This window comes from Kocuria oceani, from assembly GCF_029524215.1.
In the GTDB taxonomy this organism is placed as follows: Bacteria; Actinomycetota; Actinomycetes; order Actinomycetales; family Micrococcaceae; genus Kocuria; species Kocuria oceani.
Genome location: NZ_JARAMH010000007.1, coordinates 1 through 227,831, shown reverse-complemented (window position 1 = coordinate 227,831; position 227,831 = coordinate 1). Strand labels below are relative to the sequence as shown.

204 protein-coding genes, 3 tRNA genes, 1 pseudogene and 1 riboswitch (1 of these 209 running past the window's edge) are annotated in these 227,831 nt (G+C 73.6%); of the genes and pseudogenes, 61 read left to right on the top strand and 147 right to left on the bottom strand.

Annotation, left to right across the window (positions count from 1 at the left end):
* Both ybeY and PU704_RS10195 read right to left on the bottom strand, forming a co-directional pair.
* A protein-coding gene (gene ybeY, locus PU704_RS10200) for an rRNA maturation RNase YbeY (RefSeq protein WP_277551251.1) crosses the window boundary here: on the bottom strand, window positions 1-458 show its 5' portion. 49 nt of this gene lie to the left of the window's left edge; the window shows 458 of its 507 coding nt (coding positions 1-458); it begins with the start codon at window positions 456-458; the stop codon falls past the left edge of the window.
* Complete coding sequence (locus tag PU704_RS10195) at window positions 458-1,543, bottom strand: PhoH family protein (protein WP_277551250.1); 1,086 nt, start codon at window positions 1,541-1,543, stop codon at window positions 458-460. Before PU704_RS10195 ends, ybeY begins: the two co-directional genes overlap by 1 nt.
* Window positions 1,544-1,869: 326 nt before the next feature.
* Between PU704_RS10195 and PU704_RS10190 the strand changes: the two genes are divergently transcribed.
* On the top strand, window positions 1,870-2,835 hold the full coding sequence (locus PU704_RS10190) for a GerMN domain-containing protein (RefSeq protein WP_277551249.1): 966 nt from the start codon (window positions 1,870-1,872) through the stop codon (window positions 2,833-2,835).
* Between the two features lie 36 nt (window positions 2,836-2,871).
* On the opposite strand, the gene PU704_RS10185 is transcribed toward PU704_RS10190, so the two are convergent.
* The 3 genes from PU704_RS10185 to hrcA all read right to left on the bottom strand — a co-directional run bounded on the left by PU704_RS10185 (window position 2,872) and on the right by hrcA (window position 5,884).
* On the bottom strand, window positions 2,872-3,660 hold the full coding sequence (locus PU704_RS10185; RefSeq protein WP_277551248.1) for a 16S rRNA (uracil(1498)-N(3))-methyltransferase: 789 nt from the start codon (window positions 3,658-3,660) through the stop codon (window positions 2,872-2,874).
* Window positions 3,657-4,805, bottom strand: a complete 1,149-nt coding sequence (gene dnaJ, locus PU704_RS10180; RefSeq protein ID WP_047802641.1) for a molecular chaperone DnaJ — start codon at window positions 4,803-4,805, stop codon at window positions 3,657-3,659. Before dnaJ ends, PU704_RS10185 begins: the two co-directional genes overlap by 4 nt.
* A 71-nt stretch (window positions 4,806-4,876) precedes the next feature.
* Window positions 4,877-5,884 carry a heat-inducible transcriptional repressor HrcA gene (gene hrcA, locus PU704_RS10175; RefSeq protein ID WP_277551247.1) on the bottom strand — a complete coding sequence of 336 codons (1,008 nt, stop codon included), beginning with the start codon at window positions 5,882-5,884 and terminating at the stop codon, window positions 4,877-4,879.
* Between the two features lie 175 nt (window positions 5,885-6,059).
* On the opposite strand from hrcA, the gene PU704_RS10170 reads away from it, so the two are divergent.
* Window positions 6,060-6,923: a DUF3097 domain-containing protein gene (locus tag PU704_RS10170; RefSeq protein ID WP_277551246.1), complete on the top strand. Its 864-nt coding sequence runs from the start codon at window positions 6,060-6,062 to the stop codon at window positions 6,921-6,923.
* A 146-nt stretch (window positions 6,924-7,069) separates the two neighbouring features.
* Entirely contained in the window at window positions 7,070-7,534 is a 465-nt protein-coding gene (locus PU704_RS10165; protein WP_047802638.1) for a DUF4870 domain-containing protein, read from the top strand.
* Between the two features lie 35 nt (window positions 7,535-7,569).
* On the opposite strand, the gene hemW is transcribed toward PU704_RS10165, so the two are convergent.
* Window positions 7,570-8,814, bottom strand: a complete 1,245-nt coding sequence (gene hemW / locus PU704_RS10160) for a radical SAM family heme chaperone HemW (protein ID WP_277551245.1) — start codon at window positions 8,812-8,814, stop codon at window positions 7,570-7,572.
* Window positions 8,814-10,670, bottom strand: a complete 1,857-nt coding sequence (lepA, locus tag PU704_RS10155) for a translation elongation factor 4 (protein ID WP_277551244.1) — start codon at window positions 10,668-10,670, stop codon at window positions 8,814-8,816. Before lepA ends, hemW begins: the two co-directional genes overlap by 1 nt.
* 193 nt (window positions 10,671-10,863) lie before the next feature.
* Here lepA and PU704_RS10150 point away from each other — a divergent pair, with 193 nt between their 5' ends.
* Window positions 10,864-11,385: a type II toxin-antitoxin system PemK/MazF family toxin gene (locus tag PU704_RS10150; RefSeq protein ID WP_277551243.1), complete on the top strand. Its 522-nt coding sequence runs from the start codon at window positions 10,864-10,866 to the stop codon at window positions 11,383-11,385.
* Between the two features lie 202 nt (window positions 11,386-11,587).
* Complete coding sequence (gene rpsT, locus PU704_RS10145) at window positions 11,588-11,848, top strand: 30S ribosomal protein S20 (protein ID WP_047802634.1); 261 nt, start codon at window positions 11,588-11,590, stop codon at window positions 11,846-11,848.
* Window positions 11,849-11,962: 114 nt separating this feature from the next.
* Here rpsT and holA read toward each other — a convergent pair whose 3' ends face one another.
* Window positions 11,963-12,964 (bottom strand): DNA polymerase III subunit delta, encoded by a 1,002-nt coding sequence (holA, locus tag PU704_RS10140; protein WP_277551242.1) that lies wholly within the window; start codon window positions 12,962-12,964, stop codon window positions 11,963-11,965.
* A gap of 168 nt (window positions 12,965-13,132) precedes the next feature.
* On the opposite strand from holA, the gene PU704_RS10135 reads away from it, so the two are divergent.
* The gene (locus tag PU704_RS10135) at window positions 13,133-13,927 is read left to right on the top strand and encodes an SDR family oxidoreductase (protein ID WP_277551241.1); all 795 of its coding nucleotides are present in this window, start codon (window positions 13,133-13,135) and stop codon (window positions 13,925-13,927) included.
* 57 nt (window positions 13,928-13,984) lie between these two features.
* Here the strand turns inward: PU704_RS10135 and PU704_RS10130 are convergent, their stop codons facing one another.
* The 3 genes from PU704_RS10130 to leuS all read right to left on the bottom strand — a co-directional run bounded on the left by PU704_RS10130 (window position 13,985) and on the right by leuS (window position 20,368).
* On the bottom strand, window positions 13,985-16,609 hold the full coding sequence (locus PU704_RS10130) for a ComEC/Rec2 family competence protein (RefSeq protein ID WP_277551240.1): 2,625 nt from the start codon (window positions 16,607-16,609) through the stop codon (window positions 13,985-13,987).
* On the bottom strand, window positions 16,606-17,637 hold the full coding sequence (locus tag PU704_RS10125) for a ComEA family DNA-binding protein (RefSeq protein WP_277551239.1): 1,032 nt from the start codon (window positions 17,635-17,637) through the stop codon (window positions 16,606-16,608). Before PU704_RS10125 ends, PU704_RS10130 begins: the two co-directional genes overlap by 4 nt.
* A gap of 238 nt (window positions 17,638-17,875) precedes the next feature.
* Window positions 17,876-20,368, bottom strand: coding sequence for a leucine--tRNA ligase (gene leuS, locus PU704_RS10120; protein ID WP_277551237.1), 2,493 nt, complete (start codon window positions 20,366-20,368; stop codon window positions 17,876-17,878).
* 233 nt (window positions 20,369-20,601) lie between these two features.
* On the opposite strand from leuS, the gene PU704_RS10115 reads away from it, so the two are divergent.
* Together PU704_RS10115 and PU704_RS10110 are read left to right on the top strand one after the other, a co-directional pair.
* The gene (locus PU704_RS10115) at window positions 20,602-21,678 is read left to right on the top strand and encodes an alpha/beta fold hydrolase (protein WP_277551236.1); all 1,077 of its coding nucleotides are present in this window, start codon (window positions 20,602-20,604) and stop codon (window positions 21,676-21,678) included.
* The gene (locus PU704_RS10110; RefSeq protein ID WP_277551235.1) at window positions 21,675-22,790 is read left to right on the top strand and encodes a glycosyltransferase; all 1,116 of its coding nucleotides are present in this window, start codon (window positions 21,675-21,677) and stop codon (window positions 22,788-22,790) included. The genes PU704_RS10115 and PU704_RS10110 overlap by 4 nt, the downstream gene beginning before the upstream one ends.
* Window positions 22,791-22,812: 22 nt before the next feature.
* On the opposite strand, the gene PU704_RS10105 is transcribed toward PU704_RS10110, so the two are convergent.
* Window positions 22,813-24,294 carry a glutamate-cysteine ligase family protein gene (locus tag PU704_RS10105; protein ID WP_277551234.1) on the bottom strand — a complete coding sequence of 494 codons (1,482 nt, stop codon included), beginning with the start codon at window positions 24,292-24,294 and terminating at the stop codon, window positions 22,813-22,815.
* Between the two features lie 114 nt (window positions 24,295-24,408).
* On the opposite strand from PU704_RS10105, the gene PU704_RS10100 reads away from it, so the two are divergent.
* On the top strand, window positions 24,409-25,806 hold the full coding sequence (locus PU704_RS10100; protein ID WP_277551233.1) for a class I adenylate-forming enzyme family protein: 1,398 nt from the start codon (window positions 24,409-24,411) through the stop codon (window positions 25,804-25,806).
* On the top strand, window positions 25,787-26,971 hold the full coding sequence (locus tag PU704_RS10095; RefSeq protein ID WP_277551232.1) for a thiolase family protein: 1,185 nt from the start codon (window positions 25,787-25,789) through the stop codon (window positions 26,969-26,971). The genes PU704_RS10100 and PU704_RS10095 overlap by 20 nt, the downstream gene beginning before the upstream one ends.
* Window positions 26,972-27,070: 99 nt before the next feature.
* Here the strand turns inward: PU704_RS10095 and PU704_RS10090 are convergent, their stop codons facing one another.
* The 30 genes from PU704_RS10090 to PU704_RS09945 all read right to left on the bottom strand — a co-directional run bounded on the left by PU704_RS10090 (window position 27,071) and on the right by PU704_RS09945 (window position 60,588).
* Window positions 27,071-29,185: a primosomal protein N' gene (locus tag PU704_RS10090; RefSeq protein ID WP_277551231.1), complete on the bottom strand. Its 2,115-nt coding sequence runs from the start codon at window positions 29,183-29,185 to the stop codon at window positions 27,071-27,073.
* A 2-nt stretch (window positions 29,186-29,187) separates the two neighbouring features.
* Complete coding sequence (gene metK, locus PU704_RS10085; protein ID WP_047803298.1) at window positions 29,188-30,393, bottom strand: methionine adenosyltransferase; 1,206 nt, start codon at window positions 30,391-30,393, stop codon at window positions 29,188-29,190.
* A gap of 79 nt (window positions 30,394-30,472) precedes the next feature.
* Window positions 30,473-31,699, bottom strand: a complete 1,227-nt coding sequence (gene coaBC, locus PU704_RS10080) for a bifunctional phosphopantothenoylcysteine decarboxylase/phosphopantothenate--cysteine ligase CoaBC (protein ID WP_277551230.1) — start codon at window positions 31,697-31,699, stop codon at window positions 30,473-30,475.
* A gap of 34 nt (window positions 31,700-31,733) precedes the next feature.
* Window positions 31,734-32,273: a DNA-directed RNA polymerase subunit omega gene (rpoZ, locus tag PU704_RS10075; protein ID WP_277551229.1), complete on the bottom strand. Its 540-nt coding sequence runs from the start codon at window positions 32,271-32,273 to the stop codon at window positions 31,734-31,736.
* A 29-nt stretch (window positions 32,274-32,302) separates the two neighbouring features.
* The gene (gmk, locus tag PU704_RS10070) at window positions 32,303-32,896 is read right to left on the bottom strand and encodes a guanylate kinase (protein ID WP_047803300.1); all 594 of its coding nucleotides are present in this window, start codon (window positions 32,894-32,896) and stop codon (window positions 32,303-32,305) included.
* A gap of 94 nt (window positions 32,897-32,990) precedes the next feature.
* On the bottom strand, window positions 32,991-33,305 hold the full coding sequence (gene mihF / locus PU704_RS10065) for an integration host factor, actinobacterial type (protein WP_047803301.1): 315 nt from the start codon (window positions 33,303-33,305) through the stop codon (window positions 32,991-32,993).
* Between the two features lie 208 nt (window positions 33,306-33,513).
* Window positions 33,514-34,440, bottom strand: coding sequence for an orotidine-5'-phosphate decarboxylase (pyrF, locus tag PU704_RS10060; RefSeq protein ID WP_277551228.1), 927 nt, complete (start codon window positions 34,438-34,440; stop codon window positions 33,514-33,516).
* On the bottom strand, window positions 34,433-37,753 hold the full coding sequence (carB, locus tag PU704_RS10055) for a carbamoyl-phosphate synthase large subunit (protein WP_277551227.1): 3,321 nt from the start codon (window positions 37,751-37,753) through the stop codon (window positions 34,433-34,435). The genes pyrF and carB overlap by 8 nt, the downstream gene beginning before the upstream one ends.
* A 1-nt stretch (window position 37,754) precedes the next feature.
* The gene (carA, locus tag PU704_RS10050; RefSeq protein ID WP_277551226.1) at window positions 37,755-39,002 is read right to left on the bottom strand and encodes a glutamine-hydrolyzing carbamoyl-phosphate synthase small subunit; all 1,248 of its coding nucleotides are present in this window, start codon (window positions 39,000-39,002) and stop codon (window positions 37,755-37,757) included.
* Window positions 39,003-39,068: 66 nt separating this feature from the next.
* Window positions 39,069-39,572 (bottom strand): PH-like domain-containing protein, encoded by a 504-nt coding sequence (locus tag PU704_RS10045; protein WP_277551225.1) that lies wholly within the window; start codon window positions 39,570-39,572, stop codon window positions 39,069-39,071.
* 56 nt (window positions 39,573-39,628) lie between these two features.
* Window positions 39,629-40,936, bottom strand: coding sequence for a dihydroorotase (locus tag PU704_RS10040; protein ID WP_277551224.1), 1,308 nt, complete (start codon window positions 40,934-40,936; stop codon window positions 39,629-39,631).
* A complete protein-coding gene (locus PU704_RS10035) occupies window positions 40,933-41,940 on the bottom strand; it encodes an aspartate carbamoyltransferase catalytic subunit (RefSeq protein WP_277551223.1) in 1,008 nt (335 codons plus the stop codon). Before PU704_RS10035 ends, PU704_RS10040 begins: the two co-directional genes overlap by 4 nt.
* Window positions 41,937-42,560, bottom strand: coding sequence for a bifunctional pyr operon transcriptional regulator/uracil phosphoribosyltransferase PyrR (gene pyrR, locus PU704_RS10030; protein ID WP_277551222.1), 624 nt, complete (start codon window positions 42,558-42,560; stop codon window positions 41,937-41,939). Before pyrR ends, PU704_RS10035 begins: the two co-directional genes overlap by 4 nt.
* Window positions 42,561-42,738: 178 nt before the next feature.
* On the bottom strand, window positions 42,739-43,527 hold the full coding sequence (locus tag PU704_RS10025; protein ID WP_277551221.1) for an ABC transporter permease: 789 nt from the start codon (window positions 43,525-43,527) through the stop codon (window positions 42,739-42,741).
* Window positions 43,517-44,449 carry an ABC transporter ATP-binding protein gene (locus PU704_RS10020; RefSeq protein ID WP_277551220.1) on the bottom strand — a complete coding sequence of 311 codons (933 nt, stop codon included), beginning with the start codon at window positions 44,447-44,449 and terminating at the stop codon, window positions 43,517-43,519. Before PU704_RS10020 ends, PU704_RS10025 begins: the two co-directional genes overlap by 11 nt.
* Window positions 44,450-44,584: 135 nt before the next feature.
* Window positions 44,585-44,995: a transcription antitermination factor NusB gene (gene nusB, locus PU704_RS10015; RefSeq protein ID WP_047803310.1), complete on the bottom strand. Its 411-nt coding sequence runs from the start codon at window positions 44,993-44,995 to the stop codon at window positions 44,585-44,587.
* On the bottom strand, window positions 44,992-45,555 hold the full coding sequence (efp, locus tag PU704_RS10010) for an elongation factor P (protein ID WP_047803311.1): 564 nt from the start codon (window positions 45,553-45,555) through the stop codon (window positions 44,992-44,994). Before efp ends, nusB begins: the two co-directional genes overlap by 4 nt.
* Window positions 45,556-45,756: 201 nt before the next feature.
* Window positions 45,757-46,872 carry a 3-dehydroquinate synthase gene (aroB, locus tag PU704_RS10005; protein WP_277551219.1) on the bottom strand — a complete coding sequence of 372 codons (1,116 nt, stop codon included), beginning with the start codon at window positions 46,870-46,872 and terminating at the stop codon, window positions 45,757-45,759.
* Window positions 46,869-47,510: a shikimate kinase gene (locus tag PU704_RS10000; RefSeq protein ID WP_277551218.1), complete on the bottom strand. Its 642-nt coding sequence runs from the start codon at window positions 47,508-47,510 to the stop codon at window positions 46,869-46,871. Before PU704_RS10000 ends, aroB begins: the two co-directional genes overlap by 4 nt.
* The gene (gene aroC / locus PU704_RS09995; RefSeq protein ID WP_277551217.1) at window positions 47,507-48,835 is read right to left on the bottom strand and encodes a chorismate synthase; all 1,329 of its coding nucleotides are present in this window, start codon (window positions 48,833-48,835) and stop codon (window positions 47,507-47,509) included. Before aroC ends, PU704_RS10000 begins: the two co-directional genes overlap by 4 nt.
* Before the next feature lie 67 nt (window positions 48,836-48,902).
* A complete protein-coding gene (locus PU704_RS09990; protein WP_277551216.1) occupies window positions 48,903-49,817 on the bottom strand; it encodes a shikimate dehydrogenase in 915 nt (304 codons plus the stop codon).
* Window positions 49,787-51,013, bottom strand: coding sequence for an endolytic transglycosylase MltG (gene mltG, locus PU704_RS09985; RefSeq protein WP_277551215.1), 1,227 nt, complete (start codon window positions 51,011-51,013; stop codon window positions 49,787-49,789). Before mltG ends, PU704_RS09990 begins: the two co-directional genes overlap by 31 nt.
* Window positions 51,010-51,696: a Holliday junction resolvase RuvX gene (gene ruvX, locus PU704_RS09980; RefSeq protein ID WP_277551214.1), complete on the bottom strand. Its 687-nt coding sequence runs from the start codon at window positions 51,694-51,696 to the stop codon at window positions 51,010-51,012. Before ruvX ends, mltG begins: the two co-directional genes overlap by 4 nt.
* Window positions 51,693-54,389: an alanine--tRNA ligase gene (gene alaS, locus PU704_RS09975; RefSeq protein WP_277551213.1), complete on the bottom strand. Its 2,697-nt coding sequence runs from the start codon at window positions 54,387-54,389 to the stop codon at window positions 51,693-51,695. Before alaS ends, ruvX begins: the two co-directional genes overlap by 4 nt.
* Window positions 54,389-54,772 carry a hypothetical protein gene (locus PU704_RS09970; RefSeq protein WP_277551212.1) on the bottom strand — a complete coding sequence of 128 codons (384 nt, stop codon included), beginning with the start codon at window positions 54,770-54,772 and terminating at the stop codon, window positions 54,389-54,391. The genes alaS and PU704_RS09970 overlap by 1 nt, the downstream gene beginning before the upstream one ends.
* The gene (locus PU704_RS09965) at window positions 54,769-55,209 is read right to left on the bottom strand and encodes a DUF948 domain-containing protein (protein ID WP_277551211.1); all 441 of its coding nucleotides are present in this window, start codon (window positions 55,207-55,209) and stop codon (window positions 54,769-54,771) included. The genes PU704_RS09970 and PU704_RS09965 overlap by 4 nt, the downstream gene beginning before the upstream one ends.
* 193 nt (window positions 55,210-55,402) lie before the next feature.
* A complete protein-coding gene (gene rpsD / locus PU704_RS09960) occupies window positions 55,403-56,035 on the bottom strand; it encodes a 30S ribosomal protein S4 (RefSeq protein ID WP_047803317.1) in 633 nt (210 codons plus the stop codon).
* A gap of 336 nt (window positions 56,036-56,371) precedes the next feature.
* Window positions 56,372-57,895, bottom strand: coding sequence for a glycerol kinase GlpK (gene glpK, locus PU704_RS09955; RefSeq protein ID WP_255396265.1), 1,524 nt, complete (start codon window positions 57,893-57,895; stop codon window positions 56,372-56,374).
* 57 nt (window positions 57,896-57,952) lie between these two features.
* A complete protein-coding gene (locus PU704_RS09950) occupies window positions 57,953-58,747 on the bottom strand; it encodes an MIP/aquaporin family protein (protein ID WP_277551265.1) in 795 nt (264 codons plus the stop codon).
* A gap of 92 nt (window positions 58,748-58,839) precedes the next feature.
* Window positions 58,840-60,588 (bottom strand): glycerol-3-phosphate dehydrogenase/oxidase, encoded by a 1,749-nt coding sequence (locus PU704_RS09945; RefSeq protein WP_277551210.1) that lies wholly within the window; start codon window positions 60,586-60,588, stop codon window positions 58,840-58,842.
* Between the two features lie 116 nt (window positions 60,589-60,704).
* Between PU704_RS09945 and PU704_RS09940 the strand changes: the two genes are divergently transcribed.
* Window positions 60,705-61,661 (top strand): sugar-binding transcriptional regulator, encoded by a 957-nt coding sequence (locus tag PU704_RS09940; RefSeq protein WP_075872497.1) that lies wholly within the window; start codon window positions 60,705-60,707, stop codon window positions 61,659-61,661.
* 18 nt (window positions 61,662-61,679) lie between these two features.
* Here the strand turns inward: PU704_RS09940 and PU704_RS09935 are convergent, their stop codons facing one another.
* Window positions 61,680-63,122, bottom strand: coding sequence for a replication-associated recombination protein A (locus PU704_RS09935; RefSeq protein ID WP_277551209.1), 1,443 nt, complete (start codon window positions 63,120-63,122; stop codon window positions 61,680-61,682).
* 68 nt (window positions 63,123-63,190) lie between these two features.
* On the bottom strand, window positions 63,191-63,643 hold the full coding sequence (gene dtd, locus PU704_RS09930; RefSeq protein ID WP_277551208.1) for a D-aminoacyl-tRNA deacylase: 453 nt from the start codon (window positions 63,641-63,643) through the stop codon (window positions 63,191-63,193).
* Window positions 63,644-63,693: 50 nt separating this feature from the next.
* On the opposite strand from dtd, the gene PU704_RS09925 reads away from it, so the two are divergent.
* The 4 genes from PU704_RS09925 to PU704_RS09910 all read left to right on the top strand — a co-directional run bounded on the left by PU704_RS09925 (window position 63,694) and on the right by PU704_RS09910 (window position 67,392).
* Window positions 63,694-64,305 (top strand): phosphatase PAP2 family protein, encoded by a 612-nt coding sequence (locus PU704_RS09925; protein WP_277551207.1) that lies wholly within the window; start codon window positions 63,694-63,696, stop codon window positions 64,303-64,305.
* Window positions 64,306-64,460: 155 nt separating this feature from the next.
* A complete protein-coding gene (locus tag PU704_RS09920) occupies window positions 64,461-64,871 on the top strand; it encodes a hypothetical protein (protein WP_277551206.1) in 411 nt (136 codons plus the stop codon).
* Window positions 64,871-66,109, top strand: a complete 1,239-nt coding sequence (locus tag PU704_RS09915; protein WP_047803323.1) for a glutathionylspermidine synthase family protein — start codon at window positions 64,871-64,873, stop codon at window positions 66,107-66,109. Before PU704_RS09920 ends, PU704_RS09915 begins: the two co-directional genes overlap by 1 nt.
* A complete protein-coding gene (locus PU704_RS09910) occupies window positions 66,106-67,392 on the top strand; it encodes an amino acid permease (protein WP_277551205.1) in 1,287 nt (428 codons plus the stop codon). Before PU704_RS09915 ends, PU704_RS09910 begins: the two co-directional genes overlap by 4 nt.
* 244 nt (window positions 67,393-67,636) lie before the next feature.
* Here PU704_RS09910 and PU704_RS09905 read toward each other — a convergent pair whose 3' ends face one another.
* Together PU704_RS09905 and aspS are read right to left on the bottom strand one after the other, a co-directional pair.
* Entirely contained in the window at window positions 67,637-68,263 is a 627-nt protein-coding gene (locus PU704_RS09905; RefSeq protein WP_277551204.1) for a maleylpyruvate isomerase family mycothiol-dependent enzyme, read from the bottom strand.
* Window positions 68,264-68,360: 97 nt separating this feature from the next.
* Window positions 68,361-70,271 carry an aspartate--tRNA ligase gene (gene aspS / locus PU704_RS09900; RefSeq protein ID WP_277551203.1) on the bottom strand — a complete coding sequence of 637 codons (1,911 nt, stop codon included), beginning with the start codon at window positions 70,269-70,271 and terminating at the stop codon, window positions 68,361-68,363.
* A gap of 144 nt (window positions 70,272-70,415) precedes the next feature.
* Here aspS and PU704_RS09895 point away from each other — a divergent pair, with 144 nt between their 5' ends.
* On the top strand, window positions 70,416-71,699 hold the full coding sequence (locus PU704_RS09895) for an APC family permease (protein ID WP_277551202.1): 1,284 nt from the start codon (window positions 70,416-70,418) through the stop codon (window positions 71,697-71,699).
* 71 nt (window positions 71,700-71,770) lie between these two features.
* Here the strand turns inward: PU704_RS09895 and hisS are convergent, their stop codons facing one another.
* A complete protein-coding gene (gene hisS, locus PU704_RS09890; protein ID WP_277551200.1) occupies window positions 71,771-73,123 on the bottom strand; it encodes a histidine--tRNA ligase in 1,353 nt (450 codons plus the stop codon).
* Between the two features lie 368 nt (window positions 73,124-73,491).
* Here hisS and PU704_RS09885 point away from each other — a divergent pair, with 368 nt between their 5' ends.
* Together PU704_RS09885 and PU704_RS09880 are read left to right on the top strand one after the other, a co-directional pair.
* Window positions 73,492-74,985: a DUF349 domain-containing protein gene (locus tag PU704_RS09885; protein ID WP_380113235.1), complete on the top strand. Its 1,494-nt coding sequence runs from the start codon at window positions 73,492-73,494 to the stop codon at window positions 74,983-74,985.
* A 189-nt stretch (window positions 74,986-75,174) separates the two neighbouring features.
* Window positions 75,175-75,771, top strand: a complete 597-nt coding sequence (locus tag PU704_RS09880; RefSeq protein WP_277551199.1) for a type IV toxin-antitoxin system AbiEi family antitoxin — start codon at window positions 75,175-75,177, stop codon at window positions 75,769-75,771.
* Between the two features lie 29 nt (window positions 75,772-75,800).
* On the opposite strand, the gene PU704_RS09875 is transcribed toward PU704_RS09880, so the two are convergent.
* The 10 genes from PU704_RS09875 to PU704_RS09830 all read right to left on the bottom strand — a co-directional run bounded on the left by PU704_RS09875 (window position 75,801) and on the right by PU704_RS09830 (window position 87,360).
* Entirely contained in the window at window positions 75,801-78,125 is a 2,325-nt protein-coding gene (locus PU704_RS09875; RefSeq protein WP_062736845.1) for a RelA/SpoT family protein, read from the bottom strand.
* Window positions 78,126-78,327: 202 nt separating this feature from the next.
* The gene (gene secF, locus PU704_RS09870; protein ID WP_277551198.1) at window positions 78,328-79,347 is read right to left on the bottom strand and encodes a protein translocase subunit SecF; all 1,020 of its coding nucleotides are present in this window, start codon (window positions 79,345-79,347) and stop codon (window positions 78,328-78,330) included.
* Complete coding sequence (secD, locus tag PU704_RS09865; protein WP_277551197.1) at window positions 79,347-81,170, bottom strand: protein translocase subunit SecD; 1,824 nt, start codon at window positions 81,168-81,170, stop codon at window positions 79,347-79,349. Before secD ends, secF begins: the two co-directional genes overlap by 1 nt.
* A 90-nt stretch (window positions 81,171-81,260) precedes the next feature.
* Entirely contained in the window at window positions 81,261-81,710 is a 450-nt protein-coding gene (gene yajC, locus PU704_RS09860; RefSeq protein ID WP_047802676.1) for a preprotein translocase subunit YajC, read from the bottom strand.
* 100 nt (window positions 81,711-81,810) lie between these two features.
* Window positions 81,811-82,932, bottom strand: coding sequence for a Holliday junction branch migration DNA helicase RuvB (gene ruvB, locus PU704_RS09855; protein WP_047802677.1), 1,122 nt, complete (start codon window positions 82,930-82,932; stop codon window positions 81,811-81,813).
* Window positions 82,933-82,934: 2 nt separating this feature from the next.
* On the bottom strand, window positions 82,935-83,576 hold the full coding sequence (gene ruvA / locus PU704_RS09850; RefSeq protein ID WP_277551196.1) for a Holliday junction branch migration protein RuvA: 642 nt from the start codon (window positions 83,574-83,576) through the stop codon (window positions 82,935-82,937).
* A gap of 97 nt (window positions 83,577-83,673) precedes the next feature.
* Window positions 83,674-84,270, bottom strand: a complete 597-nt coding sequence (gene ruvC / locus PU704_RS09845; RefSeq protein ID WP_277551195.1) for a crossover junction endodeoxyribonuclease RuvC — start codon at window positions 84,268-84,270, stop codon at window positions 83,674-83,676.
* 26 nt (window positions 84,271-84,296) lie between these two features.
* Window positions 84,297-85,058 (bottom strand): YebC/PmpR family DNA-binding transcriptional regulator, encoded by a 762-nt coding sequence (locus tag PU704_RS09840; RefSeq protein ID WP_277551194.1) that lies wholly within the window; start codon window positions 85,056-85,058, stop codon window positions 84,297-84,299.
* 260 nt (window positions 85,059-85,318) lie between these two features.
* The gene (locus PU704_RS09835) at window positions 85,319-86,041 is read right to left on the bottom strand and encodes a type 1 glutamine amidotransferase (protein WP_047802681.1); all 723 of its coding nucleotides are present in this window, start codon (window positions 86,039-86,041) and stop codon (window positions 85,319-85,321) included.
* 11 nt (window positions 86,042-86,052) lie between these two features.
* Window positions 86,053-87,360 carry a Mur ligase family protein gene (locus PU704_RS09830; RefSeq protein WP_277551193.1) on the bottom strand — a complete coding sequence of 436 codons (1,308 nt, stop codon included), beginning with the start codon at window positions 87,358-87,360 and terminating at the stop codon, window positions 86,053-86,055.
* 307 nt (window positions 87,361-87,667) lie between these two features.
* Here PU704_RS09830 and PU704_RS09825 point away from each other — a divergent pair, with 307 nt between their 5' ends.
* From PU704_RS09825 to PU704_RS09815, 3 genes are all read left to right on the top strand, one after another.
* Window positions 87,668-88,387 (top strand): GAF and ANTAR domain-containing protein, encoded by a 720-nt coding sequence (locus tag PU704_RS09825; RefSeq protein WP_277551192.1) that lies wholly within the window; start codon window positions 87,668-87,670, stop codon window positions 88,385-88,387.
* Window positions 88,387-88,683, top strand: coding sequence for a hypothetical protein (locus PU704_RS09820; protein WP_277551191.1), 297 nt, complete (start codon window positions 88,387-88,389; stop codon window positions 88,681-88,683). Before PU704_RS09825 ends, PU704_RS09820 begins: the two co-directional genes overlap by 1 nt.
* Before the next feature lie 73 nt (window positions 88,684-88,756).
* Entirely contained in the window at window positions 88,757-90,865 is a 2,109-nt protein-coding gene (locus PU704_RS09815; protein WP_277551190.1) for a M3 family metallopeptidase, read from the top strand.
* An 82-nt stretch (window positions 90,866-90,947) separates the two neighbouring features.
* Here PU704_RS09815 and PU704_RS09810 read toward each other — a convergent pair whose 3' ends face one another.
* The 7 genes from PU704_RS09810 to PU704_RS09780 all read right to left on the bottom strand — a co-directional run bounded on the left by PU704_RS09810 (window position 90,948) and on the right by PU704_RS09780 (window position 100,756).
* Entirely contained in the window at window positions 90,948-91,526 is a 579-nt protein-coding gene (locus tag PU704_RS09810) for an HIT family protein (RefSeq protein WP_277551189.1), read from the bottom strand.
* A complete protein-coding gene (gene thrS, locus PU704_RS09805; RefSeq protein WP_277551188.1) occupies window positions 91,523-93,640 on the bottom strand; it encodes a threonine--tRNA ligase in 2,118 nt (705 codons plus the stop codon). The genes PU704_RS09810 and thrS overlap by 4 nt, the downstream gene beginning before the upstream one ends.
* 196 nt (window positions 93,641-93,836) lie before the next feature.
* A complete protein-coding gene (locus PU704_RS09800; protein WP_277551187.1) occupies window positions 93,837-94,808 on the bottom strand; it encodes a PRC and DUF2382 domain-containing protein in 972 nt (323 codons plus the stop codon).
* Window positions 94,809-95,012: 204 nt separating this feature from the next.
* Window positions 95,013-98,381: a DNA polymerase III subunit alpha gene (locus PU704_RS09795; protein ID WP_277551186.1), complete on the bottom strand. Its 3,369-nt coding sequence runs from the start codon at window positions 98,379-98,381 to the stop codon at window positions 95,013-95,015.
* 54 nt (window positions 98,382-98,435) lie between these two features.
* Window positions 98,436-99,404, bottom strand: a complete 969-nt coding sequence (locus PU704_RS09790; protein WP_277551185.1) for a TIGR03885 family FMN-dependent LLM class oxidoreductase — start codon at window positions 99,402-99,404, stop codon at window positions 98,436-98,438.
* Window positions 99,405-99,483: 79 nt separating this feature from the next.
* On the bottom strand, window positions 99,484-100,323 hold the full coding sequence (locus PU704_RS09785) for a fumarylacetoacetate hydrolase family protein (RefSeq protein WP_277551184.1): 840 nt from the start codon (window positions 100,321-100,323) through the stop codon (window positions 99,484-99,486).
* Window positions 100,324-100,432: 109 nt separating this feature from the next.
* A complete protein-coding gene (locus tag PU704_RS09780; protein WP_047802385.1) occupies window positions 100,433-100,756 on the bottom strand; it encodes a DUF6504 family protein in 324 nt (107 codons plus the stop codon).
* A 363-nt stretch (window positions 100,757-101,119) separates the two neighbouring features.
* Between PU704_RS09780 and PU704_RS09775 the strand changes: the two genes are divergently transcribed.
* On the top strand, window positions 101,120-101,635 hold the full coding sequence (locus PU704_RS09775; protein ID WP_277551183.1) for a GNAT family N-acetyltransferase: 516 nt from the start codon (window positions 101,120-101,122) through the stop codon (window positions 101,633-101,635).
* Window positions 101,636-101,653: 18 nt separating this feature from the next.
* Here PU704_RS09775 and PU704_RS09770 read toward each other — a convergent pair whose 3' ends face one another.
* From PU704_RS09770 to PU704_RS09735, 8 genes are all read right to left on the bottom strand, one after another.
* A complete protein-coding gene (locus PU704_RS09770) occupies window positions 101,654-102,046 on the bottom strand; it encodes a pyridoxamine 5'-phosphate oxidase family protein (protein WP_338130227.1) in 393 nt (130 codons plus the stop codon).
* A 23-nt stretch (window positions 102,047-102,069) separates the two neighbouring features.
* On the bottom strand, window positions 102,070-102,906 hold the full coding sequence (locus PU704_RS09765; RefSeq protein WP_277551181.1) for an SOS response-associated peptidase: 837 nt from the start codon (window positions 102,904-102,906) through the stop codon (window positions 102,070-102,072).
* 38 nt (window positions 102,907-102,944) lie between these two features.
* The gene (locus PU704_RS09760; RefSeq protein WP_047802382.1) at window positions 102,945-103,661 is read right to left on the bottom strand and encodes a lipoate--protein ligase family protein; all 717 of its coding nucleotides are present in this window, start codon (window positions 103,659-103,661) and stop codon (window positions 102,945-102,947) included.
* Window positions 103,662-103,685: 24 nt separating this feature from the next.
* A complete protein-coding gene (locus PU704_RS09755) occupies window positions 103,686-104,255 on the bottom strand; it encodes a nucleosidase (RefSeq protein ID WP_277551180.1) in 570 nt (189 codons plus the stop codon).
* A 275-nt stretch (window positions 104,256-104,530) separates the two neighbouring features.
* A complete protein-coding gene (locus PU704_RS09750; RefSeq protein ID WP_277551179.1) occupies window positions 104,531-105,538 on the bottom strand; it encodes an MsnO8 family LLM class oxidoreductase in 1,008 nt (335 codons plus the stop codon).
* Between the two features lie 49 nt (window positions 105,539-105,587).
* Window positions 105,588-106,061, bottom strand: a complete 474-nt coding sequence (gene sufU / locus PU704_RS09745) for a Fe-S cluster assembly sulfur transfer protein SufU (RefSeq protein ID WP_277551178.1) — start codon at window positions 106,059-106,061, stop codon at window positions 105,588-105,590.
* 84 nt (window positions 106,062-106,145) lie between these two features.
* Window positions 106,146-107,429 (bottom strand): aminotransferase class V-fold PLP-dependent enzyme, encoded by a 1,284-nt coding sequence (locus PU704_RS09740; RefSeq protein ID WP_277551177.1) that lies wholly within the window; start codon window positions 107,427-107,429, stop codon window positions 106,146-106,148.
* A 42-nt stretch (window positions 107,430-107,471) separates the two neighbouring features.
* A complete protein-coding gene (locus tag PU704_RS09735) occupies window positions 107,472-107,708 on the bottom strand; it encodes a hypothetical protein (protein ID WP_047804634.1) in 237 nt (78 codons plus the stop codon).
* A gap of 356 nt (window positions 107,709-108,064) precedes the next feature.
* Here PU704_RS09735 and PU704_RS09730 point away from each other — a divergent pair, with 356 nt between their 5' ends.
* Complete coding sequence (locus PU704_RS09730) at window positions 108,065-108,337, top strand: hypothetical protein (RefSeq protein ID WP_277551176.1); 273 nt, start codon at window positions 108,065-108,067, stop codon at window positions 108,335-108,337.
* An 88-nt stretch (window positions 108,338-108,425) separates the two neighbouring features.
* Complete coding sequence (locus PU704_RS09725) at window positions 108,426-109,466, top strand: Gfo/Idh/MocA family protein (RefSeq protein ID WP_277551175.1); 1,041 nt, start codon at window positions 108,426-108,428, stop codon at window positions 109,464-109,466.
* A gap of 58 nt (window positions 109,467-109,524) precedes the next feature.
* Here the strand turns inward: PU704_RS09725 and PU704_RS09720 are convergent, their stop codons facing one another.
* From PU704_RS09720 to PU704_RS09710, 3 genes are all read right to left on the bottom strand, one after another.
* Window positions 109,525-110,073, bottom strand: coding sequence for a ferritin (locus PU704_RS09720; protein ID WP_277551174.1), 549 nt, complete (start codon window positions 110,071-110,073; stop codon window positions 109,525-109,527).
* A 150-nt stretch (window positions 110,074-110,223) separates the two neighbouring features.
* Complete coding sequence (locus tag PU704_RS09715; RefSeq protein WP_277551173.1) at window positions 110,224-111,762, bottom strand: FAD-dependent monooxygenase; 1,539 nt, start codon at window positions 111,760-111,762, stop codon at window positions 110,224-110,226.
* Window positions 111,763-112,020: 258 nt separating this feature from the next.
* Window positions 112,021-112,773, bottom strand: coding sequence for an SDR family oxidoreductase (locus PU704_RS09710; RefSeq protein ID WP_277551172.1), 753 nt, complete (start codon window positions 112,771-112,773; stop codon window positions 112,021-112,023).
* A 173-nt stretch (window positions 112,774-112,946) separates the two neighbouring features.
* Between PU704_RS09710 and PU704_RS09705 the strand changes: the two genes are divergently transcribed.
* Both PU704_RS09705 and PU704_RS09700 read left to right on the top strand, forming a co-directional pair.
* Complete coding sequence (locus PU704_RS09705; RefSeq protein WP_277551171.1) at window positions 112,947-113,354, top strand: YciI family protein; 408 nt, start codon at window positions 112,947-112,949, stop codon at window positions 113,352-113,354.
* 6 nt (window positions 113,355-113,360) lie between these two features.
* Window positions 113,361-114,506, top strand: coding sequence for an RNA polymerase sigma factor (locus PU704_RS09700; protein ID WP_277551170.1), 1,146 nt, complete (start codon window positions 113,361-113,363; stop codon window positions 114,504-114,506).
* Window positions 114,507-114,653: 147 nt separating this feature from the next.
* On the opposite strand, the gene PU704_RS09695 is transcribed toward PU704_RS09700, so the two are convergent.
* The 6 genes from PU704_RS09695 to PU704_RS09670 all read right to left on the bottom strand — a co-directional run bounded on the left by PU704_RS09695 (window position 114,654) and on the right by PU704_RS09670 (window position 120,722).
* Window positions 114,654-116,063, bottom strand: coding sequence for a phenylacetate--CoA ligase family protein (locus tag PU704_RS09695; protein ID WP_277551169.1), 1,410 nt, complete (start codon window positions 116,061-116,063; stop codon window positions 114,654-114,656).
* Between the two features lie 135 nt (window positions 116,064-116,198).
* Complete coding sequence (locus PU704_RS09690) at window positions 116,199-117,101, bottom strand: SDR family oxidoreductase (protein ID WP_277551168.1); 903 nt, start codon at window positions 117,099-117,101, stop codon at window positions 116,199-116,201.
* A gap of 212 nt (window positions 117,102-117,313) precedes the next feature.
* The gene (locus PU704_RS09685; RefSeq protein WP_277551167.1) at window positions 117,314-118,213 is read right to left on the bottom strand and encodes a dihydrodipicolinate synthase family protein; all 900 of its coding nucleotides are present in this window, start codon (window positions 118,211-118,213) and stop codon (window positions 117,314-117,316) included.
* A gap of 195 nt (window positions 118,214-118,408) precedes the next feature.
* The gene (locus PU704_RS09680; protein ID WP_277551166.1) at window positions 118,409-119,323 is read right to left on the bottom strand and encodes an EamA family transporter; all 915 of its coding nucleotides are present in this window, start codon (window positions 119,321-119,323) and stop codon (window positions 118,409-118,411) included.
* 60 nt (window positions 119,324-119,383) lie between these two features.
* Window positions 119,384-120,124 carry a B3/B4 domain-containing protein gene (locus PU704_RS09675; protein ID WP_277551165.1) on the bottom strand — a complete coding sequence of 247 codons (741 nt, stop codon included), beginning with the start codon at window positions 120,122-120,124 and terminating at the stop codon, window positions 119,384-119,386.
* Window positions 120,117-120,722 carry a helix-turn-helix domain-containing protein gene (locus tag PU704_RS09670; RefSeq protein WP_277551164.1) on the bottom strand — a complete coding sequence of 202 codons (606 nt, stop codon included), beginning with the start codon at window positions 120,720-120,722 and terminating at the stop codon, window positions 120,117-120,119. Before PU704_RS09670 ends, PU704_RS09675 begins: the two co-directional genes overlap by 8 nt.
* 290 nt (window positions 120,723-121,012) lie before the next feature.
* Between PU704_RS09670 and PU704_RS09665 the strand changes: the two genes are divergently transcribed.
* The gene (locus PU704_RS09665; RefSeq protein ID WP_277551163.1) at window positions 121,013-121,777 is read left to right on the top strand and encodes a VldE C-terminal domain-containing protein; all 765 of its coding nucleotides are present in this window, start codon (window positions 121,013-121,015) and stop codon (window positions 121,775-121,777) included.
* Between the two features lie 85 nt (window positions 121,778-121,862).
* Here the strand turns inward: PU704_RS09665 and PU704_RS09660 are convergent, their stop codons facing one another.
* The 3 genes from PU704_RS09660 to PU704_RS09650 all read right to left on the bottom strand — a co-directional run bounded on the left by PU704_RS09660 (window position 121,863) and on the right by PU704_RS09650 (window position 123,475).
* Complete coding sequence (locus tag PU704_RS09660) at window positions 121,863-122,438, bottom strand: GNAT family N-acetyltransferase (protein ID WP_277551162.1); 576 nt, start codon at window positions 122,436-122,438, stop codon at window positions 121,863-121,865.
* Window positions 122,439-122,506: 68 nt separating this feature from the next.
* Window positions 122,507-122,692, bottom strand: a complete 186-nt coding sequence (locus tag PU704_RS09655; RefSeq protein ID WP_075870968.1) for a hypothetical protein — start codon at window positions 122,690-122,692, stop codon at window positions 122,507-122,509.
* Between the two features lie 201 nt (window positions 122,693-122,893).
* A complete protein-coding gene (locus tag PU704_RS09650; RefSeq protein ID WP_277551161.1) occupies window positions 122,894-123,475 on the bottom strand; it encodes a cysteine hydrolase family protein in 582 nt (193 codons plus the stop codon).
* Window positions 123,476-123,603: 128 nt separating this feature from the next.
* Here PU704_RS09650 and PU704_RS09645 point away from each other — a divergent pair, with 128 nt between their 5' ends.
* Window positions 123,604-124,176: an MOSC domain-containing protein gene (locus PU704_RS09645; RefSeq protein ID WP_047804649.1), complete on the top strand. Its 573-nt coding sequence runs from the start codon at window positions 123,604-123,606 to the stop codon at window positions 124,174-124,176.
* Window positions 124,177-124,327: 151 nt separating this feature from the next.
* Here PU704_RS09645 and PU704_RS09640 read toward each other — a convergent pair whose 3' ends face one another.
* Window positions 124,328-125,017 (bottom strand): hypothetical protein, encoded by a 690-nt coding sequence (locus tag PU704_RS09640; RefSeq protein WP_277551160.1) that lies wholly within the window; start codon window positions 125,015-125,017, stop codon window positions 124,328-124,330.
* A gap of 482 nt (window positions 125,018-125,499) precedes the next feature.
* On the opposite strand from PU704_RS09640, the gene PU704_RS09635 reads away from it, so the two are divergent.
* The 3 genes from PU704_RS09635 (at window position 125,500) to PU704_RS09625 (ending at window position 127,154) form a co-directional block, all read left to right on the top strand.
* Window positions 125,500-125,928 carry an Hsp20/alpha crystallin family protein gene (locus tag PU704_RS09635; protein WP_047804650.1) on the top strand — a complete coding sequence of 143 codons (429 nt, stop codon included), beginning with the start codon at window positions 125,500-125,502 and terminating at the stop codon, window positions 125,926-125,928.
* A gap of 214 nt (window positions 125,929-126,142) precedes the next feature.
* Window positions 126,143-126,598, top strand: a complete 456-nt coding sequence (locus PU704_RS09630; protein ID WP_277551159.1) for a universal stress protein — start codon at window positions 126,143-126,145, stop codon at window positions 126,596-126,598.
* Window positions 126,599-126,701: 103 nt separating this feature from the next.
* The gene (locus PU704_RS09625) at window positions 126,702-127,154 is read left to right on the top strand and encodes a GNAT family N-acetyltransferase (RefSeq protein WP_047804652.1); all 453 of its coding nucleotides are present in this window, start codon (window positions 126,702-126,704) and stop codon (window positions 127,152-127,154) included.
* 88 nt (window positions 127,155-127,242) lie between these two features.
* Here PU704_RS09625 and PU704_RS09620 read toward each other — a convergent pair whose 3' ends face one another.
* From PU704_RS09620 to yczE, 3 genes are all read right to left on the bottom strand, one after another.
* Window positions 127,243-127,713 carry a hypothetical protein gene (locus tag PU704_RS09620; protein ID WP_277551158.1) on the bottom strand — a complete coding sequence of 157 codons (471 nt, stop codon included), beginning with the start codon at window positions 127,711-127,713 and terminating at the stop codon, window positions 127,243-127,245.
* Window positions 127,714-127,878: 165 nt separating this feature from the next.
* Entirely contained in the window at window positions 127,879-129,048 is a 1,170-nt protein-coding gene (locus PU704_RS09615; protein ID WP_277551157.1) for a mannitol-1-phosphate 5-dehydrogenase, read from the bottom strand.
* Window positions 129,049-129,216: 168 nt separating this feature from the next.
* Entirely contained in the window at window positions 129,217-129,849 is a 633-nt protein-coding gene (gene yczE / locus PU704_RS09610) for a membrane protein YczE (protein WP_277551156.1), read from the bottom strand.
* A 61-nt stretch (window positions 129,850-129,910) separates the two neighbouring features.
* Between yczE and yczR the strand changes: the two genes are divergently transcribed.
* A complete protein-coding gene (yczR, locus tag PU704_RS09605; RefSeq protein ID WP_277551155.1) occupies window positions 129,911-131,335 on the top strand; it encodes a MocR-like transcription factor YczR in 1,425 nt (474 codons plus the stop codon).
* Window positions 131,336-131,455: 120 nt separating this feature from the next.
* Here the strand turns inward: yczR and PU704_RS09600 are convergent, their stop codons facing one another.
* Entirely contained in the window at window positions 131,456-131,650 is a 195-nt protein-coding gene (locus PU704_RS09600; RefSeq protein WP_047804657.1) for a hypothetical protein, read from the bottom strand.
* 255 nt (window positions 131,651-131,905) lie between these two features.
* On the bottom strand, window positions 131,906-133,099 hold the full coding sequence (locus tag PU704_RS09595) for a nucleotide disphospho-sugar-binding domain-containing protein (protein WP_277551263.1): 1,194 nt from the start codon (window positions 133,097-133,099) through the stop codon (window positions 131,906-131,908).
* 181 nt (window positions 133,100-133,280) lie between these two features.
* On the opposite strand from PU704_RS09595, the gene PU704_RS09590 reads away from it, so the two are divergent.
* Complete coding sequence (locus tag PU704_RS09590; RefSeq protein ID WP_277551154.1) at window positions 133,281-134,147, top strand: UbiA family prenyltransferase; 867 nt, start codon at window positions 133,281-133,283, stop codon at window positions 134,145-134,147.
* On the top strand, window positions 134,144-135,589 hold the full coding sequence (locus PU704_RS09585) for a phytoene desaturase family protein (RefSeq protein WP_277551153.1): 1,446 nt from the start codon (window positions 134,144-134,146) through the stop codon (window positions 135,587-135,589). The genes PU704_RS09590 and PU704_RS09585 overlap by 4 nt, the downstream gene beginning before the upstream one ends.
* 61 nt (window positions 135,590-135,650) lie before the next feature.
* On the opposite strand, the gene PU704_RS09580 is transcribed toward PU704_RS09585, so the two are convergent.
* Window positions 135,651-137,114, bottom strand: coding sequence for a protein adenylyltransferase SelO (locus PU704_RS09580; RefSeq protein WP_277551152.1), 1,464 nt, complete (start codon window positions 137,112-137,114; stop codon window positions 135,651-135,653).
* A 319-nt stretch (window positions 137,115-137,433) separates the two neighbouring features.
* A complete protein-coding gene (locus tag PU704_RS09575; protein ID WP_277551151.1) occupies window positions 137,434-138,279 on the bottom strand; it encodes a hypothetical protein in 846 nt (281 codons plus the stop codon).
* Between the two features lie 480 nt (window positions 138,280-138,759).
* Here PU704_RS09575 and PU704_RS09570 point away from each other — a divergent pair, with 480 nt between their 5' ends.
* Window positions 138,760-140,463, top strand: coding sequence for a ribonuclease J (locus tag PU704_RS09570; protein ID WP_380113206.1), 1,704 nt, complete (start codon window positions 138,760-138,762; stop codon window positions 140,461-140,463).
* A 442-nt stretch (window positions 140,464-140,905) separates the two neighbouring features.
* Complete coding sequence (locus PU704_RS09565; RefSeq protein WP_277551150.1) at window positions 140,906-143,005, top strand: acyltransferase family protein; 2,100 nt, start codon at window positions 140,906-140,908, stop codon at window positions 143,003-143,005.
* A 43-nt stretch (window positions 143,006-143,048) separates the two neighbouring features.
* Here the strand turns inward: PU704_RS09565 and PU704_RS09560 are convergent, their stop codons facing one another.
* On the bottom strand, window positions 143,049-144,272 hold the full coding sequence (locus PU704_RS09560) for a glycosyltransferase 87 family protein (protein ID WP_277551149.1): 1,224 nt from the start codon (window positions 144,270-144,272) through the stop codon (window positions 143,049-143,051).
* 64 nt (window positions 144,273-144,336) lie between these two features.
* Entirely contained in the window at window positions 144,337-145,644 is a 1,308-nt protein-coding gene (locus PU704_RS09555; protein ID WP_277551148.1) for a glycosyltransferase 87 family protein, read from the bottom strand.
* Between the two features lie 285 nt (window positions 145,645-145,929).
* Between PU704_RS09555 and mptB the strand changes: the two genes are divergently transcribed.
* Window positions 145,930-147,510 (top strand): polyprenol phosphomannose-dependent alpha 1,6 mannosyltransferase MptB, encoded by a 1,581-nt coding sequence (gene mptB / locus PU704_RS09550; RefSeq protein ID WP_277551147.1) that lies wholly within the window; start codon window positions 145,930-145,932, stop codon window positions 147,508-147,510.
* A gap of 178 nt (window positions 147,511-147,688) precedes the next feature.
* Window positions 147,689-149,335, top strand: a complete 1,647-nt coding sequence (locus tag PU704_RS09545; RefSeq protein WP_277551146.1) for a peptide chain release factor 3 — start codon at window positions 147,689-147,691, stop codon at window positions 149,333-149,335.
* Window positions 149,336-149,402: 67 nt separating this feature from the next.
* Here the strand turns inward: PU704_RS09545 and PU704_RS09540 are convergent, their stop codons facing one another.
* On the bottom strand, window positions 149,403-149,918 hold the full coding sequence (locus PU704_RS09540) for a hypothetical protein (RefSeq protein WP_277551145.1): 516 nt from the start codon (window positions 149,916-149,918) through the stop codon (window positions 149,403-149,405).
* A gap of 154 nt (window positions 149,919-150,072) precedes the next feature.
* Between PU704_RS09540 and PU704_RS09535 the strand changes: the two genes are divergently transcribed.
* The 3 genes from PU704_RS09535 (at window position 150,073) to PU704_RS09525 (ending at window position 151,819) form a co-directional block, all read left to right on the top strand.
* Window positions 150,073-150,630 carry a dihydrofolate reductase family protein gene (locus tag PU704_RS09535; protein WP_277551144.1) on the top strand — a complete coding sequence of 186 codons (558 nt, stop codon included), beginning with the start codon at window positions 150,073-150,075 and terminating at the stop codon, window positions 150,628-150,630.
* Between the two features lie 189 nt (window positions 150,631-150,819).
* On the top strand, window positions 150,820-151,410 hold the full coding sequence (locus tag PU704_RS09530; protein ID WP_277551143.1) for a rhodanese-like domain-containing protein: 591 nt from the start codon (window positions 150,820-150,822) through the stop codon (window positions 151,408-151,410).
* A 109-nt stretch (window positions 151,411-151,519) separates the two neighbouring features.
* Window positions 151,520-151,819, top strand: coding sequence for a rhodanese-like domain-containing protein (locus PU704_RS09525; RefSeq protein ID WP_277551142.1), 300 nt, complete (start codon window positions 151,520-151,522; stop codon window positions 151,817-151,819).
* Between the two features lie 723 nt (window positions 151,820-152,542).
* On the opposite strand, the gene PU704_RS09520 is transcribed toward PU704_RS09525, so the two are convergent.
* Window positions 152,543-153,949, bottom strand: coding sequence for an MBL fold metallo-hydrolase (locus PU704_RS09520; RefSeq protein ID WP_277551141.1), 1,407 nt, complete (start codon window positions 153,947-153,949; stop codon window positions 152,543-152,545).
* A 655-nt stretch (window positions 153,950-154,604) separates the two neighbouring features.
* Here PU704_RS09520 and PU704_RS09515 point away from each other — a divergent pair.
* A complete protein-coding gene (locus tag PU704_RS09515) occupies window positions 154,605-155,552 on the top strand; it encodes a helix-turn-helix transcriptional regulator (RefSeq protein ID WP_277551140.1) in 948 nt (315 codons plus the stop codon).
* Between the two features lie 18 nt (window positions 155,553-155,570).
* On the opposite strand, the pseudogene PU704_RS09510 reads toward PU704_RS09515, so the two are convergent.
* Window positions 155,571-157,084 (bottom strand): annotated as a pseudogene (locus PU704_RS09510) (MFS transporter).
* A 1,047-nt stretch (window positions 157,085-158,131) separates the two neighbouring features.
* Here PU704_RS09510 and PU704_RS09505 point away from each other — a divergent pair.
* Window positions 158,132-159,493 carry an HNH endonuclease signature motif containing protein gene (locus tag PU704_RS09505; RefSeq protein WP_277551139.1) on the top strand — a complete coding sequence of 454 codons (1,362 nt, stop codon included), beginning with the start codon at window positions 158,132-158,134 and terminating at the stop codon, window positions 159,491-159,493.
* A gap of 193 nt (window positions 159,494-159,686) precedes the next feature.
* Window positions 159,687-160,361: a dihydrofolate reductase family protein gene (locus PU704_RS09500; RefSeq protein WP_277551138.1), complete on the top strand. Its 675-nt coding sequence runs from the start codon at window positions 159,687-159,689 to the stop codon at window positions 160,359-160,361.
* 228 nt (window positions 160,362-160,589) lie between these two features.
* Here the strand turns inward: PU704_RS09500 and PU704_RS09495 are convergent, their stop codons facing one another.
* The 24 genes from PU704_RS09495 to PU704_RS09380 form a co-directional block, all read right to left on the bottom strand.
* On the bottom strand, window positions 160,590-161,075 hold the full coding sequence (locus PU704_RS09495) for a potassium channel family protein (RefSeq protein ID WP_277551137.1): 486 nt from the start codon (window positions 161,073-161,075) through the stop codon (window positions 160,590-160,592).
* A gap of 598 nt (window positions 161,076-161,673) precedes the next feature.
* A complete protein-coding gene (locus tag PU704_RS09490; RefSeq protein WP_277551136.1) occupies window positions 161,674-162,987 on the bottom strand; it encodes a DUF2252 domain-containing protein in 1,314 nt (437 codons plus the stop codon).
* Between the two features lie 287 nt (window positions 162,988-163,274).
* On the bottom strand, window positions 163,275-164,273 hold the full coding sequence (gene nrdF, locus PU704_RS09485) for a class 1b ribonucleoside-diphosphate reductase subunit beta (RefSeq protein ID WP_062734489.1): 999 nt from the start codon (window positions 164,271-164,273) through the stop codon (window positions 163,275-163,277).
* A gap of 88 nt (window positions 164,274-164,361) precedes the next feature.
* Entirely contained in the window at window positions 164,362-166,521 is a 2,160-nt protein-coding gene (gene nrdE / locus PU704_RS09480; protein ID WP_277551135.1) for a class 1b ribonucleoside-diphosphate reductase subunit alpha, read from the bottom strand.
* Window positions 166,518-167,012, bottom strand: a complete 495-nt coding sequence (gene nrdI, locus PU704_RS09475; protein ID WP_277551134.1) for a class Ib ribonucleoside-diphosphate reductase assembly flavoprotein NrdI — start codon at window positions 167,010-167,012, stop codon at window positions 166,518-166,520. Before nrdI ends, nrdE begins: the two co-directional genes overlap by 4 nt.
* A 92-nt stretch (window positions 167,013-167,104) precedes the next feature.
* Window positions 167,105-167,341 (bottom strand): glutaredoxin-like protein NrdH, encoded by a 237-nt coding sequence (gene nrdH, locus PU704_RS09470; protein WP_047804163.1) that lies wholly within the window; start codon window positions 167,339-167,341, stop codon window positions 167,105-167,107.
* A gap of 299 nt (window positions 167,342-167,640) precedes the next feature.
* Window positions 167,641-169,113 carry an aldehyde dehydrogenase family protein gene (locus tag PU704_RS09465; protein ID WP_277551133.1) on the bottom strand — a complete coding sequence of 491 codons (1,473 nt, stop codon included), beginning with the start codon at window positions 169,111-169,113 and terminating at the stop codon, window positions 167,641-167,643.
* A gap of 58 nt (window positions 169,114-169,171) precedes the next feature.
* Window positions 169,172-170,242 carry an App1 family protein gene (locus tag PU704_RS09460; RefSeq protein ID WP_047804165.1) on the bottom strand — a complete coding sequence of 357 codons (1,071 nt, stop codon included), beginning with the start codon at window positions 170,240-170,242 and terminating at the stop codon, window positions 169,172-169,174.
* A 116-nt stretch (window positions 170,243-170,358) separates the two neighbouring features.
* Window positions 170,359-171,576: a formaldehyde dehydrogenase, glutathione-independent gene (gene fdhA, locus PU704_RS09455; RefSeq protein ID WP_047804178.1), complete on the bottom strand. Its 1,218-nt coding sequence runs from the start codon at window positions 171,574-171,576 to the stop codon at window positions 170,359-170,361.
* A 285-nt stretch (window positions 171,577-171,861) separates the two neighbouring features.
* A tRNA-Ala gene (locus PU704_RS09450) sits at window positions 171,862-171,937 on the bottom strand.
* A gap of 115 nt (window positions 171,938-172,052) precedes the next feature.
* Entirely contained in the window at window positions 172,053-172,475 is a 423-nt protein-coding gene (gene rsfS, locus PU704_RS09445; RefSeq protein WP_277551132.1) for a ribosome silencing factor, read from the bottom strand.
* A 91-nt stretch (window positions 172,476-172,566) separates the two neighbouring features.
* Window positions 172,567-173,454 (bottom strand): hypothetical protein, encoded by an 888-nt coding sequence (locus tag PU704_RS09440; RefSeq protein ID WP_277551131.1) that lies wholly within the window; start codon window positions 173,452-173,454, stop codon window positions 172,567-172,569.
* Complete coding sequence (gene nadD / locus PU704_RS09435; protein WP_380113250.1) at window positions 173,454-174,080, bottom strand: nicotinate-nucleotide adenylyltransferase; 627 nt, start codon at window positions 174,078-174,080, stop codon at window positions 173,454-173,456. The genes PU704_RS09440 and nadD overlap by 1 nt, the downstream gene beginning before the upstream one ends.
* Window positions 174,081-174,201: 121 nt before the next feature.
* Window positions 174,202-174,450 carry a hypothetical protein gene (locus tag PU704_RS09430; RefSeq protein ID WP_047804168.1) on the bottom strand — a complete coding sequence of 83 codons (249 nt, stop codon included), beginning with the start codon at window positions 174,448-174,450 and terminating at the stop codon, window positions 174,202-174,204.
* 120 nt (window positions 174,451-174,570) lie between these two features.
* Window positions 174,571-175,929 (bottom strand): glutamate-5-semialdehyde dehydrogenase, encoded by a 1,359-nt coding sequence (locus PU704_RS09425; RefSeq protein ID WP_277551130.1) that lies wholly within the window; start codon window positions 175,927-175,929, stop codon window positions 174,571-174,573.
* Window positions 175,926-177,179: a glutamate 5-kinase gene (proB, locus tag PU704_RS09420; RefSeq protein ID WP_203225638.1), complete on the bottom strand. Its 1,254-nt coding sequence runs from the start codon at window positions 177,177-177,179 to the stop codon at window positions 175,926-175,928. Before proB ends, PU704_RS09425 begins: the two co-directional genes overlap by 4 nt.
* A 206-nt stretch (window positions 177,180-177,385) precedes the next feature.
* Complete coding sequence (gene obgE / locus PU704_RS09415) at window positions 177,386-178,951, bottom strand: GTPase ObgE (RefSeq protein WP_047804169.1); 1,566 nt, start codon at window positions 178,949-178,951, stop codon at window positions 177,386-177,388.
* Window positions 178,952-179,105: 154 nt separating this feature from the next.
* A complete protein-coding gene (rpmA, locus tag PU704_RS09410; protein WP_017834601.1) occupies window positions 179,106-179,363 on the bottom strand; it encodes a 50S ribosomal protein L27 in 258 nt (85 codons plus the stop codon).
* A gap of 61 nt (window positions 179,364-179,424) precedes the next feature.
* The gene (gene rplU, locus PU704_RS09405; RefSeq protein ID WP_047804170.1) at window positions 179,425-179,736 is read right to left on the bottom strand and encodes a 50S ribosomal protein L21; all 312 of its coding nucleotides are present in this window, start codon (window positions 179,734-179,736) and stop codon (window positions 179,425-179,427) included.
* 220 nt (window positions 179,737-179,956) lie between these two features.
* Window positions 179,957-181,477 carry a bifunctional hydroxymethylpyrimidine kinase/phosphomethylpyrimidine kinase gene (locus tag PU704_RS09400; RefSeq protein WP_277551129.1) on the bottom strand — a complete coding sequence of 507 codons (1,521 nt, stop codon included), beginning with the start codon at window positions 181,475-181,477 and terminating at the stop codon, window positions 179,957-179,959.
* Entirely contained in the window at window positions 181,474-182,154 is a 681-nt protein-coding gene (gene thiE / locus PU704_RS09395; protein WP_277551128.1) for a thiamine phosphate synthase, read from the bottom strand. Before thiE ends, PU704_RS09400 begins: the two co-directional genes overlap by 4 nt.
* Window positions 182,151-183,023, bottom strand: a complete 873-nt coding sequence (gene thiM, locus PU704_RS09390) for a hydroxyethylthiazole kinase (RefSeq protein WP_277551127.1) — start codon at window positions 183,021-183,023, stop codon at window positions 182,151-182,153. The genes thiE and thiM overlap by 4 nt, the downstream gene beginning before the upstream one ends.
* Window positions 183,015-183,108: riboswitch (TPP riboswitch) on the bottom strand. It overlaps the preceding gene by 9 nt.
* Before the next feature lie 95 nt (window positions 183,109-183,203).
* A complete protein-coding gene (locus PU704_RS09385; protein WP_277551126.1) occupies window positions 183,204-183,938 on the bottom strand; it encodes a nuclear transport factor 2 family protein in 735 nt (244 codons plus the stop codon).
* Window positions 183,939-184,189: 251 nt separating this feature from the next.
* Window positions 184,190-187,678, bottom strand: a complete 3,489-nt coding sequence (locus PU704_RS09380) for an Rne/Rng family ribonuclease (protein ID WP_277551125.1) — start codon at window positions 187,676-187,678, stop codon at window positions 184,190-184,192.
* 416 nt (window positions 187,679-188,094) lie between these two features.
* On the opposite strand from PU704_RS09380, the gene PU704_RS09375 reads away from it, so the two are divergent.
* The gene (locus PU704_RS09375; RefSeq protein WP_047803370.1) at window positions 188,095-188,727 is read left to right on the top strand and encodes a vitamin K epoxide reductase family protein; all 633 of its coding nucleotides are present in this window, start codon (window positions 188,095-188,097) and stop codon (window positions 188,725-188,727) included.
* 147 nt (window positions 188,728-188,874) lie between these two features.
* Here the strand turns inward: PU704_RS09375 and ndk are convergent, their stop codons facing one another.
* The 4 genes from ndk to ileS all read right to left on the bottom strand — a co-directional run bounded on the left by ndk (window position 188,875) and on the right by ileS (window position 194,608).
* Complete coding sequence (ndk, locus tag PU704_RS09370; RefSeq protein ID WP_047802265.1) at window positions 188,875-189,291, bottom strand: nucleoside-diphosphate kinase; 417 nt, start codon at window positions 189,289-189,291, stop codon at window positions 188,875-188,877.
* Between the two features lie 43 nt (window positions 189,292-189,334).
* Window positions 189,335-189,778, bottom strand: coding sequence for a DUF4233 domain-containing protein (locus PU704_RS09365; RefSeq protein WP_277551124.1), 444 nt, complete (start codon window positions 189,776-189,778; stop codon window positions 189,335-189,337).
* Between the two features lie 103 nt (window positions 189,779-189,881).
* Entirely contained in the window at window positions 189,882-191,255 is a 1,374-nt protein-coding gene (locus tag PU704_RS09360; protein WP_277551123.1) for a bifunctional folylpolyglutamate synthase/dihydrofolate synthase, read from the bottom strand.
* Complete coding sequence (gene ileS, locus PU704_RS09355; protein WP_277551122.1) at window positions 191,252-194,608, bottom strand: isoleucine--tRNA ligase; 3,357 nt, start codon at window positions 194,606-194,608, stop codon at window positions 191,252-191,254. Before ileS ends, PU704_RS09360 begins: the two co-directional genes overlap by 4 nt.
* Window positions 194,609-194,948: 340 nt before the next feature.
* Here ileS and valS point away from each other — a divergent pair, with 340 nt between their 5' ends.
* The gene (gene valS / locus PU704_RS09350) at window positions 194,949-197,585 is read left to right on the top strand and encodes a valine--tRNA ligase (protein ID WP_277551121.1); all 2,637 of its coding nucleotides are present in this window, start codon (window positions 194,949-194,951) and stop codon (window positions 197,583-197,585) included.
* Between the two features lie 96 nt (window positions 197,586-197,681).
* On the opposite strand, the gene PU704_RS09345 is transcribed toward valS, so the two are convergent.
* The 6 genes from PU704_RS09345 to PU704_RS09320 all read right to left on the bottom strand — a co-directional run bounded on the left by PU704_RS09345 (window position 197,682) and on the right by PU704_RS09320 (window position 202,995).
* Window positions 197,682-198,278 (bottom strand): mycothiol-dependent nitroreductase Rv2466c family protein, encoded by a 597-nt coding sequence (locus PU704_RS09345; RefSeq protein ID WP_277551120.1) that lies wholly within the window; start codon window positions 198,276-198,278, stop codon window positions 197,682-197,684.
* 67 nt (window positions 198,279-198,345) lie between these two features.
* A complete protein-coding gene (clpX, locus tag PU704_RS09340; RefSeq protein ID WP_277551119.1) occupies window positions 198,346-199,641 on the bottom strand; it encodes an ATP-dependent Clp protease ATP-binding subunit ClpX in 1,296 nt (431 codons plus the stop codon).
* 142 nt (window positions 199,642-199,783) lie between these two features.
* Window positions 199,784-200,461 (bottom strand): ATP-dependent Clp protease proteolytic subunit, encoded by a 678-nt coding sequence (locus PU704_RS09335; protein ID WP_047804602.1) that lies wholly within the window; start codon window positions 200,459-200,461, stop codon window positions 199,784-199,786.
* A gap of 61 nt (window positions 200,462-200,522) precedes the next feature.
* Complete coding sequence (locus PU704_RS09330) at window positions 200,523-201,188, bottom strand: ATP-dependent Clp protease proteolytic subunit (protein WP_047804601.1); 666 nt, start codon at window positions 201,186-201,188, stop codon at window positions 200,523-200,525.
* A gap of 189 nt (window positions 201,189-201,377) precedes the next feature.
* On the bottom strand, window positions 201,378-202,814 hold the full coding sequence (gene tig, locus PU704_RS09325; protein WP_277551118.1) for a trigger factor: 1,437 nt from the start codon (window positions 202,812-202,814) through the stop codon (window positions 201,378-201,380).
* A 108-nt stretch (window positions 202,815-202,922) separates the two neighbouring features.
* Window positions 202,923-202,995: transfer RNA gene (locus tag PU704_RS09320), tRNA-Pro, on the bottom strand.
* Between the two features lie 215 nt (window positions 202,996-203,210).
* On the opposite strand from PU704_RS09320, the gene PU704_RS09315 reads away from it, so the two are divergent.
* Window positions 203,211-203,281 (top strand) — tRNA-Gly (locus PU704_RS09315).
* A gap of 112 nt (window positions 203,282-203,393) precedes the next feature.
* On the opposite strand, the gene PU704_RS09310 is transcribed toward PU704_RS09315, so the two are convergent.
* The 3 genes from PU704_RS09310 to PU704_RS09300 form a co-directional block, all read right to left on the bottom strand.
* The gene (locus tag PU704_RS09310; protein WP_277551117.1) at window positions 203,394-204,035 is read right to left on the bottom strand and encodes a class I SAM-dependent methyltransferase; all 642 of its coding nucleotides are present in this window, start codon (window positions 204,033-204,035) and stop codon (window positions 203,394-203,396) included.
* Between the two features lie 105 nt (window positions 204,036-204,140).
* A complete protein-coding gene (locus PU704_RS09305) occupies window positions 204,141-205,031 on the bottom strand; it encodes an Fpg/Nei family DNA glycosylase (protein WP_277551116.1) in 891 nt (296 codons plus the stop codon).
* A complete protein-coding gene (locus tag PU704_RS09300; RefSeq protein WP_277551115.1) occupies window positions 205,032-205,553 on the bottom strand; it encodes a ribose-5-phosphate isomerase in 522 nt (173 codons plus the stop codon).
* 215 nt (window positions 205,554-205,768) lie between these two features.
* Here PU704_RS09300 and pepN point away from each other — a divergent pair, with 215 nt between their 5' ends.
* Entirely contained in the window at window positions 205,769-208,336 is a 2,568-nt protein-coding gene (gene pepN / locus PU704_RS09295) for an aminopeptidase N (RefSeq protein WP_277551114.1), read from the top strand.
* 143 nt (window positions 208,337-208,479) lie between these two features.
* Complete coding sequence (locus PU704_RS09290) at window positions 208,480-208,899, top strand: globin (RefSeq protein WP_047804609.1); 420 nt, start codon at window positions 208,480-208,482, stop codon at window positions 208,897-208,899.
* A 22-nt stretch (window positions 208,900-208,921) separates the two neighbouring features.
* Here the strand turns inward: PU704_RS09290 and PU704_RS09285 are convergent, their stop codons facing one another.
* Both PU704_RS09285 and PU704_RS09280 read right to left on the bottom strand, forming a co-directional pair.
* A complete protein-coding gene (locus tag PU704_RS09285) occupies window positions 208,922-209,590 on the bottom strand; it encodes a DUF8185 domain-containing protein (protein WP_277551113.1) in 669 nt (222 codons plus the stop codon).
* Complete coding sequence (locus PU704_RS09280; RefSeq protein WP_047804608.1) at window positions 209,587-210,081, bottom strand: acyl-CoA thioesterase; 495 nt, start codon at window positions 210,079-210,081, stop codon at window positions 209,587-209,589. The genes PU704_RS09285 and PU704_RS09280 overlap by 4 nt, the downstream gene beginning before the upstream one ends.
* 107 nt (window positions 210,082-210,188) lie before the next feature.
* Between PU704_RS09280 and PU704_RS09275 the strand changes: the two genes are divergently transcribed.
* A complete protein-coding gene (locus PU704_RS09275) occupies window positions 210,189-211,079 on the top strand; it encodes an acyl-CoA thioesterase (RefSeq protein ID WP_277551112.1) in 891 nt (296 codons plus the stop codon).
* A gap of 120 nt (window positions 211,080-211,199) precedes the next feature.
* Here PU704_RS09275 and ettA read toward each other — a convergent pair whose 3' ends face one another.
* The 6 genes from ettA to PU704_RS09245 all read right to left on the bottom strand — a co-directional run bounded on the left by ettA (window position 211,200) and on the right by PU704_RS09245 (window position 215,952).
* The gene (ettA, locus tag PU704_RS09270) at window positions 211,200-212,882 is read right to left on the bottom strand and encodes an energy-dependent translational throttle protein EttA (protein ID WP_277551111.1); all 1,683 of its coding nucleotides are present in this window, start codon (window positions 212,880-212,882) and stop codon (window positions 211,200-211,202) included.
* A gap of 109 nt (window positions 212,883-212,991) precedes the next feature.
* Window positions 212,992-213,564, bottom strand: coding sequence for a single-stranded DNA-binding protein (locus tag PU704_RS09265; RefSeq protein WP_277551110.1), 573 nt, complete (start codon window positions 213,562-213,564; stop codon window positions 212,992-212,994).
* A 320-nt stretch (window positions 213,565-213,884) separates the two neighbouring features.
* Complete coding sequence (locus PU704_RS09260) at window positions 213,885-214,019, bottom strand: hypothetical protein (protein ID WP_277551109.1); 135 nt, start codon at window positions 214,017-214,019, stop codon at window positions 213,885-213,887.
* Between the two features lie 325 nt (window positions 214,020-214,344).
* A complete protein-coding gene (locus PU704_RS09255; protein ID WP_047804588.1) occupies window positions 214,345-214,575 on the bottom strand; it encodes a hypothetical protein in 231 nt (76 codons plus the stop codon).
* 339 nt (window positions 214,576-214,914) lie between these two features.
* The gene (locus tag PU704_RS09250; RefSeq protein ID WP_277551108.1) at window positions 214,915-215,454 is read right to left on the bottom strand and encodes an acyltransferase family protein; all 540 of its coding nucleotides are present in this window, start codon (window positions 215,452-215,454) and stop codon (window positions 214,915-214,917) included.
* A gap of 57 nt (window positions 215,455-215,511) precedes the next feature.
* Window positions 215,512-215,952 (bottom strand): acyltransferase family protein, encoded by a 441-nt coding sequence (locus tag PU704_RS09245; protein WP_277551107.1) that lies wholly within the window; start codon window positions 215,950-215,952, stop codon window positions 215,512-215,514.
* A 741-nt stretch (window positions 215,953-216,693) separates the two neighbouring features.
* On the opposite strand from PU704_RS09245, the gene PU704_RS09240 reads away from it, so the two are divergent.
* The gene (locus tag PU704_RS09240) at window positions 216,694-216,855 is read left to right on the top strand and encodes a hypothetical protein (protein WP_158041197.1); all 162 of its coding nucleotides are present in this window, start codon (window positions 216,694-216,696) and stop codon (window positions 216,853-216,855) included.
* Window positions 216,856-217,306: 451 nt separating this feature from the next.
* On the opposite strand, the gene PU704_RS09235 is transcribed toward PU704_RS09240, so the two are convergent.
* From PU704_RS09235 to PU704_RS09220, 4 genes are all read right to left on the bottom strand, one after another.
* A complete protein-coding gene (locus PU704_RS09235; RefSeq protein ID WP_277551106.1) occupies window positions 217,307-217,660 on the bottom strand; it encodes an ImmA/IrrE family metallo-endopeptidase in 354 nt (117 codons plus the stop codon).
* A 110-nt stretch (window positions 217,661-217,770) separates the two neighbouring features.
* Window positions 217,771-218,166, bottom strand: a complete 396-nt coding sequence (locus PU704_RS09230; protein ID WP_277551105.1) for a hypothetical protein — start codon at window positions 218,164-218,166, stop codon at window positions 217,771-217,773.
* A 129-nt stretch (window positions 218,167-218,295) separates the two neighbouring features.
* Window positions 218,296-219,285, bottom strand: a complete 990-nt coding sequence (locus PU704_RS09225) for a hypothetical protein (RefSeq protein WP_277551104.1) — start codon at window positions 219,283-219,285, stop codon at window positions 218,296-218,298.
* Between the two features lie 40 nt (window positions 219,286-219,325).
* On the bottom strand, window positions 219,326-219,505 hold the full coding sequence (locus PU704_RS09220) for a hypothetical protein (RefSeq protein ID WP_277551103.1): 180 nt from the start codon (window positions 219,503-219,505) through the stop codon (window positions 219,326-219,328).
* An 852-nt stretch (window positions 219,506-220,357) separates the two neighbouring features.
* On the opposite strand from PU704_RS09220, the gene PU704_RS09215 reads away from it, so the two are divergent.
* From PU704_RS09215 to PU704_RS09180, 8 genes are all read left to right on the top strand, one after another.
* Window positions 220,358-220,630 carry a helix-turn-helix transcriptional regulator gene (locus tag PU704_RS09215; RefSeq protein WP_277551102.1) on the top strand — a complete coding sequence of 91 codons (273 nt, stop codon included), beginning with the start codon at window positions 220,358-220,360 and terminating at the stop codon, window positions 220,628-220,630.
* Window positions 220,627-220,935, top strand: a complete 309-nt coding sequence (locus PU704_RS09210) for a MerR family transcriptional regulator (RefSeq protein WP_277551101.1) — start codon at window positions 220,627-220,629, stop codon at window positions 220,933-220,935. Before PU704_RS09215 ends, PU704_RS09210 begins: the two co-directional genes overlap by 4 nt.
* 73 nt (window positions 220,936-221,008) lie before the next feature.
* Window positions 221,009-221,599 (top strand): helix-turn-helix domain-containing protein, encoded by a 591-nt coding sequence (locus tag PU704_RS09205; protein WP_277551100.1) that lies wholly within the window; start codon window positions 221,009-221,011, stop codon window positions 221,597-221,599.
* Window positions 221,600-221,623: 24 nt separating this feature from the next.
* Window positions 221,624-221,803 (top strand): hypothetical protein, encoded by a 180-nt coding sequence (locus PU704_RS09200; protein ID WP_277551099.1) that lies wholly within the window; start codon window positions 221,624-221,626, stop codon window positions 221,801-221,803.
* A complete protein-coding gene (locus PU704_RS09195; RefSeq protein WP_277551098.1) occupies window positions 221,796-222,269 on the top strand; it encodes a hypothetical protein in 474 nt (157 codons plus the stop codon). Before PU704_RS09200 ends, PU704_RS09195 begins: the two co-directional genes overlap by 8 nt.
* 7 nt (window positions 222,270-222,276) lie before the next feature.
* A complete protein-coding gene (locus PU704_RS09190) occupies window positions 222,277-223,560 on the top strand; it encodes a hypothetical protein (RefSeq protein WP_277551097.1) in 1,284 nt (427 codons plus the stop codon).
* Complete coding sequence (locus tag PU704_RS09185) at window positions 223,557-223,844, top strand: hypothetical protein (protein WP_277551096.1); 288 nt, start codon at window positions 223,557-223,559, stop codon at window positions 223,842-223,844. The genes PU704_RS09190 and PU704_RS09185 overlap by 4 nt, the downstream gene beginning before the upstream one ends.
* Window positions 223,841-224,461 carry a hypothetical protein gene (locus PU704_RS09180; RefSeq protein WP_277551095.1) on the top strand — a complete coding sequence of 207 codons (621 nt, stop codon included), beginning with the start codon at window positions 223,841-223,843 and terminating at the stop codon, window positions 224,459-224,461. Before PU704_RS09185 ends, PU704_RS09180 begins: the two co-directional genes overlap by 4 nt.
* Before the next feature lie 256 nt (window positions 224,462-224,717).
* Here PU704_RS09180 and PU704_RS09175 read toward each other — a convergent pair whose 3' ends face one another.
* Window positions 224,718-225,617, bottom strand: coding sequence for a calcium-binding protein (locus tag PU704_RS09175; RefSeq protein WP_277551094.1), 900 nt, complete (start codon window positions 225,615-225,617; stop codon window positions 224,718-224,720).
* Between the two features lie 599 nt (window positions 225,618-226,216).
* On the opposite strand from PU704_RS09175, the gene PU704_RS20140 reads away from it, so the two are divergent.
* Both PU704_RS20140 and PU704_RS09165 read left to right on the top strand, forming a co-directional pair.
* The gene (locus tag PU704_RS20140; protein WP_465261028.1) at window positions 226,217-226,687 is read left to right on the top strand and encodes a phage terminase small subunit; all 471 of its coding nucleotides are present in this window, start codon (window positions 226,217-226,219) and stop codon (window positions 226,685-226,687) included.
* A 286-nt stretch (window positions 226,688-226,973) separates the two neighbouring features.
* Window positions 226,974-227,594 (top strand): SGNH hydrolase domain-containing protein, encoded by a 621-nt coding sequence (locus tag PU704_RS09165; protein WP_338130226.1) that lies wholly within the window; start codon window positions 226,974-226,976, stop codon window positions 227,592-227,594.
* Window positions 227,595-227,831 lie beyond the last annotated feature (237 nt).

Below are 227,831 nucleotides of genomic sequence, written 5' to 3'. Positions count from 1 at the left end.
AGGTCCCGCTGCAGGGCGAACATGACGCGCCGCTCGTCGGGCTCGGCGTGGTCGTGGCCCAGCAGGTGCAGGATCCCGTGGGTGGTGAGCAGGCACAGCTCGTCCGCGACCGAGTGCCCGGCGGCCTCGGCCTGGCGGCGGGCCACCGGCGGGCACAGCACGATGTCGCCCAGCGTCCCCTCCGCGGGCCGCTCGGCGGTGCCGGGGCGCAGCTCGTCCATGGGGAAGGAGAGCACGTCCGTGGCGCCGGGCAGGTCCATCCACTCGACGTGCAGGCGCGCCATCTCCTCCTCGCCGACGACGGCGATCGACAGCTCGGCGTCGGGGTGCACGTGCAGGCGCCCCAGGACGTGCTCGGCGAGCCGGCCCAGCAGCTCGGCGTCGACGGCGGCCCAGGCCGCACGGTCCGCGGCCGGCACCTCCTCGGGGTCGGCGTGGAGGTCGAACTCGACGGCCATCAGGCGCGCTCCCCGTCCTCGGGGGCGGCGCCGCTCTCGGCGGCCCGCGCCGCCCGCGTGCTCTCCTTGCGCTCCCGGCGCTCGTTGCGCCGCCGGTTCGTGGTGTCGAAGACGTCGTAGGCGCTGACGATGCGGCTCACCAGTTCGTGGCGCACGACGTCCTCCGCGGTCATCTCGGTGAACGCGACGTCCTGGACACCGCCGAGCACGTGCTGCACCTGGCGCAGCCCGGACGAGGTGCTGCCGGGCAGGTCCACCTGGGTGACGTCGCCGGTGATCACCATCTTCGAGCCGAAGCCCAGGCGGGTGAGGAACATCTTCATCTGCTCGGGCGTGGTGTTCTGCGCCTCGTCGAGGATGATGAACGCGTCGTTGAGGGTCCGCCCGCGCATGTACGCCAGGGGTGCCACCTCGATCGTCCCCGCCTCCATGAGCCGCGGGATGGACTCCGGGTCCATCATGTCGTGCAGCGCGTCGTAGAGCGGGCGCAGGTACGGGTCGATCTTCTCGCTCAGCGTCCCCGGCAGGTAGCCGAGGCGCTCCCCCGCCTCCACGGCCGGGCGCGTGAGGATGATCCGGGAGACCTCCTTGGCCTGCAGCGCCTGCACGGCCTTGGCCATGGCGAGGTAGGTCTTGCCCGTGCCGGCCGGACCGATGCCGAACACGACGGTGTGCTCGTCGATCGCGTCGACGTAGGACTTCTGGTGCAGGGTCTTGGGCCGGATCTTGCGGCCCCGGCCGGAGAGGATGTTCTGGGTCAGCGCTCCGCTGGGCCGGACGGAGAGGTCCCGGCCGATGAGCTCGAGCAGCTGCGTGATCACCTGGGGGGTGATCGCGGTCTCGCGTCCGGCGAGGACCTTCAGCTCGTCGAAGAGCGTCGCGACGATCTGCACGGGGCCGGTCGGACACTCGATGCCGAGCTCCAGCTCCCGCGGGCGGGTCGAGAGGCCGGGGAAGGCCGCCTCGACCTGGCGCAGGGTGTCGTCCCCGGAGCCGAGGCAGCGGACCATGGTCTCGCGGTCGGGAAAGGTGATGACGGTGCGGGCCGTCAGTGGGTGCGTGGTGCCGGGCAGCGTCTCAGTCATGGGTGCGGCCCGTGGGGCCGTGCTCTCGCTCTCTCGATGGGTGCTGTGCTTGCGGTGCGGGTGCCGGTGCGGGCACCGCGGTACGGCGGCGGGCGCCCCGCGGGGCAGGCCCTGCTACCAGAGTACCGCGCGGCTCCGGCGCCCGGGCCCGCCCGGGCGGACATTCCGATTTGGTATCGGTCACGGTGCAGCGGCCGTTGCGGGCGTGGGGCCCCGGGACGCTGTGCTGGAATGGTCGGGTCCTCCGGCAGGGGGACGGGTGCGGGCCCCGGCCGGCCGCACCGGCATCCCCACCGACCCGGAGAGACGAGGTGTGCGTCCCCCCCATGGCCACTGACCTGTTCCGGTCCCCCGCCCGCCGCGCCCGCCGCCGCGCGGTCGCCCTGTCCGCGGCCTGCGTCGTCGTGCTCGCGGGGTGCGCCCCGGGGCCCGGGGCGGCGCCCCACGGCGTCGTTCCCGCCTCGAGCGCTGCGCCCGCCTCCGCGCCGGCCTCCGCTGCCGCTGCCGCGCCCGGCGCGGCGGGCAGCGGCGCCGCGGGCAGCAGCAGCGCGGTCGCCACCACGAAGGTCCCGGTGTACTGGGCGGGGGCGGCCGACGGGGAGCAGCGGCTGTTCCGCGAGTTCCGGGACGCCACCGAGGGCCCGGCGGCCGTGGACCCCATCGCGGCCGCGGCCGCGCTGCTGACCACCGCCGCGCCCCGGGAGCCGGGCTACCGCACCCTTTGGTCCCCGGTGGACCAGGTGGGAAGCTCCACCTCGCCGGACGGCACGATCACCGTCGACCTGCCCGCCGAGGCCTTCCGCGCCGGCCTGGACGAGCAGGACGCGCACCTCGCGCTCCAGCAGCTCGCCCACACCGTGACGGCCACGGCGAGCAGCACGGGGCTGCTGCCGCAGAACGCGGAGCCGGAGGTGGTGGTGCTCGTGGACGGGAGGGCCCGGGAGGAGGTCTTCGGATCCGTCCGGCTCGACCAGCCCCTGCGCCCGGACGGGAACCTGGAGGCGCCCCTGTGGCTGCTGGACCCCCGGGAGGGCCCGCACCCCGAGGGCACCGTCGAGATCTCCGGCCGGGCCCTGGAGGGCGTGGACGACGTCCGGTGGGCGGTCCTCGACGAGGACGGCGCGACGGTCGCCGGCGGGTCGGTGAGCACCACCGTGCGGGACGACGGGACGGTCGGGTTCCGCACCGAGGTCGAGCTGACCCCCGGCCGGTACGGGGTGACGGTCACGGGCCGGGACGCCGAGGGCGGGACCGTGCGCGACGACGGCGCCGTGGAGGTCGTCGCGCGCTGAGGGCCGGGGGCGTGGGCGGGGCCGCCGGGCCGGGGCTCAGCCCGGTGTGCCGTCCCACCGGCCCAGCGCGGCACTGAGCACGGCCAGGGCGACCGGGCCGGCCGTGGAGCTGCGCAGCACCTCGGGCCCCAGCCGCAGCGTCCGCGCCCCGGCGCCGGCCAGGGCCTCGAGCTCGCCCGGGGCGATGCCGCCCTCCGGGCCGACGACGAGCACGATCTGCTCCGCCGCCTCCCAGGGCCGGTGCGGTCCGCCGAGCAGTCCCGCCAGGGACTCGCGGGCCTGCTCGTGCAGCACGACCCCCGCCGTGCCGGGCCGCCCCAGCAGCGCCGTGAGCTCCCGGGTGGTGCTCAGGGGCAGCACCTCGGGCCAGCGGGCCCGGCGGGACTGCTTGGCGGCGGCCGCCACGGTGTGCACCCACTTGTCGTGGCTCTTGGCCGCCCGCTCCTTCTTCCACCGCACGATGGAGCGCTCCGCCTGCCACGGCACCACCGCGTCGACGCCGAGCTCGGTGGCCGTCTCGACGGCGAGGAGGTCGCGCTCTCCCTTGGCGAGGGCCTGGGCGAGCACCAGCTGCGGCCGGCGGACCGGGTCCGCGCTCACCGCGGCCAGGCGCACGTCCATGCTGTCCCTGCTGTCCGTCCCGGCGGCGCACAGCTCCCCGGTCGCCCGGGCGCCCGCGCCGTCGACCAGCTCGAGGCGCTCCCCGGGGCCGAGACGGCGCACCGTGACGGCGTGGCGGGCCTCCGGCCCGGTGACGGTGAGCACCGCGCCCGGGCCGAGCCCCTCGAGCCGGCCGGGCTCCACCTTGAAGACCGGCAGGCTCACAGGTCGAAGCGGTCCTTGAGCCGCGAGAAGAAGCCGCCGGAGCCGGCGGGGCTGTCGAGCGTGGTGCCGGTGGCCTGCTCCTCCCCGCGCAGCCGGGAGAGCTGCTCCAGCAGCTCGCGCTGCTCGTCGTCGAGCCCCGTGGGCGTCTCGACCTCGAGGTGGACGAAGAGTTCGCCGCGGCCGCCGCCGCGCAGCCGCGTGGCGCCGAGGTCGTGCAGGGTGACCGTGTGGCCGGTCTGGGTGCCCGGGGTCACCGGCACCTCGCGCTCCCCATCGAAGGTCTCGAGGGTCACGGTGGTGCCCAGGGCCGCGGAGGTCATGGGCACGCGCACCCTGGCGTGCAGGTCGTCGCCCTGCCGCTCGAAGGTCGGGTCCGGATCGACCTTGAGCTCGACGTAGAGGTCCCCGTTGGGACCGCCGGCCGTGCCGGCCTCGCCCTGGCCGGAGAGGCGGATCCGGTTGCCCGAGGAGACCCCGGCCGGGATCTTGACGGTCAGCGGGCGGCGGTCGCGCACGCGGCCCTCGCCGTAGCACTCGTGGCAGGGGTGCTTGATGACCGTGCCGAAGCCGTCACAGGTGGCGCAGGGGGCGGCGGTCACCACGGTCCCGAGGATGGACTGCACCTGGCGCTGCACCTGGCCGGCGCCGTGGCAGACCTCGCAGGTCTCCGGGCGGGTGCCCTCCTGGCAGCAGCTGCCGTTGCAGGTGGGGCAGACCACCGCGGTGTCCACGGTGATCTTCTTCTCGGTGCCGAAGACCGCGTCCTTGAGGGACACGCGCACGTTGATCAGCGCGTCCTGGCCCTGGCGGGTGCGGGAGGCGGGCCCGCGCCGGCCCGCCCCGGAGCCGCCGGCGCCCTGGAAGAAGGTGTCGAAGATGTCCTGGAAGCCGAAGCCGGTGCCCGGGAACCCGCCGCCGAAGCCGGTGTCGGTGCCGTTCTCGTTGCCGGTGGCGTCGTACACCCGCCGCTTCTCGGGGTCGGCGAGGACGTCGTTGGCGTGGGAGACGCGCTTGAACTCCTCCGCGGCCTCGGGACTCGGGTTGACGTCCGGGTGCAGCCGGCGGGCCTTCTTCCGGTAGGCTTTCTTGATCTCTTCCTGGCTGGCGTCGCGGGACACACCCAGGGTCTCGTAGTGATTGCTCACCGTGGTCCGTTCTGTCGAGAGGTCTGGTGGGAGTTCTGGTGCAGGGCCCCGGCACCGGGGCCCGCGGGGGCTCAGCCCCCGAGGATACGGGAGAGGTAGCGGGCGACGGCGCGCACGGCCGCCATCGTGGACGGGTAGTCCATGCGCATGGGGCCCACGACCCCGACCTTGGACTGGGGCCCGTAGCCGGTGGCGACGACCGCCGCCTCGGACAGGGGCCCCGCGGCGTTCTCCGCGCCGATGCGCACGGCCACGCCGCGGGCGTCCTGCTCCATCTCGGAGAGCAGCCGGAGCATGACGACCTGCTCCTCGAGCGCCTCCAGGACGGGGCCGATGCTCAGGTGGAAGTCCCCGGTGGCGCGGGCGAGGTTGGCGGTGCCGGCCATGACCATGCGGTGCTCGGCCCCGCCCGCGGCCAGGGCCCCGACGACCTCGGCCACCGTCTCGGCGGCCGGGCGCAGCGCGGGCGCCATGTCGGCGGTCATGGTCACGAGCGCCGCGGGCACCGCGGCCAGGGAACGGCCGACGGCCGCGGCCAGCACCCGGGTGCGCAGCTCGAGCAGCTGCGTCTCCTCCAGGGGGGCGGGCAGCACCGCCACGCGCTGCGCGACCCGTCCGTTGGTGGGGATGAGCACCACGAGCACCCGGCCCGCGCCGAGGTCGACGACCTCCACGTGGCGCACCGTCACCCCGGACGCGTTCGGGTACTGCACGACCGCCACCTGGTGGGTGAGCTGGGCGAGCAGGCGCACGGTGCGCTCCATGACGTCGTCGAGGTCCGCGGCGTCGTCGAGCAGGCTCTGGATGGCCCGGCGCTCCGGGCCGGACAGCGGCTTGACGGCCGCGATCTGGTCCACGAACGTCCGGTAGCCCTTGTCGGTGGGGATCCGGCCGGAGCTCGTGTGGGGGGCCGTGATCAGGCCCTCTTCCTCGAGCGCGGCCATGTCGTTGCGCACGGTGGCCGAGGAGACACCGAGCCGGTGCCGCTCCACGAGGGCCTTGGAGCCCACGGGCTCCTGGAAGTGCACGTAGTCCTCCACGATGGCCTGCAGGATCTGCAGTCGTCTCGGATGGTTCACGTCGCTCCTCCCCGTCGTCTCCTCGGCACCCGGGCCGCCTGGCACTCGGGCGGCCACAGTGCCAGCGCGATCCAGTGTAGCCCCCGTGTCCGACCCCACGGTCCCGCCCGCCCGGTTTGGTACGCTTCCGGCTGATCCGCGCCGGACGGGCGGGACCGCGACCGGGAGGACGAGCATGAGCGACTACGGCTGGGGGCCGCGCAGCCTCGACGACGCGGGCCTGGCCCGGCGGAAGCCGGTCTCCGCGGAGGTGCCGGTCGCCCCCGGGCTGCTCCTGGAGGACGTCACCACCGGCTGGGTCGGGGCGGTCGTGTCCCTGGAGACGATCGGCGGGATGCGGGTCATGGGCCTGGAGGACCGCCGCGGCCGGGTCAAGGCGTTCCCGCTCGGGCCGGGCTTCCTGCTGGAGGGCGAGCCCGTCGTCGTCGTGGAGCCCCGCCGGGCCCCGGCGGCGAAGCGGCCCGGGCGCACCCGCTCCGGCTCCGTGGCCGTGGAGGGGCTGCGCGCAAGCACCGCCAAGGCCTCCCGCGTCTGGGTCGAGGGCTACCACGACGCCGAGCTCGTGGCCAAGGTCTGGGGCCACGACCTGGCCGTCGAGGGCATCGTCGTGGAGCCGCTGCACGGCGTCGACGACCTGCCGGCGGCGGTGCAGGAGTTCGGCCCGGGCCCGGGCCGGCGGCTGGGCATCCTCGTGGACCACCTCGTGCCCGGCTCCAAGGAGTCCCGGATCGCCGAGCGGACGATGCGCCTGCCCGGGGCGGGCGGCAACGTGCTGGTGCTGGGCCACCCGTACGTGGACATCTGGCAGGCGGTCCGGCCCCCGGTCCTCGGCATCGAGGCCTGGCCCGAGGTCCCACGGGGCACCGACTGGAAGACCGGCACCGCCGCGGCCCTCGGCTGGCCGCACCGCACGCCCGGGGACCTCGGGCGGGCGTGGCAGCACATCCTCTCCCGGGTGGACAGCTACGCCGACCTCGAGCCCGCCCTCCTGGGGCGGGTCGAGGAGCTCATCGACTTCCTTACCGCCCCGGGAGCCTGAGCCCCCGGGCCGGCGCGACCGCCATCACGTCACACTGGCACACGTGCGCGGGCGAACCCCGTGCAACTTCCGAACCGGCCGGTAGAATCGAGCCACGCCATCCGCCGACCGCAGCCGCGCCGCGGTCCCACCCCCGAAGGACTTCCGTGCCCGTGCAGACCGACCCCCGATCGAGCCACGAGAACGCCGAGGCCCCGTTCGAGGGCCTCTCCCCCGTGGCGCAGCCGCTCACCGTCGCCGAGGACCACCAGTGGGCGACCCTGGCGCACTTCGCCGGGGTGGTCGGCTTCGTGCCCTCGTTCCTCATCCACCGCGTCTTCCGCCGCCGGGGGAGGTTCACCGAGCAGGAGTCGCGGGAGGCGATGAACTTCACCCTGCTGCCCACGCTCGTGGTGGTCGCCGGCGTGCTGCTCGCCCCCGTCCCGTTCGTCGGCTGGTTCTTCGCGCTCGCCGCCGCCGCGGCCTGGCTGCTGCTGGCCCTCGGCTCCCTGGCCGGCGGGATCCGGGTCAACCACGGGGAGCCCTACCTCTACCGGTTCAACACCCGTCTGTACGACCGCCTCGCCGAGAAGCTGCGCGAGCGGTCGCGGGAGCGCGCCGCCCGCCGCTGAGGCACCCGCCGCCGGGTCCGGCGGGCGTCGCACGGTCAGCCCAGCAGGCGCCGCACCACGGCGTCGCCCAGGAGCCGGCCCCGCAGGGTCAGCACCAGCGTCCCGCGCAGCGCCGGCCCGGGCTGCACGAGCCCGTCGGCGATGAGCCCGGCCACCGCCGCACGCCCGGCGTCGTCCAAGGCCGCCACGGGCAGGCCGTCCCGGATCCGCGCCTCGAGCATCACGCGCTCGAGGTGGCGGGTGTCCGCGTCGAGGATCTCCCGCCCGGCCGCGGGCGACTCCCCGGCCCGCACCCGGTTCGTGTAGGGCACCGGGTGCTTGAGGTTCCACCAGCGCGTGCCGCCCACGTGCGAGTGGGCCCCGGGGCCGATCCCCCACCAGTCCTGGTTGTGCCAGTACGCGAGGTTGTGCCGGCTGCGGTGGGCCCGGGCGCCGGCGCCGCGGGCGGGCCGGGACCAGTTGCTCACCTCGTACCACTCGTAGCCGGCCTCCCCCAGGATCCGGTCGGCCAGCTCGTACTTGTCGGCCTGGTCGTCCTCGTCGACCGGCGGGACCTCCCCGCGCCGCATCCGGGCGGCCAGCCGGGTGCCGTCCTCGATGATCAGGGAATAGGCCGAGACGTGGTCGGGCTCGTAGCCCACGGCGGTGCGCAGCGAGTGCTCCCAGTCGGCCAGGGTCTCCCCGGGGGTGCCGTAGATCAGGTCCACGCTCACGCCCAGTCCCGCCTCGCGCGCCCAGGCGACCGCCCGCGGCACGTTGTCGGGGTCGTGGGTGCGGTCCAGGACGGCGAGCACGTGCGGGGCCGCGGACTGCATGCCGAAGGACACCCGGGTCACCCCGGCCTCCGCGAGGACCCGCAGGGACCGCGGGGTCACCGAGTCCGGGTTGGCCTCCGTGGTGACCTCGGCGCCCTCGGCGAGGCCGAAGCTCCCCCGGGCCTGCCCCAGGACGGCGGCGAGGTCCTCCGCGGGCAGCAGCGTGGGGGTGCCGCCGCCGAAGAACACGCTGTGCAGGGGCCGGGCGGCCACGCCGGAGTCCTGCAGCACCCGGCGGGCCCACCGGACCTCCGCCGCGGCGTCGGCGGCGTAGGCGTCCTGGGACACCCCGTCACCGAGCTCCACGGCCGTGTAGGTGTTGAAGTCGCAGTAGCCGCAGCGGACCGCGCAGAACGGCACGTGCACGTAGAGACTGAGCGTGCGGTCCGCGGAGCCCTCGGCGGCGGAGGCCGGCAGCCGCCCGTCGAGCGGTGCGGGCAGGCCCTCGGGCTGGGCGGGGGCCACTACTTCTTCTTGTCCTTCGCCCCGGCCTCGTCGGAGGACAGCGCCGCCACGAACGCCTCCTGGGGGACCTCCACCCGGCCCACCATCTTCATCCGCTTCTTGCCCTCCTTCTGCTTCTCCAGCAGCTTGCGCTTGCGGGAGATGTCGCCGCCGTAGCACTTGGAGAGCACGTCCTTGCGGATGGCGCGGATGTTCTCGCGCGCGATCACCCGGGAGCCGATGGCGGCCTGGATGGGGACCTCGAACTGCTGGCGCGGAATGAGCTCGCGCAGCTTGCCGGTCATCATCACCCCGTAGGAGTAGGCCTTGTCCCGGTGGGTGATCGCGCTGAACGCGTCGACCGGCTCGCCCTGCAGGAGGATGTCCACCTTGACGAGGTCGGCGGCCTCCTCGCCCTCGGCCTTCCAATCCAGGGACGCGTAGCCCTTGGTGCGGGACTTCAGCTGGTCGAAGAAGTCGAAGACGATCTCGGCCAGCGGCAGCCGGTAGCGCAGCTCGACCCGGTCCTCGGAGAGGTAGTCCATGCCCTTGAGCTGCCCGCGCTTGGACTGGCACAGCTCCATGATGGCGCCGATGAACTCCGAGGGCGCCAGCACCGTGGCGGCGACCATCGGCTCGCGGATCTCGGCGATCTTCCCCTCCGGGAACTCGGAGGGGTTCGTGACGACGCGCTCGGAGCGGTCCTCCAGGGTGACGTTGTAGCTCACGGACGGGGCGGTGGAGATCAGGTCGAGGTTGAACTCCCGCTCCAGGCGCTCCCGGACGATCTCCAGGTGCAGCAGGCCCAGGAACCCGCAGCGGAAGCCGAAGCCCAGGGCCGCGGAGTTCTCCGGCTCGTAGACCAGCGCGGCGTCGTTGAGCTGCAGCTTGTCCAGGGCGTCGCGCAGCACCGGGTAGTCGGAGCCGTCGATCGGGAACAGCCCCGAGAAGACCATCGGCTTGGGGTCCTCGTAGCCGCCCAGGTTCTCGGCCGCCGGGCGCTGGTGGTTGGTCACGGTGTCGCCCACGCGGGACTGGCGCACGTCCTTGACGCCGGTGATCAGGTAGCCCACCTCCCCCACGCCCAGGCCCTCGGTGGGCTTCGGCTCGGGGGAGATCACGCCGATCTCCAGCAGCTCGTGCTGGGCGCCGGTGGACATCATCCGGATCCGCTCCCGCGGGGTGAGCCTGCCGTCGACCACCCGGACGTAGGTGACCACGCCGCGGTAGGTGTCGTAGACGGAGTCGAAGATCATCGACCGCGACGGGGCGTCGGCCCGGCCCTCGGGGTGCGGGATCTCCTGGACGATCCGGTCCAGGAGCGCCTCCACGCCCTCCCCGGTCTTGCCGGAGACCCGCAGCACGTCGTCGGGCTCCACGCCGATGAGGTTGCCCAGCTCCTGGGCGTACTTCTCCGGCTGGGCCGCGGGCAGGTCGATCTTGTTCAGCACCGGGATGATCGTGAGGTCGTTCTCCATGGCCAGGTACAGGTTGGCCAGGGTCTGGGCCTCGATGCCCTGGGCGGCGTCCACCAGCAGCAGCGCGCCCTCACAGGCGGCCAGGGACCGGGAGACCTCGTAGGTGAAGTCGACGTGGCCGGGGGTGTCGATCATGTTCAGGGCGAAGTCCCGGCCGTCCACGTTCCAGGGCATCCGCACGGCCTGGGACTTGATCGTGATCCCGCGCTCGCGCTCGATGTCCATCCGGTCCAGGTACTGCGCCTTCATCTCCCGCGGCGTCACCACGCCCGTGGCCTGCAGCATGCGGTCCGCCAGCGTGGACTTGCCGTGGTCGATGTGGGCGATGATGCAGAAGTTGCGCAGGATCGACGGGTCGGTCGAGGCGGGAACCGGGGGGTTGACGGCCAGCGGTGACACGGGCGGTCCTTTCTCCGGGAGGTCGTCGCTTCCGGCAGGTCCTGGGGCTACCGGCGGGTGGATCGCGCCGGGGGATTCAGCTGTCCAGTTTCCCACGTTTGCCGGTGGGGGGCCATTTCGTCCCGCGCCGCGCCCCGTCCACGACGGCGACGACCTCCGCCCGCCGGTCGGGCCCGTGACTAGAGTGGGGCGCATGAGGCTGAACCTGGGCGCCCTGGGGCGGCTCGCCGCCCGCGCCGTGGACGTCTACCACCGTGCTGCGAGGCCCCGCCCCACCGCGCGGCCGCGGGCCGGCGAGGGCCGGCCCGCGGGGCTGTCCCGCCCCTACCCGGGCGACTGGACCGGACCGGTCCGCCCCGTCTACCGCCCCCTCTCGGACGGCCAGGCCGACCCCGGGGAGATCGTGTGGACGTGGGTGCCCTTCGAGGAGGACCACCGCCGCGGCAAGGACCGGCCGGTGCTGGTCGTGGACCGCGCCGGGGACGACCTGCTGTGCCTGATGCTCACCTCCCGGGACCGCACCGACGGACTCGACCCGGACCCCGACTACGTGGACGTCGGTGCGGGACCGTGGGACCCCCGGGGCCGCCCCTCGGAGGTCAAGCTCGACCGCGTGGTGCGGGTGCTGCCCGCGGACGTGCGCCGGGAGGGCGCGGTCCTGCCCGAGGACCTGTTCGACCGGGTGGCCGCACGGCTCGTCCGGCGGCGCGGCTGAGCCCGCGGACCCCGGCCGGGCGCGTGTCGTCGTCGCCCGACGGGCGGGTGCGGTCTGCTAGACTGTCCTGCTGTGTGTCCGCGCTGGTCGTCGGGCACTGCAGGGCGGTCGCCACACGGGCGTCCCCACTCCCACTCAGTCACATGGCCGGCCTGTTTGCCCTCACTGACCGTATTCCGCACCCATCGCCAAGGAGTCACACGTGGCCAACATCAAGTCCCAGAAGAAGCGCAACCTCACGAACGAGAAGGCGCGCCTGCGCAACAACGCGTACAAGTCCGAGCTGAAGACCCTCGTCCGCCGCGTCGACGAGGCCGTCAGCGCCTCGGACAAGGAGACCGCCCAGGACGCGCTGCGCGTCGTCTCCCGCAAGCTCGACAAGGCCGTCAGCAAGGGCGTGCTGCACAAGAACAACGCGGCCAACAAGAAGTCCGGTCTGGCCAAGCTGGTCGCCAAGATCTGATCCGCGGTCCCGCGACCGCCGCACCGGAGGCCCCGTCCCGCGCAGGGACGGGGCCTCCGTCGTGCCCGGGCGGCCACCGGGGACCCGTCACCGGGCGCGGCCGCCGCCGGCGGCTCAGCGGCGCCCGGACAGCGCGATCGTGGTGATCGCCCGCTCCACGGCGTAGGCCGGGTCCCGCCCCTCCCCCTTCACCTGGGCGTCGGCCTCGGCCAGCGCCCGCAGGGCGCGCACCAGGTCCTCCTCGGAGAAGCGGCGCGCCTCCTCCTGTGCCCGCTCGACCTGCCACGGGGCGGCGCCGACCCGCTGCGCGAGCTGGCCGGCGCCTCCGCGGGTGCCGTGCACCTGCGCGATCGTGCGCAGTTTCGCGGCCAGCGCCCCCACCATGGGCACGGGGTCCACGCCGGTGTCCAGGGCCTGGCGCCAGAGCTTGAGGGCGTTCTCCGCGCGGCCGGCCAGGGCGGCGTCGGCCACCTTGAACGCGGTGGCCTCGACCCGGCCGCCGTAGTACTTCTCGACGTCGTCGAAGGTGATGCTCTCCGGCCCGTCCGAGAGCAGCTGCGCGCACGCGGCGGCGAGCTCCGCCGTGCTGCTGCCGACCGCCGCCGCCAGGGCCCGGGCGGCGTCCGGCTCGATCCGGCGGCGGTGGGTGCGGAACTCCGTGACGATGAACTCGGACTTGTCGCGGTCGTTCTTCAGGGGCTTGCACTCCACCACGGCGGCGCCGGCGGCCTTGAGCGCGTCGAGCAGCTTCTTGCCGCGGTTGCCGCCGCTGTGCTCCCACAGCACGACGACCTCCGGGTCCGGGGCCTGGACGTAGGCGAGGCCGTCGGCCAGGCAGTCGTCGTTCATGGCCGCGAGGTTGGAGACGTGGATCAGCTTGGCGTCGTCGAACAGGGACGGGCTGGCCAGGGCGGCGAGCTGGCCGGGGGCGTAGGCGGCGGCGTCGACCGTGGAGAGCTCCACGGGACCGCGGCTGTCCTTGAGGAGGTCACGGACCCGGTCGCGGGCGCGGGCGGCGAGGTAGTCCTCCGGGCCGGTGAGCAGGACGAGCGGGGCCGGTTCGACGTCGCGCCAGGTGGGGCCGGCGGCGGGTGCGGGGCGCCGTGCTGGGGTCATGGCCGCGTCCTCCTGTGCTGGCGGCCGGACGGCCGCGGGTGGGGTCGCCCCCAGTTTCTCACGGGGCCGGGACACCGGAGGTTCGACGGCGACCCGGTGGTGACCCGGCCTCGGCCGACATCGCGCCGCGGTCCCCGATCGGCCCCGCGGCTCGCTAGCGTGGGGTCCATGACGCAGAACACGAGCACCGAAGAGCACAGCACCGGCACGCACACCGGGAAGGTCGCGGTCGTCACCGGGGCCTCGACCGGGATCGGGGAGGCCACCGCCCGCCGGCTCCGCGCCGCCGGCTGGACCGTCTACGCGGTGGCCCGCCGCGCCGAGCGCCTGGAGGCCCTGGCCCGGGAGACCGGGGCCGTGCCGGCCCCGTGCGACATCACCGTCGACGCCGAGGTGGAGGCCCTGCGGGAGCAGGTGCTCGCCGAGCAGGGTCGGGTGGACGCGCTGCTGAACATCTCCGGCGGGGCCCGCGGCACGGACCGGGTGGCCGACGCGAGCACGGAGGACTGGGCCTGGATGTACGAGGTCAACGTCCTGGGCACGATGCGGATCACCCGGGCGTTCCTGCCGGCGCTGCGGGGCAACGGCGAGGGCACGGTGCTGAACCTCACCTCCCTGGCCGCCCACCGGGCCTACGAGGGCGGGGCGGGCTACAACGCGGCGAAGTTCGCCGAGCGGGCCATGACGGAGGCGCTGCGCCTGGAGGAGGCCGAGCACAACGTGCGCGTGGTGGAGATCGCCCCGGGCCTGGTGCACACGGAGGAGTTCTCCCTCAACCGACTGGGCGGGGACCAGGAGGCCGCGGAGGCGGTGTACGCAGGCGTCGAGAGGCCCCTGACCGCGGCGGACGTGGCCGAGGTCTGCGCCTTCGCCGTGGAGCTGCCCCACCACGTGGACCTGGACACCGTCACCATCAAGCCGGTGGCCCAGGCCGCACCGCACAAGGTGATCCGCGCCGGCTGACGCCGCCCGGCGCCCCGGGGCAGGGAGGGCCCGGGAGGGGACCGGGCGTCCCCCGCGCTAGCCGCCGACGGGCAGCGCGCGCAGCCGGGCGCCCTCCCGCAGCAGGCGCACGCTGCCGTGCTGGTCGGTGCGCACGAGCGGCACCCCGGCGTCCCGGAGGTGGCCCAGGATCTGCGGGTGCGGGTGTCCGTAGTCGTTGTCCCGGCCCACCGAGACCACTGCCAGCGCCGGGGTGGCCGCGTCGATGATCGCGGTCCCGCCGTTGCGGGCGCCGTGGTGGGAGATCTTGAGCACGTCCACGTCCAGCTGCGCCCCGGCGGAGCGCAGCAGGGACCGGGCTCCCTGCTCCTCGAGGTCGCCGGCGAGCAGCCAGGACGTCGCGCTCCCGTCCGCCCCGGTGAGCTCGGCGCGCAGCACCAGGGAGGCGTTGTTCTCCTCGGCGGAGGACGCGCCGCCCCAACGGCGCGGGGCGGCCGGTGGGGCGAGGACGGTCAGGCGCAGGCCTCCCACGGTGCGGGTCTGCCCGGGTGGGGGGCGGTGGGCCGCCACGCCGGGCAGCTCCTCCCCCAGTTCCGGCGGCGGGTCGGGGTCGGCGGTGCCGTACCAGACCTCCGCCGCACCCCCGAGCCGCGCCACGGCGGCCAGTCCCCCGGTGTGGTCGGCGTGGGCGTGGGTGAGGACCAGCAGGTCGAGGTGCTCCACCCCGCTGTCCTCCAGGCACCGCTGGAGCGCCCGCGGGTCCGGGCCCGTGTCGACCAGCACGGCCCGCCCGGGGGCCGTCCGCAGCAGCACGGCGTCGCCCTGCCCCACGTCGCACAGCACCGCCTCCCACGGGGGTGCCGGGCGGCGGGCGTCCGTGAGGGCGCGCAGGGCCAGCACGGCCAGCAGGAGCAGCAGCAGCGCCGCCGTCGCCGTGCGCCGCCGGCGCCGCCGGCGGTCGCGGTCCCGCCAGTGCTGCTCCGGCACCGCCGGAGGCGCCGGTCCCCCGCGCAGGGCGCCCGCCACGGGCCGGGGGCGGCGCCGCCGCACGTCCACCAGGTGCACGGCCCCCACGGCAGCCGCGCTCGCCGCGGCCATCAGCACGGCTCCGGGGACGCCGTCCGGCCACGGGGCCAGGGCGCCGGGGGCCGCGGCCAGGGTGCGGGCGGTCCCGGCGATCAGCAGCGTGCCCCAGCCGCCCACCGTGAGCGGCAGGAGGGCCGCGGTCTCCCCCGCCGGCAGGTGCAGCGCCAGCAGCCCCGCGAGCCCGCACACGGTCACCGCCGGCACGACCGGGGCGGCGACGACGTTGGCGACCAGGGCGTAGACGGGCACGGCGGGCTGCAGCAGCACGAGCACCGGCGCGCACCACAGCTGGGCCGTGGCCGGGACCGCGACCGTGAGCGCCAGCGCGTCCGGCATCCACCGGCCGAGCCACCGGGTCAGCGGCCGGGCGGTGACGACGATCCCCGCGGTGGCCAGCACGGACAGGACGAAGCCGTACTCGGCGGCGAGGGCCGGGTGCAGCACGACGAGGACGAGCACAGCGCCGGAGAGGGTGGCGAGGGACACGGCGGTGCGCCCGGTCAGCAGACCGAGCGCGGCCAGCCCGCCCATGGTCGCGGCGCGCAGCACGGAGGGGTCGGGTCCCACGAGGAGCACGAAGGCGCCCAGGGCTCCGAGGCCGGTGAGCAGGCAGGTGCGGCGGCGGGCGCCGAGGACCAGCGCGGCGTGGCCGGCCAGGACCGTGACGAGCGCGCAGTTGGACCCCGAGACGGCGGTCAGGTGGGTGAGCCCGGTGTCCTGCATCGCCTGCTCCAGCTCCTCGCCGAGCCCGGAGCGCTCGCCGAAGGTCATGCCGGGGAGCAGCCCGGCGGCGTCGGGGCCGAGCGCCGCGGTGCTGAGCACGAAGCGTTCCCGCACCCGGTCCCGCGCCGTGGGCGGGGCCGCCGGGAGGACGGTGGGCGGGGCGGCGGCGCGCAGGGTCGGGGGCCCGGGGGCCGGGTCGCCGGCCGCCACGAGCGCCGCGGTGATCCGCCGGCCGGGAGTCAGCGCGGACCAGGCGGGGCCGTCGGCGAAGACGGTGACCGTGGCCTCGGCGGGACCGGTGCGGCCGCGGTGGGTGAGTTCGTGCAGGACGAGCTCGAGCACCACGCCGGTGCGGTCCTCCCCGGCGGGACCTGCCGCGGGGGCGGTCCACGGGCGGGGTCCCTCGGCCACGTCGGCGGTCACGACCAGGGTCCCTCCGCCGGCCAGGGCCTCGCCCAGGGCGCCGGAGGTGCCGGTGTGCCGGTCGGCGGAGGCGCTGAGCAGCACGGCGGTCATCGCCAGGGCGCTGAGCGCGAAGCTCGACCAGGGCGGCCCGTGCGGCGCCCGGTCCGGCCGGACGGTCGGCGGGACACGGACCCCGCTCCGGCCGAGACCGCCCCGGACGAGATGGGTGCGGACGAGATTGGTCCGGGCGAGATTGGTCCGGGCGAGGACGGTCCGGAGGAGGACTGCGGCCAGGACCAGCGCGGCGAGGTACCCGCCCGCCGCGGCCGCGGTGCCCGCCGGGGTGAGGTGGGTGCCGAGCAGGCCGGTGAGCCAGGCGCCCACGGCGGCGGGGACGAGCCGGAGGTCCCACGTGCGGCCCGGAGCACGGGCGTCGCGGTGCTCCTGGTGCTCCAGGGCGCGCGCCCAGCGGGCGGCGGGGCCCCTCACACGGTCACCAGCGGGAGCAGGGCCTCCAGCAGGGTGGGGCCGATGCCGGGCACGGCGTCGAGATCGGTGGTCGCGGCGAAGCCGCCGTGCTGGTCGCGGAATTCCACGATCCGTCCGGCCAGCACCGGACCGACCCGGGGCAGGGCCTCCAGCTCCGCGGCGGTGGCGGTGTTGAGGTCCAGGGTGCCGCCGGGGGCCGAGGCGCCGGAGCCGCCGGCCGCGGCGGCGCCCGTCGCGCCCGCGACCGGGGCCGGGGGCTGCACCGGGGTGTCCGCCGGGGGCACCGCGCCCTCGTCCGGGACGAGCACCTGCTGGCCGTCGGTCAGCGGCGCGGCGAGGTTCACCGAGTCCGCCGCGGCGTCCGTGAGCCCGCCCGCGGCCTCGACCGCGTCCACCACCCGGGCCCCGGGCGCGAGCTCCACGACACCGGGCCGGGCCACCTCCCCGGCGACGTGCACGCGCAGGGATCCGTCACTCCCGGGGGCCGTGGAGGCCGCCGGCCCCGCTCTTCCTCCGGGGGCGCCGCCGGCCACCGGAGCGGGACTGCCCGTGGACGGCGTGGGATCCCCGGAGACCCCGATCTCGGCGAGGGCGAGCTCCCCGCCCGCGCCGGCGTCCTCCCCGGGGGCTCCGGGGCCGAGGACCGCCCACCCGAGCCCGGCCACCGCGGCGGCGGCGAGCACGAGCAGGGACCGCGGGACCCGGGTCCGCGCGGCGGTCTCCCAGCGGTGGGCCGGGTCCGGCCGGGCGGTCGCGTCCGCACCGCGCCGGCGGGGCTCCGACATGTCCCCGCCGGCGCCGGTTCCTCGTCCGCCGTCGGTGCCGGCCCCGGCGTCCGGGTCCGCGCGCGTCGCGGCCCCGTCGTCCGGACCGGGCCCCGGCGCGGGGCGCGCGCCGGCCCCGGTCTCGGCGAGGAGCGCGGCCAGCCGCTCGGCGGGCAGGCTGGGCAGGCCCGGGTGCCCGGAGGAGGTCGGGTCGGGCGGGGCGGAGGGTGCGCGGTCTCGTCCGCGGGACACGGTGCCGGTCATGGCTCCAGCCCACCCCGGACGGAGGGACCGCGGGGCCGGTCGTGGGCTCGGTGGGGACCGCCCGCGGCAGGCCCGCGCCTGGGGAGGGCGGGTGCCGGGTCAGCGCCGGCCGCGGACCGCGCGGCAACCGGGCCGCGCCGCGGGGCGCTGCACGACCGCGGCGCGGGCGGGCGGCGCCCCGGCGTCGTCGGTCACGTCCGCGACCCGCCGGCCGCGGTCTGACCCGACGGGGGCCGGGTCAGGCGACGATGTTCACCAGCTTGGGCGCGCGCACGATCACCTTGCGGATCTCGGCGTCGCCCAGCTGCCGGCGGATCGTCTCCGAGGCCAGGGCGAGCTCGCGCAGCGCGTCCTCGGCGATGTCCGCGGGGACCTCGAGCCGGTCCCGGACCTTGCCCTTGATCTGCACCACGGCGGTCACGGTGTCGTCCACCAGCAGGGCCGGGTCGACCTCGGGCCAGCCGGCCACGACGACGGAGCCCTCGTGGCCCAGGGTGTGCCACATGTCCTCGGCGGTGTACGGGGCCACGAGCGAGAGGACCACCGCGACGGCCTCGACGGCCTCCCGCACGGCCGGGTCGGCCGGGCCGCAGCCGGAGTCGATGGCCTTGCGGACCACGTTGACCAGCTCCATGGTCTTGGCCACGACCACGTTGAACTTCCCCGCGTCCAGCAGCTGCGCGGCGTCGTCCACGGCCCGGTGGGCGGCGCGGCGCACGCCCTGGTCCCCGGAGGCCGGGTCGGCGCCGGGCGCGCTCGTCACGTCCTGGGCCAGGCGCCAGGCCCGGGCCAGGAACTTCTGTGAGCCCTGCGGGGACACGTCCGCCCAGTCCACGTCGTCCTCGGGCGGGGAGGCGAAGACCATGGTCAGCCGCACGGCGTCGACGCCGAACTCGTCCAGCTGCTCCCCCAGGTCCACGCCGTTGCCCAGGGACTTGGACATCGCCTTGCCCCCGTTGAGCACCTGCCCCTGGTTCAGCAGCGCCTTGAACGGCTCGGTGAAGTCCACCAGCCCGAGGTCGTGCAGGACCTTGGTGAAGAACCGGGAGTAGAGCAGGTGCAGGATCGCGTGCTCCACCCCGCCCACGTACTGGTCCACGGGCAGCCACCTGCGGGTCTGCTCGAGGTCGAACGCGGCGTTCTCGTCGTTGGGGGACGCGAAGCGCAGGTAGTACCAGGAGGAGTCCACGAACGTGTCCATGGTGTCGGTGTCGCGCAGGGCCGGCCCTCCGCAGGCGGGGCACTCGACGTTGACCCAGTCCTCGGCCGCGGCCAGCGGGGAGCGGCCCTTGGGCGCGAGCTGCTCGCCGCGCAGGTCGTCGGGCAGGCGCACGGGCAGCTGCTCCTCGGGCACGGGCACCTCCCCGCAGGCCGGGCAGTGCACGATCGGGATGGGGGCGCCCCAGAAGCGCTGCCGGGACAGCAGCCAGTCGCGCAGCCGGAAGTTGACCTGCCGGTTGCCGGTGCCGGCGGCCTCCACGATGGAGATGGCCCGCTCGATGGCCTGCGCCTTCTCCAGCCCGTCCAGCTCGCCGGAGTTGATCAGGGTGCCCTCGCCCGTGGTGGCGATCCCGGTCACGGCCGGGTCCTCCTCGCCGGTGTCCAGGACCGCGCGCACGGGCAGGTCGAAGGTGCGGGCGAAGTCGAGGTCGCGCTGGTCGTGGGCGGGCACGGCCATGATCGCGCCGGTGCCGTAGTCGGCGAGCACGTAGTCGGCGGCCCACACGGGCAGCTTCGCCCCGGTCAGCGGGTTCACCGCGTGGCGGCCCAGGAACACGCCGGTCTTCTGCCGGTCGGTGGCCTGGCGCTCGATGTCGGACAGCGCCTTGACCTGCTCGCGGTAGGAGGCCAGCTCCTCGGCGTGCTCCGGGGCGACGATCTCTCCGGCCAGCTCGGCGTCGGCGGCGACCACGAAGAACGTGGCGCCGTGGAGGGTGTCGGGGCGGGTCGTGAACACGGTGACCTCGCGGTCGGACCCGTCCTCGCCGGCGCCCTCGATGGCGAAGCGCACGTGGGCGCCCTCGGAGCGGCCGATCCAGTTCCGCTGCATGGCCAGCACCCGCTCGGGCCAGTGGCCCTCGAGCGCGGCCATGTCGTCGAGCAGGCGGTCCGCGTAGTCGGTGATCTTGAAGTACCACTGGTTCAGGGCCTTCTTCGTCACCGGGGTGCCGCAGCGCTCGCACGCGCCGTTGACGACCTGCTCGTTGGCCAGCACCGTCTGGTCCTTGGGGCACCAGTTGACCGGGGAGTTCTTCCGGTAGGCCAGGCCCTTGGCGTGGAACTGCAGGAACAGCCACTGCGTCCACCGGTAGTACTCGGGGTCGGAGGTGTGGATCTCCCGGGTCCAGTCCGCGCTGATGGCGTAGCGCTGGAACGAGGCCTTCTGCGTCTCGATGTTGGCGTAGGTCCACTCCGCCGGGTGCGCGTCGCGCTTGATGGCGGCGTTCTCGGCCGGCAGCCCGAAGGAGTCCCAGCCGATCGGGTGCAGCACGTCGTAGCCGCGCTGGCGCCAGTACCGGGCCACGACGTCGCCCATGGCGAACGCCTCGGCGTGGCCCATGTGCAGGTCCCCCGAGGGGTACGGGAACATGTCGAGCACGTAGCGCCGTTCCCGGGAGCCGTCGTCGAGCGGCTCGTAGACCTTCTGCTCCGCCCAGAACGACGGCCACGCCGCCTCGATGGCGCGGAAGTCGTATCCGGTGCTCTCGGTCGTGTGCTGCTGTTCGGTCACGGTCCTCGCCTTCGCGGTGGTGGACCGCCGCCGGCCAGGGAGCGGGCGGCGGGCGGTCGCGTGGGCGCACCCGGGCATCACAGGGACCCGGCGGTGCGCCGACGGTGGTGGAATCCGTCCCATCCTAGCCCAGCGGCCCCCGCGCCCGGCCCGCGAGCGCCGGGGCGCAGCCGCTAGCATCGACAGCGGGCCGGGGCGCACCGGGTGCTCGCGGGCCTCTCAGGGAGGACATCATGGCGGCAGGGACCGGCGCGCGGGACGCGGGGCCGGGCGAGGGGGTGCCGGGCAGTGCGGTGGAGACCCCGTACGCGGAGCGGCGCAGCCTGGTGCTGGACGGGCACAAGGTGCGCTACTGGTTCTACGACGTCGACCGGGCGCCCAAACCGCTGCTGGTGATGGTGCACGGGTTCCGGGGGGACCACCACGGGCTGCAGCTGCTGGCCGACCGGCTGCGCTCGCGGTACCACGTGGTGGTGCCGGACCTGCCGGGGTTCGGGCGTTCGGAGCGCTTCCCGGACCGGCGTCACGACGTGGCGGGGTACGTGGACTTCCTGCGCCGTTTCGTGGAGGAGCTCACCGTCGGGACGGTGCGCGAGGGCGGAGGCCGGCGCGGCATCGTGGTGCTGGGGCACTCGTTCGGGTCGGTGGTGGCCGCCCACTTCGCCGCGGCGCACCCGGGGATGGTGGAGCGGCTGGTGCTGGTCAACCCGATCTGTGAGCCGGCGCTGGAGGGCGGGCAGGCGCTGCTGAGCCGGCTGACCGTGGGCTACTACCGGCTGGGCCGGGTGCTGCCGCGGCGGCTGGGGCGGCGGCTGCTGTCGAGCTGGTGGATGACGGATGCGATGACGTCGGTGATGACCACGTCGCGGGATCCGCGGGTGCGCGGCTACGTGCGCCATCAGCACCGGGCGTACTTCTCGGCGTTCGCGGACCGGGACGTGCTGCTGGAGGCCTACGAGGCGTCGGTCTCGCACACGGTGGCGGAGGTGGCGATGCAGCTGGGGATGCCGACGCTGCTGGTGGTGGGGGCGGAGGACCCGCTGGGCTCCGTGGCGGCGCAGCGGCGGATGGCCTCGTGGGTGCCCCGGCACCGGTTGGAGGTGCTGGAGGGCGTGGGGCACCTGATCCACTACGAGGCGCCGGCGCGCACGGCGGAGCTGGTCCACGAGTTCCTGACCTCCCCGGCCCCGGAGCCGGTGGAGCTGCACGAGCAGCTGCCCGCGGCCGACCTCGCGGGCCCGGACACGGGGCCGTCCACCGCGCCGTTCACGGGGCTGCAGCGGATCGTGCGGCGGGGGCGGAGCCGGTGAGGCTGCTGATGGACGCCCGCTACACGCGGATCGGGCGGCACGACGGGATCAGCCGCTACGGGGCCGGGCTGATCGAGGCGATGGCCGGGCTGGCCGGGAGCACGCCGGACTTGGAGCTGGCGGTGCTGGTGAGCGATCCGCGGCAGCTGGGCATGCTGCCGGAGGTCCCGCACGTGCGGGGGCCCTCCCCGGTCTCGGCGTCGGAGGCCGCCACGGCGCTGGTGCTCAACCGGTACGCGCCGGACGTCGTGTTCTCCCCCATGCAGACCATGGGCTCGGCGGGACGGCGGCACGGGCTCATCCTGACCCTGCACGACCTGATCTACTACGACCACCCCACCCCGCCCGGAGACCTGCCCGCGGCGGTGCGCGCGGGCTGGCGGGCCTACCACCGGGCGTGGTGGCCGCAGCGGGTGCTGCTGGACCGCGCCGACGCCGTGGTCACCGTCTCGCGGACCACCCGGGAGCTCATGGCCGCCCACCGGCTCACCCGGCGCCCGGTGCACGTGGTGCCCAACGCCGCCCCGCCCGGTGCGGTGCTGCCCCCGGAGCAGGCCCTGGCGCGGCTGCCGCGGCGGGGGCGGCTGCTGCTGTACATGGGCTCGTTCCTGCCCTACAAGAACGTGGAGACCCTGGTGCGCGCGGCGGGGCGGCTGCCCGGGTACGAGCTGCACCTGCTCTCGCGCATCTCCCCCGCCCGGCGGGCGCAGCTGGAGGCCCTGGTCCCGGCGGGGGCGCGCGTGGTGTTCCACGACGGGGTGGACGACACCGAGTACGCCGCCCTGCTGGGGCGGGCGGCGGCGCTGCTGACGGCGTCGCGGGCCGAGGGCTACGGGCTGCCCGTGGTCGAGGCGATGGCGGCCGGGACGCCGGTGGTGTGCAGCGACCTGCCGATCTTCCGGGAGGTCGCCGGGGAGGCCGCCGCCTACGCCGCCCCCGACGACGACGCCTGCTTCGCCGCGGCGGTCCGGGCGCTGGAGGACCCGGCCCGGGCCCGGGCGCAGGCGCTGGCGGGGCTGGAGCGGGCCCGGGCGTGGTCCTGGGCGGACTCGGCCCGGGAGTTGCTGGCCGTGGCCCGGGGCGTGCACGAGCGGCGCTCGACCCGCCGGTGAGCGGGTCCCGCCGCGGCCGGGCTCAGGGCAGCGGCCAGGTGTGCACGGGCTCGTTGCGGGCCATGTGCCGGGCGTAGCGGGCGAGCATGCCGCGCAGCGCGGTGGGCCGGTCGGCGCCCTGGGCCTCGAGGCGCTGGACCGCCTGCGTCTGCCAGGTGGCCCCGTTGACCCCGGCCACGCACCGGGCCTCGATGATGCCGAGGTAGCGCTCCCGGACCTCCGGGGCCACGCCCCACTCCTCCAGGCCCTGGTGCGCCAGGGGCAGCAGGTGGCGCAGCACGAGCTCGTCGACGCACAGCTCGCCGGCGCCGGGCCAGTACAGGCGGGCGTCGATCCCGTCCCGCGCCGCGCGCTCGAAGTTCTCCGCGCAGGCGGCGAAGCTCATCCGTGTCCACACCGGGCGTTCCTGCCGGGCCAGGACGCGCACCGCGCCGTAGTAGAACGCGGCGTTGGCCAGCACGTCGGCGATCGTGGGTCCCGCCGGCAGCACCCGGTTCTCCACCCGCAGGTGCGGCACGCCGCCGACGACGTCGTAGATCGGGCGGTTCCACCGGTAGATCGTCCCGTTGTGCAGCCGCAGCTCGGCCAGGCGCGGGGCCCGTCCCGCGGCCAGCTCGGCGGCCGGGTCCTCGTCGGAGCAGTCGGCCAGCAGCGCCGGGAAGTAGCGGACGTTCTCCTCGAACAGGTCGAAGATCGAGGTGATCCAGCGCTCGCCGAAGAACACCCGTGGCCGCACCCCCTGGTTCTTCAGCTCGATCGGCCGGGTGTCGGTGGACTGCTGGAACAGCGCGATCCGGGTCTCCGCGTGCAGGCGCCGGCCGAAGAAGTAGGGGCTGTTGGCCGCGAGCGCGACCTGCACGGCGGACAGCGCCTGGGCGGCGTTCCAGTGGGCGGCGAAGCCGGTGGGGGCGACCTGCAGGTGCAGCTGGACGCTGGTGCACGCCGACTCGGGGGCGATGGAGTCGCAGTAGGCGTCGACCCGCTCCCCGTCCGGTCCCTCGAGGTCCAGGCGGATGTCCTCCCCGCGGGCCACGAAGATGGAGTCGTTGAGCGCGCTGTAGCGGTTGTTGGCGCTGATCCACTCCCGCTCGTAGTGCTCGGGCCGGAGCGTCGGGAGGATCCCGATGGCCATGATCCGCGAGCCGGTCTCCCGGGCGCGGGCGTCGGCGGCGTTGAGCGAGGCGCGCAGCTCCTCCTCGAGCTCGAGCGCGGCGCGCCCGGGCAGCGGGCGCGGGGGGACGTTGAGCTCGATGTTGTACTGGGCGAGCTCGGTCTGGTAGCCGGGGTCGGCGATGGCGGCGAGGACCTCGGCGTTGTGGAAGGAGGGCTCGAAGTGCTCGTCGACGAGGTTCAGCTCGATCTCCAGCCCCGTCATGGGGCGGTCGAACTCGAAGGAGCTGCGGTGCAGCATGAGCTCGAAGACGTCGAGGTCCTGCCGCACCTTCTCCCGGTAGCGCTGGCGCTCCTCGCGCGTGTAGCTGCGGGAACGGACCTCTTCTCCCACGGTGACCTCCCCGGACGACGGCGGCGGCACTGCCGCTCGGTCCCACCCCACCACACCGGAGGGCGCAGGCCAAGACCTCCGGGACCGTGACGGACCGGGCCCTAGGATGAGGGGATGCCGTTCCTGGACCGTGTGTCGCGCTGGGCCCGGCAGCGCCCGGACGAGCCCGCCGTGGTGTGCGGCCCCGAGCAGCTGAGCTGGGGGCGGCTGCGCGCCCGGGCTGCGGCGCTGGCCGCCTCGGGCGAGCCCACGGGCCTCCTGCGGCAGGGCAACGGCGTGGACTTCGCCGTCCGGTGGGCGGCCGGGGTGGCCGAGGAGCGGGTGTGCGCCGTGCTGGACCCCCTCGGCCCCCGGCAGCGGGCCGAGGCGGTGCGGCGGCGCCTGGCGGCCCGGCTGCCCGCGGCTCCCGTCCCGGCGCGGCTGCGTGACGGGGACCCGGACTCCGCCTTCCTGATCGGCCTGACCTCGGGCACCACCGCCGTGCCCAAGGCCTTCAGCCGCAGCCGGCGCTCCTGGCAGCGCTCCTTCGAGGCCTCCACCGGCTGCTTCGGCCTGTGTCCCGGGGACCGCGTGCTGGCCCCGGGACCGCTGTCGGCGAGCCTGAACCTCTATACCCTCTCCGAGTGCCTCTGGGCCGGGGTCGCCTTCCACACCCTGCCGCGCCTCGACGTCGCCGCCGCCCACGCCGAGATCACCGGCCGGGGCGTCACCCGCCTGGTCGGGGTGCCCGCCGTGCTGCGGATCCTCGCGGAGCGCGGCCTCGCCGCCGGCGCCGACGCCGCCGGGCTCATCGCGGTCGTGAGCGCCGGGCAGGCCCTGGACGGGCGCACGCTGGACGCGGTGCGCCGCTGGGCCCCCCGGGCGACCGTCTGGGAGTACTACGGCGCCGCCGAGCTCGGCTTCGTCGCCGCCCGCCGGCACGGCCCCGGGGAGCCCGCCGTGCCGACCGGCACCGGGGTGGGCCCCGCCTTTCCGGGGGTGGCGCTGGCCGTCCTCGACGACGCCGGCCGTCCGGTGCCGGAGGGGGTGCCCGGTACCGTGTGCGTGCGCTCGGAGCTGGTCTGCGACGGCTACCTGTGGGGCGACGACGGTCAGGCCTTCGGCGAGCTGGGCGGCATGGCCACGGTGCGGGACCAGGGCGTCCTGCGCGGCGGGCAGCTGCACGTGCTGGGCCGGCTCTCGGACATGGTCGTCACCGGCGGGCACAACGTCTACCCGCAGGAGGTCGAGGCGGCCCTGGCCGCGGTGCCCGGAGTGGCCGAGGCGGTGGTGACCGGGGTGCCGGACGGCTCCCGCGGGCAGCGGGTGGTGGCCGGCATCGTCCCCGGCCCCGGCGGGGTGCGCCCGGGCCGGCTCCGGGAGGCCGCGGCGGCGCGGCTGGCCCCGCCCCAGCGCCCCCGGCACTACGTCGAGCTCGGCGGGCTCCCCCTCACCGGCCACGGCAAGCTCAGCCGCCGGCTGCTGCGAGACTGGGTCGTCGACGGAGACCACCGTGTCCGGCCGCTCGGCTGAGCCCGCCGCCGGGGTGGCCGATCCCCTGTTGCTGCTGGGCCGGCGCACGCCCCTGGCCCGCGCCGGGACCCTGCTGGACGGGGTGCCCGTCCACCGGCTCCTGGCCCCGGTGCTGCGCCGCCTCGTGGAGGACTCCGGAGTGGACCCCCGGCAGCTCTCCGACGTCGTGGTCGGCAACGCCGTGGGCGCCGGCGGCAATCTCGCCCGGCTCGCCGCCCTCGAGGCCGGTCTGCCCCTGTCCGTGCCGGGGCTGACCGTGGACCGGCAGTGCGGCTCCGGGCTGGACGCCGTGGTGCTGGCCTGCCGGCTCGCCCGGGCGGGTGCCGGACGGGCCTTCCTGGCCGGCGGGGCCGAGAGCATCAGCACCGCGCCCCTGCGCGGACGGCGGCAGGTGGACGGCCACGTGGAGTTCTACCGCCGGGCCCGCTTCGCCCCCGAGCACCTGGGCGACCCCGACATGGGACCGGCGGCGGAGACGGTCGCCGGGGAGCACGGGATCGGCCGGGCCCGGCAGGACGCCTACGCCCTGCGCAGCCACCGGCGGGCGCTCGCCGCCGCGGGCGCGGGGGTGTTCGACGACGAGCTGGTCGCGGTGACCGGCCCGCGCGGGAGCGTGCACGCCGACAACGGCCCGCGGCCGCGGCTGGACGCGGCCCTGCTGGCCCGCTTTCCCGCCGCCTTCGCCCGCGGCGGGACCGTGACGGCCGGCAACTCCTGCGCCGACGCGGACGGGGCGGCCGCCGCCCTGGTCGCCCTCCCGGCCACGGCGCGGGAGCTGGGCCTGCGCACCGGGCTCGCCTTCCGCGGCGCGGCGACCGTGGGGGTGGACCCGGCCCGGCTCGGGCTCGGCGCGGCCGTGGCCGCCGGGGAGCTGCTGGGCGCCCAGCACGTGCCCGCCGACCGGCTGGCCGCCGTGGAGTTCAACGAGGCCTTCGCCGGGCAGGTGCTGGCCTGCACCGACCTGCTCGGCGTGGACGAGGACGTGCTCAACGCCGACGGCGGCGCCCTGGCCCTCGGGCACGCCTACGGGGCCTCCGGGGCGGTGTCCGTGGTCCGTCTGCTCGCGCGGGCCCGCGACCTGCCGGAGGGCAGCCTGCTGCTGGCGATGATCAGCTCCGCCGGGGGCATCGGCACCGCCGCGCTGTTCGAGAAGCGCTCGCTGTGACCGGGCCCGCCCGGGGCGTGCCCGAAGGACCCGTGCGGGGACGGGCCCGCCGCGCGTCGGGCCGGCGCCGGTGCAGGGCAGCGCTCGCGCGGGACAGCGCTAGAGCAGGTCGGTGACGTCGCAGCGCACGTGCACCGGCGGGTGCTTGCGCAGCGCGGAGGCCTGGGCGCGGGCCGCCCGCAGCCGCCGGGTCACCTCCCCGGCCACGCCGTAGCCGAAGAACAGCAGCGCCCGGTGCGGGGCCGGCTCCCCGTCCGGACCCGCCACGTGGTCCTCCAGCGGGGTGGGCCCGATCACCCGCACCGCGGCCGGCAGCTCGAGGTCGGCCAGGAACGCCGCGACCGCCGCCGCGGGCCCGGTCAGCGCCGCCGAGCGCACCGCGGGCGGCAGCCCGAGGGCCTGGCGCTCCACGAGCTCCCGCTCGGCGTGGCCGGCCGGGTCCCAGCGCACGAGCGCCCCCACGGCGCTCTCGTGCTCGGCGGTGACCACCACGACCCCGCCGTCCCGTGCCCGGCGGACCAGCGCCGCGGCGTTGAACCACCGGCGCAGCGTCTGCTCCGCCGCGCGCAGGGCCGGGCGCATGAGCATCTGGTTGCCGTCCAGCAGCAGCGCCGCCGCGTAGCCGCCCTCCGCCACCGGCTCCGCCCCCGGGGTGGCCACCACCAGGGCCGGGCTGCCGGGGACCTCCGCGCGCACCGCCTCCCCGGAGGACGCGACGACCGGCACCTGGGGAAAGGCCCGCCCCAGCTCCTCGGCCGTGCGCAGCGCCCCGACGGTGACCAGGCGCATCCGCCGGGACCCGCACGCGGCGCAGGCCCAGGAGTGCGCCGAGCGCCCGCACCAGCCGCAGCGGGGCACCCCGCGCCGGGACACCACCCCGAGGGGGCCGTCGCAGGCGGTGCACCGGGCCGGCTCCCGGCACCGCTCGCAGGCCAGGTGGGGGGCGTAGCCGGCGCGGGCCACCTGCACCAGGACCGGGCCCCGCTCCAGCCCCTCCCGGGCCGCCCGGTAGGCCGTCTCGGGCAGCCGGGCGCGGGAGGCCAGCGGGTCCCGGGCGGCGTGGAAGGAGTCGGCGGTCGAGACGATCCGCGGCATGTGCACCCGCAGCACCTCCCGCGCCGGGGTCAGCCGCCGGGCCCAGCCGGAGACGACGAGCCGCTGGGCCTCGGGGCTGACCGCGTGCCCGGCGAACAGCGCCCCGCACCCGCTGCGCCCGGCCCGCAGCAGCAGCACGTCGCGCACGTGCTGGTAGGGCGCGCGCTGCTCCACGAGGTTCTCGTCGCCGTCGTCGAAGCAGGCCACGAGCCCGAGGTCGTCCACGGGCGCGTAGGCGGCCGAGCGGGTGCCCAGGACCACCCGGACCTGGCCGGTGGCCGCGGCGAGGAACGCCCGGTAGCGCGGGGTGGGCCCGTCCTCGGCGTGCAGGCGCACCAGGTGCTCGGCGCCGATCTCGTCCACCACCGAGCGCTCCAGCCGGGCCAGCGCCTTCTGGTCGGCCACGACCGCCACCGCCCCGCGCCCGGCCCGCCAGGCGGCACCGATCGCGGCGGCCAGCACGTCCGTCCAGTCGTGGGCGGGATGGGCGGGCAGCACCTCGGCGACGGCGCGCGGGGCACCGCCGGCGCCGAGCTCGGCCAGGAACTCCGGCCCGCCCGCGTAGTCCGCCAGGGCGGCGTCGTGGGAGGGTCCGGGCACGTGCGGGGACAGGCCGGTCGAGTGCCCCGGCGCCTCGGCCAGGCGCTGCTCGACCTCCTTCTCCACCCGGGCGACCCGCGGCGGGACCGCCAGCCGCACGACGTCGGCGGTGGTGCCGGCCGCGCGCGCGGCGATGTCCTCGGCGAGCAGGGCGATCTCCGGGGTCAGCACGGGCAGCGGGGACAGCACCCGGCGCAGCGGCTGGATCCGGGCCATCACCTCCGAGTCGGCGGCCCGCTCGAGCACGTAGCCGGTCAGCTCCTGGCCCGCGAAGCCGACCTTGACCCGGGCACCGGGCACCGCCGTGTCCGCCAGCTCGGCGGGCACGGCGTAGTCGAAGGCCCGGTCCAGGTGCGGGACGTGGGTGTCCAGCAGCACCCGGGCCACGGGGTCGGGCTCGGCCAGCAGCGCCGCGCCCACGCCCTTGGTGTCCGGCCGCGGCGGGCGCGGCGGGAAGCCCGAGAGGAGCGACAGCTGCCGCGGGGCCTCCGCGGCGGCCTCGGCGTCCTCCCGGGTCATGCTCAGAGCCCGGCGGCCGACCGGAGGTCCGCGACGCGGTCGGTGCGCTCCCAGGTGAACTCGGGCTCGGTGCGGCCGAAGTGCCCGTGCGCGGCGGTGCGCGCGTAGATCGGGCGCTTGAGGTCCAGGTCCTCGATGATCGCCAGGGGGCGCAGGTCGAAGACCTCGTGCACGGCCCGTTCGATCCGCAGCGGGTCCACGTGCGCGGTGCCGAAGGTCTCCACGTAGAGCCCGACCGGGGCGGCGCGCCCGATCGCGTAGGCCACCTGCACCTCCACGCGGTCGGCGAGACCGGCGGCCACGACGTTCTTGGCGACCCAGCGCATCGCGTAGGCCGCGGAGCGGTCGACCTTGGAGGGGTCCTTGCCCGAGAAGGCCCCACCGCCGTGGCGGGCCATCCCCCCGTAGGTGTCCACGATGATCTTGCGCCCGGTCAGCCCGGCGTCGCCCACCGGCCCGCCGCGCACGAAGTTGCCGGCCGGGTTGATGATCAGCTGGGTCGCGGACAGGTCCAGGCCGGTCTCCTCGAGCACGGGGCCGATCACGCACTGGCGCAGGTCCGAGGCCAGCTGGTCGAGGTCGTAGCCCTCCACGTGCTGGGCGGAGACCACCACGGTGTCCACGGCGACCGGGCGGTGGCCGTCGTAGCCGAGGGTGACCTGGGTCTTGCCGTCCGGGCGCAGCCCGGGCAGCACCGCGGTCTTGCGGACCCGGGTGAGCTGCTCGGAGAGGCGGTGGGCGATGAAGATCGGCGCCGGCATCAGCACCTCGGTCTCGTCGGAGGCGTAGCCGAACATGATGCCCTGGTCCCCGGCGCCCTGGGCGTCCCGGGCGTCGCGGGCGGTGCCCTCACGGACCTCGAGGGACTGGAACACGCCCTCGTAGATCTCCGGGGACTGCTCGCCCACGCTGATCGACACCCCGCAGAACTCTCCGTCGAAGCCGTGCACCGAGGAGTTGTAGCCGATGTCCAGCAGCGTCTTGCGCACCACGTTGGGGATCTCGACGTAGCCCCGGGTCTTGACCTCCCCGGCCACGTGGACCAGCCCGGTGGTCACCATCGTCTCGACCGCCACGGAGGACTCGGGGTCCTGGCGCAGCAGGTCGTCGAGGATCGAGTCGCTGATCTGGTCGCAGATCTTGTCGGGGTGGCCCTCCGTGACGGACTCGGAGGTGAACAGTCTCAGGTGCTGGGTCGTCTCGCTCACGGGAGACCACACTACCGTCCGCCCCGGACGGCGGAACGCGCCCGCCCTGCCGCACCGGGCGCGGCAGGGCGGGCCGGGGTCAGCCGCGGACGCCGGCCAGGTCCTGCGCGATCCGCTGCACGAGAGCGCGGGCGACCTCGTCCTTGGGGCCCTCGAGCACCTGCTCCGGGCCGCCGGCGGCGCTGAGCACCGTGAGGGAGGTGGTGTCCTGGCCGAAGACCAGGTTCTCGCCCACGTGGTTGACGGCCAGCAGGTCGCAGCCCTTGCGTGCGAGCTTCCGGCGCCCGAACGTCAGCGGGTCGGTCTCGGCGTCGCCGGTCTCGGCGGCGAAGCCCACGAGCAGCTGGCGGCGCCGGGCGGTGTTGCGCAGGTCCACGAGCTCGCGCAGGACGTCGGGATTGCGCACCAGCTGGAGCACCGGGTCGGTGCCGTCCTCGGCCTTCTTCAGTTTCGCGTCGGCCACCCGGGCCGGGCGGTAGTCGGCCACCGCGGCGGCCATCACCACCACGTCGGCCCGCGCGGCCGCCCGCACGCACGCCCGGCGCAGCTGCTCGGCGGTGCCGGCGTGGACGACCTCCACCCCGGCCGGGACCGGGGTCTCGAGGTGGGCGGCCACCAGGGTGACCTCCGCCCCGGCGTCGCGGGCGGCGGCGGCGATCGCCACGCCCTGCTTGCCGGAGGAGCGGTTGCCGAGGAAGCGGACCGGGTCCAGCGGCTCGCGGGTGCCGCCGGCGCTGACCAGGACCCGGGCGCCCGCCAGCGGCCCGTCGGGCGTCGGCCCGCCCCGGACCAGGCGCAGGGCGGCGGCGTGGATGTCCTCCGGCTCGGGCAGCCGGCCGGGCCCGGAGTCGGGGCCGGTCAGGCGGCCCACGGCGGGCTCCAGGACGGTGTGCCCGTGGCCGCGCAGGGTGGTCACGTTGGCCTGGACGGCGGGGTTCAGCCACATCTCGGTGTGCATCGCCGGGGCGAAGAGCACCGGGGCGCGGGTGGCCAGCAGCGTGGTGGTGAGCAGGTCGTCGGCCAGTCCGTGCGCCGCGCGCGCGAGCAGGTCGGCGGTGGCGGGGGCGACGACGACGAGGTCGGCGCTCTGCCCCTGGTGGACGTGGTTGACCTCGTCCACCCGCTCGAACACCCCCGTGCTGACGCGCTGGCCGGACAGGGCCTCCCAGGTGGGGGCGCCCACGAAGCGCAGCGCGGACTCGGTGGGCACGGGCACGACCGTGTGGCCGTCCTCGGTGAACAGCCGCAGCAGCAGCGCGGCCTTGTAGGCGGCGATGCCCCCGCCGATGCCGAGGACGACCTTCACGCCGTGCCGCCCCGCCGGACGGGCCGGGGGCGGCTCACAGGTCCTGGAGGTCCCCGGGCTCCCGCCCCGGCTCCTCCGGGGCGGCGTCGGCGGCGTCACCGGCCCCGTTGACCGGGTTGTCCTCGCCGCTGCCGGGCAGGTCGCCCAGCGGCTCGAGCGGGGTGCTGGACTCGCCCGCGGAGAAGTCCACGGTCGCCTCGTCGGAGAACGCCGCACCGGCGGAGAAGTCGTCCTCCGTGCCCTGGGCGAAGAAGTCGGCGCCGAAGACGTCGGCGGCGAGGTCCGCCTCCGTGGTGAGCTGGCCGTTCTCGGCGAACCCGGCGTGCTCCACCGGGCGGCCCTCGATGAGGCCCGCGTCGATCTCCCGGAAGGAGATGGACAGCGGCTTCTCGTTGAGCTGCGTGTCGACGAGCGGACCGACGTACTCGAACAGCCCCTCGTGCAGCTGCGAGTAGTAGGCATTGATCTGCCGGGCACGCCGGGCGCCGAAGATCACGAGCCCGTACTTGGAGTCGGACTTCTTCAGCAGGGCGTCGATCGGCGGGTTGATGATGCCTTCGGTGTGGGTAGACAAGCTCTTGCTCCAAACGCGGTGGACGGGTATCAGGATGCCTGCTCGGGGTCGGCCCCCATGAGCTGCACGAGTTCGGCGGCGGCCCGCTCGACGCTGTCGTTGACGACGGTGTGATCGAACTCCGGCTCTGCCGCGAGCTCCAGTTTAGCGGTTTCGAGCCGGACCCGCTGTTCCTCGGGCGTCTCGGTGCCCCGGCCGACCAGCCGGGCGACCATCTCGTCCCAGCTGGGCGGGGCCAGGAAGACGAAGTTGGCCTCCGGCATGGTGCCGCGGATCTGCCGCGCGCCCTGCAGATCGATCTCCAGCAGCACGCAGCGCCCGCCCGCCAGCGCCTGCTCCACGGTGGAGCGCAGTGTGCCGTAGCGGTGGGAGTTGTGCACCACCGCCCACTCGAGCAGCTGCCCGTCCCGGGCCAGGGCGTCGAACTGCTCGTCGGAGACGAAGAAGTAGTGCACCCCGTCGACCTCTCCCGGGCGCGGGGCGCGGGTGGTCGCCGACACGGACAGCCACACCTGCGGATAGTGGTCCCGGACGTAGGTCGAGACCGTGCCCTTGCCGACGGCCGTGGGTCCGGCGAGCACGGTCAGGGACGGGCGCGCGGGGCGGGGCGCGTCGGGAGTCACGGGAAACCTCCTGGGAACGGGGTGGGGAACACCCCAATCTACCGGATCGCGCCCGTCCCCCGGCGCCCGCTCCCCCGGCGCCCGGCGGGCGGGCTCAGCGGTCGAGGTACTCGATGAGCGCCTTGCGCTGGTGCACGCCGAGCCCGCGCAGCCGCCGCGTGCGGGCGATGCCGATCTCCTCCATGATGGCGGCCGAGCGGACCTTCCCGATCCCCGGGGTGGCCTCGAGCAGGTCGGAGACCTTCAGCCGGCTCACGGCCTCCTCCTGGTCGGCCCGTTCGAGGATCTGGGCCACCGTCATCCGGCGCTCGCGCAGGCCCTTCTTCACGTCGGCGCGCGCCGTCCGTGCCTGGGTGGCCTTCTCCCGCGCGGCGGCTCGCTCGTCGTCGGTCAGCGGACGCAGTGCCATGTGGTTCCTCCTCGTCGCCACGGACTGCAGCCTCCGTCCCGCAGCAGGACGGCCAGCCCGTTTGCTAAAGAAACTACATGATTAACAATCCATCGCAAGGCGACACGACCGTGGCGTGACCAGGGGTGTCGTCCCCGGCCGCCCTCGCCGGAGGGCCGTCAGCGCACCGCCGGCACAACGCCGGGACCGGCGGGGGCACCGCCGCCGCTCAGCCCAGGGCCGCCGCCAGCTCCGCCGCGGAGCGCTCCACGGCCTCCCGCAGGGCGGGCACGGCCGGGCCGCGGCGCAGGATCGCCCGGCTCGAGGTGGCCAGCACCTGCCCGGCGGCGGCACCGAACACGGCCGGGAGGTCCTCGGCGCGGGCGCCCTGGGCCCCGTAGCCGGGGGCCAGCAGCGGCCCGCGGACCCCGGCCAGGTCGATGCCCAGCGCCGCCAGGGCGTCGCCGACCGTGGCGCCCACCACCAGCCCGCACGGGCCCAGGCCGGTGCGGCCCGCCGCGGCGGCGCCGGCGGGGGCAGGGCCCTCGGCGCCGCCGAGCACCCGGGCGTTCTCCGCCGCGGCCGCCGAGCACACGGCCCGGGCCACCGAATCGGCGCCTCCGACGTGCTGCACCGAGCGGCCCTCGGGGTTGGAGGTGAGCGCGAGCACGAACGTGCCGCGGCCCGTGCGCGCGGCCAGGTCCAGGGCCGGGCGCAGCGACTCGAAGCCGAGGTAGGGGCTCAGGGTCACGGCGTCCGCGGCGAGCGGGGACCCCTCCGCCAGCCACGCGGCGGCGTAGGCCTCCATCGTGGAGCCGATGTCGCCGCGCTTGGCGTCGGCCACCGTGAGCAGGTCCGCGGCGCGGGCCCCGGCCAGCAGCTCCTCGAGCACGGCGATGCCCGCGGCCCCGTAGGACTCGTACAGGGCCACCTGCGGCTTCACGGCCGCGGCCCGCCCGGCGGCGGCCTCGAGCACCGTCAGGGAGAAGCGGCGCAGCCCCTCCGCGGTGCGGGGCAGCCCCCACGCGTCGAGCAGCCCCGGGTGCGGGTCGATGCCCACGCACAGCGGACCGTGGGCGTCCATCGCCCGGGCCAGCCGCGCCCCGAAGGGGGCGCGGCCGGGCGCCGGGAGCGGTGCGCCGGGGCGCTCAGGCACCGACGACCTCGGGCTGGGCCGGGGCGGTGAGGGCGTGCAGCCGCTGCTCGTGCTCCTGCAGGCTGGTGACGTCCCACGTGTAGGACCGCAGCGCGGTGACCGCCTGCAGGGCGGCCCCGAGCACGGAGACGGTCGTCATCAGCGGCACGCCCACGCTCGTGGCCGCCGCCCGGATCTCGTAGCCGTCGCCGCGGGCGGCGCCGCCGGCGGGGGTGTTGAAGATCAGGTCGATCTCCCCGTCGCCGATGAGGTCCACGATGGTCCGCTCCCCGGGGGCCGTCTCGCTGATCTTGCGGACCACGGTGGACTCGATGCCGTTGCGCCGCAGCACCTGCGCCGTGCCGCTGGTGGCCAGGATCTCGAAGCCGAGGTCGCGGAACATCCGCACGTAGGCGATCGAGGAGCGCTTGTCCTTGTTCGCCACGGAGACGAACATCCGCCCCGACGTCGGCAGGGACACGTTCGCCGCGGCCTGGGCCTTGGCGAAGGCCGTGTCGAAGTACTTGTCCAGTCCCATGACCTCGCCGGTGGAGCGCATCTCCGGGCCGAGCAGGGAGTCCACCACGGCGCCCTCGGCGGTGCGGAACCGGGCGAAGGGCAGCACGGCCTCCTTCACGGCCACCGGCGCGGAGGCCGGCAGGGTGGACCCGTCCAGCCGCTCCGGCAGGTGCCCCTGGGTGCGCAGCTCGGCGATGGTCGTGCCGGTGCCGATCAGGGCGGCGGCCTTGGCCAGCTGCACGCCCGTGGCCTTGGAGACGAACGGGACCGTGCGCGAGGCGCGCGGGTTGGCCTCGATGACGTAGAGGACGTCGGAGGCCACGGCGAACTGGATGTTGATCAGCCCGCGCACGCCCACGCCCCGGGCGATGGCCAGCGTGGCCTCGCGCACCCGCGCGACGACGTCCGGGCCCAGCGTGATCGAGGGCAGGGTGCACGCGGAGTCCCCGGAGTGGATCCCGGCCTCCTCGATGTGCTCCATGACGCCGCCCACGTAGAGCTCCTCGCCGTCGTAGAGGGCGTCCACGTCGATCTCGATCGCGTCCTCGAGGAACTTGTCGATCAGCGCCGGCCGGGAGGAGGAGACCTCCGTGGCGTTCTGCAGGTACCGGGCCAGGGCCGGCTCGTCGTAGACGATCTCCATGCCGCGCCCGCCGAGCACGTAGGAGGGGCGCACGAGCACCGGGTAGCCGATCTCGTCGGCGATCCGCTTGGCGTCCTCGAAGGTCGAGGCGGTGCCGTTCTTGGGCTGGCGCAGCCCGGCCTCCCCGAGCACCCGGGCGAACTCGCCGCGGTCCTCGGCCAGGTCGATGGCCTCCGGGGTGGTGCCCAGGACCGGCACGCCCGCGGCCTTGAGCTGGGCGGCCAGCTTCAGCGGGGTCTGCCCGCCCAACTGCACGAACACCCCGAGCAGTCCGCCGGTGCGCCGCTCGGTCTCCACGACCTCCATGACGTCCTCGAAGGTCAGCGGCTCGAAGTACAGCCGGGTGGAGACGTCGTAGTCGGTGGAGACGGTCTCGGGGTTGCAGTTGACCATGACCGTCTCGTGGCCGGCGGCGCGCAGGGCCATCGAGGCGTGCACGCAGGAGTAGTCGAACTCGATGCCCTGCCCGATCCGGTTCGGGCCCGAGCCCAGGATCATGATCGAGGGCTGCTCGTGCCGGCCGACCTCCGACTCCTCGTCGTAGGAGGAGTAGTGGTACGGGGTGAAGGCCTCGAACTCCGCCGCGCAGGTGTCCACGGTCTTGAACACCGGGCGGATGCCCAGGGCGTGGCGCACCCCGCGGACCACGGCCTCGTCCAGGTGGGCCAGCTCGCCGATCTGCTCGTCGGAGAAGCCGTGCCGCTTGGCCAGGCGCAGGGTGCGCTCGCTCAGGTCGCCGTCCTCGACCACCGCGGCGGCGACCTCGTTGAGCAGCACCAGCTGGTCGAGGAACCACGGGTCGATGCCCGTGGCCTCGTAGAGCCGCTCCACGGACGCCCCGGCGAGCAGGGCCTGCTGGACCTGCCGGATCCGCTCCGTGGTCGGGGTGCGGGCGGCCTCGACCAGGCGGTCCAGGGCCGCGTCGTCGAGCTCGGGGGGCACGAAGGAGAAGGAGGAGCCCTTCTGCTCCAGGGAGCGCATGGCCTTCTGCAGGGCCTCGGTGAAGTTGCGCCCGATCGCCATGGCCTCCCCCACCGACTTCATGGTGGTCGTCAGCGTGGGGTCCGCCGCGGGGAACTTCTCGAACGCGAAGCGCGGGACCTTCACGACGACGTAGTCCAGCGTCGGCTCGAAGGACGCCGGGGTCTTGCGGGTGATGTCGTTGGGGATCTCGTCCAGGGTGTAGCCCAGCGACAGCTTCGTGGCGATCTTGGCGATCGGGAAGCCGGTGGCCTTGGAGGCCAGGGCGGAGGAGCGGGAGACCCGCGGGTTCATCTCGATGACCACCACGCGGCCGGTGTCCGGCTCGATCGCGAACTGGATGTTGCACCCGCCGGTGTCCACCCCGACCTCGCGGATCACGGCGATCGCGATGTCGCGCAGGTTCTGGTACTCGCGGTCGGTCAGCGTCATGGCCGGGGCCACGGTGATGGAGTCGCCGGTGTGCACGCCCACCGGGTCGAAGTTCTCGATGGAGCACACGACCACGACGTTGTCGTGCTTGTCGCGCATCATCTCCAGCTCGTACTCCTTCCAGCCGAGGATGGACTCCTCCAGGAGCACCTCGGAGGTCGGGCTGTACTGGATGCCGGCGCCGGCGATGCGGTGCAGGTCCTCCTCGTCGTAGGCCATGCCCGAGCCGAGCCCGCCCATGGTGAAGGACGGGCGCACGACCATGGGGTAGCCGAGCTCGTCGGCCGCGGCGAGGGCCTCGGCCATGGAGTGCACGATGATCGAGCGGGCGGACTCGGCGCCGCAGCGCTCCACGACGCCCTTGAACTTCTCGCGGTCCTCGCCGAGGTTGATCGCCTCGACGTTGGCGCCGATCAGCTCGACCCCGTACTTCTCGAGCACGCCGTTGGCGTCGAGGGCGATCGCGGTGTTCAGCGCGGTCTGCCCGCCGAGGGTGGGCAGCAGCGCGTCCGGGCGCTCCTTGGCGATGATCTTCTCGACCACCTCCGGGGTGATGGGCTCCACGTAGGTCGCGTCGGCGAACTCGGGGTCGGTCATGATGGTCGCCGGGTTGGAGTTGACGAGGATGACCCGCAGCCCCTCCTCCCGGAGCACCCGCAGCGCCTGCGTGCCCGAGTAGTCGAACTCCGCGGCCTGGCCGATGACGATCGGCCCCGAGCCGATGACCAGAACGCTGGTGAGATCTGTCCTGCGCGGCATGTCAGTGCTGCCCTTCCGTGCTGGCGTCCCGGTCCGGGCGCGCGCCCTGCGCGCCGCCGGGGACGGCGTTGTCGATGGTCGGGTCGGCGCGGCCGTCCCGGTGGCTGTCCATGAGCTCGATGAACCGGCCGAAGAGGTAGGAGGCGTCGTGCGGGCCGGCGGCGGCCTCGGGGTGGTACTGCACCGAGAACGCCGGCAGGTCGCGGCAGTTGAGGCCCTCGACCACGTCGTCGTTGAGGCACACGTGGCTGACCTCCACGTCTCCGAACTCCTCCAGCGGCGCGGTGACCGGGCCGTCGAGCGGGGCGTCCACGGCGAAGCCGTGGTTGTGCGCGGTGATCTCCACGCGCCCGGTCCGGCGGTCGAGCACCGGCTGGTTGATCCCGCGGTGGCCGAAGACGAGCTTGTAGGTGCCGAAGCCCAGGGCCCGGCCCAGCAGCTGGTTGCCGAAGCAGATGCCGAAGAACGGGATCCCGGCGCGCAGCACCTGGCGCAGGGTCTCCACCTGCCGCTCGGCGGTGGCCGGGTCGCCGGGGCCGTTGGAGAAGAACACCCCGCGCGGGCCCAGGGCCCGGATCTGCTCGAAGGTCGTGTCCGCCGGCACCACGTGCACGCGCACGCCGCGCTCGGCGAACCGGTGCGGGGTCATGGACTTGATGCCGAGGTCCACGGCCACGAGCTCGTGCCGGACCTCTCCCTGCCAGCCGTGCTCGGCGGGCTCCACCACGTAGGACTCGGCCACCGAGACGGTCTCGGCGAGCCGGCGGCCCTCCATCCGCTCGGCCGCGGCCACCGCGGCCACGAGCTCCGGCTCGGGCCGGAGGGCGGCGTCCCCGGAGAAGATGCCGCCGCGCATCGCGCCGCGGTCGCGCAGGTGCCGGGTGATCGCCCGGGTGTCGACGTCCTGGATGCCTACGACGCCCTGGTCGCGCAGCTGCTCGTCGAGGGAGCCCTCGGAGCGCCAGTTGGACGGGCGGCGGGCGGCGTCGCGCACCACGTAGCCGGACACCCAGATCCGGCGGGACTCGGCGTCGGCGGCGTTGACGCCGGTGTTGCCGATGTGCGGGGCGGTCTGCACGACCAGCTGGCCGGCGTAGGAGGGGTCGGTGATGGTCTCCTGGTAGCCGGTCATGCCGGTGGAGAAGACCGCCTCGCCGAGGGCGGTGCCGAGGGCGCCGTAGGCGCGGCCGCGGAAGACGCGGCCGTCCTCCAGCACCAGCACGGCGGGTTCGGTGGTGATCGAGCTCAAGGTCGTCCTCACGTTCGTGTCTGCGGGTCGGGAAGTGTCGGGCGGCTGCGGGCAGCCGCGGGGTGGTCAGGAGCGCGCTGCGGGGGCGATCGCCTCCACCTCGGCGAGCAGGCGCCGCTTGTCCTCGGCGCGCTGGGTGCGGAAGCCGGTGTCCACCACGGTGCCGCCCAGGGACCAGGTCAGCACGGCCAGTCCGTCCTTCTCGACGAACTTCCCGACCATGCCGGAGGAGGTGCCCACGGCCACGACGTCGGCCGCCGGGACGAACAGCGGGGCCGCGCCCTGCCGCTCGAAGAGCACCCCCTCGTCCAGCACGAGGGCCCGCGCCCGGGCGCGCACGCCCAGCCCGTGGGCGGCGATGCGCTCGAGCGGGGCGCCGGTCTCGGTGGTGGCCACGTACATGCCCGGCACGGCCAGCCGGGGCTCGCGCTCCTCGGCGCCGGCCGGCGGGGCCGGCGGCGCCGGGATCCCGGCCTGGCGCCGCACGCGCCCGGCCCAGCCCCGGCGGATCAGGGCGAAGAGCAGGGCGAGCAGGAGCAGCGTGCCGAGCACGGTGGTGAGCTGGTCCATGGGGCGGGGGCCTCCGGGCGTGGTCAGGGGTGGTCAGGGGCGGGGGGTGCGGTGGCTCAGGCGCGCGGTGAGGGGCTGTTCAGCGCGCCGTCCAGGACCGTGGGGTGGCCGCGGAAGAAGGTGGCGCGCACCGCGCCGGGCAGCTCCATCCCGCGGTACGGGCTGTTGCGGCCCTTCGAGGCGTGCCGGGCCGGGTCGACCACGGTGGTCGCCGCCGGGTCCCACAGCACGATGTTCGCCGGCTCGCCCTCCGCGAGGGGCCGGCCCTGACCGGCCAGGCGCCCGATCCGGGCCGGGGTCGCGGAGGTGATCCGGGCGACGTCGCGCCAGGTCAGCAGGCCGGTGTCCACGAGGGTGTGCTGCACCACCGACAGGGCGGTCTCCAGCCCGGTCATGCCGTTGGCCGCGCACGACCACTCGCACTCCTTGTCCTCGGCCGGGTGCGGGGCGTGGTCGGTGCCGATGACGTCGATGGTGCCGTCGGCCACGGCCGCCCGCAGCGCGTGCACGTCCTCGTCGGTGCGCAGCGGCGGGTTGACCTTGAAGACGGGGTCGAAGCTGCGGACCCGCTCGTCGGTGAGCAGCAGGTGGTGGGGAGTGGCCTCGGCGGTGACGTCGATGCCGCGCTGCTTGGCCCAGCGCACGATGTCCACCGAGCCCCGGGTGGAGAGGTGGCAGATGTGCACCCGGGAGCCCACGTGCTCGGCGAGCAGCACGTCGCGGGCGATGATCGCCTCCTCGGCCACCGCCGGCCAGCCGGTCAGCCCCAGCTCGGCGGAGACGGCGCCCTCGTTCATCTGGGCGCCCTCCGTGAGCCGCGGCTCCTGGGCGTGCTGGGCGACGACGCCGTCGAAGCCCTTGACGTACTCCAGGGCCCGGCGCATCAGCACCGGGTCGTGCACGCACATGCCGTCGTCGGAGAAGACCCGCACCGCGGCGCGGGAGTCGGCCATCGCCTTGATCTCCGACAGCCGCTCGCCCTGCAGGCCCACGGTCACCGCCCCGACCGGGCGGACGTCCACCCAGCCGGCGGCCCGGCCCAGCTCGTGGACCTGCTCGACGACCCCGGCGGTGTCGGCCACGGGGTCGGAGTTGGCCATGGCGAACACCGCGGTGTAGCCCCCCAGCGCGGCGGCCCGGGTGCCCGTCTGCACCGTCTCGGCGTCCTCGCGGCCGGGCTCGCGCAGGTGGGTGTGGATGTCCACGAGCCCGGGCAGGGCCACCAGCCCGGTCCCGTCGACGATCTGCGCGCCCTCCGGGGCGGCCTGGCCGGGCGCCACGCGCCGGATCAGGCCGTCCTCCACGAGGAGGTCGGCCGGCTGCTCGCCGTACGGCCGGGCGCCCTGGATGAGGTACGAGGTCATGGGATGAGAACTCCTGGGGATGCGGGGGTGGAGGGGGCGCCGAGGTCGTCGCCGGCCAGCAGCAGGTAGAGCACCGACATCCGCACGGAGACGCCGTTGCGGACCTGGTCCAGGACCGTGGAGCGCGGGGAGTCGGCGGCGGCGGAGGAGATCTCCAGGCCCCGGTTCATCGGCCCCGGGTGCATGATCGCCGTGGGCGCCCCGGCGGCGTCCAGGGCCGCGACGCGCTCGGGGGTCAGGCCCCACTCGCGGGCGTACTCCTGGGCGGTGGGGAAGAAGGCGGCGTGCATCCGCTCGCGCTGCACGCGCAGCATCATCACCGCGTCCGGGGCCGGGTCCAGCGCCTGGTCCAGGGAGTACACGACCTCGCACGGCCAGTCGGTGATGCCCACCGGCAGCAGCGTGGGCGGGGCCACGAAGGTGACCCGGGCACCGAGGGTCGTGAACAGCCAGAGGTCGGAGCGGGCGACGCGGGAGTGCAGGACGTCGCCGACGATCACCACGTGCATGCCCTCGAGGTCGAGCCCGCGGGTGCTCTCCCGGCCCTCGGTGCGGGCCCGGTGCTGGCGCAGCGTCATGGCGTCGAGCAGGGCCTGGGTGGGGTGCTCGTGCGTCCCGTCGCCGGCGTTGACCACCGCGGCGTCGATCCAGCCGGACTCGGCCAGCTGCTGCGGGGAGCCCGAGGCCGAGTGCCGGATGACCACCGCGTCGGCGCTCATCGCCGCCAGCGTCTGGGCGGTGTCCTTCAGCGACTCGCCCTTGGAGACGGAGGAGCCCTTGGCGGAGAAGTTGATGACGTCCGCGGAGAGCCGCTTGGCGGCCGTCTCGAAGGAGATCCGGGTGCGGGTCGAGTCCTCGAAGAAGAGGTTGACCACGGTGCGCCCGCGCAGGGCCGGCAGCTTCTTCACCGACCGGTGGCCCACTTCGGCCATCTGGTCGGCGGTGTCGAGGACGGTCAGGGCGGCGGCGTGGGAGAGGTCCCGGGTGGACAGCAGGTGCCTCATGCGCGGACCGCCGGCACGGGGGTCTCGATGACCACGCAGTCGGCGTGCTCGGCCGGCCGCGGGTCGGGGTCGGTCTCGGCCAGGCGGACCCGGACCTTCTCCTGGGAGGAGGTGGGCAGGTTCTTGCCCACGTGGTCGGCACGGATGGGCAGCTCCCGGTGGCCGCGGTCCACCAGCACGGCGAGGCGGACCACGCGGGGCCGGCCGACGTCGACGAGGGCGTCGAGGGCGGCGCGCACGGTGCGCCCGGAGTAGAGCACGTCGTCGACGAGCACCACGGTGCGCCCGTCGATGCCCTGCACCGGGATGCGGGTGGGCTGCGGGGCGCGGGCGGGGTTCTTGCGCAGGTCGTCGCGGAACATCGTCACGTCGAGCTGGCCGAGGCTCGCGGCGGCGTCGAAGCCGGGGTCGGTCGCGGCGATCTTGGCGGCGATCCGCTGGGCCAGCGGATAGCCGCGGCGCGGGATGCCGAGCAGGACGAGGTCCGAGCTGCCCTTGTTGGCCTCGAGGATCTCGTGGGCGATGCGCGTGAGCGCGCGGTCGATGTCGGCTGCCGAGAGGATGACGCGCGCGGGTGCGGATCCCTTCGAGGGACCGTCCGCGGAGATGTCGTCGATCATGGGTGCCGCCTCCTTCCCCGCCTCACAGGACGGACTTAAAGGTTGCTTGCTCGCCCCAAACTAGCACAGCGCACCGGAGCCCGCGGGCCGTCCGCCCCTGCTCACCGCACCTGACGTGGGCAGTCTCACAGGCGGCGCCGCGCCCCCGGAGCTCCGTCCCGAGGCCCCGGGCCCGGTGCTACCGGTGGTCGGCCCGTTCCCACCAGAGCGCGGTGGCGGCGGCCGAGCCGAGGGCCACGAGCACCACGCCCAGGACCCCGGCCCAGCCGACGCCGGACCGGCCGGGCCCGGCCGCCCCGGAGAGCAGGGCCGGCACCGCCCACGGGAACCACCCGCCGTGGCCCACGGCCGCGAGCACCTGGGCCAGCAGGACGGTCAGGAACAGCACGCCGACGGCGGGCAGGTAGCCGCGCCCCACGCTGGCGGCCAGGCCGTAGCCGGCCGCCAGCCCGGCGGTCATCAGGCCGGCGCCCAGCACCGTCCCGGCGCCGCGGGCGGCCGTCGCCGCGGACCAGCCGGGCAGCCCGAGCAGCGCGCCCAGCCCGAGCACGAGGCCGACGAGGAGCAGCGTGAGCAGCGCGCACCAGACGAGGCCCAGCAGCAGCTTGGCCAGCACCACGGCCGTGCGGGAGGTGGGCACGGCCAGCAGGTCGGTGACGGTCCGGTCGGAGAACTCCCGGCCGAAGAGCCAGATGGCCGCGGTGCCGAAGATCAGCAGCCCGCCCACGGCGACCGTCTGGGCGGCCAGGGAGAAGTACCCGGGCCAGTCGGCGGTGCCGCCCGACAGCTGGGCCTTGGCCCCGAGCAGCCCCAGGGTCCGGGCCCGGTCCGGGTCCTGGAGCACGAACATGAAGAAGGCGCCGACCAGCCCGGCCAGGACCGTGGCGCCCGCGGTGACCCAGGGCACCCGGGAGCGGCGCAGCTTGAGGGCCTCCGCGTGCACGGCGGCGGCCAGGTCACCGCGCACGGGGTGCCTCCCCGGCTCCGGGCGCCTGCACCAGGCGCAGGAAGTGGCTCTCGAGGTCCTCCCGGACCTCCGCGAGCCCGGTGAGGGCCACCCCGGCGTGCACGAGCGCGGCCGCCACGTCCTCAGGCAGGCGCGTCGCCCGGTCCCCGGCGAGCACGACGACCCCGGCCCGGCGGCGGGCGGGGAAGCCCGCCGCGGTCAGCACCTCCACGGCCCGGTCGTCGTCGCGCGTGGTGAGCTCCAGGTGGCGGTCCACCCGCTCGGGCAGGGAGCGGGTGGGGAACTCCTCCACCAGCCGGCCCCGGTGCAGCACCCCGACCCGGGTGGCCAGGCGGGCGACCTCGCCCAGCAGGTGGCTGGAGAGCAGGACCGTGGTCCCGTGCTCGCGGGCCAGGTCCGTCAGGAGGGTGCGGACCTCCACCACTCCGGCCGGGTCCAGGCCGTTGACCGGCTCGTCGAGCACCAGCACGGACGGACGGTGCAGCACCGCCCGGGCCAGGGCCAGTCGCTGCCGGTTGCCCTGGGAGAGGTCGCGGGCGCGTCGGTCGGCGTGCTCGCCGAGGCCGAAGAGCTCCACCGCGTCCCCGACCGCGTGCGGGTCGCGCACCCGGTGCAGGCGCCGGGCGACCTCCAGGTTCTCCCGCACGGTCAGCTCCGGGTAGGCGGTGGCCGCCTCCACCAGGTAGCCCACCTCCGCCCGGGCGGAGCGCTCGCGGGGACCGCGGCCCAGGACGGTGACCGAACCGGCACCGGGGCGGACCATGCCCAGGACCATCCGCATCAGCGTGGTCTTCCCGGCGCCGTTGAGCCCCAGCAGCGCGTAGATCTCCCCCGCCCGCACCTCGAGGTCGACCCCCTGCACGGCCGGCACGGGACCGTAGTGCTTCGACACGCCCCGCAGCCGGAGCGCCGGAGCCGTCATGGCAGCCTCCCGTGCTCGTCCTGCCAGGATCCTAGCGCGCCCGGGGCGAGCCGGTGAGGGCCCGCGACGACGGGCACCCCGCCCGGCCCGGGTCCCGGGCGGGGCGGGGTGCCGGCCGGCGGCGGGGCCGGGGACTCAGCCGAGCAGGGTCGGCTTCATCTTCTGCAGCCGGCCGAGCAGGCCGTTGACGAAGCGCGGGGAGTCGTCCCCGCCGAGGTCCTTGGCCAGGCTCACGGACTCGGCCACGGCGACGCCGTCGGGAACGTCGTCGTTGAACAGCAGCTCCCAGGCCCCCACGCGCAGGACGTTGCGGTCCACGGCGGGCATCCGCTCCAGCGTCCAGCCCTGGGAGTAGGTCTCGAGGTACTCGTCGAGCTCGCCGCGGCGCATGGTCACCCCGAGCACCAGCTCCTCGGCGTACGGGGAGACGAGTGCGTCGCTGTGCAGCCGGCGCCGCTCCATGACCTCACGGGCGTCCTCGCCGCGCTGCTCGGCCTCGAAGAGGATCTCCACGGCGCGGCGGCGCGCCTTGCCCCGGGCGCTCACTCGTTGACGCGGCCCAGGTAGTCACCCGTGCGGGTGTCGACCTTGACCTTCGTGCCCTGCTCGAGGAACAGGGGCACCTGGATCTGGTAGCCGGTCTCCACGGTGGCGGGCTTGGTGCCGCCGGTGGAGCGGTCGCCCTGCAGGCCCGGCTCGGTGTAGGTGATCTCCAGCACCACGGACGCGGGCAGCTCGATGTACAGCGGGGCGCCCTCGTGCATGGCGATCGTCGCGTTGAGGTTCTCGAGCATGAAGTTGGCGGCGTCGCCGACGACCTCACCGGGGACGGTGATCTGGTCGTAGGTCTTGTTGTCCATGAAGACGTAGTCGGCGCCGTCCTGGTACAGGTACTGGTACTCGCTGCGGTCCACGGTGGCGGTCTCGATCTTGGCGCCGGCGTTGAAGGTCTTGTCGACCACCTTGCCCGAGGTGATGTTGCGCATCTTCGTGCGCACGAACGCCCCGCCCTTGCCCGGCTTGACGTGCTGGAACTCGATGACGTTCCACAGGTTGCCCTCGAGCTTGAGCACGGTGCCGTTCTTGATGTCGTTGGTGGTAGCCACAGGTTCTCTCTCTGGTCGGTCCGCGTCGGTCGGTCCGCGTCGGTCGGTGCGCGTCGTTCTGTCTGCGCCGGTCGGTCGGCGCCGGTCGGTCTTCGTGGTGCTGTCCGCCCCGGCCGTCCGCGCGGGTGGGTCCGCGCCGCTCCGTCGGCGCGGGCGGCAGGTCGGTGGGTCCGGGGGCGTCGCCCCGGACCGCCGACCAGTCTAGCTGGGCGCGCCCTCGGCGATCTCCTGGTAGGTCGCGAAGAGGATCGCCTGGTCCGGGACCTCGAGGATCCGCGGCCGGGCCACGGCGTCCAGCACCACGAACCGGAGCAGGCTGCCCCGGGTCTTCTTGTCCCGCTTCATGACCTCCAGCAGCCGCGGCCACTGGTCCCACCGGTAGGTGGTGGGCAGGCCCAGGGCGGCCAGGACGCTGCGGTGGCGCTCGACGACGTCGTCGGCGAGGGTGCCGGCGGTCCGGGCGAGCTCGGCGGCGAAGACCATGCCGACCGCCACGGCGGCGCCGTGGCGCCACTGGTAGCGCTCGTTGTGCTCGATGGCGTGGCCGAGGGTGTGCCCGTAGTTGAGCATCTCGCGTCGTCCGGCCTCGCGCAGGTCCCCGGAGACGACCTCCGCCTTGACCCGGATCGCGCGCTCCACGAGCTCGCGGACCACCGCGGACTGCCCGTCGCGCACCGCCTCCGGGTTCGCCTCGATCAGCTCCAGGATCCGCTCGTCGGCGATGAAGCCGCACTTGACCACCTCGGCCATGCCGGTGAGCAGCTCGTTCTCCGGCAGCGTCCGGAGCGTGTCGAGGTCGCACAGCACGGCCGCGGGCGGGTGGAAGGCCCCCACGAGGTTCTTGCCCTCGGCGGTGTTGATGCCGGTCTTGCCCCCGACGGCGGCGTCGACCATGCCCAGCAGGGTCGTGGGCACGTGCACCACGCGCACGCCGCGCAGCCAGGTGGCGGCCACGAAGCCGGCGAGGTCGGAGACCGCTCCCCCGCCCACGGACACGATCGCGTCGGAGCGGGTGAAGTCGTTCTGCCCCAGGACCTGCCAGCAGAAGGACGCGACCTGGATGTGCTTGCCCTCCTCGGCGTCGGGGATCTCGGCGGTGAAGGCCTGGTATCCCTGGGCGCGCAGCTCCTCCATCACCACGTCGCCGGTGCTGCGCAGCGCCCGCGGGTGGATGACCAGCACCCGCTGGACGCGGTCCCCCAGCACCCGCGGGACCTGTCCGAGCAGGCCGTGGCCCACGAGGACGTCGTAGTCGTCGGCCGGGCCGGTGCCGGTGACGGGAATGGTGGTGACGGTGCCGGGAGCGGGCTCGCTCATGCCTGGGCCTCCTGGTCGGTCGCGGGTCGGTCGGTCGCGGGCCGGTGGCCCGCGGGGGCGCCCCGGTCGGTGCGCTGGGCGCGCAGCCGGACGAGGGCCTCCTCGAGGTCGGCGCCGATCTCGGCGACGGGGCGGTTGCGGGTCCCGTCGAGCCGGATGTCGGCCAGCTCCTCGTAGCAGGCCCGCCGGGACTCGTAGAGCTCCTGCCAGCGCCGCTGCGGGTCGGGCCGGAGCATGGGCCGGGTGCGGTTGCCGCTGATCCGGGACAGCACGGTCTCGGCGTCGACCTCGAGGTACGCGACGAGCTCGTGGCGCAGCATCTCCCGCACCGACGGGGTCATGGGGGCGCCGCCGCCCACGGAGAAGATCGCGTTGGCGTGGTCGGGGTCGCGCAGGACCTCGGCCACGGTGTCCGCCTCGAGGTCGCGGAAGTACTTCTCGCCGTGCTCGCTGAAGATCGTCGAGATCACCCCGTGGCGGGAGACGATCAGCTGGTCCGCGTCCACGAAGTCGTAGCCGTAGAAATTGGACATGTGCAGGGCCAGGAAGGACTTGCCGGCGGCCATCGGCCCGATCAGGACCACGGGCCGCTGCGGCACGGGGGCGGCGTCGACCGGGGCGGGGAACTGCGGGTTCACGCGCGGCCTCCCTCGGCGCCCGCAGCAGGCTCGGCGGGGGTCTCGGCGGGGCTCTCCGCCGGGGCCACCAGGGGGTCGCCCATGTGGTCCCCGGCGGCCGCGGCCACGTCGTCGTCGAGGACGCCGAGCTCCCCCGCGGAGGCGAGGGACGCCGGGATCGCCGCGAGGTAGGCGTCCTGGTTGCGGACCAGCTCGGCGACGGAGTCCCCGCCGAACTTCTCCGTCACGGCGTCGGCGAGGACGAGGGCGACCATCGCCTCGGCCACGACGCCGGCGGCGGGCACGGCACAGACGTCGGAGCGCTGGTGGTGGGCGCGGGCCGCCTCGCCGGTGGCGACGTCGACGGTGCGCAGGGCCTTGGGGACGGTGGCGATGGGCTTCATGGCCGCCCGCACCCGCAGCACGTCGCCGATCGACATGCCGCCCTCGATCCCGCCCGCCCGGTTGCTCACCCGGCGCACGAGGCCGTCGTCGCCGCGGGCGATCTCGTCGTGGGCCGCGGAGCCGGGCCGCGCGGCGGTCAGGAAGCCGTCCCCGACCTCCACGCCCTTGATGGCCTGGATGCCCATGAGCGCCCCGGCCAGGCGCGAGTCCAGCCGGCGGTCCCAGTGCACGTACGAGCCCAGTCCCGGCGGCAGGCCGTAGGCGAGGACCTCCACGACCCCGCCGAGGGTCTCGCCCTGCTTGTGCGCGGCGTCCACGGCGGCCACCATCGCCTCCGCGGTGGCGGAATCGTGGCAGCGCAGCGGATCGGCGTCCAGGGCGGGCACGTCCGCGGGCAGCGGGCGGGGGGCGTCCACCGGGGCGCTCACCGCACCGACCGCGGTCGTGTGGGAGACGAGACGCACCCCGAGGGCCTCGAGCAGCTTCGCGGCCACCGCACCCAGGGCCACCCGGGTGGCGGTCTCGCGGGCGCTGGCCCGCTCCAGGACGGGGCGGGCCTCGTCGAAGCCGTACTTCTGCATCCCGGTGAGGTCGGCGTGACCGGGACGGGGCCGGGTCAGGGGGGCGTTGCGGGCCCGCCCGTCCAGCACCTCCGGGTCCACCGGGTCGGCCGACATGACGTCGCGCCACTTGGGCCACTCGGTGTTGGCGATCTCGATCGCCACCGGCCCGCCCTGGGTCACGCCGTGGCGCACCCCGGCCAGCAGGCGCACCTCGTCCTGCTCGAACTTCATCCGGGCCCCGCGCCCGTAGCCGAGCCGGCGCCGGGCCAGGGCGTCGCGGATGTCCTGGCTGGTCAGGGGCACCCCCGCCGGCACACCCTCGATGATCCCGACGAGCGCCTCGCCGTGGGACTCGCCGGCCGTGAGCCAACGCAACATAGCAACTCTTTTCCGTTCGTGGTCTCGGCGGCGGACGGCGCCCGGGGGCGCGCCCTGCCGCCAGGGGTCAGGAGGCCGGCGGGGGCGGGACGTCGCGGACGGGCCGGCCCACCGCCGTGCACAGCGCCGCGACCACGTCCTGCTCGCGGGGCAGGGGCGTGCCCGGGCCGCGGCCGGTGAACAGGCGGATCTGGTCCACCGCCTGGAAGATCAGCATATCGATCCCCGGGGCCACCGCTCCCCCGGCCTGCGCCCAGGTCCGTGCGATCGCCGACGGCCACGGGTCGTAGGCGGCGTCCAGGAGGACGCCCGTGGTGACCGGGGACAGCCGGGCCGCGTCCCCGGCGAGCTCGTCCGCCCCGTGCGGGGGCAGGGTGGAGACGACGACGTCGTAGCCGGGCAGGGCGGCGGGAGCCTCGTCCCACGCCCGCAGCCGCACCGGCAGCCCGAGCCGGCGCCCGGCCTCCACCGCGCGCCCGGCCCGGGCGGCGGAGCGCACGAAGACGTCGACGGCGCGGGCGCCCAGGCGGCCGGCGGCGGCCACGGCGGCCGTGGCCGTCCCGCCCCCGCCGAGCACCGCGGCCCGGGGCGCCGCGGGCACGGGCCCGGCGGCGCGCACCGCGCCCACGATCCCGGCGACGTCCGTGTTGTGCCCCAGCACCGTGCCGTCGGGGCGGAAGACCAGCGTGTTGACCGCGCCGACGGCGGCGCCCAGCTCCGTGAGCTCGTCGGCGCACGCGGCGGCCGCGGACTTCAGGGGCATCGTCACCGACAGCCCGCGCCAGGCGGGGTCGCCCCGGCGGGCGTCGACGAACGCCGGCAGCTGCTCCTCGACGAGGTCGTGGGCGTCGTAGTCGACGTCCTCGCCGAGCACCGCGTACGCGGCCCGGTGCAGGTCCGGGGAGCGCGAGTGCCCGATGGGGTGGCCCACCACGGCGGCGCGGGCGGGGCTCACCCGCACCGGCCCTCGTTCTCGCTGCACCACTGGTTGTACTCCTCGACGTTCTCCAGGTGCTCGGCGTAGGTCTCGGCGAACTTGGTCTCGCCCGTGTCGAGGTCGACGGTCACCCAGAAGTAGTAGCCGGTCTCCTCGGGGTCGGCGGCCGCCTTGATCGCGGCGTCCCCCGGGGAGCCGATCGGCCCGATCGGCAGCCCCGGGTTGGCGAAGGTGTTGTACCGGTTCGACTCGTCGCGGCGCTCCTCCTCGGAGAAGTCGTAGCTCTTGCGGCCGAGGCCGTAGGTCACGGAGGCGTCGGACTGGATGAACCCGGAGGTCTCCCCGTCGGGGTTCTGCAGCCGGTTCTCGATGGCCCCGGCCACGACGTCGTAGTGCTCGGGCTGGACCTCGAACTCGATGATCGAGCCGATGGTGAGCACCTCGAAGATCTCGTCCTCGTCGGTGATCCCGTTGTCCTCGAGCGTCGCCCGGGTGCGGTCGACCATGGCCCGCAGGACCTCCTCGGCGGTGGCGTCGAGCGGGAACCGGTACTCGCCCGGGTGCAGCCAGCCCTCGAGGGTCGGGAAGCGGGCGGGGATGCCGAAGGTCTCGGTGTCCTCCGCGTAGGCCTCGAACTCCTCGACCGGGATGCCGGTGGACTCGCTGAGGACGCCGAAGACGTCGGACATGCGCTGGGTCTGGTCGATGGCCGCGTAGTGGGTGGCCTCGTCCTCCTCCATGAGCGCGCCCACGGCGGCCTCCGAGCTCATCTCGGTGCGCAGCTCGTACTCGCCCGGCTGGATGAACTCCCCGGAGTGCTCCTCCTGGAAGTTCTCCACGAAGGTCTCGGCGTCGGCGACGATGCCCTGCTGCTCGAGGGCCACGGCGACCTGGCCGGTGGTGGCGCCCTCGCTCACCGAGAAGGTCACCGGGTCCTCGCCGTCCCCGCGGTAGTCGCGCACCTCGAACCAGCCGAAGGTGGAGGCCAGCACGGACACGGTGATCAGCCCGGCCAGCAGGAACAGGGCGATGGCGGTGGTCAGGGAGACCCGGCCGCGGCGGCGCCGGCGCTCGACCTGCTCGGGGGTCAGCTCCTCGTGCTCGAAGACGCCGCGCAGGCCTGTGGAGGGCTCCCGCGACGACGGGGCGTCCAACAGGCTGCCCAGGCCGCCCGAGCCGGAGGACTCGCGGGCGGTCTCGGGGCGGCGGGGCGCCGACTGGTCGTACGGGTCGTCGCTCACGAATGCTCTCCGTCCGGATCGGTGGTCGTCAACGGTTCCGTCCGCGCCCGGTCGGGCGGTCCGGCGGTGTCCTCGGCGGTGCCCCGGAAGTGGGCGGGGCCGTGCCCGGGATGCTCCGCGACGGGACCGTCCGCGTCGAGGTCTCCACCATTATGCGCGAGATCTCCCGTCGGGGCGGCCCGCACGGGGCCGGGTCCGGCCGGATCCACCGGCGTGCCGGGCTCCGCGCCGGTGGACCGGGCCCGGTCCACGGCGCTCTGCAGGATGGTGGCGGCGGCCACCTGGTCGACCTTGTCCTTGTGCTCCCGGCGCGAGACCCCGGCCTCGAGCAGGGCCCGGTGGGCGTCCACGGTGCTCAGCCGCTCGTCGACCAGCCGCACCGGCACCTCCCAGCCCTTGGCCCGCAGGCGCCGCACGAGCGCGGCGGCGTAGTCGCGGGCCATCGCGGTCGAGGCGTTCTCCCCGCCGTCCAGGCTGCGCGGCAGGCCCACGTAGACGCCCACGGCGCCGTGCTCCTGCACCAGCCCGGCCAGGAGCTTCACGTCGAAGCCCTTCCGGGGGTCCCGCTGCAGCGTGGTGAGCGGGGTCGCGAGGATGCCGTCGGGGTCGCTGAGGGCGACCCCGACGCGGACCAGGCCGACGTCGACCCCGATCCTGCGGCCCCGCACGTAGTCGTCGCTCACGCGGCGGCGCCGCCTGTCGCGCGGGCGACCTCGGCCAGCACCGCGTCGAGCGCCGCCCCGATCCGGGAGGCGTCCTGCCCGCCGCCCTGGGCGATGTCGTCCTTGCCGCCGCCGCCGCCGCCGAGGACCTGCGCGGCGGTGCGCACCAGACGACCGGCCTTGACCCCGGCCTCGCGGGCGCCCTCCGTGGTGGCGACCAGGACCAGCGGGCGGCCCTTGGCCACACCGGCCACCGCGACGACCGCGGCGGTCTGGCCGAGCCGGCCGCGCAGGTCCAGGGCGAGGGCGCGGACGTCGTCGGCGCCGGCCACCTCACCGGCGTCGTGCACGAGCGCGGTGACCGGGCCGATCCGCCGGGCGTCGTCCAGCAGCGCGCCGGCCTGGGCCTGGAGCTTCTCGCGGCGCAGGCCGGCGAGCTCCTTCTCCGCGGACTTGAGCTTGTCGAGGGTGGCGGCGAGCCGCTCGGGCAGCTCGGCGGAGCTCTGCACCTTCAGCATGTCGGTGAGCTGGTGCACGAGGGTGCGCTCGGCGGCGAGGTGCCGGAAGGAGTCCAGCCCCACCAGCGCCTCCACGCGGCGGTTGCCGGAGCCCACCGACTGCTCGGTGAGCAGGGTGAGCGAGCCGATCTGGGCGGTGGCGCCCACGTGGGTGCCGCCGCAGAGCTCGCGCGACCACGGCCCGTTCATCTCGACCACCCGCACGCGGTCCCCGTACTTCTCGCCGAACAGGGACGTGGCGCCCATGGCCTTGGCCTCGGCGAGGCCCATCTCCTGCGTCACGACCTCGTAGTTCTCGTGGATCGCGGCGTTGGAGACCTCCTCGATCTCCTGGCGCTGGGCCTCCTGCAGGCCCTCGCCCCAGGCGAAGTCGAAGCGCAGGTAGCCCTCCTTGTTGAAGGACCCGCGCTGCACGGCCTCCGGGCCGAGGATGTCGTGCAGGGCCGCGTGGACGATGTGCGTGCCGGAGTGGGCGGCCTCGGCGGCGCGCCGCCGGGCCACGTCCACCTGCGCGAGCACCGTGCTGCCGGAGACCACCTCGCCCTCGCGCACGACGGCCTTGTGCACGGACAGGCCCTTGACCGGCTGCTGCACGTCGGTGACCTCGAGGACGAACCCGTCGCCGGTGATCGTGCCCCGGTCGGCGGCCTGGCCGCCCGCCTCCGCGTAGAACGGGGTCTCGTCGAGGACGACCTCGACGGCGTCCCCCGCCGAGGCGGCGGGCACGGTCACCCCGTCCTGCAGGAGGGCCCGCAGGACCGTCTCGCCGCGCAGCCGGTCGTAGCCGGTGAAGACCGAGCCGCCCTCGTCCACCAGCCGGCGGAACACCGAGAGGTCGGCGTGGGCGCCCTTCTTGGCGCGCGCGTCCTGCTGGGCGCGGCGCCGCTGCTCCTCCATGAGCCCGCGGAAGGCGGTCTCGTCGACGGCGACCCCGGCCTCGGCGGCCATCTCGAGGGTCAGGTCGATCGGGAAGCCGTAGGTGTCGTGCAGGGCGAAGGCCTCGGCCCCGGAGACCGCCTGGCCCTGGCGCCTGGCCCCGGCCACGGCCTCGTTCAGGCGCGTGGTGCCGGACTCGATGGTCTTCAGGAACGCCTTCTCCTCGGCGTAGGCGATCCGGGAGATGCGCTCGAAGTCCTCGCCCACGTAGGGGTACACCCCCTGCATGGCGTCCCGGGAGGCGGGCAGCAGCACGGGCAGGCAGGGCTCGGTGACGCCCATCAGGCGCATCGCGCGGATCGCCCGGCGCAGCAGGCGGCGCAGGATGTAGCCGCGGCCCTCGTTGGACGGGGTGACGCCGTCGGCGATGAGCATCAGGGAGGACCGGACGTGGTCGGCGACCACGCGCATCCGCACGTCGTCCTCGTAGCCCTCCTCCCCCGGCTTCTCGGAGCCGCGGTACTGCTTCCCGGACAGCTCGGCCGCCTTGTCCAGCACGGGCCGGACCTGGTCGGTCTCGTAGAAGTTCTCCACGCCCTGCAGCAGCATGGCCAGGCGCTCGACGCCCAGCCCGGTGTCGATGTTCTGCTCCGGCAGGTCGCCGAGGATCTCGTAGTCCTTGCCGGAGCCCTCGCCGCGCTGGTACTGCATGAACACGAGGTTCCAGATCTCGATGTAGCGGTCGTCGTCGACCGCCGGGCCGCCCTCCCGGCCGTAGCGGGGGCCGCGGTCGTAGAAGATCTCGGAGTCCGGGCCCGCGGGGCCGGGCTGGCCGGTGTCCCAGTAGTTCTCGTCGCGGCCCATCCGCTGGATCCGCTCGGCGGGCACGCCCACGGTGTCCTTCCACAGGGCGTAGGACTCCTCGTCGCCCTCGTAGACGGTCACCCACAGCCGCTCCGGGTCGAGGCCGAAGCCGCCCTTCTCGAGCGGGCCGGTGAGCAGCTCCCACGCCATGGGGATGGCGCGCTCCTTGAAGTAGTCGCCGAAGGAGAAGTTGCCGGCCATCTGGAAGAACGTGCCGTGGCGGGCGGTCTTGCCGACCTCGTCGATGTCGAGGGTGCGGATGCACTTCTGGATGGAGGTGGCCCGCCGGTAGGGGGCCGTCTCCTGACCGAGGAAGTACGGGATGAACGGCACCATGCCGGCGATCGTGAACATGGCACCGGGCTGGCTGGAGATCAGCGAGGCGGAGGGCACCACGGTGTGGCCCTGGCCTTCGAAGTAGTCCAGCCAGCGCTTGGTGATTTCCTGAGACAGCATTACCGGTGCTTTCCTTCGCGGTGGGTCGAGGGGGGTGTCGGGGGGTCGGTGGGCTCCTCCGGGGCGCGGCCCTCCTGCGGGGCCGCGGTGCCGTCGAGCACGCGCGGGGCCGCCGTGCCGCCGGTCAGGCGGGAGGATCCGGTCCCGGGGGCGCGCACGCCGAAGGACTCGCGCAGCTCGGCCTCCCGCTCGTCCATCCCCGCCCGGACGGTGGCGGCGAAGCGGTAGAGCCGGGAGCGCCAGTCGCCGGCCCGCGGGGTGCGTCCCGGCCCGGCTGCTCCGGGCACCGAGAGGTCCCGGCCCGGGGTGCGGGGGATCCGCGTGGCGGCGGCGCCCAGCAGGCCGCCGGCGGCCACGAGGGCGATCTTGCCCCAGAAGCTCATGGCCGGTCCTCCCCCGTGCCCGCGGTGCCCGCGGCGCGGCCGGGCCCCTCGGCGGGGCCGAAGCGCTCGGCCCGGTGGGAGCCCGGGGCGGCGGCGTCACCGGTGAACGCGCGGCGGACCCCGTGGGAGAACGCCGCGACCTTGATCAGCGGCTGCCCCACGGTGGAGGCCACCAGGGAGGACAGCGCCGAGACGTTCGCGGAGGCGTCGGAGACGTTGGTCGTGATGCCGTCGACCTTCTCGAGCTGGGAGTTCGTGGTCGACACGGTGCGGGTGACCTCGTCGATCAGCGGGACGGTCTCGTTGTTGAGCGAGCGGATCGTCAGCCGCAGCTCGTCGAAGACCCTGCCGAGCTTGAGGATCGGCACGGCCAGCAGGAGCACCAGCACGGCGAACACCCCCGCGGCGAGCAGTCCTGCGATTTCTCCACCGGTCATGGGGCGGCGCGCTCCTTGCTGGTCGGGTCCGTGGGGGACGGGGCGGCGGGACCGCCCCGGGCGTTCGGCACGGGCACCGGTGCGGTGCCCGGGGATCAACTGTACCCAACGGAAGAGCCCGCGGCGCTGGCGCCGCGGGCTCTCCGCCGGTGAGGCCCTGTCCCGGCCGTGCCGGGACAGGAGCCCGCAGGGATCAGGCCATGCGGGCGTAGTACTCCACCACGAGCTGCTCCTCGCAGGTCACGGGGACCTCGGCGCGCTTGGGCTTGCGCACCAGCTTGGCCTGCAGCTTCTCGATCGACACGTCGAGGTAGCCCGGGGTGTCGGGCAGCACGGCCTGGTGCGCGCCGGCGGCGGCGACCTGGAAGGGCGCCATCTTCTCCGACTTGGGGTGCACGTGGATGAGCTGGCCCTCCTTCACGCTGTAGGAGGGGCGGTCCACCCGCTGGCCGTCCACCATGATGTGGCGGTGCACGACCATCTGGCGGGCCTGGGCCATGGTCCGGGCGAAGCCGGAGCGCAGCACCAGGGCGTCGAGGCGGGACTCCAGCAGGGCGACCAGGTTCTCACCGGTCTGCCCCTCCTGGCGCTTGGCCTCCACGTAGGCGATGTGCATCTGCTTCTCGCGGATGTTGTACTGCGCGCGGAGACGCTGCTTCTCGCGCAGACGGACGGCGTAGTCCGAGTCGGCCTTGCGGCGGGCACGGCCGTGCTCACCGGGGCCGTAGGGACGGCGCTCGAAGTACTTCTCGGCCTTCGGGGTCAGGGCGATCCCGAGGGCGCGGGACTTGCGCACCTGACGGCGCGCACGCGTGTTGTTAGCCACGTTTACCTTTCACAATGCGGTGCTCTCCCCCGCCCGGGGTGCGGTGCGGGGGCAGCCTGTTCTGGTCGGTCCGGCCTCCGAGGACGGGATCGGTCCCGCCGGAGAGGTGAGGATCAGCCGCAATCCTCCGGTCCTACAAGCGCCGTGGCTGCGCGCCGCGCACCGTGGTTGAGGCGGTGCGCCGGACGTGCGGGAGCACGGGCCTTGCCGGCCGACGGTCCAGTATAGCGTGCACGGGCCCGCGGCGCGCCCCCGGGGGACGTGGCGGGGACGTGGCGGGGCGCCACCCGGACGTGCCGGGTGGCGCCCCGCGGTGGGCCCGCCGTGGCGGAGGGGTCAGTCGACGTCCTCGTCCACCCAGTCGAAGGTCTTGGTCACGGCCTTCTGCCAGTTGCGGAACAGCCGTCCCCGCTCGGCGTCGTCCACCTGCGGCTCCCAGCGCTTGTCCTCGGCCCAGTTCGCGGTGACCTCCTCCGTCCCGGACCAGAAGCCCACGGCGATGCCGGCGGCGTAGGCGGCGCCGAGGGCCGTGGTCTCGGTGACCTGCGGGCGGATCACGGGCACCCCGAGCTGGTCCGCCTGGAACTGCATGAGCAGTTCGTTGGCGGTCATCCCGCCGTCCACCTTGAGCTCGGTGATGTCCACCCCGGCGTCGGCGTTCATGGCCTCGACCACCTCGCGGGACTGGTAGGCCGTGGCCTCCAGGGCGGCCCGGGCGATGTGGCCCTTGTTCACGTAGCGGGTCAGGCCCACGAGGGCGCCGCGGGCGTCCGAGCGCCAGTACGGGGCGAAGAGCCCGCTGAAGGCCGGGACGAAGTAGGCCCCGCCGTTGTCCTCGACCGACGCGGCCAGGGACTCGACCTGGGGCGCGGAGGAGATGATCCCCAGGTTGTCGCGCAGCCACTGGACCAGGGACCCGGTCACCGCGATCGAGCCCTCCAGGGCGTAGACGGCGTCCTGGTCGCCGATCTTGTAGCACACGGTGCTCAGCAGGCCGTTCTGGGAGTGCACCACCTCGGTGCCCACGTTCATCAGCACGAAGCTGCCCGTGCCGTAGGTGTTCTTGCCCATGCCCTTCTCGAAGCAGGCCTGCCCGAACATCGCGGCCTGCTGGTCGCCCAGGATGCCGGCGATGGGCACGTCCTTGAGGAAGCCGCGGGTGCGGCCCTTGCCGTAGACCTCGGAGGAGGAGCGGATCTGGGGCAGCATCGACATGGGGATGCCCATGTCGGCGCAGATCTCCTCGTTCCAGTCGAGGGTCTCCAGGTTCATCAGCATGGTGCGCGAGGCGTTGGTCACGTCGGTGACGTGCACCCCGCCGTCCACGCCGCCGGTCATGTTCCACACCAGCCACGCGTCGGTGTTGCCCATCAGCAGGTCCCCGCGCTCGGCGCGCTCCCGGGCACCGTCCACGTTGTCCAGGATCCACTTGACCTTCGGGCCGGAGAAGTAGCTGGCCAGCGGCAGCCCCACCCGGTCCTTGTAGCGGTCGGGGCCGGCGTCGCCGCCGAGCTCCTCGACGATCTTCTGGGTCCGGGTGTCCTGCCAGACGATGGCGTTGTAGACGGGCTCGCCGGTGGTGCGGTCCCAGACCACCGTGGTCTCGCGCTGGTTGGTGATGCCCACGGCGGCCAGGTCCCGGGCGCCGATCTCGGCGGAGGCCTCGGCGTCGGCGACGACCTTGCGGACGTTGCGCCAGATCTCCATCGCGTCGTGCTCCACCCAGCCGGCGCGCGGGAAGATCTGCTCGTGCTCGAGCTGGCCGGTGCTGACGATGGCGCCCCGGTGGTCGAAGATGATCGCCCGGGTGCTGGTGGTGCCCTGGTCGATGGCCATGACGTGCTGTGGTTCGGTGCTCACGGGTAGTACCTCACTTCGTTGTGGTGTGCTGCGGGTCGGACGGGTGGGGTGGCCGGATCAGGCCGGCGGGTTCGAGTAGAGCTGGTAGAAGCCGCCGGCGAGCAGGGCGCCGAGGATCGGCCCGAGGACCGGCACCCAGGCGTAGGCCCAGTCGCTGCCGCCCTTGCCGCGGATGGGCAGGAGGGCGTGGGCGATGCGCGGGCCGAGGTCACGGGCGGGGTTGATGGCGTAGCCCGTGGGCCCGCCGAGGCTGGCGCCGATGCCGACCACGAGCAGGGCCACGGCCAGGGGGCCGAGCTGGGACGGGGTGTTGCCGAAGAGCAGGATCACCGCGACCAGGACGAAGGTGCCGATGATCTCGGTGACCAGGTTCCAGCCGTAGGAGCGCACCGCCGGGCCGGTGGAGAACACGGCGAGCTTGGTCTCCCCGAGCACCTCCTCCTCGATGACCTCGTCGAAGTGCTTCTTGTAGGCCAGGAACGCGAGGACGGCGCCCAGGACGGCGCCGAGGAGCTCGCCGGCGAAGTAGACGAGCGTGCTGACCAGGGTGATGGCCACGCCGGGGGCGTACTCCTCGGCGCCGCTGGCCCACAGGCCCACGGTCACGGCGGGGTTGATGTGGGCGCCGGACTGGTAGGCCACGAACACACCGGCGAACACGGCCAGGCCCCAGCCGAAGTTGATCATCAGGAACCCGCCGCCGAGGCCCTTGGTCCTCGGCAGCACGGCGTTGGCGACGACACCGCAGCCGAGCAGCAGCAGCATCGCGGTGCCGGCGACCTCGGACCAGAACACGGTGGAGAGCGGGATGGGAACGGTTGGCACCACGGTCTGGGCCAGGACGTTGGACATGGACAGCACTGCGACTCCTCGGTGGGTGCGGACGGACCGGGCCGCCCGTCGGGCGGGCCGGGGGTGGAGAGGTGGTGGCTGGTGGGACGGTCTCAGCCGCCGGACGGGCGGACGAGGTCGAGCACGTCGGGTGCGGCGGCCCGGGCCGCGGCGGCCGCGGCCTCGTCGGGGGCGGCCGCGGCCGCGTCCTCCGCCTGGCAGCGGGCCCGGTAGGCCTCGACCTCCGCCGCGCGCCGGCGCCCGTCCCAGCCGAGGGCCTCGGCGGCGAGGTCGGCGATCTCCTCGACCGCGTCCAGCCCGTGGCGCGCCTGCTCCCAGGTGAGCCGGGTGCGGGTGTCGTAGAGGTCCTCCAGGTGCAGCGCGCCCTCGTGGGTGCAGGCGTGGACGATCTCCGCCCGCAGGTAGGCCGGGGCGCCCTCCAGGGGGCGGCCCAGGTCGGGGCGGTCCTCCACGAGCTCGGTGATCTCGGTGATCGCCGACCCGTAGCGGCCGAGCAGGTGCTGCACCCGCTCCTCGTTCCAGTCGTAGCGTGCGCCCAGTGCCGCGGCCTGGCGGCTCAGCGCCAGGTACCCCTCCGCGCCCAGCAGCGGGGTGCGGTCGGTGACCGAGGGCACGGCCTCGGCCCGCTCCTTCCCCAGGGCGAGATCCACGGCGTCCTCGGCCATCACCCGATAGGTGGTGAGCTTGCCGCCGGCGATGGTGATCATGCCGGGGGCGACCTCGGTGACGGTGTGCTCGCGGGAGATCTTCGTGGACTGCGCGTCCCCGTCGCCCTTCTTCGTGCCCGGCTGCAGCAGCGGCCGCAGCCCGGCGTAGGTGCCGATGACGTCCTCGCGGGTGAGCGGCCGGTCCAGGACCACGTTGGCGTGGTCGATGACGTAGTCGATGTCCTCCGCGGTGGCCACCGGGTTCACGAGGTCCTGGTGGTAGGGGGTGTCGGTCGTGCCGATGATCCAGTACCGCGCCCACGGGATGATGAACAGCACGGACTTCTCCGTCTGCAGGATCAGCCCGCTCTCGCCGCGGATCCGCTCGCGCGGCACGATGATGTGGATGCCCTTGGAGGCGAGCACCTTCAGCCCGCCCTCGGCGTGGGCCAGGTCCTGGGTCTGCTCCGTCCACACCCCGGTGGCGGCGATCACGGTCTTGGCCCGGACCGTGCGCCGCTCGCCCGTCTCGAGGTCCTGGAGGGTGGCCCCGACCACGCGCCCGGACTCGTCCTTCGGGAAGTCCACCGCCCGGGTGCGGTTGGCGGCCAGCGCGCCGTAGCGCACGGCGGTGCGCACGATGGTCAGGACGAGGCGGGCGTCGTCCACCTGCCCGTCCCAGTACTTCACCGCGCCGACCATGGACCCGGGCTTGACGTCGGGAAAGACCCGCTGGACGCCCTTGAAGCCGTAGTGCCGCTGGTAGGGCAGCGTCGCGACCTTGGCGCCGATGTGGGCGAGGGCGTCGTAGAGGCCGATGCCGGCCGTCACGTAGGGCCGTTCCCAGAACCGGTGGGTCAGCGGGTACAGGAAGGGCACGGGCTTCACGAGGTGGGGTGCGAGGAAGTCCAGCAGCAGCTCGCGCTCCCGCAGCGCCTCGGAGACGAGCTTGAAGTCGAGCTGCTGGAGATAGCGCAGTCCGCCGTGGACGAGCTTGGAGGACCACTGGGACGTGCCGCCGGACCAGTCCTGGGCCTCGACGATGCCGGTGCGCAGGCCGCGGGTGACGGCGTCGAGGGCGATGCCGGCGCCGGTGATGCCGCCGCCGACGACGAGGACGTCCAGCTCGGGGCCGTCCGCGAACTCGGCGAGCGCGTGGTCCCGCGCGGCGGGGGACAGGGTGGGATGGGCCATGGTGGAGAGCCTTTCGGGCAGGTCGTGGAATGGCGCTGTGGTCTGACTCACACTCTGCGGGGAAGTGCACCTATGCTCAAATGGAATGAACGGACGTGCAGGGAAGGGACGTAACAGTGCACGGTGATGCCGAGCTCCACCACGCGGCGGAGCTGTACTACGTGCAGGGCATGACGATGGAGGCGGTCGCGGACCGTTTCGGCGTCTCCCGCCCCACGGTCTCGCGGATGCTGCAGGCGGCGCGGGACCGGGGCATCGTGCGGATCAGCCTCTCCGCTCCCCCGGATGCGGGGCACGACCTGTCCCACCGGCTGCGGGAGGCCTTCGGGGTCACGGTGCACGTGACCGGCACCCCGCGGGGGGCCACGGACCCGCAGCGGCTCGAGTCGGTGGCGCGCTCGGCCGCGGGGATGCTCGGGGAGTGGTTCGGGGATGGGATGACCCTGGCGGTCGCGTGGGGCACGACGACCTCCGCGATCGCCGGCCACCTGCACCCCAAGACGACGCGCGACACCCTCGTGGTGCAGATGAACGGCGCGTTCAGCGCCCGCTCCCCGGGGGCGGCGCAGTCCTCGGCGCTGCTGGGCCGGATGTCGACCGCGTTCGGGGCCGCGCTGCTGCCCTTCCCCACCCCGGCGTTCTTCGACAACGTCCAGACCCGCACGCTGATGTGGCAGGAGTCCTCGGTGCGCCGGGTCCTGGCGGCGCGCAACGGCGCGGACCTGGCGGTGTTCAGCGTGGGGGCGTTCCGGGGGCCGATGATCTCCCAGGTGTACAGCAACGGCTACCTCTCGGACGAGGACTTCCGGGAGCTGGCGGCGCAGCGGGTGGTCGGGGACGTGTGCACGGTCTTCCTGCGCGAGGACGGGTCCTACGCCGACCTGGACCTCAACCGCCGGGCGAGCGGGCCCACGCCGATGGAGCTGCGGCGGATCCCGCGCCGGCTGTGCGTGGTGGCCGGGGACCACAAGGTGCCGGGCGTGGTGGGGGCCCTGCGGGCCGGGGTGGTCACGGACCTGGTGATCGACGAGCGCACGGCGGCCTCGGTGGTGCGCCACCTGTTCGGCCGGTGACGTGGGCCCGGTGGGCGGTCACCGGCCCCGGACGATGCCGCGCAGCACCTCCAGCTGCTGGGCGATCTGGCGCTCCCGCCCCCGGTCGACGGGCCGGTAGTAGTCGGTGCCGACGAGCTCGTCGGGCGGGTACTGCTGGGCGGCCACGCCGTTGGGCTCGTCGTGGGAGTACACGTAGTCCCGGCCGTGGCCGAGCTGTCCGGCTCCCGGGTAGTGGGCGTCGCGCAGGTGCAGAGGCACCGGCCCGGCCCGGCCCGCGCGGACATCGGCGACCGCCTCGTTGAGCGCGGTGTAGGCGGCGTTGGACTTCGGGGCCGTGGCGAGGTGGGCGACGGCCTGGGCCAGCGGGATCCGTCCCTCCGGCATGCCGATGAGCTGGACGGCGTCGGCGGCGGCCACCGCGGTCTGCAGCGCGGTGGGGTCGGCGGTGCCGATGTCCTCCGAGGCGGAGATGATGAGCCGGCGGGCGATGAACCGCGGGTCCTCCCCGGCCTCGAGCATCCGGGCGAGGTAGTGCATCGCGGCGTCCACGTCGGAGCCGCGGATCGACTTGATGAAGGCGCTCACCACGTCGTAGTGCTGGTCCCCGTTCTTGTCGTAGCGCACGGCGGCCCGGTCCAGGGCCTCCTCCGCGTGCTCGCGGGTGATCACGGGAACCGCGGCGCCTCCGTCCGCGGGCTCCCGGTCCGGCTCGGGGCCCGGTTCCCGGTCCAGCTCCGAGAAGGCCACGCCGGCGGCGGCCTCCAAGGAGGTCAGGGCCTTGCGGGCGTCCCCGCCGCACAGGTCCAGCAGGTGCTCGCGCGCCTCCGCGGACAGCTCCACCTTCCCGTCGAGCCCCCGGGGGTCGGCGACGGCGCGCTCCAGCAGCCCGGCGATGTCGGCCCGCTGCAGCGGCTGCAGGGTCAGCAGCAGCGAGCGCGAGAGCAGCGGGGAGATCACGGAGAACGACGGGTTCTCCGTGGTGGCCGCCACCAGCACCACCCACTGGTTCTCCACCCCGGGCAGCAGGGCGTCCTGCTGGGCCTTGGTGAAGCGGTGGATCTCGTCCAGGAACAGCACCGTGGTGCGCCCGTGCAGGTCCCGGTCGGTCAGCGCCTCGTCCATCACCCGGCGCACGTCCTTGACGCCGGCGGTGATCGCGGACAGCTCCACGAACTTGCGGGACACCCCGCGGGCGATCACGTGGGCCAGGGTGGTCTTGCCGGTGCCCGGGGGGCCCCAGAGGATGATCGACGACGGTCCGGCCGGGCCGCGGTCCTCCCCCGCCAGCACCCGCAGCGGGGACCCGGGGCGGAGCAGGTGCTGCTGGCCGACGATCTCGTCGAGGCTGCGCGGGCGCATCCGCACCGCCAGCGGGGAGCGGCCGCGGGGCCGCCGTGCCCGGCCGGGCGGGGCCTCCTCGTGGGGCCCGCTCGCGCCGGAGCCGGTGGGGTCGAGGTCGTCGAAGAGGGAGCCGGTCACGCCGTCCAGACTAGCCCTCGGCCCGGTCCCCGGTCCCGGCCCGTGGCGGGCCGGCGGTCCGGCCGCGCTCAGGCCCGCCGCGGCCGGTCCAGCTCGGCGCTGTCCAGGACCAGGGTGACCGGGCCGTCGTTGACGAGCTCCACCTGCATCCGGGCCCCGAAGCGGCCGGTCTCCACGTGCGCGCCGAGCTCGCGCAGCGCGTGCACGTAGGCGTCGAAGAGCGGCTCCGAGACCGCTCCGGGCGCGGCGGCCGACCACGAGGGGCGCCGGCCCCGGCGGGCGTCGCCGTAGAGGGTGAACTGGCTGATCGCCAGCACCGGGCCTTTGAGCTCCGCGCAGGAGCGCTCGCCCTCCAGCAGCCGCAGGTGCCAGGTGCGCTCGGCCAGCCGCGCCGCGGTGGCGGCGTCGTCGTCGTGGGTGACGCCCACCAGGGCGACCAGCCCGGGCTCCTCGAGCCGGCCCACCACCGTGCCCTCGACGGTCACGGCGGCCCGGGTCACCCGTTGCAGAACGATGCGCATGGGTCCAGTCCACCACAGGGGCGGGGCGGGGTCCCGGCCACCCTCGTGCCATGACGTCCCCCGCGGCCCCGGCACCCGTGCGGGCGCGGCCCGCCGCCCTGGTGGCGGAGGTGTTCGCGCCGGCCCCGCTGGTGCTGTGCCTCCTGGTGCTCGCCGGGTGGCGGTCCGCCGGGTGGACGGGGGTGCTGTGGGGGCTCGGGACGGCGGTGCTCGTGGCGTCGCTGCCGATGCTCGTGCTGCGCGTCCTCGCCCGCCGCGGGATGGTGGACGGGCACGTCGTGCGCTCGCGGGCGCAGCGGCTGCCCGTCTACGCCGCCACGGGCGTGCTCACCGCCCTGGTGCTGGCGGCCGAGCTGCGGCTGGGGGCCCCGGTGCTCGTGCCGGTGACCACCGCGTTCGTCCTGCTGGGCCTGCTCGTGCTGCTGGCCCTGACGCTGCGCTGGAAGGTTTCCGCCCACGTGGCGATGGCCGCGTGCTGGGCCGTGGGCCTCGGCGCCCTGACCGCCCCGTGGGCCGTGCCGCTCGCGGCCCCGGTCCTGGTCCTGGTGGCCCTGTCCCGGGTGCGCACGGGCGACCACACCCCGGGGCAGACGGTGGCCGGGGCGCTGATCGGCGTGCTGATCGGCCTGGCCGACACCGCCGCCGTGATCTCGCCGGGATGAGCCGGCGCCCCGGACCGGCGCCGCGCCCGGCCCCGCACCGCCGCCCGCACCGGCGGCTGCGGCGCGGCCGCGCGACAGCGGGGCCCCCCGTGCCCGAGGATGGGAGGGCGGACGGCTCCCGGCCGCCCCGACGACCCGAGACCCGAGGACCCGCCGTGTCACCACGCCCCACGACCCGCATCATGAGCGCCGCCTCGATCGGCGCCCTCGTCGTCACGCTCACCGGCTGCGGCGAGGACGCGCAGGAGGTCGACGCCGACTACGCCCAGATCTGCGTGCAGCAGGACCCGGAGACGGGCGAGGAGATGCGCGTGGACGACGACGAGTGCGACGACGCCGGGCGCCCGCGCGGCTCGTTCGTGCCCATGTTCCTGTTCCTCAACGCCGGCCGCTCCCTCACCGTGCCGCCGGTGGGCTCCCCGGTGCCCCCCTCCTCCGGCTTCACGACCGCCCGCCCGCCGGCCTCCGCCACCGTGGCCCGGGGCTTCGCCCCGTCCGGGACCTCCGTGGGCCGGTCCGGGGTGTCGAAGGGCTTCGGCGGCTCCACGAGCGGCTGGGGCTCCTGATGCGGCGCGTCGACGGGCTCCCGCCCCGGCCCGGGTGGGAGCGGACCGTGCACGAGGAGGGCCTCACCTACGCCCTCACCGAGCGCCCGGACGGCACCCGGTTCTCCTACTGGAACGAGACGGCCGCCTACGTCCTGTCCCCGGACGAGGTGGCCGAGCTGGAGGCGGCCACCGACGAGCTCTACCGGATGACGATGGAGGCCGCCCGCTACATGGCCACCGGCGCGCTGGGCACCCTCGGGCTCTCCGAGGCCGCGTTCGAGCTCGCCCAGCACTCCCTGAGCCTGCGCGAGCCCTCGGTCTACGGCCGCTTCGACCTGGCCTGGGACGGCACGGGCCCGGCGAAGATGCTCGAGTTCAACGGCGACACCCCCACCGGCCTGGTGGAGGGCGCAGTGTGCCAGTGGTCGCGTATGGAGGCGCTGCACCCCGGACTCGGCGAGGACCACGCGGAGTTCGACCAGCTCAACGGCCTGTGGCCGATGCTCGTCCAGCGCTGGCGGCAGCGGCTGCCGTCGTCCGCGACGAAGACCCTGCACGTGGCCTACACCCGGGCGGAGGAGAGCGGGGAGGACGCCGCGAACGCGGCGGTGCTCGCCGCGACCGCCGCGGAGGCCGGCTACCGCACGGTGCTGCTGCCCGTGGAGGACGTGCGCTTCGACACCCGCTCGAACTCCTGGGTGCACGCCTCCGGGGACGTCGACGACCCCACGGTGGTCTCCGGCATCGAGGAGCTCTTCGCCCTGCACCCGTGGGAGGTGATGGTCGACGACGAGCCGGGCGGCTTCGTGCTGCACGACCCGCTGCTGATGCACCACTGGTACGAGCCCGCCTGGAAGATGTTCTGCTCCACCAAGCTGCTGCTCGTGGCGCTGTGGCGGTGCTTCCCCGACCACCCCCTGCTGCTGCCCGCCTACACGGACGGGCCGAACGGCCTGGCGGAGTGGGTGCGCAAGCCCATCTTCGGCCGCGAGGGCGACGGGATCGAGATCCGCGCCCGGGACGTGCACGTGCGCTCCCCGCGCCCCCACGACTCCCCGATGGACGTGTGGCAGGCCTACGTGCCGCTGCGGAACTTCCCCGGCTCGGACGGGGCGCCCAACCACCCCGTGGTGGGCTCCTGGGTGGTCGGCGACGACGGCGCCGCCGGCATCGGCATCCGCGAGTCCGACGGCCCGCTCACCGACTACTGGTGCCGCTTCGTGCCCAACATCATCGACAAGAAGGGCCTGCTGTGACCGCCCACCTGCTCCCCCGGTCCATCTCCACGGCCACCTCCGCCGTGATCGGCGCGACCTCGATCGCCCCGCTCTACTCCGTGGTGGTCACGCTCGGGCTCATGCACGCCCTGGTGGGCCGGTGGACCCCGGTGGTGCTGGTGGCCGCGGTGGTCCCGATGGCGGTCGTCTCCGTCTGCTTCGCCCGGCTGGACGAGCTCTACGAGGACCAGGGCACCGTCTACCGCTGGGCCCGGGAGGCCTACGGGGCGTTCGTGGGCTTCCTGGGCGGGTGGGGGCTGTGGCTCTCCGCGACCCTCGTGCTCGCCTCCCTGGCGTGGGTCACGGCCGACTCGGCGTTCTTCGCCCTGGGCGCCGAGCCCGGCCCGTGGGCCGTCACCGCGGTGGCGGCGGCGCTCATGGCGGTCTTCGCGGCGATCTCCTCGACCGGGATCCGCGTCTCCGCGGCGGTGCAGGCCGTCTTCGCCACCCTGCAGCTGGCCGGGGTGGGGCTGCTGGTGTGGGCCACGCGCACGGCCCCCGTCGTCGAGGGCGCGGCCGAGGCCGGGGGCGAGTGGAGCGGGTTCTACACCGCTGTCCTGGCCGGCGGGGAGCTCACGGCGGGCAACGTGGCCGCCGCCCTGCTCCTGGCCCTGTTCCTGTACTGGGGCTGGGACTCGACGTTCTCCCTCACCGAGGAGTCCACCACCCAGCGCGCGCCGCGCGTCTCGGCGTGGATCGCGCTGACGGTGGTCGCCGCCGTCTACGCCGTCATCGGCTGGTCCTACGTGCCCGGGGCCTCGGTGGGCTCACCGCTGCTGGCCGGGCTCGTGGCGGTCTCGGCGGCCGCCTCGATCGGGACGACCATGATCCCCACCTCGCGCGGGCTGATGTCGATGGCGCGCGGTGGGCACCTGCCCCGGCGGTTCCTGTCCCTGTCCTTCGCGACGTGGACCACCGCGGCCGTGGCCGCGGCCTGGATGACGTTCTCGGGCCGGCTCTTCGACGACACGGTCGGGGTGATCTCGGTGCTCGTGGCGCTGTACTACGGGCTGGCCTGCGCGGCCACCGCCAAGCTCGCGCGCACGGCGGGCGCCCGCCTCCTCGGGGCGGCCGGGGCCGCGCTGATGGCCGTGGCCCTGGTGCTGACGGGCCTGGAGTACGTGCTCTCGGCCGCCTGGGTGTGGGCCGGCGCGGTCCTCGTGCTGCTGGTGGTGCCGCTGTGGTTCCTGCTGGGCCGTGGCCGCGAGCCGCTGCCCGGTGCGCACGAGCGCGCCCCGCACCTGGAGAGCCTGCGCAACTGACCGGGGCGCCGGGAGCAGCACGGGGCTGCGAGCAGCGGGGCTCGCGGCAGCAGCGCGCCCACAGCGCCGGAAGGCACGCCGCGGGACGGAGTTCGCGGCGGCAGTGCGCCCACGGCGGCGAGGGGCGGGCAGCAGCACGGCACTCGCCGGGCGACGGGCGTGCAGCTACAGGGCGCCGGCAGCGGGCCGGGTCGCACAGCGGCACGGGACGCACAACGGACGTGCGCTCAGCCCAGCACCGGGCTCAGGGCAGCACGGTGAAGCCCTGCGGCAGCCCCTCTCGGCCCGTGAGGGCCAGCAGCACCTCGGGCAGCCGTCCGGCCGGTGCCGCGATCTCGATCGCGGTGTGCCCGGCGTCGGCCAGCACGGCCTCCGGGGGCCGGCGGTCCAGGCCGCAGGCGGCGGCGACATCGAGGCCGTGGACGGCCAGCTCGAAGGTGCGCGTGGGGAGGTAGACGCCCAGCCGCGTACCGCCGACCAGGGTGCGGATCACCGGGTCCTCCTCGACGGGCACCCGGGCCAGCGCCCGGCGGGCCCGCTCCAGGGACGCCCGGACCGTGGCCCCCGGGTGCCGGCCCAGCTCCTGGCCGGCCGCCGTGCCGCGGGCGGCCACCGCCGCGGGATCCGTGGCGGCGGCGGACAGGGCGTAGTACTGCCCGGTGGTGGTGCACACCGCCTCCTCCGCCGGCGTGCCCAGGTAGTCGGCGAGGGTGACGAGGGCCCGGTGGGTGTGGCCCACGAGGGCGCGGACGTCCCAGGAGCCCAGCGCGGGGCGGGTCCAGTGGTGCGGCCGCAGCTCCTCGACGAGCTCGGCGAACCACGCCCCGGCCTCGAGGAAGGCGGCGCGGGCGGCGGCAGGGTCTCGGGTCACGGCATCCCCCTGGATCGCGGCGGCCGGGACCGGACCGCACGGCGAGGGCCGGGCCCCGTCCGGAAGGACGGGGCCCGGCCCTCCGGTGAGCCGTAGCCTACTGCGCGGGCGTGGCCGCGGCCCCGAACCCGCCGCCGGTGGCCTGCTCCGTGACGTCCTGTGCGGCGCGGACGTCCTCGCCCTGCCGCGTTCCGGACGCCCGGCCGTCGGCCTGCTTGCCCTCGGCCTGCTTGCCCTGGGACGCGGCCTTGGGCTCGGGCCTGGCGTCGACCCCGGCCTCCTTGCGCTGCTGCGGGGTGATCGGCGCCGGGGCGGCCGTCAGCGGGTCGTAGCCGTTGCCGGTCTTCGGGAACGCGATGACCTCGCGGATGGAGTCGGTCCCGGCCAGCAGGGCGACCACGCGGTCCCAGCCGAAGGCGATGCCGCCGTGCGGGGGCGCGCCGTACTTGAAGCCCTCGAGCAGGAAGCCGAACTTCTCGTCGGCCTCCTCCTGGCCGATGCCCATGACCTCGAAGACCCGCCGCTGGACGTCCTGCTGGTGGATGCGGATGGAGCCGCCGCCGATCTCGTTGCCGTTGCACACGATGTCGTAGGCGTAGGCCAGGGCGTGCTCGGGGTCCTGGTCGAAGGTGTCCAGGAACTCGGGCTTGGGCGAGGTGAACGCGTGGTGCACGGCGGTCCACTGGCCCGCGCCCACGGCGACGTCGCCGGACTCCACGGCCTCGGCGGCCGACTCGAACAGGGGCGCGTCCACGACCCACACGAACGCCCAGGCGTCCTCGTCGATCAGCCCGGTGCGGTGGCCGATCTCCACGCGCGCCGCACCCAGCAGGGCGCGGGAGGACTTCTTCTCACCGGCCGCGAAGAAGATGCAGTCCCCGGGCTGCGCGCCGGTCGCGGCGGGCAGGCCCTCGCGTTCGGCCTCGGTGATGTTCTTGGCCACGGGACCGCTCAGCGTGCCGTCCTCCCCGACCAGCACGTAGGCCAGGCCCTTGGCGCCGCGCTGCTTGGCCCACTCCTGCCACGCGTCCAGGGTGCGGCGCGGCTGGGAGGCCCCGCCGGGCATGACCACGGCACCCACGTAGGGGGCCTTGAACACGCGGAAGGTGGTGTCCTGGAAGTAGTCGGTGAGCTCGGTGAGCTCGAGGCCGAAGCGCAGGTCCGGCTTGTCGGAGCCGTACTTCGCCATCGCCTCGGCGTAGGTCATCCGGCGGATCGGGGTGGGGATCTCCACCCCGATGAGCTTCCACAGGGCGGCCACGATGCGCTCGCCCAGGGCGATGACGTCGTCCTGCTCCACGAAGGAGGCCTCGATGTCGAGCTGGGTGAACTCCGGCTGGCGGTCGGCGCGGAAGTCCTCGTCCCGGTAGCAGCGGGCGATCTGGTAGTACTTCTCGATCCCGCCGACCTGCAGCAGCTGCTTGAACAGCTGCGGGGACTGCGGCAGGGCGTACCAGGAGCCGGGGGCCAGGCGGGCCGGCACCAGGAAGTCGCGGGCGCCCTCGGGGGTGGAGCGGGTCAGCGTGGGGGTCTCGACCTCCGTGAACCCGTCCTCGTGCAGCAGCTCCCGGGCCACCCGGTTGGCGTCGGAGCGCAGCCGCATGATGCGGGCCGGCTCGGGCCGGCGCAGGTCCAGGTAGCGGTGCCGCAGGCGGGCGTCCTCGCCGACCTCCACGTGCTCGTCGATCTGGAAGGGCAGCGCGGCCGCGGTGTTGAGCACGGTCACGGTCTCGGCGATGACCTCGACCTCGCCGGTGGCCAGGGCCGGGTTCTCGTTGCCCTCCGGGCGGCGCTCCACGGTGCCGGTGATCCGGAGTACGAACTCGTTGCGCAGGTGGTGGAAGTCCGCCTCGTCGCGCACCACGATCTGCGCGACCCCGGAGGCGTCGCGCAGGTCCAGGAAGGCCACCCCTCCGTGGTCGCGGCGCCGGCCGACCCAGCCGGCCAGCGTGACGGTCTCTCCGATGTGCTCGGCGCGCAGCTCGCCGAGGTTGTGTGTGCGCAGCACTCAAAAACCCTTCGTTGTTCGGGAGGTCCGGACGGGGCCGCGCGGATCGCGCGTTTCCCGGGGGTTCACCCGGTGCCCCTACTCTCGTTCGGGAACGAGTTTACAGCCCCCCCTCCGGACCCCGGGACGACGACAGGACCACCCATGAGCAGCGCCCCCGGCCAGCCGGCCCTCGCCCGCCGTCTGGGCACCTTCGACGCCACCGTGATCGGGGTGGGCTCCATGGTCGGGGCGGGGGTGTTCGTGGCGTTCGCCCCGGCCGCCGCCCACGCCGGGCCGTGGCTGCCCGCGGCGCTGCTGCTCGCGGCGGTGGTCGCCTGGTGCAACGCGACGTCCACCGCCCAGCTGGCCGCCGTGCACCCGGCCTCGGGCGGGACCTACCTCTACGCGAACCGGCAGCTCGGCCCGTGGCCGGGCTTCGTGGCCGGGTGGGGCTTCGTCACCGGCAAGACCGCCTCCGCGGCGGCCATGTCGCTGACCTTCGGCCTGTACACCGCCGAGCTGCTGGGGGCCGGCGACGCCGGGGCGCGGCTGCTCGCCGTCGTCGCCGTCCTGGGCCTGACGGCGGTGGACCTCGGCGGGGTGAGCCGCACCGCCCGGCTGACGAAGCTGCTGGTCGTCCCCGTACTGGCCGTGCTGCTGGCCGTGGTGGTGCTGCTCCACACCGTCCCGGGCCCGGCGGCCGGCGCGGTGCCCGGGTGGGAGGGCAGCGGATGGGGCGTGCTGCCCGCGGCGGGGACCCTCTTCTTCGCCTTCGCCGGCTACGCCCGCGTGGCCACCCTCGGCGAGGAGGTCCGCGACCCGGCCCGGACCATCCCCCGGGCGGTGCTCGGCGCCCTGGCGCTCACCCTGCTGCTCTACGCGGCGCTGGGGCTGGGCCTGCTCCGGTTCCTCGGGGCGGACCGGCTCGCGGCGGCGACCGCGCCGCTGCTCACGGTGGTCGAGCGCGCGGGATGGTCCGCCGGGACCACGGCCGCCGGCGCCGTGCTGGTCACCGTCGCCGCGGCCCTGGCCACGCTGGGGGCGCTGCTGGCCCTGGTCGCCGGGATCTCACGGACGGTGCTGGCCATGGCCCGGCAGCGGGACCTGCCCGGCCGGCTGGGCGCGGTCTCCCAGCGGCACCGGGCGCCGTGGGCCGCGGAGCTGGCCGTGGCCGGGGTCGTGGTGGTGCTCGTGCTGGCCGGGGACGTGCGCACCGTGATCGGGTTCTCCAGCTTCGGGGTGCTCGTCTACTACGCCCTGGCCAACCTCTCCGCCCTCACGCTGACCGAGCGTCCCGGCTGGGCGCCGCGGGCCGTCAACGCCCTGGGCCTGGCCGGCTGCCTGCTGCTGGCCTTCACGCTCCCGGCGGCCTCGGTGCTGACGATGCTGGGCGTGTTCGCGGTCGGCCTGGCCGGCCGCGCCGTGGCCCTGTCCCGGCGGCGCTGAGCCGGACCCGCACGCCCGCCGCCGCGGCCCGCAGCCGGGGTCGCGGGGGCTCGGCGGGCGGACCGGAACGGTCAGGCTCCGGCGGGGCGCACCACGGGGCGCAGGTCCTCGGCCGGCGGGGTCCAGGCGGCGGGGTCGGCGCGGACCTGCTCGCCGGAGCGGATGTCCTTGACCTCGTGGGCGAGGGACCCGTCCTCGGCCCGGACCGTGAACCACACGTAGGGGATGCCGCGGCGCTCGGCGTAGCGGATCTGCTTGCCGAACTTCGCGGCGCTGGCCGAGACCTCGCACGCGATGCCGCGGGCGCGCAGCTGCCCGGCGACGTCCTGGGCCTGCGACCAGGACTCCTCGTCCACGAGCGAGACCAGGACCGCGGTGGGGACCTTCCGGGAGGCCTCGGCCATGCCCTGGGCGAGGATGCGGGAGACCAGGCGGGTGACGCCCACGGACAGGCCCACGCCGGGATAGGTCTTCTTGCCCGTGGACGCCAGGGACTCGTAGCGCCCGCCGGAGCACACGGAGCCCAGCTGCTCGTGGCCCACCAGCACGGTCTCGTAGACGGTGCCCGTGTAGTAGTCCAGGCCGCGGGCGATGGACAGGTCGGCCACCACCGTCCCGGGGGCCCGGCGGGAGGCCTCGCCCACCACCTCGGCGAGCTCCTGCAGTCCCTCCTCGAGCAGCTGGGTGTTCACCCCGAGCGCGCGGACCTGCTCCACGAAGGACGTGTCCTCGGTCCGGATGGACGCCAGCTGCAGCGCGGCCCGGGCCTGCTCGGGGGACGCCCCGAGCTCGTCGCAGAGGGCCTGGGCGACCTTCTCGGGGCCGATCTTCTCGAGCTTGTCGATGTTGCGCAGCACGCCGGCCGTGTCCTGCAGGCCGATGCCGCGGTAGAACCCCTCCGCCAGCTTGCGGTTGTTGACCCGCAGCACGAACGGCGGGATCGGCAGCTTCGCCAGCGCGTCGATCATCACCAGCGCCAGCTCCACGTCGTAGCGGAACGGCAGGGCGCCGTCGCCGACCACGTCGATGTCCGCCTGGGTGAACTCGCGGGCGCGGCCCTCCTGCGGGCGCTCGCCGCGCCAGACCTTCTGCATCTGGTAGCGGCGGAAGGGGAAGGTGAGGTGCCCGCCGTTCTCGACCACGTACCGGGCGAAGGGCACGGTGAGGTCGAAGTGCAGGGCCAGCCGGGCGTCGTCCTTCTCGGGGGCCTCCTCGTCCTCCTGCAGGCGCGAGACGACGTAGACCTCCTTGTCGATCTCGCCCTTGCGCAGCAGCTGCTCGACCGTCTCCACCGCCCGGGTCTCGATCGAGGAGAAGCCGTGCAGCTCGAAGGTCTCCCGCAGCACGTCCAGGACGTGCAGCTCGACCAGACGCTCCTCCGGAAGCCATTCGGGGAAACCGGACAGGGACGTCTTGCGGGCCATGGGGAGGTGCTCCTCGGGTGGGACGGTGGTGGGCGGGCGGACCGTGCGGGCGGATCGGGCCGGTCGGTTCCGCCCTCATCCTAGAGAGCCGCCCCCGCCCGGCCCAAAGCCCGGCCCGAAGCACGGCACGGAGCACGGCACGGAGCACGGCACGGAGCACGGCACGGAGCACCGCCCGAAGCAGGGCACGGCGCCCCGGCCCTCGCCCGCCCCGGACCGGGCGCCACGGCGGGTCCCGGGACGGGCTCGCGGGCCGCCGTGGGGAGGGCGCGGCCTCGGTAGTATGGACAGGACGATTGTCCGAAGCCGGGCGACGGCGCCGGATCCGATCCTGGTGCCGGTCCGGCGAGAGCGAAAGAGTTGTAGCGGTGACAGAACGTCTCGAATCCGACGACCAGCCCACCCCCCGCCCCGTTCCCGGCCCCGGAGCCGCGCCGAAGCCCGGCGTGCCGAAGCCCGGCACCGCGAAGACCGGCGCCCCGAAGCCCGGTGCGCCCCGCCCCGCGGTCCCGGCGGCTCCCGCCCCCGGCCCGGCGGCCGTCCAGCCGGGCGCCGCGCAGCCCGTGGCGGCCCCGCCGGCGGCGGCTCCCGCGCTGGCCTCGCCGGAGTCCGTGGCCCGGGCCCGCGCCTTCGGGCGGGTGACCGAGGACGGGCACGTCTACGTCGTCGTGGACGGCGAGGAAGTGCTGTGCGGGCAGTTCCCCGACGCCACGGAGGACGAGGCGCTGGGCTACTTCGCCCGCAAGTACGACGACGTCGAGGCGCAGGTCGCCCTGCTCGAGCAGCGGGTGTCCGCCGGCGCCCCCTCGGCGGACATGCTGACCACCCTCGACCACCTCGCCGAGCAGGTGGGCCAGCGCAACATGCTCGGGGACATCCGCGGCCTCGAGGGACGGCTCGAGGCCCTGCGCCCGGCGATCCGCGAGCTCGAGGCGTCCGAGCGGGCCGCCCACGAGGCCCAGCGGGCCCAGAACGTCGCCGCGCGCGAGGCGATCGTCGCGGAGGCGGAGCAGATCGCCGCCCAGGACCCGCAGCGCACCCAGTGGAAGCAGTCCTCCGCCCGGATGGCCGAGCTGTTCGACCAGTGGAAGGCCCACCAGAAGTCCGGGATCCGGCTGGGCCGGGCCGCGGAGGACGCGCTGTGGAAGCGGTTCCGCACCGCCCGCACCACCTTCGACCGCCACCGCCGCGCGTTCTTCTCCCAGCTCGACGCCGACAACGCCGAGGCCAAGAAGGCCAAGGAGGCCCTCATCGCCGAGGCCGAGGCCCTCTCGGGCTCCACCGACTGGGGCGCCACGGCCGCGGAGTACCGCCGGCTCATGGACCGGTGGAAGGAGTCCAAGCGGGCGTCGAAGAAGGACGACGACGCCCTGTGGGCCCGCTTCCGCGCCGCCCAGGACAGGTTCTTCGAGGCCCGCAAGGCCGACAACGACCGGATCGACGAGGAGTTCGAGGGCAACCTGGCGGTGAAGGAGCAGCTGCTCGCCGAGGCCAAGGCCCTGCTGCCCGTCACGGACCTCAAGGCCGCCAAGCGCACCCTCGGCGACATCCTGGACCGCTGGGAGCAGGCCGGGAAGGTCCCGCGCGCCCACATGCGCCGGGTGGAGGCCGAGCTGCGCACCGTCGAGGACGCCGTGCGCCAGGCCGAGGACGAGAAGTGGCAGCGCTCCAACCCCGAGACGAAGGCCCGCTCCAACTCGATGCTCAGCCAGCTCGAGACGAAGATCGAGGACCAGGAGGCCGCCCTGGCCAAGGCGCAGGCCACCGGGGACACCCGGCGCGCGGCCAAGCTGGAGGGCGAGCTCGCCACCAGCCGGCAGTGGCTGGAGACCCTGCGCCGCTCCTCGGCCGACCTGCGCTGACACCACCGGCGCCGTCCCGCCGACGCTTGACCGGTACCGCCGAACCGCTACTGCCGAACCACCCGGATCGGCCGGGCCGCAACGGCCCGCGCCGGTCGTCGGCGGCGCCCGGGAGGCCCCGGGCCCGTGCTGTCCACAGCACCGGCCCGGGGCCTTCCCCGTGCCCGGCCCGTGGACGATGCTGGCCCCATGCACGACCCGCCCTGGACCCCGGACACGCTGCTGCTGCCGGACCGGCCCTTCTCCCGCGCCGAGCTCTCCGCCCTCGTCGCCGACGGGGTGCTCGTGCCCGTGGTGCTGGAGGCCCACGTGCTGCGCGGGCGCCCGGTGACACGGGCGGTGAAGCTCGCGGCCCTCGAGGCGCAGCTGCCCCCGCACCTGCTGGGCCGCGGGGTGCTCGGGCGGCTCTCGGCCGCGTGGTTCTACGACTGCGCCCCGCGCCCCACCGTGCTCCCGGTGCTGCTGGACAAGCTGCGGCGCACCACGATGTCCCCGGTGCCGGACGGGATGGCGCTGCACCAGGTCACCCTGGGGGGCTACGACGTGCACGACTCCGGCCCCGTGCGGGTCACCACACCGCTGCGCACGGCCGTGGACCTCGCCCTGCACGTTCCCGAGCATGAGGGGCTGGCGGCCCTGGAGCGGCTGATGCACGCACCGCACCTGCACTGCCCGCCGCCGCTGGTGCAGGCCGCGCTCGAGAGCTTCGAGCGCATGCCCGGACGGCAGGCGGCGCTGCTGCGGGTGCGCCGCGCCGCCCGGGAGATCGGCCGGCCCGTGCCGTGACCCGGCGCCGCGGGCGCCCGGCCGCCGGGTCAGCGGGAGGACGGCTCCGAGATGGGCCGGTTGCCGGAGGTGCGGTAGACGTCGTAGACCCCGTCGATCCGGCGGACCTGGTTGAGCACGTGGTCCAGGTAGCGCGGGTCGCCCATCTCGAAGGCGAACCGGGAGATGGCCAGCCGGGCCTTGGAGGTGTGCACCGAGGCGGCGAGGATGTTGACGTGGTTCTCCGAGAGCACCCGGGTGACGTCCGAGAGCAGGGACTTCCGGTCGAGGGCCTCCACCTGGATCTCCACCAGGAACACGCTGGACTGCGTCGGGGCCCACTCCACCTCGACCACCCGCTCGGTGGAGGTCAGCGCCAGCATGTTGACGCAGTCCTTGCGGTGCACCGAGATGCCGGCGCCCCGGGTGACGAAGCCCATGATCTCGTCCGGCGGCACCGGGGTGCAGCAGCGGGCGAGCTTGACGTAGACGTCCGTGGCGCCCTTGACCACGACCCCGGAGTCGGACACGCGCGGGCGCACCGGCTGGGTGGCGATGGTCGTCTCCGCGAAGTCCTCCTCCGCGCCGTCGGCCCCGCCCAGGTTGCCGACGATCTTCTCCACCACGTCCTGGGCGCTGACCACGTCGGAGCCGATCGCCTCGTAGAGCGAGCTGATGTCGGTGCGGTGGAAGTCCTGGGCCACCGCCAGCAGGGACTCCTGGGTGAGGGTGCGCTGCAGCGGCAGGTGGTGCTTGCGCAGGGCGCGGGTGAGGGCGTCCTTGCCCTTCTCGATGGCCTCCTCGCGGCGCTCCTTGGAGAACCACTGCCGGATCTTGTTGCGGGCCCGCGGGGACTTCACGAACTTCAGCCAGTCCTGGGAGGGCCCGGCGTGCTCGGACTTGGAGGTGAGCACCTCCACCCAGTCCCCGTGCTGCAGCTCCGAGGACAGCGGCACGAGCTTGCCGTTGACCCGGGCGCCGATGGTCTTGTGGCCCACCTCGGTGTGCACCGCGTACGCGAAGTCCACCGGCGTGGAGCCCGCCGGCAGGGCCATGACCTCGCCCTTGGGCGTGAAGACGTACACCTCGGAGGTGTTGATCTGGTAGCGCAGCGAGTCGAGGAACTCGGAGGAGTCCTGCGTCTCCTCCTGCCAGGAGACCAGGGAGCTCAGCCACGCGAGGTCCCCCTCCTGCGCCTTGGGCGTGGCGGAGTTCGCCTGGTTGGCCTGGTCCTTGTACTTCCAGTGCGCGGCCACGCCGTACTCCGCGCGCCGGTGCATCTCGTGGGTGCGGATCTGGATCTCCACCGGCCGCCCGTCCGGGCCGATCACCGTGGTGTGCAGGGACTGGTACATGTTGAACTTCGGCATGGCGATGTAGTCCTTGAACCGCCCCGGCAGCGGCCGCCACCGCGCGTGCAGGGCGCCCAGCGCCGCGTAGCACTCCCGCACCGTGTTCACGAGCACCCGGACCGCCTGCAGGTCCTGGATCTCGTCGAAGTCCTTCCCGCGCACGATCATCTTCTGGTAGATCGAGTAGTAGTGCTTGGGCCGGCCCGTGATGGTCGCCTCGATCCCCGCCTCGGAGAGGTCCAGGGCGATCCGCTCCCGGATCTTGGCCAGGGAGCGCTCGCGCTGGGGCTGGCGCTCCCCCACCATCCGCACGATCTCCTCGTAGACCTTGGGGTAGAGCGCCGCGAAGGCCAGGTCCTCGAGCTCCCACTTGATGGTGTTCATGCCCAGCCGGTGCGCCAGCGGGGCGAAGATCTCCAGGGTCTCCCGCGCCTTCTTCGAGGAGGAGGACTGGGAGACGAAACGCCACGTGCGGGCGTTGTGCAGCCGGTCGGCGAGCTTGATGACGAGCACGCGGATGTCCTTGGCCATCGCCACGATCATCTTGCGCACCGTCTCGGCCTGCGCGGCGTCCCCGTACTGGACCTTGTCCAGCTTCGTCACGCCGTCGACGAGCGCGGCCACCTCGTCCCCGAACTCCGCGCGCAGCTGCTCGAGCGTGTAGTCGGTGTCCTCGACCGTGTCGTGCAGCAGCGCGGCGACCAGGGTGGCCCCCGTCATGCCCAGCTCGGCGAGGATCGTGGTCACGGCCACGGGGTGGGTGATGTAGGGGTCCCCGCTCTTGCGCTTCTGCCCCTCGTGGCACTTCTCCGCGACCTTGAACGCGCGCGCCAGGACCTCGATGTCCTCCTCCGGGTGGGTGGCGCGCACGGTGTGCAGCAGCGGCTCCAGGATCGGCGAGTGGTCCATCGGTCGGCCGGAGAGGTAGGACAGGCTCGAGCGGGTGCGGTCGCTGCGGCCCGGGAACACGGCCCGGCCCTGCAGCGGCCGGGAGGCGGGCACGACGTAGTGCGTGCCGGCCATGTCCGAACGGCGCGGCGGTGTCGGGGCGGTGCCCTGACCGGCGGGGACGCCCCCGTCGTCGGACGAGCTCATGGCCGTAGCTCCCTTCCCATCGATGCGACCGGGGCGGCGGCCGTGCGGCCGCCGCCCCGGTCGTCGAGCTGACGTGTGCTGCTGTGCGGCGGGTCGCGGCTGCGCGGTCCGCCCTGCGGTGGACCCCAGTCTAGTGCGCCGGGACCTCCTGGGCGGCACGTTCGGCCGGGGCGCCCGCCCGGGCCTCCTGCTCGCGCACGTCCGCGTCCCGGGAGCGCAGCAGGGCGTACATCGGCGAGGCCACGAATAGGGTCGCGACGGTGCCCACGATGATGCCGACGAACAGCGACAGCGACAGGTCCTTGAGGGTGCCCGCGCCGAGCACGAGCCAGCCGATGAACAGGATCGAGCCCACGGGCAGGATGCCCACCACGGAGGTGTTGATCGAGCGCACCAGGGTCTGGTTCACGGCGAGGTTCACCTGGTCGGAGAACCGCCGCCCGGCCCGTTCGGGCGGGGCCGTGCCGTCGAGCAGGCCCTCGGTGTTCTCCCGGACCTTGTCGAAGACCACCACGGAGTCGTAGAGGGAGTAGCTGAGCACCGTGAGGAAGCCGATCACCGCGGAGGGCGTGACCTCGAAGCCCACGAGGGAGTAGACCCCGGCGGTGATCGCGACGGACGCGATCATGCCCGCGATCGCCGAGACGGACATCTTCCAGGTGCGGAAGTACAGGGCCATCAGCACGGTCGCCAGCACCACGAACGCCACGAGCCCCTGCAGCGCCTGCCGGGTCACGCCGGCGCCCCACGTGGGCCCGACGAACGTGGAGGTCACCTCGTCCTCGCTCACGCCGTAGGCCTCGACCAGGGCGTCCTTGACCGCGAGGGTCTCGTCGTCGTCGAGCTGCTCGGTCTGCACCCGGATCGTGCCGGGGGCGATGTTGGTGACCTCGACCTCCGCGGCGTCCGAGGACTCCGCGACGGCCTCGCGGCCGGTCTCCACCTGGGGGTCGGCCACCGCGGAGACGGTGAACTCGGAGCCGCCGGTGAAGTCGATGCCGAGGTTGAACCCGCCCTTGACCACGGGCACCAGCAGGGACAGCCCCACCAGGGCGGCGGCGATCGTCAGCCACAGCTTCGCCCGCCCCACGAAGGGGTAGGAGGTGCGCCCGCTGTGCAGGGCGTTGCCGAAATCAGCGAACCGGGACATCAGGCGTTCTCCTCGGGGGTGCGGGCCGACGACGACGACGCGCCGACCGGGGCGTCCTGCGGTGCGGGCTCGCCGGGCCGGTCCGGCGAGACCCCCTCCGCCGCGCGGCGGCGCCGTTCGGCGATGGTCAGCCCGTCACCGGTCCCCGGCTCCCGCAGCCGCCCGGCGCCGCGGTACAGGGGCACCGCGTCCAGGGCCTCCGGGTTCAGCCCGGAGTGCCTGCCGCCGCCGCCGAAGTAGCGGGTGCGCGCGAGCAGCACCATCACGGGGTGGGTGAACAGGAAGACCACGAGCAGGTCCGCGATCGCGGTCAGCCCGAGGGTGAACGCGAAGCCGCGCACGTTGCCCACCGCCACGAGGTACAGCACGACGGCGGCCAGCAGGTTCACGGCCTTCGACGCGAGCACGGTCTGCCGGGCCCGCCGCCAGCCGTGGTCGACCGCCGCGGGGATGGAGCGGCCGCTGCGGATCTCGTCGCGGATGCGCTCGAAGTAGACGATGAAGGAGTCGGCGGTCTGGCCGATCGCCACGATCAGGCCCGCGACACCGGCCAGGGAGAGCCGGTAGTTCGCCGACCAGCCCAGCAGGGTGATGGCCAGCCAGGTGAGCACGCCCGCGACCACGAGCGAGCTGATGGTCACGAGCCCCAGCAGCCGGTACTGGAAGAGGGAGTACACGCACACCAGCACCAGGCCGATGATCCCGGCGACGATGCCCATCCGCAGCTGGTCGGCGCCCAGGGTGGCGGAGATCTGCTGCTCGGACTGGATCTGGAAGCTCATCGGCAGCGCCCCGTACTTCAGCTGCTCGGCGAGGAAGCGGGCCTGCTCCTCGGTGAAGCTGCCCGTGATCTGCGCCTGCCCGTCCGAGATCACCGCGTTCATCTGCGGGGCGGAGACCACCTGGCCGTCCAGCAGGATGGCGAACTGGCCGCGGGGGTCCTCGGGGGTGGACTGGCCGATGCCGTAGAGGCGCTCCGAGAGCTGCCGGAAGCGCTCCGTGGCGTCCGGGCCGAACTGCAGGTTCACGGCGAACTGGTTCAGGGACACCCCCTGGGAGTTCTGCGCGGTCCCGTAGGAGGCGTCCTCGATCCCGGTGCCCTGGATCTCCACCGGGCCCAGGAGGTACTTGGTCCCGGTCTCGGGCTCGCAGGCGACCACGGGCGCGTCGGCGTCCTGGGCCTCGCGCTCCTCGGGGGACTGCGGTGCGGTGCAGTCCGCCTCCTCGAACTGCCGGTACAGCTCCGGGGTGATCCAGTTGGGGTCGGAGGAGTCGGCGGGCTCCGCGGCGGGCTCGGGCAGCTCGTCCTCGGGCACGCGCTGGTCCTCGGGCACGGGCTCGGCGGCCGCGGTGGTGAGCACGGGACGGAAGTTCATCTGCGCCGAGGTCTGGATCAGCTCACGGGTCTCGGCCGAGGGCACCCCGGGCATGGAGACCACGATGGTGCTGCCGGACTGGGTGGCGATCTCGGCCTCGGCCACGCCGGAGCCGTCCACGCGCTGGCGGATGATCTCCACGGCCTGGTCCAGCTGCTCGGGGGTGACCTCCTGGCCGGCCTCCTCGCCCTGCAGGGACGGGGAGAGGATCATCTGGGTGCCGCCCTCGAGGTCGAGGGCGAGCTTGGGCCCCCACCCGGTGCGGTCGGTGCCCGCGCCCCAGGCGAGCAGCCCGCCCAGCAGCGCCAGCAGCACGAGCAGCCCGATCAGGGAGCGGCGGGCGCCCGAGAGGGCGGCCCGCACGCCGGAGCGCGCCGGCGCGGTGCTCCCCCCGCCCCGCCCGGGGGCGGGGGGAGCACCGGAGGTCTTGCGTGTGGTCAGTGCCATGGTCTTCCTTACGCACCACGGCCCGGTCGTGCCGGGCCTGCTCATGGGAACGGGCCGACCAGCGGTCGGCCCGTCGCCCCGAAGGGGGGATCAGTCGTTGCGCGGTCCGGGATCGCGCCGGGAGTCGTCGTCCAGCGGGTCGACCGGGCTGGAGCCGGTGCCGTCGGTGTCGCGCACCTCCGGCTCGGCCGCCGCCGCGGTGCCGGCGGCGGGGGCCGCCTCCTCGACGACGGTGGTGACGGTCTGCAGGTGCACGGTCACCTCGGTGCCCGGGGCGATCTCCAGGACGACCTTGTTCGCGTCCCGGTCGATCGAGCGCACGGTGCCGTAGAGGCCGTAGTTCGTCATGACCTCGGTGCCCGGGGCCATGGCCGCCTGCTTCTCCTTGACCTGGGCCATCGCCTTCTTCTGCCGGCGCATGGGCAGCCAGACCAGCAGCACCAGGGCCACGAGCATGAACGGCAGCAGCCAGGAGGTGCCGCCTCCGGTGGGCTGGGCGGCCTGGGCGGAGAGGGACTGGGTGAGGAGGAGCGAGCTCACGGACTTCCGTTCGATCGGTGGTGGGTGTCCGTCCCATGGTAGGTGATGGAGCCCGGAGCGTCCTGGACATCCACCGGCGGATCCGCGCGGCGGCCGCCGGTCAGTCCTCGAACAGGGGCGGGGCGTCCTCGCCCGCGGACGGGCTCGCCGCTGCGCCGAAGGCGGCCCGCAGCCCGGGGTCCTGGAACGCCGCGTGCTCCGGGACGGCCAGGCCCAGGTGGTCCCAGGCCGCCGCCATGGCGATCCGTCCCCGGGGCGTGCGCCCGAGCAGGCCCTCGCGGACCAGGTAGGGCTCGGCGACGGTCTCGACCGTCTCGGTCTCCTCCCCCACCGCGATCGCCAGCGTGGACAGGCCCACCGGCCCCCCGCCGAACTTCGTCACGAGCGCCTCGAGCACCGACCGGTCCAGGCGGTCGAGGCCGCGGGCGTCCACCTCGTACATGTCCAGGGCCGCGGAGGAGGTGCGGGCGTCGATCCGGTCGATGCCGTGCACGAGCGCCCAGTCCCGCACCCGGCGCAGCAGCCGGTTGGCGATGCGGGGGGTGCCCCGGGACCGGGATGCCACCTCGGCGAAGCCCTCGGCGGTCATCGCCAGGTCCATCAGCCCGGCCGAGCGCCGCAGCACGAGCTCGAGCTCCTCCACGGAGTAGAACTCCAGGTGGCCGGTGAAGCCGAAGCGGTCGCGCAGGGGGCCGGGCAGCAGGCCCGCCCGCGTGGTGGCGCCCACCAGGGTGAAGGGCGGCAGGTCCAGCGGGATGGAGGTGGCGCCGGCGCCCTTGCCGACCACGATGTCCACCCGGAAGTCCTCCATGGCCATGTACAGCATCTCCTCGGCGGGCCGGGACATGCGGTGGATCTCGTCGAGGAACAGCACCTCCCCCTCGGTGAGGGAGGACAGGATCGCCGCGAGGTCGCCGGCGTGCTGGATGGCCGGGCCGGAGGAGATCCGCAGGGGCGCGCCCATCTCCTCGGCGATGATCATCGCGAGGGTCGTCTTGCCCAGCCCGGGCGGGCCCGAGAGCAGGACGTGGTCGGCGGAGCGGCCCCGCAGCCGGGAGGCCTCCAGCACCAGGGACAGCTGCTGGCGCACCCGCTTCTGCCCCACGAACTCGTCCAGGTTGGCCGGGCGCAGGGCCGACTCGAGCTGCTTCTCGTCGGGCTCGTCGACCGGGGAGACGAGCCGGTCGCGGGCGTTCACGGCGGCGCCGTCCTCGCGGGCCATGCTCAGGCCCCCCGCTCCGCGCCGGCGCGGGCGCCGGCCTTGGCGGCGCCGAGCCACGCGAGCACGGTGCGCAGGATGGCGGGCACGTCCCCGGACGCGATCAGCTCCTCGCGGCCGGCGAGGGCGTCGGCGACGCCGCGGGCGGCGTCCTTCTCGTTCCAGCCCAGCCCCACGAGGGCCTCCAGCACCTGCTCCCGCCAGGGCTCCACGGGCGCGGCGGCGGCCGGGGCGGGGCGGTCGGGGACGATCAGCTTGTCGGCCAGCTCCAGCACGATCCGGCGGGCGCCCTTGGGGCCGATGCCGGGCACGGCCGTGAACGCCTTGGCGTCCCCCTGGGCGATGGCACGGTGGACGTCGTCCGGGCCGAGCACGGAGAGCACCGCCAGGGCGGTGCGGGGGCCGACGCCGCTGACCCCGAGCATGATCTCGAAGACCTCGCGCTCGGCGGGGCTGCGGAAGCCGAAGAGCAGCGGGGACTCGTCCTTGCGCGCCACGTACGCCGTGTCGAGCCGGACCTCTCCCCCGATCCGCAGCCCGGACAGCGTCTCGGGGGTCGCCTGGACCTGGACGCCGAAGCCGCTCACCGCCACGACGGCGGTGGTGAGGCCGACGTGCTCGACCTGTCCCGTGATGGACGCGATCACCGCGCGCCTCCTTCCCGTGCCCCGGCGGGACCGGGAACGGTTGCTCGAACAAATCTACGAATGACGACTCGCCGCCACTCTAGCAGGGGCCGCCGACTCAGCCGCGCCCGCCCCGGCGGGCCCGCGCCTCCGCCTCGGCCCAGGCGCGCTGGGCGGGGGTCATCCCGGAGCGCGCGGCGGCGAGGGGACGGGCCCCCTGGTGCGTCTCGGTCCGGGCCGTCGCGTCCACGCCCGTGCCGCCACCGCGCCAGCCGTGGCAGATGGCGATGGCCAGGGCGTCGGCGGCGTCGGCGGGCCGGGGCGTCTCCTCGAGCCGCAGGATCCGCACCACCATGCGGGCCACCGAGGCCTTGTCGGCCCTCCCCTCGCCGGTGACGGCGGCCTTGACCTCGGACGGGGTGTGCCAGGCCACCGGCACCCCGTGGCGGGCCGCCGAGGCGATGACGGCCCCCGAGGCGTGGGCGGTGCCGATCACCGTGTTCACGCTGGTCTGGGCGAACACCCGCTCCAGGGCCAGGGCGTCGGGACGGTAGCGCTCGATCCACCGTTCGGCGGCCTCCCAGATCCGCAGCACACGCACGTCGAGCGGGTCGGCGGCGTCCGTGCCGGCCACGCCGACGTCCACCAGGGACGCGGTGCGGTTGCCGGCCATCTCGATCAGGCCGAACCCGCACCGCGTCAGTCCGGGGTCCACCCCGAGGATCCGCTGCGTGGCCGTGGTCAGTCCTCGGCGTCGAGCTGGGCGAGGACCTCGGCGGGGATGTCCGCGTTGGAGTAGACGTTCTGCACGTCGTCGAGCTCCTCGACGGCCTCCACCAGGCGCAGGAACTTCCGGGCGCCCTCGGCGTCCAGCTCGACGAGCATGCTCGGACGGAACTGCGGGTCGTCGTTGTTGTACTCGAGCCCGGCCTCGTCGAGGGCGGCGCGGATCGCGGGCAGGTCGGTGGCCTCGGAGACGACCTCGAAGACCTCCTCCTGCTCCACGACCTCGTCGGCGCCCGCGTCCAGGACGGCCATGAGGACGTCGTCCTCCGTGAGCCCGTCGGCGCGGGTGACCTCCACGACGCCCTTGCGCTCGAAGAGGAAGGCCACGGACCCGGAGTCGGCCATCGTGCCGCCGTTGCGGGTCACCGCCACGCGCACCTCGGAGGCGGCGCGGTTCTTGTTGTCCGTGAGGCACTCGATGTACAGGGCCGTGCCCTGCGGGCCGCGGGCCTCGTAGAGGATCTCGGTGTAGTCGACGACCTCGCCGGTCAGCCCGGCGCCGCGCTTGATCGCCCGGTCGATGTTCGCCACCGGCACCGAGTTCTTCTTGGCCTTGGACACGGCGAGGTCCAGGGCCGGGTTGCCCGCGGTGTCGGCCCCCCCCATGCGCGCGGCCACCTCGATGCCCTTGATGTACTTGGCGAAGGCCTTGGCGCGCTTGGCGTCGATCGCGGCCTTCTTGTGCTTGGTCGTGGCCCACTTGGAGTGACCTGACATGCATTCCTCCTCGGAAGTCGTGACGGGACGTCGTGCTCGGGGTCTCGGAAGCCGCCGGTTGCCGTCCCGGAGCGGTCCGTCCGGGCGGCGGGCCGGACGGACCGGAAAAGTCCTGCTCCATCCTACCGGGTGCGGCGCCGTCCGCTCCCGGCGGCCTGCGGAAACCGGTCTGCGGAAACGGGCTTGCCGTGACCGACCTGCCGTAACGGGCCGGCGCGAACGGTCCGCCCGGACGGTGCGGACCGTGCCGGGCGGACGGATCAGCGGGGACGGGCCACGGCGACCGCCCGGGCGCGCTCGGCGAGCGTGTCGTCCAGCGGCTCGGCGTCGAAGCTCCCGAACCGGCGCTCCACCGCGGCCCGGATGAGGTGGTCGGCCACGGCGGGGTTCTTCGGCAGCATCGACCCGTGCAGGTAGGAGGCCACCACGTGGTGCACGCGCGCGCCCTCGGTGCCGTCCTCGCCGTTGTTGCCGGCACCCTTGCGCACCGTGCCGAGCGGGGCCTGTCCGGGGCCCAGCCGGGTGATCCCCGAGTGGTTCTCGTAGCCGACCACGGTGCCGAACTCCGGGGACTCCAGGACGATGTTGCCGATCAGGCGCGTCGGCCCGCCCACCGTGGTGAGGTCCAGGATCCCGATCCCGGGCAGGGTCTCCCCGGCGCCGGTGCGGAACTCGTGGCCGAAGAGCTGGTAGAGCCCGCAGATCGCCAGCATCGGGACGCCGTCGGCGGCCATCGCGCGCAGCTCCGGGGCGATCCGCTGCAGGTCCTCCTGGACGCGGAACTGCCCGGAGTCCTGCCCGCCGCCGCCCACGAGCAGGTCGGCGTCGGCGGGGAAGGGGTCCCCGGGGTCGTGGTCGGACAGCCGCACGGCGTAGCCGTACTTCTCCAGCCGGCGCTTGAGCGTCAGGGTGTTGCCCCAGTCGCCGTAGATGTTCATGTCCCGGGGGTAGAGCTGGACGAGGTGGACGGTGCGGTCGGTCATGGGGGCTCCGCTCAGATCTCGGCGACCTCGGCCACGCGGGACAGCTCCCGGCGCAGCTCGAGCATGGACGTGTAGGTGCAGAAGACGCGCATGGGCCGGTCGCCGGCGGCGGCCACGAAGCGCCGCAGCGCGTCGCCGAGGTCGGGGACGACGTCGTGCACGGGGACCTCGTCGTAGTCCAGGCGCAGCGCCATGTCCCAGGCGCGGGTGCCGCCGACGACGTCCACCCCGGCCTCGCGCAGGGAGTGGAAGTCGACGTCCCACAGCCAGGACACGTCCCGGCCGTCGGCGTACTCGTCGTTGATCGTGACCATGGTGGCGTAGTCGCCGGGGCGGGCCGAGGCCAGGGACAGGCGGAACCCGGAGGGGTTCTTCACGAGCAGCAGCTGGAGCGGCCGGCCGTCGACGTGGATGGTCTCGCCGCGCCCGAACGCCGGGGTGACGCGGGAGAGCTCGTCCACCAGTGCGGAGCGGTCGGCCTCCGGTCCGGCGACGGCGAGCACGAGCGCCAGGGCCGCGGCCGCGTTGTAGATGTTGTAGACGCCGTAGAGCTCCACGGTGGCCTCGACGTCATCGCCGCCCACCGTGAGCTGCACCCGGTTCGCCGCGAAGGAGGTCAGCTCCACCTCGGCGGCCGGGCGCGGGGCGAGCTCGCGCTCGTGGTCCTCCTCGGCCTCGGGCCCGCCGGCGGAGCGCATGTCGTCGTCGGAGGGGAACATCCGGCGCAGCTCCGGCGCGAGGCCGAACCAGCGCACGTCGGTGCCGTCCGGGACGTGCTCGGCCAGCGACACGATCCGGGGGTCCTCGCGGTTGAGCACCACGGTGCCCGTGGTGGCCGCGGCGATCTGGGCGAGCATCCGGCGGGTCGTGTCGATCTCCCCGAAGCGGTCGAGCTGGTCGCGCATGACGTTGAGCAGCAGGGCGTGGCGGGGCCGGACCTGCTTGACGAAGTGCACCGCGTGGGCCTCGTCGAGCTCGAGCACGGCGATGTCGGCGTCGAGCCGGCCGGTGAGGCTCATCTCCCCCAGCAGCGCCGCCGCCACGCCCCGCACGAAGTTGGAGCCGGTGCGGTTCGTGAAGACCTTGTACCCCTGCGAGCGCAGCAGCTGGACGGCCATCTTGGTGGTGGTGGTCTTGCCGTTGGTGCCGCTGACGACCACGACCCCGTGCGGCAGCCGCCCGAGCTGCTCGGCCACGAACCCGGGGTGCAGCTTCTCCATCACGAGGCCGGGGAAGGCGGAGCCTCCTCCGCGCAGGGTCGTCAGGTACCGGATGCCTTGGCCGAGCAGGCGCACGTGGGGTCGGGACATGCGCTCCATCCTAGGGCGTGCGGGCGGCCCGCCCGTGGCGCGGCGGCTCGTCGCGGCGCCCTGCGGGGTCGTGAGCCGGTCCCGGCCGCCGAGCCCGTCCGGCCGCCACTCCGAACTCCGTCGCGGCCCGAGGGCTCCTCGTCCGGTGTCGAGCAGGCGGCGGCGGGCACCGGCGGGCGATCGGGTGCGCCCGGTGGGACGTGCGCGTACGCTGGATGCACCTAGACCGGAGCCGGTGGCCGCGGGGGTTCCCCGGGGCCTCGGTCGGAGCCTGCGAACAGAGCCTGCGAACAGAGCCAGTGGACGGAGGGAACGGGTGGAGACCGACAGTCCCATGGTCGAGCTGAGCATGGTCTTCGCCCGGCTGAGCGGCATGCTCCTGAGCGAGGACGGCGCCGCCGGGGCGGCGCGGCGGCTCGCGGAGGCGGCGTGCGTGCTCGTCGACGAGGCGACGGGAGCGGGGGTCTCGCTCCTGGACGAGGCCGGCCGGCGGAGGACGACCGGCTCCACCGGCGGGTCCGTGGACGCGGCCGACGCCCTGCAGTACGAGCTCGGGGAGGGGCCCTGCCTCAGCGCCTGGGCCACCGGGGCGGCCCAGCGGGTCGAGGACACCACCGAGGACCGGCGCTGGCCGGCCTGGTCCGCGGCCGCCGCCGGGGCGGGGATCCGCTCGGTGCTCAGCGTGCCGCTGGTGCGGCAGGAGCACGCCCTGGGGGCGATGAAGGTCTACGCCGCCGCCCCGCACGTCTTCTCCGCCCGGGAGGAGCAGGTGCTGGGCCTGCTGGCCGAGGCCGCGGCCGTGCTGCTGGGCTCGGCCCTGGCGCCGGACGCGCCGAACCGGCTCAGCGCCTCGCTCCGGGCCGCCCTGGCCGACCGCCGGGCCGTCGACCTCGCCACCGGGATGCTGATGGAGCGCCACGGCACGGACGCGCAGGGCGCCCGCGCCACCCTGCTGCACGCCTCCAGGGCCCTGGGCCTGCCCCTGACCCGGGTCGCCTCCCGGGTGCTCGAGCGCGCCCCGGACCCCCAGCTCTGATGGGTGCGCCCGTGGACGACGACGGCGCCGCGCAGCAGGCCCGCCTGCTGCGCCTGGCCGTGGAGGACGCCGGGATCGGTCTGGGCCGGCTGTGGATGGACTACTTCAGCCTCGGCGGCGACGCCGGCACGGTCGAGGTCGACGCCTACCTGCACGAGTGCCTGGGGCTGCCGCCCTTCCAGCGCGACCTCCTGGCCCACGTGGCCAACGGGCTGCTGCGGCCGGGGGCGCCGCGGGCCCCGTACTCCGTGGACCTGCCCGGCGCCCCCCGGGACCCGGGCGCGCTCCCGGACTGACCGGGGACGGCGCCGCCCCGGTAGGGTGTTCCAGCGAACGTGCCCACCCATCGAGTCCGACAGGGACTGAGCCTTGGACAACCCCCTCCTGCGCCCCAGCGAGCTGCCCTACGAGCTGCCGGACTTCCGGAGCATCCGGGAGGAGCACTTCCTGCCGGCCTTCGAGGCGGCGATGGCCCAGGACCTGGAGTGCGTGCGGGCGGTCGTGGCCGACCCCGCGCCGCCCACGTTCGCGAACACCGTCGAGGCCCTCGAGCGCGGAGGGCTGGCCCTGGACCGGGTCGAATCGGTCTTCTTCACCCTCACCGCCGCGCACAACACCGCCGGCGTCCAGCGGATCTACCAGGAGCTCGCGCCGCGGCTGGCCGAGCACAAGGCGGACTTCACGCTCAACAAGGAGCTCTACGCCCGGGTCCGGCGGGTGGACCGCACGGACCTGCAGCCCTGGCAGCTGCGGGCGCTGGACGAGTACGTCTCCTGGTTCCAGACCTCCGGGGCGGAGCTGGGTCTGGACGACCAGCAGCGGCTGCGGGAGGTCAACGACGAGCTCTCCGCGCTGAGCATCCGCTACGGCAACGACCTGCTCCGGGAGGTCAACGCCTCCGCCGTCGTGGTGGACGACCCGAAAGCGCTGGACGGCATGGACCCCGCGGACATCGAGGCCGCCGCCTCCGCGGCCGCCGAGAACGGCCACCGGGGACGCTACCTGCTCACGCCCGCGCTGTTCACCGTCCAGCCGGTGCTGTCGGTGCTCACGGACCGTGCGCTGCGCCGGCGGATCCACCTGGCCGCCGTCCACCGGGGCACCGGCGGGCTCGACGGCGAGGGCTCGCAGAGCCGCACGGACCTGCGCCCCCTGGCCGCGCGGATCGCCCGGCTGCGCGCGGAGCAGGCGCGGCTGCTGGGCTACCGCAGCCACGGCGACCACGTCATGGCGGGCAGCACGGCTCCCTCCCCCGAGGCGGTGCAGGAGATGCTCGAGCGGATCACCGGGCCCGCGGTGCGCAACGCGCTCGAGGAGCGCGCCGAGCTGGAGCGGCTCGCGGGCCACCCGATCGAGGCGTGGGACTGGCCGTTCTGGGCCGAGCGGCTGCGCCGGGAGCGCTATCACGTGGACGCCTCCGCGCTGCGGGAGTACTTCGAGCTGGAGTCGGTGCTCGAGCACGGGATCTTCCGCACCGCCCGTGAGCTCTACGGGCTGGTCTTCACCGAGCGCCCCGATCTGCCCGGCTACCTGCCGCAGGTGCGGGTGTGGGAGGTCACCGACGAGCACGGGGAGGAGGTGGGCCTGTTCCTGGGCGACTGGTTCACCCGGCCCACCAAGCAGGGCGGGGCCTGGATGGGCTCGCTCGTGCACCAGAACCGGCTCACCGGGCAGCGGCCCGTCGTCGTGAACAACGCGAACTTCACCCGCCCGCCCGCCGGTCGCCCGAAGCTGCTGACCCTGGACGAGGTGGTCACGGTCTTCCACGAGTTCGGCCACGCCCTGCACGGGCTGCTCTCGGACGTGCACCTGCCCTCGTTCTCCGGCACGAAGGTGCCCCGCGACTTCGTCGAGTACCCCTCGCAGGTCCACGAGATGTGGGTGCTGCACCCGGACGTCGCCCCGCACTACGCCCGGCACCACCGCACCGGGGAGCCGGTCCCGGAGGCCACCCTGGCCGCCCTCCGGCAGGCCGCCGCGCACGGGCAGGGCTTCCGGACCGTGGAGTACCTGGCCTCGACCTGGCTGGACCTCGCCTGGCACGGGATCGAGGACCCGTCCCGGCTGCCCGACCCGCGCAGCGTGGAGCAGGAGGCCCTGGAGCGGGCCGGGATCGACGTGCCCGGCATCGCCCCGCGCTACCGGACCGGGTACTTCAAGCACATCTTCGCCGGTGGCTACTCCGCCGGGTACTACGCCTACATCTGGTCCGAGATCCTCGACGCGGACACCGCCCGGTGGTTCACCGCCCACGGCGGGCTCACCCGGGAGAACGGCCGCCGCTTCGCGGAGGAGGTGCTCTCCCGCGGCAACGAGACGGCGCCCCTCGAGGCGGTGGAGGCGCTGCTGGGCCGGCGCCCGCACCTCGGCGCCCTGCTGCAGCGGCGCGGGCTGCTGCCCCGCGAGGAGTTCGTGCACCGGCGGCGGGGCGCCCCGGCCCCGGAGGCCGGGGGCCCGGACCGGGGGGACCGGGCCTGAGCAGCCCGCGGCCGAGCGCCACGGCCCCGCCGGGTGCCCGGAGCGGGCCGGGCACCCGGCGGGGCCGTGGCCCGCTCCGGGGTCAGGCCTCCGGCCAGGCGTCGGCGATGTCCTGACGGGTGTCCCCGAGGGTCTGCATGATCGCCTTGGTCCCCGCGAGCACGGGCATGAAGTTCGCGTCCCCGTTCCAGCGCGGCACCACGTGCTGGTGCAGGTGCCCGGAGAGCGACCCGCCCGCCGCGGCCCCCAGGTTGATCCCCACGTTGAAGGCGTGCGGGGAGGCCACCCGCCGGATCGTCGACACGGCGGTGCGGGTCAGGTCCGTGAGCTCGCGCAGCTCCTCCTCCCCCAGCTCCGTCAGGTCGGCCACGTGCCGGTACGGGCAGACCATGAGGTGCCCGGGGTTGTACGGGAAGAGGTTGAGGATCACGAAGCAGTGCTCGCCGCGGTGGACGATGAGGGACTCCTCGTCCGCGCGGTCCGGGCCGTGGCAGAACGGGCACCCGGGGTCCTCCCGCACGGACGGGTCCTCCCCGCGCACGTAGGCGAGCCGGTGCGGGGTCCACAGCCGCTGGAAGCTGTCGGGCACCCCCGGGATCTCGAACTCGTCCTGGCGGATCCAGTGGTGCGGAGGCCCGCCCTCGGGCGCCCGGCCGGTCACTGCCCGACCCCGGCCGTCTCCGCGGCGGCGTGGGGGTCCTCGGGCAGGGCGGCCGTCGGCTCCTCGTTCACCCGGCGCTGGACGTGCGCCACGATCCGTTCGACGGCCTCGCCGACCGGGACGCCGTTGTCCTGGGAGCCGTCGCGGAACCGGAAGGACACGGCGTTCGCCTCGGCGTCCTCCCCGCCGGCGATGAGCACGAACGGCACCTTCTCCTTGGAGGCGGTGCGGATCTTCTTGGGGAACCGGTCCGAGCCGGCGTCGAGCTCCACGCGCACCCCGCGGGCCCGGAGGGTGTCCACCACGCCCTGCAGGTAGTCGTTGAACGCCTCGGCCACCGGGATCGCCACCACCTGGACGGGGGCCAGCCACGCCGGGAACGCCCCGGCGTAGTGCTCCACGAGCACGCCCATGAAGCGCTCCACGGAGCCGAACAGCGCGCGGTGGATCATCACCGGGCGCTGCCGTGTGCCGTCCGCGGCCTGGTACTCGAGGTCGAAGCGCTCCGGGAGGTTGAAGTCCAGCTGGATGGTGGACATCTGCCAGGTCCGCCCGATCGCGTCCTTGGCCTGGACCGAGATCTTCGGGCCGTAGAAGGCCGCTCCCCCGGGGTCCGGCACCAGGGTCAGCCCGGACTCCGCCGCGACCTCGGCCAGGGTCGCCGTGGCCTCCTCCCACAGCTCGTCCGAGCCCACGAACTTCTCCGGGTCCTTGGTGGAGAGCTCCAGGTAGAAGTCGTCGAGCCCGTAGTCCTTGAGCAGGTCGAGGACGAACGTGAGGGTGGTGGTCAGCTCCGCCTTCATCTGCTCACGGGTGCAGTAGATGTGGGCGTCGTCCTGGGTCATGCCCCGCACCCGGGTCAGGCCGTGCACCACGCCGGACTTCTCGTAGCGGTAGACCTGACCGAACTCGAACAGCCGCAGGGGCAGCTCCCGGTAGGACCGGCCGCGCGAGCGGAAGATGAGGTTGTGCATGGGGCAGTTCATGGGCTTGAGGTAGTAGTCCTGCCCCTGCTTGGTCAGCTGGCCGGTCTCGGCGTCGCGCTCCTCGTCCACGTGCATGGCCGGGAACATCCCCTCCCGGTACCAGTCCAGGTGCCCCGAGACCTCGTAGAGGTGGCCCTTGGTGATGTGCGGGGTGTAGACGAACTCGTAGCCGGCCTCGGTGTGGCGGCTGCGGGAGTAGTCCTCCATGGTCTTGCGGATGATCCCGCCCTTCGGGTGGAACACCGGCAGGCCGGAGCCCAGCTCGTCCGGGAAGGAGAACAGGTCCATCTCCACGCCGAGCCGGCGGTGGTCGCGCCGCTCGGCCTCGGCGAGGCGGTCCTTGTAGGCCTTCAGGTCCTCCTTGGACGGCCACGCCGTGCCGTAGATGCGCTGCAGCTGCTTGTTCTTCTCGGAGCCGCGCCAGTAGGCGGCGGCCGAGCGCATGAGGGCGTAGCCGTTGCCGATCAGCTTGGTGTCCGGCAGGTGCGGGCCGCGGCACAGGTCCTTCCAGACCGTCTCCCCGGTCTTGCGGTCCACGTTGTCGTAGATCGTCAGCTCGCCGGCGCCGACCTCCACGGACGCGCCCTCGGCGGCGGCGTCCACGTCCCCGCCCGAGCCGGGGCCCTGGGACAGGCCGATCAGTTCGAGCTTGTACGGCTCGTCCGCCATCTCGGCCCGGGCCTCCTGCTCGCTCACGGCGCGGCGGCGGAAGGACTGCGTGGAGTTGACGATCCGCTGCATCCGCTTCTCGATGGCCTTGAGGTCCTCGGGGGTGAACGCCTGCTCGACGTCGAAGTCGAAGTAGAAGCCGTCGGTGATGTACGGGCCGATGCCGAGCTTCGCGTCCTCGTGCAGCTGCTGCACGGCCTGGGCCATCACGTGGGCCGTGGAGTGGCGCAGCACCTCGAGTCCCTCCGGCTCCGAGATCAGCACCCGCTCCACGGCGTCGCCGTCGGCGAGCTCGGTGGCGAGGTCCCGCAGCACACCGTTGACGCGGGCGACCACCACGGAGCGCTCCTCGCGGTACAGCTCCGCGGCGGAGGTGCCGGTCCCCACCGTGCGCTGCTCGCCGTCGACGGTGATCGTGAGGGGTGCGGACTCGGGCTGGTGCTCCGGCGCGGTGGTCATGGGGAGGGGTCTCCTTCGGTCGGCAACGGCACGCACCCGTACGGGGGGCACGCGGCAGCGGCACCGGCGGGCGGCGCGCACTGCATCGATGGTACCCGTCCGGTGCGGTGCCGACCGCGACCGGGACCTGACCGACCGCGACGACGACGGGCCCCCGTCACCTCGCGGTGACGGGGGCCCGGGACGATCGGTGCGATCAGATGCGGTCGCGGCGATCGCGGTCGGTGAGGCCGGTGCCGCGCTCGGCGTCGGTCTCGACCTCGACCTGCTCCTTGCGGACGTCGGCGTCGACGCGCTCGGTGTCGCGGACGGTCTCCTTCTCGATCCCGACCTTCTCGACGCCCACGGTCTCCTTGGCGACGACGGGGCGCTCCTCGTGGAGGGTCACCTCGACGTCCTCCTCACCGATGGTGCCGGTGGTGGCCTCGGTGCCGCTGAGCGGAGTGCGCTCGACCCGGACCTCCTCGCGCTCGACGGGGACGTCGACGGTCTCGTGCTCGGTCACCACGTACTTGCGCAGGCGGGCGCGGCCGGTCTCCCGCTCCTCCTTGCCGACGTGCAGCCGCTCCTCGTGACGGACCACACCGTTGTCGTCGCGGTCGGTCAGGTCCCGGTCGCGGTCGGTGAGGTCGCGGTCGGTGACGTTGCGGTCCACGTCGGCGATCCCGGCGGTGCTGTTGCGGTCGGTGGCGTCGCGGTCGACCTCGGCGTAGCCGGCGGTGCCTCCGCCGGGCACGGCGTTGCGGTCGGTGTCGAGCGTGTCGTCGGCGTCACGGCCGGTGGTGCCGGTGGTGCCGGTGCCGGTGTAGTCGGTCGTGGCGTAGTCCGTCCGGGTGTCGCGGTCGCCGCCGGTGCCGGAGTAGTTCATCTTGTAGTAGCGGTAGATCTCCTCCTCCTCGGCCGGGGAGAGGTGCTGGTCCGCGTCCACGTGCGGAGCGTCCTTGACGACACCCTTGGCGTAGGGGAGCACGAGGCGGTCGCCGTCCTGCCGGGCGCCCTCGACCGGGACGAAGCTCTCCTTGGTGCCGAACAGACCGGTGTTGACGGTCACGAAGGTGACGTCCTCGGTGTTGTCGTCCAGGAAGACCTGCTCGACCTTGCCGATCTTGTCGCCGTCCGAGTCGTAGGCGGTGGCCGAGAGCAGTGCGTTGACGTCGTACGTAGCCATGAGAACTCCTTCTCTTGATCTGCTGGAGAACGGGCACCCGGGAGGGGCCCGCCGCGGACGAATCCCGCCGGGGGGCGGGGTGCAGCTCGTCCGCTGTTATTAGTAACCATACTGGCTATCAGCCCGCTGGCCAATGGATTCTCCCAGAGTGAAACTGCTGGATCCGCGTCGGCCTCCGGCGGATGATGCCCCCGCCCGGCCCGCTCACCGGGCGGGGGCGCGGGCCGGCGGGCGGACCGGGGCGCGGACGGCCGCCGGGGTCGCCGGGTCGGCGAGGTCCCAGGCCTGCTCCGCGCTGAGACTGATCCCGCGGGGGCCCGTGCGCCGGATGCGCCCGCGCACCAGCAGCAGCCGCGTGCCGAACAGGTGCTGCCCCGAGCGCTCCTGGGCGTCGGGGAAGAAGGCGCAGTCCACCGCGCCCGTGCCGTCGTCGAGACTGACGAAGACCACCCGTCGGCCGCTGCGCATGGGCGGGGTCATGGTCGAGACCCGCACCCCCGCCACGAGCACCTCGGAGCGGTTGCGCAGCTCCAGCAGCCGCTCGGCGGGCACGACCCCCAGCTCCCGCAGCAGGGGCGCCCAGCTGTCCAGGAGGTGCGCCGAGACGTCGACCGCGAGCAGGTCCAGCTCGGTGCGCACCTTCTCCTCGACGGTGGGCTCGGGCCGCTCCGCGGGCAGGCCCCGCAGCTCCAGGTCCCCCAGGTCCAGGGCCAGCTGCCCCTGGACCTCCCGGCTCCCGGGGTCCCGGGGCGGGCGGGCGCTGTCCGCCCGGACGCGCAGGGCGTGCACCAGGTCGGCGCGGGAGGCGGTCCCCCCGGAGCGGCGCAGCAGGCCGTCGAAGGCGCCGACGGCGGCGAGGCGCTCGAGGGTGCGCCGGGCGGGGCGGGCCCGCTGCCGCAGGTCCGCGAGGGAGGCGTAGGGCTGCCCGGCCACGATCCGGCGCACCTCGGCCTGCGAGACCCCGTGGATGCCCGTCAGGGCCAGGCGCACCCCCAGCCGCCCGGGGTCCTCCGTCAGCCGCTCCACCCGGTAGTGCTCGTCGGAGCGGTTGACGTCCACCGGCAGGACGGGGATGCCCATCCGCCGCGCCTCCCCCACGAGCAGGCGCTTGGGGTACATCCCGGGGTCGTGCTCCCAGAGCCCGGCCAGGAACGCCTCCGGGTGGTGGGCCTTCAGCCACGCGGACTGGTAGGTGGGCACCGCGAAGGCCGCCCCGTGGGCCTTGCAGAAGCCGAACGAGCCGAAGGCCGCCAGGATCCCCCACACCCGGTCCACGACGTCCAGCGGGTACTCCCGCTCCCGGGCCCGCTCCCGGAAGTACGTCTCCACCTCGAGCTGCCGGTCGGAGCCGAGCCGGCGGCGCAGCTCGTCGGCCCGGGCGAGACCGCAGCCGGTGAAGGCGTGAAGGATGCGCAGGACCTGCTCGTGGAAGACGGTCACCCCGTGGGTCTCCGCGAGGATCGGGTCGAGGCGCGGGTGGACGGAGACGGGCCGCGACCAGCCGTGGCGGTGCTCCAGATAGGGCCGGACCATGTCCGAGTGCATGGGGCCGGGACGGAAGAGGGAGATGTCCACGATGAGGTCGCCGAAGCTCGTCGGCGCCATCTTGCCGATGAGCTCGCGCTGGCCCGGGGACTCGATCTGGAAGCAGCCCAGGGTGTGGGTCGAGCGGATGAGCTCGAACGTGGCCTCGTCGTCGACGGGGACGGACTCCAGGTCCAGGCGGGGCCGTCCTGGGTGGATGCGGGCCACCTCCTCGACGGCGTGGGCGAGGGCGGACTGCATCCGCACGCCGAGGACGTCGAGCTTGAGCATGCCCATGGGGTCCATGTCGTGCTTGTCGAACTGACTCATCGGCATCCCGGCCCCGCCGGTCTGCACCGGGGTGCGGTCCAGGAGGGAGCGGTCCCCCAGGATCACCCCGCACGGGTGCATGGAGATGTGCCGGGGCAGGCGGTCCAGGCGCTCGGTGAGGTCCACGAGCAGGTCCAGCTGCTTCTCCCGGGACACCTGCTCGGCGAAATCCCGCAGCTCCGGCTGGCGGGCGAGGGTCTCGCGCAGGGTCGAGGCCGGCAGGTGCCACAGCTGCTTGGCCACCGTGTCCACGGTCTCGGGGTCCAGCCCGAGCGCCAGCCCCGCGTCCCGGACGGCGCCGCGGGCCCGGTAGGCGTTCTGCATGCTCATGAGGCTCACCCGCTCCGCGCCGAAGCGGTCGAAGATCTCCCGGTAGACGCGGTGGCGCTGGGCGGACTCGACGTCGATGTCGATGTCCGGCAGGGTCGAGCGGTCGGGCGAGAGGAAGCGCTCGAAGAGCAGGTCGTGCTCCAGGGGGTCCACCTGGGAGACGTCGAGCAGGTAGTTGACGAGCGAGGAGACCCCGGAGCCGCGGGCGGCGTGCCGGACGCCCATCGCCCCGATCATCGCGGAGACCTCGGCCACGGTGAGGAAGTAGGAGGCGAAGCCCAGCTCCCCGATCACCCCCAGCTCCCGGTCCAGCCGGGACCGCACCGCCGGGCTCGCCCGGCGGCCCGGGTAGCGCCGCGCCAGCCCGTCCTCGCAGCGGGCACGCAGCTCCGCGGGCGCCGGGCGCCGCAGGCCCAGCACGGAGGCCTCGGGCACCACCGGGCGGCCCCACCCGCAGTCGGCCACCGGGTCCAGGCGGCTGCGGTCGGCGATCCGCTGGGTGCCCGCCAGCAGGGCCGTGGCGCCCGCGGTCCCGAGGTCGGCGGCCCGGGCGATCTCCGCGGCCAGCGAGCGCATCTGCCGGGTGGACTTGAGCCAGCCCTGGCCGTTGGGCTGCAGCGGCTCCGCCGGGGGCGCCCGGCGGTCGGCGGCGCCCCCGCTGCCGGGCGGACCGGCCCGGCCGAGGGCCTCGAGCGGGGTGAGGGCGCGGGCGGCGTCGAGGACGTCTGCGGTCGCCGCCTCGGCGGGGGTGGCGTAGCGCACCGCGTTGGTCAGCACGGGGGTCAGCCCCGCCTCGGCGGCGGCGCGCAGCAGCCGGGCCGCGTGGGAGGTGCTGCACGCGGTGCCGGGGGCGGCCAGGTGGGTGACCACCTCCACGGCGAGCGCCTCCGCCGGCAGCCGGGCCCGCCAGCGGGCCAGGGCGGCGCGGCCGGCGCGGTAGCGGCGGGCGACGAGCGCCTGACCGACGTCGGAGGCCGGCCCGAGCAGCACGGTCAGCAGGGGGCCGGTGCGCCCGGGGCGGACGGCGTGGGCGGCGATCTGGTCCGGGTCCACCCCGGCCGGGACGCCGCCGGCGTGGGCGGCGGAGACGAGCCGGCACAGGGCGGCGTAGCCGGCGCCGGCGGTCCCGCCGGCGGCGAGGACCAGCACGCGGCCGAGGACGCGCTCGCGTCCGGGGCCGTACAGGGCGAGGTCGGCGCCCAGGACGGGGTCGATGCCGTGCTCCCGGCACGCGTCCAGGTGCTTGACCGCGCCGTAGAGGCCGTCCCGGTCGGTGCAGGCGAGCATCTCCGCGCCGTCCGCGGCGGCCGCGGCGACGAGGGCGGAGGGCCGGCTCACCCCGTAGTGGGCGCTGAAGGCGGTGGCGACGTGCAGGTGCGGAAAGCTCACACCGGTATTCGAATATGTGTTCGAACTTAAGTCAATTGCAAACGCCGGGGCGGGTCACGCCGCGGCGAACTGGGGCAGCACGGCGTCCCCGAAGGCGTCGAGGAAGGCCGCCTGCTCCTGCCCCACGTGGTGCAGGTGGATCTCGTCGAAGCCGAGCTCGGCGTACTCGTGCAGCCACTGCGCGTGCCGGCCGAGGTCGGCGGAGACGTTGACCGCCCCGGCGATCTGCTCGTGCCCGACGTCCTGCTGGACCGCCTTGCGCTGGTAGTCCTGCGGGGAGGCGAGCTCGGCCATGGTGACGGGGTCGAAGACGTTGGTGCGCCACTGCTCGAAGGCGATGGCCCGGGCCTGCTCCGGGGAGGGCGCCCAGCTCAGGTGCACCTGCAGCGCGGCCCGCCCGGTGCCGCCGGCCTCGCGCCAGGTCCCGAGCATCCGCCGCAGGTCCTCGAGGGGCTGGTTGACGGTGATGAACCCGTCGGCCACGGGGGCGAAGCGGCGGACGGTGGCCGGGGTGAGGGCGGCCACCAGCAGCGGCGGCGCGACCTCCGGGGGGTCCCAGACCCGGGCACGGTCGGCGTGCAGCGGTGCGCGGTGGCTGACCTCCTCCCCGGCGTGCAGACGGCGGACGACGTCGAAGCTCGCCTCGAGGAACTGCTGGCGCTGCTCCTTTCCCGGCCACTCGGGGCTGACCGGGCGCTCGTTGAGCCGCTGCCCGCTGCCCAGGGCGGCCCAGAGCCGGCCGGGGAACATGCGGGCGAGCGTGGCCGTGGCCTGGGCGGTGACCACGGGATGGTAGCGCCGGCCCGGGGCGTGCACGAACCCGAACGGCAGGGCCGTGGTGGCCAGCGCCGCGCCCAGCCAGGACAGGGCGAAGCCGGAGTGGCCCTGGCGCGGGGACCACGGCTCCAGGTGGTCGGAGCACATGGCGGCGCCGAAGCCGGCCTGCTCGGCGTGCCGGACGTCGCGCAGCAGCTGCTCGGGCGGGATCTGCTCGTGGGAGGCGTGGAAGCCGATGGTCGCCATGGGGCCCTCCGGTCGGGGTCGGGTCGGGATGGGTGCCGTCGGCCGGCCCGGTCGGCCGGGCCGGGTCGGGAGGCCCGGGTCAGGAGGTCCGGACCAGGAGCTCCTCGGCGGGGGTGCAGACGTTGCGCAGCTGCCCGATGCCCTCGATCTCGGTGACGACCTCCTGGCCGTCGCGCAGCCAGATCCGGCGGGGCTTCTTGGCCAGACCCACCCCGGCGGGGGTGCCGCAGGCCACGAGATCCCCGGGCTCGAGGGTCAGGAACCGGCTGAGGTACTCGACCAGCGCCACGGCGGAGAAGATCATCCGGTCGGTGCGGGAGTCCTGGTGGAGCACGCCGTCGACGCTGCAGCGCACGGCCAGCCCCGCCTCGGGGTCGACCTCGTCCGGGGTCACGACCACGGGCCCCACCGGGGTGGTGCGGTCGAAGTTCTTGCCCTGGAACCATTCGGAGGTCCGGCCCTGCCAGTCCCGCACGGAGATGTCGTTCATGATCGTGTACCCGGCGATGGCGGCGCGGGCCTGCTCCGGCGTGGCGTGGCGCAGGGGCGAGCCGATCACCGCGGTCAGCTCGGCCTCCCAGTCGATCTTCTCGGACTCCTCCGGCATGGCGATGGGGTCGGCGGGGCCGATGAGCGCGGTGGCGTACTTCGCGAAGATCGTGGGGTGCTCCGGGATCTCCTGGCCCACCTCCTCCGCGTGGTCGTAGTAGTTGAGCCCCGCGCACAGGATCTTGCCGGGGCGCAGCACGGGCGTCGCCAGCTCCTCCGGGGCGGGCGCGGGACCCGGCTCCCCGGCCCGCCGCAGGTCGCCCCCGGCGAGGAGGGCCCCGACGTCGGGGACGGGCAGGTAGACGGTCTCCCCCGCCTCCTGGCGGAAGGCCTGGGTGGTGCCGTTCCGTCGCACGGTGCCGAGTCTCACGGGTGCCGCCTTTCTGTGCCGCGGATGCTGCGCCTCCGGGCTCCCCCGCGCGCGGCGGGCGGGCCCTGCCCTCCGATCCTATGCGCCCGCGGCGCGGTGGCCGGCGCCCCTAGGCACAGCGCACCACCTGGGCACCCGAGGCGCTGGTGGCCGCCAGCAGCCGCCAGCGACCGGTGTCGAGGGTGTGGACGAGCTCGAGGGTCAGCAGCTCCGAGCGGACGGTGAGCTGGACCTGGACCCGCCACATCTGCTGGTCCACCGCCCCGATCCCGCGGTCCTTGGGCAGCCGGGCGTCCTCGGCCCACCACGCCCGGCGCTCGTACCAGCGCACGGGGTCCTGCGCCACCCGGTAGCCCCGTCCGCGCCAGCGCACGGTCACCGGCACGCCGCCGGCGTCGCAGTCCACCTCGACGCCCTCCGTCAGAAAGCCCACGACGGCCCCTCCCCTCCTCGGTCCCGGCGCCCGCCGTGCGGCGCGCCCTGTCCCCTGGAAGCTAGAACACCTGTACGACAGGCTAACCCTCGGCATGGTCCCGACGGAACACGTGTTCCCCATCGGTGACCGCGTCCGCACGGGCCGGCCGCCGCCCTGCTCCGCACCCGGGGAGCGCCGGGGCAGCACCGAGGGAGCACCGGGGGAGCCACCGGGGAAGCCACCGGGGAAGCATGGACAAGACCAGCGAAATGGATACGCTGAAAGCACGGAGGGCTTGCCCCGCGAGACCCCCCGGGTCGTCCCCTGTCCCCTCGCCCGACCCACGCCGGATCACCCGGCGCCGACATCACGGAGGCCTCCATGACCGGAACCATCACGCTGATCGCCCACACGGCGGAGAACACCAGGACTCCTGCCGTCTCCCTGCGTCCGGCCACCCCGGAGGACGCCGAGAGCCTCGCCCAGCTCTACTACTCCTCCTACGAGCAGGGCGGGGTCTCCAGCCTCGAGGAGGCGCGCACGGTGATCCGGGGCGTCTTCGACGGCGAGTACGGGCCCTTCCTGCCCGAGGCCTCGCCGGTGGTGGTGGACGACGACGGGACCGTCGTGGCCGCGGCCCTGGTCCTGGCCCGGCGCGTCGGCGAGGACCTGCCCGACACCCCCTACATCTTCGAGCTGTTCACGGCGGCCTCCCGCCGCCGGCAGGGCCTGGCCGAGCAGCTGGTGCGCTGCGCCATGAGCACCCTCTACGACAACGGCTACGACCAGGTGAGCCTGCGCATCGCGGAGGACAACGCGGCGGCGCTCGCGCTGTACCTGACGCTCGACTTCAACCGCTGGGTCCCCGAGACGGACTACGAGACGGACTACGTCTGAGCCGCGGCGGGGCCGGGCTCACAGGGTGAGGTCCTCCCGGACCGGGGGGTCGGCCGCGACGTCCACGAAACGGGCCCAGTGCAGGCGCACGGCCACGAGCCGGGTGCTGTCCTTGCCCGTGGCGCCCGGGTGACGGGACTCCAGCAGCTCGCCGGCGTCCTGCGCCGCAGGGCCCTCGAGCACCGCGGCGCGCCCCTCGAGCTGGAACTCCTGGCCGTCCCCCGAGACCACCACGAGGGAGACCCGGGGGTCGGCCCGCAGGTTCGCGTACTTGCGGCTGCGCTCGTTCGTGCCGAAGACCAGCCGCCCGTCCTCGTGGGCCGTGAGGTTGATCCACGCGGACTCGGGGCAGCCGGTGCCGCTGTTGGTCGCCACGACCCCGCCGCCGTGGGTCCGCACGAAGTCGCGGATCCGGCGGAGGGCCTCCCCGGCGCTCAGAACAGGCTCCGCTGCGGGAGGACGAGCTCCGGGGAGTTGTTGCGCACGTTGCCGACGGCCGGGTCCACCGGGTCCAGCACCCACCGGGCGGCCGTCCGGTGCGCCTCGGCCCGGACCAGGTCCACCAGCTGCGGGGCGTCGTCCTCCCCCGGGCGCAGCCAGTCGTCGACGTGCTCGGGGGCCAGCGGGATCGGCATCCGGTCGTGCAGCTCGTGCAGCTCGCCCAGCACGGGGTGCTCGGCGGAGGGCTCCGGGGAGTCGGTGGTGAGGATCGAGCAGGACAGCAACCACGTGCTGCCCCCGCCGTCCCGGCCGGGCTGCAGGGCCGCCGAGTGCAGCTCCGCGCCCTCGGGCACCCGCCACCACTCGTAGATCCCGGCGAACCAGATGGTCTCCTCCGGGTCGGCCGGGTGGACGTAGTAGGGCTGCTTGCGCCCGCCCTTGCCGGGGCCCGGCTCGCGCTTCCACTCGTAGTAGCCGTTGGCGGGGACCGCGCACCGGCGGGCGCGGACCGCCTTGCGGAAGGACGGCTTCTCCAGGACGGTCTCCGACCGGGCGTTGAACATCTTCGACCCGACCGCGGGGTCCTTGGCCCAGCCCGGGACCAGTCCCCAGCGGGCCACGTGCAGCTCGCGCACCAGCTCCCCGCCGTCGACCCGGCCGTCCCCGCCCGCCAGGCGCTCCAGGACGATCGGCACGTCGGTGGTCGGGGCGGTGTTCCAGTTGGCCCGCAGCCGCTCGGAGTCGGCCGCGCCGAGGCTCTCGTCCGGGACGGCCCCGGTCTCGGCCACGAGGTCGCCCACGGCCCGGGCGATGACGTAGCGTCCGCACATCTGCTGCCTCCTCGGTCTGCCCGGCCCGCGGCCGGGGCTCAGTCGGTGAGCGGCCCGTACCCCAGGTACTCGGAGTACATGCCGTACACCTTGCGGATCCCGCGCTCGACGTCGGCCACGGTGGTGCCCGGGCGCAGGTCGTCCACGGCCCCCGCGGTCGCGGGGTCCCACTCCAGGTCCAGGGCGGCGTAGACGTCGGTGAGCACCGAGCGGATGGGCTCGGACTGCTCGACCACCAGCACGGTGCTGAAGTACCAGGCGCCCGCGACCACCCGCTGGGCGGTGCCGGCCAGCTTCACCTTCCGGCCCGGGGCCGACGACGACGCCGGGTGCGTCCCGTGCACGCTGTGCTCCCCGGCGCAGTACTCGCCGGGGATCTCCCCGACGTCGGCCTCGACCTCGAGCTCCTCCAGGGCCGCCACGAGCATGTCCCCGAACAGGCGGTAGCGGTCCTGGATGCCCGTGGTCGGGTCCTCGGCCGCCTCCAGGTGGTCCACGATCAGGCACCCGCCGTGGTAGGCCGCCGCGCGTCCGCCCACCCGCCGGACCAGGGGCTCGAAGCCGCTCTCCCGGGCGGCCCGGGCGGCGTCGGCGAAGCCCGGGCGCAGCTCGTCCCGGCGGCCGAAGGCGACCGTGGGCGCCGGTTCGTAGAGCCGCAGCACGGGACCGCTGCGGCGGACGTCGGCGAGGAGGGTCATGGCGCTCTCGTAGTCCTGCTGGGCGCCCAGGGACTCGCGCTGGCGGAGTAGTTTCATGCTGGGCCCCAGTCTAGTCGCGGGTCAGCGCGCGGCGATGCCGCTGGCGCGGAACCACTGCCCCAGGGCCACCGCACTGACCTCGACCTTCTCGGCCCACGCGAGCGCGGCCTCGTCGGCGGCGTCGGAGACGTGCTTGACCATCCGCAGCCGCACGCCCAGGTGCCGGCAGGCCACCGCGATCGCCCAGCCCTCCATGTCCACGAGGTCGGCCCGGGCGGCCAGGGCGTCCCGGGCGGGCCCGCCGGCCACGAACGAGTCCCCGGTGGCGAGGACCGGGCCTTCGCCGCCGAGCTCGATGACGTTGTCCACGGGGATCCCGGCCGCGCGCAGCAGCTGCTCGTCCACGTCCCGGTTGATGATCCGCGAGGGCTCGTGCACCCCGTGCAGCCCGTCCCGCAGCGCTCCGGCGCTGCCGATGTTGAGCACCGTCAGCTCCGCCCGCCGCGCGGGGTCCGGGCAGCGGGTGAGCACCGCCTCGGTGGTGTGCACCGCCGCCGCCGACATCCCGACGCCGGTCAGGACCAGGTCGATGTCGTCCGGGAAGTACTTGGTCTCCAGCGGGTGGGCGGCGAGCACGAGCAGTTTCTGCACCCGCCCACTCTATCCGCCCCCCACGCGCCCTCGCCCGCCCTGGCATGCCCCCCCCACGTACCCACGTGCCCCCGCGCACCCCGCCGCCGGTACCGGGTCCCCCCTCCCCACCGGTCCGCACCGCCGAGTCCCCCATGTCCTCGCAGATCCCCCCGTCCGATCGGGGGGATCTGCGAGGACATGGGGGATTCGGCGCAACGGGATGGACCACCAGGGGGTCCGGCGGGGCAGGGCGCCGGATCCGGGCGGGGCGCCGGGGGTCGGCGCCGGGGCGTTCAGTGCGGGCGGGGGGCGAACAGCGCGGCGAGCCGGCGGTCGGAGTCCGCCTGGGCCGCGAGGTCGTGCGCGCCGCCGGTCACCAGCAGCTCGTCCGCCCCGGTCCGGGCGACCAGCTGCTCCAGGCCCGCCCGGACCTCCGGGGCCGTGCCGTGCACCGAGGCCGCCAGGGACTCCTCCACCAGGCGCCGCTCCCGGTCCGGGAGCACCTCCGGGTCCGCCGGTCCCGCCGGTTCCAGGGGCGGGAACTCACCCCGCGTCCGGGAGGCGGCCAGCGCTCGGGCCTCGGGCAGGAGCAGCCGCCGCGCGGCCTCCCGGGTGCCCGCCACCGCGACGTTCGCCGAGACCACCACGTGCGGTTCCGGCCACCACGACGACGGGCGGAACCGCTCGCGGTAGCGCTCCAGCACCGCGGCGGCGCCCTCGGGGCCCGGTCGGAACAGGGCAGGACCGCCGAGCACCACGGCGAGCCCGGCCCGCGCCGCGACGTCCACCCCGGCGCCGGTGGCCAGCACGAAGACCGGCGTCGCGGCGTGGTCGCGCGGGCGGGCGGTCACGGGGGCGGTGCCGGAGAGGTGGGCGAGCAGCTCGGCGAGGTCGTCCCCGAAGCGGGCCGCGGCCTCCTTGCCCGTGCGCAGGGCGTCCCGGACCGCGCCGGTGAACCCGAGCGAGCGGCCCACCCCGAGGTCGATCCTGCCGGGGTGCAGGGCCTGGAGGGTGGCGGTCTGCTCGGCGACCACGAGCGGCTGGTGGTTGGGCAGCATGATCCCGCCCGAGCCGATCCTGATGCGGCGGGTGCGGGCCGCGGCCGCGGCCATCAGCACCGCCGGCGCGGAGCCCGCGATGCCGGGCACCCCGTGGTGCTCGGCCACCCAGAACCGGTGGTAGCCCAGCTCCTCCGCCCGCTGCGCCCGGTCCAGGACGCGGGCGAGCGCCTCCGCCTCCGTGGACCCGCGCCGGGTGGCGGCGCGGTCGAGCAGGGACAGGGCGATGTCGGAGAGGGGCATGTCCGGCTCAACCGCCGCGGCGGAGGAGGCATTCCGGGACCGCCGCGGCTCAGCCGGTCCGGCCCACGGCCTCCTCGGCGGCGACCCAGCCGAGCATCGCGCACTTGACCCGGGCCGCGAACCGGGACACCCCGGCGAAGGCGGCGGCGTCGCCCAGCAGCTCCTCGTCGGGCTCCACGGTGCCGCGCGAGCGCAGCAGCTCCCGGAACGCCCCGATCAGCCCGAGCAGCTCGGACCGCGTCAGGCCCGGGGCGGTCTCGGCCAGCACGGAGGCCGCGGCCATGGAGATCGAGCAGCCCTCGCCCTCCCAGCTGATCCGCTGCACCACCGGCTCCGCGTCCTCAGCGCCCGGGGGCGCCGGTGCCAGTTCGGCCCGCACGGTGATCTCGTCGCCGCACGTGGGGTTGTACTGGTGCGACTCGGCCACGGCGTGGCCGGGGGTCGGTGCGGCCAGGCCCTTCCCGGAGCGCCGCTTGGCGTGGTCCAGGATCACCTCCTGATACAGCCCGTCCAGCGCGCTCATCGTCGTCTCCTCGGTCGGTCCGGTGCGGTGCGCCCGGGGTGGGTGCTCACAGTGTGGGGGCGCACGGTGCGGATGCGCACGGGATCAGCCTGCCACGCCGAAGTAAGCCCGCACTCCGGCCAGCTCGTCCAGGAACCGGTCCACGTCCTCGGTGGTGGTGTAGAGGTAGCCGCTGGCCCGGGTGGTCGCGGTCAGCCCCAGCGCCCGGTGCAGCGGCTGGGCGCAGTGGTGGCCCACCCGCACGGCCACCCCCGCGACGTCGAGGACCTGCCCGACATCGTGGGCGTGCACCCCGGCCACGTCCACCGCGGCCAGCCCCACCCGGTCCGCCCCCGGGGGCGGACCGATCAGCCGGACCCCCTCCAGTTGGGCGAGTCCGGCGGCCAGCCGCTGCCCCAGCTCCCGCTCGTGGGCCGCGATCCGGCCCATCCCCACGCCCTGCAGATACTCCACCGCCGCGGCCAGGGCCACGGCCTGACTGATGCGCTGGGTGCCGGCCTCGAAGCGGATCGGCGCCGGCAGGTAGGAGGCACCCTCCATCGTGACCCGGGTGATCATCGACCCACCGGTGAGGAACGGCGGCATCGCGTCCAGCAGCTCCGCCCGCCCCCACAGCGCCCCGATGCCGGTGGGCCCGAGCATCTTGTGCCCGGAGAACACCGCGAAGTCCACCCCCAGGGCGGGCAGGTCCATCGGCAGGTGCGGGACCGACTGGCAGGCGTCCAGCACGCTCAGCGCCCCGGCCTCCCGGGCCAGGCCCACGAGGTCCGCGACGTCGGTGACGGCGCCGGTGACGTTGGAGACGTGGCTGAAGGCCACCACCCGGGTCCGCTCCCCGATCACCTGCCGGGCGGCCTCGTGGTCGAGCATCCCGGACCCGTCGACCGGGATCCAGCGCAGGCTCGCCCCGGTGCGGGCGGCCAGCTCCTGCCACGGGATGAGGTTGGCGTGGTGCTCGGCCTCGGTGGTCACGATCTCGTCCCCCGGCCCGAGCCGGAAGCGGGCGGCGGCCTCGCCGCCGCGCCCGGCGGCGGCGTTGGAGAAGGAGTAGGCGAGCAGGTTGATCGCCTCCGTGGCGTTGGAGGTCCACACCAGCTCGGCCTCGGTGGCCCCCACGAACCCGGCCACGACCCGGCGGGCCTCCTCGTAGGCGTCGGTGGCCTCCACCGCCAGGGCGTGCGCGCCGCGGTGCACCGCCGCGTTGCGGTGCAGGTAGAATTCCCGCTCGGCGTCCAGCACGGCCAGCGGCTTCTGCGAGGTGGCCCCGGAGTCCAGGTAGGTCCCCGGGTCCCCCGTCAGCAGCGGGAAGTCCTCCCGGATGGCGCGCACCTCGGCGTCGGTCAGCGGCTGCACGTCGTTTCCGTCCATGGTCCGACACTCTACGGCCCGGGCCGGCGGCGGTCCCGGCCGCTAGGGTCGGCGGGGCCGGAGATAGGTGCGGCCGCTGGCGTCCTTCTCCACCACGTACTCCTGCTGCAGGTCCTGGTACCACTGTCGGGTCTGCTCGCTGGGCTGGTCCTGACCCCGCAGGTCCCGGCGGCTGCGCGCGGCAGGTCCGTAGAACCGCATGGCGAGGTCGTCGAAGCGGCGGAACAGGCTGCGCCGGGGCGGGCCCGGCTCGTCGTCGGGGGTCTGCTGGTCGGTCATGGTGTCCTTCTCGGGGATTCGGTCCGCGGTGCCGGCAGGTCACCGGCGGCGTCGGCTGGGTCCGCTCGCCGTCGTGCGGCCCCACCGGCGACGACGGGCGGCCGCGGCGGGTCCGCGCACTGGGACGGGAGCAGGACCGTGCGAGGCGGCGGAGCACAGGACCATGATCGCTCCCCCGGCCACCGGGGGCAAAGGCGGTGCCCGGCCAGGACGGGAACCGGCGGCGCCAGGGCGGCCGGTTCGGGGTCCGCGCCGGGACCACCGCGTGGTGCCGATGACCGCCCCGGCTGCGGCTGCCCCCTCCCGCGGGCCGCCGGCCGGGACTACGCTGGGCGGAACTGCTCGAGAGGTGCAGGATGGACGACCGGACGATCGCCAGGACCCAGGCCCGGATGATCCGCGCCGCGATCAGCGACGCAGGCCTGGGTGTGCGCGAGCTGTGGGGGGAGTACCGCCGCAGCGGCGGGGAGGTCGACGAGCTGGAGGTCGACGCCTACCTGCACCATGCCCTGCACCTGGTGCCCCGGCACCGGGACAGCCTCGCGCGGGTCACCAACCGCATGGTGCCCGGCGCCCGGGTGCCCTGCTCCCGGGACCTGCGCCCGATCGACGGCATGTCCGAGACGTGACCCGGCCACGGCGGGGCGCCGCCGGTCCGATGCCGTGACGGATGCCGGTCCGATGCCGGTCCGATGCCGTGACGGCTATCGTGACGGCATGGCCCCACACCACACTGGACGGACGCTGACTGCCGGACTGATCGGATACGGCATGGCCGGTCGGCAGTTCCACACGCCGCTGCTGCGGGAGGCCGGCTGCCGGGTCACCGACGTCGTCACGACCGACCCCGGCCGTCGCGCCGAGGCCGACACCGACTGGCCCGGGGTGTCGGTGCACCCGGACCTCACCGCGCTGCTGGATGCCTCCCGCCCGGACGTGCTGGTCGTCGCCTCGCCGACGGGCCGGCACGTCGAGCACGCGCTGGCCGGTCTGGACGCCGGGATCCCCGTGGTCGTCGACAAGCCGCTGGCCCTCGACCACGCCGGCGCCGCCGCCGTCGCCGCGCGGGCCGAGACCACCGGCACGCCGCTGACCGTCTTCCAGAACCGCCGCTGGGACGCCGAGCAGTTGACCCTCGCCCGGGTGCTGGCCGAGGGCCGGCTCGGGGACGTGCACCGGTTCGAGCGCCGCTGGGAGCGCTGGCGCCCGGTGCCCAAGAACCGGTGGCGGGAGAACGCGGTCGGTGCGGGCGGCGGGCTGCTGCTCGATCTGGGCCCGCACCTCGTGGACGCCGCAATGCAGCTCTTCGGTCCCGTGACCGGGGTCCGGGCCGAGCTGCGCGCCCTGACCACGCCCACGGAGGACGACGTCTTCCTGGCCCTGGACCACGCCTCGGGCACGGTCAGCCACCTGTGGGCCGCGAGCCTGGTGGGCGCCCCGGGGCCGCGGACCCGGGTGCTCGGCTCGGCGGGCGCCTTCCTGGTGCCCGGCCACGAGGACAGCCCCGGGCCCTTCGACGTCCTGGACCCCGGGGCCGGGACGACCGGCTGGCTGGTCCGCGGCACCGAGCGCACCCCCGTGCCCACCGCCACCGGCGGGCCCGCCGACTTCTACCGGGACGTGGCCCGGTGGATCCTCGACGGCGGGCCCGCCCCGGTGGACCCCGCCGACGCCGTCGCCACGGCCGCGGTGCTCGACGCCGCCCGCCGCAGCGCCGCCACAGGCTCCCGGGAGGCCCCCGCGACCTCCGGCCGGTGAGGGACGGCCGGTGAGGGACGGCCGGTGAGGGACGGCCGGGAGACGCGGTGCGGGCCGGTCAGACCGCCCCGCCGGCCGCCTCCGGGGTGCCGGAGCCGTGGCCGCCGCCGTGCCCGTGGCCGCCGTCCCCGACGTGCTCGCGCGCCAGGTAGTTCTCGATGTCGAAGAGATTGTCCGCCCGGGCGGCGATGTTCACCAGCGTGGTCATCGACGCCACCTCCTCCACCTGCTCCTGGAGGAACCAGAGCATGAACTGTTCCCCCAGGGGGTCCCCCTCGGCCCGGGCGGCGGCGAACAGCGCCTTGATCTGCTCGGTCACCTCCTGCTCCTGGGACAGCGCCAGGGCCAGGGGCTCGCGCACATCACTGAAGTCGTTGCGCACCTCCCCGACCCCGGGGATGGCCAGGGGCAGGTTCCGGTCCAGGATGTACTGGACGATCATCATGGCGTGGTTGCGCTCCTCCAGAGACTGCCGGTAGAAGTGCCGGGCCAGCTGGGGCAGGTCCTGGCCGTCGAACCAGACGGCCACGGCGACGTACTGGTGGGAGGCGGCGAACTCGTGGCCGACCTGACGGGTCAGCAGCTGGGTGAAGGACTCGGGGGCCATCGGACGCTCCTGGGGTCTCGGCGTCCCGGGCGGAGATCGACGCCGCGCGCCGGCCCGCGCAGGCGTCGCCGACCGGGGCCGGGGCTGTGCGCGTGACGGCCGGACGGCACCGGAGGGCCACGGCGCGGCACCCCGGTGAGGATGCCGATTCTAGTCCTCCGGCACCATCCGGCGGCAGAGCGGGCGGGGCTCCGGCGCGACCGTCCCGGCCGCCTCGCCGCGAGCCCCGGCAGGGGGTCCGCACCAGGTGGTGAGCGCCTCCTCGAGCCCGGACCGGGTCCCCTCCCCCACCCAGGCCACATGGCCGTCCGGCCGGATCAGCACGGCCGTGGGCGCCGGGACGGTGCCGAGCGCCGGCAGCTCCCAGGGGCCGGCGCACTCGGCGTGCACCCGTCGGACGCGGTCCGCCCAGGGGCGGACGTCGACGCCGTCCGGCGCCTGCCCGGCGAGCTCGAGCAGCACCGGCCGGGCCTCGTGCAGGAGGCCGAACACCCGCAGGGGCCCGTCCGCCGTGCGGAGGTCGAGGTCCGGCATGCGCCGCCCGAGCAGCGGGTGCCCCGGCACGAGGTCGTAGCGGATGTCCAGCCCGGACATCATCGCGGCGAACCGGCGGCGCGGTTCCTCCATGCCCAGCAGCTCGGCGACGGTCCCGCCCACGGCCCGGAGGCGCTCGTCGGGCCGGCGGAGGGCGACCTGGGCCATCGTGTGGCGCAGCACGCGGGCGGCAACGGGGTGCCGCTCGGCGTGGTAGGTGTCCAGGAGGTGCTCCGGAGAAGTCCGCCGGAGCACCTGGGCCAGCTTCCAGCCCAGGTTCACCGCGTCCTGCACACCGGTGTTGAGGCCCTGGCCGCCGTCCGGGGCGTGGACGTGGGCGGCGTCGCCCGCCAGCAGGACCCGCCCCTCCCGGTAGGACGCCGCCTGCCGGGTGGTGTCGGTGAACCGGGTCAGCCAGGTGGGGCTGTGCACCCCGTAGTCGGTCCCGTACACCGCCACGAGCGCGTCGCGGAGCTCGCGCAGGGTGGGCTCGCGGCCGGGCCCGACGTGGCGCTCGGTCACCATGATCCCCACCTGCCCTCCCTCCGTCCGGCGGAAGGCGTGCTTGCCGAGGGCGTCCTGGTGGATGCCCCACTCCGGCTCCTCGTCCGTCTCGGCCTCGGCGAGCAGACTGCTGGTCGTGGCGTCCCAGCCCGGGAAGGCGATGCCGGCGGTCTTGCGGACCCGGCTGCGCCCGCCGTCGCACCCGACGACGTACTGGCCCCGCCACCGCCGGCCGTCGGACAGGTCGACGTCGACCCCGGCGCCGTCCTGGACGGCGCCCGTCACGTCGTGGCCGTAGTGGACCGGCACCCCCAGCTCGCCGGCCCGGTCGGCGAGAAGGCGCTCGATGTGGTTCTGCCACAGCGCGAGCCCGTAGGGATGGCGGGTGGGGAAGTCGCTGATGTCCAGGGGCACGCCGGCGTATCCCGCGACCTGGGCGGTCGCTCCCCGGGACAGGAACCGGTCGGCGAGCCCCCGCTGGTCGAGCACCTCGATGGTGCGCGCGTGCAACCCGCCGGCGCGCGCGCCGACGAGGTCCTGGCCCGGACGCCGTTCCAGGACGGCGACGTCGACCTCCGCCAGCGCCAGCTCGCCCGCCAGCATCAGGCCCGTCGGCCCCGCGCCGACGATCACCACCGCGTGCTCGTGCATCCGCTCCCCCTCGGTCCGCCGGCACCGGGTCCGCCCCGGTCCCGGTCTGTGATTCTGCGACGCCGCGGGGGGCTTGCGGCAAGCCCCCCGCGGCGTCGTACGGTGGAGGTGAGGGGAGGCCCCCTCCCCGCCGGTGCGCGCGCCACGGCCCCGCGCTGCGCAGCCCCCGGCACGTGTCCCGGCCGGACCCGCACCCTCCCCCGGCCGTCCCGGGCGACCGCCCGGGGCACACCGCCGCCCACGTCTCCGCGGGACCGGTCACGGGCCCGGGTGCGCCCGTCCCGCGGTGAGCCACTGCTCGAAGGTCTGCTCGCCGTGCTGGGACCCGGGCCGGGCCAGCAGGGTGCCGTCGCGCAGCGCGCGGCCGAACCGGCCGGGGACCGGCAGCTCCAGGACCCGGCCGCGGACGCCGGTGGCGGCGGCCCACCGCCGGCTCAGTTCGGCCATCCGCTCCTCGCGTGGACCGGCGAGGTCCGGCACCCGGCCGGCCGGACCGGCCTCGGCGAGCGCCACCAGCCGTGCGGCGACCTCCCGCGCCGCGATCGGCTGGGAGCGCATGGCCGGCACGAGCGCGACCGGGCCCAGCCGCATCCGCTCGTGGACCTGCCCGGCGAACTCGTGGAACTGGGTGGCCCGCAGCAGGGTCCACGGCACCTCGCCGGCCTGCACCAGGCGCTCCTGCGCCGCCTTGCCCGCGTAGTAGCCGTACGGGGCGTCGTCGAGGCCCACGATCGACAGCACCAGGTGGTGCCCCACACCTGCCGCCCGTTCGGCGGCGAGGAGGTGCCGGGTCACCTCGGTGAAGAACCGGGTCGCGCTGCGGCCGCTGGTGGTGCGGATGGAGGTCACGTCGACGACGGCCTGCACCCCGGCCAGGTCCAGGCCCGCCCCGGTGCTCAGGTCCACCCCCTGCGACCTGGCCAGCACGACGACCTCGTGCCCGCGCCCGCGGGCGGTCTCCACCACGTGACGGCCCACGACCCCGGTGCCCCCGGCCACGGCGATCCTCATGACGCCCCTCCTCGCGCTCGTTCTCCTCGTGCTCGTCGTCATCCTCGTCCACGCCCGCGGTGCCCACGGCATTCGACGGAACATGTCGCGCCGGGATGTCGAGATCCTGCGCGCGGCTCCGTCCTGGGGGTGAGCACGGCCACAATGGGCCGTACCGCACAGAGGAGCTCACGATGGCCAAGTACCTGTTGCTCAAGCACTACCGGGGCGCTCCGGCGCCGGTCAACGACGTGCCGATGGACCGGTGGACGCCGGAGGAGATCGCGGCGCACGTGCAGTACATGAACGACTTCGCCGCTCGGCTGGAGAGCACCGGCGAGTTCGTCGACGCGCAGGCGCTGTCCCCCGACGGCATGTTCGTCCGCTACGGCGGCGAGGGCCGGCCGCCGGTCACCGACGGCCCGTTCGCGGAGACCAAGGACCTGATCGCCGGGTGGATGGTGATCGACGTCGAGAACCGGGAACGGGCGGTGGAGCTGGCCGGTGAGCTGTCCGCGGCCCCGGGGGCGGGCGGGAAGCCGATCCACGAGTGGCTCGAGGTGCGCCCGTTCCTGGCCGCGCCCCCGACCGTCACGGAGTGACGCGCGGTGGACGAGGACCTGCTGCGGGCCCTCACCCCCACCGTGACGGGCGTCCTCGTCCGCCGTGGAGCCGACTTCGCGGCGGCCGAGGACGCCGTGCAGGACGCCCTGGTCGAGGCGGTGCGCGTGTGGCCGCGCGATCCGCCGCGGGACCCGCAGGGCTGGCTGGTCACCGTGGCCTGGCGCAAGTTCCTCGACGCCGTCCGGGCCGACACCGCGCGGCGGCGGCGCGAGGAGCGTGCCGAGGCGGATCCCCCGCCCGGCCCGGCCCGGGCGGTCGACGACACGCTCCAGCTGTACTTCCTGTGCGCGCACCCCTCCCTGACCCCGGCCTCGGCCGTCGCGCTCACGCTGCGCGCGGTCGGCGGCCTGAGCACCCGGCAGATCGCCCGGGCCTACCTGGTGCCCGAGGCGACCATGGCCCAGCGGATCAGCCGGGCCAAGCGGACCGTCTCGGGTGTGCGGTTCGACCAGCCCGGCGACCTCGCCACGGTGCTGCGCGTGCTGTACCTGGTCTTCAACGAGGGCTACTCCGGTGACGTCGACCTCGCCGCCGAGGCGATCCGGCTCACCCGCCGGCTCCGGGCCCGGACCGAGCACGAGGAGGTGGCGGGACTGCTCGCGCTCATGCTGCTCCACCACGCGCGCCGCCCGGCGCGGACCCGCCCGGACGGCAGCCTCGTGCCCCTGGCCGAGCAGGACCGCCGCCGGTGGGACGCCCGCCTGATCGCCGAGGGCGTCGAGGTCCTCCAGGCGGCCCTCGCCCGGGACCGGCTGGGTGAGTTCCAGGCCCAGGCCGCCGTCGCCGCGCTGCATGCCGACGCCCGCACGCCCGAGGAGACCGACTGGGTGCAGATCGTCGAGTGGTACGACGAGCTGCTGCGCCTCACCGACAGCCCCGTGGCCCGCCTCAACCGGGCCGTGGCGGTCTGCGAGGCCCGGGGCCCGCGGGCCGGGCTGGACGCCCTGGCGGGACTCGACCCCGGGCTGCCCCGCCGCACCGCCGCGGCGGCCTATCTGCACGAGCGTGCCGGTGACACGGGGACCGCGGCACGGCTCTACGCCGACGCCGCCCGGCTGGCGTCCAGCCTCCCCGAACGCGACCACCTGACGCGGCAGGCCGCACGGCTCCACGCGCAGCTGCGCGGCTGAGCGGTCCGTCCGCACCGGCGCGGAGGCTCCGGATCGCGGGACCGAGCTCCTGGACTCCGCCGGATCCGCCGCTCCTGGCGCCCCGCCGATGCGCCGGCCGGCTCGTGGGCCGGCGCACCGGAGGGACGCCTCGCCCCGCCGATCCGGTCAGGATGCGGGCAGCGGGACCACGGTGCGGTACTTGCCGCCGGGGCCCTGCTGCGGAGCCTCGGCCGCCCGCTGCACGGTGACGTGGGCCAGCCCCAGATCGCCGAGCAGGCCGGTGATCCCGCTCAGCACGGCCGTCCAGACCTGCTCCGGGTCCGCCCCCGCGGCGGGATGCAGCCGCACCCGCAGACCGGTGGGGCCGGTCTGGACGACCTGGAACAGCTCCACCCCGGGGACGCGGTCGACGACGGTGCCCAGCGCCAGCGGAGGGACCGCCACCCGGCCAGGGCCGTCGGAAGGAAAGGTGAGGACGTCCGAGGCCCTCCCCTGCACGTGCAGCGCCGGGGCCGGGTTCCCGCAGGCGCACGGCTCGGGCTTGACCAGCACACGGTCGCCCACGTCGTAGCGGATGATCGGCAGGACCCGGTTGGCCAGGTTCGTCAGGAGCACCGTGTGCGAGACCGTCCCGGGCGGGACGGGGCGGTGCTCGGCGTCCACCGGCTCGAGGATCATCCAGTCCCCGATCAGGTGCAGCCAGCCCTGGGCGCAACTGGAGGCGGCGTAGCCGGACTCGGTGCAGCCGTAGACCTCCCGCACGGGCGCGGCGAAGGCCCGCTCGAGCCGGATGCGCTCCTCCGGGGGCAGGCCCTCGGCGGTGCTGAGCACGAGCACCGGTCGCAGTCGCAGCCGCCCGGCCCGCTGCTCGGAGGCCAGCAGCCGCAGCACGCTGGCGTAGGCCCCGAACAGCAGCGGGTCGAAGGCGTTGAGCTCGGCCACCAGCTCGGGCAGCGGCCGGTGGACCGGGAGGATCCGCAGCCGGCGGCGGCGCCGTGGCCGCTCCCGCAGCTCCCGGGTACTGGTGGCCACGGCCAGGAAGTGCCCGCCGGTGGCCACGACCGCGGCGAATCGTCCCCCGCGGAGCACCAGGCGCACCACCTCCCGGGCCGGCAGCCAGTCCGCGCTCAGCCGGGCCATCAGCCCCGAGGCCACCGCCCGGTACCGGTCGTCGAGCACGAAGACGACCCGGGTGCCGGTGGTGCCGGCGGTGGTGGCCACCAGGTACTTCCCGGCGAACCGCTCCCCGATCCGGGCGGGGTCCGCCACGAACTCCTCGACCGCCGCGCGCGTCACCGCCGGATCCGTGACCACCTCGTCGAAGGCAGCCATCAGCGCCCGTTTGTCCGTCACCGGCAGCGCGGTGACGTCCTCGATCCGCTCCGGCAGCCCGTGGTAGAGCCGCCGGTAGTACGGGGAGTTCGTCCGCGCGAAGACCACCAGCTCCGCCAGCCGCTCCTGCTGCCGGCTCCGGACCGCCTCCGGGCCCTTCCGGTGGGTCCGGCGTGCGTCCCACCACACCCCGACCGCCCGGCCACCCCGGTCACCGGTGACGCGTTCCCCTCGTGGCCCCATGGAACGACTCTAGGAACCCCGCGCCGGGGGCGACAGAGCCTCCGCGCAGGTGACTGAATCGGTCCTCGGCCCCGGGCGCGGGCCGTGCACCCGGGCGGAGTCGCGCGGAGGGGCGCGCGGTCCGGGTCCCGGCGATCAGGTCAGGCCCATGCCCCCGTCGGTGGTGATGACCTGCCCGACGACCCAAACGCCCTGGTCGGTGGCCAGCCACCCGATCAGCCGCGCCGGATCCGCCGGGCGCCCCCAGCGGCCGAACGGGGTGGCTTCGCGCCACGCGTCGATCTCCTCCAGGGGCCGGTCGGTGCTGCCCGGGTCGAGGTAGCCGGTGTTGACCGGCCCCGGGTTGACGGTGTTCAGCACGATGCCGAGCTCCAGCAGCTCCGCGGCCACCGTGGGGGTCGCCCCGGCCAGGGCGGCCTTGCTGAGGGCGTAGGCGACCTCACCGCGCATCGGCCCCTCGCCCTGGCCCGAGGTCATCCAGAACACCCGTCCCGCGGTCCGTCCGTCGACCGGTCCGCCGCCCCGGAGACGGTCCCCGGGGCGGGCCGGTGCGTCCCGCGCGGTCGTGGTGGTGCGGTGGTGGGCGAGGTGACGGTGGGCGAAGTGGCGGGTGAGCAGCAGCGTGGAGCGGGTGTTGGTGTCCCAGAACGCGTCCAGGATCTCAGCGGTCATGTCCAGGACGGACCCGTCCCCTCCGCTGCGGGCGTGGTTGCAGACCAGGATGTCCAGCCGGCCGGTCAGGGCCCACGCCTGCTCCACGAGCTGCTCCACGGCGTCCGCGTCGCGCAGGTCCGCGGAGGCGTCGCCGGCCGTCGCCCCCTCGACCAGGGCCTCCCGGACGCCGGCGCGGACCGCGTCCAGGTCGTCTCCGCCCCAGGGCTGGTCCGCGTCGTGCGGGCCGTAGTGGTGGAAGAACACGCTCGCTCCCAGGGAGGCGAGCTCGGCGGCCACCGCGTAGCCGATGCCGCGGCGGCGGGAGACCCCGGTGACGAGGGCGGTCCTGCCCTGCAGGGGGCGTCCGGGCGTCGGGTGGGGCATCGGTGGTGCTCCTGACGTGCTGGGGGATGCGGCGGTCACGGGGCAGGCGCTCACCCGGTCCTCATGCGGGGAACCTACCAGGTGGTCCCTGCCGTGGCTGGACCGCGGCGCACGGTCGTCGTCACGGGATGGTCGGCACGGAGATGGCTGCACGGAGATGTCGGCACGAGGTCGTCGGCACGGGGTCCGCCGGGCCGCGGGCAGGACCGGCGTCAGCGCTGCCGGGCGAGGCCGAGGTCGCCGAGGACGCGGGCGAGGAGGGCGCGCTGCGCGTCGTCCAGTCCGCGGAGGGGCAGCGGCAGGCACGCGCCGGGCACCAGTCCCTCCTGCTCGGCGATCGCGGCCACGACCCGCAGGCTCCCGTGCTCGGCGAACAGCCGCCACAGCGGTGCCAGCCGCTCGGACTCGGCCGCGGCCTCGGCGGCTCGTCCCTGCCGTGCGGCCCGGGTGATGCTCAGCGCCGGGACCGGCAGCGTCCCGGCGAGGACCGAGTACCAGGCATCGCAGCCGGCGACCAGGCCGGTGGCCGCCGTGGCGTCCCCGGAGACCCCGATGCGCACGTGCTCGGGGACGACCTCGCGGATCGCGCGCACCCGCGCCCGTGCGGCCCGGGGGTCGGCGGGCACACCGGGGATCTTGATCGAGGCGATCCGGGGCAGTTCCGCGATGCGCCCGTAGAGCTCGGTGCTGAGGGTGACATGGGTGGTGCCCGGGTTGTCGTAGACGATCACCGGCACCGAGGAGTGGGCGGTGACGGTGTCGAAGAGCCCGACCACGTCGTCGTCGGTCAGGGGCTGATAGCTCATCGGCGCCAGCAGCACCGCGGAGGCCCCGGCCTGCTGGGCGTGCTCGAGGTGGGTGAGGACCTGGGAGGTGCGCAGCGCTCCGATGCCGACGAACACCGGGACGGTCCCCGCGTGCTCGACCGCCAGCCGGGCGACCCGGCGGCGCTCCTCGGTGCTCAGGTAGGCGTAGGAGCCGGTGGAGCCCAGCGCGGTGATGGAGTCGACCCGCGCCGCCGCCAGCCGCTGCACCAGGCCGGTGAAAGCGGGCTCGTCCACGGCGTCGTCCGCCAGCGGGGTGAGGGGGAAGGCGCTCAAGCCGGTGAACATCGTGGTTCCTCCTGTGCTGGTCGGCGGGCCGGTCGGCGTGCCGCTGGACGTGCCGGGTGACGTGGTCCTGGACTGTCCGGCCGACGCGGTCCGGCACGCGGGAGGGCGCGGCCGGTGGCATGCCGGGACGGGGCGGCGGCGCCACCGGTGCGCGGTGCACCGGCGGGCGCGGCAGCGGCGAGGGACGGGGGTGCCCTACCCGATGGGGTCGAGGGCGGGCAGGTCGGCGGTGGGCCCGGAGGTCCGCGGGCGGCGCCGGCCACCGCGCTGGGCGGCCGCGCCGGCGAGGACGACGAGCAGGATGCCGGCGGTCTGCACGCGGGAGGGATGCTGGTGGAGCACGAGCAGCCCCAGGAGCACGCCGAAGGCCGGCTCGACGGCCATCAGGGTGCCGAAGGCGGTGGGCGTCATCCGGCGCAGCGCGAGCATCTCCAGGGCGAACGGCAGGACGGGGAGCAGCAGGGCGAGCCCGGCCGCGGCGGCGAGCACGCCGGGGGTGAGGTGCCCGGCGGCTTGCGGGACGCCGAGGACCGCTGCTGTCACCGCGGCGACGGGCACGGTCATCGACAGCGCGCCGATGCCGGTGAAGCGGTCACCGATCCGCTGGGTGAGCAGGATGTAGAACCCCCACCCGACGGCGGCCAGCCCGGCGAACCCGATGCCGGCGAGGTCGATCCGGCCGTGCCACGGCTCGGTCAGCAGCACCACCCCGGACAGCGCCAGGGCGGGCCAGGCGAGAGCCCGGAGACTGTGGGAGCGCACGGCGGCCACGGTCAGCGGGCCGAGGAACTCGATCGCCACGGCGGTGCCCAGCGGGATGCGCTCGATCGCGGCGAGGAAGCCGGTGGTCATCACCCCGGTGGTGAGGCCCAGGCCCAGCAGCGCCGGCACGTCGGACCGGCGCACGGACCGCAGCGGCGGGCGGGCCAGGAGCAGGAAGATCAGCGCTCCCGCGCTGAGCCGCAGCCAGGCGGTCCCGGCCGGGCCGACCGTGCCGATCAGGTCCACGGACAGGGCCGAGCCCAGCTGGATCGAGAGCATCGCGGCCACGGCCAGCCCCCACGGGGGCACGGCGGTGGTGGGAGCGGTGGAGGGGGCGGGACCAGTCATGGCCGGTCCCACCGGGATCCCCGGCGACCGGGGGCGGGTGCCCCGGAGCGGTGGGTCATGTCAGTCTCCTTGCGCGGACGTCGGGCCGGCGGTGAGCAGGCGGTGGGTGATCTGCACCTCGGGGCCGAGCCGGCCCAGGCGGGTGGCCAGGTCCTCGACCGCGGCGTGCAGGGCCGCGTCGGTCAGCGGCGCCAGTGCGTCGAGGACGAACAGGGCGGTGGTGGTGTCCTCGGTCAGGCCGGTGCGGCGTCCCTGGCGCCAGTTCCAGCGCCGGCAGGTCACGCCGGCGTCGTCGCACCACACCACCTCTCCGGGCTGGGGGTGCTCGGTCACCGGTGCGCCGGCCGCGACCGTGTCGAACGGCTCGGCACCGGTGGCGCGGACCAGGCGCGGAGCGCCGCGGTAGCGGGAGAGGTCCTCACCGCCGAGCGGGATCTGGTGCAGCACCGAGACCGCGTTGTAGAGGTCCGTGAGCCGGTTGACCCGCGGCAGCCCGGTGGCGGCCCGGCGCAGCAGGGCCTCCAGGCTGTTGCGGGTGCGCTGCGGTTTCGCCCCGAACGCCCGGTAGGCCTCCCGCCAGGCGGCCACGTGCGGCAGCTGCTCCACCGGCCGGCCGCCCAGCGCCCGGCGGGCGGCGGCCTCGGCCTCCTGCAGCAGCGCCTCACCGGTCTCGTCGCTCGGACCCGGGACGATCCCGTCGACGGCCAGCAGCGCGGCCCGGTAGTCCGGTCGCAGCGCGAACACCTCCGCCTCGACCCGGGCCTCGTCGAGCAGCCGTTCCAGTGTGCTCGGCTCAGTCATGAGAACCCTCCTGGCGGTGTCCCGAGCCTACGCCCGGTTCGAAGACGGTCAGGGAGAAGCGCGCCGGCCCGTCCCCGGGGTTGGCGTAGGCATGGGCCACGTCGCCGGGAAAGGTGAGCGCATCGCCGGTGTCGAGGGTGACGGACCGGTCGGCGATCTCGACGGTGAGCGTGCCCTGCTGGACCTGCAGGAGCTCCTCGGTGCCCGGGGCGTGGGCCTCACTCGCGTGCCGGTCACCGGGGCCCAGGGTCCAGTCCCACAGCTCCACCACGTCCGGGGGCGCGGTGCCGGCCACCAGGACCCCCCGGCCGCCGGAGTCCCCGGTCCACAGGACCGCGCCCTCCCCGTGCCGGGTGACCTTCACCGGCCTGGGCTGCGGCGGCTCCACCAGCGCCGGCAGCCCGATGCCGAGGGCGTCGCTGATCCGCAGCAGGGTGCCCACGCTGGGGTTGGCCGCGCCCTGCTCCACGTTGACCACCATCCGGCGGCTGACCCCGGCGGCCTCGGCCAGCTGGTCCAGCGTCCAGTGCCGGTGCTGCCGCTCCTGTCTCACGCGGGTGCCGATGGCCGCCGCCAGGGTCGTCGTGCTCTCGTCCATGAGTGCACCATAATGCACGGACAGTGCATTATGGAAATTCCCGGTCCCCGCCCGGGTGCTGTCCCCGTTCCTCTGCTCTGCTATAGCTGGAAGCCCGGGAGGACCGGAGGAATCACCAGCAGGACGAACAACAGACCGAGCAGCAGACCGAGCAGAAGCAGGTGCGACATCACCGTCACGATCACCGCAGCCGGCGCCGGAGGCGTCGGCCCCGCCCCGACCCCCGGACCGGTCGGCGCACGCACGAGCACGGGGACGGCGCTCGTGCCGGCGCCCCGTCCGCGCCGACGATGAGTCCGGACGGGACGCCCGGGGGGCGTCGCCGGCCTCTCCGACTCGTCCTGAGCCTGCTGCTGCTGGGGTCGCTCGCGGGCGCGCTGGTGCTGGTCGGGCCGAACCTGCTGAGCGGTCTGCGCGCGGGCGACGACTGGACGCGCTGGGGCCCGGAGTGCACGGTCGAGACCGCGGACGGGGAGGTGGAGCTCACCCGTGAGGAGGCGAAGCGGGCCACGACGGCGGTGGCGCTCGCCGCCCGCGGGCAGGCCGTGGACACCGCCGGGCTCGACGAGACGGTGCTGCAGCGGCTGGCCGACGGGCCGCCCGAGGACGCCGGCGCGAGCCTGGCCTGCCGGGGCCCGGCCGACGGCGGGCTGCCCGAGCAGCAGCTGACCGGGACCGGTCTGACGCCCCGCGCCGAGCGGCTGCGCGCGGCGATGACCGAGGTGTTCGGCGAGCAGAGCCTGGGCGGGTTCGCCCCGGGCGGCGTGGATCGGGGGCACGGCGAGGAGTCGACGCACTACGACGGGCGCGCCGTCGACGTCTTCTTCCGGCCGGTGACCGAGGAGAACCGGCGGGCGGGGTGGGTGCTGGCCCACTGGCTGGTCGCGCACGCCGAGGACCTGGACGTCCAGTACGTCATCTTCGACGACCGGTTCTGGAGCGCGCACAGCGCCCGCGGGCGCTGGCAGGACTACGACGCCCCCGAGCCCGCCAACGAGATCCTGCGCCACCTGGACCACGTGCACGTGGACGTGCTGCGGGGTGGCGCCGGCTGAGCGGCCCGCTGCGACCCACGGGCGGCCCATGGGGCGGCGACGAGGAGCCGGTGTGCCCTGGTGCGGTCGACCGGCCGGGCGCGCCCTACCGGGACGGGACGGAAGGCGCCGGCACCGGTGACCCAGGGTGTCCGGCAGCGAAGATGCGGCAGCGCCGGCCCTCGGCCAGCACCTCGTCGACGAGTTCCAGTCCCGCCTTCTCGAGCACCCGTTGTGAGGCCAGGTTCTCCGCGAACGTCTCGGCCCACACCGGCAGACCACAGTCCTGGGCGATGCCGACGAGCTCGGTGGCCACCTCGGTCGCCAGACCACGCCCACACATCTCCGGTCGCAGCGCGTAGCCGATCCACAGCTGCCAGCCCCCTTCCCCGGGCGCCGGCTGGAGGCGCAGCATCGCATCTCCGAGGCAGCGGCCGTCGACCACGATCGCCACGCCGCGCACGACCCGCCCGGACCCCGGGTCGCGTCCCGCCGGACGGGCGTCGATGCGGTCCCGGACCTCGTCGCGCGACAAGGGGGCATGGCCCAGGTGCTCGGTGACGTGCGGATCGCCCCGGTAGGCGAGCATCGCCTCGAGGTCGGAGACCCGCACCGGGCGCAGCAGGCACCGGTCCGTGCGCCGGGGCCACGCTCCGGCGCACGGGTCAGGCGGACCGGTCATGGCCCCGGGCGCCCGCGGCGGTGGGGCGCCCGGGACCTCGGGTCTCCCGCCCGGGGCGCCGTGGGACCTCACGGGCGTGGCCGATCCCGTTCCCGCCGGCCCGGCCCCGGTGACCGCGCCCCGTACTCGTTCACCAGCAGCGTTCCTCCCGCCGCGGGGACGAGGTACAGCGCCGGCAGCCACTCGGTCACGGCGAAGAGGCCCAGTGCGAGCAGCAGGACGACCAGTGCGACGATCCGGACCCTGTGGTGCATGACATCACTCCCCTCGAGTCCGTGGAGCGTAGCACCGGGACCCGCGGCCGCACGCGGGCCGACGGGACAGGAGCGCGCACGCCTCCCGTCCCGGCGTCGGTCCTCCGCGCCGGGGGGGTGCCGACGGTGCGCGGGGCCGGTGCGGCCCGCGGAGCGGGCCGGCCGGGCCTGCGGCCCTCCCGCCGGCCCGCTCGTCCCTCGTCATCGGGACGGGCTGGTGAGCTGCGCCGTGGTAGCCACGGTGGCGAACTCCCCGTGCAGGTTGACCGCGGTGATCCGGGCCAGGTCGGCCGCGGGCACGGTCACGCCGTCCGGTCCCGTGCGGTCGAAGGTGTGGGTGGCATCCAGGGCGAAGTGGACCCGGTAGCCGAGGTTGCCCCCGACCCGGGCCGTGGTCTCGCAGCAGTGGTTGGTCGTGATGCCGCAGACGACCAGCTCCGGGACGCCGTGGGCCTGCAGCCAGGCGTGCAGGTCGGGGCTGCCGTGGAAGCTGGAGTTGACGCTCTTGCGCACCAGCAGGTCCGGGGTGCCGGTGAGGATGTCCTTGAAGGCGTTGCCGGGGCGGTCCGGGTGCAGCGGTGAGGTCGGGGTCGTGGAGTCGTGCCGGACGAACACCACGGGACGGCCGCCCTCCTGCCAGTGGGCCAGCAGGGCCGCGATGTTCGCCTCGCACGACGCGTTGTCCCGCCGGCCCCAGTACGCGGCGTCGTCGAAACCCCGCTGGACGTCGACGACGACCAGGGCGGCGCGCGGGCCCGGGGCACCGGGCGTGGAGTCGGTCACGCTCGTGACGATACACCGGGCGACTCGGGGCCGGGAGCCCCTCGGCGGTCCCCCTGCGGCAGCGCCCACGGAGGGCCTCGCCGCCGGGCCGCATGACGACGCGCGCAGCCGGTGAGAGGCTGGAGCCCATGACGACGACCCACCGCTACGACGTGGAGATCCTCCACCTGCTCGTTTCCCCCGGCCACGCCTACTTCGGCCGGGCCCGGGACGGCGCCGCGGACGTCCCGACGACGGACGCGGACCGCGCCGAGCTGGTGACCGGCAAGGGCATCGTCGGCGACCGGTTCTTCGGCAAGGCCGCGCACATGGACGCGGCCGTCACCCTGCTCGCCGTCGAGGCGCTCGAGGCCATCGCGGCCGACCTCGGCGCCGACCCCTTCGACCCTCTGCTCGCCCGGCGCAACGTGGTCCTGCGCGGAGCCGAGCTGGCCCCGCTGCTCGGGCAGGAGTTCGCCCTGGAGTCGCGCGGTGAGCTCGTCCGGCTGCGAGCCGGGCGGCCCGCTCACCCCTGCGCGTGGATGGACCGCATGCTCGCCCCCGGGGCGCACGCCGCGATGCGCGGGCGGGGAGGTCTGCGCTGCCGGCCGCTCTCGGACGGAGTCCTGCACCGTGGGCCGGCCGTGCTGCACAGCCCGGTGCCCCTGGACCCGGAGCGGGCCGGGGACGCGGTCCGGCTGCGCCCGGCCCGGCTGCCCTGACCGAGCACGCCACGGGGCCCCGCCGGTGCGGGAGGGGCGTGCGGGGCAGAGCGCCCGGGACGCGGCACGCTCGGCCCACCGCGCAGCGGGTCTGCGGCACCGGCCGCGAGCGCCCGTCCTCGGCTCCGCGCCGGGTGGGGCCCCGGCCCGCTCACCGGTCGCGGGCCGCGTTCGAGGTGCTGCCGGGGCCGGGCGCCGGCCCGTGCTCGGGCGTGTCGTGCCGGCGCCGGAGGGCCTGCACGATGAGGTAGCCGCCGGCCGCGATGAGCGCCAGCGGCCACAGGTAGGACACCGCGGACAGCAGCACGGTGGCCTCCAGGGCGATCAGTGCCGCGAGGAGGGCGAGGGCGGCGGCGGGGATCCACGCCCAGCGGTTGCGGGCCGCGCCGGTCGGCAGCACGGCCACGAGCGCGAACGTGACGGCCAGCCCCACGAAGAACAGCACTCCGCCGGCCTGTTCCTCCTGGGCGGCGGCGGTGAGCAGGGCCTGCAGCGCCAGGGTGATCAGCACACCGGCCGGGATGAGGGCCCACCACCGGCGGTGGTCGCGCAGGTAGACGGCGGCGAATCCGGCGCCGCCGCCGCCGAGGAACAGGGCGCCGCCCCACTGCTGACTGCCGGGCACACCGGCCTCGTCGAGCAGCACGAGCAGGCCGAGACCGAGCAGGGTGCCCGCGGGGATCGCCGCCCACCACTTGGACGGGTCCGTGCCGTACAGGACGGCGAACGCGGCGCCGGCCGCGAGGAAGAGCAGTCCCCACAGCACGCCGACGGCTCCCATGAGGCCGGTCGCCTCCAGGAGCAGCAGCACCCCGGCGACCAGCAGCAGGGTCCCCAGCACGATCGTCGCGGTCCTCCGTGGCACGGCCACCACCCCCTGGACCCAGGGTAGGCCGCCGCGACCGGGGCCGGTCCGGCGCGGCGGCCGATGGGCGCAACAAGTCGTCGCACCCGGGAGAACCCCCGGGTGGGCGACGGACGGCAGCGGCGCCGGCGCGGTCCGGGGCCGGCGCGGCGACCGGCACGTGCGCCCCCCCCTGGACGACGTCGACGCCGGCCGCCGCGACGACATCGTCGGCTCCGGACCCTCGGCACGGACGTTCAGCCCCTTGAGCGCGTCCGCGGCGGCTCTGCGCAGCGCCGGTGCTTCCCGGGCGGCGTCACGATCGGGACATGTCGGCCCCGGACCTTACCGCACCGGCACAGGGTGCCTACGGTGGAAATGCCCGCGTGCAGCGCACGGTCCCGGGGATCCGGGCGCCGGCACCGGGGGCGTCGGCCACGGGGGCCGGCGCCGGTCAGTTCACGATGAGGAGTCTGGTCATGGCTGGATTGATGCGCAGGGAGGCCTTCGACGTGCTCGAGCCCCTCCGTCGTCTCATGGAGGGGGACCTGGAGACCACGTGGCCGCGCGTGGAGGAGTTCCAGGACGGCAACACCATGGTGATCCGGGCGGAGCTGCCCGGGATCGACCCGGACAAGGACGTCGAGCTCACGGTCGTCAACGACACCCTGCACCTGCGGGCCACCCGCCAGGAGAGGACCGAGCACAAGGACAAGGGCAGCTACCGCTCCGAGTTCCACTACGGCTCCTTCTCCCGCGCCCTGCCCCTGCCCAAGGGCTGCCGGGAGGAGGACATCACCGCCGCCTACACCGACGGGGTGCTCGAGGTCCGGGCCCCGATGCGCGAGCCCGGTGAGCAGGCCACCAAGAAGATCCCGGTGACCCGCCGGGAATCCGGCTCCGCCTAGGGTCACCGCGCGCGGCGGCGGGTCCACCGGTGTGCGATCCGCCGCCCCACCGCGGCCCGACCACGGCCCGACCACGGCCCGACCACGGCCCGACCGCGGCCCGACCGCGGCCCAGGCCACGGTGCACCGCACCGCCTCGAGCCCGGCGTCCCGGGGACGGGGCGACCCCATCCACCCTTCCCCGGCAGCGCCGGCCCCGCACAGAAGGAGCGCCATGAGCGACACCCCGATCGAGACCCCCACCGGCGACCGCATCATCGTGGGCGTCGACGGCTCGGACCACTCCAAGGAGGCGCTGCGGGAAGCGGCCCGGCTGGCGCAGGCCTTCGACGCCCCTCTGGAGGTGATCGCGTGCTGGCAGGATCCGGCCCTGTACGCGACCTCCTACGGATACATCCCCGAACTCGATCCCGAAGCGTTCCAGGCCGACGCCCGGCGCATGCTCCAGGACACCCTCCAGGAGGTGTTCGGCCAGACCCGCCCCGCCCGGCTGAGCACCCGGCTGCTGCGCGGACGCCCCGCCGAGCTGCTCGTCGAGGAGAGCAGGAGCGCCCGGATGCTGGTGGTCGGGGCGCGCGGCGTCGGCGGGGTGCTCGGCATGATCCTGGGCTCGGTCAGCTCCGCGCTGGTCTCCCACGCGCACTGCCCGGTCCTGGTCGTGCGCCGGTAGGCGACGTGCTCTGCACCCGACGGTCAGGCCGTGCGTCCGGCGGCGGGTCCGCGGGAGGCGCTCCGGCCGGTGGCCCCGCCGATCCGCCGGACGGCACGCCCCCGTGACCGAGGAGGTCCCCGCCGTCTCCGTCCGCCGGGCCCGGGCCACCGACGTCCCCGCCGTGGTGGCCCTGCTCGGGCAGCTCGGCTACGCCCCCGAGGCGCGGTGGGTGCGCGCCTGGGTGTGCACCGGCGGGCCCGACGACCGGTGTCTGGTGGCGGAGGCGGCCGGACGGGTGGTCGGCCTGGCGCACCTGCACCGGGTGCCGTTCCTGACCGAGAGCGCCTACCGGGCCCGGCTCACCGCACTCGTGGTCGACGAGCCCGCCCGGTCCCAGGGCGTGGGCGCGCTCCTGCTGGCCGCGGCCGAGCGGACGGCGCGGGACATGGGCGCCACCGCGCTGGAGCTGTCGACCTCGAACCGGCGGCGGCGGGCCCACCGGTTCTACGAGCGCCACGGCTACGCCCAGCCGTCACGGCACTACCGCAAGGCCGTGCCTCCGGACGGCCCCTGAGCCGGCGGGCGCGCTCCCCGTGGCCGTCCCCTCCTGGCGGCCTGCGGCGGGATGGCGGCCTGCGGCTCCCGTGGTCGCCGCGGGCGCCTCAGGCGGATGGCCACGGGGAGGCGGGGCCGGGCTCCCTGCCCCCCTGGTGGACATGGGCGGCCATGGTCACCACGGTGATGAGCTGGGCGGTGATGACCGCGGAGGCCCAGCCGCCCCCGGCGGCGACGAGGTGGACGGCCACGGGCACGACGAGGAGCAGCGGAAGGGCACGGACCACCAGCAGCCGGCCCCGCCCGCCCGGGGCCTCGGGAACGTCCTCGCCGACCGGAGCCGTCCGGTCCGTGCGCCCGAAAGGCCCGTCCGCGGCGACGAGGTCGGCCCAGCGGCGCCGGCGACGCGCATGGTGGAGCATGCCGGCCAGCACCGCGGGATACATCGCGGCCACGACCCCCGAGACGAAGAGCAGCACCAGTCCGTCGTCGCCCCCGGCGCGCAGGCCGACGACGAACCCGAGGCCCAGAGGCAGCAGCCAGAGCCCGAGGAGCAGCTTGTCGACGCCGGTCAGCACGTGGTCCTCCCCCGGTCGGACGTGCTCGATGACCGCATCCTCCCACCCCGGGCACCGCCGTGTCTGACCCCTCATCCGGGGGCGCGGGCCCACCGGGGCACCCGGCAGGGACGGGCGTCCCGGACCGGGGTCCGGGACGCCCGTCCCGCGCGGTGCCCGGCGGTCTCAGTCCCGCCGGGACGCCCGGGCGGCGGCGACGACGCCCACGACGTCCTCGAAGAGCGGGTGACCGGGCTCGAGGCCGGTCAGCCGCCCGGCCAGGTTCTCGTCCGGGTCCGGTCCGCCCAGCAGCTGCGCGAGCTCGGCGGCCTCCGGGTCGTCCGGGGCGTCGAAGCGCAGGGCCGCGCCCATGGCGGCCAGCAGGGCGGCGGTGCCCAGTCCGCGCTCGGCCAGCTCCGCGGCCGGCCCGGTGAACCGCTCGTGCCGGCTCAGCTTGCGCAGCGGGGCCCGGCCCACCCGGTCCACGGTGTCCGGCAGCTCGGCGTTGGCGAAGCGGGTGAGGATCTTCTGCACGTAGGCCTCCTGCTCCGCGGGGTCGAAGCCGTGCTTGGCCACCAGCAGCGCCTTGGTCTCCTGCAGGACCGCCTCGACCTTGGCCCGGATCTGCGGATCGGCCAGCGCGTCCGAGAGCTTGCGCTTCCCGGCGGCGCGCCCGAAGTAGGCGGCGGCCGCGTGGCCGGTGTTCACGGTGAACAGCTTGCGCTCGATGTAGGGGCCCAGTGCCTCCACCCAGGTCACCCCGGGGATCTCCGGGACGGTGTCGCCGAACGGTCCCCGCTCGATCGCCCACTCGAGGTAGGGCTCCACCCGCACGTCCAGGCCCGCCCCTGGTTCCTGGTTCGGCACGATGCGGTCCACCGCGGTGTTGGCGAAGACAGCCCGGGCGTCGACCGCCGCGTCGTCGAGGCCCTGGTCCCGGGCAGCGGCCCGGACCTCCCGCTCCAGGATGTCGGTGGCGTTGATCGCGTTCTCACAGGCCATCACCGCCACCCGGGACGCCCCGGCCGGGCGGGCGGCCAGGCCCTTGGCGATGGCCGGGGCCACGAACCGCAGGATGTTCGGGCCCACGGCCGTGGTCACCACGTCCGCTCGGGCCAGCTCCTGGACCAGTCGGTCCTCGTCCGTGGCGGAGTTGACCGCCCGGTAGCCCTCGACGACGTGGTCGCGGCCGCCCTCGCCGGCCTCGTGCACCGTGTAGCTGGGGGTCGAGGCCAGCGCGTCGATCAGCGGCGCCGCCACGTCCGCGAAGACCACCTCGTAGCCCGCTTCGTGGAGCAGCAGCCCCACGAAACCCCGTCCGATGTTGCCTGCACCGAAGTGCACTGCCGTGCTCATGGGTTCACCTTCCCGAAGACGTCCATCACCTGGCCCACGGTACGCGCCGCCGGCGGGCAGGACACCTGTGCGCGCCACCGGACACCGTGCCGGCGGCGCCGGGACGCCGCAGCCGAGGACGCCGAGGGCGCCGAGGGCGCAGAGCGGCGAGCAGGGCACGGAGCGGCATCAGCCGTGAACTCGCGGCACGGTCCTCTCCCGGGGCGCGGGCACGGTGCGGGGACCGGCGGGAAGGTCCAGCAGCGGCAGCAGGCGGTGGACGAGCGGGCCGATGGCGAGCGCGTGGACGACGGTGCCCACGCCCACGCTGCCCCCCAGCGCCCAGCCCGTGGCCAGGACGCAGAGCTCGATGGCCGTGCGCACCCGCCGGACGGAGCCGCCGGTGCGCGCCACCAGCCCGGTCATCAGGCCGTCGCGGGGGCCGGGGCCGAAGCGGGCCCCGATGTAGGCGGCGGTGGCCGCCCCATTGAGCAGCACACCGCCCGCGAGCAGCCCCACTCGGGCAGGGATCCCGGTGACGTGCGGGAGCACGAGGAGGGCTGCGTCGACGACCAGGCCGATGACCACGATGTTGCTGATCGTCCCGGGACCCGGCCGCTGCCGCAGCGGCACCCAGAGCAGGAGCACCAGCGCGCCGGTGGCGACGACCACCGCCCCGAAGCTCCAGCCGAGCCGCTCGGCCACGCCCTGGTGGAAGACGTCCCAGGGATCCAGGCCGAGGTCGGCACGGAGCATCATGGCGAGCGAGAAACCGTACGCCACGAGGCCGGTGTACAACTGGACGAGTCTGCGCCTCAACATGTTTCCAGTCTTCGCTTGACTGGCATTGCTTCCTATAGCCAGTGGGTGAACACTGGTTCTCGTGACCCCCAGGATCAGCGCCCGTGCCCTGGCCCCGATGCTCCCGGCCCCGTCCGGCCGCGGACCCGCCTATCGAGAGCTGGCGGACCACCTGCGCCTGCTCGTGCTGGACGGACGAGTGCCGCTGGGCGTGGCGCTGCCCGGGGAGCGGGAGCTGGCGGCCGCCCTCGGCCTGAGCCGGACCACCGTCACCGGGGCCTACCGGCTGCTGCGGGAGGGCGGCTGTCTCACCGGCCGGCAGGGCGCGCGCAGCACCACGGCCCTGCCCGGCAGGAGCGGAACGAGCACACCGGGCCCGGAGGCACCGGACGGAGTGCTGGACCTCGCCTACGCGGCGCTGCCGGCCGCGCCGCAGGCCGTGCACGCCGCCTACGCCGCGGCTCTCCAGGACCTGCCGGCGCACCTGCCGAGCCACGGGTACTCCCCGGCCGGGGTGGGCGTGCTGCGCGAGGCCGTCGCCGAGACGTACACGGCCCGGGGCCTGCCGACCACGGCGGAGCAGATCCTCGTCACCTCCGGGGCGCAGCACGCCCTGCACCTCGTGCTCCGACTGGTCACCGCGGCGGGCGACCGCGTCGTCGTCGACCACCCCTCCTATCCCCACGCCCTCGATGCCGTGCGGGAGGCGCGCTGCCGTCCCGTGCCCGTGGCCCTCGGGAGCACCGGGTGGGACGTCGCGGGCTACCGCGCCGCGCTCCGGCAGACCGCGCCGACCATGGCCTACGTGATCCCGGACTTCCACAACCCCACGGGTCGGTGCATGACCGGTCAGGAGCGCGCCGCGATCGTGCGCGCCGCGCGCGAGTCCCGGACCACGCTGGTCGTGGACGAGACCCTCGTCGACCTGCACCTCGACGGACCGCCCCCGCCTCCGGCTGCGGTCCACCACCCGGACGTCATCTCGATCGGCTCGACGAGCAAGTCCTACTGGGCAGGTCTGCGCATCGGGTGGGTCCGTGCGACACCCGGGACGGTCGCCCGGCTCGCGGCGGCCCGACCGAGCGTGGACATGGGCTCGCCGATCGTCGAGCAGCTGGCGACGGCGGCGCTGCTGCGGGACCCGGACGTGCTCCCGGCCCGCCGGGAGCAGCTGCGCGTCCAGCGGACGGCGCTGGTCGCCCTCCTCGGCGAGCACCTGCCCGGCTGGCGGTTCGAGGTGCCCCCGGGGGGACTCTCCCTGTGGGCCGAGCTGCCGGAACCGGTCAGCAGCGCGCTGGCCGCGCTCGCGCCGCGCCACGGGCTGCGCCTGGCGGCCGGGCCCCGCTTCGGCGTCGACGGGACCTTCGAACGGTTCCTGCGCCTGCCCTTCACCCTGCCCGTCGCGGACCTGGAACGGACCGTGTCCGGCCTGGCCCGTGCCGACGCCGCGCTCGGCAGCGCGTCGCTGGACCCCGTCGGCTCCACGACCTCCGCGCAGCTGGCCTGACGCCCGCTCCCGGCCGGCCCGTCCGGGAGCACCGGGCAGCACGCGACACGGGGCGTCACATGCGCCGCCGCCGATCCCCGGACCGAACGCGCCGGACCCGTCGCCGGCTCCCGCGGCGGGTCATCCGGTGCCGGCCCACCGGGACCGCACCGCGTGCGGGCGGGGCAGCGCACTCCAGACGGAGCCGAGGGCCATGCCCACGAGCCACAGGCACGGGAACCACCACTGCCATCCGCCCAGGTGCAGGGAGAACCCCACGACGAGGACGATCGTCAGCAGCAGGTTCATGAACAGCAGCGTCATCTGGTTCGGCATGGCGGTCCCCCTCCGCTCGGCGTCGTTCCCCGGCATCGTGGCACGGCCCGACCGGGCCCGTCTGACCCCTCTTCCGGGGGCAGGGCGGGTGACCGAGCCGGAAGGACGGGGCGGGCCGGACAGACAGCAGGCTCCGGACGAGCAGGCCGTTCCGGACGATCGGGAGGGCACTGCACGCCGGACGGGCAGGCCGGGCAGGACGGGCACTGTGCACCGAACGGGGCGTGCGCGCCGGACGAGCCGGGGCGGGGCGGCTCAGAGGCCGGTGAGGACGTCCAGCGCGGTCCGCAGCCCCCGCTCCTGCCGCATGGCGTGTCCCAGCCGCGCGGCCCGCTCGCCCCGGGCCAGGGCCTCGCCCAGCGCCGGGACCAGCGTCTCCGCCGTCAGCCTCCGGCGGGGCACGGGGGCCGACGCGATCCCCAGGCGGTGGAGCTGCCCGGCCCAGAACGGCTGGTCGGCGAGGAAGGGCACGACCACGGAGGGAACGCCCTCGCGGGCCACGGTGTGCACCGTTCCGGCCCCGCCGTGGTGGACCGCCGCGGCGGCCCCCCGGAGCACGGGGCCCAGCGGCGCGGACGGCACGACCAGCACGTCCTCCCCGGGGTGGTCCTCCGGCAGGACCAGGCCGCCCCATCCGCTGAGCAGCAGGGTGCGCAGGCCGTGGGCGCGCGCCCCGGCCACGACCGCACGGGCCCGGGCCTGCGCGTCGCCCGCCCGCATGGACCCGAAGGTCGCCACCAGGTACGGTCCGCCGCGCACGAACCGGTCCACCACGGGCTCCGTCGCAGGCTCCAGCGCCTCGTCGTGCCACGCTCCGGTCAGGTGGATCGCGGCCGACCAGTCGGCGGGCCGCGGCAGCAGGTGCGGGCTGGCCCCGATCAGCGTGGCCCGGGAGGGCGAGCGGGGCGAGGGGGCCCGGCCGCCGGGCAGCGCCGCGCAGGCACCCTCGACGTCGGCGCGGAACAGACGCGCCGCGCCGCGCGGCACCGCGTAGGTGGCCCGGTTGAACCGCCCGAGGTCCGCGCTGACCGTGGGCCCGCCCGGGGCGGAGAACTCGCGGGTGGGCGTGGCCACGGGCACGAACTCGGTCAGCACCCGCGGGACGCCCAGGGCGTCGGCCACGGCGGGGGCGGTGAGGATCAGCGGGTGGTGCACGACCAGGTCGGGGCCGAAGGCCAGCGTCTCCCGCACCGCGGCCGAGAGCATCCGCCGCATGCCGGGGCGCACCTCGGTGCGGTAGTGGCGCAGCGCCGCGCGCGGGGAGAGCCCGTCGGTGCGCAGCAGACGGTGGAAGTCCACCCCGAGACGCACGGTGTCGAGCCCGGACAGGTCGGCGCCGGACCGGTCCGGCACCCCCAGCCGGACCTCGTGCCCCCGGGCGGCGGCGTACCGGGCCAGGGCTGCGAACGGCTCGACGTCGCCGCGGGTTCCGGAGGTCAGGAGCATCATGCGCACGACCACCAGTCTGCCCGGCCGCACGGCCGGGCACGAACCGCCGTGGGCGCCGCCCCGGCCGCCCTCCGGGCCGGGCGCCCCGCCCGACCGCGGAAGTTCCCCGGTTCCCGCGGCCCCGTAGAGTGGAGGGCGCCCGGGCCTCCCGGGTGTCCGTCGTCCGAGGAGGACCACCACCGTGCCAGCAGCAGGCCCCGCTCCCGCCCTCCGGCGGATGGTGCACATCTCACGGCCGGTGCTCTGGATCAACACGCTGGGCCCGGGCGTGCTGGGCATGTGGCTCACCGGCTCGCTGCTGCGGTGGGAGGCCGTGCCGCTGCTGCTGTGGCTGACCCTGCCGTTCAATCTGCTGATCTACGGCGTCAACGACATCTTCGACCAGGACACCGACGCCCTGAACCCGCGCAAGGGGTCGCTGGAGGGCGCCCGGATCAGGGCCTCCGAGGTGCGCACGATCTGGGTGTCGGTGCTCGCCGCCAACCTGCCGTTCGCCCTCTGGTTCGCCCTCGCCCTCCCCCCGGCGGCGCTGGGCTGGATCGGGCTGTACGTGCTGGTGTTCGTGTTCTACTCGGCCCCGCCGCTGCGCTTCAAGGCGCGGCCCTTCCTCGACTCCCTGAGCAACGCCGCCTACGCCCTCCCCCTGGTCGTCCTGGCCTACGCGCTCGGCGACACCCCCGTGTGGCCGGCGGCGCTGGGCCTGATGGCCTGGAGCGTGGCCAAGCACGCGTTCGACGCCGTCCAGGACATCGAGGAGGACCGCGCGGTGGGCATCACCACGACGGCGGTCCGGCTCGGCGCGCGCGGCACCGGGTGGTGGAGCGGCGCGTGGTGGGCCGTGTCCGTGCTGGGCTTCGCGCTCGTCAGCGTTCCGGTGGCGGTGGTCAACGCGCTCATCGCAGGGTGGCTCGTGGTCTCCCTGCTGCGGGCCCCGGCCCCGGACACCGGCCACCGGCTCTACCGGCACTCCATCGCGTTCCCCTACGTCGCCGGCACCGTGGCCGGGGTGCAGCTGGCGGGCGCGCTGATCCTGGGACGGTACCCGTGAGCCGCGTCGTCGTGGTCGGCGGCGGCATCGGCGGTCTGACCGCCGCCGCCCTGCTGGGCCACGCCGGCCACCGGGTCACCGTGCTGGAGGCCGCCGACCACCTCGGCGGCAAGAGCCGGCGCATCGAACAGGCCGGGCAGCGGTTGGACACCGGGCCCTCGCTGGTCACGTTCCCGGGAGTGTGGCAGGAGCTGCTCGGGCGCCTGGACACCCTGCGCGGCGCGGGCACCGGTGCCCGCGCCGGGGAGCCCGACGCCGCGGCGGTGGCCCGTCTGGAGCTGGAGCGGCTGCCCGACGTCGGGACGTACTACTACCGCGGCACCCGCAGCGAGCTGCCCGTGCCGCCGGGCCACCCCTGGCACGCGGCCTGGGCCCGTTTCGAGGCCGAGCACGGCGGTCTCGGCCCGGACGTCACCCGGTTGCTCACCACTGCTCCCCTGGACCGCAGCTCCTACCCCGCGTTGGCCGCGCTCGGCCGGCTCTACGGGCCGCGCCTGACCACCCGCAGCTACCTCGACGGCCTCGACTGGATGCCGGAGGGCCTGCGCGAGGTGATCGCCATCCACACCCTCAACGCCGGCGTCAGCCCCTCGCGCACCCCGGCCCTCTACGCGAGCATGCCCGCGGTGATGGCCCGGGACGGGGTGTGGATCCCCCGCGGCGGGGTGTACGAGCTGGTCGAGGCCCTGGAGCGGCTGGCCCGGCGGGCCGGCGTGGAGATCCGCACCGGGGAGCCGGTCACCGCCGTCGCACGACGGCGGGTCGAGACCGCCCGCGGCACCTACCGGGCCGACGCCGTGGTCAGCGGGGTCGACGCCCACCGCCTGGGCGGCCTCCTCGCCGGGGGCGCCCCCCGGCGCCCGCGCCGGCTCAGCTGCTCGGCGATCGCGATCTACGCCGTCCTCGACGCCGCGCTCCCCGAGGGCACGCCCCGGCACGGAGTCATCCTGCCGGACCGCCCGGCGGAGCTCTACGCCAGCCTGGAGGCCGGGGAGGAGCCCGCGCAGACCATGGCCTTCGCGAACTACTACCCGGCCCACGGCGTCTACCCGAACAGCTCCCCCACCCTGGCCCTGCTCCTGACCGCCCCCGCCAACGGGAGGTCCTACACCCTCGACGACCTCTTCGTGGCCCGCGAGCTCGACCGCGCGGCCCGGGTGCTGGGGCTGCGGGCCCCGCTGCGGGAGCACTTCCGCCGCACGGAGATCCTCGACCCGGCGTTCTTCGCGGTGCACGGATCGGCGCAGGGGGCGCTCTACGGCGCGGTCCGTCCGTCGTGGCAGAGCGGGCCCCTGCACATCCCGTCCCACCGGAGCCTGCTGCGGCCGTGGCTGTGGCGGGTGGGGGCCTCCGTCCATCCGGGCGGCGGGCTGCCGGCCGTCCTGGGCGGGGCGATGATCTCGACGGAGAAGCTGCTGCAGCACCTGGGGCCGGCGGCCTGAGCCGAGCGCCCGGCGGCGACGGTCGCTCGGCTGCGACGGTCGCTCGGGCCGGGGCCCGGCCTCAGGTCCCGCAGAACGTGGTGTACGGCCCGAAGTCCTCCGCCGCGGGGGCGGCGTAGCGCTCCAGGCCCGGCCGCTCGTCGTACGGGGCGGTCACCGCTTCCAGGAGCCGTCCCAGCGGGTCGAGATCGCCGTCCGCGGCCGCTGCGAGCGCCTCCTCGACGAGGTGGTTCCGCGGGATGTAGACCGGGTTGGTCCGGTCCATGATCTCGGGGTCCGGGTTCTGGGCCCGCCAGCGCTCGGCCCAGCGGTCGAAGGCCTGCAGATCGAGCACCAGGTCCCGGGCGGGCCGGGCGTCGCCGCGGGCGGCCGCGCCGAGGTTGCGGAAGAAGGACGTGTGGTCCACGTGGTTGGCCCGGAGCAGGGCGAACAGGTCGTCGGCAAGCGCGGAGACGACGTCGTCGCCGAGCTCCTGGGGCAGACCGAGCTTGGCGCGCAGGCCGGCCGTCCAGGCGGCGCTGTACTGCCCGGCGAACGCCCCGAGCGACGTCTCCGCCAGACCCACCGCACGGTCCTGGTCCTCGTCGAAGAGGGGCAGCATGGCCTCGGCGAGCCGCGCGAGGTTCCACTCCGCCGCGACCGGCTGGTTGCGGTAGGCGTAGCGTCCGCGCTCGTCGATCGAGCTGTAGACCGTGGCCGGGTCGAAGGCGTCCATGAACGCGCACGGCCCGTAGTCGATGGTCTCGCCCGAGATGGTCATGTTGTCGGTGTTCATCACCCCGTGGACGAAGCCCACCAGCATCCACTGCGCGACCAGGGACGCCTGGGCGGCCACGACGGCGTCGAAGAGGGCGAGATGCGGGTGCTCGGCCGATGCCCCTTCGGGGTAGTGCCGGTCGACGGCGTGGTCGGCGAGGCGGCGCAGCAGCCCGGGATCGCCGGTGGCCCGGGCGTACTGGAAGCTGCCGACCCGCAGGTGGCTGCCGGCCACCCGGGCCAGCACGGCCCCCGGCAGCAGGCGCTCCCGACGCACCCGGCGTCCTGTCGCCACGACGGCGAGGGCACGTGTCGTGGGGACGCCCAGGGCGTGCATCGCCTCGCTGACGACGTACTCGCGGAGCATCGGCCCGACCGCGGCGAGGCCGTCGCCGCCGCGCGCGAACGGTGTGCGGCCGGAGCCCTTCAGGTGCAGGTCGCGCAGGCGGCCCCCGGCGTCGGCGATCTCGCCCAGCAGCAGGGCGCGGCCGTCGCCCAGGCGCGGGTTGAAGGAGCCGAACTGGTGCCCGGAGTAGGCCTGCGCCACCGGGGTGGCGTCGCCGGGAACGGCGTTGCCGACCAGCAGACGCACGCCTGCCGGGCTCTCCAGCGCGGCAGGGTCGAATCCCAGCTCGACGGCGAGGGGCTCGTTGAGCACGAGCAGCCGGGGGTCGGGGACCTCCTCGGCACGCCAGGGCACGGCCAGCTCGCCGAGCTCACGGGCGAAGCGCCCCTCGAAGGTGACGGTCGACAGCGGTGTGATAGTCACCTCGTCAACGATACAGGGACCGGCGGACAACGGGGGCTGCGGTCCCGCCCGCGGTCGCGGGGGGCGGTCACCCGGGCAGTGGCCTCGGGGCCCCCCGGCCCCGACGCCACCTCCGGCTCGAGCAGGTCGCCCTGGAGCACGCCGCCCCCGAGGCCACCCCGGCCTCCGGCGATTCCCAGGCCCGCGGTCCGAGCCGCACACCACCGTACTGCTCAGTAGCCTTAGGTGCACCTTCGACGTGGACGCGGAATCGTGATAGTGACGCGACCACGAACCCTGCGCCGGCGAGCCACGCCGCGCCCGCCCGCGGGCGGCACGGTCACCGGTCGAGCGCGGCCAGCCCGTCCGCCACGAGGGCGGGGATGTCGTAGTCGGCGTGCGCCCCGGCGGTGGTGATGCGCCGGGCCCGCTCGTAGCCGGCGTCCTGGTACGCGGCCTCGGCCTGCGCGGCGGCCGCCCGGGCCGACCAGGACCCGGCGTCGGTCGCGTAGGCACCGTCCCGGTCGCCGACGACCCAGGTCAGCGCCAGGTCCTCGGTGGCCGGAGTGGCCCCGCCGACCGGCTGCCCGTAGGTGCCGCCGCCGATGAGCGCGGCCCCGGACCCGTCCGGCAACCAGTGCGCGCCCCCGCGCAGCAGGTGGCGGGAGAGGAACTCCGCGCCTCCGGCGTAGCCGGCCACCAGCACCCCGGCGTCGGTGGTGGGGGTGATGTCGGTCGTGGCGAACTGGCGCACGGCCTCGGCGACGGCGCCGGTGTTCCCGGCCCGCCAGCTGCGGGTGCCGTGGGGAGCCTCCACGAACACGAAGGCCCGGTTGGTGTCCGCGGCGACCCGGGCCATGCGCGTGGCGAAGCGCCCGGTCGGCTGCTCGGCACGGGCGGTGCCGTCCCCGTCGAAGAAGAACACCGCCCCGGCCGGACGGTCCCAGTCCACGCCCTCGGCGTAGTAGTGGTAGGTCAGCGAGATGCCGTTGTCCGCGCGGAACACCCGGTCGGCACCGCTGACGGGGTGCCAGCCGGTCGAGCTGGTGGTCACGGCCTGCGCCGGAGCCGCTGCGAGCAGCAGTCCGCCGGCGAGCACAGCACCGGCGGCCGGGCGCAGGAACCACCACCAGCGGCGGGCCTGCCGGCTCGTGGTCGCGGTCCCGGTCGGGAAGAGCGTGTGCACTGGGCGTTCCTGTTCTCGTGACGGTCCCAGGAGATCGGCACGGGGCGATCCGACCGGCACACGGCACCCGTGCTGCTCCCGGGAGGGATCGGTCGGCTCCGGCCCATGAGGACGTCCGCCCGCGCTGCCCCGGGACTCATGGATGTCATTGCATGTACGGCCGGGAGCCTCTCGGGGCGAAATGGCCTGTGACAAGCGCAAACACCGCGAGCGCCGGGTGCCCGGAGACCTCGGGCGAAGGGATCTCCCCGCCCCGCAGTTCCCCGCCCAGGCAGTTCCCTCGGCCGGCGGTTCCCCACCCTCGCGCGGGATCCGGGCAGCGCCGGCGCCGGCCTCCGGCTGCCGCCCGCGCCCGGGAACTTTCCCACCACGTTAGAGTTGACCCAGACTTCGCGGGGCCGTTCCACCCCGCACGCGAGCCGTGCTCCGCGCGAGCCGGCCGCACCACCGTGCCCGAACCCACCAAGAAAGCGTGAACCGTTGACCAACACCTCCCGTTCCTCCCGCTCCTCCCGCAAGCCCAAGTCCCCGCCGCCGCTGCCCGCCGGAGGCCTGCGGGTGACCCCGCTGGGGGGCCTGGGCGAGATCGGGCGGAACATGACCGTGTTCGAGCACGCCGGCAAGCTGCTCGTCGTCGACTGCGGGGTGCTGTTCCCCGAGGAGCACCAGCCGGGCATCGACGTCATCCTGCCCGACTTCACCTCCATCCGGCACCGGCTGGGCGACATCGTGGGGATCGTGCTCACGCACGGGCACGAGGACCACATCGGTGGCGTGCCGTACCTGCTCAAGGAGCGCCCGGACATCCCGCTGATCGGCTCCGAGCTGACCCTGGCGTTCATCACCTCCAAGCTCACCGAGCACCGGATCACCCCCAAGACGGTGCACGTGGAGGCCGGGGACAAGCACCGGGCGGGCCCCTTCGAGTGCGAGTTCGTCGCGGTCAACCACTCGATCCCGGACAGCCTCGCCGTGGCCATCCGCACCGACGCCGGGCTGGTGCTGCACACCGGGGACTTCCGGATGGACCAGTTCCCGCTGGACGACCGGATCACCGACCTGCGCCACTTCGCCCGGCTGGGCGACGAGGGCGTGGACCTGTTCCTCACCGACTCCACCAACGCCGAGGTCCCCGGCTTCACCACCTCGGAGCAGGAGCTGACCCCGGCGATCGACCACGTCTTCGCCACCGCGCCCAAGCGCATCATCGTCTCCAGCTTCGCCTCCCACGTCCACCGGATCCAGCAGGTCCTCGACGCCGCCCACGCCCACGGGCGCAAGGTCGCCTTCGTCGGCCGGTCCATGGTGAAGAACATGGGCATCGCCACCGAGCTGGGCTACCTGAAGATCCCGCGCGGGCTGGTGGTCGACTTCAAGAAGCTGCGCTCCATGCCCGACGCGAAGGTCACCCTGGTGTGCACCGGCTCCCAGGGGGAGCCGTTGGCCGCGCTGTCGCGGATGGCCAACGAGACCCACCAGATCCAGCTCAACCCCGGGGACACGGTGCTGATGGCCAGCTCGCTGATCCCGGGCAACGAGAACGCGATCTACGGGATCATCAACAAGCTCACCGACCTCGGCGTGAAGGTCGTGCACAAGGGCAACGCCAAGGTGCACGTCTCCGGCCATGCCTCCGCCGGGGAGCTGGTGTACTGCTACAACATCGTCAAGCCCACCCACGTGATGCCCGTGCACGGGGAGTCCAAGCACCTGCACGCCAACGCCGAGCTGGCGATCCGCACCGGCGTGGACCCGGCCAACGTGCTCATCGGCAAGGACGGCAGCACCATCGACCTCGTCGAGGGCCGGGCCCGGATCTCCGGGCAGGTGGAGGCCGGGCTGGTCTACGTCGACGGCCACACGGTGGGCAAGGTCACCGAGGAGACCCTCGTGGAGCGGCGCCTGCTGCAGGAGGGCGGGGTGGTCACCGTCGTGGCCATCGTGGACGCCGACACCAACGCGCTCACCGAGCCACTGGAGTTCATCGCGAAGGGCTTCGTCCACGACGAGCACATCTTCGACAAGGCCGCCGAGAAGGTCGAGCACGCCCTGGCCCGCCCGACCACCACGAAGCTGGAGGACCTCGACGAGCTCGAGTCGCTGATCGGCGACACCGTGGCCCGTCACCTGGAGCGCGCCTACCGCCGGGCCCCGCTGGTCACCGCCGTGGTCATCGACGCCTGATCCCCGTCCCTCGGGCCTCCCCGGCGGGCTCTCCGCCCCGGGGAGGCCCACCGGGTCGTGCACCCGATGTCGGAGCGGGTACCGTGGAGGAGCACGTCGGAGGGCGGTCCGCCTCCTGCCCGGACAGGGCGGGCCCACCCCCGCTTCCCGCGGCCTCCGATCGGCGGTCGACGACGCCGGTGTACCGCCGGGCCTGCTCGCCCGTTTCGGCGGCTCCGCCTGTGGGCCCCCTGCCTCGCAGCGGTCCCGTGCCCGGTGACCGCACGTCCGGGGAGCACCCCGGCTCCGACCGCCCCGGACGCCGGGTGCCGGCCCACCCCGTGGGCGCTCTTTCCACCCGGGCGGGCCGCGGCCCCGGAGACGGCGGTGCGGGTCTCCTCGCCCCCGCAGGCCCGGCGCCGGACGCCGACCCTGCCATCGACCCCGACAGGCACCACCTCCCATGACGCACCCGACCACGACCACCGCCCCGGCCGCGCCCGCTCCGGCGGGTGCCCACGTGCCCGGCCGCCGTCCCGACATCCAGGGGCTGCGCGGAGTGGCCGTGCTGCTGGTCGTGGCCTTCCACCTGTGGACGGACCGGGTCTCCGGCGGAGTCGACGTTTTCTTCGTCCTGTCCGCGTTCCTGCTCACGGGCACGTTCGCGCGACGGGTGGAGCGCGGGAGGCCCCTGGCGGTGCGCGAGTACTGGGTGCGCACCTTCGCGCGGCTCATCGGGCCGATGGCGGTCATGCTGCTGGCCGTGCTCGCCGCGGTGCTGGCCCTCTTCCCGCCCAGCCGGTGGGAGGAGCTGCTCTCCCACGTGTGGGGCTCGTTGTCCTACGTGCAGAACTGGGTGCTGGCCGGCCAGTCCGTGGACTACTACGCCGGCAACACCGCGGCCACCACCCCGCTGCAGCACGTGTGGTCGCTGTCGGTCCAGGGCCAGGTCTTCTTGCTCTGGCCGCTGCTGCTGGCCGGTTGCGCGCTCGTCGCCCGGTGGGCGGGGCTGCGCTTCCGCACGGTGTCCCTGGCCGTGTTCGCCCTGGTGTTCGCCGGCTCCTTCGCGTGGTCCCTGGCGCAGACGGCCGGCGCGCCGGCCTGGGCCTACTTCAGCACCGTCACCCGGCTGTGGGAGTTCGCTCTCGGCTCCCTGGCCGCCCTGGCGCTCCTCCGCCCGTCCCGCCCGCAGGCCGGGTCGCGGAGAAGCGTCCCGGACGCCGTGCGCCGGCCGGTGGGCGTGGCGCTGGGCTGGGCCGGGCTGGCCGCGATCGTGGCCACCCCCTTCCTCATCGGTGCCGACACCCGCTTCCCCGGCACCGCGGCCCTGGCCCCCACCGTGGGCGCGGCCGCGGTGCTGGTCGGCGGCGCGCTGGCCCCCGACGCGCCGCTGGGCGCGGGGCGCGCGCTCACGGCCCGCCCGCTGCTCTTCTTCGGCGACCGGGCCTACGGGATCTACCTGTGGCACTGGCCGCTGCTGATCATCTACCTGCTGGTCACCGCCCGCGAGGACGTTCCCGCCGTCGACGGTCTCGGCGTTCTCGCCGCCTCCGTGCTCCTGACCCGGGCCACCGCGCCGCTGCTGGCCGGCTGGAGGGCCCTGCCGGGGATCCGCGCCGGGCACGGCCTCCGCCTGACCGCCACCGCCCTGCTCGTGGCGGTTCCCCTGACCGGCGCCCACCAGTACACGGTCCAGCGCGACCCCACCGCCGGGGTGGAGCGCACCGCGCAGAACTACCCCGGGGCCGCGGTGCTGCGCGGGGACGTCACCGAGGCCCCGGACGTGCCGATCATCCCCACGGGCGCCGAGCGCGAGCACGAGTGGGGCGACACCGGCGGAGCGTGTCCGCCCGAGGACACGCCCGAGTCCCTCGAGGGCCTGGGCCACTGCCGGGTGATCGCACCCGACGACGGAGCCGCCCCCGCACGCACCGTCGTGGTGATCGGGGACTCCCACGCCCAGCAGCTGCTCACCCCGATCCACCGGGCGGCCGACGCCCAGGGCTGGACGGTGATCTCCTACCTGCGCATGGCCTGCCGCTACGCGGGCGGCGCCCAGCCGGCCGACGCAGAGTGCGGCGAGTTCAACGCCGCCGCCGGCGAGGCCGCCCTGGCGGCCGACCCGGACGCCGTCGTCACGATCGGCACCCGGTCCCTGCCCGAGGCCCCGCACGAGATGCTCGTCGACGGCTACGAGGACGGGGTGCGCCCGTTCCTGGACGCCGGGATCCCGGTGCTGGGCTTCCGCGACAACCCGCGCTTCCCCTTCAGCATGTTCGCCTGCGTGGAGACCTACGGACCCGACCACCACCGCTGCAACCCGCCCCGCTCCGAGTCACTGCTGCCCGAGAACCCGCTGGAGGAGGTCGCCGCCCGGCACGAGGACCTGCACAGCATCGACCTCACCGACCGGCTGTGCACCGACACCGTCTGCCCGGGCGTGATCGGCAACATCCAGGTCTACATGGACCTCGACCACGTCACCTCCACCTACGGCGAGACCCTCGCCCCCGACGTGGAGTCCCGGATGCTCGAGGCCCTGAACTGGCCGGACCGGCGGTAGCCCCCGGGTCCGGCCGGGCGGTGCCCGGAGCCGGTCCGCGGGCTCAGGCGTCGACGGTCCGGGGCGCGGAGCGGGTGGCGCTGCCCAGCTCCACGGTGCGCCGCACGGACCACCACAGCAGGAGGACGAGGAGCGCGTTGCGCACGGTGAGGACGGCCGCCATCACCGGGTGCGCGTGGATGAGCGGGGTGTAGAAGAGCGGGTAGATCACGAACGTGGCCACCGCGATCCCCATCAGCAGCGCCGCCGGGGCCCTCCACCGCCGGCGGTCGTGCACCAGGCCGACCACGACGACCGGGGCGAGCCAGATCATGAACTGCGGGGACCCGACCTTGTTGAAGACGATGAACACGGTGGTCATCATCAGCGCCCCCTCGTAGAGGAGCTCCTCCCGCTCGGCCCCGCGCCGGAGCGCACGGACCAGCAGGGCCGACCCCGCGAGGACGGCCAGCACGAGCAGGGGCTGCATGAGGAACGCGGTGACCTCGGCACCGGGCCCGTAGACCTCGGTGGAGTTGATGGCCACGTTGTCGGCCATCCGCGCCCCGGCCACGTCGAGGACGCTCAACCAGACCCACGGGGTGGAGAACGTGGCCTCCAGCTGCATGCCGCGTTCCCCCTGGTTGACCAGGAAGTCCGCGATGCGTGCGATGCCGCCGGAGAGATACGTGCCCAGCACCACCGCCGCGGTCACCACCACCCCGGCGGCCAGGACCCGGAGCCGCTGCCGGCAGGCGATGACCAGGGCGAGCAGGACGGCCGCCGGCCAGACCTTGATCCAGGTGGCGATGCTCAGCAGCACCGAGCCGAGCACCGGACGCCCGGCCGCACAGAGCAGTCCGATGAGCACGATCGGGGCCGCGACGCCCTCCACCCGGGCGAAGCCGAGATAGCCCAGGAAGACGGTGAAGACCAGCCACCACCACGCCGGGAGGACGCTGCGCGCACGCCACGGACCACGGGTGAGACAGGCCAGTGCCACGGCGTCGAGCACCGTGATGATGAGCGTCCACACCAGCAGATAGGGGCCGGGCCCGGCGATCCCGGCCAGGTGGATCGGGATCTGCGCCAGCACCGGGTACACCCACGGGCTGATGCCGTCCGCGCCACCGGTCGGGTCGTACCCGGCCATGGCCCACCGGCGGTACTGCTCGGTGTCGCTGAAGGCGTCGCCGTGGACGACGAACGACATCATCCAGCCCAGGAAGTAGAGGTGGACGACGGCGAAGCCCCACCACACGCTGGACGGGCGGGCGAACCAGGCCACGGCGCGGGCGGGCAGGACGGTGTCGCGCAGACCGGTCAGCCGGTCCCGGAAGGCGGCGGAGATCTCAGGACTCCTTGGTGGTGAGCACGGTGGTCGGCCGCGTCGAGCCGAGCCGGTACAGGCGGCGTCCCGACCACCACAGCAGCACCACGAGCATGGCATTGCGCAGGGTCAGCACCAGGGCCATCCGCGGGTCGTTGTGGCTGAGCTCGTAGTAGAACAGCGGGTAGACGAAGAACGTGGCCACGGCGATGACGATCAGCATCGCCGCCGGCACCCGCCACACCGCCCGGTGGTGGGTCAGCCCCACGGCCACGGCCGGAGCGAGCCACACCATGAACTGCGGCGAACCGACCTTGTTGAACACGATGAAGGCGGTCACCATGGTCAGCGAGCCGGCCAGCAGCAGCTCGGTGCGGTCGACGGCGCCGGACTGCTCACCGCGGCGCAGCCCCCGGGCGATCAGGACGGTGACCACGGCGGCGGCCAGCAGCAGCAGGGGCTGCATCAGCACGGCCATGGTCTCCGTCCCGGGGCCGTCCACCTGCATGGAGTTGATCTCGGTGTTCATGTACATCCGGGACTCGCCCACCCCCAGCACGGACAGCCACAGCCACGGGGTGGTGAACGTGGCCTCGAGCTGCATGCCCCGGTCCCCCTGCTGGGTGAGGAAGTCGAGGAGCCTCGGCAGCTTCCCCATGGCGGCGGCGATCCCGGCCGCGGCCGCGCTGACCAGCAGGCCCGCGACGACGACCTGCACCCGCTGGCGCACCACCGTGACCAGGGCGAGCACCACGGCGGCCGGCCAGACCTTCATCCAGGTGGCAACGCTGAGCAGGACCGAGGCGACGACCGGGTGCGCCGCGCCGTAGACCAGGGCGACGAGCACCAGCGGGGCCGTGAGCCCGTCGACACGGGCGAAGCCCAGCCAGCCCATCAGGAAGACGAAGCCCAGCCACCACCACGCGGCCGGGACGGCCCGGCGGTCGCGCCCCCAGTCCGTCAGCTTCCCCACGGCCCAGCCGTTGAGCACGGTGATCATGAGTACCCACAGGAAGAAGAACGGTCCCGGACCGGCCGCTCCGGCCACCGCGATCGGCAGCAGGGCCAGCACCGGATAGACCCAGGGGCTCGGTTCGGCGCCCAGGTTCTGTTCGTCGAAGCCGGCCTGTGCCCACGCACGATAGATGTAGGTGTCGCTGAAGGCTCCGCCGAGCAGGGACGTCACCAGGGCGTACACCAGGAACACCAGGTGCACGGCCAGGAAGCCGGTGAGCAGTCCGCGCGGGGAGTTCGCCCAGAGCTGCCACCGCTGGGGCAGCAGGCGGTCTCGGAACCGGGTGAGCAGGCTGAAGGTCTTGTCCGTGGACATGGGGCGATCCTCGTCAGGGGCTGAGCGACAGGGCAGCGGGCCGTCCCGGCGAGCCGTCACCGGGACCGTTGCGCGGCTCCCCCATGCTACGTGCCCGGGCGGCGGCGGGCGGACACCCGCGCCCCCGGACACCCCCGGGCCCGGCCGGCGCCCCGGTGCGGGGACCACGGCGCCCCCCGCGGTCCCCGGGCCCAGGAGTCCGTGACTGCTAGGATCGGGCTCCCGGAGAGCATCCGGCACACCTGTCCGCCCAGCAATGGCACACCTAGGGGATCAGCACACGTCATGACGGCAGGTGGTTCGCATCGGGGGGCACCGGAGAACCGTCATGAGCAGGCCGAGGAGGCCGCGGCAGCACAGCCCCGGCCGGGGCCGGCCTCCCCGCGGCCACCGCGAGCGCACGTCGCCGTCCTGCAGGGGTTCGTCGGCTCCGTGCTGATGTTCGTCGGATCGATCGGCACCGGGTGGATCGCGAGCGGTTCCCCCATGGTCCGCAATCCCCTGGTCATCGCGCTGCGCGTCGAGGGGTGGGGCGTGTACTGCTCCACCGTGCTGCTGACCGTCGGCGCGATGCTGCTGGTGCGCTCCTGGCTCCGCCTCGGGCAGAGACTCCAGGGCTGGCCCGCCGGCGCCCACCGCACCGTCCTGCTGGCGGTGTGCGCCTGGTCGCTGCCCCTGCTGTTCGCCGTGCCGATCTACTCCCGGGACGTCTATGCCTACATCGGCCAGGGGCGGCTCATGCTGGCCGACCAGAATCCCTACACGACCGGCATCTCCACCCTGGAGAACTGGTTCATGCTGGGCGCCGATCCGGCCTGGGCGGAGGCCCGCACTCCCTACGGACCGTACTTCCTGTGGGCGGCGCGGGCGGTCGTGGCCCTCACCGGCGCCCAGCCGGACCTCTCGGTCCTGATCTTCCGCCTCCTGGCCTGCGCCGGCGTCCTCCTCTGCGTGGTCTATGTGCCCCGGCTGGCGCAGCTGCACGGGGTGGACCCGGCTCGCGCCCTGTGGATCGCCGTGGCCAATCCCCTGTTCCTCATCAGCTTCGTGGCCAGCGCGCACAACGACGCCCTGATGCTCGGGCTGGCCGTGGCGGGAACGTACGCCGCGGCCACGGGCCGGCCGATCGCCGGGGTCCTGCTGGTGACAGCCTCGATCGCCATCAAGCCCATCACCATCCTGCTGCTGCCGTTCATCGGGCTGCTGTGGGCGGGACCGAAGGCGTCCTGGGGACGGAAGTTCGGCCTCTGGGCCGCGACGGCGGCCCTGAGCTTCGGCGTGCTGCTGCTGAGCGGGCTCCCCTACCAACTGGGCACCGGGTGGGTCTGGGCGCTGGTGGATCCGACCCCGGGCTTCACCGGCTACTCACCGTCCGGGTTCCTGAGCCAGCGGGTCGACCACCTCGCGGACGCGGTGGGCCTGCCGGGCGCCCAGCTGGCCTCGGCGCTGCGCAGCGCGCTGCAGTACACCGCCATCGGGCTGGTGCTGCTCCTGATGTTCCGCGGCGACGACCGGCAGCTGGTCCGCAGGCTGGGCCTGGCCTTCGCGGCCGTGGTGCTGCTCTCGCCGATCATCCAGCCCTGGTACATCCTGTGGTTCCTGCCGTTCCTCGCCGCGACCGGCATCAAGGACAACTGGCAGATCCGCTCGCTGTACATCGTGATCACCTTCTTCGTCATCTTCGGCGCCCAGGACCAGCTCTCCGTGTGGCCGTTCATGGAGCTGCCGGTCGACGCGTCGACGATCGCGTTCGTGACAGCGCTGGCGTTCACCGCCTATCTGATCCTCCTGGACCCCCACACCCGGCACCTGCTGGTCCGCGGAGGCCCGGTGCGCTGGCTCGCCCGCCGGCGCCCCCGTCGCTGAGATCTCCACGTGGACGCCCTCCCCCGATCGGCCCGGGGCGGTCCGGACCGCCCCGGACGGCGACGGAGCGAGCGGTGACCGCGGGCGCCGCCGGGCCGTTCGCGTGACGGCGGCGCGCCCCGGGCCCGTGGGATCGCCGCCGACGACCCCGTCGTGACGTCGGGCTAGAGTCGAGGGCATGGCCGGACAGCAGACAGCACGCACCCCGTCGAACCTGCTCGACGGGCCCGCACCGGAGACGGTGGCGGCGGAGGCCGCCCGTCGGCGGACCTTCGCGGTGATCTCGCACCCGGATGCGGGCAAGTCGACGCTGACGGAGGCCCTGGCCCTGCACGCCCACGTGATCGAGGAGGCCGGGGCCACGCACGGCAAGTCCAGCCGGAAGGCCACGGTCTCGGACTGGATGCAGATGGAGCAGGACCGGGGCATCTCGATCAGCTCGGCCGCCCTGCAGTTCAGCTACCGGGACACCGTGATCAATCTGCTCGACACCCCCGGCCACGCCGACTTCTCCGAGGACACCTACCGGGTGCTGGCCGCGGTCGACTGCGCGGTGATGCTCATCGACGCCGCCAAGGGCCTGGAGACCCAGACCCTGAAGCTCTTCGACGTGTGCGCGAGGCGGGGCCTGCCGGTGATCACCGTGATCAACAAGTGGGACCGCCCCGGCAAGGACGCCCTGGAGCTCATGGACGAGGTGCAGCAGCGCACCGGCCGGGTGCCGGTGCCGCTGACCTGGCCGGTGGGGCTGTCCGGGGACTTCCGCGGCACCCTCGACGTGCCCACCGGCACCTACACCCGGTACCGCCGGGTGGCGGCCGGGGCCGCCGTGGCCGAGGCGGAGGTGCTCGACCCCGCCCAGGCCGCCGAGCTCGAAGGTCCGGCGTGGGAGGAGGCGTGCGAGACGGCCGACCTGATGGCCGAGAGCAACGGGGCCTTCGAGGCCGGGGCGTTCCTGGCCGCCGAGGCCACCCCGGTGCTGTTCGCCGCCGCGGCCCTGAACTTCGGGGTGGCCACCCTGCTCGACGTCCTGGTCGACCTCGCGCCGGCGGCCGGCCCGCGTCCCGACGCCGCGGGGGTCCCGCGACCGGTGGAGGCGCCGTTCTCCGGGTTCGTGTTCAAGCTCCAGGCCGGAATGGACCGCGCCCACCGCGACCACGTGGCGTTCCTGCGGGTCTGCTCCGGGGTGTTCCGGCGCGGGACGGTCCTCACCCACGCGGCCACCGGCAAACCGTTCGCCACCAAGTACGCCCACCAGGTCTTCGGCCGGGACCGGGAGACGGTGGAGACCGCCTTTCCCGGGGACGTGGTGGGACTGGTCAACGCCTCCGTGCTGCGGGCCGGGGACAGCGTCTACGTGGACACCCCGGTGGTCTTCCCGCCGATTCCGCACTTCTCCCCCGAGCACTTCCAGGTGGCCCGGGCCGTGGACGCCGGACGGGCCAAGCAGTTCCGCCGCGGGATCACCCAGCTCGAGCACGAGGGCGTCATCCAGGTGCTGCGCTCGGAGGCCCGCGGGGACCAGGCGCCGGTGCTCGCGGCGGTGGGGCCGATGCAGTTCGAGGTCGTCGCCGACCGGATGGCCCAGGAGTTCGGCGCCCAGGTGCGCCTGGAGTCCCTCCCCTACACCCTGGCCCGGCGGGTCGTCGCCCCGGACCCCGAGGTCCTCAACCGCATCCCCGGCACCGAGGTGCTGTGGCGGGCCGACGGCGAACCGATCGCCGTGTTCACCGACAAGTGGAAGCTCGGCCGCATTCCCACCTACGCCCCCGAGGCCACCCTCGAACCGATCGGCGGCGACGCCGACGAGACCACCCCCGCCTGAGTCCGCCCCCAGAGCTGCGACGCTGCGACGAGATTCCACGGGCCGTTCCCGGTCCACGGCTCGGGCGTCACGGTCGGCGCGAGGAATCGCCTCGCGAGACGGTCGGGCGACGGCCGGCGCACGAGCTCAGGGTCGGCGTTCCACGACCTTGATGATCCCGGGTGCGTCGCGACGGCCCCGTGCCCCGTCGACTCCCGCCCCGTCCGACGACGGCGCCACAGCCCACCAGCAGGACGAGCACGTAGACCAGGAGCAGACCCCAGGACGCGATCGTGTTCTCGTGGGAGAGCACGGCCAGCAGGCAGGCGGCCGCCACCGCGATGCCTCCTGTCCACGGAGCACGGGCGGTCAGGAGCGGGACGCCGGCCAGCGCGGCCACCGCGGATGCACGGCGCACGTCGTGTGCGCCTTCGACGCGCAGGAGCTCCTCCTCGTCGGTGCCCCAGCTCACCAATGGAACCGCGTGCACCAGGCCGAGGTACAGGGCCACCGACGCCATGAGCCCGATCAGGCAGACCGCGACAGCGATCAGGACGCGGCTCACCCGGAGCAGTGCCCGCGGTTGGGGAGCAGTGCCGGTCATGGCCACATTGTCCACAGCGGCACCGCACGTGCACCACCGGCAGATTCCGCGATCTGTGACGGCCCGGTCGGCGCGCCCCTTCCGCGAACCGCGAGGTACCGCCAGAGTATGAGGCACGGCGACACCGGCCGCACGTCATCGACAGGAGGTCCCCATGGGCCAGCTCATCATCACCGAGTTCACCACGCTCGACGGCGTCGTCGACTCCCCCGGCGGTGGCCCGCATCCGCACGCGGGCTGGACCTTCCAGCAGGTGGAGTTCGACGAGGCCGCCTACGAGATCAAGGACCGGGAGCAGCAGGAGGCGGCCGCGATGCTGATGGGCCGGGTCAGCTACGAGGAGTTCGCCCCGGTCTGGCCCTCGATGGAGGATTTCGCCGAGTACAACGCCATGCCGAAGTACGTGGTGTCCTCCACCCTCGAGAACCCGGCCTGGCACAACACCTCGGTGCTGCGCTCCCTCGACGAGGTCGCCCGGCTGAAGGAGACCGTCGACGGCACCATCCTGGTGCACGGCAGCGCGACGCTGGCCAAGGGCCTGGCCGCCGCCGACCTGGTGGACCGGTACCACCTGCTGATCTTTCCCGTGCTGCTCGGTGCGGGACGGCGTCTCTTCGACGACACGACCGACACGCTGCGCAAGCTCGACCTGGTCGAGCACGAGGCCTACTCGAACGGCGTCGTCAAGGCCGTCTACGACGTCGCGCGCTGACCCATCCCTCCCGCTGCTCGAGCCCGCCGCCGCGGGCCGGGTCCGCTCCCGCGGCGTTCGGCGGCCCGAGACCCTCATCCCGGGTCCGTCAGGCGACCGGCGGGTTGCCCCGGACCCTTGCATACCCCATGGGGTATATTGCACACTGGGGTCACACCGTTCCCCCGACAGCACGTCGAAAGGCACTTCGTGACCTCCGCCCCCACCGTGACCACCCTCGACCCCCGGACCCTGCGCCAGTGGATGGCCCAGCACGAGGACCTGGTCGTCATCGACGTCCGGTCCGCGGCCGAGTTCGCGTCCCTGCACATCCGCGGTGCCTACAACGTGCCCCTGCCCCTGCTGTCCGAGCACACTGCCGAACTGGCCGCGCGCCTCGGTGAGCGCGTCGTGCTGGTGTGCCAGTCGGGAGTCCGCGCCGAGCAGGCCCGCCAGCGACTGTCCACCGCCGGGGTCGACACCGCCTACGTGCTCACCGGCGGAGCCCCCGGCTTCGCCGCCGCGGGCGGTGATGTCGTGCGCGGTGCCCAGCGCTGGGACCTGGAGCGCCAGGTGCGCATGGCCGCCGGCTCCCTCGTGCTCACGGGGCTGGTCGGGGGCCGGCTCATCTCGCCCAAGGTGCGCACCCTGGCCGGGATCGTCGGCACCGGCCTGGCCTTCTCGGCGTCCTCCAACACCTGCGCGATGGGCACGGCGCTCGCAGCCATGCCGTGGAACAGGGCTGCCGACGAGCCCACCGCCACCTCCGCCATCAGCCAGATCCCCGCTGCCGGAGCCTGAGCCCCACCAAGACTGATCGGCGCTGACCGGCCCTGACCGAGGGCCGCGTGCGCCGCCGCCCGGCTCCGCCGCCACCGTCCCGCAGCATCGAGCATTCCCTGAAACAGCCATGTCCGGGATCACCGTCACCGAGGCCGAGCAGTGCCGCCCCCAGGACCAGCTCCTCGACGTCCGCGAGGACGTCGAGGACGCCGACGGCATGATCCCCGGCGCCCTCCACATCCCCATGGGGCAGCTCACCTCCCGCCTGCCCGACATCGACCGGACCCGCCCGGTGATCGTCGCCTGGAGCAGCGGTAACCGCAGCGCCCGGGTGGCCGACGCGCTCACCGGCGCCGGCTGCACCGCGGAGGACACCATGGCCGGCGGCATGCTCTCCCTGGAGCGCGCCGGGCTGCCCGTCCGCTGATCCACAACACCCGGCACCGACCGTCGGACATCGGGCACCGACAGCTCGAAGGGGCCGTCCGCATCTGGCGGACGGCCCCTTCCGCCGTATCCACCGCCCCTCACTGCGCCCCGCCGGAGCCGGAGTGGCCCGAACGGGATCCGTGCAGCAGGGCGACCCCGGAGCGCGCCCGGAGCGCCTCCGCATCGCACCGCCCGGCGAGCGCCCCCGTCCGCCGAGGCCGCGTGGACGGCCTGATAGGGGCATGCCTGGGGATGTTCCCGGAGCGGGACGGCGGTCGCTGGGCCTGTCCGGGCGAAGTTCTCGACATCTCCGTCCGTGACGACGACGTCGGGGCGGACCATCACCCGGGCCGCGCCCCGTGCCAACTGCTGGTGGCGGAATCGTCGCCGGCGCCCGGCACCCGGCACCCGGCACTCGGTGCCCAGCGTCCGGTACCCGGCGCCAGGCACCCAGTGCCCGGCGGCCCGGGGCCGGGCGTCGGCGTGCAGGTGGCCACCCGACTCCGCTGCAGGCCGGAAGGGCAGCATCCGATCGGACGAGTCGTCGCCTCCTCCGCCGGGCGCGTGTCGTCCCTGTGGGCACTTCGGCCGCTCCGGGTCATCCTGCCGAAGGCGCACCGGCGTGTCGCCCGAGCCAGCCCGTCATGGCCGAAGACGACACAAGGGGCCGCCCGCGTGTTGCGGGCGGCCCCTTCGGTCCATGGGCGCTCGGAGCTCGAGATCAGCGCGCGGCGGCGGCCACGGTGCCCCGGTGGGCAGCCCAGCCGGCGTAGGAGCCGTCGAGCTCGGTCACGTCGTAGCCGGCGTGACGGAGCGTGGAGGCCACGACCGAGGACCGCAGCCCGCTCTGGCAGTAGGTCACGATGGTGCCCTGCTGCGGCAGCCGGTCCAGGTTCCACAGCACCCGGCCCCCGTGCAGCTGCACAGATCCGGGCACGTGGCCGGCGGCGTGCTCGCTCGCGGCGCGCACGTCCAGCAGGACGGCCATGTCGAAGGACTCGACCTCCTCGGGCCGGACCAGCTGCGGGATGGACCGCGGCAGGTCCGCAGTGCTGATGACGTAGCCGGCGACCCTGTCGATGCCCACACGCACCAGGTGGTCCCAGAAGTCCTGGGCCACCTCCTGATCTGCGGCCAGCAGCACCAGCGGACGGGCGTCGGTCTCGGGGTTCACGGCCCAGGCCGCGTAGGCCGCCACCGATCCGCCGGCGGGGATGTTCAACGCCCCGGACACTGTGCCGGCGTGCACCTCGGCCGCGGAGCGGGTGTCCACGAAGGTGGCCTCGTCGGCGGCGAGCAGCCGTGCGACCTGCTGCGCGTCGAGCTGGGGCAGGGGGGCACGCTCCCCCATGACCGCCGGGCCCCGCCGGTTCTGGTTCTTCATCCGCCCGAAGTAGAACGGGGCGTCGGGCTGACCCTCGAGCAGCTCCTCCACGAAGCCCGCCTCGTCGTCGGCGACCAGGTAGGGACCCCACCAGGAGTAGAGCCGCTCGTAGCCCACCGTGGTCGACGGAATCGCGCCCAGGGCCTTGCCGCAGGCCGATCCGGCCCCGTGCCCGGGGAAGACCTGGACATGGTCGGGCAGCGTCAGGAACTTCTCCTTGAGGCTGGCGAACATCTGCTGCGCCCCGAGCAAGCGAGTGCCCACCCCGCCGGCGGCCTCGTCGAGCAGGTCGGGACGCCCCAGGTCGCCGGAGAAGACGAAGTCACCGGTGAGCATGTAGCCCGGGGCGTCGGCGAAGGCGCCGTCGGTGACCAGGAAGGACAGATGCTCCGGCGTGTGGCCCGGGGTGTGCACGGCCTGCACCACGATGTTGCCGATCCGGAGCTCGTCGCCGTCGTGCAGGCGCTCGGCGTCGAACTCGTACTGCCAGTCCTCTCCGCCCTCGCCCGAGACGTGCATGGTGGCCCCGGTGCCGGCGGCCAGCTCGCGGGTTCCGGAGAGGTAGTCGGCATGGATGTGGGTCTCGGTGACCGCGGTGATCCGCATGCCGTTCTTGGCGGCCAGGTCCCGGTAGACGGCGATGTCGCGGCGGGGGTCGACCACCAAGGCCTCTTTCGTGCGCTGGCACCCGATGAAGTAGCTGGCCTGAGCGAGGTCCTCGTCGTAGATGCGCTCGATGAGCATGGGTATCTCCTTCGCAGGATGGGTGGAACAGGGATCCGGCAGGAGCTCCTCCGGCCGTCTGGTACCAACAGTAATACCCCCGGGGGTACCGTTCAAGTACCCCGGGGGGTATGCTCCTGGACGCCTCGATGCAAGTCAGAGGCATGAGCCATGGGCCCGGCGACGACAACGGTTCCGCAGTGCCAGAGGGACGGCACCGCAGGCGGAGCCGGGCAGCCGTTCGCGCCCTGCCGAACCGGCGGCGAGCGCCGGTTCGGGCCGATCGAGCAGCGGCGCGACGAGCTGGCCGTGTTCACCATGTGGACGACACCCATCGGCTCGGCCGTCTTCGCCGTGTCCGGGGCCGGGCCGAGGGTGGGTTCGCCGGGTGGGACCTGTTCGAGCCCTGACCGCCGGTCTGGTCGGCGCCCGAGCGCCGGCCCGGTTCGCCCTATGCCAGGAGCTCGCAGCATCCGACCGCCGCAGGTTCCTGGCGCTCCTGCACGTCCGCCACGCGACCGCGCCGCATGCCGTCACATGCGTGCGCATGTGGCGGCACCGGTCGTGCATTCCGAGAGGCCGGGCCATACTGGGGCGAGATCTCCCCGACCGAGGTGCGGATGGTCGAAGCTGAGGCAGTGCCGGACGCGGCCTGTGCGGAAGGTGGTACTGGCTCATGGGTGAGGTGTTCCGCCACGAACTCACGGTCTCGGACCCGGACGTGCTGCCCGTGCTCGGGGAGCAGACCGGACTGCGCTTCGGCTACGGCTCCGCCGATCCTGCGTTCCGCTACCAGCTGTCACGCGCCGGTGACGCGCGAGGTGCTGTCTCCCGGGTGCACGTGGGTGGCGCGATGTCCCTGTGGGGGGACACCGCGACCTTCACCGTGTCCCACGTGGACGGCAGACGCTACGACTGGCAGACGCGGCAGGAGACCGGTACCGCCGCCACCGGATCGCCGCTGCTGTTCCGCCCGGAGCATCCGGTGCTCGTCGTGGCCGAGGACGTGGACGTCACCCTCGCGCACCTTCCCGTGGACGTGGTGCAGGAGACCGCCGACACCGTCTACGGCACCGAGACTCCGGTGAGCTTCACGTCCTCCGTGCCGCTCAGCACCCGGCTGGGGCAGTACTGGTCCGAGCTGGCGCGCTTCAGCGCCGGTGTGCTGGCATCCGCGGCCTTCGACGAGCCCGTGGTGCGCGCCGACCTCTCCCGCCACCTGGCCGTGGGACTTCTCGAGTGCTTCCCGCTGCGCGGGGACCACGCGGAGCGGTACCTGTCCATGGAGACCCAGTGCCGCCGGTACCGGATCGCGCTCCAGTACTTCGACGACCACGCCGGCGACCCGATCACCGTGGAGGACGCAGCCCGGGCGGCCCGGACGACCACGAAGGCCCTGGTGCGGGCTTTCCGCGCCAATCATCCGACGGGGCTGACGCCGGCCCAGTACCTGCGCCGAACCCGGATGGACGCCGCCCACCGCGAGCTGCAGCACGGTGACCCCGCTCGCGGGGACACCGTGCGGGAGATCGCCGCCCGCTGGGGCTTCGCCCACCCGGGCCGCTTCGCCCAGTACTACCGGCAGGTCTACGGGACGACGCCCAGCCGCACTCTCGGCCGCTGAGCGAGCAGCACGTCCGGCTCAGCTTGAGGATGCGGCCGAGGGTGCGGTGACGACGGCTTCGTCGCCCGCCGCGGCCACCTGAGCGTACGACGCCGAGACCCGACGGTAGACCGGGGTCAGGAAGGCCAGCAGTGCGGCCACGATCATGACGATTCCTGCCACGAGGAACACCAGGGCGATGCCGCGGGAAGTGCCCTCTCCCAGCAGCGGAGCCAGCTGGGCGGAGCCCTCGGCCGATCGCGCGTACGGGATGATCCAGACCTGGGCGATCGGTGCGATGAGGAAGGCGGTGATCGGCGCGGCGGCGGACTCGAACGCCATGGCGAAACCGAAGACCCGGCCCTGCCGCTCCAGCGGCACGACACGCTGGATGACCGTCTGTTCCGCCCCTCCACGAAGGGGACGAGCACGAGGTAGAGCCAGATGCCGAGGACGTACAGCCAGGCCCACTCCCGCAGGGTGAACACGGCGCCGAGCACTCCCATCGCGACCACCGCGAGCAGCATGGTGCGCAACGGGTTGGACCCGAGCCCGAACTTGCCGATCAGCGCCCCGCCCACGATGAAACCCGTGGCCCCGAGCGCGAAGACCGCTCCCCAGATCTCCACGGGGAACATCTCCAGGCCGTAGGGATCCATCAGCGCCATGTAGACGCCACCGATGAAGTTGTTGAACGTCGAGAACAGGATCAGCGCGAACAGCCCGGACACCGCGAGTACAGCCGCGAAGGCACCCCGGAGATCGAAGCCGCCGTGCGCGTCCGTGGCCGCGGCGCGCACCTCCTCGGGCATGCGCAGCGTGAGCAGGTGCACGAGGGCCACGGCAGTGAGCGTCACGGCGACGACGACTGTTCCGCCCATGCCCAGCAGCCCGACGGACAGGCCGGAGAGCACCGAGGTGACGATGAACATCAGTCCTTGCACCATGCCCACGAGTCCGTTGGCGTTGGCCCGCCGGTCCGGTTCGATGAGGATCGTGACCGTGGTCGACAGGGCGATGTTGCGCATGTTCTCCACCACGGCTCCGACCAGGACGACCAGGGCGAAGGCCCACAGCCACGGCCGGGTCAGGTCGGCCATGGCGGTGATCGGAGTGAGAAGGTACAGGATCCCGGCGAGCACGAACATCACCAGGGTGAAGACGGCGGCGAAGCGCATCACGACGAGCTTGCGGTAACGGTCCACGAAGGTGCCGAAGCTGATGCTGGAGAGCGCGATCAGCAGCATGTACGCGCCGCCGACCACCCCGGTGGCGATCACGTTGCGCGTCTCCAGGTACACCCAGAACGTCAGGGCGAACCACAGGTAGCTGGTCGTGATGTTGGCGAGCGCCGTGTTCACGAGGATCCCGGCGAAGGTGCGGGACCGTTGCGCCGGGCTGCGCACGGACGTGTCGACGGCGTCGGAGTCGATCAGAGCCGACGGCCCGCCGTCTCCGTCCGCCACGGGCGGCAGGGCCGCGCCCGCTGGACCCGCCACGCCTCCGGTGGGACTGTCAACGGCCCGGGAGGAACCCGGCTGCTGCTCCTTCATGCGGCCAGTCTAGGGGCGGCCGCGGACACGGTAGGCGCCGTCCGGCTCGTCGCTCAGGCCACGCGCCCGATCCCGCTCTCGGGATCCGGACTGATGTGCACCGACGTGCTGGTGCTGCACGCGGCCGGGAACCGACCCGTCCGGCCTGGCCCTTGCGTCGCCACGCTGCGCAAGGCGGTCGGATCGACGACCTCGGGCACCGGGCCCGGGCCGGCCCGCACCGCCGGTGCCGGACAGCATGCGCGCTCAGGACGGTGACGCGCCGACCCCCGCCGTCTTTCGGGGATCGTCCACGTCCCCGCCGGAGAGTGACCGGAGCGGAGGCCCAGAACCGCGGCGGCAACCGGGACGATTCATATCGTCGAAGCAGGAGGTGCTACCGGACTCAGGACGGTGACGCGCCGACCACCGTCACCCCTCGGGGATCGTCGACGTCCCGCCGGAGAGTGGCCCAAGCGGAGACCCCCGCGCGGTTGAGGGGACCCGTGCAGCGCCGGCGCAGGCTCATTGCGGGTGTCCTGTGGGGCCCGAGCGCCGGGCCTGGCCGGCAGTCCCGGCGCCCGGTGAAAAGGAAGGAGGCGCGCAGCGATGATGGTTTGCCGGCGGGACAGCGGTGCCCCACCAGGAGGCGGGGAGGTCGATCTCGTGGGGCGTCCCGGACTCCGGCAGGCCGACGGGGAACCTCGCCCTGTGAGGCGGTATCGAGGACCTTGGGACGTCGGACGCCGCCGGGACCATGAACCCATGACGGCAACGGCTCGGCGGCGGCCCCGGACCCGGGTGAGTGGTGGGGCATGTCCGGGTGAAGCTGTGCTTCCGGAGATGGTGGACCCCCGGGCGAGGAACGCGGTGGTGCGGGCCGCTGCCCTGGAGCTCGTTGACGCGGCGGCGGCGGAGGCGCGGGCCGTGGGCGCGCAGCTGCGGTGCATCCACCGTCTGTGGCTGGCGGCGCAGGCGGCTCGCACGGCGGCCCGGTTCGAGGCGATGGACAAGGCCGAGGCGGAGCTGTCGGCCCGGGGTGCTGTCCGCCCGGACCCGCTGAGTCCCTTGGCCGAGGCGGAGCACCAACTGGTCGTGGACGTGGCGGCCGAGGTCGGGCCGGCCCTCCGGCTGCCGTCGGGCACGGCCCGGCGGCGTGTGGAGGACGCCGTGCTGCTGGCCGAGATGAAGCCGCAGGTCCTGATCGCCCTGGAGGCGGGCCGGATCGGCGTCGCCCAGGCCATGGTGATGGTGGAGCAGTGGCGCGAGCTCGTCGTTGAAGCGCCGACCTGGACCGGCACGCAGTGCGTGCCGCCGCCCGTGGAGGCCGCCTGCCGCCTGATCACCGAACTGCTGGAACGGGCGCCGCATGCCACGGCTGCGCAGCTGCGGGCAACGGCCCGTGCCCGGCGCGCCGTGCTCGTGGCCGACGCCGAGGAGCGCAGTCGGCGAGCCGCACGGAAGCATCGTGCGGTGTGGGTGGAGCCGGCGCCCGACGGGACGGCCTATCTGCACGCGCTGCTGGACGCGCACGTGGCGCTCGCGGTGCACGGCAGACTCGAAGAACTGGCCACCCTGCTGGGCGAGGACGTACCGGTGCCGGGCCGTCCGGTACCGGCCTCCGTGCCGGGGCCGGAACTGTCGGAGGTCCCGGAGACGCGCACGGCAGGAGAACTGCGTGCCGATGTGCTGGCGGACCTGCTCCTGGACGGTGTGCTGCCGGACGAGGAACGCTTTCCACGCGGAGTCCGGGCGCAGGTGAGTGTGACCGTGCCGGTGGCGGTGCTGACCGGTGCCGGAACAGAGTCAGGAGCGGCCGGGTGCGGTGCCCCGATGCTGTCCGGCTACGGCCCGATCAGCGCGGAGGTGGCGCGTCAGCTGGCTGCCGGGGCCGGGGCCTGGCACCGGGTGCTGACCCACCCCACCACGGGGGTAATTCTTGACCACGACCGCACCGTCTATGCGGTGCCGCGGCACCTGCGTCGTCTGGTCGAGCTGCGTGACGGCACCTGTCGGTTTCCCGGGTGCCGGCGCCGAGCCGAGAGCTGCGATCTGGACCACACCATGGCCTGGGCCGAAGGGGGACGGACGGCCGAGCACAACCTGGCCGCACTGTGTCGGCACCATCACCGGATCAAGCACCGCGGCGGGCACCTCGGGCGCTGGTCGGTCCGGCGGGTCGAGGCAGAGCCCGCACTCGAGCAAATGGGGAACCGCCGGGACGTACCGCGGTGCTGGAGTGGACGTCACCGGCCGGACTCGTGCACCGGTCCGTGCCCGAGCACGTCGGTGGCCGTGGCGTCCTCACAGACCCCCGATGCACACCGGTCGTCGGCGGACCGTCCGGAAACCCTCCGCCCCTCGCCCCGGTTGGCGCTCCCCCGCCCTTCTGATGCCCGAGTGCCCGGCTTTCCACCGACCGCCCGGTGAGCTCCCGCGACCAGACCTCGCTTCGTGCGCCGGGGCACCGGCGTACCGGTCGATGCGGCGTTCACCCGCGATCGAGGCCACCGTCCTGAGTGCCCGGCACGGCTCGCCGTCATGCACCGCCCCAGGATTGACCCCCGGGCGGGGGCCGGACAGGATGGTGCGCCTCGGACGTCGCACACCGAAGGACCACTCCATGGGCATCATCCAGGCCGATCTCTTCCTCACCCTCGACGGCGTCTATCAGGGCCCGGGCGGACCCGACGAGGACCGTGCGGGCGGCTTCGAACTCGGCGGCTGGCAGGGCGCGTACTTCGACGACGCAACGGGCGAGACGATCGGCGCCGGCATCGCTCGTCTGGACGCGCTGCTGCTCGGACGCAGGACGTACGACATCTTCGCCGACTACTGGCCGGCCCACGGGGACGACGACCCGATCGCCGTGACGTTCAACGCCGTGCCGAAGTTCGTCGTGTCGCGCACGCTGACCGACCCGTCGTGGGCGGGCACCACGGTCCTGCGGGACGTCGCGGCGGAGGTGCGTGCGCTCCGGGACCGCTTCGACGCAGTGCGCGTCATCGGCAGCGGCGAGCTCCTGACCACCCTGCTGCGGGAGGACCTCGTCGACCGGCTGAACCTCCTCCTCTATCCGCTGGTCCTGGGCTCGGGCAAGCGGATCTTCGGCAGGGGCGCCGTCCCGGCCGCCTTCACCCTGGCGGCACCGCCGCGGGCGTTCCCGAAGGGAGCCGTGTCCCTCGTCTACGAGCGGGCGGGCGCCCCGGTGACCGGCGTCGACGTCGCACAGGCCGGCCAGCAGGCGAGCACCGATGCGCACACGCGCGGCACGGACCGCACAGCATCCAGTGGGTGACGGCACGGCGGCACCGGACGGCAGCGGCGCCACCTCCGGGGCCGGTGCCGGGCAGGAGGTTGCCGCGCAGGCCTCCACGTCCCTTTGCCGGCCGCGTCCACCCCGCTCCCGGCCGCGGCGGTGAGGTCGGGCCCGGTCGCACCCGGCTGGACGGACCGTCCCGGACCTCCCTGGAACCCGAGCCGAGACCGGCCACCCCCTGCCAGGGCCGTGGAAACCTGTTGCCGCTCACTCGGACACGGAGTCCCGCCGTTCCAGCCCCTCCTGGACAGCGCGCATGATCACCCGGGCGATCAGGCCGACCAGGAGGAGGTTGCCGATCATCTGCACCGTGACCACGGCGCGGGCGGCCTGGGAGACGGCCGTGATGTCCCCGAAACCGACGGTCGCGATGACCGTCACCGCGAAGTAGAAGGCGTCCAGCCGGCTCAGCGGCTCGGACCAGTGCTCGGGGACGGCACGGGACATCAGGTAGTACGTGGCGGCGAAGACCACGACGAACACCGGCAGAGTGAGCGCCAGCGTCCCGAAGGCCTGCGCCCGCGGCACCGGGGAGACCCAGATAGCGCGGATCTGCCAGACCAGCAACGCCGCGACGAGCACGAGGCCGCCGACGAGCACCAGGACCGTGCTGCCGGTGAACGCGGAGGTGAACGGCAGCACGAAGTACGCCAGGACGACGCCCAGCCCTGACAGCGTCGACCGCACCAGCATGCGGCGCAGGCCCGGTGTTCCATCCCTGCCCGGAGGGCCGGGGCCTCGTCCGGTCCGCATCGGCCTGCGCCTCCTGTGTCAGCCCCGGTCGAATCGGCCGCGGAGCGGACGTCGTACCGGTGGGTCGACCGTACCCGAGGAACCCGTCGCACGCGCAAGAAGTGCCCGTCCGCATTGCCGGCAGCGCCGTCCCGCGAAGACGTCGAAGGCGTGTCCTGCCCGCCGGTCCTGGCCGGTCCCGACGAGTGGGACCTGGCCCAGGAGGACCCGTGCTGCCGCGAACCCGGTGGACGGTGACCTCGGTGCGCTGCCGTGGCACGGCATCGCCATCAGGTCGTCGGATCGTGAAGGTCCGCCGCCTCGTCCGGGTCTCGACGTGACCGGGACGGGCACCACCGAGGAGTTCGTGGTCTCCCGTGATGGACCCGGCCGGAGTCGAGGCTGGTCGCGGGGGTGACGCACGCACGGTTCATGGGACAGCACCGGGCCATTCAGGTGTGAAGCGGCGGGGACGCCGTCACCGTCTCCCGCCCTGTTCTCGGGACAGTTCCACCTGGATGGAGGCGGGCAACTCCCGCCCGAGTCACACGACCAGGTGTCAGGCGGCGGGCACGGCGCTGATCCCGCCCTCGCGGAACGCGTCGACGAACAGCGCGTGGTCGGCCCGGACGGTGGCGGCGTAGTCCTCGGCGAAGTCCACGAGGTCCTCGACGAACTCGTCCTCACGGCCCTCCAGCACGCCCGTGATCGCGGTCTCCGTCCGGAACGGCACGAGGTCGTGGTCCCCGTCCTCGTCCGTGGAGCAGTGGATCTTGGCCGTGGCCTGCCCCAGGTCCCGCATCACGGGGGCGATCTGGTCGGGTTCGGTGAGCTCTCCCCAGGCCAGGTCCAGCGTGTAGGGGGAGAGCTCGGAGACGACGAAGGCCTTCCCGTCCAATGTGGTGTGACCCAGCAGCGGGTCGGTGTGGGTCTGCAGCGACCGCTGGCTGATCACGGCGCGGTGGCCGTCGTCGGCGAAGAAGTCCCGCACCCGCTCGTCGGCCACGATCCGGCTCGGGGCGGCCACCTTGGCCTGCTTCATGGTGAGCACGATGTCGTTCTCCTGGGCCTCGTCGAAGCCCTCGATGAGCAGGTTGTAGGTCGGCAGTCCCGCGCTGCCGATGCCGAAGCCCTTCTTCCCCACGATCGCCTTGACCTTGTAGAACACCCGGCGCCGGGAACGCACGTCCTGCGGGACGGTGGCCAGGTAGTCCTCGAAGGCCGCCTGGACCCTCCGGTGCTCGTCCTCCTCCAGCCGCCGGATGGAGCCGTCGTCGAGGAAGTGGCGTTCGTGGGCGTCGATAAGGGTCATGGACTCGAGGAAGCGGGTGCGGCGGGCGCTGCGGGCGGCGTGCAGCACGCCCAGGACGGCACCTCCGGCGTTGTCCAGGCCGAAGGCGAAGTCCGCGCTGCCGTCGGCCACGTAGTCCCGGACCCGGTCGAGATATGCCCGCAGATAGGTCCGCACGAGGTCGCGGGCGACCTCCGAGGGCGGCGCCTTCTGCCAGCACAGCAGGGACAGCGACGCCACGAAGCGGCGCAGGTCCCAGGAGAAGTGCCCCACGTAGGCCTCGTCGAAGTCGTTGACGTCGAAGGTCAGCCGGCCCTCACTGCTCATGTACGTGCCGAAGTTCTCCGCGTGCAGATCGCCCTGGATCCAGACCCGGCTGGTGCGCTCATCCGCCCAGGCGTCCTCCAGCTCCCCCATGTCGGCGTAGAACAGGGCGGCGCTGCCGCGGTAGAACGCGTACGGGTCCGCCGCCATCTTCCGGAACCGGGTCCGGAACGCGAGCGGGTTCGCGTGCATGAGGTCCTCCAGGGCCTCCACGAGGGTGTCCACGATGTGCTGCTGACGCTCGGCTGACTGGTCCATCCGGCGACCCTAGGCAGGGCGCCTGGGAGCCGGGACGGGGAAGGCAGGGCACTGCCCGGACGCCGGCTCCGGCATTGCCGCACCCGAGAAGGATCCTCGGGCACCATGCTTCGTCCGCTCAACTGCCCGATCCCGGCGACTGGATCGACAGATCGCCGGGACCGGGCAGGAGGATCGGGAGGTCGGGTGGACCGCGGTATCACCACATCCGATCCATGCTCAGAACGGGCGGCCGATCTGCTCAGACAGGGCCACACTGCTCAGACAGGTCGGGACCACACAAGAGATCAGAAGTCCCAGTCCTCGTCCTCCGTGTTCACGGCCTTGCCGATGACGTAGGAGGAGCCCGAGCCGGAGAAGAAGTCGTGGTTCTCGTCGGCGTTCGGGGACAGCGCGGAGAGGATCGCCGCCGAGACGTCGGTCATCTCCTTCGGGAACAACGCCTCGAAGCCCAGGTTGTTGAGGGCCTTGTTGGCGTTGTAGTGCAGGAACTTCTTGACGTCCTCGGTCCACCCCACCCCGTCGTAGAGCGACTCGGTGTAGAGCACCTCGTTCTCGTAGAGCTCGTCGAGCAGTTCGTAGGTGTAGAGCTTCAGCTCGTCCTGGCGCTCCTGCGACTCCTGGGCCATCGCCCGCTGGAACTTGTAGCCGATGTAGTAGCCGTGCACGGCCTCGTCGCGGATGATCAGGCGGACCAGGTCGGCCGTGTTCGTCAGCTTCGCCCGGGAGGACCAGTACATGGGCAGGTAGAACCCGGAGTAGAAGAGGAAGGACTCGAGCAGGGTCGAGGCCACCTTCTTCTTCAGCGGGTCGTCGCCCTTGTAGTAGCGGATGACGATCTCGGCCTTCTTCTGCAGGTACGGGTTCTCCCGGGACCAGCGGAACACGTCGTCGATGTCCTTCATGGAGGACAGCGTCGAGAAGATCGAGGAGTAGGACTTCGCGTGCACGGACTCCATGAACGCGATGTTGGTGTACACCGCCTCCTCGTGCAGGGTCACGGCGTCCGGGATCAGGGAGACGGCGCCCACGGTGCCCTGGATGGTGTCCAGCAGCGTCAGGCCCGTGAAGACCCGCATGGTGAGCTCCTGCTCCTCCAGGGTCAGCGTCTTCCACGAGGGGACGTCGTTGGAGATCGGGACCTTCTCGGGCAGCCAGAAGTTCGCGGTCAGGCGGTCCCAGACCTCGTCGTCCTTCGGATCCTCGATCCGGTTCCAGTTGATGGCCTGGGCCTGGTGGTGGAGCAGCTGCACCTTGTCGATGCTCTCGCTCTTCTCCAGCGTCATGGTCTGTCTCTTCCTTGAACGGGGTGGGCCCCCGCGCGCGTCCTGCGGACGCACGCGGGGAGTTCGTGGTGGTCGCCGGGGCCGGCGGTCAAAGCATGCAGGACACGCAGCCCTCGACCTCCGTGCCCTCCAGCGCCAGCTGGCGGATCCGGGAGTAGTACATCGTCTTGATGCCCTTGCGCCAGGCGTAGATCTGCGCCTTGTTGATGTCGCGGGTGGTGGCCGTGTCCTTGAAGAACAGGGTCAGGGACAGGCCCTGGTCCACGTGCTGCGTGGCCGCGGCGTAGGTGTCGATGATCTTCTCGTAGCCGATCTCGTAGGCGTCCTGGAAGTACTCCAGGTTCTCGTTGTTCATGAAGGGCGCCGGGTAGTACACGCGGCCCAGCTTGCCCTCCTTGCGGATCTCGATCTTCGAGGCGATCGGGTGGATCGAGGACGTCGAGTTGTTGATGTAGGAGATGGACCCGGTCGGCGGGACGGCCTGGAGGTTCTGGTTGTACATCCCGTGCTCCATCACCGAGGCCCTGAGCCGCGCCCAGTCCTCCTGCGTGGGGATGTGCACGCCGGCCTCGGCGAACAGCTGCCGGACGCGCCCGGTGGCCGGGGCCCACTCGCGGTCGGTGTACTTGGCGAAGTACTCCCCCGTCGCGTACTGGGACCGCTCGAAACCGGCGAACGTGGCCCGCCGCTCCTTCGCGATCTCGTTCGACGCGCGGATCGCGTGGTAGGTGACCGTGTAGAAGTAGATGTTCGTGAAGTCGAGGCCTTCCTCGGAGCCGTAGTGGATGTGCTCCTTGGCGAGGTAGCCGTGCAGGTTCATCTGGCCCAGCCCCACCGCGTGGGACATCTGGTTGCCGCGCTCGATCGAGGGCACCGAGTTGATGTTGGACATGTCCGACACCGCGGTGAGGCCCCGGATCGCGGTCTCCACCGACTGGCCGAAGTCCGGGGACTGCATGGTGAGGGCGATGTTGAGGGAGCCGAGGTTGCAGGAGATGTCCTTGCCGACCTCGTCGTAGTCCAGGTCCTCGTGGTACGTGGACGGCTCGGAGACCTGGAGGATCTCGGAGCACAGGTTGGACATGATGATCTTGCCGTCGATCGGGTTCGCCCGGTTCACGGTGTCCTCGAACATGACGTACGGGTAGCCGGACTCGAACTGCACCTCGGCGAGGGTCTGGAAGAACTCGCGGGCCTTGATCTTCTTCTTCTGGATCCGGCCGTCGGCGACCATCTCGTGGTACTTCTCGCTCACGTTCACGTCCGAGAACGGCATGCCGTAGACCCGCTCGACGTCGTACGGGGAGAACAGGTACATGTCCTGGTTCTTCTTGGCCAGCTCGAACGTGATGTCCGGGATGACCACGCCCAGGGACAGGGTCTTGATCCGGATCTTCTCGTCCGCGTTCTCCCGCTTGGTGTCCAGGAAGCTGTAGATGTCCGGGTGGTGGGCGTGCAGGTACACCGCCCCCGCGCCCTGGCGGGCACCGAGCTGGTTGGCGTAGGAGAAGGAGTCCTCCAGCAGCTTCATGATCGGGATGATGCCCGAGGACTGGTTCTCGATCTTCTTGATCGGGGCGCCGGCCTCACGGATGTTGGTCAGCGCGAACGCCACGCCGCCGCCGCGCTTGGACAGCTGCAGCGCGGAGTTGATGGAGCGCCCGATGGACTCCATGTTGTCCTCGATGCGCAGCAGGAAGCAGGAGACGAGCTCACCCCGCTGCTGCTTGCCCGCGTTGAGGAACGTGGGGGTGGCCGGCTGGAAGCGCCCGGAGATGATCTCGTCCACGAGCTGGGCGGCGAGGGTCTCGTCGCCGTCGGCGAGGTAGAGGGAGACCATGACCACGCGGTCCTCGAAGCGCTCGAGGTAGCGCTGGCCGTCGAAGGTCTTCAGCGTGTAGGACGTGTAGAACTTGAACGCGCCCAGGAAGGTCTCGAAGCGGAACTTCTTCGCGTAGGCCCGCTTGGAGAGCTCCTTGATGAAGTCCCGGCTGTACTTCGCCAGGACCTCGGGCTCGTAGTACTGGTGCGAGACCAGGTAGTCGAGCTTCTCCTCGAGGTCGTGGAAGAAGACGGTGTTGTTGTTGACGTGCTGCAGGAAGTACTGCCGCGCGGCCTGCCGGTCGGCGTCGAACTGGATGTTGCCGTCCGCGTCGTAGAGGTTCAGCAGGGCGTTGAGCTCGTGGTAGCCCAGGCCCTGGTACTTCTGCGGAACGCGCTTGTCCTCGTGGCCGGGCTCGACGCTCACGCCCGGGGCTGCGGAAATTGTCGCCAAAACTGTTCCAATCCTTCGTTTACCTTGCGGACATCCTCGGAGGTGCCCATGAGTTCGAACTTGTAGAGGACGGGGACGTCGCACTTGGCCGCGATCTTGTCCGCGGCCAGGCAGAACGCCGGCCCGAAGTTGGTGTTGCCCGCGCCGATCACGCCGCGCAGCAGCCGCCGGTTGGCCTCCCTGTTGAGGAACTTCACGACCTGCGGCGGAACGGCCCCGCTGCCACTGGGCCGCCCGTAGGTCGGGGCGACCAGCACGAAGGGCTCGGTCATCTCGGGGGGCTCCTCCCCGGTCAGAAGAGGAAGGCGCACCGCGCGGGCGGCGAGCTTCTCGACGAAGCGGTGCGTGTTGTTGGAGACCGAGGAGAAGTAGACGACCAGGGGGGCGCAGGACGCGGACGCCGGGCGGGCGGCGCCGGGGTCCTGCAGAGCGGTCCCGGTGGTGCCGGGGTGGTTCGTGCTCATGTGCTTCCGCGCTCCGGGGTGGGTCGGTGGCCGGTGGTCCTGCATCCGGGTCCGGGACCGGGCGCCGCGGGGAAGCGGGCGGCGCGCGGGCCTCAGGCCGAGAGCAGCACGGCCAGGGAGGTGATCTTGTCCGGACGGTAGCCGGACCAGTGCTCGGTGGGCGTCTCGACGACCGGGACCTGCTGGTAGCCCAGCGCCAGGACGTGGGCCAGGGCCGCCTCGTCCTCGGTGACGTCGACGACGTTGTACTCGATGCCCTTCTTGGTCAGGGCCCGGTAGGTGGCATTGCACTGGACGCAGGACGGCTTGCTGTACACGGTCACGGACATCGCTGTTTCCCCTTGGTCGCTCGGGTGGTTTTTCGGGGGAGATCCGGGACTTCCGCAGACTCTGCGGCGGTGAAGGGGTCTCTCCGGGTGGCTGATTTCAATACTACATCTAGTGTCCGGAAGGGGAAGTGACCCCTAGATGCAGTGGTGACGGTTGTCCACAGCTCCTCTCTGGCTATCCCCAGGACAGGCCTCGGCCATCCACAGGGCCCCGTCCGCGGGGGTCGCGGAAATCCGCGACCGGGGCCCCGATATGCACAGGCTGTGCGCTCCGCGGGGCCCCCGGACGGCGGACCGAATTAATTTTCGGACACGGCGTGTCGGCTCCGGCGGCGGGGCCGTCGCAGACCGACCGCCGCGCCGGCGAGCAGCGCCCGCAGGCCCCGGTAGGGCGGGTAGACGACCCGCAGGGTGTCGGGGGCGAGCGGCTTGTCCAGGACCGCCCGCGCGTGGGAGAACGTGGTGAACGAGAACTTCCCGTGGTAGGCGCCGGTGCCGCTCTCCCCCACTCCGCCGAAGGGCAGCTCCGGGCTGCTCAGCTGCAGCAGCGGCGCGTTGAAGGACAGCCCGCCGGAGGACGTGCGCCGGCGGAAGAGCTCCTTGACCGCCCTGTCCTCGGTGAACACGTAGAGGGCCAGCGGCTTGTCCCTCGCGGTGACGAGCTCCACCGCGTGCTCGGCCGACTCCACCGGCACCAGCGGCAGGACGGGCCCGAAGATCTCCTCGGCCATCAGCGGGCCGTCCGGGGCCGAGCGCACCACCGTGGGCGCCAGGTAGCGCGCCTCCGGGTCGGCCGCGCCGCCGCACACCACGTCCTCGGCAGGGACCTGGTCCAGGAGGCCGGTGAGCCGGTCGAGGTGGCGTTCGGTGACGATCCGCCCGTAGGAGCCGCTGCGGCGCGGGTCCTTCCCGTAGAGCTCCCCCACCGCCCGCACCAGCTCGGGCTCGAGGGCGGCCAGCGTCCCGGGCGTGCCGAGGACGTGGTCCGGCGCCACGCAGGTCTGTCCGGCGTTGAGGAACTTCCCCCACACGATCCGCCGCGCGGCGGTCCGCAGATCGGTCGAGCCGTCCACCCAGGCCGGGGACTTCCCGCCCAGCTCGAGCGTCACCGGCGTCAGGTGCCGGGCGGCCGCGGCCATCACGATCCGGGCGACCGTCCCGTTGCCGGTGTAGAAGACGTGGTCGAAACGGTGCTCCAGCAACCGGGTGGTCTCCGGGACGCCGCCCTCGACCACGCTGACGCAGTCCCCCAGGTACGTCTCGAGCAGTCCGGCCAGCACCGCGGAGACCGTCGCGGAGACCTCGGAGGGCTTGACGACGACGGTGTTGCCGGCGGCGAGCGCTCCCGCCAGCGGACTCAGGACCAGCTGGACGGGGTAGTTCCACGGCGCCATCACCAGCACGGTGCCGAGCGGCTGGTGCTCGATCCGGGAGCGGGCCGGGGCCAGGCTCAGCGGGACCGGGATCCGCACCGGGGCCATCCAGCGGCGCAGCTCCTTGCGGATCCCGGCGATCTCCTCGAGGGTGAAGCCGATCTCGGTCAGCCACGCCTCGGCAGGGGGCTTGCCGAGGTCGGCCGCGAGGGCGTCCTGGAGCGCCTCACGGTTCTCCCGCAGGAGGTCCTCCAGCCGCTGGAGCCGGTCCAGCCGGGCCTCGAGGTCCAGGTCCGGGACGAAGGACGCACGGGCCCGGGCGACGGCGGCGTCGACCGCTGGGAAGTCCCCGGTGGTGGCGGCCGGGGCGGCGGCGAGGGTGCTGCGGGTGCTCGTCATGGCTCCAGCGTAGGACCGCGCTCGGACGTTCCACGCCGCGGGCGGGTCGGCCTGCCGCTCAGAGCAGTCCGTGCTCGGCGAGCTGGCGGGAGATCGAGGCGCCGTCGTTGCCCTCGATCCACAGCGTCCCCTCGGGGATGCTCACCCGCCGCTCCTCGTTGACGAGGGGGTTGCCGGCCAGCACCGCCTCGGCCGGGGACAGGTTGCGGATCACGATCGCGGCCACGTGGTCGGGATAGCGGTGCACGAAGCCGCTGTAGATCTCGGGGTCGTGCTGGCCGTCGTCGCCGATGAGGATCCAGCGCACCTCCGGGAAGTTCCGGGCCAGACGCTCGAGGTTCTGCACCTTGTGGGCCGAGCCGGCCCGGAACCAGCGGTCCGTGGTGGGCCCCCAGTCGGTGAGCAGCAGGGCCCCGTCCGGGTAGGCGTTGCGGGTGAGGAACCGGCGCAGGGTGGGCGCCACGTTCCAGGCGCCCGTGGAGAGGTAGACGAAGGGCGCCTCGTGGTGGCGGTGCAGCAGCCGGTCCATCATCACCGCCATGCCCGGGGTCGGGGTGCGGGCGTGCTCGTTGAGCACGAAGGAGTTCCAGGCCGCCAGCAGGGGGCGGGGCAGGGCGGTGACCATGACGGTGTCGTCGACGTCGGAGACCACGCCGATCCGCTGCTCGTCGGCGACGACGAACACCCGGGCCTCGACGACGTCCGAGCCCTCCGTCTGCATCCACACGGTGTGCTCACCGGGGGGCAGGGACACCTGCAGGTCGACGTCGATCACTCCGCCCTTGTCGGCCACCAGGTGGAACTCGTACTCGTCGATCCAGACGTTGACGTGGGCGAAGGCGATGGGCACGGAGGTGAAGGAGCGCCAGCCGCGGATGGACTCGGCGCTCTCGTCGGTGGACTCGATCAGCCCGCGGGTCTTCAGCAGCGCCCGGCCCAGCACCCGCACGTGGTGCTCGGACCCGTAGCCCTCGAAGGCGACCATGACGGGGATGTCGCCCCGGGACTCGGCGCGGCGCTGGCGGAACCGGTGGAACCGCTGCTCGAGGCGGTAGCCCACGTTGATGGCTTCTTCGGTGACCTGGTCGACGGTCTGCAGGAGGTCCGAGCTGTCGGATTTCTTCGCCATGCGCCCAGTGTTTCACAGCGCCCGCCCGGGTCACGGCGGTGACCGCGGGGCGCCGCGGGCCGGTTTCCCGGTCCACGGCACCCCGTGGGCGTGCGTCGTCGCGCTGGCTGCTGCGGCTAGTTCTTGATGTAGCCGTTGGGGTTGAGCACGTACTTCGTGGCGGCCCCGGCGTCGAACTCGGCGTAGCCCCGCGGCGCCTCCTCCAGCGGGATGGCCTTGGCGTTGACGGCCTTCGCGATCTGGATCTTGTCGTGCAGGATCGCCATCATCAGCTGCCGGTTGTACTTCATGACCGGGCACTGGCCGGTGGTGAAGGACAGGGACTTGGCCCAGCCGGTGCCGAGGCTGATGGACAGGGAGCCCTTCTTGGCGGCCTCGTCGACCGCCCCCGGGTCCCCGGTGACGTAGAGACCCGGAATGCCCAGGGCCCCGCCGGCGGCGGTGATGTCCATCAGGGAGTTCAGCACGGTGGCCGGGGCCTCGTGGGAGGCGTCCTTGCCGTGCCCGCGGGCCTCGAAGCCCACCGCGTCCACGCCGCAGTCGACCTCCGGCACGCCGAGGATCTGCTCGATCTGCTCGGCCGGCGCGCCCTTGGACACGTCCACGGTCTCGCAGCCGAAGCTGCGGGCCTGCGCCAGACGCTCCTCGTTCATGTCGCCCACGATCACCACGGCCGCCCCGAGCAGGTGGGCCGAGGCCGCCGCGGCCAGGCCGACCGGGCCGGCGCCGGCGATGTAGACGGTCGAGCCGACCCCCACCCCGGCCGTGACCACGCCGTGGTAGCCGGTGGGCAGGATGTCGGAGAGCATGGTCAGGTCCATGATCTTCTCCAGGGCCTGGTCCCGGTCCGGGAACTTCAGCAGGTTCCAGTCTGCGTAGGGCACCAGGACGTGCTCGGCCTGTCCGCCGACCCAGCCGCCCATGTCCACGTAGCCGTAGGCGGAGCCGGGCCGGTCCGGGTTGACGTTGAGGCAGATGCCGGTCTTGCGCTCCTTGCAGTTGCGGCAGCGCCCGCAGGAGATGTTGAAGGGCACGGAGACGATGTCCCCCACCTTGATGAACTCCACGTCGGGGCCGACCTCCACGACCTCGCCCGTGATCTCGTGGCCCAGGACCAGGTCCGTGGGGGCCGTGGTGCGGCCGCGGACCATGTGCTGGTCGGAGCCGCAGATGTTGGTGGCCACGGTCCGGAGGATGACCCCGTGCGGGACCTTGCGGCCGATGTTGGCGGTGTTGATGCCGGGTGCGTCCTTGAGCTCGAACTCCGGGTAGTCGGTGTCGATGACCTCGACCTTGCCGGGACCCTTGTAGGCGACTGCTCTGTTGCCTGCCATCATGACCTCTTCCGTTGAGGATGTCCGCTGGAATGTGCACCGCGAGGCGCGCGGGTCCGGCGGATCCCGACACGTCGTGATACAGCTCACGGAGGTCGGCCGCCGGTGGAGCAGACGCTAACAGGACACATCAACGAGCGGAAGGGATGCGGGCGAGTGCGGCTTTTGTGGCGCGGGGCCCGGAACGGCCCAGGGAAAGGCACGGTGGGCGGCACGGCGGGCGGAGCCGTGGCCGGGACAGCGAAAGAGCCCGTTCCGCGCGATGCGGAACGGGCTCTTTCGTCCTGGTGGAGCTGAGGGGACTCGAACCCCTGACCCTTTGCATGCCATGCAAATGCGCTACCAGCTGCGCCACAGCCCCAGGTCGTTACCTCCGGAACACTATCACAACCTCGGAGTTCCCTTTTCGGTCACCCTTTTCCGGTTGATCCTGCGCCCCGCTGGGCAACGCATTCATACTAGACAGCTGATCCGGATCAAGGCAAATCGTCGGACGCGGGGGCCGGCGCGGACTCCTCCGGCGCGGTGGCGCCCTGCTCGGACGGCCCCAGATCGACCACGGGGCTGTCCCGCCAGAGCCGCTCGAGCGCGTAGAAGGCCCGGTCCTCGTCGTGCTGGACGTGGATGACCACGTCGCCGTAGTCGAGGAGGACCCACCTGCCCTCGGAGCGGCCCTCGCGGCGGATCGGGCGCAGGTCGAGCCGCTCGACGAGCTTCTCCTCGATCTCGTCGACGACGGCGTTGACGAGCCGCTCGTTGGAGGCGGAGGCGACGAGGAACGCGTCGGTGATGCCCAGCGCCTCGCTGACGTCCAGGGCCACGATGTCGTGGGCCTGCTTGGCGTCGGCCGCGGCGGCCGCGATCTGGAGGATGGACAGGGAGAAATCATTGACAGTCAAGGAGGATCCTTTCCCGGCGAACCGGTGGTTCCGTCCCCTCGAGGGGACGGTGTGGAGCGAACGGATGGTGAACAGGAGGGAGGGAGCGCTCTCAGAGGACGAAGAGCACCAGCACCACGGCCAGCGCCGCCAGCAGGACCAGCAGCAGCAGCAGAGCCAGCCGGCGGCCTGCGGCCCCGCGCCGGTACTCGCGCGGCTCGAGCAGCTCCAGGCCGCCCGCCGCCGTGGCGGGCACCGGAGCGGCCGGTGGCTCCGGCTCCTCCTCGGCCCGCTCCCCCGCCGGCTCCGGCAGGGCGGCCACCGGGGGCGCGGTCTCCGGCGGGTCCGACTGCGGTGCCGTCGCGTCACCGGGATCCTCGGGGGCCGCCGCGTGCGAGCCGTGGTGCTCGGCGGGGGCGAGGATCTCGATGTGCGTGAGCGCGGCCAGCTCCTCCGGCGCGAGCCGGTTGCTGAACAGGGAGGGGTCGACGTGCACCGGGTCGTGGCCCACGTGCCCGTCCGTGCCGGTCGTGCCGTCCGCACCGGGGAAGACGACGGTGATCTGCTCGGTCGCCTCCGGAGGCGTGGGCTCGCCGGGCGGCGGCTCCGCGGGCGCCGGCTCGGCAGGAGCGGTCCGCGCCGCGGGAGGCCGCGGCGTCACGGGCGCGGGGACGCCGGCACCGCCGGCGGAGGGCGCGTTGGCCTGCTCGGCCTGGGCGGCGAGCTCGGCGAAGCGGCGCTGCTTCTCGAGCAGGTCCGGGTCGGCCGGGTCCCCGCCGGTCTGCTGCAGCTCGCGGGAGCGTTCCGCCAGCTCCCGCTGCAGACGGGCCAGCCGCCGCGGCCCGAGAGGCTTCACGGGCCGCACCGGCACGGCGTCGCCGCCGAGGTCGATGATCGGGGCGGGCCCGGAGGGAGCCGGCTGCCCAGCGTCGTGGGTCCCGGCGTCGTAGGCCCCGTCGTCCGGGGTTCTGCCGTCCCGGGCCTCGTCGTTGCCGGGCATCAGGGGGCCTCCACCGGGACGGTGCCCGGATACGCGCCGACGTGCCCGGCCTCCGCGCTCGCCTCCGGGCCGAGGTACAGGCCGTACTTGTTGATGTACTGCACCACGCCGTCGGGCACGAGGTACCAGACGGGCTTGTGCTGGGCCACCCGGGCGCGGCAGTCCGTGGAGGAGATCGCCATGGCCGGCACCTCGAGCAGGTTGACCCCGCTGGACCCGACGGGCGCGGCGAGGTCGTGGCCCGGGCGCGTCACCCCCACGAAATGGGCGAGCTCCCACAGCTCCTCGGCGCCCTTCCACGTCAGGATCTCCGCCATGACGTCGGCGCCGGTGATGAAGAACAGGTCCGCCTCCGGGCGCTGGCGCTTCAGGTCGCGCAGGGTGTCCACCGTGAACGTCGGGCCGTCGCGCTCGATGTCGACGCGGCTGACGGTGAAGCGCGGGTTGGACGCCGTGGCGATCACCGTCATCAGGTAGCGGTGCTCCGCGGGGCTCACGGCCCCGGCGGCCTTCTGCCACGGGTGGCCGGTGGGCACGAACACGACCTCGTCGAGGTCGAACTCCCCCGCCACTTCGGAGGCGGCCACGAGGTGGCCGTGGTGGATCGGGTCGAACGTCCCGCCCATCACGCCGAGCCGGGTGCGTCCGGGTCGGCGGGGCGGGACGGCCGTCCCCGTCGCGGGCAGGTCCCGGGAGCGGGCGGAGGCGTCCTGCGCGGCGGTCGTCACGACGAAGGGACTCCCCGGCTCAGCCGTGCCGCTTGGCGGCGTAGTCGGCGAGCAGCGCCTGCTCGTCCGCCGGCAGGTCCGCGGGGTCCTGGTGCTGGCCGGCCTCCGGGCTGAGCCCGCGGTTGGCGAAGGACATCGCCACGATCATCAGACCGATCAGCACGACGAACACGGAGCCGCCCCACACGACGGGCGGGATCCCGGCCTCGGCGGCGGCGTGCCCACCCTCGACGGCGGCGAGGACGGTGGTGACGGACTGCTGGAGCATGGGGATCCCTTCAGGTGCCGGCGCGGAGCCGGAAGTCGGTGAGCGGCCCGTGCCGCCTCGGCCGGCGGGCCCGGACGGTTCTCATGGTACTGAATCCGCGGCGGGCCCGCCGCGTGCGGCTCAGGCGCGGACGTGCCCGTCGCCCTGGACGATCCACTTCGTGGTGGTCAGCTCCTCCAGGCCCATCGGGCCGCGCGCGTGCATCTTCTGGGTGGAGATGCCGATCTCGGCGCCGAGGCCCAGCTGCCCGCCGTCGGTGAACCGGGTGGAGGCGTTGACCATCACCGCGGCGGCGTCGATCTCCGCCACGAAGCGCTCGGCGTGGGCGAGGTCGTTGGTCACGATGGCCTCGGTGTGCCGGGTGGACCAGCGGTCGATGTGCTCGAGCGCCTCGTCCAGGGAGTCGACCACCTTCACGGCCAGGTCCATGGACAGGTACTCGGCGGCCCAGTCCTCGTCGGTGGCGCGGACGTGGTGGCTGCCTGCCGGCAGCATCGCCTCGGCGCGCTCGTCGACGTGCAGGGTCACCCCGGCGCGGTCGAGTGCCGCCAGGACGGAGTCCCCGTGCGCGAAGCCGCTGTGCAGCAGCAGCGTCTCCGTGGTGTTGCACGTGCTGGTGCGGTGGGTCTTGGAGTTCACGACGAGGTCGACGGCCATGTCCTTCGACGCGGAGTGGTCGACGAACAGGTGCACGTTACCCTCGCCGGTCTCGATCACGGGGACCTTCGCGTTCTGCACGACCGACTGGATCAGCCCGTGCCCCCCGCGCGGGATGAGGACGTCGACCTTGCCCCGGGCACCCATCAGGGCGTTCGCGCCCTCGCGGCCGTACTCGTCGATGCTCTGGACGCAGTCCACGGGCAGCTTCACGTCGGCGAGGGAGTCGCGGATGATGCCCACGAGGGCCCGGTTGCTCTCCTCCGCGGCCGAGCCGCCGCGCAGCAGCACGGCGTTGCCGGACTTCAGCGCGATGCCGGCGATGTCGACGGTCACGTTCGGGCGGGCCTCGTAGATGGCGCCCACCACGCCCATCGGCACGCGCACCTGGCGCATCCGCAGGCCGTTGGGCAGGGTGCTGCCGCGGACGAAGCCGCCCACGGGATCGGGCAGCGCGGCGAGCTCGCGCAGGCTCTCGGCCAGGCCGGTGATCCGCTGGGCGTCGAGCTTCAGGCGGTCCAGCAGGGCCTCGGAGGTCCCGTTCACGCGGCCGCGCTCGAGGTCCTTGGCGTTGGCGGCGAGCACGACGTCCTGCTTGCGCTCGATCCGGTCCGCGACGGCCAGCAGCGCGCGGTCCTTCCAGGTGCGGGTGGCGCGGGCGAGGATGCGGGCGGCGTCGCGGGCGTCGTCGGCCATGGCGGACACGCCGGCGACCGGGTCCTCGCCGAAGGTGGCGATCACGCCGGTGTCGGACACGACCGCCTTGCCGGTCGTGGGGGTGGCTTCGTCGGTGGTCACGGAATCGTGTGCGGCGGAAGTCATTTCTTCAGTTTAGTCCGCGCACCCCGGGCGCGCAGAACCACCAGGTTGTCCACGTGCACGAGCTCCCGGCTGTAGTCGTCGCCCAGCTCGTCCGCGAGCACCGAGGTGGACTTGCCGAGCATCGGGGGGATCTCGTCCGAGGAGTAGTTGCTGAGCCCGTGGGCGATCTCCCTGCCGTCCGGGTCCCGCAGGGAGACCGGCTCCCCCGCCTCGAAGGTGCCGGAGACCCCGACGACGCCGGCGGCCAGCAGGGAGTTGCGGTCCCGGATCGCCTCCACGGCGCCCGGGTCCAGGGTCAGCGAGCCCTTGATGTCGGCGAGGTGGGCCAGCCACAGCAGCCGCACGTTGCGGCGGCCCCCGGAGGTCGCGAACCAGGTCCCGACGTCCTCCCCGTGCAGGGCGCGGGTGATGTTCTGCGCCGAGGTGACGAGGGCAGGGATGCCCGAGGCCGCCGCGATGCGGGCCGCCTGGACCTTGGTGACCATGCCGCCGGAGCCCACGCCGGCGGCCCCCACGGAGCCGATCTGCACGCCCTCGAGGTCCTTGATGGGATCGTTGACCACCGGGATCCGGTCCCCGCCCTTGCGGGGGTCCTTGGTGTAGAGGGCGTCGACGTCGGACAGCAGCAGCAGGACGTCGGCCTTGATCAGGTGGGCGATGAGGGCGGCGATCCGGTCGTTGTCGCCGAACTTGATCTCCTGGCTGGACACCGCGTCGTTCTCGTTGACGATCGGCAGCACGCCGAAGTCCAGGAGCCGTTCGATCTGGCGGTGGGTGTTCTTGTAGTGGCTGCGCCGCATGAGGTCCTCGGCGGTCACGAGCACCTGACCCACGGTGACGCCGTAGCGGGCGAAGGACTCGATGTAGCGGCCCATGAGCAGGCCCTGCCCCACGGCGGCCGCAGCCTGCTTGCCGGCGAGGTTCTTGGGCCGCCGGGACAGACCCAGGGGCGCCAGCCCGGCCGTGATCGCGCCCGAGGAGACGAACACGATCTCGATGCCGCGCGCCTTGGTCTCCCCCAGGGCGTCCACGATCATCCGCACGGCCTGCTCGTCGATGGAGCTCTCGATGGACGTCAGCGACGACGAGCCGACCTTCACCACCACGCGGTGGGCGCGCGGGATGTCCTCCCGGCGCTCGATCGGGCTGCGCCGGTTCTTGCCGCGGTTCTCGCTGCTGAGCTGGACCGCGGACTTCTCCGCGACCTCCTCGAGGCGCTCGACGTCGATCTGGGTCGTCTGCTCGTTCATCCTGTGCGTCTCCCTGTGCGGTGGGCGTCGTCGGTAGGGGGGTCGGTCGTGATGGTCGTGCGGCGGGTCGGTGTCGTCGGTGACCGGACGGTCGGCCCCGGGTCCGCCGTGTCCCGGGGTGCTCACGTCCCAGGCCGGTCGTCGATCGCCGGTGCCGGGCCGGTCCGGTCGTGTCCGGTCGGTCGGTCCGTGCCGGTGGTCGGCCGTCAGTCGTCGGCGCCGGGGTCCGGCTCGGTCCCGCCCCGGCGGGCGTCGACCGACTCGGTCCACACCCCGGCGGTGCGCTCGGCCTCGAGCTCGGCGCGGGCCGCGGCCTTGGCGTCCTTGCGCTCCTGGTACTGCTGGCGCTTCTGCTCGCGGGTCGGGCGGTCGATGTCGGCGAAGCGCAGGTCGGTGCCGCGCGGGCCGGCGAGCAGCTCCGCACCCCCGACCATCGTGGGCTCCCAGTCGAAGACCACGCCGTTGTCCTCCGGGCCGATGAGCACGGCGTCCCCGGGCCGGGCACCCTGCTTGAACAGCCCGGCCTCCACGCCGAGCTTCGCGAGGCGGTCGGCGAGGTAGCCCACCGCCTCCTCGTTGTTGAAGTCGGTCTGCAGGATCCAGCGGTCGGGCTTGTCCCCGCGCACGTGCCACAGCGGCTCGAGGTTGCGCTCCTCGCGGGTGATGGTGAACTCGGGCCCGCGCACGCCCTTGGGCCGCAGCACCACGCGCGGGGCCTCCGCCGGGGCCGGGCGCGCGGCCCGGGCCTGCTCCACGACCTCGCCCATCGCGAAGGTCAGCGGGCGCAGCCCCTCGTGGGAGGCGGTGGAGATCTCGAAGACGCGGTAGCCGCGGGACTCGAGCTCGGGGCGCACGAAGTCGGCCAGCTCGCGGGCCTCGGGCACGTCGATCTTGTTGAGCACCACCAGCCGCGGTCGTTCGTTGAGCGGCAGCGCGTCCCCGCCGTCGAGGTCGCCGTCCACGGCGTAGCCGGCGAGCTCCGCCTCGATGGTCTCCAGATCGGAGATCGGGTCCCGGCCGGGCTCGAGGGTGGCGCAGTCCAGGACGTGCACGAGGGCGGCGCAGCGCTCCACGTGGCGCAGGAACTCCAGGCCCAGGCCCTTGCCCTCGGAGGCCCCCGGGATCAGCCCGGGGACGTCCGCGACGGTGTAGCGCACGTCCCCGGCCTGGACGACCCCCAGGTTGGGCACGAGCGTGGTGAACGGGTAGTCGGCGATCTTCGGCCGGGCCGCGCTGATCGCCGCGATCAGGCTGGACTTGCCGGCCGAGGGATAGCCGACCAGGGCGATGTCCGCGATCGACTTCAGCTCCAGGACCACGTCCCGGGAGGCGCCCGGGGTGCCCAGGAGGGCGAAGCCGGGGGCCTTGCGCTTGACCGAGGCCAGCGCGGCGTTGCCGAGCCCGCCCTGACCGCCGGGGGCGGCGACGAACTCGGCGCCCTCGCCCACGAGGTCGGCCAGGACGTTGCCGTCGCCGTCCTTGACCACGGTGCCGTCGGGCACGGAGAGCACCAGGTCCTCGCCCTGGTGGCCGTGCCGGAGGTCGCCCTTGCCGGGTCCGCCGTTGGGCGCGGAGCGATGGGGGGCGTGGTGGTAGTTGAGCAGGGTGGTGGTCTGGCCGTCCACGCGCAGGATCACGTTGCCGCCGTCGCCGCCGTTGCCTCCGTCCGGCCCGCCGAGCGGCTTGAACTTCTCGCGGCGGATGGACACGCAGCCGTGCCCCCCGGAACCGCCGGAGACGTGCAGGACGACGCGGTCGACGAAACTGGCCACGGAGAGCTCCTCTGGGTCATGAACGGGCGGGCCCGCGCACGGGCCACGTTAAAACTGTAGAGGGCGGGCGCTGGACGCACCCACCCTCCACAGATCAGACATGGGTGGTGCGGGACGGGTCCCGCACCGGGGGCCGGCGGACCGGCCCGGTCGACTACTCGGCGGCAGCCTGGATGTTGACGACCTTGCGGCCCCGGCGGGTGCCGAACTCGACCTGGCCGGCGGCCAGGGCGAACAGGGTGTCGTCGCCACCGCGGCCGACGTTCAGGCCGGGGTGGAAGTGCGTGCCGCGCTGGCGGACGAGGATCTCGCCGGCGTTGACGGTCTGGCCGCCGAAGCGCTTCACGCCGAGGTACTGCGCGTTGGAATCCCGACCGTTGCGAGTGGAGCTCGCGCCCTTCTTGTGTGCCATGAGGTGTGCCTACCTTCGTGTTGGGACTGGCGTCCGGTATGTGGAGGGGGAATCGCGCCGATCAGGCGTCGATACCGGTCACCTTGACGGTGGTCAGCTCGGCCCGGAAGCCCTGGCGCTTCTTGTAGCCGGTCTTGTTCTTGAACTTCTGGATGGAGATCTTGGGACCGCGCAGGTCGCCGACGATCTCGGCCGTGACCTTCACGCCGGCCAGGGTCTGGGCATCCGAGGTGATCTTGTCCCCGTCCACCAGCAGAAGAGCAGGAAGCTCGATGGTGCTGCCTGCTCCGCCGGCGACGCGGTCAAGGGTAACGAGGTCTCCGACGGAAACCTTTTCCTGGCGGCCGCCAGCGCGGACAATCGCGTACACCACTTGGGAACTCACTTCTCTCGACGTCATGTGTAAACAGTGTGGGTCGAGCGCACCCCTGTCAGGACCAACGACGTTGAGACGAGCTGACGGTGACCGGCCCGTGGGACCAGGCCGTGGTCAGCGCAGGTTCGCCGCAATTCAGGAACTGCACCCGCATGTGCCGCCAGGTGGGGTGTCGAGTTGGAACACGCGCGCACCGGCATGGCACCGAAGATCAAGACTACTCGATCCCGTCAATGCCCGCCAACCGAACCGCCGGGACCGGCGCGGCGAAGAAGTCCCGCTCCAGGGCGCAGGCCTCCAGGAACACCTCCCGCATCCGCTCCCGCACGGCCGGGGCCGCGCCCCGGGCGGCCTCGTCGAGCAGCTCCCGGGCCGTGCGGGTCGCCTCCTGGAAGCCCTCGTCGGCGTAGGTGGCGAGCCAGTCCGCGTAGGGGTGCTCGGCGGCCCCGGCGGCCGCCGCGAGCTCCCCCAGGTGCCGGCCGACGTCGGCGTAGACCCAGAAGCACGGCAGCACCGCGGCGAGGCCCACCGGGTAGGGCTCCGCGGCGGTGGCCGCGAGCAGGAAGGAGGTGTAGCGCCGCGTCACCTCCCCGGGACCGGCGCCGGCGGCCCCGGGCTCGGCGTGCCGCAGGCGGGCCCGGTGCAGCTCGCTCTCCGTCTCGGTGCAGGACACCGCGCCGGTCGCGAAGAACAGCCGCTGCCGCTCGTCCGGGGCCCGGGCGGCGAGCAGGGTCAGCGCCCGGCTGTAGCCGTCGAGGTACTGCAGGTCCTGGTCCAGGTAGGCGAGGAACCGCTCGGGCTCGAGCCGGCCGTCGCCCAGGCCGCGGACGAAGTCGAGCTCCTCGATCTCCCGGCGCAGCCCGGCGGAGGCCGCCCAGAGCTCGTCGCTGAAGCGGGCCGGTGCCGCGCCCCAGCTCTCGAGCGCGTCCTGGACGTGGTGGAAGTGGTGCACCGGGCCGCTGCCGTGGCCGACGGCCAGGTCCCCGGAGCGCTCGAGCGCCCCGCGCAGCCACGCGCGGGCGATGCCGAGGCTGTGCGCCCAGTCCCCGTGCCGGGCCTGCAGGGTGGCCAGCGCCGAGGAGAGCGAGCAGCCGGTGCCGTGGGAGTTCTCGGTGGGCACCCGGGCGCCGTCGAACGCGGCGAGGGGCTCCGGTGCGTCCGGGCCCACGAGGGCGTCGGGGGTCCGGTCCCCGGTGAGGTGCCCGCCCTTGACGAGCACCAGGGTGCCGTGGGCCCGGGCCACCCGGTGGCCCTGCGCCAGGGCCTCCGCCCAGGAGGACGCGACCTCCTCCTGGGCGAGCACCGCGAGCTCGGGCAGGTTGGGGGTGACGAGGTCGGCGTGGCCGAGCATCGCGCGCAGCGCGTCCTCGGCCTCCCGCTCGAGCAGGCGCCCGCCGGAGGTCGCGACCATGACGGGGTCCAGGACCACCACCGGCGGCCGGCGGTCCTCGAGCCAGCGGGTCACCGTCTCGATCACCGGCACGGAGCCGAGCATGCCGATCTTCACCGCGTCGATCTCGACGTCCTCGGCGACGGCGTCCAGCTGGGCGGCGAGGAACTCCACGGGCGGGACGTGGACGGAGCGCACCCCGAGGGTGTTCTGCACCACGACGGCCGTCACGGCACTCATGCCGTAGCCGCCCATCGCCGCGATCGACTTCAGGTCCGCGTGCTGTCCCGCCCCGCCGGTGGGGTCGGTGCCGGCCACGGCCAGGACGCGGGGCACCTGGGGGCTCATCGGGCCACCTCCTCGGGGACGCGGCCGAAGGCGCGCACGTAGCGGGCGGCCGCGGCCGCGGGATCGGGGTCGGCGCAGATGCCGGAGACCACGGCCAGTCCGGCCGCCCCGGCGGCACGCAGGGCCGCGGCGTCCTCGACCCGCACCCCGCCGATCGCCAGGCACGGCAGGGCGCTGCGTGCCGCGGCACGGGCGAACCCCTCGACGCCCAGCGGCTCCGGGTGGTCGGGCTTGGTGCGGGTGGCGCGCACGGCGCCGACGCCCAGGTAGTCGACGGTGCCCGGGGGCAGGGCGGCGGCCGCGTCGAGCTCCGGCGCCGTGGCGGCGCTCAGGCCCAGCACCGCGTCCGGTCCGCAGATCCGCCGGGCCAGCTCCACGGGCAGGTCGGACTGGCCGACGTGCACCCCGGCCACGGCCGCCCCGGCCGCCCGGGCGGCCAGGTAGGCGTCGGCGCGGTCGTCGACGAGCACGGGGACGTCCCGGCCCACGCGCTCCGCGACGGCCACGAGCAGGGCGACCAGGTCCCGGGCCGGGGCGTGCTTCTCCCGGACCTGGACCATGGTGGCTCCCCCGGCCACGGCGGCCGCCACGACGTCGGGCACGCTGCGCGGGGCGCTGAGCGCCGTGTCGGTGACGAGGTGCAGGGCCAGGGCGGCGGGGTCGAGGCGGGCGCTCACCGGGCACCCTCCTCGCGCACGAGCTCCGCCCGGGCGGCGAGCTGCTCCGGGGTGATGGCGTGCAGCCGGTCCAGCAGGGCCACGGCGAAGGATCCGGGGCCGGCGCAGCCGGCGGCGGCGTCCTCGGCCGCCAGGGTGTAGACCGTCGTGGCGGCGGTCGCCGCCGCGGCGGGGTCGGCGCGCACGGCGGTGAAGGCGGCCATCAGGGCGCCCAGGGCGCATCCGCCGCCGGTGATCCGGGTGAGCAGCGGCGTGCCGTGCGGCACGCGCACCACGCTCCCGTCCGGGGCGCGCACGAGGTCGACCGGCCCGGAGACGGCCACCGCGGAGCCGGCCTGCGCGGCGATCGCGGCGGCGGCGTCCCGGGCGGCGTCGACGCCGTGGGTGGCGTCCGTGCCCCGCCCTCCGGCGCCGCCGGCGAGGCCCATGATCTCCGAGGCGTTACCGCGCACGATCGCCGGCCGGTGCCGCAGCAGGTCGCGGGCCAGCGCGGTGCGCACGGGCAGGGCGCCCACGGCCACGGGGTCCAGCACCCAGGCGAGTCCGGCCCGCTGCCGGGCGCCGACCGCCTCGTAGGCGGCCCCGCGCTGCTCGGCGGTGGGCGTGCCGGTGTTGACGAGCAGTCCGTCGGCGAGCTCCGCGAAGATCCCGCCCTCGCCCTGGATGTCGGTCATGGCCGGGGAGGCGCCCACGGCCAGCAGGACGTTGGCAGTGACGTTGGCGACCACGGTGTTGGTGATGCACTGCACCAGCGGCGCTGCGGCGCGCAGCTCCTCGAGGGCCGTGGCGGCGTCCTCGGCGAGCGCGGGGTCCGGCGGCGCCCCTTCGGCTCCTGCGGTGCGGGCGGGCAGGGGTACGGCATCGCGCATCAGCGACATCCCTTCGCTAGTACTGGCTAGATCAGGTTCGACGGGTGTGATCTCAGCCGCTCGCGCGGCACCCCGTGTCAGGTGTTCCGCCAGTCTAGCCGCCCGTCGGTGCCGGGCGCGGCGGGTCCCCGGCCCCGCGGCCGGGGACCCGCCCGGACCGCCGCGGAGACGGCCGCCCGGTCAGAAGAACCCGTTGCCGTGCGGCATCCGCTCCGGGACGGGCTGGACGACCTCCCAGTGCTCGAGGATCCGCCCGTCGGCGACCCGCCACAGGTCGTAGCAGCCGGCCGGACGCGGGTCGCCGGGCTCCCCGCCCTCGCCGTCGGGCTCGAGCACCCCCTCGGTGACGGTGAGGACGAAGCCGCCCTCGCCGAGCACCCGGTGGAGGGCGCGCCGGGCGAGCCGGGACTCCGGTCCGGCGCCGTGCTCGACGAAGCGCGGGTCGCGGGCCAGCTCCTCGAGGGCCTCCCGGTCCGCACCGAGGAGACGTCCGTGCACCCACTCGGTGATCAGCGCCTTGTTCGCCGCGGTGTGCTCGTGGTCCGTGACCTGCCGGGGGCCGTCGACCCGGTGCGCGCCGGCGGCTCCCCTGGGCAGCGGCTCGAGGGCGTCCCAGTGCTCGGCGAGCCGGTCGCCGGCCACGCGGAAGACGTCCACCGCCACCAGGGGTTCCGGACCGAGACCGTGGTAGACGCAGTGGACGGCGACCATGTCCCCGTCCTCGAGCACGCGCAGGGTGTCGATCCGGAAGTCGTCCGGCAGCTGCTCGAGGACGGCGCGGAGCCCCTCCCGGCCGTCGGGCCCGAGCCCGGAGTGCTGCCGGAAGTCCGGGGCCCAGTACCGGTCGAGGGCCGCAGGGTCCCGGTGTCCGAAGAGGTCGGCGCCCGCGGTGAGTACGATCTGCTTGCTGCTCATGGTCATCCCCTCGGCGCTGCGGGCCGGGGGTCCACCCGGTCGGGCCGCCCGCGTGTGGTGCGACCACGCTACTCCCGGCCCCGCGCGGCCGGACAGGAGATCCGGCCGTGTGACGGCCGCGGAGTCCGGCGGCGGACCGGCAGGAGTCCGGCAGGCGGCGGGCCGGTCCGACCGGGGGCACGGGTCCTGTGACGGCGGAGGACCCCGACCGGCCGGTCGGGGTCCTCCGGGTCGCCACGGCGGAGGGGCGCTCAGTCCTGACCGGCGGGCCGGCCGCTGCTGAGGTCCTCGGCCTTGACGCCGACGCCCACGACGGTCGGCCCGTGTCCGGCGGGAGCGCGCTGCGGGAGCTCCGCGGCGGTCGTCGCCTCGTGCCGCCCGCCCTCGGCAGCGGCCGCCTGACCGGCGGTCACCTGGGCCTCCCCCGGCCGGGCGGCCGGGGCCGAGGCACGGCGGGAGCGGCGGCGCGGGCGCGCCGGCTCCGCAGGCGCCTCGGCCGGCGTCCCGGAGGCGGGCTCGGCCGGGGCCTGGCTCGTGGCCCGCCGCTCCCGGGCGGGGGCCTGCGCCGGCTCGGCCGTCGCGTCCTCGGGCTCGGCGGCGGGAGCCCCGGCGTCGTCGGCGGCCGCGGCGGTCCGCTGCTCCGGCCCCCGCTGGTCGAAGGCCTCAGCCAGCGAGTCCAGGCTCAGCCGGGGTGCCTCGGCGGGCTCCTCGGCGACGGGCGCGTGGCCCTGCGGCAGCTCGATGACCTCGCCCTTGATCGTCAGGCGGGAACCCTGCTCGGCCGCGGGCTCCTCCACGGCGGGCGCGGGCTCGGCCGGGGACCGGGTGTCCCCCTCATCCTGCTGCTCGGCGGCGGTCTCCGCGCCCTGGCCGCGGTTGCGGCTGCGCTTGCCGCGGCGCTTCTTCCGCGAGCGACCGGAACCCTCCGGGCGGGACTCGGCCGGGGCGGCCGGCTCCTCGGCGCGGGGCGGCTCCGCCTCCTCCGAGGCCTCGTGGTGGGTCGCGGCCGCGATGGTCGCGAACGCCGTGCGCGCGGCCTCGGCCTTCGCCTTCTCCGCCGGATCCGGCTCGGCGCTCCGTGCCTCCGTACGGGCGGGCTGCTGCTCGCCCTGGCCGCGGCGGTTGCGCTTGCGGTCGGTGCGGTTGGGCCGCTGGTCGCGGGTCTCGCCCGGGACGCCGCCGGTGCGGCCCTCCAGCGGGTGGTCGTGCACGACGACGCCGCGGCCGGCGCAGTGCTCGCAGGGCTCGGAGAACACCTCGAGCAGGCCGGTGCCCATGCGCTTGCGGGTCATCTGCACCAGCCCCAGGGAGGTCACCTCGGCCACCTGGTGCTTGGTGCGGTCCCGTCCCAGGCACTCCACCAGCCGGCGCAGCACGAGGTCACGGTTGGACTCGAGCACCATGTCGATGAAGTCGATGACGATGATGCCGCCGATGTCCCGCAGCCGCAGCTGCCGCACGATCTCCTCGGCCGCCTCCAGGTTGTTCTTGGTGACGGTCTCCTCGAGATTGCCCCCGGACCCGGTGAACTTGCCGGTGTTGACGTCGACGACCGTCATGGCCTCGGTCCGGTCGATCACGAGCGAGCCGCCCGAGGGCAGGAAGACCTTGCGCTCGAGAGCCTTCTGGATCTGTTCCTCCACACGCTGGTTCACGAACAGGTCCTCGTCCTCGTCCCACTTCTGGAGCCGGTCCAGCAGGTCCGGCGCGACGTAGGTCACGTACGCCTCGATGTTGTCCCACGCCTCGTCACCTTGGACGACCATTGTGGTGAAGTCCTCGTTGAAGACGTCGCGGACGGTCTTGATGGTCAGGTCCGGCTCCGCGTACAGCATCTCCGGGGCCAGGGTCTTCGTGGAGCCCGCCCGTTCCTGGATCTGCTCCCACTGGGCCCGCAGCCGGTTGATGTCGTGGGTGAGCTCCTGCTCGGAGGCGCCCTCCGCGGCGGTGCGCACGATGACGCCCGCCCCGTCCGGCAGGCGGTCCTTCAGGATCTTCTTCAGCCGGGCGCGCTCGACGTCGGGCAGCTTCCGGGAGATCCCGGTCATCGAGCCGCCCGGGACGTAGACCAGGTAGCGGCCGGGCAGGGAGATCTGGCTCGTGAGCCGGGCGCCCTTGTGCCCCACCGGGTCCTTGGTGACCTGCACGAGCACCGAGTCCCCGGACTTCAGGGCGACCTCGATCCGGCGCGGCCCGCCCTCGAGGCGGGAGGCGTCCCAGTTGACCTCGCCGGCGTAGAGCACCGCGTTGCGGCCCCGGCCGATGTCGATGAACGCCGCTTCCATGGAGGGCAGCACGTTCTGCACCTTGCCCACGTAGACGTTGCCGATCAGAGAGTCCTGCTGCGTGTGGGAGACGAAGTGCTCGGCCAGCACGCCGTCCTCGAGGACGCCGATCTGGATCCGGTTGTCCTTCTGCCGCACCAGCATCCGCCGTTCGACGGACTCGCGGCGGGCGAGGAACTCGGCCTCGGTGATGACCTGCCGGCGGCGGCCGGTCTGGCGGGACTCCCGCCGGCGCTGCTTCTTGGCCTCGAGCCGGGTGGAGCCCTTCACCGCCACGACCTCGTCGACCGTGGCGCTCTCCGCGGCACGCGGGGCGCGGACCCGTGTGACGGTGTTGGGCGGGTCGTCGTCGCTGCCGCCCACCAGCTCCATGTCCACGTCCCCGCGCCGCCGGCGCCGGCGGCGACGGCTGGTCACGCCCCCGCCGGTGCTCTGCTCCGCCTCGTCGGCCTCCTCGGCGAGCTCCGCCGCCTCGGCCTCGGCCCCGTCGCCCGGGTCCTCGGCGGTCGCGTTCTCCTCCTGCTGCCGGCGCCGGGCCTCGCGGCGGCGGGCCGCGCGCTGCTGCGCGGCCTCGCGCAGTTCGTCGAGGTCCGGCGCGTGGAACATGAGAGAGGTCGCGGTGACGGCGGCGGCCAGCGCGGTGTCGGGCTCCGCCGGCTCCTCGGCGGCGTCGGGCTCCTCCTGCCCGGAGCCGTCCGGGCTCGGCACGGGACCCTCCTGGGAGGCGTCCGGCGCGGGCGGTGCGGCGGCCTCGGCCCCGGCAGGCCGGCGGCCGGAGCCGGCCGGTTCCTGCGCGGAGCTCGCAGCGGCGGCCTCCTCGGCGGGCGGGGCGGCGGCAGCCGGGGCATGGCCGTCGGCCTCCGACACGGAGCCCGTGCGGGGAGCCTCCTCCGCGGACGCGGCGGCGGCATGCGGGGCGTCGCCGTGCGGGTCCGACGCGGAACCCGTGCGGGGAGCCTCCTCCGCGGGCACGGCGGTGTCCTCGGCGGCGTCCTCCGCGGTGTCCTCGGCGCTGTCCGCGGCGGACGGCGAGTCTCCGACCGCGGGGGCCGCGTCCTGGTCCGCCGGCGCGGCGCTCTCGCCGAGGTCCTGGGCCTCACCGGCCGGCTCGATCTCCTCGCCGGCCTGCGCGGCCCCGGGCGTGCCCGGGGCCGGGCGGCTCGGGGCGGAGACCTCCTCGGCCACCGCGCCCGGCGTCTCGTCGCCGGGCACGGCGGTGCCCGGCGCGACGTCGAGCGTGTCGGTCCCGGCGGCGTCGCCGTGCGCCGGGGCGGAGGGCTGCGCTCCGGCGGGCTCGTCGAGGACGTCGCCCGGCGTCTCCGCCAGGGTCCCGGGGGCGATGTCGGCCGCCCGGTCCACGGCCGGGGGTTCCCGGCGCGCGTCGTCCGATGTGTTCTGCTGACCAGCGTCCAGGGCGTCCTGCGCCCCGTCCTGGTTCACCTGTTCGGCATCCATATACAGCTGTGCTCCATGCCGCGGTACGCCGTCCGTACCCGGTCCCCGCAGCGGCTTGGTCGGCGTTTCGCCGGTGGGGTCCACGCGGCGGCCAGAAGTCCTGTGCGTACCCGCCGCGTCCCGCACGCCACGCGAACGGGCGGGGACGGCAACGAGCCAGTCCGGGGCTCCGAGCCGCTGCTCGCAAGGGCAACGGTCTTGGGCCGGCGGCGGACGCGCTCAATCCGATGAGAGCCGCGGGTCCTGCCGACCGGCGTCGAAGTCCGGCTGGGCCGAGATTCCGCGTACGGGCGGGCTCGACCGTGGTCAGTATCTCACAGACGCCCGGCTCCGACCCGGATTGCGCTCGTCACCGCCCGCAACCGGCCCGCCGCGCTCCCCGGGAACTCCGGGACGCATCCCCTAGGATCGGGCCTGTGACCACCTCTGCCTCAGCCCTCGACGACTCCCCCGCCCAGCGCTCCGAGCCCGCCGCGCGCGCCGACCGGCGCTGGGGTCTCGTGGCCCTCGTGACCGGCCTGCTCGGCTTCTACGGCGCGGCCACGCTGGTCTACGAGCGGGTCCAGCTCTTCCTCGACGCCGGCCACCGCACCAGCTGCGACATCAACTCCTGGCTCTCCTGCGGCACGGTCATGCGCACCCCGCAGGCCGAGGCCTTCGGCTTCCCCAACCCCTTCATCGGACTCGTCGCCTACGCGGTCGTGGTGGCCGTGGCCCTGGCGGTGCTTGCCGGGGCCCGGTTCGCTGCCTGGTACTGGTGGGGCGTGCAGATCGGGGTGACCCTCGGGTGGCTGTTCGTGCTGTGGCTGTGGTACCAGACCACGTTCGAGATCAACGCCCTGTGCCTGTACTGCATGCTCGTCTGGGTGATGCAGACGGTGCTGGTGGTGCAGACCACCGCCCGCAACCTGCGCGCGGGCGTCCTGCCCGCCCCTGCCGCCGTGGCGCGGGGGGCGGAGCAGTGGGCCTGGTTCGCGGCCGCCGCGCTGCTCGTGCTGATCTTCGGGACGGTGCTGATCCGCTTCGCCGGCGTGATCTTCCCGGCCTGACCTGTCCGGGCTGAACCGCTCGGGCTGGATCGCTCGGACCGAATAGCTCGGGCCGAATCGCGGTGCCCGCCCGGGCGCGGCGCCGGGTGCGACGACGGCGGCCCGCCTCCCAGCAGGGAGGCGGGCCGCCGTCGTCGCACCCGGCGCTCAGGCGAACCAGATGCCGATCTCGCGCTCGGCGGACTCCGGGGAGTCCGAGCCGTGCACGATGTTCTGCTGGACCTTCAGGCCCCAGTCCCGGCCCAGGTCGCCGCGGATGGTGCCCGGTGCGGCGGTGGTCGGCTCGGTGGTCCCGGCCAGCGAGCGGAAGCCCTCGATCACCCGGTCGCCCTCGACGACGGCGGCGACCACGGGCCCGCTGAGCATGAACTCCACCAGCGGCTCGAAGAAGGGCTTGCCCCGGTGCTCCGCGTAGTGCTCCTCGAGCACGGCGCGCTCCGCGTGCAGCAGCCGCAGGTCGGCCAGCCGGTAGCCCTTGGCCTCGATCCGGGCGAGGACCTGGCCGGTGAGGCCGCGGGCCACCCCGTCGGGCTTGACGAGGACGAGGGTGCGTTCCGTGGTCATGAGGATCCTTCCGGAGGACGGGTCTGGGATGTCGGTGCCCAGCCTATCCGTCCGGGTGCTCGCGCTCCCACTGCGCCTGGGCCGCGTCGCGGGCGGCGTTCTCCCGGTCCAGCCGCGCCCCGGTGCGCACCGCGTACCACCACGCCAGGGCGGACAGCACGCCCACCACGAACATGGCGGGGAGCACGAAGCCCGTGGCGATGAGCACGACCTGCAGGACCCAGCCCAGGGTGTACCCCCAGGGGCGGGCCAGCACGGCGGGGGCCAGCAGCAGGACGACGGCGAGGACGCAGCCGCCCGCGAAGATCGCCGTGCGCGTGCTGTCCCCCGTGTCCCGGCCGAGGATCCCGTAGGCGGTCAGGGCGGCGAAGAAGGCGATGAACGCCTCCATGACCAGCACGGAGGAGGCGAACATCGTGCGGATCGAGCGGCGGGGGCGGGGCTGCCCGGGACGCCACTCGCGCTGGGCCTTGGTCATGCGTGCCACGGGGAACGGTTCCTCTCCTGCGGATGGGCCGGTGGAAGGGCCTGCGGACGGGCCCGGGGACGGGCCGGCGGCGGGGCCGCCGGGTGCGGGGCGCGGTGCGCGGTCACAGGCCCAGCAGGGTCCGGGCCTCGCCGACCACCGTGATCGAGCCGGTGACGAGCACCGCGCCGTCGAACTCCGGGCGGCCGGCCGCGTCCTGGACCGCCTCGGCCACGGCGTCGTCGAGCGTGCCCACGGCGTGCACCACGTCCTCCGGGAAGCCGAGGTCCACGGCCAGTTCCGCGAGCTCCTGCGGGTCGACGGCCCGCGGCGAGGAGGAGCGGGTGAACCAGAACTCCGTGTGGAACTCCTCGTACTCGTCCAGCAGCACCCGCAGCATCGCCTCGGCGTCCTTCTCGTGCAGCACGCCCACCACCAGGTTGAGCTTGCCGAAGGTGAAGGCCTCCTTGAGGGCGGCGGCCGCGGCGGTGAGCCCGTGCGGGTTGTGCGCCGCGTCGAGGAGCACCGGCGGGGCCTTCCGGGCCAGCTCGAGGCGCCCCGGGGACTCCACGGCACCCAGACCGGCGCGCACCAGCTCGGGGTTGAGCTCCTTGTCGCCGCCGCCCAGGAACGCCTCCACGGCCGCCACCGCGGTCGCCGCGTTCTCCGCCTGGTGGACACCGAACAGCGGCAGCAGCACCTCGGGGTAGCGCCCGGCCAGGCCCTGCAGGGAGAGCACCTGCCCGCCGACGGCCGTGGCGCGGGACTCCACGCCGAACTCGACGCCGCCGAAGCGGAACGGGACCCCCAGCTCGCGGGCCCGGGCCAGGAGCACCTCGGCGGCCTCGGGGGCCTGCGGGGCGGAGACCAGGAACCCGTGGGGCTTGAGGATCCCGGCCTTCTCCGCGGCGATCTCCGCCACCGTGTCGCCGAGCATGTCGGTGTGGTCGAGGTCGATCGGGGTGACCACGGAGACCACGGCGTCGGCCACGTTCGTGGCGTCCCAGGAGCCGCCGATGCCGACCTCGAGCACGACCACGTCGACCGGCGCGTCGGCGAACACGGCGAACGCGAGCGCGGTGACCGTCTCGAAGTAGCTGAGCCGGGGCTCGCCGCGCTCGGCCAGCTCGGCGTCGACGAACCCCAGGTACGGGGCGATCTCGCCGTAGACCCGCACGAACGTCGCGTCTTCGACGGGCTCCCCGTCCACGCTGATCCGCTCGGTGACCCGGGCCAGGTGCGGGCTCGTGTAGCGGCCCACGCGCAGGTCGTGGGCCAGCAGCAGGGCCTCGATCATCCGGGCGGTCGAGGTCTTGCCGTTGGTGCCGGTCAGGTGGATGACCGGGGCGGCGCGCTGGGGTTCGCCGAGCACCTCCATGGCCCGGCGCATCGCGTCCAGGCGCGGGGCCATCCGGTTCTCGGGGGCGCGCTCCAGCAGCCGGGCGTAGACCTCCTCGACGGTCGAGGCGTCCCCGGCCTCCGCGAACGGGGCGCTCACGCCTGCACCGTCCCGGCGCCGGTGGTGGCCGGGCTGGCCGCGCCGAGCACGGCGACGTCCACGGAGGGCTCGCCCACCCGCAGCTCGAGCTCGGTGGCCAGCGTCTCGCCGGCCACGAGCGCCCGGTGGGCCTCCAGGGCGGCGACCGTGCGCGCGTCGGCGGTGACCACGGCGCGGATCCGGTCGGAGACCCGCAGGTCGGCGTCCTTGCGGGCCTGCTGGATGGCCCGCACCATGTCCCGGGCGGTGCCCTCGGCCTCGAGCTCGGGGGTGAGCTCGGTGTCCAGGACCAGGAAGCCGCCGCCGGGCAGCACGGTCACGGCGCGGGAGCCGGCCGCGGCGTCCGCGGCCACGACCGTCTCCAGCTCGTACTCGCCCTCGTGCAGCACGACCCCGCCGGCGGTGACGGTGCCGTCCTCGGCGGTGGACCAGTCCCCGGCCTTGGTCGCCCGGATCACCGTCTGCACGCCCTTGCCCAGGCGCGGGCCCGCCGCGCGGGCGTTGACCTTCAGCTGCTGGGAGATGCCGAACTGCTCCGCGGAGGCCTCTGCCGCGTTGAGCAGGGTCACCGACTTCAGGTTGAGCTCGTCGGCGACGATGTGCTCGAAGGTGCCCGCGAGCGCGTCGCCGCCGGGGACGACGACGGTCATCCCGGCCAGCGGCTGGCGCACGCGCAGCCTGTGGGCCTTGCGCAGGGCGGAGCCGGCCGAGCAGATGCCGCGGGTGGTCTCCATCCGCTGCACCAGGGCGGTCTCCGCCGGGAACAGCGACGCGTCCGGCCAGTCGGTCAGGTGCACGGAGCGCCCGGCCGTGAGCCCGCGCCAGATCTCCTCCGTGACCAGGGGCAGCAGCGGGGCGGCCACGCGGCAGACGGTCTCCAGGCAGGTGTACAGGACGTCGAAGGCGACGGTGTCCTCGTCGAAGAAGCGGTCCCGGGAGCGGCGCACGTACCAGTTGGTGAGGGTGTCCATGTAGGCGCGCAGGTGCTCGGCGGCACCGGAGACGTCGTAGCGGTCGAAGGCGTCCTTGACGTCGGTCACGAGCCGGCCGGTGGCCGCGAGCACGAAGCGGTCCATGACGTTGCCGGACTCGTGGCGGGTGCGCGCCTCGTACCCGGCGCCGCCGTTCGCGGCGTTCGTGTAGAGGCCGAAGAAGTGGTACACGTTCCACAGCGGCAGCATCATCTGCCGCACGCCGTCGCGGATGCCCTGCTCGGTGACGACCAGGTTCCCGCCGCGCAGGATCGGGCTGGACATCAGGAACCAGCGCATGGCGTCGGCGCCGTCCCGGTCCAGGACCTCGTTGACGTCCGGGTAGTTGCGCAGGGACTTGGACATCTTCTGCCCGTCGGAGCCCAGCACGATGCCGTGGCTGATGACGTTGCGGAACGCGGGCCGGTCGAACAGCGCCGTGGCCAGGATGTGCAGGGTGTAGAACCAACCGCGGGTCTGGCCGATGTACTCCACGATGAAGTCGCCCGGGTTGTGGGTCTCGAACCACTCCCGGTTCTCCATCGGGTAGTGCACCTGGGCGTAGGGCATGGAGCCGGAGTCGAACCAGACGTCCAGGACCTCGGGCACGCGGCGCATCGTGGAGCGGCCCGTGGGGTCGTCCGGATTGGGCCGGGTCAGCTCGTCGATCCACGGCCGGTGCAGGTCCACCTCGCCGCGGTCGTTGCGGGGCACCCGGCCGAAGTCGGCCTCCATCTCGGCGAGGGAGCCGTAGACGTCGCGGCGCGGGTGCTCGGGGTCGTCGGACTCCCAGACCGGGATGGGCGAGCCCCAGTACCGGTTGCGGGAGATCGACCAGTCGCGGGCGTTCTCCAGCCACTTGCCGAACTGGCCGTCCTTGACGTTGTCCGGGATCCAGTTGATCTGCTGGTTGAGCTCGACCATCCGGTCCTTGATGCGGGTGACCTCCACGAACCAGGAGGACACGGCCCGGTAGATCAGCGGGTTCCGGCAGCGCCAGCAGTGCGGGTAGGGGTGCTCGTAGGTGGCCTGGCGCACCAGCCGGCCCTGGGCCTTGAGGTCGCGGATCACCGTGCGGGCCACGTCCTTGTCGAAGACGTTGCGCCCGGCGATCCCGGCCAGCGGCGCGCCCGGGGCGAGCCGCTCGTCGGCGAAGGTGCGGTGGAAGACGCCGGACTCGTCGAGGGAGAGCACCACGGGGATGTCGTAGCGCGCGCAGACGTTCTGGTCGTCCTCGCCGTAGGCCGGGGCCTGGTGGACCAGCCCCGTGCCGTCGGTCGTGGTGACGTAGTCGGCCACGACGAACTGCCAGGACGTGCCCGTGCCGAAGCGCTCGGCGTCGGCGTAGTAGTCCCACAGCCGCCGGTAGCGCAGCCCCTCGAGGTCCGCCCCGCGGTGGCGGGCGGTCACGGCGGCCGCCGCCGCGGCGGCGGGGTCCTCCTCCTCGCCCCAGCCCAGGTCCTTGGCGTAGGCGCCCAGCAGCTCCTCGGCGATCAGGAAGCGGCGGCCCGCGAGCTCCCCGGCCCCGGGGACCACCGCGTAGACGATCTCCGGGCCCACGGCGATCGCCTGGTTGGTCGGCAGCGTCCACGGCGTGGTGGTCCAGGCGAGGGCCTCCACCCCGGCCAGCTCGGCGGCCAGTTCGGGCCGGACCGCCCAGGAGGCGTCGTCGAGCACGGGGAAGGTGACGGTGACGGTCTGGTCCTGGCGGTCCTGGTAGACGTCGTCGTCCATCCGCAGCTCGTGGTTGGACAGCGGCGTCTCGTCCTTCCAGCAGTAGGGCAGCACGCGGTAGCCGGAGTAGACGAGGCCCTTGTCGTCGAGCGCCTTGAACGCCGCGATCACGGACTCCATGTACTCGGGGTTGAGGGTCTTGTAGTCGTTGTCGAAGTCCACCCAGCGCGCCTGGCGGGTCACGTAGTCCTGCCACTCGGAGGCGTACTTCATCACGGAGGACCGGCAGGCGTCGTTGAACGCCGCGACGCCCATCCGCTCGATCTCCTCCTTGTCGGCCATGCCCAGCTGCTTCATGGCCTCCAGCTCGGCGGGCAGCCCGTGGGTGTCCCAGCCGAAGCGGCGCTCCACCCGGCGGCCCTGCTGGGTCTGGTAGCGGGCCACGAGGTCCTTGACGTAGCCGGTGAGCAGGTGGCCGTAGTGGGGCAGGCCGTTGGCGAAGGGAGGGCCGTCGTAGAAGACGAACTCGTTGGAGCCGTCCCGGCCGGGATCGCGCTGGTCCACGCTGGCCTGGAAGGTGCGGTCCTGCGCCCAGTAGGCGAGGACCCGCTCCTCGACGGCCGGGAACGCGGGGGCCGCGGGCACGCCGCGGGCGGCGGGGTCGGTGGTCGCCTTGGGGTAGACGGGCTGGTCTGACACGGGGTCCATCCTCGTTCTGACGTCGGTGCTGCTCGTGCGGGTCAGGATGCAAGGACGCTGCCGGCCGGTCGCCCGGGGCGGAACGCGGTACCACCTCGCTTGCGGTCCGCTCCCCCGGGAGGATCCCCGGGGGGAGGCGGGCCGCCGCTCGTTGACTGCTGTGACGGGCTTACCCGTTCGGTTCTACTGGGGTCCCTCCCGCGGCGGGCGGGACCTGTTCTTCCGAAGGCTCCCCGGTGATGGCCGGATCGACGCCGTGATGACTGCTCCCAGCTTAACCCACGCGCGGGCCGGTGCCGAGGCCGGGGCTCCCCCGGACCGGGCCGGGCCTCATGAGAGACTGGTCGGCATGGCTGACAACACGCAGGGCACAGACACGCCCGCACCGACGACCGTGACCGTTCCCGACAAGCCCGCGCTGGAGGGACTGGAGCAGACGTACTCGCGGAAGTGGCGCGAGGAGGGCACCTTCGCGTTCGACGAGGACACGACCCGCGAGCAGGTCTACTCGATCGACACTCCCCCGCCGACCGCCTCCGGCTCCCTCCACGTCGGCCACATGTTCTCCTACACGCAGACCGACGTGATCGCCCGCTACCAGCGGATGAGCGGCAAGAACGTCTTCTACCCGCTGGGCTGGGACGACAACGGCCTGCCCACCGAGCGGCGGGTGCAGAACTACTACGGCGTGCGCTGCGACCCCGCCCGGCCCTACGTGGAGGGGTACCGCCCGCCGGAGAAGCCCGCGAAGAACCAGCGCGACTGGGACGTGGTCTCCCGCCGGAACTTCATCGAGCTCTGCGAGGAGCTGGCGGTCGAGGACGAGAAGGTCTTCGAGCACCTCTTCTCCACCCTGGGCCTGTCCGTGGACTGGACCCGCACCTACCGCACGATCGACGCCCGCTCCCGGGCGGTCTCCCAGCGCGCCTTCCTCGAGGACCTGGCCGCGGGCCACGCCTATCTCGCCGAGGCCCCCACCCTGTGGGACGTCACCTTCCGCACCGCCGTGGCCCAGGCCGAGCTGGAGGACCGGGAGCGGGAGGGCTTCTACCACCGGGTGGCCTTCCACCGGCCCGACGGCGGGACCGTCCACATCGAGACGACCCGCCCCGAGCTGCTGCCCGCGTGCGTGGCCCTCGTGGCCCACCCCGACGACGAGCGCTACCAGCCGCTGTTCGGCACCACGGTGCGCTCCCCGCTGTTCGACGTCGAGGTCGAGGTCCGGGCGCACCCCCTGGCCAAGCCGGACAAGGGCTCCGGCATCGCGATGATCTGCACCTTCGGCGACCTCACCGACGTCACGTGGTGGCGCGAGCTGGAGCTGCCGACCCGCGCGCTGGTCGGCCGTGACGGCCGCTTCGCGAGCGAGACCCCGGAGTGGATCGCCGCCGGGTCCCCGGCCGAGCACTACGCCCGGGTGGCCGGCAAGACGGTGTTCTCCGCCCAGCAGACCGTCGTGGAGATGCTGCGCGAGTCCGGGGACCTGGCGGGCGAGCCGCAGAAGGTCGTGCACCCGGTGAACTTCTACGAGAAGGGCGACAAGCCCCTGGAGGTCGTCACCTCCCGGCAGTGGTACATCCGCAACGGCGGCCGCGACGCCGAGCGCCGCGACGCGCTGCTGGCGCGGGGCCGCGAGATGGACTGGCACCCCTCGTTCATGCGCTCCCGGTACGAGAACTGGATCGAGGGACTCAACGGCGACTGGCTGATCTCCCGCCAGCGCTTCTTCGGGGTGCCGTTCCCGGTCTGGTACCGCCTCGACGGCGACGGCAACCCGGACTACGACGCCCCCGTCCTGCCCGCCCACGACCAGCTGCCGGTGGACCCGGCCGCCGAGCCGGCCCCCGGCTTCGACGAGTCCCAGCGGGACCAGCCGCACGGCTTCACCGGCGACCCGGACGTGCTCGACACCTGGGCGACGTCCTCGCTGACCCCCCAGATCGCCACCGGCTGGCCGTTCGACGAGCAGCTGCACGCCAACACGTTCCCGATGGACCTGCGCCCGCAGGGCCACGACATCATCCGCACCTGGCTGTTCTCCACGGTCGTGCGCTCGGAGTCGCTGGCCGGCACGGTGCCCTGGACCAACACCGCGCTCTCCGGGTGGATCCTCGACCCGGACCGCAAGAAGATGTCCAAGTCCAAGGGCAACGTGGTCGTCCCCACCGAGGTGCTCGAGAACTACGGCGCCGACGCGGTGCGCTACTGGGCCGCCTCGGCCCGCCTGGGCGCGGACACGGCCTACGACGAGGGGCAGATGAAGATCGGCCGCCGGCTGGCGATCAAGCTGCTCAACGCCTCGAAGTTCGTCCTCGCCCAAGGCGTCACGGAGGCGTCCGTGCTCGGCGCCGGGGCGTCCGCCGACGTGCTGACCGAGCCCCTGGACCGGGCGCTGCTCGCGCAGCTGCGCACCGTGGTGGAGCGCGCCACCCAGGCCTTCGCGGACTACGAGTACGCCCGGGCGCTGCAGCTCACCGAGCAGTTCTTCTGGACGTTCACCGACAACTACGTCGAGCTCGTCAAGGACCGGGCCTACGGGGCCCGCGGCGAGGCCGCGCAGGCCTCCGTGCACGCCGCGCTCGCCACCACCCTCGACGCCCTGCTGCGGCTGTTCGCCCCGGTGCTGCCCTTCGCCACGGAGGAGGTGTGGTCCTGGTGGCGCACCGGGTCCGTGCACCGGGCCGCGTGGCCGGCGGCCGACGCCTTCGCCGCGGCCGTGGACGGGGCCGATCCGGAGATCCTCACCACCCTGGGCGAGGCGCTGTCCGGACTGCGCAAGGCGAAGTCCGAGGCCAAGGTCAAGCAGCGCACCGCCGTGCGCTCGGCGACCATCGGCGCCCCCGCCGAGGACGTGGCCCGGCTCGAGGCCGGCCTGGACGACCTCCGGGCCGCCGGTAACGCCGCGCAACTCTCGCTCGTGGCCGGGGACGAGGGCCTCAGCGTGCGCGACGTGGAGCTGGCCCCCGCCGAGGAGCCGGCGCGGTAGACGCCCCGGGCACGGAGGAAGCCCCCATGGCCGTCCATGGGGGCTTCCGCCGTGCCGGGTCCGGCGCGGCGCCGCTCCCGGGGGCGTGGCGGAGGCTCAGGAGAAGACGGGGCCCTGCTCCCGCCCGCGCTTGAGCTCGTAGAAGCCCGGGTACGAGGCCAGGGCCAGGGAGCCGTCCCAGATCCTCGCGGCCTCCTCCCCCGTCGGGGCGGGGGTGAAGACGGGGCCGAAGAACCCGGTGCCGTTGACCGCGATGCAGGGGGTGCCGATGTCCTGCCCGGCGACCGCCTGGGCGGCCTCCGTGGAGGCGCGCAGCGCCCCGTCGAACGCGGCGGAGTCCTTGGCCGCCGCGAGCTCGGCGGGCAGCCCGACCTCCGCGAGCGACTCGGTGATGATCTGCTCCAGGTCCTCCATGCCCCCGGGGTGGCGGCGGGTGCCCATCGCGTCGTAGAGCTTCTTGCGCTGCTCGTCGCCGTGGGCGTCCGCCGCGGCCTCGACCACGCGCACCAGCCACATCGACTCCTCGTGGCCGTGGTGGTGGTTGTCCGGGTTCTCCTCGTTGAGGATGCCGAGCGAGATGATCCGCCACGTGACCTCCACGTCGCGGCGGGACTCCACCTCCTCCATCCAGCGGGAGGTCATCCAGGCCCAGGGGCACAGGGGATCGAACCAGAAATCGACCTTGTCCGTCATCAGCTTCCTCTCCTCGCGGGTGCGCCCGCCGGGACCGGCGGGCGCCTCACGGAGTACAAGCCACGGATCAGGCGGTTTTGTTCCGGTTCTGCTCCTCACGGATCATCTCGTGGGTGATGACCTCCGGCTCGGCCCGCTTGGCCACGGCCTCGGCGGTGACGAGCACGGCGGCGATGTCCTCGCGGCTGGGCAGCTCGAACATCACCGGCTGCAGGACGTCCTCGAGGATGGCGCGCAGCCCGCGGGCACCGGTGCCGCGCTGGATCGCCAGCTCGGCGACGGCTTCCAGCGCGTCCGGGTCGAAGGTCAGCTCGACGCCGTCGAGCTGGAACATCTTCCGGTACTGCTTCACCAGGGCATTGCGCGGCTCGGTGAGGATCCGGGTGAGGTCGGCGACGGTGAGCTCCCGCAGGGTGGTGACCACGGGCAGGCGGCCGATGAGCTCGGGGATCAGGCCGAACTTCAGCAGGTCCTCGGGCATGACGTCGGCCATCACGTCCCGGCGGGGGCCGCTCTCCCGCAGCGCGGCGCCGAAGCCGATGCTGGTGTGCCCGGCGCGGGAGTCCACGATGTCCTCGAGCCCGGCGAAGGCACCGGCCACGATGAACAGCACGTTCGTGGTGTCGATCTGGATGAACTCCTGCTGGGGGTGCTTGCGCCCGCCCTGCGGCGGCACCGAGGCGACGGTGCCCTCGAGGATCTTCAGCAGCGCCTGCTGCACCCCCTCCCCGGAGACGTCGCGGGTGATGGAGGGGTTCTCGGACTTGCGGGAGATCTTGTCGATCTCGTCGATGTAGATGATGCCCGTCTCGGCCCGCTTGACGTCGTAGTCCGCGGCCTGGATGAGCTTGAGCAGGATGTTCTCCACGTCCTCGCCCACGTAGCCCGCCTCGGTGAGGGACGTGGCGTCGGCGACGGCGAAGGGGACGTCGAGCCGGCGGGCCAGCGACTGCGCCAGGTACGTCTTGCCGGAGCCGGTGGGTCCGACGAGCAGGATGTTGGACTTGGCGATCTCCACGTCCTCGTCACCGGCCGCGGTGGCCAGGGACAGGGGCTTGCCGTTCTCCCCGGCCCGGACCCGCTTGTAGTGGTTGTACACCGCCACGGACAGCGCCCGCTTCGCCGTCTCCTGCCCGATGACGTACTGGTGCAGGTGCTGGTAGATCTCGTGGGGCGTGGGCAGCTCCTGCTGCTCGAGGTCCTTGACCTCGCTCAGCTCCTCCTCGATGATCTCGTTGCACAGCTCGATGCACTCGTCGCAGATGTAGACGCGTGGGCCCGCGATGAGCTTGCGGACCTGCTTCTGGCTCTTGCCGCAGAAGGAGCACTTGAGCAGATCCGCGGTCTCGCCGATGCGCGCCATGAATGAGTCCTCTGGTCGGGTACGGAAATCCTCGTCCAGGATAGGCGAGGACCGGGGCCCGCCCCAACACCGGGACGCCCCGGTGCGCCACGACCGGGAGGGTCGCGGCGCACCGGGGCTCCGGCGGGACGGGTGCCGCGCGTCAGACGGTGACGGTGGCGGGCTTGTGGATCTTGCGGGACTCCAGGACGTGGTCCACGATCCCGTACTCCTTGGCGGCGGCCGCGGTGAGGATCTTGTCGCGCTCGATGTCGCGGTTGACCTCCTCGGCGCTCTTGCCGGAGTGCAGGGCCAGGGTCTCCTCGAGCCACTCGCGCATGCGCATGATCTCGTTGGCCTGGATCTCGATGTCGGAGGCCTGCCCGCCGCCCTGACCGGACATGGCCGGCTGGTGGATGAGCACGCGGGCGTTGGGCAGCGCCAGGCGCTTGCCCGGGGTGCCGCCGGCCAGCAGCACGGCGGCCGCGGAGGCCGCCTGCCCGAGGCACACGGTCTGGATCTCCGGGCGGATGAACTGCATGGTGTCGTAGATCGCGGTCATCGCGGTGAACGACCCGCCCGGGGAGTTGATGTACATGGTGATGTCCCGGTCGGCGTCCTGGGCCTCGAGCACCAGCAGCTGGGCCATCACGTCGTCGGCCGAGGCGTCGTCGACCTGCACGCCCAGGAAGATGATCCGGTCTTCGAACAGCTTGGTGTAGGGGTTCTGCCGGCGGTACCCGTAGGGGGTGCGCTCCTCGAAGTCGGGGAGCACGTAGCGGCTGGTGGGCAGGGCGGCCGCGGAACCGGCCGTGGACGAAGGTCCGTAGGTGTAGGTCATCGTTGAGATCCTCGAGAGTCTGGGGTGCTTGCCGGGTCGTGGGGGCGGGACCGCCGAGGTCCTAGTCCTGGTCCTTCATGGTCCCGCCGCCGCCGGTCATGGTCCCGGCCGAGCTGGCGATGCGGTCGAAGAAGCCGTAGTCCAGGGCCCGCTGGGCGTCGAACCAGTTGTCCCGGTCGTTGTCGCGGAGGATGGTCTCCAGGCTCTGGCCGGTCTGCTCGGCGGTGAGCTCCGCCAGGCGCTGCTTCATCGACAGGATGAGCTCGGCCTGCACCCGGATGTCCGAGGCGGTGCCGCCCATGCCGCCGGAGGGCTGGTGCATCAGGATCCGGGCGTTGGGGGTCGCGTAGCGCTTGCCCTTGGTGCCGGAGGAGAGCAGGAACTGTCCCATCGAGGCCGCCAGGCCGGTGGCCACGGTCACGACGTCGTTCGGGATGAGCTGCATGGTGTCGTAGATCGCCATGCCCGCGGTGACGGAGCCGCCCGGGGAGTTGATGTACAGGAAGATGTCGGCCTGCGGGTCCTCGGCGGAGAGCAGCAGCATCTGGGAGCAGATGAGGTTCGCGTTGTCGTCGCGCACCTCGGAGCCCAGCCAGATGATGCGCTCCTTGAGCAGCCGGTTGTAGACGTAGTCGTCCTGGCCGCCCATGGGGGCGCCGCCCTGCAGGCGCGGGGCGGTGGAGGTGGCGTGGGTCGAGCCGAACGGCGACTCGTGAGCGGAGGTCATGAAACAGTGCCTCTTTCGTCCGTGTGGTCCGGTGATCTCTGAACAGAACACTAGTGCCCGGCCCGCGCCGGAACCGGTCCGCGCCGGGGTTGTTCGCTGATGGCGCATGGTCGCCGTCGGCGGGCCCGGCGACGGCGAAGGCGCCGCCGTTCCGGGGAACGGCGGCGCCTTCGCGCGGGGTTCAGGACCTCACTTGGCCGAGTCCGCGGAATCCGCCGAATCGGCCGACTCCGGGGACTCGGGCGAGTCCGCCGACTCCTCGTCGGTGCCGGGGGTCGGGGCGGCGGTGGTCTCCTTGGGGGCGACCTCCTCGGCCTGCTCCTCGGCGCCCTGCTCCTCGCCCTGCGGGCGGACGAACTCGGAGAGGTCCACCGCGTTGCCCTCGGTGTCGGTGACCGTGGCGTACTCCAGGACCTTGGCCAGGGCCTTGCGGCGGCGGACCTCGCCGACCATCAGCCCGGCCTGGCCGGAGGAGTCCAGCAGCTGCGCGAACTGGTTCGGGTCCATGCCGTACTGCTGGGACATGTTGATGATGTAGTCGATCAGCTCGGACTGCTCGACGCCGATCTCCTCGGCCTCGGCGACCGCGTCCAGCACGATCTCGTTGCGGAAGGCGTCCTCGGCGTTCTTCCGGACCTCGTCCCGGTGCTCCGGGGAGTCGTGGTCGGCCTCGGCCTGCGGGTTGTCGAAGTGCTGGGCGATCTGCTCGTCGATCACGGCCTGCGGCACGGGGATCTCGACCAGCGAGAGCAGCTTCTCCAGGACCTTGTCGCGGGCCTCGACGCCCTGCTCGACGACGGTGCCCTCGGCGGCCTGCTTCTTCAGGTCCTCCTTGAGCTCCTCGATGGTGTCGAACTCGGAGGCCAGCTGGGCGAACTCGTCGTCGGCCTCGGGCAGCTCGCGCTCCTTCACGGCGGTGACCTTGACCTTGACGGTCGCGTCCTCGCCGCTGTGCTCGCCGCCGGCGAGCTTCGTCTCGAAGGTGGCGTCCTCCCCCGCGGACAGGCCGGTGATGGCCTCGTCCATGCCGTCGAGCATGGTGCCGGCGCCCACCTGGTAGGACAGGTCGTTGGCGGCGTCGACCTCCTCGCCGTCGACCAGGGCCTGCAGGTCGAGGGTGACGAAGTCGCCCTCGACGGCCGGGCGGTCCACGGTCTTGAGGGTGCCGAAGCGACCGCGCAGCTCGTCGAGGGCCTTCTGCTCGTCCTCGGCGGAGGCCTCGCGGGCGTCCACCTCCACCTCGAGGCCCTTGTAGTCGGGCAGCTCGATCTCGGGGCGCACGGCGACGTCGATCTCGACCTTGGTGTCGGCCTCACGGTTCGTCTCGTCCGGCTTGGCGACGACCTCGACCTGCGGCTGGGTCAGGGGGGTGATCCCGTTCTCGGTCAGGGCCTGCTGGAAGAAGGTGTTCAGCCCCTCGTTGAGCGCGTTCTCGACGACGAAGTCGAAGCCCACGCGCTGCTCGATCAGCCGCGCCGGGACCTTGCCGCGGCGGAAGCCGGGGACCTGGATCTGGTTCCCGAGCGACTTGTAGGTCTCGTCGATGAACGGCTTCAGTTCCGCGAACGGGACGTCCACGACGATCTTGACCTGGGTCGGGTTGAGTTTCTCGACGGCGCTCTTCACTTCCGCTGCACTCCTGAGTGGTAGGTCGGGTGGGTGTTCTGGGGCCGTGCTCCGGCCCGGGACAGTCGGAGAGGCGGCTGCCCGGTGGGCCGGGCAGCCGCTCCAACGTCGGGGCGACAGGACTCGAACCTGCGATCTCCTGCTCCCAAAGCAGGCGCGCTAGCCACTACGCTACGCCCCGGTACCTGCAGCCTCGGCTGCAACGACTGCGGTCCGGTGCACGGGCACGGACCACCGGCGAGTCTACCGGCTGGGCGGACGGGCCCGCACCTCGGCCCGCCGCGGCCGCTCCGCGGGGTCCTCCCCGGGCCGGCCCCGGCACGGGGAGGGCGGCCGGGGATTTGACACCGCACGCGCCGGGCCGGTTAATGGAAAGGCCCGCCGCGAGCGGGCGCCGGGGATGTAGCTCAATGGTAGAGCCTCAGTCTTCCAAACTGATTACGCGGGTTCGATTCCCGTCATCCCCTCCCTGCACGTTCCTGTGCCCGAACGCCCCGGTCCGCTCGGACCGGGGCGTTCGTCGTCGGCGCGACGCCGGCACCCCGCACCGGCCCGCTCGCCGGGCCGGGCGCGGCCGGGTCAGCGGACCAGGCCGACCACCTGCCAGAGCCGACCGCGGTGGGCGTGGACGGGGCGCAGCCCGTGGGCGCGCAACACCTCCAGCATCGCCTCGGGCGGGTGCAGGTAGTTGCGGAACGAGCGGCCGGTGAGCCGGTAGAACGCGTTGACCAGGGCGAGGGACGCCCGGATCCCCGGGGTGTCGGGCGGGAAGCTGAGCACCAGCAGCCGCTGCGCGTGGTCGGCCGCGGCCGCCAGCAGCCGCTCGTGGTCGGGATAGCAGCACACCACCCGGTGCAGCACGACGACGTCGTGGGCCGCCACCGCTCCCGGGTCCACCGCGATGTCCAGCTGCCGGCGCACCGTGCGCCCATCGACCCCGGCCGCCGCGGCCAGCGCGGCCGCCTCGGTCTCGTAGGAGTCCACCAGCTCGAGGTTGGTCGTGCGGGCCGCGCCGCGGCGCAGCAGCTCCAGCTGCACCTCGCCCACCCCGCCGCCGATCTCGAGCACGGACGCCCCGTCCACGCCCTGGGCGGTGAGGAGGTCCAGCAGCCGGCGGGTGGTCCGGTCCGGGCCGCGCAGCCGGTACCGGGCGGCGAGCCCGCGGGCCACCCGGGGCCCGAAGACGCTCGCGTAGTTCGCGGGGCCGCAGCAGCCGGACATGGCACCAGGATATCCCCGGCCGAGCCCGCGGCCCACGGCCGGGAGCCCCCAGGACCGGCGGCCCGAGACCGGCAGCCCAGGGCGGGCGGCCCAGGGGCGGGCGGCTCAGGCCTGGCAGGCGGGGCACCAGTAGAGGCCGCGGCCGGCCAGCTCCCCGGTCGCCACGGGGGTCCCGCACCGCCGGCAGGGCTGCCCGGCGCGCCGGTAGACGTAGTGGGCGTGCTCGGGCCGGGCCGCGGTCTCGTCCACCCCGGGACGGTCGGCGGGGTCCGTGGTGACGATCCGCCCCAGCCGGGCGCCGACGCGCATCAGGGCGACGTTCTCCGCCCACAGCCGCCGCACGGTCCGCTCGTCCAGCGACCGGCCGGGCCGCAGCGGGTCCACCCCGCACCGGAACAGCGACTCCGCCCGGAAGATGTTGCCCACCCCCGCCAGCACGGCCTGGTCCATGAGCAGCACTCCGACGGGCCGGCGGCTGCTCAGCACGGCGGCCACGAACGGCTCCGGGTCGGCGCCGGGGTCCAGCGGGTCCGGACCCAGCCGGGCCCGGGCAGCCTCGGCCTCCGCGCGGCTCTCGAGCACGCACAGCGTGGGCCCGCGCAGGTCGGCCCAGCCCTCGTCGCCGACCAGGCGCACCCGCACCGCGCCCACCGGGGCGGGCGGACGCAGCCGGCCGGTGGGGGCAGCGGCGTCGTCGCCGGCCTCCCGCTCGCCGATCCGCCGCGGCGCCCCGATGGAGGAGGCCCCGCGGAACCGCTCGGTGCCGCCGAAGCTCCACGCCCCGTACAGGCCCAGGTGGGAGCGCAGCACCCGGTCCCCGGCGAAGTCGAGGAACAGCTGCTTGCCGTGGGCGCGGGCGCCCTCCAGGACGGCGCCGTCGAGGGCCGCGGCCCCCTCCGCGAACCGGCCCTGCGGGGAGCTGACGGCCAGGGACTGGCCCACGAAGCAGTCCGCGAACTGGCGGGCCAGCCGGTGGACCGAGTGGCCCTCCGGCACTCAGGCCTCCCGGGCGGCGGGGAACTCCCGCGGGCGCAGCTCCTCGAGCCGGCCCGCCACGGTCCCGGTGGTCTCGTACTCGGCGATCTGGCCGATCCGCCGCGCGTGGCGCTCCTCGCCGGAGAAGGGCTCCGCGAGGAACGCCTTGACGATCTCCAGCGCCTCCTCCCGGGGGTGCTGGCGCCCGCCGACGGCCACGACCTGGGCGTCGTTGTGCTGGCGGGCCAGCCGGGCGGTGTCCAGGTTCCAGGCGAGGGCGGCGCGGATCCCGCGGACCTTGTTGGCGGCGATCTGCTCGCCGTTGCCGGACCCGCCCAGGACGATGCCCAGGGAGGCCAGGCCCGCCTCCCGGTCCTCGCGCACGGCGCGCGCGGCGCTGATGCAGAAGGCGGGGTAGTCGTCGAGGGCGTCGTACTCGGCGGGGCCGTGGTCGACGAGGTCGTAGCCGTCGGCGACGAGCTCCTCGACCAGGTAGCGGGAGAGGTCCAGGCCGGCGTGGTCGGTGGCGATGTGGACGCGCATGGGCGGCGTGCTCCTGGGGTTCGCGGGAACGGGGCGGGATCGTGGCGGGATCCGCGGGCGCGGACCGGCCGCCCACCAGCGTAGTGGCTGGCGCGCGGGGCCGGGCCCGGGACGTCCTCCGGCGGGGAGGGTGACCCGGCTGACATAATGGACGGAATCCCTGCGGCCCACCGGCCGTGGGCGCCCCCTGCCCCCGACGAGAGGACGGCACCGAAGTGCCCGGAACCAACCTGACCCGCCAGGAGGCGGCCACGCGGGCCGAGACCGTCGCCGTGGACGCCTACGACGTGGTCCTGGACCTCACCCGCGGCGAGCGCCTCTTCCGCTCGACGACCACCGTGCGCTTCCGGGCCGTCCCGGGCGCCTCGACGTTCATCGACGCGATCACCGACACGGTGCACTCCGTGGTGCTCAACGGGAGGGAGCTGGATCCCGCGGAGGTCTCCGACGGGGCGCGGATCCAGCTGCCGGGCCTGCAGGACGAGAACGTGCTGACGGTGGAGGCGGACTGCCGGTACATGAACACCGGGGAGGGACTGCACCGGTTCGTGGACCCGGTCGACGACGAGGTTTACCTCTACACCCAGTTCGAGGTGGCGGACACCCGCCGGATGTTCGCCGTGTTCGAGCAGCCGGACCTCAAGGCGCGCTTCGCGTTCACCGTCACGGCCCCCGCGCACTGGACCGTGGTCTCCACCCAGCCCACCCCGGAGCCCGTGCCGGCCGGTCCCGGCGCGGCCACGTGGTCCTTCTCCCCCACGCCCGTGGTGCCCTGCTACGTCACGGCTCTCATCGCCGGCCCCTACGCCTCCGTGCACGACGAGCTGGTCAGCGCCGACGGGCGCACGGTGCCGCTGGGGCTGTACGCCCGGCGCTCGCTCATGGAGCACGTCGAGGCGGAGGAGATGTTCGGCATCACCAAGCGCGGCTTCGAGTTCTTCGAGGCGCAGTTCGGGATGCCCTACCCCTTCGAGAAGTACGACCAGCTCTTCGTCCCGCAGTTCAACGCCGGGGCCATGGAGAACGCCGGGGCGGTGACCTTCGTGGAGCTCTACGTGTTCCGCTCCCGGCCCACGCAGGCGCGCGTGGAGCGGCGGGCGATCACGATCCTGCACGAGCTGGCGCACATGTGGTTCGGGGACTTCGTGACCATGCGCTGGTGGAACGACCTGTGGCTCAACGAGTCCTTCGCGGAGTTCATGTCCACCCTCGCCGCGGCGGAGCACACCCGCTACACGGACGCGTGGACGACCTTCGCGGCCGGGGAGAAGTCCTGGGGCTACGAGCAGGACCAGCTGCCCACCACGCACCCCATCAAGGCCGAGATCCGGGACCTCGAGGACGTGCTGGTCAACTTCGACGGCATCACCTACGCCAAGGGCGCCTCGGTGCTCAAGCAGCTCGTCGCGTGGGTCGGCCAGGAGCAGTTCATGGCCGGGCTGAACCGGTACTTCCGGGAGCACGCGTGGGGCAACACCGAGCTGCGGGACCTCATGGTCCGGCTCGAGGAGGCCAGCGGCCGGGACCTGGAGCAGTGGTCCGCCAAGTGGCTCGAGACCGCCGGGGTGAACACCCTGACCCCGGTGCTCGAGACCGACCAGGACGGGGTGATCCGCTCCTTCCGGATCGAGCAGACCGCTCCCGAGGAGCACCCGACCCTCCGCCCGCACCGGCTGGCCATCGGGTTCTACGACCACGACGGCGAGCAGGGCAAGCTCGTGCGCACCCACCGGGTGGAGCTCGACGTCGACGGGCCCGTCACCGAGGTGGCCGAGCTGGTCGGCCGGGAGCTGCCGGACCTGGTGCTGCTCAACGACGACGACCTCGCCTACGCGAAGATCCGCCTCGACGAGTGCTCCCTGGACACCGCGCTCACGCACCTGAAGAACTTCGAGCAGACCCTGCCCCGGGCCCTCGTCCAGGCCTCCGTGTGGGACGGCGTGCACGACGGCGAGACCCCCGCCCGCCGCTACGTGGAGCTCGTGCTGGGCAACATCGCCCACGAGACGGACTCCACCGGCATCCAGGTCCAGCTGCGCCGGCTGGAAACGGTGCTGGAGGGCTACGTGGCCGAACCGGTGCGCGAGGCCGTGCAGCAGGACGCCGCCGACCGGCTGTGGCGGCTCACCGAGGAGGCCGGGGCCGGGTCCGACCAGCAGCTGCAGTTCCTCAGGGCCTTCGCCCGGCACGCCCGAACGGCCGAGCAGCTCGACGTGCTCGAGCAGCTGCTCGACGGGAGCCGGTCCCTGGCGGGCCTGGCGATGGACACCGACCTGCGCTGGGCCGTGCTCACCGCCCTGTGCGCCGGAGGACGCCTCGGGGACGAGGCGGTGGACGCGATGCTCGCCGAGGACAACACCGAGAACGGCGCCATCGCCGCGGCCCGCGCCCGCGCCGCGGTCCCCACGGCCGAGGCCAAGGCGCGGGCCTGGGAGCAGATCATGGTGACGGGCTCGCTGCCCAACTCCATCCAGGAGGCGGCGATCGACGGGTTCCGCACGGCCGCCGACCCGTCCCTGCTCGAGCCCTGGGCCGAGCGGTACTTCGCGGCGATGCCCGAGCTGTGGCGCACCCGCACCCACGAGCTCGCCCAGCAGATCGCCGTGGGGATGTACCCGAACATCCCCGCCCCGCGGACCGTCGACGCCACGGACGCGTTCCTGGCCGGGCTGCCCGAGGAACTGCACGGGCTGCGCCGGCTCGTGTTCGAGCAGCGCGACGCCACCGCCCGCGCGGTGCGCGGCCAGGCCGTGGACGCCCGGTACGAGGTGGCGCGGGCATGAGCGGCGAGCAGAGGCCGCCCGGGCCCGTTCCTGAGTCCTCCGGTGAGCCCGGGGGCGCCCCGCGCACGGACCCCGCGGCCGCGGCCCCGCCCGGGTCTCGGTCCTTCTCGGTGGGGGCGCCGCTGTCCCAGCTGCGCCGGCCCGTGCCGCAGGTCGGCGACGAGCGGCAGGAGGCCGAGGCGGGCACGTCGGCGTCGTTCTACGAGCAGGTCGGCGGGCACGAGACGTTCGTGAAGCTCGTGCACGAGTTCTACGCCCGGGTGGCCGAGGACGAGCGGTTCCGGGCGCTGTACCCGGAGGACGACCTCGGCCCCGCCGAGGAGCGGCTGCGGATGTTCCTCGAGCAGTACTGGGGCGGGCCCACCACCTACTCCGAGCAGCGCGGGCATCCGCGGCTGCGGATGCGGCACATGCCGTTCCCCGTGGACGTGTGGGCCCGGGAGACCTGGTTGAAGCACATGCGCGCGGCCCTGGACACCCTGGAGCTCTCGCCGCTGCACGACGGGATCATCTGGGACTACTTCGACCGCGCCGCCCACGCCATGATCAACCGTCCCGGCTGAGCCCGGGTCCGCGGCGGCGGGCTCAGCGCTTGGTGAGCACGTGGCCGCCGGGGGTGCTCAGGCGCACCCAGCGGCCGTTCTCGGCCACGGCGACCTCCGCGCCGGGGCGGAGGAAGCCCAGCGAGTACGCCGCGAACGCCGCGCCGTCCGGCACCGGGGCGCCGCCCAGACGCCCGGCGAGGACCTCGGCCCATCCCGACGAGCGGCTCCAGACCTGCGAGCGCACGGTGTCCACCACGGCGGCTCCGGCGTCCGTGGGCACCGTGCGGGCGACCTCGGCGATCCCCGCCCGGGCCGTCTCGCGCACGGCGTCGCCGGCCACCGCGCCCACCGGCGTCCACCCGCTCAGCGGCGGGGCGATGCCGGCCCAGGAGACGGCCGCGTCCATCGGCGGCAGCCCCACCTCGGCCTGCTCCTGGCCCTGCCGGGGCATCCGGTCGAGCACCCCGCCCAGCGGGACCGTGACGTCCAGGTCGTGCTCGCGGGCCAGCGCGGCGGTGCGCAGCCCCAGCACCGTGGGCGTGCGGTCCAGCAGGCCGTGGGGCTCCAGCACGCACACGTACGCGCCCACGGCGCGCCCGCGCGCCTGGAAGCGCACCGCGCCCTGCGGGTCCACCCCGCGGGCGCGGGTCAGGAAGGTCCGCAGGTCCGCGACGTCGCGCGGGTCGGTCAGCGGCAGAGAACGGCTCATCGGGCTCGGGCCTCGGCGGGAGCGGGCCGGCGGGCGAACCGGGTGGGGGCGTCCACCCACTGCTCGAGCAGCTCCCGCTGCGTACCGTCCAGGCGGACGGGCCGCCCGGTGCGCCGGTCGATCTGCACGACGGCGGTCTGCGCCACGGCGTAAACCCGCGAGCCGTCCTCCTCCTGCACCGCGTAGTCCAGCACGAAGCTGGACCCGCCCACGGAGGAGACCCACACCCGCACGAACACCGGTTCGGGCCGGTACAGCAGCTGCTCCGTGTACTCGATCTCCTGGCGCCCGATCACGGTCTGCCGCTCCCCCAGCAGGGAGCGGAACGACGCCCCCTCCGGGATCCCCGCCGCGGCGTCCTCGGGAAGCGCGCGGGACATGAGCCGGACCCGGGCGTCCTCCAGGTACTGCAGCATGGTGACGTTGTTGACGTGGCCGTAGCTGTCGATGTCGCCGAAGCGCATCTGGATGGGGATCAGCAGGGAAGACATGCTCCCCATCCCATCACACCCGGCCACCACCGCGAGAGCGCCACGACAGCGCGCCGCGGCCCGGGCGGGCGGCGGGAAGGACCGGGGCCTTGGCTAGAGTGAAGCCCATGACCTACAGCCCCATCCCGGACCCCACGCAGGCGCTGCTCGACATGCTGGACCTCGCCGACGGCGGCGGCGCCCGCACCCTCGAGGACATCTACGTGGGCCACTCCATCTCCCCCGCCCGCGGCCGGGTCTACGGCGGGCAGGTCCTGGCCCAGGCCGCCACCGCCGCGATGCGCACGGTGGAGCCGGAGCGGATCATCCACTCCCTGCACGCGTACTTCCTGCGCGCCGGGGACGTGTCGCAGCCCATCACCTTCGGCGTGGAGCGGATCCGCGACGGCCGCTCGTTCTCCGCCCGCCGGGTGCACGCCTACCAGGACGGGCGCGCCATCCTCTCGGCCATCGCCTCCTTCCAGGTCCCCGCCCGCGGCCTGGACCACCAGGACGAGTCGCCGCGCGGCCTCCCCGACCCCGAGTCGCTGCCCAGCGCCGTCGAGCTGCTGGGCCACATCGACGCCCCGGAGGCGCAGGCGATCGCCCACGAACGGCCCTTCGACATGCGCTACATCACCGAGCCCATCTACTTCCAGCCCGACTCCCGCGGCGAGCCGTTCAACGCGGTGTGGATCAAGACGCTCAAGCCGCTGCCCGACGATCCGGACGTGCACCGCGCGGCCCTGGCGTACGCCAGCGACTACACCCTGCTCGAGCCGATCCTGCGGCTGCACGGGAAGACCTGGATCGAGCCGGGCATGAACCTCGCCTCCCTCGACCACGCCATGTGGTGGCACCGCGAGGCCCGCGCCGACGAGTGGCTGCTCTACGTGCAGTCCTCGCCCAACGCCTCCTCGGCGCGCGGGCTGGGCGTGGGACGGATGTTCACCCGGGACGGCCGGCTGGTGGCCACCACCGCCCAGGAGGGCATGATGCGCTTCCCGGAGTTCGCCTAGCTTCTCCGCCCCCGGTGCGACGCAGGGGCCCGTCCGGCCGGGAAGAACAGTTTCTTCCCGGCCGGACGGGCCCCTGCCGTGCGTCGGCCGGGGCCGCCCCCGGTCCGCGTCGAGTGCCGGTCAGTCGCGGGTCAGGCGGCGGTGGGTGACCCGGTGCGGCCGCGCGGCGTCGGCGCCCAGGCGCTCCACCTTGTTGGCCTCGTACGCCTCGAAGTTGCCCTCGAACCAGTACCAGTTGTCCGGCTCCTCCTCGGTGCCCTCCCACGCGAGGATGTGCGTGGCGACCCGGTCCAGGAACCACCGGTCGTGGGAGACAACCACGGCGCAGCCCGGGAACTCCAGCAGCGCGTTCTCCAGCGAGCCGAGGGTCTCGACGTCGAGGTCGTTGGTCGGCTCGTCGAGCAGCAGCAGGTTGCCGCCCTGCTTGAGGGTCAGGGCCAGGTTGAGCCGGTTCCGCTCGCCGCCGGAGAGCACTCCGGCCTTCTTCTGCTGGTCCGGGCCCTTGAACCCGAACGCCGAGACGTAGGCGCGCGAGGGCATCTCCACGTTGCCGACGTTGATGTAGTCCAGGCCGTCCGAGACGACCTCCCACAGCGACTTGCTGGCGTCGAGGTTCGCGCGGTTCTGGTCGACGTAGGAGATCTTCACCGAGTCGCCGATCTTCAGCTCGCCCCCGTCCAGGTCCTCGAGGCCCACGATGGTCTTGAACAGGGTCGACTTGCCGACGCCGTTGGGGCCGATGACGCCCACGATGCCGTTGCGCGGCAGGGAGAAGGACAGGTCCTTGATCAGGGAGCGGTCCCCGAAGCCCTTCTGCAGGTCCTTCGCCTCGATCACGAGGTTGCCCAGCCGCGGTCCCGGCGGGATCTGGATCTCCTCGAAGTCGAGCTTGCGGGTCTTCTCGGCCTCGGCGGCCATCTCCTCGTAGCGGGCCAGGCGGGCCTTGGACTTGGCCTGCCGCCCCTTGGCGTTGGAGCGGACCCACTCGAGCTCGTCGGCCAGGCGCTTGGCCTGCTTGGCGTCCTTCTTGCCCTGCACCTCCATGCGGGCGCGCTTGGTCTCGAGGTAGGCCGAGTAGTTGCCCTCGTAGCCGTAGAGGCGTCCGCGGTCGACCTCGCAGATCCACTCGGCCACGTGGTCCAGGAAGTACCGGTCGTGGGTCACGGCCATGACGGCGCCGTGGTAGTCCTTCAGGTGCTGCTCCAGCCACAGCACGGACTCGGCGTCGAGGTGGTTGGTGGGCTCGTCGAGCAGCAGCAGGTCCGGCTTCTGCAGCAACAGCTTGCACAGGGCCACGCGGCGGCGCTCACCACCGGAGAGGACCTTGACGTCGGCGTCCGGCGGCGGGCAGCGCAGCGCGTCCATCGCCTGCTCCAGCTGGGAGTCGAGGTCCCAGGCGTTGGCGGTGTCGATGTCCTCCTGCAGCCGGCCCATCTCCTCCATCAGGGCGTCGAAGTCGGCGTCGGGCTGGGCCATCAGCTCGGAGATCTCGTTGAAGCGGTCGAGCTTGGCCTTGATCTCGCCGACACCCTCCTCCACGTTGCCGAGGACGGTCTTCTCCTCGTTGAGCGGCGGCTCCTGCAGCAGGATGCCCACGGTGTAGCCGGGGCTGAGCCGGGCCTCGCCGTTGGAGGGCTGGTCGAGGCCGGCCATGATCTTGAGGATGGTGGACTTGCCAGCGCCGTTGGGTCCCACGACGCCGATCTTCGCGCCGGGGTAGAAGGACATGGTGACGTCGTCGAGGATGACTTTGTCGCCCACGGTCTTGCGGGCCTTGGACATTGTGTAGATGAATTCCGCCATGCCCTCAAGGCTACCCCGCTCCGCCCCCGCCCATCGGCGGGGACGGAGCGGGAACGGCTGGGCCCCGCGCCTGCTCGGCCGGGCTGCGGGCGGTGGCCGGCCGGGCGGCTCAGGCCGTCGCGGGCTGCCGGCGCGGGCGGCGGCCCGGTTCGCTTCCGGGACGGATCTCGCCGGTCTCCGGGTCGACGCCCTCGGGGGCCGGCGGGTCGATCTCGGCCGGGTCCCGGCTCTCCCCGGAGGCCCCCGCCGCCTCCCCCGGGGCCGGCTGCGCCGTGCTCTCCCCGTCCGGGCCGGTGGTCCCGTTCTGCTCCGCGGCCGGGGAGGAGGTGACGGTGCGCTGGAAGCAGGCCGTGCCCAGCGCCAGGTCGTGCCCGACGGAGACGGCATCCACGTCCACGGCGGTGTTGCGCCCGTGCTCTCCCTCCCAGAACCGGACCTTCAGCTTGCCGACCACCACCACCGGCTGACCCTTCTTGATGCTCGCAAGCGCGTTGAGCCCCAGCGCGCGGAACGCCTGCACCGAGAACCAGTTGGTGTGACCGTCGCGCCAGGCCGAGCTCTGCTGGTCGAACCAGCGCGGCGTGGAGGCGAGGCGGAAGGTCACCACCACGGTGCCGTCGGGCAGGTTGCGGGACTCGGGGTCGGTGGCCACGTAGCCGCGGACGGTGATCTGCTCGGTCATCGGGAACTCCTCTGGACGGCGGCCGTTCGGCCGGGCTGGCCCCGGTGTCGGGGTGCACCCAGGGTCCTGCGCTCCCGGCCCGGGACGCGGCCCCGGAGGCCCGGTTGTGGAGGAGCGGGACCGCGGCCCCCGGGTCCGGGGACCGGTGCAGTGCGGACCGACCCGCGGCCGCCCGGGTTTCGGAGCCGCTGCCATGCGGACCGGTCCGCGGCCGTTCGCGTTCGGGAACCGCTGCCATGCGTGCCGACCTGAGGCCGCCCGGGACCGGTCCCGTGCGGACCCGGCCGGTGGACGGTGGCGAGCAGGCGGGCGGCGCTGCCTCAGTCCAGGTCGGAGGTGTCCCAGGTGATCACGCCGAGCGGGCGGTGCTGCCTCTCCTGCTCCTGGGCGCACGCCCAGCACCACGGCCCGTGGACGGGTGGCGCCCCGCACGGGCAGAGCCGGATCTGGGCCATCGTGCTCACCTCGATGAACGTCGCAGCGGCCGGTCGGGCGGTGGCCCGCCGGACGTCATACTGCGCGGGTGCCCTCACCCCTACTACCGGTGCGGGAGCCCCTGTGGATGCGCCGGGGACGGGCCGTCACGGTCCGGGCCTCCCCCGGCGGCGGCCGCCGTCCGGCCAAGGGCCCGCACGGCCGTGGACCCTGCCCGGGAGCGCCGGACGGAACGGCAGGTGCGGGCCGGGACCCGTGCCCGCTCCGGGTCACTGCTCGCAGGTGCAGTGCGGACGCCGGGACCGGGTCCGCTCTGCACGGACCCGGGCCCGGTCCCGGCGTGCCCTAGACGATGAGGCCCTGCCCGGTGATGATGCCCCCCGTGCGGGTGTCGAGCTGGACGCAGTGGCTGTCGATGACGCTGCGGATGATGGCCTCCAGGCGGTCGGGGGCGATGTCCTCGTCGACGTGCCGCGCGATGAAGTCCTTGGTGTCCTCCGCGGCCTCCTCGACGGTCTCGTAGTGGTGGTGGCGGGCCCCTCCGCCCACCCACTGCCGGATGATGGTGACGCTCATGGTTCCTCCCCTGGTCGGGTCCGCAGGCGTGGCCCTGACCGCCCCGGGTCTCCCCTCCGGAGCGGCCACTCCGGCGAGCTGCCGCCGGGGTGAGCGAGGATCGTGCGCCCGGCTCGCCGCCCTGCCGAGGGTGGGACGAGATCGGGTGGGCCGCTTCTCGCGGAATACCTTTTAACTTATGCGAATGCACCGAGTCGGGCTGTCCCCACTTCCGCGCCGCACGCGGCGGACGGTGCCCGGGCCGCGCGAACCGGCGCCGCGTACAGCGGAGGCCGTCGCACGCCGGCAGCGAGACCCGGAGCCGCGCGTCGCCGCGCAGCCGTCGACCGCCGAGTCCGTCTACTGAGGGCTCGGCGACACCGGGACCCGCGGGTCGAGGAGTCTTTCGGCGCGCAGCGCCGGCTTCTCCACGAGCGTCCAGGACAGGAGGGCCAGGGGCAGCACCAGGATCACGGTGAGCACGATGTTCGTACTGACGCCCCACGCCGCGGTGCCGAGCATGACCAGCAGCTGCTGGACGGGATAGGCGTAGATGTAGACGCCGTAGGACCGGTCCGTGCGGGTCGTCCAGTTGCGGGAGGGCAGGGACCCGATGCCGAGGACCGCGACGGCGAGCGGGAACTGGCCGAACAGGTCCGCCCAGCCCTCGTTGGTCAGGACCAGGTACGCGACGACCGCGGCCGCCATGTGCCACGGGCGTGGTCTCCAGCGGTCGGACCAGCCCCAGACGGCCGCGCCGGCCAGGAAGTAGCCGGTGGGCCGGAGCCCGTTGAGGTAGTGGGTGGTGGTGACCTCCAGCGGGCCCTCGGCCAGCACGCGGAGGCCGGTGACCGCCAGGGCCAGCGCGGGCAGGTCCCACCGGGCTCGCCGGACGGCCACGGAGAGGCTGAGCACTGCCCCCAGGGCGAGATAGGCGACCGCTTCGTAGAAGAGGGTTCACAGGGAGCCGTTCCACGCCCCGTCGACGGGGGCTCCGGCGAGCGACCCGTCGATCTCCCACTGGGTGATCCTGAGCGTACTGTTCGACACCACGAAACCCGCGGCCGAGCGCAGGTCGAAGGCCTGGCCGCCCAGGCGGGCGCCCAGCGGCGCGAAGATCGCCGCCATCACGAGGAGGCTGACGAGGAAACCCGGATAGATCCGCAGGGGGCGCCGCCAGAGGTAGGGGACGAACTGCGTCCGCGTGCGGCTCTCCGCGATGAGATAACCGCTCACCAGGAAGAAGCCGTTGACGGCCACGTCCGAGAGGAACTCCGGGCCGTGCCCGGAGACACCGGTGAGCGGCCACGCATGACCGAGGATGACCATGGCCGCGAACACGATGCGGACGGCGTTGAGAAGGTTGTGACGGCTGCTGAGCCGTTCCTCGAGTGTCATGAGCGGCAGGACTCTTTGCGAGGGACCTCACCCGACCCCGCGGGTGAGGATCGTATTCTCACCTGCCAACTCCTGGAGCGCCATCACGACCGCACTGCGTGACGAGTCATCCTCCGGGCTGCCGCGCTCACGCCTGGCCTCCCGGCCGCGGCAGGCTGCGCATCCGTCGCGACGACAGGGGTGCGACGACGGGGGTGCGACAGCCTGGCCGACGAAGCGTTTTCCCGCACCCCGGAACGGACCGGAATCCCCGACGACGAGATGATCGATCCGTTGATGTCGCTGGATGCGTGCGGATGCCTGTCTCTGCGCCGGCTCGTGGCGCGCCACAGCGCCGCACTTTCCAGTGGTGACCTCCCCGGCCTGCGTCCGCTCCCGGAACACCGGGAGCAGATCCGGCCCGATGGGGATCGAGGATCCCCCAGCACCCTCAACGCTCGGTGCTGCCCCCACCGCGCGAACATGGGGAGCCACACGAAAGCGCCCCCGCCCGGGAGAGGGTGGGGGCGCTCCGCTGCGCGTGAGCGCATGGTGCAGCCGGACGCCGTCAGGGAACGGCGCAGCGCGGGCTGCCGCACCGGTGTGAGCCAGTGCCGAGAGTAAACTACCAGACGGTAATGTGGCCTCGGGCACCCCCTCAGCTGTATGGCTCCACGGCCGAGGCGCCCGGCGGCGCCGAGTCGAGGCGAAAGCCTGCGGCCTGTCCGGGGCACGCAGGACATCTCGGATAGCCTCAAAAGTATGATCAGTCCGGAGCGCCTCGAGGACATCGCCCGCTTCCACGACCTGCTGCAGGCCGCCGTCGCCGAAGGGGCGGAGCCGCTGACCCAGTTCCAACGCCAGGTCTGGGTCGGCATGGTCGGCGAGCTCATCGACCACGCTCGCGAAACGCTCCCGCGCTGACGGACGTGCCGCGACGCCCTCGTGCGCGTCGAGCAAGCGGGGCCACCGGAAGAGAACGTCCAGGCCCGCCCAGGAGCGCTCAGGGCTGCACACGTGAGTCTGCCTGAAGCCCACGGAGCGCGGGAGGCTCGCAGGGGCGGTGGTGACGGCCGGCGGCGGCCGCTCCGGCCGCTCACCAGGGGGGCGGCTGCGGGGTGCCGGACGTGCTCGTTCCCCCAGCCGGCCACAGCGATCCTGGTGGCACCCAGCCCCGGACATGGGGAAACCCCGTTCCGACCGGCGCACCAGCCGGTCGGAACGGGGCTCTCGGCGGTCCGTTCGGTGTGCCCCAGGAGGGAGTCGAACACCGCGCAACCTGGGGTAACGCTACGGACCACCCCCGGAACTGTGCGGAATGAAACGCCACGGTTGCCTGCCCGGACGGACCGTCGTTGACAACGTCAACGGGCCCTCAGCTCTCGCCTGGACCCCAGAAGAGGAGCCCCAGGAGCAGGCGTTCTTCCTGGGTCAGCCAGCGCAGCCGATCCGTGAGGACCGCTTCCGTGACGCCGAGGTCCTCGGCCAACCCGTACAGCCGGCCCTGCCAGTGCCGGTGGGTGTAAAGGGCCTGGAGGGGTAGCAGCCTTCGAGCCGCATCCTCCCTGACCTTCTCCTCGACCGCCTGAGGTTGGTGGCCGATGTGTCCGAGCTCAAGGTGCACGAGCTCGTGCGCCAGCGCGCAGCGAGCTTCGGTCTCGGTCAGTCGGTCGTCCAGCCAAATCGTGGAGTGACCGTCGGTTACAGCCGACAGCCTCTCCAGCGTCATGTGCTGGACAGTGATGTGCGGGGGGAGCACAGCCCATGGGTCCATGTGTTCGAACGTAAAGCGTCCTGGGGACAGGACAAGAAACTCGACACGCGCGCGAACCGGTCGATCTAACTGCGTGTGGTTGCGCTGAATCCAGGACGTTCCCGTCGCGGCACTCGACGGGGGGCGTTGTGCCATGCGTAGGCGTTGCTGATGAGTAGTGCCGTTAGGATCAGCTGCTCAAGGGTATAGACGGCTACCGCGACGAGGATCCATCGGGATGGTGGCCAGCCAGGGAACATCGCGATGAAGCCACACAACAACGCGCCCGTGACGACGACGGCGTAGCCGCCGAACAGGAAGTAGCGGACGATACCGCCATATTCCCGCAGTAGGGCTCGAAGATTCTCACTTTGGAGGCTCAGCACGGCAAGGCCGGCCAGCGACAGGCCGCTCGACACGCCGGCCACTGTCGCCACGTTGGTGAGACCAGTCGTGATGGCATCTTCCTTCAAGTCAGCCATGGGAGCTTGCATGAAGTGGGCCGCCACGGGGCCCAGGGCTAGCAGGACGGCGGCCGCAAAGAGCGGAGACCATCGACTTGGAGATTCGAATGATGGGGTGTCGCGGCCCATGCTCTCCTCCTCTAACTGTCAGTCGAGCTCGGCGGCCTTAAGCAAGTCGGTGTAGTTCCGCGAGTACGCCCACACGAGACGGTCCATGGCTCGCTCTGCCTTGAGGCTCTGGCTTTGCTCTGTGCCCAGCTCGACGCGAACCTTCTGCGTCAGACGATGCCGCAGCAAGTTGACCTCCTCGGAGCGACGCTGGCCCTCAAGATTGACCTTTGCCGAGGCCTTGGTCGCCCCACCCTGATCGGCCTCGAGACTACCGAATGTCTCTTCGAACCAGTCTAGGAGGTTCGCCATGTCCTCGGGGGTAGAATCCTGAGTTTTCTTGACGACCAACTCCACGTTGAGGGACTGGAAGTTACGACGCGGCCCGCGGGCAAAGAGAGTCTCCATCCACCCCATCCCGCCGTCTTGCAACCCGATCACGGAACCTAGTGTCACCTGACGAGCACCAGTTGCCTCCCGAAGCTTCCGGCGCCGTTCTTCGTCAATGACGGGTGCAACATCGAGCTGCATTTGAGTGTCAGCCATGATGCCTTCCCTCCGCAGGACCTGGGTCAGCCAGCTGACGAAGGCACCCTCGCGGGGAGCTGAGTTGTTCTCCCGCATGACAGCGAACATGTTGCCGAATGGAAGGAACCAGACGAAAAGGTTGTCAACGGCGGCCCACTCCTCTGAGTTGGTCCGCATCTCAGCTTGATCGCCGGTCCGCCTATTGGCCTGCACGGGTAGGGTGTCTCGCTCCGTCCAGACCGATACCCCGTACATGCCCAGACGGTGCGCCTCAGGGTGAGCTCCCTGCTGAACACCATCGGCCACGTACTGTTCCAGCTCCGAGGGGACCGTGAAGGAACGCACCTTGCCGGCGACCTCAACGCCTGAGACTACGGCTGCGTGGCGAGCACCATGCAGCGACGCGAGGTGCTCGGGCCATGGCTCGTCCCTAAATGCCTCTCCATCACGGACATCCACAAGCTGCCAGAAACTGACGGTCTTCTGCGGCTTACTCGCCATCTCTCCCCTTTTCCCCGCCCAGCCCGAGCGGATTCGTGATCTAGTCCTGCGAGCCTTCGGCGTCGGCGTCCTGCTGTTCACGCATGGCACGGCCCTCCGAGGGGGCGTCGTAGCCGGCCATCAGGTCCTCGTCCGGCAGCGGGATCTCCTGCTGCTCGGCGCTCGCCGCCTCGCGCTCGCGGCGCCGGCGGGCCAGCTCGTCCTCCTCAGCGCTAGTCACCGCGGGGCGCACCCTACCCCTAGGGGAGGTAGATACCTCGGCCGAAAAAGAATCCCCCGTGGGGCGCTCACGACGATCGTGGCGCTCCTGGGCTGCTCGGTCAGCCGCAGGGTGGAAATCGTCACGCGATCCAGCTTCCACCCACTCCAGCGACGACTCCTCGGAGGAGCGCTCACTGCGCTCCGGGTCTGTCGCGGGGCTCTCCCCCGCGTGGGTAATGGGGGCGGTACTGACTGCATTCCCACCACGCTCCGTCCGCATCTCGCGCAGGACTGCCAGAAGGATCCGGCGGTCGTGCTCGCTCAAGTCGTTGTCGGTGCGAACGGCGTCCTCAATCCGTACTGCACTGCCGGCCTGGGCAGTAACGCCCATGGTGGCCAGCGCTGCGCGGCCGACGGTGCTCTCGGGAACACCGAGGGCTTCGGCGATGCCGAGCAGCTGCGCGCCGGAGAAGGTCTTAGCCTCGTCTCGGCGCAACTCCCCCCATCGGTCCTTGTTCAGGCCGGCCCCTGCGGGGGACCGATCCGAGAGGTCGCGGAGGGACCAGCCGGTGCTGGCCTGCCTGTCCCGGATGAGTGCTCCGAGTGTCTGAGGTGCGTTCACGCTTCGATCCTGACTGGGATTCCCGGACGGTGCGAACGAACGGGCACTGAGATTGACGCGGGGGTGGGCACTAAGAAGTCGCCCAAATCACCCCCACCCTAGCGCGAAACGGCGCGGATTTAGGGCGTCATGCTCTTGCCACGTGGGCACCAAGGCCATACATTTGTCGGAGATTGCTGGACACCAGGAAGGAAACCTCATACAGTGAAACGCATCGAGACACCCGTCCCCCAGTTAGGAGATCTCTGGATGGAACTCCACGACCGCAAGAAGCTGGCGAAGCTGATTGTCATCCAAGACGTATCCCAGCGGGAGCTCGCACAGCTGGCCGGATGGAAAACGCACAGCTACCTCGGCAGCCTGCTCCGCGGAGACGCGAAGACCCTCAACCCTGAACCCGCACTGCGTATCGCGAAGGCTCTCGGCTGTGGAGTCGACGATCTTTTTTTGACCAAGGTGTCTGTTGATGCCCGACAAATTGACGGCCAATCCAAGACGGCCAGAAAGAAGGTGGCGGCGTGAGCGACATCGAGGACTTCCGGGGCTACTCCCCCGCCGAGGTCGCTGAGATGACCGGCCTCTACGGCGAGCACGAGCTGCGCCGTATGGCCGCCGCCGGGAAGGTCGCCCACCACCGCGGGGCCCGCAACAAGGTCGTCTTCTTCCCGGAGGACATCAAGGCCCTGCTCCGGGACACCCGGCAGGTGCCGGCGAAGAAGAAGGCGGAGCCGCACCTGGCCGCCGTCACCACCGAGGCCGAGCAGGTCGACCCGTTCCGTTCCACCCCTCGCTCGCGCTCGGCCCACCGCGCCCGCCAGAGCGCATGAAGAAGGCCGCCTACCTGGTGCAACAGGCGGCGGCCGACAGATCCAAGCCATGAATCCAAGAAGGAGTCTACCGATGTCCCTCGACAAGATGCTCTTGACCCCGGACCACCCAGCGGTTCGTGCCCAGCGTCTCGACGTCCAGCCCAACTCTCCCGGCCTCTCCCCGGATCAGCGCCGGCGCTTTGGCCGGAAGTTCCACCTGGAGCGCCTCCACGCGGGCTGCACCCAGGCCGACGTCGCCGCGGCCATGGGCATGCACGGCCGCTACGCCATCGAGTTCGTCGAGCGGCTGGAGTCCGGCTCCGCCCCCGAGGCCGAGCTCACCCGCCGCCGCGCCCAGGCCATCGAGAACCGTCTCGGTATCCCGGCCAACCGGCTCCTCGCCCAGATCGCCCTCGAGCAGCCGGGCGTCCTGCCCGAGCTCCCTGAGTGGCCCGGCCTCCCGCCGGCTAAGACCCGCACCGCCGTGGACCGCCGCGTCGAGGCGCTCGCCGTGCTCGGCTCCGTAGCCGGCGCCGTCTTCGTCCTCATGGGCCTCGGCGCCCTCGTGACCGGCCACCTCGGTGCGGCCCTCGCCCTCGGCATCGCCGGGTGGCTCTCCCTCTGCGGCCCCCTGGCGCTGGCCCTCGGGCGCGTCATGCGCCACCGCAACCGCCGCGGCTGACCCGCCAAGCCCAGGAGACCAACCATGTCTGACGCACTCCTCGCCGTCGTCACGGCGATCACCGACCTGCTCGGCCCCGCGGCCGGCCCGCTCTCCGGCGGCCTGCCCATCGTCCTCTTGCTCACCGGCATCGCCGTGGCGCTCGTGGCCCTGCCGGCCGCGGCCCGCGCCGACCGCGCCGAGGAGGTGGCCGACCGTGGCTGACCTCCGCAAGTTCTTCACCGCGCTCGCGGCCATGCACGAGTCCGGCCCCGACGCCATCGAGCAGCTGCACTGCGCGCTCGAGCGGATCCCCCTCACCGTCCAGCACCTCAAGGAGACTCCCGTGCACCTCGTCCACAGCATTCTCACTCCGCCCATCACCGACCCCACGCGCCCCCCGCGTCGCACCGGGGGCCCGCGCCTGCTCGTCCGCTCGGTCGACGGTGTCCGCCTCCACTCGCTGCCGGCCGCGGACTCCCGCAACCTCACCGGCCGCCGCGCCCAGCTCTTCGTCGCGGAGTGGGAGATCTGGCTGATCGACGAGAACCACCAGGAGCACATGCTCGAGCACCACGGCACCGGCGCCGGCGCCCTCAGCGCCCTGCCCCGCCTCATGCGCCAGGTCGGCCTGATCGACGAGCACGGTGCCCGCCCAGCCACGGAGGGCGGTGTCTCCGATGCCGCGTGACGGAGCGATGATCTGGTGCGACAAGTGCGGGATCTTCCTCGCACCTCTGGGCAAGAAGCCCAAGACCGGTGAGCGCGCCTCCGCGGTCCTGACCGACGAGGTCATGGTCTGCGTGAAGTGTGGGGACCGGCACGGCATCACCGCCGAGACTGCCCAGGCCCTACAGCCGGAGACTCCGGCGGCTCCGGTCGCCCCGGCGCATGAGCCGACGCCCGCCGCCGAGTTGCCCGCCCCCGCCCCCGCGCCCGTGGACCCTGCCCAGCAGGCCCTCGACACGCTCCCCGCCTGGATCAAGGAGGACGGCGCCCGCCACGGCCACAACCGTCTCAAGGCGGCGACCGCCGAGGCCGAGCGCCTGTCCGGCACCGCGACCGCCAGGACCCGCGTGCCCGTCACCCCGGTCACGCGCGACACCAAGGAAGCTCCGAAGCTCGCGCGCCCCGTCCGCCGACCGTCCCGCCCCCGCCGCGAGGCAAGCCCGACCGCGCTCGCGGCCGTGGCGCCGGCGTCGGACACCGGCGACATGGCCGCCCTGGATCGTATGCACCACACGCAGGCCGGGGCGCCGGCACCCCGCCCCTGGGCGAAGGAGATGCCTGGCCCGATCACCCCGGCCCGCCCGGCGACCGCCCGGCAGCGCGTCCCGCTGACCGCCATCACCGTCGAGGAGGCCGCACGGCGTCGTCGTGAGCTGGCGCTGGCCTACGCCGAGAGGCACGGCACGGACATGGCCCCGCCGACGCGCCGCCCGATCGTCACGGCCGAGGAGATCCGATCGGGCATGCGCTCTGTGCCGCCCGCCGAGGACGGGGCCCCGGCTCGATTCCACCCGGACGTCGTGCTCAACCGATGGGAGGCCGCCAAGTACGTGGGGCACACGATCCGCACGTTCGACCGCTACGCCCGGGAGGGGCGCATCCCCTCGGTGGAGAACGCCAAGGGCGGGCGCGGCTATCGCGTGGCAGAGCTCGACGACTACCGGGCCGGCCGCCAAACCCGCCCGCAGCCGGCGCCGAAGCCCAAGGCGGACCGCGTCCCCAAGTCGAGCCACCCCGGCCCCACCGCCTCCGCGCGCCGTACCGCTGCGCAGCTCAAGCGGGACCAGGCGATCGCACGGATCGACGTGTTCGCCGGCCTACTGCAGGAGGGTGTGGCCCGCGAGGCTGCGGCCTCCAAGGCCGGGTACGCCAACGTGATCGCCGCGAGGCAGGCGTGCCGGCGCATGAACCGCGAGGACGTCCTCCGGCTCATGCCCGACCTCCGGCGCCGCACCGAGGAGCGTGCGGCATGACCGCCCAGTCGAAGCGCGGCGAAGCCGCCCGCGCCAAGCGCGCGCAGTGCGTGGAGGCCCGCCGGCAAGCCCGCATCGAGGACGTCGAGTTCCTCCTCCAGTTCGAGGGCAACGCCCAGGCCGTCGTGAAGCGGGCCGGGTTCACGAACACCGAATCCGCCCAGCGCTACCTCGACCGCGTCGGCCGCCACGACCTGGCACGCCGCATCCGGGCGCTGGCCGAGCCGTGCGACCCGTGGGAGGGCTCGCACATCAGCGCCATGGAGCGGAGGTGGGCGGCATGAACGCCGAGACGATCGACGGCCAGCTGGACCTGCTCGAGCTGCTGGCCAGCGCGGAGGAGTCCCCGGCGTTCGGCGCCCAGGAGATCCGCGGGCCGGGCGCGCTGGTCGTGTTCCACGTTCGCGTCGGCGGAGTGCGAGAGGACGGGACGCGGTACCTGGCCACCGCCGGGCGGTGCGGGCTCTGCGGTAGGCGGGTGGCCACGGACGATCCGGCCGCCGGTGGGCTCGGGACGCGCGATGACGCAACGGGTGACCGCTGGGCATTCGAGTACTGCGGACGGTGCCGCCGTAGCTACAGCTTCTCGCCGCTGCTCCGATACGCCATCGACGACGGGACCTTCCACCTGCAGATCCACGACGACCCCGGGGACTGTGACCACTGCGACCGGATCGCCTCCGGTAGCTGGATCTCTTGCCAGCACGGCCGCGGCCCGCTCTACGACCAGCACGTCTGTGCCGTCTGCGGCCGCACCTTCAAAGGCTCCCGAGACCCTGCCGGCCTGCACGGCTACGGCCCCGTCTCCGCCGCCCACTGCTCGGAGGCATGCTCCCGCCCGGCCTACGAGATGGTCCAGGCCCGCTACGCCGCACTCACCAACACCCCCCAGGAGGACTGACGCATGAGCACCAACGACCCGCAGCGCAAGATCCCGACTCCGGCCGACCTCGACCCGGACCGCGCCGCGCGGAGATCGCCGCGAACGGCCACAAGTGGGAGCAGAAGATGCTCGTCCCGCTCGACGCACAAATCCAGGAGGCGACCGACCGACTCAGGCTACTACTAACACGCAAGCCATAGATTGGCGGCTCCCCTTTGTGCACGCTTCAATACCGACCGCGCGCACAAAGGGGGACGCCATGCTGCATGGGACGTCAAGATTCGCAAGTGTGCGTGACGTCGCCGGGATCGATCAAGCAAGAATCCTTCCCGCTCTCGCCCCAGAGCTCGTCGTTGGCGGCCCGATTGTCCCTACCATTGAGCGTGTCGTCGCCGCCACCACCGGCCAACTCATCGTCCCCAACGTCGCCGGTGACAATGTCGTTGTCATTGCCTCCATTGACCTTGTCGTTGTCGGAGCCTCCAGTCATGACGTCGTGTCCGGTTTCGCCCAGCATCCTGTCCTTGCCGGCACCGCCGTACATACGGTCGGGGCCTTGGGCGCCGTACATGGTGTCGTTGCCGTTTTCTCCGTACAGCCAGTCAAGGCTTGCTTGCCCGTGAATGGTGTCAGCTCCATCGCCGCCGTACATCCGGTCGGTGCCATCTGCGCCATACATGGTGTCAGCATCTTTATGACCGTACATAGTGTCGTTGCCCGCGTCGCCATACATACGGTCCTTACCGCTCCAGCCGTAGAATTGGTCATCACCTGGCCCGCCATACGCAACGTCATTGCCAGAACTGAGATCTAGGTAGTCATTCCCTTCACCGGCGCTTACCCACGTTCCAATTTTTCCCTTAATTGCGATCCGGTCATTTCCGTCGAACGTCCTGATCTGGATGGACTTGACTCCGCCGACGGTGCACCGGGCGACGTTCGCATTCACCTTTGAACACCCTGGACCGGGAACTACGGTGCCCCCGGTGTCCGTGACCTGATATCGCAGCTGAGCAAATCCGACGGATATCAACTCGAGGGTGATGCGATTGGCGGTTGCCGCTCCTGCCCTGACCTCCAGGATGCCATCCTTCACATAGACGCCGGTCGCCGCGGCTTGGGCAGGCGCTGCGCCGAGAATGAGCGTGGGACCAGCGAGAACGCCAGAGGCCACGGCACCTAACAGGCGCCTTCGCGAGGCACGTCCACGTCTATTAGGACGGCGTGAAACGGCGGGGTCGGCAATGACAGAGTCCGGATTACTTGTATTGGTCATGATGCATCCTCATTACGCAGCGCTAGACAAGGACAATGTGGACCTTCTGCAGCTTCCGATGCTTAATAGATTTGCTCAAAGTAAAACTGCTCGAGCAGTCCTGCTCCTGCGCTAGTAAATTTGTCCATACTTGAGACGGTGATGTACCTAGGAGTCCGCATCACTTGGGTGCACACACGCAATTGACACGGGGCCTACGATCCCGAATATCTTAAATGCGAACCAGGATCAACTAATGCAACCCGAGCGTCTGAAACGGATTGCATGTACCTGAGTATCCTTCGTTTTGATGACCAACGTGGGCATTTACTTTGTATGTGTGCCGAATCGTTATTCCATGTCACGAGTGCCGTGACTACGTGACCGTAACGTGTCGTGTCATCGATTTACTGTCGCATGTCGATGCCTTGTGAATTTGCTTTTTCACAATAATTGCCTTGCTTCGGAAGCACCGACCATGTCTCTTATTCCGAGCTCCATCGTGGGAGGTGACCACTATGGCCGGTAGCGGCCCGGCCCCAAAGCACGGGCGATCGCGATCTCGCGACACCCCGGAGCGCACGAACCTCGCCGACGAGCGGAACCGCCCGCGGGAGCTGGTGAAGTCGGCCACGAAGCTCGGCCCGACCCTACCCCGTGACGTCCTGCCTGGTGGTGAGACGTGGCACCCCGTCACGAGGAAGTGGTGGGACCACTGGCGGTCCTCCCCGCAGGCGGCGCGGATGCTCTCCGAGCCGGACTGGGACGTGCTGCTGGACACCGCGCTGATGCACCACCAGATGTGGTCCAAGGGCCGGTGGGAGTTCGCCGCCGAGATCCGGCTGCGCGTGGCGAAGTTCGGGGCGACTCCGGAGGACCGGCTGCGACTGCGCTCGGAGATCCAAGTGCCCGAGACGACGCCGGTCGGTGACGCCGCTGAGGAGTCGGTGACGTCGCTGGACTCGCGCCGCGGCCGGATCAAGGACTGAGCCCCGAACGGCAGTCATCGTTGGTGCCTCCGCGACAACGAGGAAAATTACTGAGCGGCAACCGCTCCATGCGGGGCGGACGGCGACTGAGGTCGCGACACAACGACCCCCTGTCAGCACCGCATACGTGCCCTCAAACCTGCAGCCCTCCCTTAGGAAAGCGGCCACCGACAATCCGCTCATCTACTCCAACGGGTGCCACGGGGACAAGACCTCCGTCGACGCCTCGGGTTGCCAATTCGGCACGAATCAGGAGGCGCCCTGGTTGCCCTTTTCGGGGACTCCCATGCCGCCTCCTGGTTCCCAGCCCTGCATGCGATGGCTGAGGAAGGGGGCCATACGCTTGGACGTCAACACGAAGAGCTCCTGCACTACCGTCGATGTTCCGGCGAGCCGTAACGGTCAGCCATATCACTCATGCGAGCTGTGGCGAGCCAAGGTAACCGAACGCCTGGTGGCCTCGCGGCCGGACGTCGTTCTCCTCGCCAACCGCAGCAACAGCCCCAACGAGGACGGCAGCCTCCACACGGCAGACCAGTGGAATGCTGCTGTAGCTGAGACCGTCCGGACGCTGTCCGAGGTGACCGAAGTAGGCGTCGTGGCTGACGTCCCAGATATGGGGGCGACACCCGCTATCTGTCTGTCAGCACATCTGGAAAACGCTGAGCAATGTGTCCGCCCCCGCGCTCAGGCCTTCGTGACCGACCTGATCGCGGCGGAGCAGGCGGCGACGGAGTCGAGCGGCGGGACGCACCTGAACCTCAACGACCACCTGTGCAACGCGGCGGCCTGCCCGGTCATCGTCGGCAACCATCTGATCTACCGGGACGCCCATCACCTCACTGCGACCTTCGGTGAGTCCTTGCATCGCCCTCTGGCCCGTGAGATGGCTGGGCTCATCGATTAGTCGATCGCACTCCAAGGGTGTGCTGACGCCCCCACTCTGCTCCTGCAGGGTGGGGCGCTTTTGTCATGCCCGGACGACGTCGACCATGACGCCAGGTCCATCCTGGGTGACCCGTCGGAGCTGGGGACTGATGCACCGATAGGTGACACCTGATCTGTGGCGCTGAGAGGCGTCGATGGAAGGATGTACACCATGCCCAAGCCCTATCCCAAGGAGTTCCGCGACGACGTCGTGAAC

Coding starts and splice junctions, on each gene's coding strand:
- PU704_RS09840 (WP_277551194.1), bottom strand. CDS start 85,058: ATGTCAGGTCACTCCAAGTGGGCCACGACCAAGCACAAGAAGGCCGCG.
- PU704_RS09790 (WP_277551185.1), bottom strand. CDS start 99,404: ATGGCGACCATCGGCTTCCACGCCTCCCACGAGCAGATCCCGCCCGAG.
- PU704_RS10090 (WP_277551231.1), bottom strand. CDS start 29,185: ATGACCCGGGAGGACGCCGAGGCCGCCGCGGAGGCCCCGCGGCAGCTG.
- PU704_RS09595 (WP_277551263.1), bottom strand. CDS start 133,099: ATGATGCTCCTGACCTCCGGAACCCGCGGCGACGTCGAGCCGTTCGCA.
- thrS (WP_277551188.1), bottom strand. CDS start 93,640: ATGACCACCGCGCCGGAGCACCAGCCCGAGTCCGCACCCCTCACGATC.
- ndk (WP_047802265.1), bottom strand. CDS start 189,291: ATGACCACGGAACGCACCCTCGTCCTCGTCAAGCCCGACGGGGTGGCC.
- alaS (WP_277551213.1), bottom strand. CDS start 54,389: ATGCTGTCTCAGGAAATCACCAAGCGCTGGCTGGACTACTTCGAAGGC.
- PU704_RS09525 (WP_277551142.1), top strand. CDS start 151,520: ATGTCCGGGATCACCGTCACCGAGGCCGAGCAGTGCCGCCCCCAGGAC.
- PU704_RS09875 (WP_062736845.1), bottom strand. CDS start 78,125: ATGGCCGGCACGCACTACGTCGTGCCCGCCTCCCGGCCGCTGCAGGGC.
- PU704_RS09945 (WP_277551210.1), bottom strand. CDS start 60,588: ATGGCCCATCCCACCCTGTCCCCCGCCGCGCGGGACCACGCGCTCGCC.
- PU704_RS09345 (WP_277551120.1), bottom strand. CDS start 198,278: ATGACGGACAAGGTCGATTTCTGGTTCGATCCCCTGTGCCCCTGGGCC.
- PU704_RS09335 (WP_047804602.1), bottom strand. CDS start 200,461: ATGACCTACACCTACGGACCTTCGTCCACGGCCGGTTCCGCGGCCGCC.
- PU704_RS10035 (WP_277551223.1), bottom strand. CDS start 41,940: ATGAGGCACCTGCTGTCCACCCGGGACCTCTCCCACGCCGCCGCCCTG.
- PU704_RS09205 (WP_277551100.1), top strand. CDS start 221,009: ATGTCCCTCGACAAGATGCTCTTGACCCCGGACCACCCAGCGGTTCGT.
- PU704_RS09430 (WP_047804168.1), bottom strand. CDS start 174,450: ATGCTCCAGCAGTCCGTCACCACCGTCCTCGCCGCCGTCGAGGGTGGG.
- PU704_RS10125 (WP_277551239.1), bottom strand. CDS start 17,637: ATGACCGGCACCGTGTCCCGCGGACGAGACCGCGCACCCTCCGCCCCG.
- PU704_RS09460 (WP_047804165.1), bottom strand. CDS start 170,242: ATGGCGAAGAAATCCGACAGCTCGGACCTCCTGCAGACCGTCGACCAG.
- PU704_RS09660 (WP_277551162.1), bottom strand. CDS start 122,438: ATGACCGGTCCGCCTGACCCGTGCGCCGGAGCGTGGCCCCGGCGCACG.
- PU704_RS09925 (WP_277551207.1), top strand. CDS start 63,694: ATGACGTCCCCCGCGGCCCCGGCACCCGTGCGGGCGCGGCCCGCCGCC.
- PU704_RS10040 (WP_277551224.1), bottom strand. CDS start 40,936: ATGACCTCGTACCTCATCCAGGGCGCCCGGCCGTACGGCGAGCAGCCG.
- PU704_RS09685 (WP_277551167.1), bottom strand. CDS start 118,213: ATGTTCACCGGCTTGAGCGCCTTCCCCCTCACCCCGCTGGCGGACGAC.
- PU704_RS09265 (WP_277551110.1), bottom strand. CDS start 213,564: ATGACCGAGCAGATCACCGTCCGCGGCTACGTGGCCACCGACCCCGAG.
- PU704_RS09600 (WP_047804657.1), bottom strand. CDS start 131,650: ATGCCGAACCAGATGACGCTGCTGTTCATGAACCTGCTGCTGACGATC.
- PU704_RS10135 (WP_277551241.1), top strand. CDS start 13,133: ATGACGCAGAACACGAGCACCGAAGAGCACAGCACCGGCACGCACACC.
- PU704_RS09425 (WP_277551130.1), bottom strand. CDS start 175,929: ATGACTTCCGCCGCACACGATTCCGTGACCACCGACGAAGCCACCCCC.
- sufU (WP_277551178.1), bottom strand. CDS start 106,061: ATGAGCGCGCTGGACGGGCTGTATCAGGAGGTGATCCTGGACCACGCC.
- PU704_RS10150 (WP_277551243.1), top strand. CDS start 10,864: ATGAGGCTGAACCTGGGCGCCCTGGGGCGGCTCGCCGCCCGCGCCGTG.
- PU704_RS09760 (WP_047802382.1), bottom strand. CDS start 103,661: ATGAAACTACTCCGCCAGCGCGAGTCCCTGGGCGCCCAGCAGGACTAC.
- aroC (WP_277551217.1), bottom strand. CDS start 48,835: ATGTTGCGTTGGCTCACGGCCGGCGAGTCCCACGGCGAGGCGCTCGTC.
- nrdH (WP_047804163.1), bottom strand. CDS start 167,341: ATGTCCGTGACCGTGTACAGCAAGCCGTCCTGCGTCCAGTGCAATGCC.
- PU704_RS09740 (WP_277551177.1), bottom strand. CDS start 107,429: ATGGACGGAAACGACGTGCAGCCGCTGACCGACGCCGAGGTGCGCGCC.
- PU704_RS09630 (WP_277551159.1), top strand. CDS start 126,143: ATGAGCGACACCCCGATCGAGACCCCCACCGGCGACCGCATCATCGTG.
- PU704_RS09800 (WP_277551187.1), bottom strand. CDS start 94,808: ATGGCTACGTACGACGTCAACGCACTGCTCTCGGCCACCGCCTACGAC.
- ruvB (WP_047802677.1), bottom strand. CDS start 82,932: ATGGCCCGCGAGGACGGCGCCGCCGTGAACGCCCGCGACCGGCTCGTC.
- PU704_RS09200 (WP_277551099.1), top strand. CDS start 221,624: ATGTCTGACGCACTCCTCGCCGTCGTCACGGCGATCACCGACCTGCTC.
- PU704_RS09730 (WP_277551176.1), top strand. CDS start 108,065: ATGGACGACCGGACGATCGCCAGGACCCAGGCCCGGATGATCCGCGCC.
- PU704_RS09540 (WP_277551145.1), bottom strand. CDS start 149,918: ATGACCGGCACTGCTCCCCAACCGCGGGCACTGCTCCGGGTGAGCCGC.
- PU704_RS09565 (WP_277551150.1), top strand. CDS start 140,906: ATGACGCACCCGACCACGACCACCGCCCCGGCCGCGCCCGCTCCGGCG.
- PU704_RS10045 (WP_277551225.1), bottom strand. CDS start 39,572: ATGGACCAGCTCACCACCGTGCTCGGCACGCTGCTCCTGCTCGCCCTG.
- PU704_RS09545 (WP_277551146.1), top strand. CDS start 147,689: ATGGCCGGACAGCAGACAGCACGCACCCCGTCGAACCTGCTCGACGGG.
- PU704_RS10115 (WP_277551236.1), top strand. CDS start 20,602: ATGGCGGCAGGGACCGGCGCGCGGGACGCGGGGCCGGGCGAGGGGGTG.
- PU704_RS09330 (WP_047804601.1), bottom strand. CDS start 201,188: ATGACCTCCGCTCACGAGTCGCCGTTCGGCTCGACCCACGCCACCTCC.
- ettA (WP_277551111.1), bottom strand. CDS start 212,882: ATGGCGGAATTCATCTACACAATGTCCAAGGCCCGCAAGACCGTGGGC.
- PU704_RS09215 (WP_277551102.1), top strand. CDS start 220,358: ATGGAACTCCACGACCGCAAGAAGCTGGCGAAGCTGATTGTCATCCAA.
- PU704_RS09895 (WP_277551202.1), top strand. CDS start 70,416: ATGAGCAGCGCCCCCGGCCAGCCGGCCCTCGCCCGCCGTCTGGGCACC.
- fdhA (WP_047804178.1), bottom strand. CDS start 171,576: ATGGCAGGCAACAGAGCAGTCGCCTACAAGGGTCCCGGCAAGGTCGAG.
- PU704_RS09695 (WP_277551169.1), bottom strand. CDS start 116,063: ATGGGGCCACGAGGGGAACGCGTCACCGGTGACCGGGGTGGCCGGGCG.
- holA (WP_277551242.1), bottom strand. CDS start 12,964: ATGACCCCAGCACGGCGCCCCGCACCCGCCGCCGGCCCCACCTGGCGC.
- secD (WP_277551197.1), bottom strand. CDS start 81,170: ATGGCACTGACCACACGCAAGACCTCCGGTGCTCCCCCCGCCCCCGGG.
- PU704_RS09255 (WP_047804588.1), bottom strand. CDS start 214,575: ATGAGCGTCACCATCATCCGGCAGTGGGTGGGCGGAGGGGCCCGCCAC.
- rpmA (WP_017834601.1), bottom strand. CDS start 179,363: ATGGCACACAAGAAGGGCGCGAGCTCCACTCGCAACGGTCGGGATTCC.
- PU704_RS10170 (WP_277551246.1), top strand. CDS start 6,060: ATGAGCGACTACGGCTGGGGGCCGCGCAGCCTCGACGACGCGGGCCTG.
- PU704_RS10100 (WP_277551233.1), top strand. CDS start 24,409: ATGCCGTTCCTGGACCGTGTGTCGCGCTGGGCCCGGCAGCGCCCGGAC.
- PU704_RS09675 (WP_277551165.1), bottom strand. CDS start 120,124: ATGACTGAGCCGAGCACACTGGAACGGCTGCTCGACGAGGCCCGGGTC.
- PU704_RS09440 (WP_277551131.1), bottom strand. CDS start 173,454: ATGCCCGGCAACGACGAGGCCCGGGACGGCAGAACCCCGGACGACGGG.
- PU704_RS09880 (WP_277551199.1), top strand. CDS start 75,175: ATGCACGACCCGCCCTGGACCCCGGACACGCTGCTGCTGCCGGACCGG.
- PU704_RS09280 (WP_047804608.1), bottom strand. CDS start 210,081: ATGTCTTCCCTGCTGATCCCCATCCAGATGCGCTTCGGCGACATCGAC.
- PU704_RS09555 (WP_277551148.1), bottom strand. CDS start 145,644: ATGTCCACGGACAAGACCTTCAGCCTGCTCACCCGGTTCCGAGACCGC.
- PU704_RS09635 (WP_047804650.1), top strand. CDS start 125,500: ATGGCTGGATTGATGCGCAGGGAGGCCTTCGACGTGCTCGAGCCCCTC.
- hisS (WP_277551200.1), bottom strand. CDS start 73,123: ATGGCCCGCAAGACGTCCCTGTCCGGTTTCCCCGAATGGCTTCCGGAG.
- PU704_RS09495 (WP_277551137.1), bottom strand. CDS start 161,075: ATGCTGGTGCGGTCGACGCTGTCAGGGCTGGGCGTCGTCCTGGCGTAC.
- PU704_RS09240 (WP_158041197.1), top strand. CDS start 216,694: ATGATCAGTCCGGAGCGCCTCGAGGACATCGCCCGCTTCCACGACCTG.
- PU704_RS09185 (WP_277551096.1), top strand. CDS start 223,557: ATGACCGCCCAGTCGAAGCGCGGCGAAGCCGCCCGCGCCAAGCGCGCG.
- PU704_RS09285 (WP_277551113.1), bottom strand. CDS start 209,590: ATGAGCCGTTCTCTGCCGCTGACCGACCCGCGCGACGTCGCGGACCTG.
- PU704_RS09965 (WP_277551211.1), bottom strand. CDS start 55,209: ATGACCGGTGGAGAAATCGCAGGACTGCTCGCCGCGGGGGTGTTCGCC.
- PU704_RS09715 (WP_277551173.1), bottom strand. CDS start 111,762: ATGCACGAGCACGCGGTGGTGATCGTCGGCGCGGGGCCGACGGGCCTG.
- PU704_RS09950 (WP_277551265.1), bottom strand. CDS start 58,747: ATGTCCAACGTCCTGGCCCAGACCGTGGTGCCAACCGTTCCCATCCCG.
- secF (WP_277551198.1), bottom strand. CDS start 79,347: ATGTCCCGGTTCGCTGATTTCGGCAACGCCCTGCACAGCGGGCGCACC.
- PU704_RS09230 (WP_277551105.1), bottom strand. CDS start 218,166: ATGGCTGACTTGAAGGAAGATGCCATCACGACTGGTCTCACCAACGTG.
- mihF (WP_047803301.1), bottom strand. CDS start 33,305: ATGGCACTGCGTCCGCTGACCGACGACGAGCGAGCCGCCGCGCGGGAG.
- PU704_RS09165 (WP_338130226.1), top strand. CDS start 226,974: ATGCCGCCTCCTGGTTCCCAGCCCTGCATGCGATGGCTGAGGAAGGGG.
- PU704_RS09225 (WP_277551104.1), bottom strand. CDS start 219,285: ATGGCGAGTAAGCCGCAGAAGACCGTCAGTTTCTGGCAGCTTGTGGAT.
- PU704_RS09830 (WP_277551193.1), bottom strand. CDS start 87,360: ATGGAGCGCATGTCCCGACCCCACGTGCGCCTGCTCGGCCAAGGCATC.
- PU704_RS09520 (WP_277551141.1), bottom strand. CDS start 153,949: ATGCTCATCGAGCGCATCTACGACGAGGACCTCGCTCAGGCCAGCTAC.
- PU704_RS09300 (WP_277551115.1), bottom strand. CDS start 205,553: ATGCGCGTCCACATCGCCACCGACCACGCCGGCCTGGACCTCTCCCGC.
- PU704_RS09725 (WP_277551175.1), top strand. CDS start 108,426: ATGGCCCCACACCACACTGGACGGACGCTGACTGCCGGACTGATCGGA.
- PU704_RS10020 (WP_277551220.1), bottom strand. CDS start 44,449: ATGACGGCTCCGGCGCTCCGGCTGCGGGGCGTGTCGAAGCACTACGGT.
- dtd (WP_277551208.1), bottom strand. CDS start 63,643: ATGCGCATCGTTCTGCAACGGGTGACCCGGGCCGCCGTGACCGTCGAG.
- PU704_RS09400 (WP_277551129.1), bottom strand. CDS start 181,477: ATGAGCCCCCAGGTGCCCCGCGTCCTGGCCGTGGCCGGCACCGACCCC.
- PU704_RS09500 (WP_277551138.1), top strand. CDS start 159,687: ATGGGCATCATCCAGGCCGATCTCTTCCTCACCCTCGACGGCGTCTAT.
- PU704_RS09380 (WP_277551125.1), bottom strand. CDS start 187,678: ATGGATGCCGAACAGGTGAACCAGGACGGGGCGCAGGACGCCCTGGAC.
- PU704_RS09275 (WP_277551112.1), top strand. CDS start 210,189: ATGACCTACAGCCCCATCCCGGACCCCACGCAGGCGCTGCTCGACATG.
- PU704_RS09645 (WP_047804649.1), top strand. CDS start 123,604: ATGACGACGACCCACCGCTACGACGTGGAGATCCTCCACCTGCTCGTT.
- PU704_RS09835 (WP_047802681.1), bottom strand. CDS start 86,041: ATGACCGACCGCACCGTCCACCTCGTCCAGCTCTACCCCCGGGACATG.
- proB (WP_203225638.1), bottom strand. CDS start 177,179: ATGAACGAGCAGACGACCCAGATCGACGTCGAGCGCCTCGAGGAGGTC.
- PU704_RS09680 (WP_277551166.1), bottom strand. CDS start 119,323: ATGACTGGTCCCGCCCCCTCCACCGCTCCCACCACCGCCGTGCCCCCG.
- PU704_RS09665 (WP_277551163.1), top strand. CDS start 121,013: ATGAGTCCGGACGGGACGCCCGGGGGGCGTCGCCGGCCTCTCCGACTC.
- yczE (WP_277551156.1), bottom strand. CDS start 129,849: ATGTTGAGGCGCAGACTCGTCCAGTTGTACACCGGCCTCGTGGCGTAC.
- PU704_RS09515 (WP_277551140.1), top strand. CDS start 154,605: ATGGGTGAGGTGTTCCGCCACGAACTCACGGTCTCGGACCCGGACGTG.
- mptB (WP_277551147.1), top strand. CDS start 145,930: ATGACGGCAGGTGGTTCGCATCGGGGGGCACCGGAGAACCGTCATGAG.
- PU704_RS09915 (WP_047803323.1), top strand. CDS start 64,871: ATGCGGCGCGTCGACGGGCTCCCGCCCCGGCCCGGGTGGGAGCGGACC.
- thiM (WP_277551127.1), bottom strand. CDS start 183,023: ATGCGCGATGCCGTACCCCTGCCCGCCCGCACCGCAGGAGCCGAAGGG.
- ileS (WP_277551122.1), bottom strand. CDS start 194,608: ATGGACCCCGTGTCAGACCAGCCCGTCTACCCCAAGGCGACCACCGAC.
- aroB (WP_277551219.1), bottom strand. CDS start 46,872: ATGAGCGAGCCCGCTCCCGGCACCGTCACCACCATTCCCGTCACCGGC.
- PU704_RS09705 (WP_277551171.1), top strand. CDS start 112,947: ATGGCCAAGTACCTGTTGCTCAAGCACTACCGGGGCGCTCCGGCGCCG.
- PU704_RS09735 (WP_047804634.1), bottom strand. CDS start 107,708: ATGACCGACCAGCAGACCCCCGACGACGAGCCGGGCCCGCCCCGGCGC.
- carB (WP_277551227.1), bottom strand. CDS start 37,753: ATGCCGCGCAGGACAGATCTCACCAGCGTTCTGGTCATCGGCTCGGGG.
- PU704_RS09235 (WP_277551106.1), bottom strand. CDS start 217,660: ATGACGCTGGAGAGGCTGTCGGCTGTAACCGACGGTCACTCCACGATT.
- PU704_RS09490 (WP_277551136.1), bottom strand. CDS start 162,987: ATGGACCAGTCAGCCGAGCGTCAGCAGCACATCGTGGACACCCTCGTG.
- PU704_RS09245 (WP_277551107.1), bottom strand. CDS start 215,952: ATGACACTCGAGGAACGGCTCAGCAGCCGTCACAACCTTCTCAACGCC.
- PU704_RS09310 (WP_277551117.1), bottom strand. CDS start 204,035: ATGTCCGGCTGCTGCGGCCCCGCGAACTACGCGAGCGTCTTCGGGCCC.
- PU704_RS09670 (WP_277551164.1), bottom strand. CDS start 120,722: ATGGACGAGAGCACGACGACCCTGGCGGCGGCCATCGGCACCCGCGTG.
- PU704_RS10190 (WP_277551249.1), top strand. CDS start 1,870: ATGGCCACTGACCTGTTCCGGTCCCCCGCCCGCCGCGCCCGCCGCCGC.
- PU704_RS09775 (WP_277551183.1), top strand. CDS start 101,120: ATGACCGGAACCATCACGCTGATCGCCCACACGGCGGAGAACACCAGG.
- PU704_RS09970 (WP_277551212.1), bottom strand. CDS start 54,772: ATGAGCTTCTGGGGCAAGATCGCCCTCGTGGCCGCCGGCGGCCTGCTG.
- nrdI (WP_277551134.1), bottom strand. CDS start 167,012: ATGAGCACGAACCACCCCGGCACCACCGGGACCGCTCTGCAGGACCCC.
- PU704_RS09655 (WP_075870968.1), bottom strand. CDS start 122,692: ATGCACCACAGGGTCCGGATCGTCGCACTGGTCGTCCTGCTGCTCGCA.
- clpX (WP_277551119.1), bottom strand. CDS start 199,641: ATGGCGCGCATCGGCGAGACCGCGGATCTGCTCAAGTGCTCCTTCTGC.
- PU704_RS20140 (WP_465261028.1), top strand. CDS start 226,217: ATGGCCGGTAGCGGCCCGGCCCCAAAGCACGGGCGATCGCGATCTCGC.
- pyrR (WP_277551222.1), bottom strand. CDS start 42,560: ATGATCGACGACATCTCCGCGGACGGTCCCTCGAAGGGATCCGCACCC.
- valS (WP_277551121.1), top strand. CDS start 194,949: ATGGCTGACAACACGCAGGGCACAGACACGCCCGCACCGACGACCGTG.
- PU704_RS09190 (WP_277551097.1), top strand. CDS start 222,277: ATGATCTGGTGCGACAAGTGCGGGATCTTCCTCGCACCTCTGGGCAAG.
- nrdF (WP_062734489.1), bottom strand. CDS start 164,273: ATGACGCTGGAGAAGAGCGAGAGCATCGACAAGGTGCAGCTGCTCCAC.
- PU704_RS10195 (WP_277551250.1), bottom strand. CDS start 1,543: ATGACTGAGACGCTGCCCGGCACCACGCACCCACTGACGGCCCGCACC.
- PU704_RS09720 (WP_277551174.1), bottom strand. CDS start 110,073: ATGGCCCCCGAGTCCTTCACCCAGCTGCTGACCCGTCAGGTCGGCCAC.
- PU704_RS09260 (WP_277551109.1), bottom strand. CDS start 214,019: ATGGCCCAGATCCGGCTCTGCCCGTGCGGGGCGCCACCCGTCCACGGG.
- PU704_RS09535 (WP_277551144.1), top strand. CDS start 150,073: ATGGGCCAGCTCATCATCACCGAGTTCACCACGCTCGACGGCGTCGTC.
- PU704_RS09690 (WP_277551168.1), bottom strand. CDS start 117,101: ATGCCCCACCCGACGCCCGGACGCCCCCTGCAGGGCAGGACCGCCCTC.
- PU704_RS09710 (WP_277551172.1), bottom strand. CDS start 112,773: ATGAGGATCGCCGTGGCCGGGGGCACCGGGGTCGTGGGCCGTCACGTG.
- nadD (WP_380113250.1), bottom strand. CDS start 174,080: ATGGGCGGGACGTTCGACCCGATCCACCACGGCCACCTCGTGGCCGCC.
- PU704_RS09820 (WP_277551191.1), top strand. CDS start 88,387: ATGGGTGCGCCCGTGGACGACGACGGCGCCGCGCAGCAGGCCCGCCTG.
- PU704_RS09385 (WP_277551126.1), bottom strand. CDS start 183,938: ATGAGCAGCAAGCAGATCGTACTCACCGCGGGCGCCGACCTCTTCGGA.
- PU704_RS09615 (WP_277551157.1), bottom strand. CDS start 129,048: ATGAGCACGGCAGTGCACTTCGGTGCAGGCAACATCGGACGGGGTTTC.
- PU704_RS09750 (WP_277551179.1), bottom strand. CDS start 105,538: ATGCCCCTCTCCGACATCGCCCTGTCCCTGCTCGACCGCGCCGCCACC.
- PU704_RS09180 (WP_277551095.1), top strand. CDS start 223,841: ATGAACGCCGAGACGATCGACGGCCAGCTGGACCTGCTCGAGCTGCTG.
- PU704_RS09765 (WP_277551181.1), bottom strand. CDS start 102,906: ATGTGCGGACGCTACGTCATCGCCCGGGCCGTGGGCGACCTCGTGGCC.
- PU704_RS09465 (WP_277551133.1), bottom strand. CDS start 169,113: ATGACGAGCACCCGCAGCACCCTCGCCGCCGCCCCGGCCGCCACCACC.